Genomic DNA, 230686 nt, shown 5'->3' on the forward strand with positions numbered 1-230686 from the left:
CACCAGCGCCACCCACACGCGTTGCCGCTGGCCGCCGGACAGCTCCCGCACCAGCCGGTCGGCCAGGTCCGCGACGCCCGCGACGCGCATCGCGCCGGTCACCGCGTCCTCGTCGGCCGCCGACCAGGTGGACAGCAGCGACTGGTGCGGGAACCGGCCGCGCGCCACGAGCTGCCGGACGCGGATGTCCTCCGGCGCGACGGGTTCCTGCGGCAGGAACCCGAGCCGGCGGGCCAGCGCCTTGCTCTGGTAGGAGCCGATCTCGCGGTCGTCGAAGACCACCTGCCCCTCGGCCGGGCGCAGCAGCCGGACGAACGTCCGCAACAGCGTCGACTTGCCGCACGCGTTGGGGCCGACGATGGCGGTGAACGCGCCGTCCGGGACGTCGACGCTCAACCGCGTCGACACGACGCGTTCGCCATAGCGCAGGGTGACGTCCTGCGCGGACAACAACGCGGTCACGAGCGCCGCACCTCCTTTGCGAGCAACCACATCAGGTAGCAGCCGCCGATGGCGGTGCTCACCACGCCGACCGGCAGGGCGACGGGCGCGAGCAGCAGCTGCGCCACGAGGTCCGCGCCGAGCAGCAGGACGGCGCCGGTCAGCGCGGCGGGCAGCAGCGGGATGCCGGGCGCGCCGGCCAGCCGCCTGCCGATCTGCGGTGCCGCCAGCGCGATGAACGCGATGGGCCCGGCGACGGCGGTCACGGTGGCCGTGCAGCCGACGCCGATGAGCACGAGCTGCACGCGCAGCGGTTCCAGGCGGACGCCGGTGGTGACCGCGAGGGCCGGGTCCAGCGCCGCCTGCCGCGCGTCGAGCGACCGCACGGACAACAGCACCAGCAGGACGGCGATGATCGCGAACGGGATGGCCAGGTCGTCCCAGTCGACGCCGTTGAGGGAACCCGCGTTCCACCCGACGGCCGCCATCGCGACCTCCAGCTCGGCCCGCAGCACGATCCACGAGTTGAGGGCGGTGAGCGTCGCGTTGACGGCGATGCCGATCACCACCAGCCGCAGCCCGGACACGCCGCCGCCCAGCGACAGCACGTACACGACGGCCGCCGTGAGCACACCGCCCAGCACGGAGCTGAACGCCAGTTGCGCGGACGTCCCGGACAGCACGGTGATGGCGATGAGCGCACCGGTGTACGCGCCCGCGTCCAGGCCGATCACGTCGGGGCTGCCCATCGGGTTGCGGGTGGTGCCCTGGAAGATCGCACCCGCCACGCCCAGCGCCACGCCGAACACGACCGCCGCCAGCACGCGTGGCAGCCGCCAGTCGCGGATCACCACGTTCGAACCGCCCCGCGCGCCGGTCAGCGCGTCGAACACCTTCGCCGGGCTCGCCCACGTCGGCCCGTAGCAGAGCCCGAGCAGCGCCAGCACCGCGATCGCCAGCACCAGGGCGGCGACCACCACCAGGGGCCGCCGTTCGAGGCGGGCCGAGAACGGGCCCTTGCGCACCACGAGAGCGTTCACAGCGGCGCCGCCCCGTACCGCCGGACGGCCCAGATCAGCACCGGACCGCCGAGGAACGCGGTCACCACCGCCACCGGCACCTCGCCGGTGGGCAGCAGGACGCGCGCGCCGATGTCGGACACCAGCAGCAGCACCGGACCGAGCACGGCGGCGAACGCCACCATCCACGGCACCGACGCGCCCGCCAGCCGCCGCGCCAGGTGCGGCACCATCAGGCCGACGAACAGGATCGGCCCGGCGATCGCGGTCGCCGCGCCGGCCAGCACGGTGATCAGCGCCAGCGCCGCCAACCGCACGCGGGCCACGTTGGCGCCCAGGCCGTGCGCGGTGCTCTCGCCCAGCGCGACCACGTCGAGGTGCCTGCTCAGCAGCAGCGCGCACACCACGGCGACGGCGATCACCGCCAGCGGCAGCCCGTTCGGCGACTGCTCCCGGCCGGCCAGCGAGCCGACCGCCCAGAACCGGTACACGTCGAACACGTTCGGCATCAGCAGGCGCATCCCGAGGGACACGCCCGCCAGCACCGAGCTGAGCGCCACGCCGGTCAGCACCAGGCGCAGCGGCGAACCCCGGCCGACCGAGTAGACCAGCAGGGTCGCCGCGACCGCGCCGAGCACGGCCACCAGCAGCTCGCCCAACGAGGACGAGGCCAGCCCGACGGCCGAGCCGACCGTGATCGCGAAACCCGCGCCCGCCGTCACGCCGAGCACACCCGGCTCGGCGAGCGGGTTGCGCGACAACACCTGCACGAGCACGCCCGCCACGGCGAGCGCGGCGCCCGCGCCGAGGGCCAGGACGGCACGCGGCACCCGGATGTCGCGGACCACCAGGTGGTCGCTCGACCCGTCGAAGTCCAGCAGTGCCCGGACGACGTCGGCGGGTGCGACGGCGTGCGCGCCGACGCCGATGCTCAGCACCGCCACCCCGGCCAGGACGGCCAGGGCGACGAGCAGCCCGACGACGAGCGCGCCCGGCCCGCGGCGCGGACGCGTCACCGGTTCAGCAGCGGCGTGAGCGCCTCGTCCGCCGCGTCCAGGGTCCTCATCGCCGACCGGTAGGTGGCCGCCTCGGTGTAGCGCAGCGGGAACACCTTCCCCGCCTTGACCGCGGGCAGCTCCTTCCACAGCGGCGAGTCGAGCGCGTACTGGACCGGCGGCGGCACCGAGCCGTCGGGCTTGACCGAGTAGGTGATGACCTCGGCGTCGGCGAACGCGGCGGGCAGCTCCTCGATCGACGGGTACTCGCTGACGTCCTTCGAGCCGCCGCCCTTGACCTTGACCTCGCCGTAGTAGGTCGCGCCCATGTCCTGCACCACGTTCGTGCCCCAGGAACCGTTGAACTCGCGCTGGAAGTTGCCCTTGGCGACCTCGCCGTACGCGCCGACGTGACCCAGCTTCAGGCCGGGCAGCACCGCGGCGTACTTCTCCGCGAGCTTCTTGGCCTTGGCCTGGTACTCGTCGCGGACGGCGTCGAACGCCGCGAGCGAGCCCGCCGCGTCGGCCTGCTTGCGGGACAGCTCACGCCACATCGACGGCACCGACGGGCCGATGGCGACGACGGGCGCGATCTGCTCCAGCCGCTTGAGGTCGATGTCGGCCAGCACGGGCTTGGGCACGCCGATCACGATCAGGTCGGGGTCGGCCTGCGCGACCGCCTCGTAGTTGGTCTCGGCGGCCGTCTCGCCCGCGATCTTCGGCAGCTCCTCGTACCGCTTGCGGTCCTCGTCGCTCATCAGCGGGATGCCGCGCTGCCACGTCGAGATCCCGACCAGCGGCGCGTCGGCCTCCAGCATGGCGGGCACGGCGTACCCGGTGGCGACGACGCGCTTCGGCGCGACCGGGATCGTGATGTCGCCGTTGTCGGCGGTGAACACCCGGGTCTGCGCTTCGGCCGCCGGTGCCTGCTCGGCATCACCGGAGCCGCAGCCGGCGACCACGGCGAGGGCGAGCGCGAGCGCGCCGGCGATTTTGGGGGATCTGGCGATGGGCATGGCTTTTCCTTGCTGTTGTTGCCGTTGGAGGTCTAGTGGTCGTGGTGCTCGTGGTCGTCGTCGTCGAAGTCGGCGACCCCGCGCTTCCAGTAGCCGGTGATGTCGTGGTCGGCCTTGGCGAGGCCGAGTTCGTCGCGCACCCACCGGCGCAGCGGTTTGATCGAGCCCGCTTCGCCCGCGACCCACGCGTACACCCGTTCCCCGTCCGGGACGCGGACCGCGCGCACCGCGTCGGCCAGGAGGCCGCTCGCACCGGCCGGCACGTCGCCGCGGTGCAGCCAGCGCACCTCGAACCCGGTGGGCGCGGCCAGCTCGATCTCCTCGTCGGGACCGGCGACCTCGATGAACGCCCAGCCGGCCGCGTCGCGCGGCAGCTCCTCCAGCCACCGGGCGATGGCGGGCAGCGCGGTGATGTCGCCCGCGAGCAGGTAGCGGTCGTAGTTGTGCGGCACGATCAGGCCACCGGGCGGCCCGGCGACGTGCACGGTGTCGCCCGGCCGGGCGGCGAGCGCCCAGTCCGAGCCGAGCCCGCCCTCGTGCAGGGCGACGTCGACGTCCAGCTCACCGGTCTCCGGGTCGTAGCGGCGCACCGTGTACTCGCGGGAGGTGGGCGACGGCTTGGGCCAGCGCAGCATGTGGCCGTCCGGCACGGGCAGGCGCAGCGTGCCGTCCGGTTCCGGGAACAGGAACTTCACGTGCTCGTCGGGCGAGTGGGCCTCGAACCCCGCCGTCCCGGGCCCGCCGAGGGTGACGCGCAGCAGCCCCGAGCCGACCATCGCGGTGCGGACCACGGCCGCCTCCCGGACGTGGATCGGGTAGCCGACCTTCTCCGCACCCCGGCCCGCGCGCACCTCGGCGATGCGCTCCAGGTGCCGGTGGCGGTGGTCGGTCCGCCCCCGGCGCGCGGTGTCGGCGGGCGGCGAGGACTCCGGTGGCATCCCCTGGGTGGTGCTCAACGTGGTGCTCCCGCGTGGTTTCGGGGCCGGCGCGCGCCGGCGGGTGGTGTCGCCGCGGTGGTGCGGTCGACCGGGTGCCGCCCGGGTCGCGGCCTCGCACGGGCCGGCGACCCGCGTCCGGGCGGTCACGGCAATCCCTTCCAGCCAAGCGAAAGCGTTGCCGCGGTGCCGCACCCGGACGCACGCGGTGCCACCGTTCGGCGGTACCCGCGGCGGTGCTCGGTTTAGGGGAACCTAACCTAAGGAAGCGGTCTGGTCCAGCCTCCGCGATCTCTCCCACACCGATCACCGGCAGGCTCAGTACCCTCCGGACATGTCCGATGACGGTCTGGTCGAACTGCGCCCCGTGGGCCGCGGCCCGAACCTGCTGTGGCGGCTGCTCAGCGTGGCGGCGGCGGCGACCGGTCCGGTCATCGCGTGGTTCGGCCACCGCGAGGCGGGCACCGACTCGGCGCAGTTCTACGTGGGCGGTGTGCTGGCGTTGTTCCTCGTGCCGACGGGGATCGGCATGTGGCGCGCCACCAGCCGCGCCCGGCGGCGGCTGCTGCGGCTCGACGCCGTCGGGTTACCCGCCGTCGGCGAGGTGCTGACGGCGGAGAGCGACGGCGGAGAGATGCCGGACGTGGTCATGGCGGTGCGGATCAGCGGCCCGGACGTGCCGCCGTTCGAGGTCACCGTCACCGCCCGACCCGGGCCCACCACCACACCGGGCTCCCGGCTCACCGTCCTGGTCGACCCGGCCGACGGCTCGTACCTGATCCGCGACTTCGACGACGCGGACTTCTTCCCCGGCGACTGAGCCGGGCTCAGAGCGCCGGGGTCGGGCTGAGCACCCAGCGGCCGTCGTGCTCGACGACGTTGCAGGCGAAGGCGAAGACCCGATCGGCGTCCGACACCACGACCTGCTGACGCCCCGTGGCACCCGTGCGCAGCGACACGGAGACATCGTGCAACCCGACGGCGTCCAACTCCGCGAGGTACGCGGCGGTGAACCGGTCCAGGTCCGCGGGCGCGTGGTCGAACAGGCCGCCCAGGGCGTCCGCGTCCCGGGAGTCGAGCGCGGCCTCCAACGCGGACGCCAGCGCCTCCGGCGACGCGGCGCCGGGCTCCGGCGCACCGGAGATCATCACCGCGAGGGCCAGGACCCAGCCCGCGATCACGGTGATCGAGACCAGCAGCACCACCTTCCGGCGCACGGGCTTCACCTCCTGCCGTGATCGGGTCGTCCGCGGTGCTCAGTCGCCGGGGGCCGACCTCCGGGCGAGTTCGGCCTCCAGGCGGCCGATGCGCTCCTCGTAGGCGGCGAGCGCGCCGAACCGGGCCCGGATGCGCGCGTGCTCGGCCATGACCTCGCGCACGAGGGACCGCGCGGCGGCGTCCTCCACCGGCGGCGGCACGTGGTGCTCGGCCGGCGGCTCGTCGGCGTGCGACCGCGCGCGGTCTCCCGCCGGCGACCCGTCCCCGGCCGGCGCACCCTCGACAGGCGGCTGCGGGCGACGGGCGACGGGCACCTCCTCCGCGGACGGTTGTTCGCGATCCCCTGCCGGCGACCCGCCTGCCGGGGATCGCCGGCGGTGGTCGGCCTCCAGGCCCGCCAGTCGCACCTCCACCGCAGCCACCTGCTCCGGCACCAGCCGGGTGTGGTGCTCCAGGTTCTCCACCCGCACGCGCGTCTCCGCCAGCGCCGCCCGCAGCTCCGCGATCTCGTCGCGCAGTTCGGCGACGTCCGCGCGCAGCGGGTCCGCCAGGCGCTCGGCGTGCTCGACCGCCCGCGCCGCGGCGTGGTCGGCCGCTCGCGCGGCGATGACCTCCACGCGCGGGCGGAGCCGCCGCCAGACCGGTGCGCCCGCGCGGGCGGCGGCGTGGCGCAGCGCGTCCTTGACCTTGTCCGGGTTGGTCATGGCAGCAGTTCGATCCTTCCCTCGGCGTGCCAGCGCCGGAGCAGCTCCGCCTCGCGTTCCAGGCGGTGTTCGGGGGTGACGTGCACCGCCGCGCCCCACGCGTGCTCGAACGTCGTCTGCACCGGGTTGTCTACAAGGGACATACCGGTCAACCGCGTTGTGGCGTGCGGGAAGAGTTCGGTCAGCACGTACGTGGCGAGCGTGCCGGTGGTCGACCACAGGGGTTCCCGGCGGTCCAGACCCAGCAGGTCGAGCAGCGGCAGCGTGAACTCGTAGTTCGACACCGGCGTGAAACCCAGGTCGGCGGGCCAGTGGCGCGGGATGTCCGCGCGTTCCCAGTGCAGCCGGCCGGGTTCGACCAGGAGGTAGAGGCGGTTGGTGTAGTCCGCGAACGTGTACGGGCTGGCGATCACGCCCCGGTGCAGCACCACCACGTCGCACCGCGTGCCCAGCGCGGCGCCGTCCAGCGCGAACGTGGTCATCCGCACCACGAGGTCGCTGCCGTCGATCAACCGGGCGCGGTCCGGGTCGCGCGGCATCGGCGCGTTGCCGACGATCGCGATCGTCCCCGGCGGGTCCACGCGCGCGTAGGAAGCGACCAGGTCGCGCAGCGCGGCCCTGCGGTCCACAGAGGACTCCGCCGGCGGCGCCGCGGCGGGCTCCCCGTACAGTCGTGTCATGAGACGGCGCCAGAGGACCGCACCGTGACGGCACGCGAAGTGGTCGCGGTCGTCACGGCTCGCGGCGGCTCGGTCGGCTTCCCGCGCAAGAACGTCGCCCCGTTCCTGGGACGCCCCCTCGTCGCGCACGCGGTGTGGACGGCACGCCAAGCGGTGAGCGTGGACCGGGTGGTGGTCTCCACCGACGACGACGTGATCGCCGAGGCCGCGGTGGGCGAGGGGGCGCGGCTCGTGCGCCGGCCGCCGGAGCTGGCGACGGCGGACAGCCGGTCCGTGGACGCGGTGCTGCACGTCGCCGACGAACTCGCGCTGCGTGACGACACGCTGCTGCTCCTGGTGCAGCCCACGTCGCCGCTGCGGACCGCCGAGGACATCGACGCCTGCGTCCGCCTCCACGGCGACCGCGAGACCGGTTCCGTGGTGCAGATGACGGTCGTCGCGGACCACCACCCCTGGAAGGCGTGCGTGCTCGTCGACGGCGAGGTGCGGCCCACGCGCGACTGGTCCGACCTCGAAGCACCGCGCCAGGGGCTGCCCGAGGTGTTGCGGCCGACCGGCGGCGCGTACCTGGTCGGCGCGGGCGACCTCCGGACCTGGCGGCGGTTCTTCGTGCCCGACGTGGTGGCGCAGGTCGTGCCCGCCGAACGCGCGGTCGACGTCGACACGCGCGAAGACCTCGCGGTGGCGGCGGAACTGGCGCGGTCGCTGGGTTTCGGCTCAGGCGACACTCGGCTCACCCACCCACCGGTCCACGAAGCGCTTGTAGAGCGGCGGACGCCATAGCTCCTCCCCCTCGAACAGGGCGATGATCCGCTCGCACGCGCCGGGCACGCCGAACTCGTGCACACCCGGGTGGCGGGGCAGCGCGGCGGCCCGGCGGATGCCGTCCAGGACGGCGGTGCGCACGGCGGGCACCGTCACCACGCCCACCGCGTCGGAGCGGTCGCGCTGGCGGGTGCCGACGTTCACGCTCGGCGTGCCCAGCACCGGCGCCTCGCGCACGCCGGCGGAGGAGTTGCCGACCATGACGTCCGCGTTGCGCATGAGGGTCACGAAGTGCTCGAACCGCATCGACGGGATGCGGATGCAGCGATCACCGGTCAGCCGGTCCAACTGGTGGCGGACCTGGACGCAGCCCTCGTCGTTGTTGGGCTCGATCACCACCCAGGGGCGGTCGTCGGCCAGGACGGCGTCCACCACGGCCGCGGCCTGCTCGGAGATGGAGTCGACCTCCGTGGTGACCGGGTGCATGATGAGCACGCCGTAGCGCTCGAACGGGATGGCGTACCGGGCGCGGACCTGGTCCAGCGGCGGCAGGCGGTGCGACGTCAGCACGTCGATCTCCGGGCTGCCGACCACGAACACCCGCTCGGTCTCCTCGCCCAGTTGCAGCAGCCGGGCGCGGGCGCTCTCGTTCGCGACGAGGTGGACGTGCGCCTGCTTGGAGATGGAGTGGCGCAGGCTGTCGTCGATGGTGCCCGACACCTCGCCCCCTTCGATGTGCACGACCCGGATGTTGGCCAACGCGCCCACGAGCGCACCCGCCAGCGCCTCGACGCGGTCGCCGTGGACGACGATCGCGTCCGGCCGCTCCTCGTGCACCAGGCGCGTGAGCGCCTGGACGGTGTTGGCCAGCACGAGGGCCATCGGCTCGCCCTCGACCTGGTTGTGGATCAGGTGGAGCCGTTGCAGGCCGGCGCGCTCCACCTCGTGCACGGTGTACCCGTAGCGGCGCAACAAATGCATCCCGGTCACGACGATCCGGGCGGTGAGGTGCGCGCTGTCCTGGACGGCGAGCATGACCTCGCGCAGCTTGCTGAAATCGGCACGCGTGCCCGTCACGAACAGCACCTCGCGCCGGTGGCGCTCAGCCATCCGTCAGGTCACTCCAGTCGACCTGCCGGTCGGCTGCCAGGTCGCGGGTGGCGCGCCTGCCCAGCACCCGCTCGTAGTCCACGGCCTTGATCGGGCCGGTGCCGGGCCGCTTGACCCACGTGTTGTCCTTCGTCAGCTCCGCGCCCGCGGCCACCGGGGCGGTGGTCACCACGCACGCGTAGGCGAAGTCGATCGTCGGCTGCTCGACGGGGAGGATTTCCTTCGTGCCGCCCAGGGCGGCGTGGATCAGCCGCGACCCGCGCACGAGTTCGGCGAACTCCGCGGGCGTGGAGGACACCGCGATGTCCGGCCCCGGCCACGACATGTCGGACGTGAAGTGGCGCTCCAGCACGCTCGCGCCGAGGGGTACCGCGCCCAGGCACGGGTAGATCGAGGTGGTGTGGTCCGACAGGCCGAGCACCGCGTCCGGGAACGCACCGGCGAGTTGCCCCATCGCGCCCAGGCGCACCAGCTCCGGTGGCGTCGGGTAGACCGACGTGCAGTGCAGCAGCGCGAACCCCACCCCGGCCGCGCGCAGGATCTCGACGGCGGGCTCCACCGACGCCACGTCGTTCATGCCCGTGGAGAGGATGACCGGCTTGCCGAGCCCGGCGATGTGCCGGACCAGGGGGTAGTTGTTGCACTCCCCGGAGCCGATCTTGTAGGCGGCGACGTCGAGCGCCGCCAACCGGTCCGCCGCGGCGCGCGAGAACGGCGTGGACAGGAAGATCATGCCGCGTTCCTCGGCGTGCGCCTTCAGCTCCCGCTCGGCCTCCGCCGAGAGCGCGCAGCGCCGCATCATCGCGTAGATCGGCTCGTCGGCGTTGCCGGGCACCACGTCGTTCGGGATCATCTCGTCCTCGACCACGTGGGTCTGGAACTTCACGCACTCCACGCCGGCGTCGGCCGCGTCGTCGACCATCCGGTGCGCCTTGTCCGGGTCGCCCTCGTGGTTGATGCCGATCTCGGCGATGACCAGCGGCGGGTGCGCCGGCCCCACCGGGCGACCGCCGATGTGGAACTCGGGCAGGGTTTCGGACGCGGTTGCAGCGGTCATGTTCCACTCCGGTCGACGAAATGCGGGATCGGGGACGCCGACCAGACTTCCCGGCACACCATGACCAGCTCGCTGCCGAGCGGATCAGCGGGCAGACCGTACCCGGCGGGCCCGCATCCCTGTCAAGCCGCGCGCCGGCCGGCCGAGCCGGTGTTTCGTCACGACCACCCCGACCCGTTCCCGCTCCCCACCGGGGCCGTGCGACTACCGAGCGTCAGTCAGCGTCCGTCAGCGTCCGTCCACGGGGGTGGTGACCAGCGATGACCGCCCCGCTACCCCGGGTGTGCGCGGTGGTGCCGCGGCGGGTGGTCCGACCACCACGCGATCGCACCGCGCGGCGATCGCAAGGTGATCGCAAGGTCCCGGGGGCGCGGTGGCGGTCGGCAGAACACCCGCGGCACTGCCAGGATGCCGGGCGCACCCTGCCCACAACGAAAGTCGGACCACCGCGCCGTGACCGCGATCCCAGGCGACCAAGACCCCTCCACGCTCCAGTTGATCTGCGACAACTGCGGGCGGACCATGCTGCTCGACCCGCCATCGGCCCACTGGTGGTCGTTGTGGGAACAGGCGCTCATCGCGGGTTGGCAGGGCTTCAACAGACGCGTCGGCCCGCACACGTGCGCCCACTGCGTGGACGGCGGCTGAGCCCGGTCGGAGGTGCGACCCGCTCCACAGCCCCGCGTCACGGGCCGCACCACCACCATCATCACTCGACGCGACCGGGCCGGCCCTGACGATCACCTGACGATCGCCGCCCGCCGCGGACCGGGTGTGGCGGAGGTGCGGAACGGGCACTCCCGCGCGGTACCCATTGCCGATGGGAGGTCCCGTGTCACCAAGTCGATTAGCCCGGACCCTGACGGCGTTGGCCGTCCTGCTGGTCACCCCGCTGACCGCCCCGCTGCCGGCGACGGCCGGCCCGACGTCGATCACGTCGATCCAGGTCCGCTACAACCCCGGCGACGCCGATCCCGAACACGGCCCCAACTCGTTCGTCATCACGGCCAGTGACTGCCCGCGCCAGTGGTACCTCCAGTACCAGTGGGGCGAGAACGCGGGCCGCATCCAGCCGAAGTGCCAGGGTGAGACGACGGTGGTCTCACTCGCCCCGCTGGGTTCCGCCGAGTACCCGCTCAAGTGGCGGAGCTGTTACATCGCCATCTGGCGCTACCCTCCGTTGATCACGCCCATCTGCGGCAGCTACCGCGAGGACGTCGTGCTCACCAGCTGATCCCCCGACCGTCCACCCGGCCACCGGTCGGGTGGACGGCCACGCCGCGCGGTGCCCCGCCCGCGCCTCCCCCTGCCGCCGCCCGTTCCTCCCCGGCTCGCGCCGACCGGACATGCGCCGCCACCGGCTCCATCCCGCCCCGGTCCCGTCCACCGCACCCGCCTGGCCTCCCGCGCCCACCCGGCCTGCCGCCCCGGTCCCGTCCGCCACACCACCCGGCCTGCCGCACCCACCCGGCCAGCCGCACCCGCTCGGCCTGCCGCCCCGGCCCCGTCCACCGCACCACCCGGCCAGCCGCACCCACCCGGCCTGCCGCCCCGGTCCGGCCCGTACCGACAAGGCGTGCCCCCGCGCCCTTCTCCGCCCCGCTCGACCCGGTCGAGTGCGGTGGGGCTCAGCGGCGACGTGGTGGCGGCGAGGCGGCGTCGGCGGCGGACTCCGGTCGGGCCGAGCGGGTGCGGTGGCGGGGTTCGGAGTGGTGGTCGACACTGCGCGCGGGGGCGGGTCCGGAGTTGCGGGAGCGCTAAACTGTGCGCACGGCTGTGCCGTGCGGCACGGCGAGAACGGGGAAACAATGAGCGAGTTCGAAACCGTTCTGCACGACCAGGTCTCCGTCCGGCTGACGGCGCTGGACGAAGCCCGGCGCGCCGGGCTGGAGCACGAAATCCACCTGCACTCCGCACGGATCAAAGACCTGCTCGACGTGGCCGCCCGGCACGACATCGACGTGACCGGCTGGGTCGCCGCCGACGCGCTCCAGGACGACTGAAACCCCACCGACTCGGCATTCGGCGTGCCACCCGCCGGGTGAAATGCCGGTTGCCCATTCGGCGCACCGCGTTCGACCGATTCGTCCGGTACCCGTGAACACCACCCGGGAATGGCCCCGGAAATCCAGCCGCGACACCCGCGGAATTCCGCGCGCGGTGCCCCGGGATCGAGCGCCCGCCGAGCCGTGAACGCGCGCCGTCCGATGAGGACGGACCGCCGGTGGTTCCGGTGCGGTGCCGTCATGTTCACGACGACACCGCACCGCGGGCCACCGGGCTCGGCGGCAGCGGTAACCCCCCGCCTCACCCGGTCCGGACGCGTGGCCGGACGTCGAGTCCGGCGAGCCTGGAACAGCACGGGTGGCGCACGCCGGGACCGGTGCGCCGCCGGTCGCCGAGGAGCGCCCCCCTCGCGGGCCGGATGCCCGCTCGGTTGGCCAGAGTGGTCCGGTTCGCCGCGAATGGCCAGGCTTCCGGCGCGTGGTCAGGCTTTCAGGTCGCACGGTCACCGGGTCCAGCGAGCCGGTTGTCGCGATAGGTGACCGGGATGCGTTGCGGCACTGGGCGATTCGGGTGATCGGCACGGCACCCGCGCTCAGTCCGACCCGGGATTCCCTTGTTGCCGGGCGGTTTCCGGCGGCAGCACCGCGACCGGGCAGGTGGCGTGGCCGACCACCTCGTGGCTGACCGAGCGCGTCAGCACGCGCCGGAGCACGCCCAGGCCGCGACTGCCCACGACCAGCAGGCGGGCGCCCGCGGCGGCGTGCAGCAGGGCGTCGGCGGGCGACTCGCGCACGGACCGGGCACGCAGCGGCACGTCCGGGAACTCGGCCACGAGTTCCGCCGGCGGCACGGGCTCGGCCGCCGGCTCCTCCGAGGCGTGCACGACGTCCACCTCCGCACCGTGGGCGTGCGCGTAGGACAGGGCGAAGCGCAGGGCCTCGTGGCTCTCGGCGGTGTCGTCCAGGCCGACCACCACGGGGCCGCTCAGGTGGTGGCCGCCGGTCCGCTCGCCGACCACGACCACCGGCCACGGGCAGGACCGCGTGAGGCGGTTGGCGGTGGAGCCGAACAGGAAACGCGCCAGGCCGCCGTTCTCGGCGTGCCCGACGACCACGCACGAGGGGTGGTCCACGGCGTGCGTCACGGCGTCCGCCGGGTCGCCCGGCGTGATGTGGGCACGCACGTCCGCCACACCCGCGGCGCGGCACCGCTCGGCCACACCCGCCAGCATCTCCTCCGCCCACCGCCGGATGGAGTCGGTGCTCTCCACGTCCACCGGCATGGGCATGTACGTGTCGACGTGCACCGGCACGTTCAAGCCGTACACCAGCACGACCGACCGGCCGGCGGCCGACGCCTCACGTGCCGCCCACTCGGCCGCGCGCCCCGACACCTCGGTGCCGTCGACACCGACCACCAGCGCACCCTCGCTTGTCCAGGTCACCCCTACCTCCTTCGCGAACGCGCCGGGGGTAGCCCGTTCACGCCTCCCGGACACCTCCGGGCGAAGGCCAGTTGCGCAGGGCCGCGTCCAACGCGTCCAGCACGCCGGACCACGACTCCTCCGCCGTGCGCGGCTGGTGGCCGAACCCGCCGGACGCCTCCAGGCTCACGTAGCCGTGGAAAGCGCTGTGCAGCAGCCGAACTGCGTCGGTCTGCGCGTCACCGGTGAGCCGGTAGCCACGCAGGACGGCGCGGGTCATCTCGGAGTGCCGCGCACTGGCGCTCGCCGCCAGGTCGGCCGGGTCCAGTGGCAGGCGGGCCGCGGCGTACCGGCCCGGGTGGGCGCGGGCGTAGTCGCGGTAGGCGTCGGCGAACGCGACCAGGGCGTCCCGACCGGCCCGACCGGCCAGGGCGGCGGCCACCTCGTCGGCGAGTTCGGCCAGCGCCAGCAGCGCGACCCTGGTGCGCAGCTCGCGGGCGCTGCTCACGTGCGAGTAGAGGCTCGCGTCCTTGACGCCGAACCGGCGGGCGAGGGCCGAGACCGTCACGTTCTCGAACCCCACCTCGTCGGCCAGCTCCGCCGCCGCCCTGGTCAGGCGGTCGGCGGTCAGCCCGGCACGCGCCACGCGCACCCCTTTCCTAGAGGAGTTAACCAGTTGCCTAGGAGGTCTAGGCAAGGTTAGCGTCCCCGACGTGGAACCGGTAGCCGAGCGCGAGATCCGCGCGTCGTTCGTCAATTGCAGCAAGGGCGAGGCCAAGCGCCTGACCCTCCCCCGCGACCTGGCCACCCGGCCGTGGGCGGACCTGGACTTCCTCGGGTGGCGGGACCCCGCCGCGCCGGAACGCGCGTACCTGGTCGCCGAGTACGGCGACCGCCTGGTGGGCGTCGCCCTGCGCCGGGCCGCGCCGCAGGCCGCGCACGTGCGGCGCGGCATGTGCGCGTTGTGCCTCACCTCGCACGTCGGGGACGGCGTGCGCCTGATGACCGCCCGCATGGCGGGCAAGCCGGGCCAGCTCGGCAATTCCGTGGGCACCTACGTGTGCGCCGACCTCGCGTGCTCGCTGTACCTGCGTGGCCGCAAGGACGCCGGACCGGGTGCGCGCGCGCACGAATCACTCACCCTGGAGGAAAAGATCGCGCGCACCGCGGAGCACGTCATCCGATTTATCGGGAAAGTGCTCGGCGAATAGGAGCGTTCATCACGAAAATGCCTGCTCAGTAGAGGTTCGCGTGGAATTCGGCAGGTCGCGGCGAAAGGCCCGGTGCCGAACGAGTGAACTGCGCCCGTTCCGGTCGGGACGCCCGGTCGAGCCGATATCGTCCGGCCCGACGACGCAATCACCGGAAAGGACCGGGGCGTGTTCGTGGGGCGGACCGAGCTGCTGGGCCTGATCGACCGGACGATCCGGGTGCCCGCGACCGGCCCCCTCCCGGGCGGCGGACCCGTGCTGGTGGTCGAGGGCGTCGGCGGCAGCGGGCGGACCGCGTTGCTGGAGCAGGTGGCGCGGGAGTGGCACGAGGACGCGCCGACCGTGCTGGTCCGGCCGCGCCTGCGGGAGCACCTCCAGCCGCGCGAGCGCGCGATCCGGCCGGTGCTCGCGGCGGTCGTGCTGGGGCTCAGCCGGGTGGTGCGGTACTACGACCTGTCGTTCGAGCGGGTGCTGCTCGCGCAGATCGCGATCGAGACCGACACCACCGGCCTCGACCCGGTGGCCGCGCGTGCCGAGCTGCGCCGCCAGGACAACACCTACCAGCAGCGCGGCGCGTTGCTCGGCCTGGTCAAGCGGCTGACCGAGGTCGCGGGCGACCTGGTGCCCAACCTCGGCGCGCCGGGCGCGGACGTCGCGCCGCCGATCATCAAGGAGATCTCCGACCGCATCTTCAGCCGCCTCCAGCGGTCGCGCTGGCTGTCGCGGCGGGTGTGGAGCGCGGCGGCCCTGGACTGGTTCGGCCACCAGGGGCAGGGCTTCACGCACGACGCGGAACTGGTCCGGCTGGAGCTGAGCGCCCACGCCGCCAGCGAGGAACTCGTGGTCCGGCGCGGCCTGGACGACCTGCTGGTGGCCGCGCTGCTCGCGGACATCCGGCACAGCCTGGCCGGTGTCGCCAACCGCCGCGCCGACGTCGTGGTGCTGGTGGACGACGGCGACACCCCGTCCGCACGCGCGTTCATCGCGTCCGTGCTGCGGGTGCGGCGCGCGCTGGCCGCCACCCGGGACAGCCCCGACCACCGGTTGCCCGACCCGGTCGCGCTGGTCGTGACCAGCGGTGGCGAACTGGTGCGCGAGCTGACCGGGCAGCTCCCGCCGCCCGTGCCGCGGGTCGAACCGGACCTGGCCGACGTGCCGGCGGACGCGTGGTGGGTGCGCGTCACGTCGGCGGACCTGTCGGTGGAGAACGTCATCCAGCTCGCCAGGGACCAGGTGTGGGCGGCCGGGCCGGTCGCGGAGCGGATCGGGTCGGCCGTGCACGAGCTGACCGGCGGGCACCCCGGCGCGACCCGGCTGCTGCTGGACGAGCTGCGTGAGACGGGCGGCCGGACGGACGACCTGGCCGGGTTGCTGCGCGCGCCCGGTCCCGAACCCGGTCACTCGCTCGAACACCACCTGCTCGGGTTGTTCGTGCGTGGTTTCACCGCCGCCAAGGCCGACGACACCGAGGCGCGGGACGCGTTGGTCACCGTCTCGGCGGCACGCCACCTGGCCGAGGCGAACACCCTCGTGGCGCTGCTGCCCGAGGTGTCGCGGCTGGGTTCGCCGCTGCTCACCTCGCCGACGCTGTGGACGCCGCCGGACGTCGACCCCGCGCACCGCCGCCTGCACCCGCTCGCCCGGTACCTGGGCCTGCGGGCGCTGGCCGCGCGGTCGGCCGACCACCCCGCGTCGTGGCGCGCGGTGTTCGAGCGGCTGCCCGCCGCCGACCCGGCCGCGCGGCTGCACCACCGCCGGCTGCTCGGCGGGCACGCCGAGGTCGCGGCCGAGCTGCTGGACCGGCTGCCCACCACGCCGACCGCCGAGTGGCTGCGGCTGCTGGACGCCGTAGCGGCCACGCCCGACCTGTCGCCGTCGCCGTCGCCGGAGCGGGCGGGGTCGGCGCGGGCCGAGGCGCTCGGGCACGTGCTGAACCTGGTCGAGGTGGCCTCGGTGCTGGACAGCGACCCGTGCGTGGCCGACCCGGACGTGCTGGCGAAGCTCAAGCACCGCGAGGACGTGTACTACCGGGCGCTCGCGCCGCTGGCGCGGGACCCGGCGCTGATGGTCCAGCGGGCCGTGCGACGTGGCGGGAGGCGAGGGTGAGGCAGGTCAGGTACCGGTACGGCGTGCTGCCCCGGCGCGACCGGCAGGCGCCGCGCCCGCTGGACTGGTGGCGGGCCGCGGGTGTGGTCGCGGCCGTCGCGCTGGTGGTGGCGGTGGCGATCGGGTGGGCGCCGTTGAGCAGGCGGCTGGCGTGCGCCGACGGGCCGTTCCCCGACTGGGACCGGTGGCGCGCGGGCGATGTGTGCGTCGGGCTCAGCGAAGGGCCGTACGCGTTCGGGTTGACGCGGTTCGAGGGCGTGCTGCGGGTGATCGAGCGGCAGAACCGGTCCGCCGACAAGTGCGACCCGTCCGGCACTCCGGTCACCGTGGGCGTGCTGCTGACCATGACCGACCAGTTCGCGGGTTCGCGGGCGCTGCACGAGCTGGAGGGCATGGCGGCCGGGCAGTCGCGCGCGAACGGCACCGGCTGCCTGCACCCGGTGCGGCTGCTGGTCGGGCACCTCGGGCAGTACGACGACGCGACCGCGGCCGTGGACGTGGCGCGGCGGCTGGCCGACCGGCCCGAGGTGGTGGCCGTCGCCGGGATCGGGTTGAGCCACCAGCACACCGCGGAGGTCGCGGACACCCTGGCGCAGGCGCGCATCCCGATGGTCGCGGACCTGATCACGGCGGAGGGCTTCGACCAGACGGGGTCCGCCGCCGACGAGCCCGGTTTCGACAACTGCGACCGGGACATCACCTACCAGCGCGGCATCGGCCGTGACTTCTACTACCGGGTGGCGTTCCGGGCGGCGGCGCAGATCGCCGAGCTGGGCCGCGTCGCGACCGCCCGACCGGATTTCCTGATGGTGCCGACGGGTGGGTCGGACCCGTACACGTGCACGGCGCTTCCGTTGATGCAGCGGCAGTTCGGTGGTGATCTCGCGCAGGTGAAGTTCGACTCCGACGAGCCGAGCACGGTGGCGCAGACCGCGCGGCGGTTGTGCGGCGTGCCCGGTGACGTCACGGTCGCGTACATCGCGCGCGGGCGGGACATGGCGCGGTTCCTGCACAGCTTGGACGGCGCGTTCGGGGACGGGCAGTGCGCCGCGACTTCGGTGACCGTGCTGAGCACTTCGGACAGCAACCGCGTGCGCACCGCCGAGGACGACCCGGTGCTGGAGGACCTGCGCGTCCGGGGTCTGACGTCGCCGACGTTCGCGGGTGGCCGCGTGCGGCTGCTGGCGACGCTGGTGTCCGGTGCGGACGGGTCGGGCGTGGACCCGCCGGAGTTCGCCGAGTTCGAACGGGTCTTCGCGGAGGCGGGGTTCGACGTCGCGCACATCGACGACGGCTGGGCCGTCAACGCCTACGACGCGATGGCCACCATCGCGACCGCGCTGGGCCGCCTGCCGGCCGCGAAGCCCGTGCCGCGCGGACAGGTGAACACGGTGATCAGCGGCTTCTCCTCGGCCCGCGAGTCGGTACCCGCGTCGGGCGGCCCGATCACCTTCGACAACAGCGGCAACCGCACCGGCCCCCCGCCGCCGGTGGTGCGGATCTGCCCGCCGACCGGCACGCCGCCTCGCGTGCCGAGCGCCCTGGTTCGCCCGAACGAGCCCTTACCGGACTGCCCGCGCTGACAACGGCGCCACAGACCTGCCCCGCCGCCAACCCGCGCGGCCCCGAGCCGCGGCCGACCGCGATCCGCCGCGAGCACCGACCGCGCACCTCGCCCACCGCATCCGCCGCGACCGGCTTGTACCGTGGCAGCCGATCCGGATAGAGGTGCTCATGGTCAGGCTGGACCGGCTGGTGAACGTGCTCGGCGGCTACGGGGCGCGGCTGTGCTGCTGCCCCGTTTCGCGGGACGCCGAGCTGCGTGGTGTCGTCGTCCGCGACGCCGCCGACACCCGGCCGGTGACCGGTGACGTCTACCTGGCCGTCGGCGCGGTGTCGGCGGCCGAGGCGGTGGAGTGGGCGGTGGCCGCGCGGGCGTCCGTGGTGCTGCTGCGTGGCGGCGGCTCGGTGGAGCGGGAGGCCGCCGAGGCGGGCACGGCACGTGGTGTCGCGGTGATGGTGGTCGACCCGGCCGTGTCGTGGAGCGAACTGGCGGCGGTCGTGTTCGGACTGGTGCTGGAGGGCCGGGAGACCGAGTCGGGGCGCGGGCCGACGGACCTGTTCGCGTTGGCGGACAGCCTGGCCGCGGCGGTCGGCGGCGCGGTGACCATCGAGGACCGGCTGTCCCGCGTGCTGGCCTACTCCAGCTCGCAGGAGCACGCGGACCCGGCGCGCTCGGAGACGATCCTCGGGCGGCGCACGCCGGAGCGGCTGCGTGCGGTGTTCGCGGACCGCGGCGTGTTCGCCCATCTGTCCACTTCGGACGAACCGGTGTTCGTGCCGCCGGACGACGAGCACGGCCTCACCGGGCGGATGGTGGTGGCGGTGCGTGCCGGGCGCGAGGTGCTCGGCTCGGTGTGGGCGACGTGCGGCGGCGCGCTGACGGGTGCGCGGCGCACCGCGCTGGCCGACGGCGCGCGGACCGTCGCGCTGCACCTGCTCCGGTCGCGGGCGAGCGCGGACCTGGAGCGGCAGGTGGAGTCGGACCTCGTCATCCAGCTGCTGGAGGGCACGGCGGACGCGGCGACGGTGGTCAGCAGGCTGGGCCTGCCACCGGGGCCGCTGCGGGTGATCGCGGTGCGCGCGCGGGTCGAGGACGAGCGGCACGCGCCGCTGCTGCTCGCGTTCGAGCGGGCCACCACGGGCTTCGGCTGGTCGCGGCCGGGCCGCAGCGCGCTGTCCGGCAACACCCTCTACACCGTGCTGCCGGGCGAGGACGCCACGCCCGCGCGGGCGTGGGTGGAGGACCTGCGTGCGGCGCTGCCCCGGCAGGTGGCGGTGTGGGCGGGCGTCGGCGGCACGGCACGCGCGCCCGACCTGCCCGCCGCGCGGCAGGAGGCGGACGAGTGCCTGGCGCTGCACGAGGCACGCACGCCCGAGGACCGCGTGCCCGCGTACGACGAGGCGTGGGACGACATCCTGCTCCAACGGCTGCGGGCGGCGGCGAAGGTGGGCCGCACCCCGGCCCGCGGCCCGGTGGCCGAGCTGCGGCGGCACGACCGCGAGCACGGCACCGAGTACACGGCGACGCTGCGCGCGTGGCTGGAGGCGCTGGGTGACCCGGCGGAGGCGGCCGAGCTGCTCGGCGTGCACCAGAACACCGTGCGCAACCGCCTGCGGCGGATGGCGGGCGTGGCGGGCCTGGTCCTCGGCGATCCGCGCAAGCGGCTGGCGCTGGTCATCGACCTGGCCGCCACCGAGGAGACCCCTGTCGAGATCGGACAGCCGGAGGATCCCGAAGTGTCGTGATCCGACAACATCCCGACGCCGCGGCCGATCCATCCTGAACCCGTCAGCAGGTTCTCGGGTGTGGAGGTGGTCATGGCCGGCGTCGATCGCGTCGACGGCGGACCGCGTACGGCGGTCGTGGTCGGTGCGGGGATCGTGGGGCTGTCCACCGCGTGGTTCCTCCAGGAACGCGGCGTCGAGGTGACGGTGGTCGACCGGACCGGCGTCGCGGCGGGCGCGTCGTGGGGCAACGCCGGGTGGATCGCACCCGGTCTCGCCATCCCGCTCAACGAGCCGTCCGTGCTGCGCTACGGCCTGCGCTCGCTGGTGAACCCGGCCGCGCCGCTGCACGTGCCGCTGACCTTCGACCCCGGTCTCTGGGGCTTCCTGACCAGGTTCGCCGCGAACTGCCGGTGGCCCGCGTGGAACCGGGCGGTGCGCGCGAACCTGTCGTTCAACGAGGAGTGCATCGAGGCGTTCGACGTCCTCACCTCGAACGGCGTGGAGGCGGTGACCGTCGACGCCCCGATCACCGCCGGTTTCGAGACGGCCGCGCAGGCGGGCGGGCTGCTGCGGGAGCTGCGGCGGATGGCCGACCAGGGCCAGCCGGTGCCGCACGCCGAGCTGTCCGCCGAGGAGCTGCGCGAGCACGTGCCGCTCGCGTCGGACGCGCTGCGCGCCGGTGTCCGGGTGGACGAGCAGCGCTACATCGACCCGGGTGCGTTCGTGCAGGCGCTGGCCCGCGCGGTGGTGGCGCGTGGTGCGACGATCCGGCTGTTCGAGGTCGGCAGCGTGCGCCCGTACAGCAAGGGCGTGACCGTCCACCCGCGTTCCGGCGCCGCCGACCCGGTGGTCGCGGACGTGGCGGTGGTGGCCACCGGCGCGTGGCTGTCCCGGCTCGCCCGGAGCTGGGGCGTGCGGACGCCGGTGCGGGCCGGGCGCGGGTACTCGTTCACGGTGCCGGTCGAGCACCCCGTGCCCGGCCCGGTGTACCTGCCGGACGTGCGGGTCGCGTGCACGCCGTACCGCGACGGCCTGCGCGTGGCGGGCACGATGGAGTTCCGCGACCCGGACGCGCCTGGTGTCACGGCGCGACTGGACGCGATCATCGCGTCCGCCCGGCCGCTGCTGCGTGGCGTGCGCTGGGGCGAGCGGTCCGACGTGTGGGTCGGTCCGCGACCCGTGACGCCCGACGGGCGGCCCGTGATCGGCGCCGTCCGGGCGCCCAACGTGTACGTCGCCGGCGGCCACGGCATGTGGGGCCTGGCGCACGGCCCGATCACCGGGCGGATGCTCGCCGAGCAGGTCACCACCGGCAAGCAGCCCACCGCGCTGCGCGAGTTCGACCCGTTGCGCTGACCCACGCACCACCGGAGACACCGCGATGAACCACCAGGACACGCCGCTGACCGAGGGTGAACGCGCCGAGCTGGCGTGGCTGCGCTCGGAGAACACGTTCCTGCGCGTGCAGCGGGACATCCTCATGCGCATCGCGACCGATTACGCCCACGACATGGACGCCATGCTCCGCCGGCGCGACCACTGAACCACCCCCCGTCCGCGGGGGCCGGAGACGTTGAACCACCCGGCCACCGCGGACCTGTCGCCGTCAGGGCGGCCCCGCCCCGCGGGTCGCCCTGGCGGCTCACGGCATTCGGAGAAAAAATGACCAAGCACATCTGGCTGACCCCGCAGGCCCACGACCGGCTCCAGGCCGAACTCGCGGAACTGCTCGCACTGCCCGCGCCGCGCGAGGACGAAGCCGAGCCCGCCGTGCTCACCCGGCGGCAGCGCGACCTGCGCATCCGGGAGGTGCGGGAGCTGCTGGCCAAGGCGATCGTCGGCGAGGACCCGCCGGACGACGGCGTCGCCGAGCCCGGCATGGTGCTGACCGTCCGCTTCGACGACACGGACGAGACGGAGACGTTCCTGCTCGGCGTGCGCGACGTGGAGCACGGCGACCTGGAGGTCTACTCCCCCGGCTCGCCGCTGGGCACGGCGTTGAGCGGGGCGCGGCCGGGTGACCAGCGCTCCTACCCGCTGCCCAACGGCAACACCATGCGGGTCACCCTGCTCAAGGCCGTGCCCTACGGGCACCACAGCAAGGCGTCCTGACGATCAGGCCCGCCGCCAGCGCCACGCGAACTCGCCGGGCGCGGGCGGCGGGCCCGGCAGGTCCGACCCGCCGGTGCGGGCGAGGCTGTCCACCAGCATCGCCAGCACGCGGCGGCGCAGTTCGGCGGTGCGTGCCCGGTCCGGCACCCGCACCGCCGCGCAGCTCTCCAGCACCAGGCCGATGTCCTGGGTGACGACGTCCGCGCGCAGCCGTCCCGTGGCGTGCGCGCGGGCCACCAGCGCGTCGGCGAGTTCGCCGGAGCGCGCCGCGTCCGCGCCCATCTCCGGCGTGGGCGTGAAAGTGCCGGCCAGGTGCACCGTCAGCGAGTGCACGTCGGCGTCCACGACGCGGCCGAGGAAACCGGTGAACGCGGTCCAGCCGTCCGGTTCGGCGAGGGCCGCCTCCGCTTCGGCGTTGTAGCGGCGCAGCCCGTCGTGGCACAGCTTCCGCAGCAGGTCCTCCTTGCCGGGGTAACGCCGGTAGAGGGCGCTGATGCCCACCCCCGCGTGCTTCGCGACGTCGGAGATCGGTGAGCGCGGGTCGTTCAGGAACACCTCGCGCGCGGCTTCGAGGATCGCCTCGTCGTTGAGGGCCGCCTGCTTGCGGCGCCCGCTGGTGTCGTTCGGTGACGGCATGGTCACCAGATTAGCACTGGAACGGATCGTTCCGCTCCGCTACCGTAGCAACGGAACAAACCATTCCGTTCCGCTTCCGAGGAGAGACCATGGCCGAGATCCGCCCGTTCCGCGTCGACGTGCCGCAGGAGCGCTTGGACGACCTCCACCGCCGCCTGCGGACCGCCCTGTGGCCCGACGAGCTGCCCGGTGTCGCCGACGCGTACGGCGTGCCGAACGAGCGCGTGCGCCGCCTCGCCCGGCACTGGCTGGAGTTCGACTGGCGCGCCTTCGAAGCACGGCTCAACGCCCACCCGCAGTTCGTCACCACCATCGACGGCGAGGACATCCACTTCCTGCACGTGCGGTCGTCCCGCCCGGACGCCACGCCGCTGGTCCTCACCCACGGCTGGCCCGGCTCCGTGGTGGAGTACCTGGACGTCATCGCGCCGCTGACCGAGCCCGACGACGACCAGCCCGCGTTCCACGTGGTGATCCCGTCGCTGCCGGGCTTCGGCTTCTCCGGCCCGACCCGCACCCCGGGCTGGGGCCGCCACCGCACCGCCCGCGCGTGGGTCGAGCTGATGCGCCGCCTCGGGTACCGGCGGTACGGCGCGGTCGGCAACGACGGCGGTTCGATGATCTCACCCGAGATCGGCCGCCTCGACGACGGCGTGATCGGCGTCCACGTCACCCAGGTGTTCTCGTTCCCGTCCGGCGACCCGGCCGAGTTCGTCGGCCTGAGCGAGGCCGACCAGGCGGCCCTCGAGCACCTGGAGTGGTTCTACGCCAACAAGTTCGCGTTCAACCAACTGCACAGCCAGCAGCCGCAGACGCTCGCCTTCGCGCTCGCCGACTCGCCGGTCGGCCTGCTCGGCTGGAACGCCCAGCTGTTCGGCGAGTCGCTGGACGACGACTTCGTCGTGGCGAACGTCGCGCTCTACTGGCTGACCGGCACCGGCGGCTCCTCGATCCGGTTCTACTACGAGGACGCGCACCACGCCGAGCCGTCCGCCGGCCCGACCACCAAACCGCTGGGCCTGGCCATGTTCGCGGGCGACTTCCAGTCCATCCGGCGCTTCGCCGAACGCGACCACGCGAACATCGTCAGCTGGAACTCCTACGGGCACGAGGCGAACGGCAGCGCCAACGACGCCGCCGGGCACTACGCCGCGCACGAGGCGCCCGAGGTCGTCGTGGCCGACATCCGGCGGTTCTACGCGGCGTTGGCCTGACCCCGTGCCGTTCGCCCGTTCCGGGCACGGCGGAACGGGCGCGGTGGCACACTGGCCGCCATGATCGAGACCGCGCAGCTGGCCGGGTTCTTCGCCGCGCACGCCGTTTGGAGCGTTTCGGACGGCGAGGCGTTGATCCCGCTGATCGGTTACGAGCACCCGGACGGCTCCCGGGGCATGGACCGCTTCCTGCACGAGGACATCGCCGACGGTGCGCACGCGGCGCTGGAGTCGTTGCAGGACAACTCGAACGGCTACGCGCGGGCGGCCGTCGCGATCGACGCCTTCCTCCACGTCGCCGGCGGCAAGGTGGACGCGTTGATCGTGGAGGCCCACCAGTACGGCCTCACCCCGGGCCGGTTGAAGGTGGCCGTGCCCTACCGTCCGCGGACCGAGACGTCCACGTTCGCCGTGTACCGCGCGAAGGTCCTGGAGAGCATGGATGACCAGGACACGCTGATGAACGCGTTCTTCGACGGCGTGGACGCGCACGAGGACGCGGCTCCCGTGTGGCACAACGCGTACGAAGACGTGTCGGTGTGATCCCGTCCGAAGTGGCGCAACCGGACAACGGCCGGCCCGCGCTGGTGTGGCGGTTCCCGCCCGGTGTGCGATCGGTGTCCACCGCGGTCGTTGGCGGTGGTATCGGGCCGTGCCGATGGGTGGTCAACGTCGAGGTGGACGACGAGTACCACCGGGACCCGGTCGAGCACGTCCGGGCGTTGGCCGCCGAGTGGGGCCTCGCGGGCCGGGGCTCCGGGCTGCTGACGGCGGCGGCGGTGCGCGAGCACGTGACGGCGACCGCGGGCGGGGTCGAGTGCGTGGTCACGGTGGGCCTGAGCCACCCGACGCTCGCCGCCGCGCCCGACACCGACTCGCCGCGGGGTCCGGGCACGATCAACACCGTGTGCTGGGTGCCGGTGGCGTTGGCGGACGGTGCTTTGGTCAACGTCGTGGTGACCGCGACGGAGGCCAAGGCGCAGGCGCTCGTCGACGCGGGTGTGGCCGGCACCGGTACGCCCAGCGACGCGATCGTGGTGTGCTGCCCGGAGGGTGGCGGGGAGCCTTACGGCGGGCCGAGGTCGACTTGGGGGCGGCACGTCGCGGACGCCGTGCACCACGCCACCCTGGACGGCGCGCGACGCTGGCTAGCGAGGGTGTGACTCCCAGGCGAGAAGGTCCCCACGCCGGCGGGGATGGCCCTGGAGGCGGTCGCCGCCCCGCGAAACTTTCAGGGAGCCTGCCTGATAGTTAACGCCCCACCTGACCGCCCTGCGCCAGCGGAGGCGGTCCAGGAAGCCGCCGCCCCGCGAAACTTTCAGGAAGCCTGCCTGATAGTTAGCGCCCACCTGACCACCGTCTCCCCCACGCGAACAGGGGCGGTCCGGGGCGCGCTCCGGCGACAGGCCCTAAGGCGTGAACGAACCGTCGATCGCAGCCGCGAGCATGGGCGACATGGAGCGCATGTAGGTGGCGCTCACGTGGTTGTCGTCCAGGTACACGTGGACGTTGCCGATGATCGGCGGACACACCTCGTCGTTGCAGTAGTAGTCGCTGAAGTCCAGGAACGACACGTTCGTCGGCAAACCCTCGATCCGCGTGTACGGCGCCTCCGGCGCGAGCAGGTCGGCACGCGGCGTGTTGCACTCCGGCGCATCGGCACCGTGGTCGGCCGCACACGCCGCCGGCGCGAACGTGTACCGGGGGTTGTCCCGGGTAGCCAGAACCGGGATGCCCTCCTGCTCCAGGATGCGCCACGCCGCCACGAACCCCGGCGGGGTGCTCTCGGTCAACCCGACGCGCACGTTGCGACTGCCGTTGGCGAACACCAGGTCCGGTCGCATGGAGACGATCTCACCGATGGCGTCGGCGTTCCAGCGGGTGCACGGCTTGTCGTTCGGAACGGTCTCCGAGTCGGTGGAGAACGGGCACGCCCCGCGCAGCATCGACACGACCTGCCAATTCCGCTCACGCGCGATCGGCTCCAACGCGGCGAGGTACTGCTGCATGTGCGAGTCACCCACGACGACCACCCGCTTCTCCGGGTCGGCCACGGGCGTCGTGCAGATCTCCAGCTCCTTGTTGCGCGGCGAGACACGGCACCGACTGCCCTCGATCGCCGCGAAATCGTCGTAGAGCGAGATCATCGGCGGAACGACGGGCGCGTTCGGCACGCCCCAATACTCGAAGTCCGGGGTGTGGGCCAACGCGCCGGGGTGGTCGGGGTCGTCCACGAGGGCGTCGTAGGACGCCGCCTTGTGCTCGCTGATCACCTGCCACCCACCCGCGACGAGCAGCACGGGAATCGTGCTCGCCACCGCGAACCGGTACGCGCCCCACCGCGTGCGGACCCCGATCGCGGAGGACCGCACGGGCTCCTCCACCAGGTGGTGCGTCGCCACGGCGAGGGCGGCGGACAACGCGATCACGCCCAGCCCGCCGACCAGCCCCACCTCCTCGCGACCGCGGGCGACCAGGTAGAACACCAGCACCGGCCAGTGCCAGAGGTACAACGCGTAGCTGAGGTCACCCACGTACCGCAACGGCCGCGTGGTCAGCACACGGGTCGCGTCCCCCGCCACCACGACCGCCGCCGCGCACAACGTCGGCCACAACGCCGCGTACCCCGGGAACACGGTGCCGACTTGGAGCACCAGACCACACGCGACCAGACCCAGCACACCCGCCCAGCCGAGGACGACCCGCGCCACGCGCGGCAGCACGATCGCGTCCGCCACGAGGGCCAGCAGGCCGCCGAGCGCGAACTCCCAGACCCGCGCGAACGAGTCGAAGTACGCCCACCGCTGGTCGGTCGCCGTCAGCACCACGGAGTACGCCAGCGAACCGGCGAACACCAGCGCCAGCACGACGCCGAGCACGCGTCGCAGGTCGCGGGCGGCACGGCGGGCGACCAACGCCACCCCCGCCACCAGCAGCGGCCACACCAGGTAGAACTGGCCCTGGATGGACAGCGACCAGAAGTGCTGCACCACGCCGGCCTGGTCGTGCTGGGCGAAGTAGTCGGCGGAGTCCAGCGCGAGCCGCCAGTTCTCCGCGTAGAGCGCCGCCGCCACCACCTCGCGGATGGTCTGGAACCAGCGGTTCTCCGGCAGCACGACCACCGCCGCGACCGTCGTCACCAGCAGCACGACCAGCGCGGCCGGGAACAGGCGCTTGACCATCCGGCCCCACAGGGGGCGCAGCGCGATGCCGTCGCGGGACGCCGCGCGCACCAGCTGCCCGGTCACCAGGAAGCCGGAGAGCAGGAAGAACACGTCCACGCCGCCGGACACCCGGCCCAGCCACACGTGGTAGACGACGACCAGCACGACGGCGAGGGCACGCAGGCCCTGCAACTCGGGCCGGAACCGGTGGCCGCGCGGGGCACCGTCGCGACCGGGCGTGGGCACCGCGGCGCGCGTCGTCACGAACGGCAAGATCAACTCCGGGGGACGGCACGGGCAGGACGCCGACCAGGCTTCCCGGCACACCATGCCGCGACCCCGAACGCGGCAACGCCCGGAACGGTACCCGGCGAAGTGGTGGAACCGTCAACCACCTCGTGAAACCTTCAGCCCGCCCTCAGCCGGCAGGATGATCGGTCCGACGACCTGGGGAGCCGATGACCGGGTTCGACCTGCACCACGTCCAGCTCGCCATCCCACGCGACGGCGAGGACCGCGCCCGCGCGTTCTACGTGGCGGCGCTCGGCCTGACCGAGGTGCCGAAGCCACCGGTCCTCGCGGCGCGCGGCGGGCTCTGGGTGCGTGGCGGCCGGCTGGAGGTCCACCTCGGCGTCGAGGACGACTTCCGCCCCGCCCGCAAGGCCCACCCCGGCATCCTGGTGGCCGACCTGGACGCCCTGGTCGCCCGGCTGGCCGAGCACGGCGTCGAGGTGACGTGGGACGGCGACTTCCCGGGTTACCGCCGCTGCTACGCCGCCGACCCGTTCGGCAACCGCCTGGAGTTCCTGACCCCGCTCGCGTGACGCCGGGTCACGCGGCGCGCACGGCGTCGTGCGCGAGCAGGCTCTCCGCGCAGTCCACGACCGTCGTGCCGGCGGGACGGGGCTGCCAGCCGAGCAGGCGGCGCGCCTTGAGCGACGTGTGCGCGTGCGCGCGGCCGAGCAGGGGCAGGTGCCTGCGCAGCACGGGGTCGAACGCGGCGGCGGCGCGGACCAGCAGGTCGGGCAGGCCGCGGGTGGGCACGCGCTCCGCCGCCGGGCCCAGCTTCTCGCGCAGCTCGCGGGCGATGTCGGCCAGCCACAGGAAACCGCTGACCGCGATGAACCGCTCACCCGCCGCCCGCTCGTCGGTCATCGCGCGGATGTGCAGGTCCACGACGTCGCGGACGTCCACCACGTTCAGGCCGAACCTCGGCACGCCCGGCATACCCCGCAGCAGGCGGCCGACCAGCGCCACGGCCCCGGCGTCGGACACGTCGGTCACCGGCCCGAACACGGTGCCGGGCAGCACGGTGGTGAGCGTCGTCCCGTCCAGGCCGGCCGCGAACTTCCACGCCGAGTGCTCCGCCACCACCTTGGACGCCCGGTAGGGGTCGGGCAGGCGGTGCTCCAGGTCCGTCCACACCTCCTCGCCCCAGCCGTCGCCACCGCTGCCGAGCGGCGGTGTCGCGGCGGCGCACGAGGAGGTCATCACCACCCGCCGCACACCGGCCCGCGCGGCGGCGGCCAGCACGCGCAACGCGCCGTCGCGGGCGGGGACGATCAACGCGGCCGGGTCCGCCATGCCCTCCCGGCCGAGCGGCGACGCCACGTGCAGCACGTGCTCGCAACCCTCGACGGCGGCGTCCCAGCCGTCGTCGGAGGCCAGGTCGGCCACGACCACCGAGAGGCGTCCGCCGGCCACGGCGACCGGCGCCACCGCACGCAGCTCGGCCGCTCGGGACGGGTTCCGGACGGTCGCCCGCACGGTGTGCCCGCGGCGCAGCAGCTCGGTGACGCACCAGCCGCCGATGTACCCGGTACCGCCTGTGACCAGCACCGCTCCGGCCATCGTCATCCCCTCGGCAGTCCCTGCACTGGACGGTAAACCGGGGCTGCCGGTGTCGCACGTCAGCGACCGGCGCGCGGCTCACCCGACCCGGCGGCGGGTCGCGATCACCAGCACGGCGCCCAGCCCGAGCAGCATCGGCGCGAGCGGCAGCAGACCCGTGGTGACCGGGCCGGTGGCCGCCAGCTCCGACCGCACGGCCGTCGTCGTGCGGCAGGGATCGCACGTCGCACCCGGGTTCGGCGACACCACCACGTTGCGCAGCGTCCCGGTCGCGTCGTCGTGCACCCTCACCGAGTACGTCACCGCCACCGACTCGCCCGGGGCGAGCCGACCCCGCCAGCGCAACGTCGTGCCGCTCAACGCCAACAACCCGCTGTCCGCCGCCGCGTCGCCGTTGTAACGCGCGTCGTCACCGACGTCCGACAGGTCGTCGGTCACCACGGCCTCGTCGTACGGGACCGCACCGGTGTTGTGGACGGTGAACTCGTACTGGACGACGTCGCCGGGCGCGACGGCCGGGCCGGGCGACGCCGACTTGCCGATCGTGAGCGACCGGATCGGGGTCTCCGCGCCGCACGCCGCGTCCGCGCCGACCCGCGTGAACAACGCCGGCGTCCGGCAGCCCGCGCCCTCCACGGCGTTGCGCAGCACCTTGTCGCCGGCGGGCGGGCTGCCGACGGTCACCGAGTACGTGACCAGCACCGCCGCACCGGCGGCCACGTCACCGGTCCACGTCAACCGCCGCGTGCCCGCGTCGAACGCCGCGACGCCCCGCTCGGCGGTGACCCGGTCGTCCCACGAGGCGTCGTCCAGCACGCCCGTCAGGTCGTCGGTGAACGACGCGCCCGGGTAGTCCGACCCGCCGGTGTTCGTGACGGTCACGGTGTAGGTGACGCGATCGCCCGCCACCGCCTCCGCCTTGTCCGCGACCTTCCGCACGGTGATCGCGCCCACGGGCGTCTCGGTCCCGCAGGGCGAGGCCGCCGGGCAGGTGGAGTCGTCCGGACCGGTGACGACGTTCTTCAACGAGGAGTCGCCCGCGGGCGGTGACTTCACCTTCACGGTGAAGTTGATGGTCACGGTCTGGTCGACGCCCACGTCACCGGTCCACGTGAGCTTCTTCGCCCCGGCCTCGAAGGAGACGCGACCGGCGGTCGCCGAGGCGTCGTCCCCGTAGTCCGCGTCGTCCAGGACACCGGTCAGGTCGTCGGTGACGGCCGCGCCCGAGTACGCGACCCCGCCGACGTTGCGCACGGTGATCGCGTAGCCGACGGTGTCACCGGGACGCGCGGTGGCCGGCTCGGCGGCCTTGTGGATCACCAGGCCCTTGATCGGCTGGTCGGTGCGGCAGTCGGCGGCGGTCGACCCCTCCGGGCAGTTCGAGCCGTTCGGCCCGACGACCACGTTCACCAGGCGCTTGTCCCCTGCCGGCGGTGAGCCGGCGGTCGCGGAGAAGGTGATCGTGACCGACGCGCCGGCGGCCACGTCCCCGGTCCAGGTGATCTTCCGGGTGGCCGGGTCGTAGGCGGCGGTTCCGGTGGACGCGGCGACGTCGCCGCCGTACGCGGCGTCGTCCACGACACCGGTCAGGTCGTCGGTGATCGTCGCACCACGCCACGCGGCCTTGCCGTCGTTGGTGGCGGTGATCGTGTAGGTGGTCTTCCCGCCCGGTTTGGGTTCGGCCGGGTCGGCGACCTTCTTCAGGCGCAGCACGGCCACCGGCACGTCCGTGACGCACCCGCCGGCGCAGCCGCTGTCGGGGACGGTGACCGAGTTGCGCAGGTTCTTGTCGCCGGCGGGCGGGGTGCCGACCGTGACGGAGTAGGTGATCGTGACGATCGCACCCGCGGCCACGTCCCCGGTCCAGGTGAGCCGCCGCCCGTCGAACGCGGGCCGCGCGTCGGAGCCGGTCACCGCGGCGTCGTCGTTGTAGGCGGCGTCGTCCAGCACGCCCGAGAGGTCGTCGGTCAGCGGCACGCCGGTCGCGGGTCCGGTGCCGGTGTTCCGCACGGTGACGGTGTAGGTGACCTTGTCGCCCGGACGCGCGTCCTGCCGGTCGGCGGTCTTGGCGACCTCCACCTTCCTGGTCAGGTCGGGCGCCACCCAGCACGCCGCGAGGTCGGTGATCGGCCACGACCCGCCCGGCTCGGGCTGGACGCGGCCGACCTGGTTGTCCTGCACGTTGCCGCCCGCGACCTGCACCGACTCGCCGGTCGCCGGGTCGACGCGGTACAACGCGCCCCAGTACGCGCCCAGGTAGATCGCGTTGTGCGCGTACGCCATGCCGTAGTTGTTGAACCCGTTGCCCGACGCCGGTCCGGTGACCCGGACGGCCTGCCTGGTGGTGCCGGTCGCCGGGTCCAGGCGGTAGATGTAGGAGGCGCCGCCGTGGGCGATGCCGTAGTACGCGCCACCGGATTCGTCCACGAACATGTCGGGCACGATCGAGCCGCCCGTGAACACCGGGTCGTCCGGCGGCACGGAGGTCAGGTTGTCGCCGCGCGTCCAGACGTCCGTCGTGCCGGTGGCGAGGTCCATCCGGAACAGCTTGGGCGCGCCGCCGTTCTGCGCGCCGTAGAGCGCGCCCCGGTCCGGGTCGGCGGCCAGGCCACCCCAGTCGGCGCCCGCGGGCAGCAGCCGCTGCCGCCCGCCCGCGATCTCGTCGGTGACCGAGTTCGTGCCGGACACGTGCTTGTAGAGCCTGCGGTCGGAGCCGGTGTAGTTCGCGTAGAACGCCGTCACGTCCCCGGAGTCCGGGTCGCGGCCGAGCGCCATGCTCGCGGACCAGTAGTCGGGCAGGCCGGACCCGACCCGCTTGGTGATCACCGTGTTGGCGATCGTCGGCGTGCCGTCGGGTCCGTTGACGAACTCCATGCCGGACCGGAAGTTGCTGTAGTACAGGTGGTCGCAGTCGAAAGCGGACGGGTCCCGCTCCCCCTCGACGGCCCACGCCTGGGCGACTGCCTCCGGTGTGACCACCAGCGTCACCACCAGGGCGGCGACCAGCGCCAACCCCCGCCGCCCGCGCGCGAACAACGCCATCCTGCCTCCCCGCGCCCGGCCTCCCGCGACGACGAGGGGGATCTTGGCACGCCCCCGCCCCCGCCGCCCGCCGAGCACGACCCCGTCCTCCAGCCCGATCGGGTGATCCACCAGCGGTTAGCCAAGTCCACACAGGACGATCATCTTCGCAACGCCGGCGCTGCCACCTGGGCCGGTTTCCCCGCCGCCGGCCGGACTCCCGTGGATCGGCGCGGCGTTCGCGGTTCACCGGTCCGGGCGAGGGGGTCATCGGCGTGCCGCGTTGGGCCGACCCGGTGACGCGGTCGGGCACGCGGCCCACTCCGGGCGGCTGATCGGGTGCGAACTGCCAACTGTTGAAGGATCACCACTATGGTCCGGACCACTCCCCGAGACGACCATGATCCTCGAACCGTGCCCGCATCCCTGCCGGCGCACGGGCGAGGAGGAACCACATGCGGAAACCACTCGCGGGGGCGGCGGTGCTCGCCGCCGTCGCCGCCGTGCTGTTACCGGGCAGCGCGTCGGCGGCCACCGACGACCTGACCCTGGCCCGCGCCGCCGCGGCGGGCGACCTGACACCGCTGTCCGCCACGGACTCCGGCGACCGGTCCACCGTCCGGTTCGGGCAGCTGCACCGGGGCGTGCCGGTGTTCGGCGCGCAGACCCTCGTCCACCTCGACGGCCCGGCGGCGAAGCGGACCGTCGCGGCCACCACCGACCGGACCGCGCGTGGCCTCACCGTCGACACCACGCCCACCGTCACCGAGGACCGGGCCGTGCTCGGCGCGCTCGCCGCGCTCGACCCCCAGAGCCGGTCGCGGGCGAAGACCGACCGGCACGGCCTGGTCGTGCTGCCGTCCGGCACGGGCGTGCTGGCCTGGCACGTCACCTTGCGCGGCGAGCACGTGCCCGCGGGCGAGCCGCTGCGGCGCGAGGTGTACGTCAACGCGCACACCGGCGCCGTCGCGCTCGAGTACGACAACATCCAGCACGCCGAGGGCGGCCCGGTGACCGCCGAGGGCGTCACGGCCGCGGGCAAGACCCGCGAGCTGGCCGCCTACCAGCGGGCGGACGGGAAGTTCGAGCTGCGCGACCGCAGCCGGGCCATGTTCCCGGTCACCGGCGGCGAGATCGTCACCTACGACGCGGAGAAGCGCGACTACTACGACTTCCTGGGCGAGCTGCCGTCCGACGCGAAGCTGTTCACCTCGGACGGCACCCGGTTCGACGGGCCCGTCGCCGAGGCGGGCGGCGTGGACGCCCACTGGGCCGCGGGCCAGGTGTACGAGTTCTACCGGCAGCGCCTCGGCCGCGACGGGATCGACGGCGCGGGTGGGCACAGCGTGTCCGTCGCGGGCGTCACCAACCGCGGCCGGCCGTTCCTGAACGCGTTCTGGGACGGCACGAAGATGGTCTACGGCTGGGCCACCGGCGAGCAGCTCCCGCTGTCGGCCGACCTCGACGTGGTCGGGCACGAGATGACCCACGGCATCACCGAGCACACCGCGGGCCTGGTGTACCTGGGCCAGTCCGGCGCGCTCAACGAGGCCGTCTCCGACTACCTCGGCAACGCCATCGACGTGACCGTGTCCGGCACGCCGATGACCGACCCGGCCGCGGGCCTGCTCGGCGAGGACCTGTGCCGCACCAAGCCGGGCGCGGAGTGCGCGATCCGCGACCTCAACGACGGCCGCACCACCGTCCGCGACTACCTGGGCGTCACGAACCGCACCGACAACGGCGGCGTGCACCTGAACAGCACCATCTTCGGCGGCGCGCTGTGGGACATCCGCGAGCGGATCGACCCGGCGTTGGCGGACAAGGTGGTCTACACGGCGCTCACCGAGTTCATGACGCCGCTCGACACGTTCGTCGACGGGCGCACGGCCGTGCTCGGCGCGGCGGCGGCGTTGAAGCTCACCGCCACGCAGCAGCGGGCGATCGCGAAGGCGTTCGACGACCACGGGATCGTGCCCGGCTGGGAGCGGAAGCTCGGCGTGGACAGCACCACGCTGGTCGAGCGCGTCGCGAACACGGCGGCGATGCCGTCCGCCGCGGGCGGCCGTTGGGTGGCGACCCTGTCCGACGAGACCGGGCAGCAGCTCCCCGAGGTGTACACCGGTCGCACGGACCGCGCGGGCACCCCGATCCGCGTGTCCACAAAGGATGGCAGCGGCAACGCCCAGCCGAACACCGACGGCGTGTCCGCCGTGTGGGCCAACCGGTCCAGCGCCGGCAGCCGCGTCCTGGCGCGCACGCTCGACGGCGGCCCGGTGCGCGTGGTCGCCGACGGCGGCACGACCGCCGACCTGTCCGTGCCCGTGGTGTCCGGCAACACCGTGGCGTGGCAGAACTTCGACTTCAAGGGCGCGTTGGAGACCGACGTGTGGGTGCGCGTCGGTGACGCACCGGCCCGGAACCTGACGCCGGAGGTCGGCGTGCAGGGCAACCGGCCGTTCCTGCGCGGGCACCTGCTGTCGTACACGCAGATCCGGCGTGACGAGACGGGTTGGTACTACAACGCCGTCGTCGAGAACCTGAGGACCGGCGCGAAGACGGTGCTGCCCGCGCCGACCGGTTCGGTGTTCGTCAAGGACGTGGTGTTGTCGGCGGGCGCCGTGGCGTGGATCCAGGACACCGGGATCGACGGCCGTTCAGCGGTCATGGCCGCCGGGCACGACGGGCGCGACGTGCGTGCCGTCGTCGCCGAGGACAGCCCGGACGCGCCGATGTTCCCCGCGCTCGACGCCAGTGAGTCCTGGCTGACGTTCAGCTCGCGCGTCGGGCAGTCCGGCACGAACGCGGGTCTGCCGAAGCTGCACCAGGTCCCGCTGTGGGGCGGCACGCCGCAGCGCGTGTCGTGCAACCGGGGCGACCAGGACGCGTTCGCGGCCGACCGCGGCAGGCGCGTGGTGTGGTTGGACGGCACCGCGGGCGGCACGAGCCTCGTCACGCGCGAGGGCCCGGCCCGCCACTGCCGTTAGTGCGCGGACCTAGTCGTCCACGCCCGGCGGGGGCGCGAGCAGGATCGGCCAGTGCTCGCCCCCGTCGGGCCGCTCGCCCGGTTCGAGCGCGTACAGGACGGTGCCGGCGATTTGCGCGTGGCGCTCCGGGTCCACGACACCTTCGACCCGCACCACCAGCGCCACCTCGGGATCGACCGCCGACCGCCCGGTGAAGGGCGTCGGGTCGACGCCCACCTGCTTGAGGGCCGAGGGGTGCACGGCGATGTCGACCGCGAGCCGGTCGCCGTCGAGGTGGTGCTCGACCCAGCCGTCCGTGCGCGACAGGTACAGCACCTCGTCGCCCTCGTAGCAGTAGTCGCCGAGCTTGGCGACGGCCCGCTCACCGGGTGTGCCGGCCGGGTCGACCACGAGGACGAGCACGGGCGCGTCCGGCTCGTCGGGGTTGACGCCGGTGCGGATTTCGAGGTGGGGCACGGAGAACCTCCGGTCTTGGTCGCTCACCCGGAGTAGATCACGCCACTCCGCGCAGCCGACCGGCCGCGCCGCGTTCCGACCTGTTCCCACCAGGTGGACCGGCTGCCGCGTCGTCGCCGCCGGACCACCGTGACGCGAGAATTGCCTGCCCGGCCCGAACATCACCCGCAAAGGTGATGTCCGCGGCCAACAACGCTTCCCGATCTCGCCGGCCGTCAGGCCCTGGTCGCGCACCGCAACCGCCAGGTCGTCGCCGTCAACTGCGGCTCGCAGAGTAACCAAATCACAACCCGGACGGAGTAGAGATTTCACTCGTTCGGACGGTATATGTGCCTCGTGCAGAATTTGTCTAGACCAAAGATCAGCTCTGCGGCGGGCACGACCCTGCTCGCCGCCGTCGCGGCGGCCCTCGTCGTCCCGGCCGTCGTCACGCCGGGCATCGCCGCGGCCGAAGGCGGGGAGACCCGGGCGACGCTCGTCCGGCTCACCGTCGACAACGTGCCCGCGCTCGGGCTCACCGCCTACCACGGCGTCTACGGCGGGGCGTCCAGCCCCGGGTTCGGCTTGGACGGTGGCGACTTCAGCGACCCGGACGGCGTCCTGGACCGCATCACCATCGCCACCAAGACCACCCGCACGGAATCGTCCGCGGCCAGGGATTGGGCGCAGGCGCAGGTGACCGACCTGGACATCCCGTACAACGGCCGGTCGCTGCTCAACGTCGCGTCGTTCGACTCGCACGCCGAGTGCGTGCGGCCGCCCGGCTCCCCGAGCGCGTTCGCCTACAACCGTTCCGACAGCGACGCGATCACCGTCGCCGGCAAGCGGGTCGGGCTCGGCGAGACCGTCGTGCCGGTGCACGGCGCGGACTACGACATGTCCGAGCTTGGCGAGGGCAAGCTGACCGTCACGGTGGAGCGGCACGAGGACCCGGCGGAGCGGGGCCCCAGCGGTGCCGCGAGCGCGTGGCTGAACATCGCCATCTCCGCCGAGTTCGGCGCCTACACCGGCCGCGTGCTGGACGTGCGGCTCGGCGAGGTCCACGCGAACTGCGGCGGCGAGACCACGCCGACCACGTCCACCAGTCCGTCCACAACGGACAGCCCGGTGACCACCACGACCGACTCCGTCCCGACGACGGGTCCGGAGTCGAGCACGGTCGTCCCGTCGCCCGGTGCGACCACCACGACCACGTCCGGCGCGCTGCCCGTCGGCGGCTCGGCCGGTTCGTCGTCCGGTGAGGACGGTTCCCTCGCGCAGACCGGTGTGAGCAACGTGCTGTGGATGTCGATCGGCGCCCTGGTGCTGCTGGCGGCCGGCGCGGCGGCGGTCGTGTTCGCCCGACGCAGGCGAAGCGCGTGACGGCGGCGCCGGCGGGTCACCCACCCGACCCGCCGGCGCTCGACTGTCCGGTGTGGACTCAACCTTCCGGGTAGAAGAGGAAGAGCGTGCAACCCGTTGTCGACTGCGGGACGTGGGTCGTGCCCGCGGCGGCGTGGATGAAGGAACCGGCCGGGTAGTCCCGTTCGCCGTCGTTGAAGGTGCCCGAGACCACGAACACCTCCTCGGGGCCCGGTTCGTGGACGTCGACCCCCTCCCAGCGGGTGTTCGCGTCCATCTCCAGGAAGCAGGCTTTGGCACCGTTGTCGCCGTGCCAGAGCGTGCGCAGGCGGATGCCCGGGAAGAGTTCGCGCACCGGGGTTTCCCGGACGGTGGTCCACGTGTAGGCAAGCTCGTGCTGTTCTGACGCCATGGTGATCAGCCTGGCACCCCGCCGTCGCCGACCCGAGTGTCAGAAAAGACACCCTGCGGTACTTTCCGGCCATGCACCGAGTAGCGGCACTCATCCGCCCGCCGCAGTCCACGTTCGAACTCGCCTCCGCCGCCCAGGTCTTCGGCATCGAGCGGCCGGGGCTGCCGACGCGGTACTCGTTCGGCGTGTGCACCGAGCACCCCGGGCCGGTCGCCACGCACGCCGGTTACGACATGCTCGTCACGGAAGGGTTGGCGGCGCTGGACCGGGCGGACACCGTTCTGGTTCCCGGCTGGTTACCCCACGCGGAACCGCCTTCGCCCGCCGTCGTCCGAGCCCTGCGGCGCGCGCACGCGCGGGGAGCGCGGGTGGTGAGCATCTGCTCCGGTGCGTTCGCGTTGGCGCACGCGGGTCTGTTGAACGGACGGCGTGCGACGACCCACTGGGCGATGGCCGACGAACTGGCCGCGCGCTTCCCCGAAGTCCAGGTCGATCCGAACGTGCTGTACGTGGACCACGGTGACGTCGCCACCAGTGCCGGGGCGGGGACGGGGATCGACCTGTGCATCCACCTCGTGCGGCGGGATCAGGGTGCTCAGTACGCCGCGCACATCGCACGGACCATGGTGATGCCACCACACCGCGAGGGCGGGCAGTTGCAGTACGCCGCCCCGCCGCACGCCACGCAGATAGACGGCACGCTGGCCCCGTTGCTGGAGTGGGTGGCGGAACGCCTGGGCGACCGGATAACCCTGCACACCATGGCTTCGCGTGAAGGCGTGTCGCCCCGGACGCTGACCCGGCGGTTCACCGAGCAGTTGGGCACAAGCCCCGGGCAGTGGCTGTTGACCCGGCGCATCACCACCGCGCAGGAGCTGTTGGAGACGACGGACCTCCCGTTGGACGCGATCGCCCGCCGCGTCGGCCTGTCGTCGGCCACCAACCTCCGCCGACGCTTCCTCAACGCGTTGGGCACCACGCCCGGCGCCTACCGCCGAACCTTCCGGTCCTCGGCGCGTTGACGTGGTCAACGGAGGCGGTAGACCATCCGCGGCAACACCCGGCCGGGGATCGAGCCCGAGGGTTCGAAGCCGATCCGAACCGCCCCCATCTTCCGGTAGAAGTCCTCGGCGAAGGGGTCGGCGTCGAGGGTGAAGCGCTGGAAGTTCAGAGCACGGGCGGTGTCCACGGCGTGCTGCCACAACCGACGCCCCACGCCGGTGCCGATGTGGTCGGGTTCGACGAAGAGGCAGGTGAGTTCACCTCCAGGCGCTTGGCCCGCGAGGGTGTAGAACCCGACCACGCGGTCCCCGACCTGCGCCGCGGTCGCTCGCTGCGCGGTGAGGTCGTCGGGCCGAAGCGTCAACTCCGCTCGGCACGCTTCCAGGAAGGCCGCGTCGTAGCCCCAGTGGGCTTTCGAGCGCAACGCGAGCGCGCTGAGGGCGGCAGCTTCACCAGGCCGAGCGGCACGGAGCAACATGCACCCACTGTGCCGCTCCCGCCACCACCGACCAACCTGATTCCGGTCGGGCAGAGGTGGCCGGGTGGCTCGGAAGTCAGTTCACCCTCGCTTCCGCCCAGGCGCGGTCCAGGAGTTCGGTGACGGTTTCTTCCGGGGTCTGGTCGCTGGTGTCCAGCCACAGGCCCAGGCGGGGAGTCTCGTCGCGCAGCACGCGGTCCAGCGTGGTCACCGTCCACTCGTCGTAGGCGTGCTTCGCGCGTTCCGCCTCGCGCTCCGCGATCGCCTCCGGGCGCGGCGCGAGGACCACCACCAGCAGTGGCCGGCTCTGGATGCGCCGCACGGTCTCCGGCAGGTGCTCACCGAGGATCACGTCCTGGAGCACGGCCGTGAACCCAGCCGCGAAGTAAGCGTCCGCGGTGGCCGCCGCGAGGTCGTGTCGCAGGCGCAGCTGCCGCACCGCCTCCGGTGTCGGCTCCGGCCCCATCTCCTCGCGCCCGTCGACCACCATCCGCCGGAACACGTCGCCCCGCACGTGTGCCGAGCGCGGCAGGCGTTCGGCCAGCAACTGCGCGATCGTCGACTTCCCCGCCGCCTGGATGCCGGTGATCACCACGACGGCCTGTTCCCGCTCCACCAGCCGATGATGGATCACGAGCGGGGCCGGGGGGAACTCATTTGTGCCCGGCCCCGCTCGTGATCACTCCTCGAACGCGAAGTCGCCGCCGTCGTCCTCAAAGACCTCTTCCACGACCTCGCCCAGGATCATGCCGCCGACCACACCGGCCGCCGCACCCGCGACCACGCCGCCGATGCCGGGACCCCGGCGGTGGCCGTGCTGGTCGTAGCCGTGGTGGCCGTGCTGGTCGTAACCGTGCTGGGGCTGACCGAAAGCGGGATTGCCGAACGCCGGGTTGCCGAACGCCTGGCCGCCCCGTTGCGCGACCTGGTCCAGCCACTGGCCGATCGCACTCGCCCAGTCGGTGTGCAGCGCGTCCTGCTGCGACACGTGGAACCGGCCGAACGAGTCACCGCCCGACCGGAACAGGCCGCCGCGCTTGTCGGCCTCCAGGACCACCACCAGCTCGTGCGGGTTGGTCACGAAGGTCAGCTCGACCTGGTTCAGCGCACCGGCGTAGGCGGGCGGCGGGAAGAACTCGATCTCCTGGTAGAAACCCAGTTCCTGCGCGACGCCCTGGATGCGGCCCGCCTCCACGTCGGCGCTGCGGAACTGGAAGCCCAGCTGCCCGAACGCCTCCAGCACGCGGTCCTGCGCGGGCAGCGGCGACACGACCAGCGGGTCCAGGTCGCCCTTGTCCGGCGCGCCCGCGATCACCAGCTCCGTGCGCACGCCCACGGTCATGCCGGGCAGCTGGTGCCCGCCGACCGCGGTGATCGGGGTCTCCCACGGCACCGGGAGCTGGAACGGCACCGCCACCGGCTGGTTGGGCGCGACCCGCACGCCCTGCGCGACCTCGAAGCGCAGGAACTCGGCCGTGCCGTTGAACTCGTGGTCGCCGCGCTCGACCTCGACGCGGGTCACCAGCGACAGCACGATCCGGTCGATGTGCGCCTCGGCGCTGCCGCCCTGGATGCGGACCTGGCCGGTGACCACCTGGCCGGGCACGGCGTGGGGCGAGTCGAGCACGGTGTCGACGGACGGGCCGCCGACGCCGAAGGCGCTGAGCATCCGTTTGAACATGGGCGGACTTCCTCCAAGGGGCCGGTGCGATCGACGCGCCCGCGGGACGGCTCCACCCGGCGCGGGGCGGTACACGTCACACTAGCACGTGACGCTGTACGGTTTACCGGTCGCACCCGATCGGGCGCAGCCCGTGAACGGCGCTATCTATCAGGGAACCTGCCTGATAGATCCACCCGCAGCTAACTTTCAGGGAGCCTGCCTGAAAGATCCCCCGCCGCTAACTTTCAGGGAGCCTTCCTGAAAGTTTCGGCGCACCGCGTGCTCCACGCGTTCCGCACATCCGGCTGTCCACACCGGACCTGGGCATAGTGTGGTGCGGTGACCAGCATCCAGGAACGCCTCTACCCGGACCTCCCGTGCTTCGGCTGCGGCCACGGCAACCCCGATGGGCTGAAGCTGCGCAGCTACCCCGCCGAGGACGGCACGGTGACGGCCACGTTCACCCCGTGGCCCGCGCACAACAACGGCCTCGGCTACCTCAACGGCGGCATCATCTGCACCGTGCTCGACTGCCACAGCGCCGCCGCCGTGATGCTGGAGGCCGACCGCCGCGGCTGGGAACCCCTCGGCGACGCGGCGCTGTCCCACGTCACCGCCGGCCTCGACGTCCGCTACCTGCGCCCGTCGCCGCTGCACGAGCCGGTGGAGCTGCTGGCCTCGGTCAAGGAGGCCACCGAGGCGCAGCTGACGATCGACGTGTCGCTGATCTGGGACGGCAAGACCCGCGCCGAGGCGATCGCCGTGTGGAAGCGCTGGCGCCCACGCGCCTGACCCCCGAGGATGAGCCCGCGTCATCCCGACGACCGACGACCGCGCACGCGGCGTCACCCCATGATCACCCCACGACGAGAGGGGACGACATGAGGAGAGCACTGGCCGTGGCCGTGGTCGCCGCGCTGGCGGCACCCGCCACGGCGTGGGCGACCACCGCGGTCGACTGGACCCCGTGCGGCGAGTTGGGCGCGGAGTGCGCCACCGTCAGCGCGCCGCTGGACTGGGCACGGCCCGGCGGTGACCGGATCACGCTGGCCGTGTCGCGGTTGCGGGCCGCCGACCCGGCACGGCGGATCGGCGTGCTGTTCGTCAACCCGGGCGGGCCCGGTGGCGAGGGCGTGCCGCTGGTCCGGGACTACGCCGTGCAAGCGTTCGCACCGGAGTTGCGGGACCGGTTCGACATCGTGGGCGTCGACCCCCGCGGCGTCGGCGCGAGCAGGCCCGCGATCACGTGCCCCGTGCCCACGTTCGACCCGGCGGTCACGCAGCGCCCCGACCACCCGCTGGAGTTCCAGCGGCTGGTCGACCACAACCGGCGGGTGGCGGACGCGTGCCGCCGGGCGACCGGACCGCTGGTCGACCACGTGGACACCATCAGCGCCGCCAAGGACTTCGACGCCGTGCGGGCGGCGCTCGGCGAGAGCCGGATCAGCTGGCTCGGCCTGTCGTACGGCACGCTGCTCGGCGGCACGTACGCGCAGTTGTTCCCGCACCGCGTGCGCGCGGCGGTGCTGGACGGCGCGGTGGACCACACCGTCGGCTCCCGCCGGATGGCGACCGACGAGGCCGTCACCACCGAGCAGGTGTTCCGGCAGTTCGCGCGGTGGTGCGGCGAAACGGCGTCGTGCGCCCTGCACGGCCGCGACGTCGAGGCCGGGTACCGGGACCTGCTGGCCCGCGCCGACCGGGGCAACATCCCGGCCCGCGACCACCCGGAGGGCGTGACCACCGAGCAGATCGGCTACGGCGTCTACTCCATGCTCTACCTGACGCGCATGTGGCCGCGGCTCGCCGAGGCGCTGCGGGACGCCACGGCGGAGCAGCCGGACGCGGCCGTGTTCGCCGCACCGGCCGAAGCCCAGGCCGCCTACCGGGTGATCGGCTGCCACGACTTCCCCAGCGACGTGCGCGGGTTCGGCGACCTGGCCGCGCGGGAGCGTGAAGCCCGGCGGCTCGCGCCGACGACGCGGGGCATGGTCGAGGCGTGGGACATCCAGGCCGGGTGCGCCGGGTGGCCCATCCGCGCGGCGAACCCGTGGGGTCCGTTGCGCGTGCACGGCGCGCGGAACGTCCTCGTGGTGAGCGGTGAGCACGACCCGTCCACACCCCGCGTGTGGGGTGACGGCCTGGTCCGCCAGATCCGGGGCGCACAACACCTCGTGTGGCCCGGTTACGGGCACACGGCGTTCTTCAACGACCCCACCACGGTGCGCCGCATGGTCGAGCACCTGGTGAACGCGGCCTGACCGCCACGCGGCTCACCCCGCCGGCCGCCAGCCGAGCGCCGGGCCGAGCCGCGTGGCGATGTCGGTCAGGATCTGCACGTAGTCGGCGTGGTCGAAGGTGAACGGCAGCGCGAACACCACCTCGCCCACCTCGTGGAAACCGGGGTGGGCGTGGAGGAGTTCGGCGATCTCCGCGGACGTGCCGACCAGGTCCGGCGCGTACATCAGCCGCGCCGGGCCGTGCGGCACGGCCGTGCGCGGGGTCCGGCGCGCGGCGTACTCGACGTACTTCGCGCGCTGCCCGGCGGTCGCGGAGTCGGTCGGGATCACCACCAGCCCCTGCGAGGCGCGGCCCGCCGGGTGGTGTGCCCGGAACGCGCGGACCAGGGACGACTGGATCTCCGCGAAGTCCTCCGACTCCTCGGCCTTCACCACGTTGCTGGTGAGGAGGTTCATGCCGTGCGCACCCGCCCACGAGGCGGACTTCAGGCTGCCCGCGCCGTACCACACGCGATCGGCCAGCCCCTTCGCGTGCGGCTGGACCCGGTCGGAGTACACCTCGATGCCCTCGGTGCCGCTGAAGGCGGACGCGGGCTCGCCACGCAGGAACCCGAGCAGGCGTGCCACGCGGTCGTGGCCGAGGTTCTCCACGTCGGCGGTGTCCGGGTACAGCGCGTCCTTGACCCGGTCGAAGTGCAGGGGCGGGCCGGCGCTGACCCCGGGGTTGAGCCTGCCGCCCGCCAGCACGTCCACCGTGGCCAGGTCCTCCGCGAGCCGCAGCGGGTTCTCCCAGCCCAGCGGTATCACGGCGGTGCCGAGTTCGATCCGGTTGGTGCGCTGGGTGGCGGCGGCCAGCACGGCGACCGGCGACGAGATGCCGTACTGGAGGTGGCGGTGGCGGACCCACGCGCTGTCGAAGCCCAGGTCCTCGCCGAGCCGGATGATGTCCAACGTGGACTCGTGGCCACGCCGCGGCTCGTCGCCGTCGAACAGGCCGATGGTGAGAAAGCCCAACTTCCGCAGTGGTTCCCCGGGCAGCGGCACGACAGCCTCCAGCGTCCGACGGCACGCACCGGTCCGCGCGCCGACCCCTGCCGGATTCTTCCAGCGACCCGGCGGTCGACGCGCCCGTTCCACCAGGTGGACGACCGGCGTACGACCGTCCACTGTGGACGAGCAAGACGAGCAAGCCGCGTGGTACGCCCCGAATGTCCGTTACTCCCGATCATCGGACCCCGTTGTCCGCACTGATCGTTTGTCCGCAGTTCTTCGGGGGTTCACGATGGAGGGCAATCCGCTGGATGTCGTTCACCGCTCTGGAGGCGCACCGATGACCACCACCGACGACTTAGCCGCTGACGGGATGGACGGCCACCTGGCCGTGGTCGACGCCCGCCTGATCGACCGCTACCCGACCGTGCCCGCCGACGTGGTGCGCCGCCTGCGCCGCGAGGAGTCCGACCGCCTCGCGGACGCGCGCATCGCCGCCTTCGCCCCGATCCTGGTGGAACGGGCCGCCGACCGGCGGCTCACCGCGCTGGTGGCGGGCGAGGCCGGCTGACCGCGCACGGGCGCCCCGCCACCGGGGCGCCCGCGTCAGTCGACGTCGTACGCCAGGTTCGGCCGCAGCCAGCGCTCCACCTGCTCGACCGGGATGCCACGCCGCCGCGCGTAGTCCTCCACCTGGTCCCGCCCGATGCGGCCCACGGTGAAGTACCGCGACGCCGGGTTGGCGAAGATCAGGCCGCTGACCGCCGCGGCCGGGGTCATCGCGAACGACTCGGTCAGGTCCAGACCCGCTTCCTTCGCCCCGAGCAGGTCGAACAGCTCCCGCTTCAGGCTGTGGTCGGGGCTGGCCGGGTAACCCATCGCGGGGCGGATGCCGCGGAAGCGCTCGGCGTGCAGGTCCTCCAGCACCGGCTCCACGTCCGGCTCGAACCAGGCCCGCCGCGCTTCGAGGTGGATGTGCTCGGCGAACGCCTCGGCCAGCCGGTCCGCCAGCGCCTTGGTCATGATGGCCCGGTAGTCGTCGTGCTCCGCCTCGTACTTGGCGGCCACCTCGTCCGCGCCGTGCACGGCCACCGCGAAACCGCCCAGGTGGTCGCCCTCCGGCGCCACGTAGTCGGCCAGGCTCCGGTTCTGCCTGCTGTCCGGCTTGGCGGTCTGCTGGCGCAGCATCGGGAACCGCACCTCGCCGTCGGCCGACAGCACGATGTCGTCGCCCTCGGACCGGGCCGGCCAGAAGCCGAGCACGCCACGCGCCCGGAACGCGCCGGTCGCGATGATCTCGTCCAGCAACGCGTTGCCGTCGTCGAACAGCTCGCGCGCCACCGGCTCGTCCAGGATCGCCGGGTACTTCCCCTTGACCTCCCAGGCCAGGAAGAAGAACTGCCAGTCGATCATCTCGCGCAACGTGGCCAGGTCCGGCTCGATCACCCGGACACCGGTGAAGTCGGGCGTCGGCAGGTCGCCGAAGTCGACCTCCTCCCGGTTGGCCCGCGCCTGCTCCAGGGTCAGCAGGGCCACCCGGCGGCGGTCCTCGTGCTGCTGCCGCAGGCGCTCCTGCTCGGCGCGGTTGCGCTCGGCCAGCGCGCCGACGCGGTCCTTGTCCAGCAGCTCGGACACCACGCCGACCACCCGGGACGCGTCCGCCACGTGCACCGTGGTGCCTTCGTAGGCGGGCGCGACGCGGACGGCGGTGTGCTGGCGGGACGTGGTCGCGCCGCCGATCAGCAGCGGCAGCTTCACGCCGCGGCGCTGCATGTCGGAGGCGACCGTGACCATCTCGTCCAGCGACGGCGTGATCAGGCCGGACAGCCCGATGGCGTCCGCGCCCTCGTTCACGGCCGTGTCGATGATGACCGACGACGGCACCATCACGCCGAGGTCGATCACCTCGTAGTTGTTGCAGCCCAGCACCACGCCGACGATGTTCTTGCCGATGTCGTGGACGTCGCCCTTCACCGTGGCCATGACGATCTTGCCGGGACCGCGCGATGTGTCGAGCCTGCCCTCCTTGCGGGCCTGCTCCTTCTCCGCCTCCATGAACGGCTCCAGGTAGGCCACCGAGCGCTTCATCACGCGTGCGCTCTTGACCACCTGCGGCAGGAACATCTTGCCCGCGCCGAACAGGTCGCCGACCACCTTCATGCCGTCCATCAGCGGTCCCTCGATGACCTCCAGCGGACGGGTGGCGCGCTGCCGCGCCTCCTCGGTGTCCTCCTCGATGAAGTCCACGATGCCGTGCACCAGCGCGTGCGACAGCCGCTGCTCCACCGGGGCCTCGCGCCACGACAGGTCCGCGACCCGCTTGGTGGTGGAGCCCTTCACCGTCTCGGCGTGCGCGACGAGGCGGTCCGTCGCGTCGGGTCGCCGGTTGAACAGCACGTCCTCGACCAGTTCCAGCAGGTCGGCCGGGATGTCCTCGTACACCGCGAGCTGGCCCGCGTTCACGATGCCCATGTCCAGGCCGGCGCGCACCGCGTGCAGCAGGAACGCCGAGTGCATGGCCTCGCGGATGACGTCGTTGCCGCGGAAGGAGAACGACAGGTTGGAGATGCCGCCGCTGGTGCGCGCGCCCGGACAGCGCTGCTTGATCAGCGGCAGGGCGTCGATGAACGCCTTGGCGTAGCCGTCGTGCTCGGCGATGCCGGTGGCGACGGCCAGCACGTTTGGGTCGAAGATGATGTCCTCGGGCGGGAAGCCGACCTCGTTCACCAGCAGGTCGTAGGCGCGCCCGCAGATCTCGACCTTGCGCTCGGTGGTGTCGGCCTGGCCCTGCTCGTCGAACGCCATGACGACCACGCCCGCGCCGTAGTCGCGGATCGCGCGTGCCTGCGCCAGGAACGGCTCCTCGCCCTCCTTGAGGCTGATGGAGTTGACGACGCCCTTGCCCTGCACGCACTTCAGGCCGGCTTCGAGCACGCTCCACCGGGAGCTGTCGATCATGATCGGGATGCGGGCGATCTCCGGCTCGGTGGCGATGAGGTTGAGGAAGGTCGTCATCGCCTCCTCGCTGTCGAGCAGGTCGGCGTCCATGTTGACGTCCAGCAGGTTCGCGCCGCCGCGCACCTGGTCCAGCGCCACGTCCACCGCGCCCTGGTGGTCGTCCGCCTCGATCAGCCGGCGGAACTTCTTGGAGCCGGTCACGTTGGTGCGCTCGCCGATCATCACGAACCCGGTGTCCGCGCCGATGGAGAACGGCTCCAGGCCGCTGAACGACGTGGTGCGGGCGAGACCCGCGGGCTCCCGGCCGGGTCGCAGGTCCTTGACCGCCTCGGCGATCCGGGCGATGTGCGCGGGCGTCGTGCCGCAGCACCCGCCGACGATGTTCACCAGGCCGGCCGTGGCGAACTCGGTGAGCAGCCCGGCCGTCTGGTCCGGGGTCTCGTCGTAGCCGCCGAACGCGTTGGGCAGGCCCGCGTTGGGGTGGGCGGCGGTGTACGCGCCCGCGATCCGCGCCAGCTCCGCGACGTGCGGGCGCGCCTCGGCCGCGCCCAGCGCGCAGTTGACGCCGACCACCAGCGGCTCGGCGTGCTCGATGGAGCGCCAGAACGCCTCGACGGTCTGCCCGGACAGGGTCCGGCCGCTCAGGTCCACGATGGTGACCGAGATCCACAGCGGCAGGTGCGGCGCGACCTCGCGGGCGGCGGCGACGGCGGCCTTCGCGTTGAGCGTGTCGAAGACGGTCTCGATCAGCAGCAGGTCGACGCCGCCCTCGGCGAGCGCCGCGATCTGCTCCGCGTAGGTCGCCTTGACCTGGTCGAAGGTGACCGCGCGGTACGCCGGCTCGTCGACGCGGGGCGACAGCGACAGGGTCACGTTCAGCGGGCCGACCGAGCCCGCGACGAACCGGCCGCCGAACTCGTCGGCCGCCTCCCGGGCGAGCCGCGCGGCACGCACGTTCATGTCGCGGACGAGGTGCTCCAGCCCGTAGTCGGCCTGGCCGATGGAGGTGGCGGTGAAGGTGTTGGTGGTGGTGATGTCCGCGCCCGCCGCCAGGTACTGCCGGTGGACGTCCAGGATGACGTCCGGGCGGGTGAGGTTGAGCAGGTCCGGGTCACCGGTCACGTCCCGCTCGTGACCCGCCAGGAAGTCGGCCCGGTAGTCGGCGGGGGTGAGGCCGGCGGTCTGGAGCATCGTGCCCCACGCGCCGTCCAGCACGGCGACCCGCTGGTCCATGAGCGCGCGCAGCTCCGCGGTCCTGGTGGGAGAAGACATCCGGACACCTCCACTCGTCGAATGGAAGGCGCCCTTGTGTCCGGAGAGTCCCGGGGCGAGCGTGGCGGATCGGGGATCCGTCGCAGCGCCTCTCGCCCTAGGCCCCCAGCATAGCGAAAGATCAACTTCTACCGGCTCCGGCACGGGTCCGGTTCCCACCATGCGGGAGGATGCGACCGAGGGGCAGGTCAGCCGACGGCGTCCTGCCGGTCGATCATCCACCCGTCGCCCGCCCGGACCATCCGGTACCGGTGCCGTTCGGTGATCGGCGAACCGTTGCGCTCGATGGAGGTGATGGTCGCCGTGACCACCTCCCCGTCCGCGCTGACCTCGCTCACCCGCACGCCCTGCTTCGCGCCCCAATACCGCTGGAAGTCGGCGAAGGTGGGCGCGCGGACGGCCTTGAAGCCGTCGGTCAGCCGGGCGTAGGCGGCCTGCGTGTCGCCCGGCAGCAGGGCGTAGTAGTCGACCAGCGCGCGATCCGGGCCGACCGGTTCCGGGACCGGTGTGGTGGTCGTGGTGGTGGTCGTGGTGCCGGTGGTGCTGGTGGGCTCCTGCGGCGGTGTGGCGGGCGGCTCGGCGGGTGGGCTCTGCTCGGACGTCGTCTCGGCGGTGGTGGTGGCGCTGCCGGTGTTCTGCCCGGCCGTGTCCTCCGTGCGCCGGTTGACCAGCACGGCGACCACGACCGCCACCACGGCCACCAGCGCGACCGCGGCTAACGCCAGTCTCCGGCGCTTGAACGCCTCCTCGTCACCGCCCGGCACGACGGGTTGCGCGACCGGCGGGACCTCGACGGCCCGGACCGGCGGTTCCGGCGCGACGGGTTCGACCACCGGTACGGGCTCCGCGGCGGCCGGCGGCTCGGACTCGGTGGCCTCGGGCTCGGTGGCCTCGGGCTCGGTGACCTCGGGCTCGGTGACCTCGGGTTCGCCGGTCTCCGGCTCGGCGACCTCGGGCTCGGCGACCGGCGCCGGTCGGACGACGCGGGTCGCGGCGACGGCGGGCAGGGCTTCCGCCAGGACCGTGGCCGGGTCGGCGGAGCCCTCCGCGAGCATCCGCGCGGCCTCGTCCATCGTCGGTCGGGCGGCCGGGTCCGGGTCGAGCAGGCGTGCCAGCACGGGCGTCAGCGGGCCCGCGTTGGCCGGTTCCGGGTACTCGCCGCCGGCGGCGCGGTGCAGCAGCACGATGGGGTTGCTGTCCAGGCCGAACGGCGGTGCTCCCTCCAGGGCCGCGTAGAGGGTCGCGCCGACGCCGAAGACGTCCGCCGGGAAGCCGATCTCACCACCACGCGCGACTTCCGGCGCGAGGTACGCGGGCGTCCCGACGAGCAGCCCGGAGCCGGTGAGCGTGCCCTCCCCCGCGACCCGCGAGGTGCCGAAGTCGGTGACCTTCACCGTGCCGAACTCGGTCACCAGGACGTTGCCGGGTTTCACGTCGCGGTGCACGACGCCCGCGGCGTGGGCGGACGCGAGGCCCGCCGCGAGCTGCCGCCCGATGCGCCGCACCTCCTCGTGCTCCAGCGCGCCGCGCTCGTCGAGGATGCTCGCGAGGCTGCGGGACGGCAGGTACTCCATGACCAGCCACGGTCGGTCGTGGTCCTCGACCACGTCGTACAACGCGATCACGTTCGGGTGCTGGAGCCGGGCCGCGATGCGACCCTCGCGCACCGCCCGCTTGGCCACGTCGGCGTCGAAACCGTTCCGGGTCAACAGTTCCTTGAGGGCGACGACCCGGCGCAGCCGGGTGTCCTCGGCCCGCCACACGACACCCATGCCACCCGCGCCGATCCGGTCCGTGAGGCGGTACCGGCCCGCGACGGTGCGCTCCTCCACCACTGCTCCCATCCCGACAGTGCCCCGATCGAGCGACCTTCGAACGTGTGTACCCGGACACGATGCCGGCCAACCGCCACGTGATCGACCAGCGCGTGGTGGCGTGTCGCGCCGCGCCCGCCCGCGCCGGGCACGCGGAAATCACCGGTAAATGCCGAATGCGATATCGAAGAATGACCGTGGTTAGGCTTACCTAATGTTTTCCGCTGTTGCGACCATGGAATACCAGTGGCACGTTCGACACACCAAACCGGCAGACACACCGAACCGGCATGAGGAGCGATGATGACCACCACCGAAATGCCCGCGGTCAGCGAGTGCACGGTCACGGGCTGTTCGTACAACCACGACGGCTGCCACGCGTTCGCCATCACGGTGAGCGGCGTGGACGGGACGGCGGATTGCGGCACGTTCATCCCGCTGTCCCGCAAGGGCGGGTTGTCCAAGGTCGTGGCCCAGGTGGGCGCGTGTTCGCGCACCGACTGCGTGCACAACGCGGAACTGGAGTGCACGGCTTCCGACGTGCGGGTCGGCCCCGGTGCGGGCGATCACGCCGCGAACTGCCTGACCTACACACCCAGGTGACGCGCCGCGACCGGGTCGCGGGGGCGAACCGCCTCCGCGATTCCCGCGCGCGTGTTCCGGCTCAGTTCTCCCAGTGCGGCGCACCCGCTTTGCGCGCCACCTCCCGCGCCCGGCGGAAATGCGCCTCGGCGGCGTCCGGCAGGTCCAGCGCGACCGCCAGCCGGCCGAGGTAACCGGCCACCGGTCCGAGCGTGAGCAACCCGCTCCCGGCACCGGCGAGTTCACCGGCGGCGGGCAGCAGCCCGGCGTAGACGTGCCGCATCAGGTCCCGGTCGCCCGCCGCCAGCGCGACGGTCGCCGTCAGGCACGTCCGCGCCTCGTACAGCAGGTCGCGTGGCGACTCGCGCACCGCCGCGCGCGCCTCGTCCGGCCGCCCGGCGGCGAGCAGCTCCACCGCGCGTGCCCACGGCAGGTACGGTCCCCAGTCACCGGCGGGTTCCACCGGTCGACCGGACTGGACCCGTTGGCACAGCAGGGCGAACGGCAGGATGCCCGCCTCCAGCCCGGCCATGCCGGCACCGCCCAGCCGGGCCGCGGCGGCGCGGTAGGCGGGTTCGGCGTCCTCGCCCGCCACCGCCAGCCGGAGCGCGGCGTACCACTCGGTGAACACGCCGACCAGCGGCAGTTCGTGGTGGGCGGCGAGCCGGTCCACGGCCTCGGCGTGGCGGTCGGCCGCGCCCAGCTCCGCGAGCGCCGAGTGGGCCTGGAGCAGCACGAGCCTGCCCAGCACCTCGAACGCCACCAGGCCGTGCTCCTGCGCCACGGCGAGCAGTTCGTGCCCGATGCGCACGCGGTCCGGCGCGCGCCCGGCCCGGTCGAACGACTGCATGAACCGGCCGTTGAGGGCGAACGCGAGCAGCGCCGGGTCGTCCAGCTCACGCGCGATCGCCTCCGCCTCCCGCGCCGCCTCGGCGGCCCGGGGTGACACCGCGCCCCGGGTCTCCAGCGCGATCACGCCGAGCAGCCGGGCCCGCGTGGCGCGCTGATCGGGTTCCAGCGCGCCGAGGGTGCGCTCGGCGACCGCGACCACGTGGTCCGCCAGCTCCTGGTCGTCGTTGCCGGGCCAGTTGGCGGGCACGTCGAACGCACCCACGACGGCGGCGGTCAGCGCCGGGTCGCCCAGCCGCTCGGCGGCGCGCAGCGCCTCGGCGCGGTACCGACGCGCGCCCGCCAGGTCGCCGGTCACGGCGAGCGCCCGCACCAGACCCGTCACCGCCGCGAGCCGCGCCCGCACGTCGCCGCCGGACGAGCCCGGCCCCGACACCGACTCAGGCCCCGCGAGCCCCGCCCGCGCATCACCACCGGGCGAGCCCCGCACCCCCGCCCGCGCATCACCACCGGGCGAGTCCTGCGCCGTTTCCAGTTCCGCTCGCGCCTCACCGCCGGCGCGGTCGTGGGCGGCGACGGCGGCTCGCCACCAGCGCAACGCCTCGTGCGGTGCGAACCGCCGTTCGGCCCGTTCCGCCGCCATGCGCGCGTAGTACGCCGCTTTCCCCGCCGTGGCACGGCTTTCCGCCCGCACGTGGTGGTGCGCGATCACCTCCACCTCCGTGGGCCGCGTGCGCTCGACCTCCTCGGCCGCGGCGGTGTGCCAGCGGGCCCGCCGGGCCGCCGGGGTGTCCGCGTACAGGGTGTCCCGGACCAGGTCGTGGGCGAACCGCACCTCGTCCGGCCCGCGCTCGGTCACGAAACCCAGCAGCTGCGCCGACTCCACGGCGTCCAGCACGGCCGCCTCGTCACCCGCGACCGCCACCAGCAGGTCCAGGTCGACGTCCCGCCCGAGCACCGCCGCCTGCCGCAGCACCCGCCGGTGCTCCGGGGACAACGCCGCCTCGCGCCGCCGGATCACGTCCCGCACGTTCTCCGGCACGGCCGTCAGCGCGGCGACGCCCTCGGTGTCCAGCAGGCGGGCCAGTTCCCGGGCGAAGAACGGGTTGCCGCCGCTGCGGCGGTGCACGGCGCGGGCGGTGGCGTCGTCCACGGCGCGGTCCGCGGTCACCCGGACCAGGCGCACCACGTCGGCTTCCGGCAGCCCGCCCAGGTACACCCGGACGGGCTCGGCGCGGGCGAACCGGCCCAGTGCCTCGCGCAGCGCGGCGGACACCTCCGCGGTCCGGTACGTGCCGACCACCAGCACCGGCGTGCCCGGCGGCGTGGCGAGCAGGGACGTCAACCACGTCAACACGTCCTCGCCCGCCCAGTGCAGGTCGTCCACGACCAGCAGCACCGGACCCGGCCCGACGACCGGCGGCGGTTCGGCGGGACCGCCGTGCTCCTGGTTGCGCCGCCACGCGGTGGTCCAGCGCAGCCGCGCCGCGACCTCCTCGGCCAACGCCGTCTTGCCCGCGCCCGCGTCACCGGACACCAGGGCGAGCCCGACCCGCCGCCGCGCCGCGACGTCCGCCGCCGCGCCCAGCAGCCGGTCGACCTCGGCGGCCCGCCCGAAGAAGGGCCGGGTCGCGGTCGGCGCGGGCAGCAGGTGCGGCGCGTGGTCGAGGATGTCGGCCTCCAGCCTGCGTAGCTCGGGACCCGGGTCGACGCCCAGCTCCTCGGCCAGCGACCGCCGGGCCCGCCGCAACGCGGCCAGCGCGTCCGCCTGCCGACCCGACCGGTAGAGCGCGAGCGCCAGCAGCCGCCACGCGCCCTCCCGCCACGGCGATCCCGCCAGGTGGGCCTCCAGGTCGGCGACCGCCTCCGCCGGGCGGCCCAGCGCCAGCACCGCCGCCACCCGCCGCTCCACCGCCAGCAGGCGCAGCTCGTCCAGCCGCGCCGCCTCGCCCCGCGCCCACGGCTGGTCGGCGAACTCCGCGTACGCCGGACCGCGCCACAACGCCAGCGCCGCGTCCGCCGCGGCCAGCGCCACCGCCGGGTCGGGGTCGTCCGCCGCGCGCAGGGCCGCCTCGAACCGCACCGCGTCCACGTCGTCGGTCCGCAGCGCGTAGCCGGGCGCGGCGGTCACCAGCAGCCGCGGTGGCGTGCGGGCGGGCCGGTCCGGTTCCAGCGCGCGGCGCAGGGTGAACACGAAGCTCTGGATCGCGCCGACCGCGCCCTCCGGCGGGTCTGTCCACAGGTCGTCCACCAGGCGGGTGACCGGCACGACGCGGCCACCGGCCACCAGCAGGCGCGCCAGCACCGCCCGGTGCCGCGGCCCCCTGAGGTCGACCGGGCCGTCCGGGCGGTCGGCCGAAAGCGGGCCGAGCACGCCGAACTCCACCGCCACGTCACCAGCCTAACCCCGGGAAAAGACCTGCTCAGCGGACGCTGACCGGTTGCTGACCGGCGGCGGCCACGCTCGGGGAGCACTCGACGAAAGGTGTCAGGACATGATCACGGGATTCGACCGGCAGCGCGTCACCGTCGCCGACGGCGTCGCGCTGAACGTGGCGGTGGGCGGCTCGGGCAGCCCGGTCGTGCTGCTGCACGGCTTCCCCCAGACCCACCTGATGTGGCGGCACGTGGCCGCCGACCTGGCCGCCGACCACACGGTCATCTGCCCCGACCTGCGTGGCTACGGCGACAGCGACAAGCCGGCCGACGGCTACGCGAAGCGCGTGATGGCGGCCGACGTGGTGGCGTTGGCACGGGCGTTCGGCTTCGAGCGGTTCGCGCTCGCCGGGCACGACCGGGGCGCGCTGGTCGCGATCCGCGCGGGCCTGGACCACCCGGAGGCGATCACCCACCTGGCGGCGCTGGACGTGCTGCCCACGCTCGACTCGTGGGAGGTGATGAGCGGGCTCTCCGCCGCTGTCGGCTACCACCTGTACCTGATGGCGCAGGAGGCGGACCTGCCGGAACAGCTCATCGCGGGCGCGCCGGACGCGTTCTTCGGGCACTTCCTGGACGTGTGGACGCGTGACCCGGCGGCGCTGGCGGACGTGCGGGACGCCTACCTGGCGGCGTCGCGGGCGGCGATCCCGTCGATCGTCGCGGACTACCGCGCGTCGGCGACGGTGGACGTGGCGCACGACGAGGCGGACCGTGCGGCGGGCCGGAAGCTGACCATGCCGGTGACCGTGCTGCAACAGGACTGGGGCACGGCGCTGGGCTTCGACGCGGCGGGCCGCTGGCGGGCGTGGGCCGACGACCTGGTGCACGAGACGGTGTCGGTCGGGCACTTCATGGCCGAGGAGTCACCGGCCGAGGTGGTGCGGGCGCTGCGCGCGCTGCTGACGCGGTGAGCCGACCCGGTCGGCGGGCCCGCGGGTCCGCCGACCGGGACCGGGTCAGGACCGGGTGGTGGCGTAGCCCGCGCCGGACACGGCGGCGGTGACGTCGGCGTCCCGGACGTCGCCCGCGACGGTGAGCCGACCGGTGGCCACGTCCACCTCGACGTCGGTGACGCCGGGCACGCCGCGCACCGCTTCGGTCACCTTGGTCGCGCACGAGCCGCAGCTCATCCCGGTGACGACGAAGTCGAGCCCGGTCACCGACCGCTCGACGGGACCGGCGTCCGAGTGGCAGCCGCACATGGTGGAACCTCCCACGTCACAGATACCCCCTATGGGTATTGGGTACACCATACCCCCCACCGGTGTTCAGCCCGCGAGCACCCGGTCGAGCTGGTGGTCCAGCACCACCCGCGCCGCCTCCGGCGTGCGGTGCCCGATCGCGATGTCGACGCCCAGGCTGACGGCGAGCGCCCACAGGACGTCGGCGTCCACCCGGTCGTCACGCCCCGGACCACGCCGGGCCGCCGCGATCAGGTCGGCGGTGAACGTGATCAACCCGTCGTCACCCGGCGCCAGCACGCGGGCCATGGACGGGTCGGCGACGGCACGTCCCAGCACGGCCACCGAGAACCGCAGCAGGCGGGTGCTCTCCTCGTCGCCCCGGAGCAGGGCGTGCAGGCACTCGCGCAGCACCCGCTCCGGCCCGACGCCGTCGATCTCCGCGATGGTCCGCTCGATGCGGGCGTTCATCGCGCGCACGCACCGGTCCAGCGCGTCCCGCAGCAACGCCTCCATGGTCGGGAAGTAGTGCTGCACCTGCCCCATCGACACGCCGGCCTCCGCCGCGACCCCGCGCAGCGTCACCCCTTCCAGGCCACCGCGGACGGCGAGCGACCACACCGCCTCGGCCAACCGCCCGCGCCGCTCCTCGTGGTCCACGACCTTCGGCATAGCCACCCTCTTTTTCCATGCGCCCGCATTGCCAACCGCCCGCCCATCCTATTACAGTGCAAGTGCATTGGAACGCGGCTCAGGGGGAGTGCGATGAGGTTCGACGTGGCGCAGGTGCTCGCGATGGTGGTGCTGGCCCTGTCGGTGCAGGGCGCGATCCGGATCCTGCTCGACCACGCCCACGGTGGCCTGCTCGACTGGCTGCCCGGCGGGTTCCCGGCCCGGCTCGCCACCTACGCGACGGCCGCGGTGATCGGCGCGGTGGTCGCGGGCTGGGCGCACCGCCGGGCGAAGAAGCTCGGCAGGCGGTGACGGCGACGGCCCGGAGTCCCGAGTGGGATTCCGGGCCACCGCCGTGCTTCCCGCTCAGCCGACCCGAGCGGGCTCGGGACGGGCGGCCGGGGTCGGCGTGCCGCGGTCGGTCGGCGTGGTGCCGCGGAAACCACGCAGCCGCAGGCTGTTCGTCACCACGAACACCGACGAGAACGCCATCGCCGCACCCGCGATCATCGGGTTCAGCAAGCCCGCGGCGGCCAGCGGGAGGGCGGCCACGTTGTAGGCGAACGCCCAGAACAGGTTGCCCTTGATGGTGGCCAGCGTCCGACGCGCCAGCCGGATCGCGTCCACCGCCGCCAGCAGGTCGCCCCGCACCAGCGTGAGGTCGCTCGCCTCGATCGCGGCGTCGGTGCCGGTGCCCATGGCCAGGCCCAGGTCGGCCTTGGCCAGCGCCGCCGCGTCGTTCACGCCGTCGCCGACCATCGCGACCACCCGGCCCTCGGCCTGCAACCGCGCCACGACGTCGACCTTCTCCTCCGGCAGCACCTCGGCGATCACCTCGGCGATGCCGACCTCGGCGGCCACCGCCCGCGCGGCGGCCTCATTGTCGCCGGTCAGCAGCACCGGCGTGAGGCCGAGCCCGCGCAACCGCCGCACCGCCTCCGCCGACGTCGGCTTCACGGCGTCCGCGACCACCAGCACGGCCCGCGCCCGCCCGTCCCACGCGACGAGCACCGCCGTGCGGCCCCGCGCCTCGGCGGCGCGCTTGGCCTCCGCCAGCTCACCGTCCAGGTGCACGCCCCACTCGGCGAGCAGGCGTTCCCGGCCGACCACCACCGCGTGCCCGTCGACCACGCCCTGCACGCCCAGGCCCTCGGTGTTCCGGAAGTCCTCCACGGCGGGCAGCTCGCCGACCCGCGCCACCGCGCCGGCCGCGACCGCCTTCGCGATCGGGTGCTCCGAGGCGTGCTCCAACGCGCCCGCGAGCCGCAGCACCTCGTCCTCGTCGGCGTCCACCGCGTGCACGCCCACCAGGCTCATCCGGCCGGTGGTGACGGTGCCGGTCTTGTCCAGCACCACGGTGTCCACCCGGCGGGTCGACTCCAGCACCTCCGGCCCCTTGATCAGGATGCCGAGCTGCGCGCCGCGCCCGGTGCCGACCAGCAACGCGGTCGGCGTGGCCAGGCCCAGGGCGCACGGGCAGGCGATGATCAGCACCGCGACGGCCGCGGTGAACGCCGCCGCCACGCCCTCACCCGTGCCCAGCCAGAACGCCAGCGTGCCCGCGGCCAGCGCGATCACGATCGGCACGAACACCGCCGACACCCGGTCGGCCAACCGCTGGACCCGGGCCTTGCCGTTCTGCGCGTCCTCCACCAGCTTCGCCATCCGGGCGAGCTGGGTGTCCGCGCCCACCCGGACCGCGCGCACGACCAGCCGACCGCCCGCGTTCACGGTCGCGCCGACCACGCCGTCACCCGGCCCGACCTCGACCGGCACGGATTCCCCGGTCACCGTGCTCGCGTCGACCGCCGAGCTGCCCTCCTCGACCACGCCGTCGGTGGCGATCTTCTCGCCCGGCCGCACCACGAACCGGTCGCCGACCACCAGCTCCGCCACGGGCACCCGCTGCTCGCGGCCGTCCCGCAGCACCGCGACGTCCTTCGCGCCCAGCTCCAGCAGCGCCGTCAGCGCCGCGCCCGCCCGGCGCTTGGACCGCGCCTCGAAGTACCGGCCCGCCAGGATGAACGTCGTCACCCCGGCCGCGACCTCCAGGTAGATCGAGCCCGCGCCGTCCGTGCGGGCGATGGTCAGCTCGAACGGGTGGGTCATGCCGGGCTCGCCCGCCGTGCCGAACAGCAGCGCGTACAGCGACCAGGCGAACGCGGCCAGCGTGCCCATCGAGATCAGCGTGTCCATGGTGGCCGCGCCGTGCCGCAGGTTGGTCCACGCGGCGCGGTGGAACGGCAGCGCGCCCCACACCAGCACCGGCCCGGCGAGCGCCAGCGAGATCCACTGCCAGTGGGTGAACTGGAGCGCGGGGACCATCGCCAGGGCGATCACCGGCAGCGACAGCACCGCCGACACCACCAGCCGCTGCCGCAGCGCGGCGGTCGGGTCGTCCGACCGCTCCGCCGCGACGGGCTCGGCCGCCGGGAGGGTCGCGCCGTAGCCGGCGGCCTCCACCTCCGCGACCAGTTCCGCCGGGTCGAGCCCCGCCGGGAAGGAGACCTTGGCCTTCTCGGTGGCGTAGTTGACGGTCGCGGTGACGCCGTCCAGCCTGTTGAGCTTGCGCTCGATCCGGGCGGCGCACGAGGCGCACGTCATGCCCGTGATCGACAGTTCCAGGTCAGTGGCCACGACCCGCCTCCACGGTGAACTCGGCGGTGCGCACGACGCCGTCGTGCTGGAAGTCCAGGAAAAGCCGGTACGTGCCGGCGGTGGGCGTCTCGGCGGTGAACGACACCTCCGGCCCCGGCGCGGTCCTGCCGTCACCGCCCTCGGGGTGGACGTGCAGGTACGCGAGGTCGCCCTGGCGCAACGCTACGAGGTGCCCGTACGCGCCCAGGTAGGGCTGGAGGTCGGTGACCGGGCGCCCGTCCCGCGTGACGGTCAGCCGGATCGGCGACGCCTCGCCCGCGACCAGGTCGCCGGCCAGGCGGACCCGGTAGCCGTCGACCTCGGCGACCCGCGACGGCGCGTGGGCACGCGGCTCGTACCCACCGGCGACCGAGACGTCCGCGCCCAGCGTGACGGCCTCGCCGCCGGTCGGCTTGAAGTCGGCGAACACCCGGTAGACGCCCCCTTCGGGGAAGTCCAGGGCGGTCGACCACGTGCCGTCCGGCGCCATCTCCGGGTGGACGTGGCGGAAGTGCGCGGTGTCCCGGCGCACGACGATCAGGTGCAGTCGCTTCTCGTGCTCGACGTCGAACGCCGTGACGGCGTTGCCGGCGTGGTCCAGGACGCGGAAGGTGAAGGGCGTGCCCGGGGTCTGCGTCGAGTCGGTGGGCGTGAGGGTGTAGCCGCCCCTGGACGACGCGAGCCCGGCGGGCTGGTCCCGCTCGGCCCCCGCGACGGTGGCGCCGTGTGCGTCCCCGTGCCCGGCTTCCTCGCCGCCGTGCGTGCCGCCGTGACCGCGTGGCGCGGACTCGGCGGTCAGGGGACCGACAGCGCTCCCGGCCGCCCAGGCCGCTCCCGCGACCAGGACGAGCACCGCACCGTAGGCGGAGAGCTTCGCTGCTGTGTTCATGGTGGTGTTCCTCGGAACTTGTGGCGTCCGCCCGCGCGGGCGGACGCCGATGGGTGGTGCTCAGCTCACGAGCGCGTAGCCCGCTTCCTCGACCGCCGCGCGCACGTCCGCCTCGGCGACCGGCACGGCGCTGGTGACCTTGACCTCGCCCGTGGGCAGGTCCACGGCCACATCGGTCACACCGTCGATCCTGGTGACCTCCTCGGTCACCGACGCCACGCAGTGGCCGCAGGTCATGCCGGTGACGGTGAACACGGACTGTGCCATGGGAATCTCTCCTCGTGTCATGACTTGACCAGGCGCGCGATGGCCTCGCTCGCCTCGCGCACCTTCTCGTCGGCGCTCTCGCCGCCCTGCGCCAGCGCGTCGGCGACGCAGTGCTTGAGGTGCGCGTCGAGCAGACCGAGCGAAACCGCCTGGAGCGCCTTGGTGGCCGCCGCGATCTGGGTGAGGACGTCGATGCAGTATTCGTCGGCCTCCACCATCCGCTGCAAACCGCGGACCTGGCCCTCGACGCGGCGCAGCCGCGCCAGGTAGTCGTCCTTCCCGGTGCCGTACCCACGCATGTCCCGCTCCTCTCGACACCTGGATTTATACCCCCAGGGGGTACCCGTCGCAACGCGGGGAGATGCGGAACACACCCCCAGGGGGTATGCGGTAAGCACACCACGCCGGTCTCGGGTGGACCGACGCGGGGGTGGGTGGATCAGAAGAAGTGCTCGTGGCACAGCTCGCCGGCGAACCGGTGCCGCGCGTGCTCCCACATCCGCGGCCCGTACACCGGGTCGTCCGCGAGGTCGGTGTAGCTCTCGAACTCGTGCCGGACGAGGCCGACCGCCTCCGCCGCGTACACGTCGAAACCCGGGTACATCAGGCCCGCGAACGGCATGTCGTCCACGTCGAGCGCGAGCACCGGGTACTCGCCCGCCGAATCCGGCTCGCCCACCGCCAGCACCCGGCGCGAGTCCGACCCGCCGGGCAGCAGGAAGCACTCGGGGAACCCGTCCGCCACCGACCGGTAGCACTCGCCCCAGAACTCGCCCAGCTCGTCGCCCGCGAGCCGGTCCAGCGGCCGGGGCGCGAAGCCGCCGTCCGGCGCGAACCAGCCGAAGCGCTCGAACAGACCGGTGTCGAAGGCCAACCACGCCCGGAGGCTCGGCGACAGCGGCCGGCCGGACGGGAACACCGCCGCCGCCAACGCGTCATCCGGCATCGGCTTCGCCGGACCGTCCACCCACGGCACGCGGACGTGGTCGAACATCGACCGCTCCGGGTCGCGCCGCACCGATTCGATCACGAGTTCCGCCAGCGCCGCGCCGTGCGCGACGCCTTGTGCTTCCACCATGGCGCGCAAGCTAACAGCGGGCACCGACAGTCCACGGTGGTCGGCGCGCCCGATGGTCCCGACGGGTTCGGGACCTCCGACTCTGCGCGCACCCCGTTCGCGGACGGCACAGTTGTCGGTGGAGAAGGGAGGTGGACGTGGGACGACCCGATTGAGCGGGGCGCACATCGCGCGTATCGGCGGCAACGCGTCGCCACCGCTGCCCACGACACCACGCCGACCGCTCCGCACCGCGTCGAGCCTGATGACCTGAGGCGGTATTCGGGAACCGCCTCCGCCCGGCGGCCAGGGGATGGCACACCCCCAAGCCTCTCCTCGGTCGCCCCGGCCTGGACGTGCCACCCGGCGTGTGCCGGGTGGCACGTCCTCGCCAAGCACCTTCGGGATTCCGGCCGTGCCGGACCCCGCGCCACCGCTAGGGTTGCGCGTTCGCTCGCCACGACCAGGTAGGTGCGACCTGTCCCCCGCCTTACGCGTGCTCACCCGTCTCGTGACGGCCATCGCGTTCGCCACGACGTACACCGCCCTGCACTTCGCGATCACCGCAGCCGAGGACTTCCAAGCCCACCAACGCTTCCGCGAGGCGCCGGCGCGGGCGACGGCGTTGCTCGACGCGCTTCCCAACGACGCGGAAGCGCACGCCGACTTCCTGTACGAGAACGCGCCGTTCCTCGGCGAAACCCGAGACCTCCTCGGTCCCCCTCTGACGACCGTGCCGCCGGGTTTCGCCGACTCGCTCATCACGGCCGTCCACGCCGACCAAGCGGCGTTGCGACGCGAGTTGGACGAGTCCACCGCCCCACTGCCCGGCTGGTCGCTCGCCGCGGCGATGACGATCGCGGCGGCCGTGGCGCTGCGGCGGCGGCGACACCGCGCGGCGGACGGCCTGGCCGCGTTCGTCGGCACGCACGCCCGCCGCCGGCCGTGGTGGTGGCGACCGGTCTTCCTGACCACGAGCGGTCTCGGGCTGGCACTGGTGGTGGCGGGTTTCCTCACGGGCCAGTTGGCGCTGCGCTCGAACTCCTTCCCGTTCGGCGCCCGGATCGCCACCGTCGTCGGTGGTGTCGCCGCCCTGCTCGGCGGGCTGCTGGTGCTCCGGTACTCCCGGCCACGCTCGGCACGGGACGCCGTGCGCGCGCTGCGTGCCGACGGACGCCGACCCGTGCTGTACCTGCGTGCGTTCGACGACGACCACACGGCCGCGAAGGTCGACAACGCGCCGTCGGTCGGGACGACCGGCCTGATGCTGCACACCCGCGAGGAGCAGTTGGCGGACGCGTTGCACGCGTTCGGACCGGTGATCGCCGTGGGCCGACCTGGCGAACCGCTGCCGCTGCTCGGCGCGGCCCGGTTCTACCTGCCCGACGCCGAGTGGCAGGACGGCGTCGCCCGGCTGATGGACGAGGCGCGGCTGGTGGTGCTGCGCCTCGGGTCCGGCGAGGGGCTGTGGTGGGAGGTGGAACGCGCGCACGCCACCCAGCCACCACGCAAGCTCCTGCTCCTGCTCACCGACGACCCCGGCCCGGCCGCCCGGCTCGCCGACCTGGTCGGCAGTGGTCCCCTGCTGGCGGGCGTCGTCCCGGGCAACGCCCTCGCGTCGGCGGCCGTCGCGTTCGACGACGACTGGACACCACACGTCCACCAGGTGTCGCCGAACCGGCACGGCGTGCCCGCCTACCACGTGGCGAAGGCGATGCAGGAGGCGTTGGCGTCGGTCGGCACCCGGAAGCCGACCATGGCGGTGCGCGTCAACCTCGGGCTGCTGGTGACGTTGGGCAAGGGTCTGCTCATCGTGCCCGTGGGCGTGCTCGGCCTGCGCTTGGCGCGACTGCTCGATCTCCTCTGAACCCGCCCGGCCTGCCAGAGTGACGACATGACCTACGACGTCGCGGCCGTCCGCGCCCGCTTCCCCTCCCTGTCCTCCGGTGTCGCGCACTTCGACGGCCCCGGCGGGTCGCAGGTGCCCGCGGAGGTCGCGGACGCCGTGCGGGCCGTGCTGGTGGGGTCAATCGCCAACCGGGGCCGGGTGACGGCGGCCGAGCGCGCCGCCGACGACGTCGTGGTCGCCGCCCGCGTGGCGCTGGCCGACCTGCTGGCGGCGGAGCCGGCGGGGATCGTGTTCGGGCGCAGCATGACGCAGCTGACCTACGACTTCGCGCGGACGCTGGCCAAGACGTGGCGGCCGGGCGACGAAGTGGTGGTGACGCGGTTGGACCACGACGCCAACGTGCGACCGTGGGTGCACGCCGCCGAAGCGGTCGGCGCGGAGGTGCGGTGGGCGGCGTTCGACCCGGAGACCGGTGAGCTGACCGCGGCCGACGTCGCGCGCGTGTTGTCGGACCGGACGCGGCTGGTGGCGGTGACGGGTGCGTCCAACCTCATCGGCACCCGACCGCCGGTGGCGGAGATCGCCCGGGTCGTGCACGAGCAGGGGGCTCTGCTCTGGGTCGACGGCGTGCACCTCACGGCGCACCACGCGGTCGACGTGACGGCGCTCGGCGCGGACTTCTTCGTGTGCTCGCCGTACAAGTTCTTCGGGCCGCACTGCGGTGTGCTGGCGGCGGACCCCCGGCTGCTGGAGACCCTGGAACCGGACAAGCTGCTGCCGTCCGCGGACGCCGTCCCGGAGCGCTTCGAACTGGGCACGCTGCCGTACGAGCTGCTGGCCGGCTGCACCGCGGCCGTCGACTTCATCGCGGGCCTCGTCCCCGGCTCCGGGGCGCGGCGCACGCGGATCACCGCCTCGCTGGCCGCGGTCGCGGAGCACGAGGACCGCCTGCGCGCGGTGGTGGAGGCCGGTCTGCTGGACCTGCCGGGCGTCGAGGTCCGGTCCCGGGCGGGGCTGCGCACCCCGACGTTGTTGGCCACCTTCGCCCACCACACCGCGGCGGACGCGTACCGGTTCCTGGCGGAGGTGGGCGTCAACGCGCCGGCGGGTTCCTTCTACGCCGTGGAAACGTCCCGTTGGCTCGGCCTCGGCGACACCGGTGGCCTGCGGGTGGGTCTCGCCCCGTACTCGACGGAGGAGGACGTCTCCCGCCTGCTGACCGCCCTCCACCGCTTCCTGACCTGAGCGGTGCCGCCGGTCAGCGGCGACCGCGGAAGGTGCGGCGCAGGTCGTCCACCCAGCGGTCGGGGATCTCCCAGGGGATGAAGTGGCCGCCGGTGTCGTGGGCGGTGAGGTTGACGTGGTTGTACCAGGCGGCGCGGTCGCCGGCGAGGAAGTCCGCGACCCGCTCCGCCGTGGTGACGCCGGGCGGGTTCTCGTGGGCGACGAACGTGATGCCGGTCGGCGCTTCCACCACCGGCCAACGGTCGTGCGACGGGGTCCACGGGTAGCGGTTGTTGTTCGCGTAGGTGCGGATCGAGGTGCCGATCGCGTTGTTCACCCAGTAGATCATGGCGTGCGTCAGCAGCTCGTCCTTGGTGAACACGCGCTCGATGTCACCGCCGTTGTCGCTCCACGACCTCCACCGCTGGAGGATCCAGGCCAGCATCCCGACCGGCGAGTCCGTCAGGCCGTAGGACAGCGTGGCCGAGTCGAGGACGTGCGCGGCGAGGTGCACCGCGAACCGCTTCTCCCACGCCACCAACCGCGCCCGCACGTCATCGGGCAGCCCCTCGGGGATCGGCCGCCCGCCGCTGAGGTCCCACGCGCGGTCGCCGTTGAACAGGCTCAGCTTGAGGCCGGAGCCGATGTGGATGCCGTGCAGCTCGGCGGCGTACTTGTGCCCGAGCTGGCCGGTGACCAGCGCGCCCACGTCACAGCCCGCCGCGGCGTAGCGGTCGTGGCCGAGGACGTCGGTCATCAGGGTGTGCCAGAGGTCGGCCACCTTCCAGAAGTTCATGTCCGGGCGGTCGGGCAGCGGGGTGGAGAAGCCGAAACCGGGGAACGACGGCACGATCACGTCGAACGCCTCCGCCGGGTCGCCGCCGTGCGCGCCCGGGTCGGCCAGCGGGTCCACCACCCTGGCCCAGTGCCAGAACGTCCACGGCCACCCGTGCGTGAGGATCAGCGGCGTCGGGTTCGGGCCGACGCCGGGTTTGCGCATGAAATGGACCGGCACGCCGTCGATGGTCACCCGGAAGTGCTCGTACCGGTTGAGGTCGGCTTCGGCGGCACGCCAGTCGTAGGCGGTGCGCCAGTGCTCGACCAGTGCTCGCAGGTAGTCCTGGTTGACCCCGTAGTACCAGTCGTCGTTGCCGGTCTGGTCGGGCCAACGCGTCAGCTCCAGCCGTCGGCGCAGGTCGTCCAACACCTCGTCCGGCACGTGGATGGGCTCGGGCTTCAACGCGGCGGTGCGCTCCGTGTCGATCACGTCTGGAGTCTGCTATACCGGACGACATGTTTCCCGCCGTGCGCACACAACGTGTGGACGTTGCGTACGCGCAACTAGTATGGCGACGTGAGCGCTGAGCAGAACACCCCGTCGCGACTGTGGGCCTACATCGAGACCAACCTGGACAACCGGGGGCTCAACACGGGTCACCTGGCCCGAGCCACCGGCGTGCACCGCAGCCGGTTCACCGACTGGCGGCGCGGCAAGTCGATCAGCATCGAGACGTCCCGGGCCATCGCCAAGCTCTTCGAGGTGAGCCCGCTGGAGGTCCTGGTCGCCGCGGAACTGATCACGGAGGAGGAAGCCCAGCTCCGCCACACCCGCCCCAACCCGGCCGAGCTGAGCGACGAGGAACTGGTGGCCGAACTCAAGCGACGCCTCAAGCGCTGACCCCCGCCACCGCGGCCCGGCGCCTCCCCACCAGCTCCGGGCCGCACTCGCGCCTGTCCTCGAGGGTGAGGGCGGTTGATCCGCTGTGACCTCGGGTTCGTGGTGCGCATCCCCAGGCCGCGGAGGTAGTCCTTGACGGCTGCCTCCTCCCGAAACTTTCAGGGAGCCTGCCTGATAATTAGGGTCCCGCCGACCACCATCTGCCCCACGTCGGCAAGGCGGTCCGCGTCGGCAAGCGGGCCTGGGCCTTCGAGCGCGTCCGGGCCGAGGTCCGGCTTGAGGGCGGCTCCTAGTCGCGTTCCGCGACCTGCTTCAGCTTGGCCAACGTCGCCTCGATATTGTGCCGGTTCTGCGTCGCCCGATCGCGGACGCCGGTCGCCAGCGCGCTCAGCGGGCGGAACCAGGCGGGGCGCCGGTCCCACGTGCTCTCCGTGACGCGACAGCCCGTGCCGCTCGGCTCGACGTCGTACTGCCAGCGCGACACCGGCAGCCCCATCGAGTGGACCTCGAACGCGAACCGCCGCCCCGGCTCGGCATCGGTCACCGTGGCGACCGTCGACCACGACCGGCCCCCGCGGCGGTTGGCGCCCCGGAAGCGCGCGCCGACCCGCAGCCCCGGCGCGTCCAGCCACTGACCGCCGGAGAACTCCTCGGCCACGTCCGCCAACCCGGCCAGATCACTGATCAGCTCGTACACCCGCCCCGGCGGCGCGGCGACGTCGATCGCCCCGGTCGCGTCGGGAGCACGTCGGACCTCTGGTTCACGCGCAATCTCGTCCACAACCGCAATCTACTGACGGGTAAGAACCACGGGCCTCGTTCCGGCCCGACTTGACCGGTGCTACGTCACCTCGTATGTTCGTATGTAGAACTTCTGTTCGGCATACGAACACGTGAGGTTGCCCGTGGCGGAAATCGGAACGTTGGCGGACGCGGTCGGCGAACTCGTCGGCGACGGAGACGTGGTCGCGCTCGAAGGCTTCACCCACCTGATCCCGACGGCGGCCGGTCAGGAGATCATCCGGCAGGGCCGCCGTGACCTGACCCTGGTCCGGATGACGCCGGACATCGTGTACGACCAGCTCATCGGCGCGGGCTGCGCGCGCAAACTGGTGTTCTCGTGGGGCGGCAACCCCGGTGTCGGCTCCCTGCACCGGTTCCGCGACGCGGTGCAGAACTCCTGGCCGGTGCCCCTGGAGATCGAGGAGCACAGCCACGCCGGCATGGCCAACCGGTACGTCGCCGGCGCGTCCGGCCTGCCGTTCGCGGTGCTGCGCGGGTACGTGGGCACCGACCTGCCGTCCGTGACGGCCACCATCAAGCCCATCACGTGCCCGTTCACCGGCGAGCAGCTGACCGCGGTGCCCGCGCTCAACCCCGACGTGGCGATCATCCACGCGCAGCGCGCCGACCGGCAGGGCAACGTCCAGCTGTGGGGCCTGCTCGGCGTGCAGAAGGAAGCGGTGCTGGCGGCGCGGCGCAGCCTCGTGACGGTCGAAGAGGTCGTCGACGAGCTGACGCCGGTGCCGGGCGCGATCGTGCTGCCGTCGTGGGCGGTCACGAAGGTCGCCGAGGTGCCCGGTGGCGCGCACCCCTCCTACGCGCAGGGGTATTCGGAGCGGGACAACGCGTACTACGCCGAGTGGGACCCGATCAGCCGGGACCGCGAGGCGTTCGCCCAGTGGCTGGCCGGGATCAAGGAGGCGGCATGACCGACTGGACCTCCGACGAGATGATGGCGATCGCCGCCGCGCGCGCCCTGTCCGGGCGGCAACGCGTGTTCGTCGGCATCGGCCTGCCGTCCACGGCCGCCAACCTGGCCCGCCGCACCCACGCGCCGGACCTGGTGCTGGTCTACGAGTCGGGCACGCTCGGGTCCAAGCCGGACCGCCTGCCCGCCTCCATCGGTGACGGCGTGCTCGCCGAGACGGCGGACGCCGTGATCAGCGTGCCCGAGGTGTTCAACTACTGGTTGCAGCCCGGCCGGATCGACGTCGGGTTCCTCGGCGCGGCGCAGCTCGACCGGTTCGGCAACATCAACACCACCACCATCGGCGACGACTACCACCACCCGAAGGTGCGGCTGCCCGGCGCGGGCGGCGCGCCCGAGATCGCCGCGTCCTGCCGGGAGGTCTACGTCGTGGTGCGGCAGAGCAGCCGCTCCTTCGTGGAGAAGGTCGACTTCATCACCTCCTTCGGCCACGGCACGGGTCGGGGCGACCGCGAACGGCTCGGCCTGCGTGGCGCGGGACCCACCCTCGTGATCACCGACCTGGGTGTTTTCCGGCCCGACCCCGAGACCGCCGAACTGGTGCTGACCGACGTCCACGAGGGCGTCGAGCTGGACGCCGTCCGCGCCGCCACCGGGTGGGACCTCAAGGTCGTCGCCACGCTCGGCCGCACTCCCCCGCCCACCGCCGAGGAGCTGACCGCGTTGCGGGCGCTCAAGGAGGCATCGAAGTGACCGACGTGTTCGTGCTCGACGGCGTGCGCACGCCGTTCGGCCGCTACGGCGGCGCGTTGTCCGGCGTGCGGCCCGACGACCTGGCGGCGCACGTCGTGCGCACCGTGGTGGAGCGGGCCGGTGTCGAGCCGGCGGACGTGGACGAGGTCGTGCTCGGCGACGCCAACCAGGCGGGCGAGGACAACCGCAACGTGGCGCGCATGGCGGCGTTGCTCGCCGGTTTCCCCACGTCCGTGCCCGGCACCACGGTGAACCGGTTGTGTGGCTCAGGCATGGACGCCGTCATGCAGGCGTCCCGGACCGTCGCGGTCGACGACGCGTCGCTGGTCGTCGCGGGCGGTGTCGAGTCCATGAGCCGTGCGCCGTGGGTGTTGCTCAAGCCGGGCAAGGGCTTTCCCGCCGGCCACGAGAAGCTGCACTCCACCACCCTCGGCTGGCGGATGACGAACCCCGGGATGCCGGCGGAGTGGACGGTGTCGCTGGGCGAGGCGACCGAGGTCCTGGCCGAGAGGTACGGCGTGTCCCGCGAGCGGCAGGACGAGTTCGCGCTGCGCAGCCACCAGCTCGCCGCGAAGGCGTGGGACGAGGGGTTCTACGACAGCCACGTCGTCCCCGTGCCGGGTGCCGACCTGACCCGTGACGAGGCCGTCCGCCCCGACACCAGCCCGGAGAAGCTGGCACGCCTCAAGCCCGCGTTCCGCCCGGAGGGGACGGTCACCGCGGGCAACGCCTCGCCGCTCAACGACGGCGCGTCGGCCCTCCTGGTCGGCTCCGCGTCGGCCGCGGCACGGCACGGGATCACGCCGCTGGCGCGGATCGCCGGTCGCGGCGCGGCGGGCGTCGACCCGCAGGTGTTCGGGATCGGGCCCGTGCGGGCCGCCGAGATCGCGCTCCGGCGGGCCGGCATCGGGTGGGGCGACCTGGCCGCCGTCGAGCTGAACGAGGCGTTCGCCGCCCAGTCGCTGGCGTGCCTGGCGGACTGGCCGGACCTGGACCCGGCGATCGTCAACGTCAACGGGGGTGCCATCGCGCTCGGGCACCCGCTCGGCGCGTCCGGCGGCCGGGTGATCCTCCAGCTGGCGCACGAGCTGCGCCGCCGCGGTGGCGGCTGGGGCCTGGCCGCGTTGTGCATCGGGGTCGGGCAGGGCCTGGCCGTCGTGCTGGAGGCGTAGCGGGCGCCGGATAGGCTGATCGCCACCATGGAGGAGCAGTCGTCGCCCGAGCGCGGGGCGCACTACGTGCAGTCGCTGGAACGCGGGCTCGCCGTGATCCGCGCGTTCGGGGCCGACAGTCCGGCCCTGACGTTGACCGACGTCGCCAAGCGCACCGGCCTCACCCGGGCCGGTGCCCGGCGGTTCCTGCTCACGCTCGCCGACCTGGGGTACGTGCGGACCGACGGCAAGCGCTTCTCGCTCACCGCGCGGGTGCTGGAGCTGGGGTACGCGTACCTGTCCGGCATCCCGCTCGCGGACGTCGCCCAGCCGCACCTGGAGCGGTTGTCGGGCCGGGTGCACGAGTCCACGTCGGTGTCCGTGTTGGACGGTGGCGACGTGGTGTACGTGGCGCGGTTCGCCGTATCGCGGATCATGGCGGTGTCGATCACCGTGGGCACCCGGTTCCCGGCCTACGCCACGTCGATGGGGCACGTGTTGTTGGCCGGGTTGGCGGAGGGTGAGCTGACGGCCTATCTCGAACGTGTGAGGTTGGAGCCGTTGACCTCGCACACCATCACGTCCCCGGACGCGTTGCGGGCCGAGTTGGCCGAGGTGCGTGCCCGGGGGTGGGCGTTGGTCGACCAGGAACTGGAGGAGGGCCTCCGCTCCGTTGCCGCGCCGGTGCACGACCGGGCGGGGCGGGTGATCGCGGCGGTGAACGTGTCCACGCACGCCAGCCGGACCAGCGTCGAGCGGATCCGGCAGGAGACCGTGCCCCTGCTGCTGGACGCGTGCCGGGGGATCGAGCAGGACCTGGCTTGAGCTTCAGCCGGTGATGCGCATCAGTGTGATCCGGTCGTCGGCCGTGGTGAACTCGAAGTCCGAGACCCCGTTGAACCCGTCACCGCCGACGACGGAACTCACGGTGGTCGTGTCCCCGGCCGACTTGATACCGCTGACCTCGATCGTCACCCGCTTGCCGATGAACTCCGCGTCGCTCCACCGGCGGATGGCTTCGTGTCCCCGGAACTCACGCCCCCAGTCGTCCACCGCGCCGGTTTCGGTGAAGGCGTTGAGGAAGGCGTCGGTGTCGCCCTGGTTGGCGGCGTTGAGGGCTTGCCGGATGGGTGCGGGCAGGTTGTCCAGCAGGTTGCTCGGCATCGGGGGCTCCAATCGTTCGCCGGGTGGTTGGTTCGATGGTGGTGGGCCGGGGCGGATCGCGCAGCGCGTGCTGTCCGTGCGGTCGCTGCGTCATCCGGCGGGCCGTCGCGGTTTCATCGCTGTGGTAGCCGTTGCGGAGGACCTGCTGTGGCTGCGGTCGTTGATGTTGCCGCCAGTCGGGACGACCGGCAGGGGCCGGTCGTCGCCGTCACGGGATGAGACGGGTCGTCGGCGACGCGCCCTTGGTGCCGGGAACGGCGACGGTCCGCTTGACGACGCGGTCGAGGATGCACCGCCGGCATCGAAGCCCTCGCCGGCGACGGGGGAAGGGCTCGGACAGTCCGGGGGCTGAGCGCCAAGGTCCACGTCGTGGTCGACGGGCGGGGCGGCCTGCCGGGGCGGAACCTGCACCCGGCCAGGTCGGGGACGCCCCGCGGCTGCTGCCACTGCTGGACGGCATCCGTGTCGCCCGACCAGGACCGGGGCGCCCCCGCGTCCGGCTCGATGATGCCGTCACCGACAAGGCCGGCTCTCACAAGTCGACCCGCAGGACCACCAGCGCGGCCACGGCTCACACAGCTCCGCGGCCTGGCCACCCGATGCCCCACACGAGCCGCCTACTAACAGGCCGAACTCACCGATCGCGGCCGTCGTGCTCTGGCTGCGATGACGAATTCCCGGGCATCGCCTGATCGGCGGGCGCAAGATCGCATCTGCTGTCGTCACGACCGTATGACACCGCCCGGCCCGACAGACGGGTGGAAGGTCGCCCAGCTGGGCCGGTTGCGGGCGAAGCTGGGGCTCGCACGTCGCGACCCGGATAGGCCGAGCCGGCGAAGGGTACGCGGGACGGCGACGCGGATGCCGTCCGGCAGCGGAATCAGTTGCGGGTTGTCCCCGGCCCGGCCGGGTGTGTTCAGGATGCGCATCGGCAAGCGTGTCCGTCGACCGACGTGGATCTTGGTGCTTAGTCCGCCCCGGGACCGTCCGAACGCCTCGCCCGTGACCGCGAGGGCCTGGATGGCGGGCCGGCATCCCCTTTCTCGGGCCGCGGCGGCGTGCTGATGGGCCCGTACGACGCTGGAATCGACACTGATGATCCACTTCAGTTCGCCGACCGAGTCGCCCTTGACGATCACCGGGTCGAGGATGCGCTGCCAGGTGCCGTCCGCGGCCCACAGGCGTAGCCGTTCGTGCGCGGTCTTTCACGGCCCGTACCGGTCGGGCAGGTCCCGCCACGGGGAGCCGGTGCGCAGCTTCCACAGGATCGCGTTGATCACCTGCCGGTGATCCCGCCACCGGCGCCCACACCCCGACACCGGTAACGACGGCTCGATCACAGCCCACGCACGATCAACCAGCTCACCACGCCCCACCACACACCAGAACTACCAGACGCCCTGATCAAGGACCTACAGGACACTGCCTGGTCTTCGCTGTCCAGGGTGGCCCAGGAGGAGGCGTCGTAGCGGGCACCAGCGGCTGCGCTGTGGGGAATCGCCTGTTCGATCGCGGCCTTGTCCTCCAAGGTCGGGGTTACCGTGGTGGCGGCGAGGGCTTTCATCAGACGGGCGCGGGTTCGGGCTCCGATTAACGGAAGTGGAAGGGTGGGCTCGCCCAACTGAGGCGGCCACGGGGGAAGGTGCGGCTCGCAAGCCACGACCTGGATAGGTCGAGCTGGCGAAGGACGCGCAGGGCGGCGACGCGAGGGGCGGCTCAGTGCTCGCTGCCAGGGTGGCCCAGGAGGAGGCGTCGTAGCGGGCGCCAGTGGCTGCGCTGTAGGGATGGCCTGTTCGATCGCGGCTTTGTCCTCCGAGGTCAGGGTTACCGTGGTGGCAGCCAGGGCTTCTGCCAGACGGGCACGGGTTCGGGCTCCGATCACCGGGATGCGGGAGGGTGGGCTCGCCCCACCGGGCCGGTCGCGGGCGGAGCAGGGGCTCGCACGTCGCGACCCGGGTAGGCCGAGCCGGGGAAGGGCGCGCAGGGCGGCGACGTGAAGGGCGGCTCAGTGCTCGCTGTCCAGCGAGGACCACGAGGAGGCGTCGTAGCGGGCGCCAGTGGCTGCGCTGTAGGGATGGCCTGTTCGATCGCGGCTTTGTCCTCCAAGGTCGGGGTTGCCGTGGTGGTGGCGAGGGCTTTCATCAGACGGGCGCGGGTTCGGGCTCCGATTACCGGGAGTGGAAGGGTGGGCTTGCCCAACCGGGCCGGTCGCGGGCGGAGCAGGGGTTCGCACGTCGCGACCCGGGTAGGCCGGGCCGGCGAAGGCGCGCAGCGGCGCATGAGGGGCGGGTGAGGGGCGGGTTAGTGCTCGCTGTCCAGCGAGGACCACGAGGAGGCGTCGTAGCGGGCGCCAGCGGCTGCGTTGTGGGGGACGGCCTGTTCGATCTCAGCCTTGTCCTCCGGGGTCAGGGTTACTGTGGTGGCAGCCAGGGCTTCTGTCAGGCGAGCACGGGTTCGGGCTCCGATTACCGGGATGATGTCCTCGCCTTGCGATGCCGCCCAGGCGATGGCCAGCTGGGCCACGGTCGCGTTCTTCTTGTCCGCGATGGCTCGCAGGGCTTCCACCAGCTTCAGGTTGTGGGCGAGGTTGTCGCCCTGGAACCTCGGGTTGTGGGCTCGGAAGTCCTTTCCGGACAGTTCCCGGGTCGGCTGCCAGTGGCCGGACAGCAAGCCTCGGGAGAGGACGCCGTAGGCGGTGATGCCGATGCCCAGCTCCCTCGCGGTGGGCAGGATCTCCTGCTCGATCCCCCTGGACAGCAGGCTGTACTCGATCTGGAGGTCCACGACGGGGTGCACGGCGTGAGCCCGGCGCAAGGTCTCGGCACCGACCTCCGACAGTCCGATGTGGCGGATGTGGCCCGCGGCCACCAACTCGGCCAGGGCGCCCACCGTCTCCTCGATCGGCACCTGCGGGTCCAGGCGGGCCGGGCGGTAGACGTCGATGTGCTCCACGCCGAGCCTGCGCAGGCTGTAGGCGACCGAGGTCTTGACCGCGCGTGGCCGGTTGTCCTGCCCCAGCCACTCCCCGTCGGGACCGCGCTGGGCGCCGAACTTCACGCTGATCACCACGTTGTCGCGGGCACGCGATCGCAGCGCCTCCCGGAGCAGCAGCTCGTTGTGGCCCATGCCGTAGAAGTCGCCGGTGTCGAGCAGAGTGACGCCGCGGTCCAGGGCGGCGTGGATGGTGGCCAGGCTCTCCGCCTCGTCGGCCGGGCCGTACAGGTCGGACATGCCCATGAGGCCCAGGCCCAGTGGTGAGACCGGCGGGCCCGTGCGGCCCAGGCGGCGGCTGGCGGAGTTCGAGGTCGAGTTGGTCATCTGGAGGCTCCCGGGTAGCGGTGGTAACGGGATCAAGGTATCAGTGTTCTGTTATCGGCGCTACCCACTATCGTGTTAACGTTGATCCATGAGCGGCGACAAGGGGTCCGGCACCCGGGAGCGGATCATCGCGGCGGCGGCCGGGTTGTTGACCTCGGGCGGGATCGACGCGGTCTCCACCAGGGCGGTCGCGGCGGCGGCCGGGGTGCAGGCGCCCGCCCTCTACCGGCTGTTCGGCGACAAGCAGGGGCTGTTGGAGGCGGTGGCCGCGTACGGCTTCGAGCGGTACCTGGAGACCAAGCGGGCCTCGCCGCCGTGCGACGACCCGGTGGAGGAACTGCGGCGCGGCTGGGACAGGCACGTCGAGTACGGCCTCACGCACCCCGCGTTCTACGTGCTCATGTACGGCCTGCCGCAGCCGGGCCGACGACCGGCCGCCGCCCTGGACGCCCGCCGGATGCTCCGGTCGATCCTGGACCGGGTGGCCGAGGCCGGTCGGCTGCGCGTGCCGCCGGAGACCGCCGCGGACGTCATCGGCGCGGCCGGCACCGGCGTCACGCTCGCGCTGATCGGCTCCGCGCCCGAGACCGCCGACCACGACCTGTCGGCACGCACGCGGGAGATGGTGATCGCCGCGACGACCACCGACGAGGCACCGGCCGAGGACAACTCGCTGCCCGCCCACGCGCTCGCCCTCGACATGGCGCTCAACCGCCGGGAGCACCCCCTCTCCCCCGCCGAGACGGCGCTGCTCAGGGACTGGCTGCACCGCCTCGCCGCGAACTGAGCACGCGCCGCACGGCCAGCATCCGGGCCAGCCGCACGCCCTGCCGGATGTTCATGCCCGGCAGGTAGGCGCGGCCCACCGCGTTGGCGATGCGGGGCAGCGCCGCCGGGTCCGGGTAGGCCATGAACATCGGCCGGTACACCGGCTGGAACTTGGCCTTGAACGCGAACAGCGAGCGGAAGCCGTAGACGGGTTCCAGCACGCGCCCCGCGAAATCCAGCACGCGCTGAACCCCGCACGGCCGCACGCCCCGGTCGAGCCGGGCCAGCGGCGCGCCGGACAGGCTGAGGAACCCCGCGCCCTCCTCCTTCAGCAGCAACGCGGCCGACGCGATCAGGAACTCCATCGAACCGGGGAACGCGCCCGCACGCCGCCGCATGAAGTCCAACGTCCAGCCGACGACCTCACCGTCCACGTACACCGGCAGCCAACTGGTGACGCCGTGCACCGTCCGGTCGGCGTCCACGGCGATCAGGCACCGCACGCCCTCGCCGGACAGCTCTTCCAGGCCACCGAGGGTGAAGCCCATCTCGGGCAGCCCCTTGTCGGCGACCCACTCGGCGGAGATCGAGCGGATCTGGTCGGTGAGCGCGGGTGGCGCGTCGGCGTACCGCACCCACTCCGCCGTCACGCCCTGCTTGCCGGCCTTGTTGAGGGCCGTGCGCACGTCCTGCCACTTCTTGCCCGTGAACTGAAGCTCCGCCAACGGGATCACGGTGTCCTCGGCGACCTGCACCGCGTGCCAGCCCAACGGGGCCACCTCGTCACGCAGTTCCTCGCTGATGCTGTAGAGGCACGGCGTCCAGCCCTCGTGCGCGCAGAACGACGCGAACCCGCGCACGGCTTCCCGACACGCCTCCGGCGGTCCGATGGGGTCGCCCACGGTGAGGGCGATCGTGGCGACCACGCGGTACGCGACGACGGCCTGCCCGTCGGGCGTGAACCAGTACCTGTTGCCACGCCACGTGGTCATGTAGGACAACGACGTCCCGCCATGGCGCACCATGAGTTCACGGGCCCGTGCGGCGGCGTCCTGGTCCTCCACGCGACGCGCGCTCCACGTGGCCTGGAGCAGTGCTCCCAGGACCACCAGCCAGAACACCACGCCGATGTACTCGAACAACACGGCGGCGACCAGGTCGTCCGGCCGGAACGGCGTGGACACCAGGCCGAGGTAGCCGGGTGGCAGGAAGCGGGCGGGCAGGTCGACCAGCAGGTCGGTCAGGGTCGGTCGCGGCACGAACTGGTCACGCGCCAACCACCCGCCGACGACGTACACCAGGCTCAACCCGACCAGGCCGCCCGCGGTGACCTTCCAGAACCGCCGCACGGGCGCGTGCAGCGGGAAGTGCCGCCGGGACACCAGCAGCACGACCACGATCCCGAGGGGCAGCAGGAACGGGATGCAATACTCCACCAGCACGCCGGGCGTCACGGAGGTGCCCGCGAGCAGCACCGCCTCCCACAGGTACCAGCCGATCAGCCCGGTCATCGCGAGGTTGAGGACCAGTGCCGCCCACCACGCGAACCTCCGGCCGCGACGCAGCCCTTCGGCGAGCACCAACAACAACAGCGCCGGCATGACGGACATGAGCAACGCGGGCAGCCGGTCGTACACGGCTTGCGCTTCCAGCGTGCGGCACAGGTCCGAGAGTTCGGGGTCGGCGCAGTAGGACGCCAGCATGTCCGCGGTCGGCTGCGGCACGGCGAGCACGTCCGCGAACCACGACAACGGGCCGTTGGCGTAAGGCGACAGCAGGACGACCACGGGACCCAACGCGGACGCGGCGAGCAGCAACGCGACCAGAACCCGTGTCTCATCACGGGAAGGAGGGACGGGCACGGGGCGTTGACGTACGATCAGCGCGCCGAACGCGAGCCCGACCAGGCCGCCGAACAGCCGCAGCACGTCCTCCAGGTACCCCGAGTACAACGCCAGCACGAGCAGGCCCAGCACGACCAGCAGCCGCACCCGCCGACGCCACAGCGGGGACAGCCGAAAGCTCAACGCCAGCGCCAACCCCACCACGCCGGGCGACACGCCGACCGAGAGGTCGTAGCCGAGGTGGTCGAGCCAGGTCCACCCGGCGGCCGCACCGAACTGCACGACACCGGAACCGGCGAACACGCCCGCCACGTGCGTCACGACGACGACAGCGGCCGTGCGCAGCGAACCGAACTCACGCTCGGCGGCCGGTCCGAACAACAGCAGCAGCAACGTCGTCGCGACGTACCCGCCGAGGTTCGAGCACCACATGGCGGAGGTGAGGGCCGTCCACAGTGGCGCGGTGACGCCGAACCCGACGTGTTCCAGCAGTTGTTCCGACGGACCGCTCCACAGGCTGCCGCTCGCCGCACCGAGGGTCCACAGGAACAACACGGCCGCGGTGGTGGCCGGTGCGCGCCGGATCACCGGGCGGAGCCGGTCCACTCGGCGGGCGAGGGCGACGAGTCGGTCGAGGCGGACCGTTCTCCCCGGGGCACTTCCACCCAGCGCACGTCCGTAGCCGCCCGTTGACACGCCGTGTACACCTTTCTGGCTTCTTCACTGGAGATAACCGCACTGGGCGGTTCGGCCGCGGCCACCAACGCGCTCACGGCCGGTATGGCCACTTCGACGGGCGCGGGACCGGCGGGGGGCATCGTCGTGCGGAACCTGCATGGCGGACGAACCGCCCACTAACACCATGAAGACGGCCAACACCCCGATGCACCGGCCGACACCGCCCGGCGACACCGGGAACGGACCGCTGTTCGGCGGGAGGTCGTGCGGGCTGGTCATGGCGGCGTCCTGTCACATCGGTGGATGGCACCCAGTTCACCGCCGACCGCCCGTCCACCACATCGGCCCAAGGGCTTCGCGTCGTCCATCGGACGGGTGAACGCGGATCAGACCGAGGTCGTACGACCCGACGACGTCCGCAGGTCGGCACGGGTGACGGAGGTCGATCAGGCCCAGTCCCAGCCGATGCCGAGCACACCCGGCCGCACGTCCGCGGCGGTCAGGTGCAGCGTCCGGCCGGGGGTGAGCGGCAGGTCGTCGCCGTGCACGAGAGCCGCGTCCACGCCGGGTTGCGCGAGCGCGTAGCAACGCACCGGCAGGCGTGGTGCGGTAAAGCCGACGCTGAGCACGTAGGTGCCCACGGGGTAGCGGAACGCACGTCGGTAGTCACGGGACTGCGCACCGTCGGCAACGGTGAAGCGGTACTCCAGGAGATGCGTCTGACCGGTGCGCAACGTGTAGTCGAACAACAACTCAGCGGCGATCACGGGCGCGCCGGGGTGGCGGCGCACCCGACCGAGCCGGCAGTTGGCCACGGCTTCCGCGCCCAACGCCTCCGACGGGGTGCCCGCGTCCGCGCAGTACACCGCCAGGTACCGGTCGGGGTGGCCGGTCACGGCACGCAGCACCTGTCTGGTGTGGACGACGCGGATCGCGCCGGTCGCGTCCACCGTCGCCGCGTCGTCCTGCGACCACAGGCGCAGGGCGCCGTCCGACGGCCCGACCAGCGCCTCCACCGTCTCCGCCAGCGACTGCGCGGGCTCCAGCATCCGGCCGTACCGCGCGCTCGACCGCGTGCGGGACACCCACCGGCCACGCGGGCGGGGCGGGCCGAGCAACGCCTCCAGCGAGTGCCGGGGCAGGCCGAGGATGGTCTCGATGGCCTGGACGGCACGCAGCGAGTCGGCGCGTTCGGGGCGGCTGCGGCCGAGCCGCCAGTAGCTGAGCGTGGAGACGCTGACGTGGATGCCGCGACGCGCGAGCCGGTCGCGCAGCCGCTCCAGGGTGAGGCCGCTGCGCTGGACGGCGGCACGCAGGGCGGCGTGGAACGGGCCCGTGCGCAGCAGCACCTCGACCTCGTGGCCGGGGTCGATCGGTCGAACGGACACCGCACACCCCTTCCACTGTGGAAGAAAACAGTTTAGAAGGCCGGTCTTGCCCGATATGCCCGACGATCGTGGGTAGCCCTCCACAGTTTTGCGGCCGGTTCCACAGTTGTGGCTCGTCGGTCGCGGCCGGTCTTGACCACTCGCGGAGCCGGCGGTGTCATCTCGCCCGGCGGCTCCCCGCACAGGCCGCCGGAACCCCTGCCTTGTGCCGACAACTGGAGGGCACATGTCCGCATCGCAGTACCCGCGGCGCTTCGCCGCGTTGTTCTCCGCACTCGCCGCCGGCGTGGCGGTGCTCGTCACGCCGTCGACCGCCGTCGCCGGCCCGGATAACGACCTGGCCGCCGAGGTCCGCGCCACGATGATCGAGCAGCACGGCACGGCCTTGCGCGAGCGGTGGGGCACGCGGTCGCTCCGCGAGCCGTTGTTCGAGCCGACTCGCGCGTCCGGTTCGTGGGTGTTCGGCAGCACCACCGTGCCGATGGCCGTAGGCCAGGGACACGGCGCACCGCACATGGCGTTGTTCCTCGCCCACCGCGACCGACAGGGCTGGCGGGTGGAACTCGACGGCACCGACGGGTTCGCCGAACTCGCCGCGCGAGCGCCGTCCGCCGTGCTGAGCGACGGCGAGAAGCAGACCTTCGCCGGGCACAACGCCAACCGGGCGCGGGTGCTCGCCGACACCGGCCTGGGGTTGCCGTGGCCGCAGGGCGTCGCCTGGTGGATGGGTGGCGGACCGCACGGCGACAGCGGCGAAGGCCGTCCGTTCAGCTCCATCGACTTCAACGGCGGCGACGGGCGCGTGCTGGCCGCCGGGCCCGGACGCGTGTACAAGAGCTGCATCCGGGGCCGAAGCGCGCTGGTGAAGGTGGTGCACGACAACGGGTACAGCACCACGTACTACCACATGTACAACCTGACGACCCTCGCCGACGGCAGTGCCGTGCGCACCGGCACGTACCTCGGGAACATCGGCAACGAGCTTCCGTGCGGCGGGTCCAGCACGGGGGCGCACGTGCACTTCTCCCTGCTCCGCGGCAACAACCACATCAGCGTCAACGGGATGACCGTGGGCGGTTGGACGTTCTACGAGGGTGGGCAGGCGTACGGCGGCTACGCGCAGCGCGGTAGCACCCGGGTGTCGGTCGGCGGGCGCATCACCAACTACGGCGGTGGCGGCACGACGCAACCCACCGGCACCGTGAACAGCGGTTCCAACAACTCGGTGAACCTCCGTTCCGGCCCCGGTCTCGCGTACGACGTGGTGGGCACGGTGGCGAACGGGACGACCGTGACCATCGCGTGCACGACGCGGGGAGAGGCCGTGGACGGGGTGTGGGGCCGCACGGACCTGTGGAACCGGCTGGACAGCGGCAACTGGATCAGCGACGGGTTCCTCGACACCGGCTCGAACGGACCGGTGGCCCCGGCCTGCTGACCCGGACGGACCCATCGACGCCGATCCCGCCCGCGTCCCGGGCGGGATCGGTACCGTCCGTGCGATGACGTTCTGGAAGTCGCGCCGCGATCCGGAGCCGTTCCTCGACCGCGGTCAGGCCCGCCTCGCGTTCCTGCTCCACGAGTACAACGCCATCCGCGCCGAACTCGTCGCCGCGGTCGGCACCCAGCAGACCGTGATGAACTACGGCCTGGCCGCGATCGCCGTGGTGTTCACGGGGGTGTTGGCCTCGTGGTCGAACGTTCCGGTGCGCACGGGCATCCTGAGCCTCACGCCCGTGCTGTTGATGTCCGTGTGGTTCGTCTGGTACGGCGAGGTGAAACGCCTCCTGCGCACCCGGTGGTTCCTGTGGGAGCTGGAGAAGAAGGTCAACGGCCTGGTCGGCGCGGCGGACGTGCCGACCGGCGGTTCCGACCTGCCGACCGGGGACGTGCTGCACTGGGAGAGCTGGGTGCGCGGGCGCAACCGGTGGCGGGTGAACCTGCACAGCAGGCCCGCCTACCACCTGGCGACGGTGCTGTTGTGCGGCACGGGACTGGGTGGTACCGCGTTGTCGGTCGGGCTCGCGTTCGCGGGCGACCTGGCCACGCCGCTGCGGGTGCTGGTGGTCGGCGGCGCGGTGGGGTTCCTGGCGTTGTTCACCTACGCGGTGCGGGTGGTGCGCGCCAACCCGATGCTCGCGGACGCGGGCAGGACGGTCAACTGAGTCACCGCACGGGGCGCAGCTCGCGGCCCGACGCCGCGAGGTGCTCCCACGTCCGGCCGCGCTGGCTCGGCGGCTCCGCGCCGTCCGCCGTGCGCAGCGGGTACACCAGGCCGAACGGGACCGGCTGGTGGAACTCGTCGCCGCTGCGGATGTCGACCAGGTCCGACACGTGCGCCATCACGACCTCCCCACGGGATCATGGCGGACGACCCCGCGTCCGACGGGGCCGTCCCGGAATGTGCGGCCTGGATACCCGTGTCGCCGCAACGGCATACCACGAACCGGCTGCGACATCAGGGTGAACTCACCACCGGTCCACAGTGGACGGTTCAGGCGCCCAGCGCCCGGCGCACGTCGGTGAGCGCCCGCCCCAGCGGCAGGTCCACCCGCGTGGTCGCGTGCTCGTCGCCCCGGGTCGCGCCCTGGTTGACGATCACCACCGGCTTGCCCGCCGTCGCCGCGCGCCGCACGAACCGCAGCCCCGACATGACCGTCAACGACGAACCGAGCACCAACACCGACCGTGCCGCGTCCACCAGCGCGTAGCACTCCTCCACGCGCACACGGGGCACGTTCTCGCCGAAGAACACCACGTCCGGCTTCAGCACCCCACCGCAGTCCACGCACGCCACCACCCGGAAACCCCGCACGTCCTCCTCCGCGAGGTCCGCGTCGCCGTCCGGGTTGAACCGCGTCACGGCGGCCGTGAAGCCCTCGTTCGCCGCGCGCAGCCTCCGGTCCAGGTCCTCGCGGGCGGACACGGCCCGGCAGGACAAGCACACCACCCGGTCCAGGTTGCCGTGCAGCTCCACGGCGTCCGTGCCCGCCGCGTGGTGCAGCCCGTCCACGTTCTGCGTGATCACGCCGGACAGGAACCCGGCCGCGCCCAGGGCCGCCACCGCCCGGTGACCGGCGTTCGGGTCGGCTCGGGCGATGGTGCGCCACCCCAGGTGGCTGCGCGCCCAGTACCGCCGGCGTGCCGCCGGGCTGCCGGTGAACTCGTCGTAGGTCATCGGCGTGTGCCGCCGCAGGCTGCCCGACACACCGCGGTAGTCCGGGATGCCCGACTCGGTGGACAGGCCGGCGCCGCTGAGCACCAGCACGTCCCGCTCGGCCACGGCCCGCACGACGTCGTCCACACTTCTCGTGCGCGGCAGCGGCGCACCCGTCGCGGTCCAGCTCAACGTCGGCCGTGTGCGCATGACGCCAGCCTACGTGCGGTTCACGCCCGACCCGTTGCACAGGTGAGCGGGCGGGGTCGAGGGCTCCCGCCCGCTCAGCCGGATCAGAACTTCACGGTCGCGCAGCCGAGCCGCGCGCCGGCGGTGCCGGCCTTGCCGGGCTCGGTGGCGGTCTTCTCCGCGTGGATCACGACCGAACCCGCGCGGCGGTCGGCGAACTGCCACGGCACGACGGTCTCCACGACGGCCCGGCCGCGGGCGTCGGTGGTGAAGTCGAGCCAGATCTCGTTCTTCGGGTTGGCGTACGCCGGGTCGACCGAGGGCTGGTTGGGGTCCACCACGTGCTGGTGGTGCGCGCCCGCGTCGGCCGGCAGCTGACCGCACGGCTTCTGGTGGGCGTGCGAGCCGTAGGTGCGGTTGGGCACCAGGCCCCACACGCTGAGCTGGACCTTGGTGGAGGCGTGGCGCTTCTTCGGCGCTGCCACCACGAGCACCTTCGAGCCCGGCTCGATGAGCTTGCTGTCGTAGGTGAAGGCGTTGGTGGCCTGGTCGGGCGGGGCGAACCGCCCGGCCGTCACCACCACACCGCCGTGCCCGTGACCGGTGGCCTCAACCTGACCTTGTGCGGAAGCGACTCCGGCGGTCGCCACGAGGGCCGTGGCAACGCCGAGCAGGGGAAGGAGACGTTTCACACCCTATGCCTTTCCGAATCATCGGCGGCCGTTTTGTCCGTACTCGTCCCGACGCTAGCACAATGATCATGAACCGATTTCCCGCGCGCCGCTCCCCGAACCCCCGCAGAACACCACGCACCTGCGAATTCACCATGTTCAGGCATGTTGATACCACCATCGGGTGGTTTCCGGCGTGTCCTCGATCAGGATGCCGCGATCCCGCAGCTCGTCCCGGATCCGGTCGGCCTCCGCGAACCGCCGCGCGGCACGCAACGCACGCCGCCGGGCCAGCTCCGCCTCCACGTCGCCGGTGCTGTCGGCACCGCCCGGCCGCGTCAGGTCGAACGCGTCGAACAACGCGTCCACCTCGCGCAACAGGGCCAGCGCCGCCGCCCCCGGCCGCTCGCCGCCGCGGTTGTGCTCGCGGATGAAGTCGAACAACGCGGCCAGCGCGCCCGGCGTGTCCAGGTCGTCGTCCAGGCGCTCGTGGAACCGCTCGCGCGCCCGGTCGACGAGCCGTCGGGCGGATGCCGACCCGTGGTCGGCATCCGCCAACCGGGCGAAGTTCTCCACCCGCCGCCGCGCCGCGCGTGCGTTGGCCAGCGTGACGTCGTTCAACTCCATCGCGGACCGGTAGTGCTGGCTCAGGAACGCGTAGCGGAGGGTGCGGAAGTCCGCCAGCTCCAGCGCCTGCCGGACGGTGCGGAAGTTGCCCGCGCTCTTCGCCATCTTCGCGCCGTCCACCCGCAGCAGACCGGTGTGCAGCCAGAACCGCGCCAGCGGCGCCTTGCCCGACGCCGCCTCCTGCTGCGCGATCTCCGCCTCGTGGTGCGGGAAGATCAGGTCCTGCGCGCCGCCGTGCAGGTCGTACTGGGGCCCGAAGACGGCCTCGGTGATGGCGGTGTCCTCGATGTGCCAACCCGGTCGGCCCGGACCGAGCGGCGTCTCCCAGTGCGGTTCGCCCGGCTTGCGCGCCTTCCACAACGCGAAGTCGCCGGGGTTGCGCTTGCCCTCGTTCTCGTCGATGCGGGCGACCGAGTCCTCCGCCTCCACGTGCGTGCGGCCGGACAACCGCCCGTACCCGGGGAACGTGGACAGGTCGAAGTACCAGCCGTCGTCCAACCGGTACGCGTGGCCGCGGTCCACCAGTGCGCGGACCTGGGCCACGATGTGCTCGATGTGGTCGTGGGCGCGCTCGTAGGTGTCCACGGAGTTGTTCCGCAGCGCGGCCATGTCCTCCCGGTAAAACGCCTCGAACCGGGCGGCCAGCTCGCGTGGCGGCACCCCGGCCTCGGCCGCGCGGGCGATGATCTTGTCGTCCACGTCGGTGATGTTCTGCGCGTACCGCACGCGATAACCGCGAGCGCGGAGGAAACGCGCCACGAAGTCGAACTGGGTGTAGGTCTTCGCGTGACCGACGTGGCTCAGGTCGTAGACGGTCGGGCCGCAGACGAACATCCGGACTTCGCCGGGCGTGATCGGCTCGAACGGTTCTTTGCGCTTGGTGAGGGTGTTGTGGAAATGAATGGGCACCGCGAATTCCTTCTCGGCGGGGTAACGGGATCGGTCAATTCACCGATGCCCGACACTCCGCCACGACGCGGTGCACCACGTCGTCCGAGAAATCGTGGAGGAACCACACGGCGCGGAGTCTAGCAGTCCGCACCACGCACGTTCGCCGCAAACGTCGGGGTCAGGCCGGGTACGTGTGGATCTCCGTGGCCTTCAACGCGACCCAAAGCGCGTCGCCGGGCCGCACGCGCAGATCGGCCAACGTCGCCGTCGTGATGTCCGCCAACACCGGCGGTGTGCCGTCCAAACGCACACGGGTCGTGTGCGCGTGCTGCTCGACGTCCGCGACGACCACCGGCCACGCGTTGCGCGGGCTGCCGGACGGCGGCTCCGGGTGCAGGCTGACCGCGCTCGGCGGGAACGCCACGTGCACCGCGCCGGACGCGGGTTCGGCGACGGTGAGCGAGCCGCCGTCCGCCAGCGCCACGGTCGTGCCGCGCGCGACGCCCCGGTACAGGTTGAGGCCGACCAGGTCGGCCACGTAGTCGGTGCGGGGTCGGCGGGCCACCTCGGCGGGCGCGCCCTCCTGCACGGCGCGCCCGTCCTCCACGATCACCAGCCGGTCGGCGAGCACCATGGCGTCCAGCGGGTCGTGCGTCACCAGGAGCGTGCGACCGGGGAACTCCGCGAGGTGGCGGCCGAGCCCGGCGCGCACGGCCAGCCGCGTGCTCGCGTCCAGCGCGGCCAGCGGTTCGTCCAGCAGCAGCAGCTCGGGACCGGTGGCGAGCGCGCGGGCCAGCGCGACCCGCTGCGCCTGCCCGCCGGACAACGCGCGGGGCCTGGTGTGCGCGTGGTCGGCGAGGCCGACCCGGTCCAGCCACTCCCGCGCCACGTCACGCGCGCGTGCCTTGCGCACACCGCGGGCGCGCAGCCCGAACGCGACGTTCTCCAGCGCGGACATGTGCCCGAACAGCAGGTAGTCCTGGAACACCACGCCGATCGGACGGCGCTCGGCGGGCACGAACACGCCCGGCGGCTCGTCCCACAGCTCGTCGTCCAGCCGGATGCCGCCCGCGGTGAGCGGCAGCAGCCCGGCCAGCGCGCGCAGCGCCGTGGTCTTGCCCGCGCCGTTCGGGCCGAGCAGCGCCACCACCTCGCCGGGCGCGACGGCGAGGTCCAGCTCCAGCCGGAACCCGCCGCGGGTCACCCGGAGTTCGGCGCGCACGGTCACCGCACACCACCGACCCAGCGCTCCCGCAGCCCCGCCAGCACGCCCACCGACACCAGCAGCAGCACCACGCTGAGCACGACCGCCGCGTCCGGGTCGCCCTCCAGCGCCAGGTACACGGCCAGCGGCATGGTGGTGGTCTCGCCGGGGAAGTTGCCCGCGAACGTGATGGTGGCGCCGAACTCGCCCAGCGCCCGCGCCCAGCACAGCACGGCGCCCGCCACCACCCCGGGCAGCACGGAGGGCAGCGTGACGCGGCGGAACGCCAGCCACCGCGACGCGCCGAGCGTGGCCGCCGCCTCCTCGTACCGCGGGTCGGCGGCACGCAGCGCGCCCTCCACCGCGATCACCAGGAACGGCATGGCCACGAACGCCTCCGCCACCACCACACCCGCCGTGGTGAACGGCAGGGACACGCCGAACCACGCGTCCAGGTACTGCCCGACCAGGCCACGCCTGCCCAGCACGAGCAGCAGCGCGACACCGCCCACCACCGGCGGCAGCACCAGCGGCACGGTCACCAGCGCACGCAGGAGGCCGCGGCCCGGCACGTCGGAGCGCGCGAGCAGCCACGCCAGCGGGATGCCGAGCACCAGGCACAACGCGGTCGCGAGCGTCGCGCACACCAGCGACAGCCGCAGCGCCTCGCCGACCTCGGCGCCGACCAGCCGACCGGGCAACGCCGACCACGGCGTGCGCACCAGCAACCCGACCAGCGGCACCAGCAGGAACGCCAGCCCCAGCACGGCGGGCAGCACCAGGACGACCGGTGACCGGCCGCGGCCGCGGGTGGTCACGGCACGTCGAAGCCGGCTCCGGCGAGCGCGGCCCGGCCACGGTCGGACCGCACGTGCGCCACGAACGCCGCCGCACCCGCGGCGTTCGGCGCGTTCGCGAGCACGGCGATCGGGTAGTCGTTGGCGGCGCCGGCCGCCTCGGGGAACTCGATGCCCTCGACGGCGGCACCGGCGGCCCGCACGTCGGTCGTGTACACCAGCGCGGCGTCCACCTCACCGAGCCGGACCTTGGTCAACGCGGCCTTCACGTCCTGCTCCAGGGTGTCCGGCCGGGGCGTGACCCCGGCCGCCCGGAACACCTCCGCCGCCGCGGCGCCGCACGGCACCTGTTCGGCGCACAACGCGATCCGGGCCTCCTCGCGGGCGAAGTCGGCGAGCCCGGCGACCCGGCCGGGGTTGCCCGCGGGCACCGCGATGCGCAGCGTGTTGCGGGCGAACACGGCGGGTTCGCCGGCGGTCGACACCCGCGCCATGTTGGCGGGCGCGGCGGAGGCGAACACGTCGGCGGGCGCGCCCTGGTCGATCTGCCGCGCCAACGCCGAGCTGCCGGCGAAGTTGAACCTCACCCGCGTGCCGGGGTGGTCGGCCTCGTACTGCCGCCCCAGCTCGGTGAACACCTCGGTGAGGGACGCGGCGGCGAACACCGCGACGTCACCGCCGCCGGTGGGCTCGGCCGCGCCGCAGGCGGTGAGGGAGGCGGCCAGCACGACGGCCGCCGCGGTGCGGAACACGGTCACCCCTCCGGGATCTCGACGACGACGTGCGTGGACTTGATGGACGCGACGGCGACGCTGCCGACCTCCAGGCCCAGGTCCTCGGCGGCCTCGCGGCTCATCAGGGACACCACCCGGAACGGCCCGGCCTGCAACTCGACCTGCGCCATCACGCCGTCCTTCACGACCCGCGTGACGATGCCGCGCATCCGGTTGCGCGCGGAGGCGGCGACCGTGACGCCCGGTTCGGGCGTTTCGGCGAGCCGTTGGGCGAACTCGGCCAGTTCGCGCCCTTCGACGCCCTTGCGCCCGCTGTCCAGCCGCACGGACGGCAGCCGCCCCTGGTCGACCCACCGCCGGACGGTGTCGTCGCTGACGCCCAACAGCGAGGCGGCTTCACTGATCCGCAGATTCGGCACGAAGGCATCCTATCCGCCGCAAATGCGGAACGGCACGGGGCCGGTGCCGGTGGATGCCGCACGACGTGCCCGCCACCTGCCGCACCGCCCTGGGCCATTCCGCCCGCGACTTCCGGCTGTGCCGCGCGGACCGCCCCGGCACATACCGTCCCGAAGGTCATTCACCAATCAAGTGAGGGGGACATGTGCGAAGACTCCTAGCCGGGGCAGCCGTGTTCGCACTGGCGACCACGGGCATCACCACGATGTCCACGACCGCCACCGCGGCACCCGACACCACCGCCGAGTCCGTGCGGGCCCAGACCGACGAACTGCCGCACCCGCTGGAGGACAAGCGCCGGGCGTTGCGGCAGGAAGCGCTCTCGAAGGTCCTCACCGGCGAGGCCACCAAGGAGAAGCGCGGCTCCAGCACGGTCGTCAAGCTCGGCCGCAAGGAGAAGGCCGGGCAGAAGGCCAAGGTGGACCAGTACGTCGAGCTGGAGCGCGAGAAGGTCGACAAGATCTTCGTCGTGCTCGCCGAGTTCGGCGACGAGCGCCACCCGCAGTACCCCGACCAGGACACCGCGCCCGGCACCGCCGGACCGGTGCGGTTCGACGGCCCGCTGCACAACCAGATCCCGCAGCCCAACCGCGCGATCGACAACGGCACCATCTGGCAGCCCGACTTCAGCCGCCAATACTTCCGGGACCTCTACTTCTCGACCGCGCCCGGCGCGAACTCGGTGGCGAACTACTACGACAAGCAGTCCTCCGGCCGGTACACCGTCGACGGCACGGTGACCGACTGGGTCAAGGTCCGCTACAACGAGGCGCGTTACGGCCGGTCCAACGGCTACCCGTGTGCTTCGAACGTCTGCAACAACAGCTACGACCTGGTGCGTGACGCGCTCACCCAGTGGTTCGCGGACCAGCGGGCCGCGGGCCGCACCACCGAGCAGATCCGGACCGAACTCGCCGAGTTCGACCAGTGGGACCGGTACGACTTCGACGGCGACGGCGACTTCAACGAGCCGGACGGGTATCTCGACCACTTCCAGATCGTGCACGCGGGCGGCGACCAGGCCGACCGCGACCCGTGGCAGGGCGAGGACGCCATCTGGAGCCACCGGGGCTACGCGTTCAAGAACTACAACACCGGTCCGGGCACCAACAAGCTCGGCGGTGCGCAGATCGGTGACACGGGCCTGTGGGTCGGCGACTACACGATGCAGCCGGAGAACGGCGGCGTCAGCGTGTTCGCCCACGAGTACGGCCACGACCTCGGCCTGCCCGACCACTACGACGTCAGCGGCGGCGGCACGAACGGCGTCAACTGGTGGTCGATCATGGGCCAGAACCGGGTGGGCGACGTCGGCGAGGCGCCGGGCGTGCGTGCCAACGAGCTGTCCGCGTGGGACAAGCTCCAGCTCGGCTGGCTGGACTACGAGGTGGCAGTCGCGGGCCAGGAGCGGACGTTCGAGCTGGGACCGCACGAGTACAACACCGCGAAGGCCCAGGGCCTCGTGGTCGTGCTGCCCGACGTGTCCAAGACGTTCAACTACGGCGCGCCGTACGCGGGCAGCAAGATGTGGTGGAGCGACAAGGGCAACGACCTCGACAACACCATGACCCGCGTGGTCGACCTGACCGGCAAGTCGAGCGCCGAGCTGTCGCTCAAGGCCAGGTTCGACATCGAGGAGGACTTCGACTACCTCTACGTCGAGGCGCAGAGCCCGGACGGGAGTTGGGCGCAGCTCGACGGCACCGCGGACGGCAAGCCGTTCGTGCGCGACTCCGGTGACGCGCCCGCGATCAGCGGCTCGACCGGTGGTCGCTGGGTGGACGTCAAGGTCCCGCTGAACGCCTACGCGGGCCAGACGCCAAAGATCCGGTTCGCCTACCGCACGGACGGCGGCCTCGCGCTCCAGGGCTTCTTCGCGGACGCCGTCACGGTGACCGCGGACGGCGCGCCGGTGCTGGAGGACGGTGCGGAGACCGGCACGGGCTGGGCGCTCAAGGGCTTCCGCAGCACCGCCGGCACCGAGACCAAGTCGTTCGACCAGTTCTACATCGCGTCGAACCGCACCTACGAGTCCTACGGCAAGTACAACCGCACCGGTCCCTACCGGTACGGCTTCGCCGACAAGCCGAGGTGGGCGGAGCACTTCCCGTACCAGGACGGCCTGCTCATCTCGCTGTGGGACACCGCCTACCTGGACAACAACACCAGTGAACACCCCGGTGAGGGCCTGATCCTGCCGATCGACGCGAACCCCGCGCCGATCTACAACCTCCAGGGCCAGGCGTGGGCGCCGACCATCGCGGGTTACGACGCGCCGTTCGGCCTCCAGAAGTCGGACTCGTTCACCCTGACCGTCAACGGCCGGGCGTCGTACGTGCGCGGGCAGGCGGCGCAGCCGGTGTTCGACGACACGAAGAAGTTCTGGTACCCGGAAACGCCCACCACGGGTGTCAAGCTGCCCGCCGCCGGCGTCGGCCTGCGCGTGCTGTCGCAGTCCGGGACGTCGATGAAGGTCAAGCTCTACCGCACCAGGTGAGCCGGGCGTCCGGAGTCGGTTGGTTCGGGACCGATTGAGACGCCAGTAGCCCGTTCGGCGCCGGACGTGATCCATTCAGTGTCACGTCCGGCGTCCGTCCGGCGATGTAGACGGACATGGTGAGATCACGTGGCGCGGTGGCCGCGGTCGTCCTGGCCGCCGGTGTGTCCCTGGTGGGTTGCGCGCAGCAGGCGTCCCCGGCGACCACCCCCGACTCGGCCGCGCGGGCGACCGAGCCCCTGCGCATCAGCCTCTGCGACAACCCCGGCGAGCTGACGGCGTGGATGCGCGCCGACGGCCTGCCGGTGGACCAGGCGCGTTGCGCCGCCGAGCCCGGCGAGGGCCGGGCGCTGCGGGCGTTCGGCAAGTGGGCGTTCCCGGCGTCGCGCGTCGAGTCGATCGAGATCGCGGTGTTCCCGGACCGGGGCCCGGACGGCGGCAGCGCGTTCGACTCCCTGCGCGGCGCGTACCCGCCCCACGAGCAGGTGACCGTCGCGGGCTTCTACTCGAAGGTGGCCAACACGCGCGGCAGGACGCTGGTGCACCTGCCGGAGCTGGCCGAACCGCTGGACATCACCATCACCACGGTGCTGACCGGCGCGTCGGAGGCCGACTACGCGGCCGTCCGCGCCGGGCACCTGCGCGCGCTGGAACAACTCGTGCCGACCCTGGCCCGCCCCTGAGGCCGATAAACGATTTTCCGCCACCCGATCGGTGATTAGCACACCCTATACCACGTCCATTCCGCGGACCGCCGGTCGGGTGGGTGTGCGGCCCGTTCGGGCATTTTGCCTGCCCGAACGGGAATCGCCGCCCACGGGACCGGCGGCCTGGAATATCCGATCGCAGGTGGATTTTTGTTCTCGACCGGGTGAACTTGCTGACAGGCACGCCCCGAATCCGGTATAGGACCGCACCAAGTCCACACGAGTTGCGCAATATCACCCGTTCAGCCTCTTCCGGCCGCCGAGCGCCGACCAATACCGTCCTCTCCGGACCGTGGTCTTGGGGAAGCGCACGGGATGGGGGCGAGATATTCCCGTGGAGTCGCACGAAGGTCATCCACCCGCCATTCCGGTGCTCACCGGACCGCGTTACCGCGCCGTCGGCGGCGCGGCCGAAGCCACGTGTCAGGCGAGGTCCCCCAGTCCCGCCTGACGCGCACCAGGGGCCGGGGAGTCCGTCCACGGGACTCCCCGGTCCTGCCTTTCCGGCCGGTTCCCACGTGGCCGCCCGAGCGGTCCGCGGACCTGTCGGACGGTCCACGCGGGACTCGTTCGACTTCGCCGGCGACCACGACGTGCGTCACCACCGGCGGCACCGGGGAGCCGACCCTCCCGCGTGGACGGCACCGGGAGCGGAGCGATTTCGGCGCGGCGCCGTCCACGACCGCGTGGCGAACTCCCCGCAATCAACATCATTGAGCAGTGGTCCCCACTGCCGCGGCCATGGGGCTAGACGAGCGGCCGGGATTCCGCGCGCCCTCTCCGCCGGCGCGTGAACGAGTAGTCGGCGGCGCACCCGGCCAACAGGACGCCCGACATCAACACCAGTGCTTCTCCCCCGTGGACCGCGCACGCGCAGACCAGGATGGTCCAGAGCAGCAGCCTCATGACGCAAGGCTAGGGACGCTCGTCACACCCGTCTAAGGGATTTGACTATTGCTTAGGGTAGTTGCGGTCGACCACTTGTCCGGATAACTTGTCCGAACAAGGGGGTCGCCATGACCAAGGCGAGCGAGGTGGCCGAGGCGCTGAGGGCGCGCATCGCGAGCGGTGAACTCCGCCCGGCCGCGCCGCTGCCCAGCGAGGCTCGGATCGGCGCGGAGTACGCGGTGTCCCGCGGCACCGTGCGGGACGCGATCGCCCGGCTGCGGCAGGACGGGCTGGTCGCCTCGCACCGGGGCCGGGGCACGTTCGTGCGGCACGCGGGCGCCCGGCCGCGCCACACCCACGCCCGGCTCCTCGCCACCGACGACGACGGCGACTGGGTCGACGTCGCGACCCGCGGTTGGCACGCCGCGGAGACCGCCACCCGCGTCGGCGCGGCGGACGCGGAACTCGCCCTGGACCTGGGCGTCGAGGAGCACTCACCGGTCCACGTGCACGAACGGCTGCTGGTGGCGCCGGACGGCCGCCGCCAGGCGCGGCGCCTGCACCTGCCGGCGGCCACCGCGCTCGCCCACCCCGCGTTGACGCGGGAGCCGTTCGTGACGCCCGAGCGGCTCTACCGGGTGTTGCGCGCCGACGGGCAGGAGGTGCGGTGCACGGACCTCGTCCGGGTCCGCGTCCCGTCACCCGCCGACGCCGCCCTCGCGGTGCCGGACGGAGGTCTGGTGTTCGTCGTCCGCCGCGTGGTGCGCGGCGGCGACGGCCGCGCGCTGGCGCTGGAGGAGACCCGGCTGTCCGCCGAGGACACCCAGCTGCGGGTGGAGGTGGGGCGCGCCCGGTGACGCCTCAGGCGACGGCGTGCAGTTCGCCGTCCGGGCCCGCCAGGCACCGCGCGGTGTCCGCGCCGCCGCGCACGAACTCGGTCACGCACCGGCCGAGCTGCGCGTGCGCCTCCGCGTTGGGGTGGAACGACTGCTGTGCCAGGTGGATGCCGATCGCGTCGAGCCCGCCGTGCACCAGCGCGTACGGGTCGACGGTGAGCCGGCGCTGCCACTCGCCGGCGGGATTCCCGCCCTTGGCGCACGCCTCCCGGCCTTCGGTGGCGCGGGAGAAGTCGAGGAACTTCACGCCGGTGCGGGCCGCCACGCCGCGCAACGCCTCGGAGAGCTGCGGCACGGCGACCGTCCGCCCGTACTCGGCGTCGGGCAGCCGTACCGGGCACCCCTGCGGGCCGTGCAGCAGCTTGTCCATCTTCTCCGTCACCGGGGACGCGTAGGAGGTGAGGACGAGCGAGTACGAGGCGGGCGCGTAACCGGCCTGGCCCATCGCCGAGCGCACGTCCCGCAACGCCGTCTCGACCTTGGGCGCCATGGCGGCGAGCCGCGCGGGCCACTCGGTGGCGAGCTTCGACCGGCAGGCCGGGCCGAACGGGTTCACCCACGCCGCCACGCAGTCCACCACGGTGTCGGCGAAGCGCGGGTCGTCGTTCGCGCCGACCTGCACGAGCACCGTCGTCACCCGGTACCGCCGCGCCACGTCGACGAGCCGTTTCGCCTGCGATCCCTCGGTGTAGTGCGTGGTGTCGGCCAACGACACGTTCGCCGAGTCCGCACCGGAGCAGGCGAGGTTCACGGTGTGCTCGGCGAGCCGCGTCTGGTGGATCATCGACCGCGTGGACCGGTGGCACCAGTTGCCGTTCTCGCCCTCGGTGCCCGGTTCGTAGGACCCGGCGCCCTCACCGGACATGGCGCTGTCACCGAGCGACACGACCGCCGTCGGTCGCGTGTCCACCGCACCGGCCGACACCGGCAACGCCACCAGGGACGCGCCCACCAACGCCACCGCGCCCAGAACCCGGCTCCACGCCACCGCGAACCCCCAGCCGTCCGTGGCGCCCGGAGTTGGACGCGAACTCACCGTAAGGGCGGCGTCACACAGCGACAATGCGCCGTTCCGGCTATCCGCGGGTCCTCACGGGAGCGTGATCGGCATCGGCGGGTACGGGGCGGGCCGCCAGCGACCACAGGTAGCTCAACGCCTCGCCGTCCGGGTCCTCGCGTGCCCGGAACTCGTTGACCAGCTCCGCGAGCCGCGCCTTCAGCTCGGCCTGCGCCGCGGGGCCCAGCCGCAACACGCCGCGTGACGCGTCACGCCCGGCGTCCGGACCGGCCTCCAGGATCTCGGCGCGGTGCGCGGCGAGCATGGCCAGGTCCACCTGCCGCACCAGGCCCGCGCCCTCGACGTCGACCAGCCCGAGCCGCCACGTGCGGCCGGTCGCGCGGTACGGGCGTTCCAGCGCGCCCTTCGGACCCGTGCGAACCGGTTCGGCGGCCAGGAAGTCCGTCTTCACCAACGCGCGCACGTGCCGGAGCATGGTCGCGGGTGCCACGCCGAGCCGTTCGGCGAGTTCCTGGTTGGTCCACGCGCGGTCGAAGCACAACCGCAGGACGCGCCAGCGCAGCGGGTGCGCGAGCGCCTTCAGCTCGTCCACCGTGGCGGTGCGTTCCTCGGACACGGGCATGAGGTTAACCGACGTGGCGCTTGCCGAGCAGCCGCGTGATTTGGTTCACTGAAATTGATTGCATGAAGTGAAATCACCACTGGGGAGCGGCGATGGACTTGGCGGTGCGGGTCGGCGACTGGGTGCGGGACCGGGAGCCGGAACTGCTGGCGGAACTCGCGGCGTGGATCGCTCAGCCGAGCGTGAGCCGCACCGGGGAGGGCATGGCCGAAGCCGCGGCACACGGCCTGGAGCTGCTGCGCCGCAGCGGGTTGACGGCGCGGGCCGTGGAGACGGGCGGCTGGCCGGCGTTGGTCGGCACCGCGCCCGGCCCGGAGGGCGCGCCGCACGTGCTGATCTACGGGCACTACGACGTGCAACCGGCCGGACCGCTGCACGAGTGGGAGACGCCGCCGTTCGAGGCCCACTTCCGCGACGGCCGCGTCTACGGCCGCGGCACCGGCGACAACAAGGGGCAGCACCTCGCCCAACTGCTCGGCCTGCGCGCGGTGCGCGAGCTGACCGGCGGCCTGCCGTGCCGCGTCACCGTGCTGCTCGACGGCGAGGAGGAGATCGGCAGCCCCAACCTGGCGAAGGCGCTGCGGCAGCTCGACAAGCCGGACCTGGTGGTGTGGAGCGACGGGCCCGTGCACGAGTCCGGCCGGGCGTCGGTCGTGCTCGGCGTGCGTGGCATCGCGACGTTCGAGCTGCGCGTCAACGGCGCGTCCGGCGTGCTGCACTCCGGCAACTGGGGCGGTGTCGCGCCCAACCCCGCGTGGCGGCTGGTGCAGGTGCTGGCCGGGATGCGGGACGCGCGGGGCAACGTGCTGGTGGAGGGTTTCGCCGACGACGTCGTGCCGCTCAGCCCCGGCGAGCGGGCGGCGCTGGCCGACCTGCCGGTCGACGTGCCGCAGGTGCTCGCGGGCATCGGCGTGGCCGGGATGGAGCCACCCAACGGGCTCGGGTTCTACGAGCGGCTCACCGGGCCCACGTTCACGATCAACTCGTTGACCTGCGAGGACGGCGGCGAGCACCGCACGGTCATCCCGAACGTCGCGGTCGCCAAGTGCGACATGCGGCTGGTCGGCGGGCAACGCGCGGACCGGGTCTTCGCGGCGCTGCGCGCGCACCTGGACCGGCACGCGCCGGACGTCGAGCTGGTGCCCGGCGGCGCCATGGACCCGTCGCGCACGCTGCCCGAGAGCCCGTGGACGCAGGCCGTGCTGCGTGGTGCGGAGGCCGGGCTGGGCGAGCCGCCGCTGCTGCTGCCCGCGCTCGGCGGCAGCCTGCCCATCGCGCCGTTCACCGATGAGCTGGGCGTGCCGTGCTACGGCGTACCGTTCGCGAACGTCGACGAGCGCAACCACGCGCCCAACGAGAACCTCGTGCTGGACTGGTTCCGGCGGGGCATCGTGGCGTCGGCGACCGTGCAGCGGGAGATCGCGGCGGCCAGCCGGTGAGCCTGACCGATTTCGCCTGGTTGACCGGCGCGGACCCCGGTCCGGACGGTCGGGTCGTGTGGCTCGCCGACGAGACCGGCCGACCGCAGCCCCACGTCGACGGCAGGCTCGTGCCGGTGCCCGGCTCGGTGCGGCGTTGCGTGTGGCGGCCGGACGGCGCGCGGTTGCTCGCGCTGGTCGACCCGGACGGCGCCGAGAACCACCGGCTGGCCGAGGTGGACCCGGAGACCGGCGTGGTGGAGTGGGTGGTCGCCGAGGACGGCGTGCGTTGCGAGATCGGCGTGCCGTACAGCAGCTCGCCCAACCCGTACAGCGCGGACAGCAGGTTGCTGGCGTACGCGTCCAACGCACGCGACCCCGAGGTGTTCGACGTCCTGGTGCGGGAGAAGGGCGCGTCCCGGATCGTGCTGCGTGGCGACGACCGGTACCTGCCGATGGGCTTCTCCCCCGACTCCCGCCTGCTGCTGGTGCTCAAGCTGCACCAGAACAGCGACCACGAGCTGTACCTGGTGGACGTCACGACGGGCGCGGTGCGGCAGTGGACCGACCACGCCGGTCCGGCGAAGTACGAGCCGGTGGCGTGGCTGCCCGACTCGTCCGGCGTCTACCTGTGCACCACGCGGGGCCGCGACCACGTCGGGCTGGCCGTGCTGACCCTGGACGGCGCCCTGACGTGGCTGGACACCCCGGACACCGACGTCGAGGGCGGCGCGTTGTCCGCCGACGGCACGCGGATCGCGTGGAGCCGCAACGAGCACGGCTGGAGCCGGTTGTTCTGGTCCGATGTGGACGACTTCGCACCGCGCCCGGTGACCGGCCTGCCCGAGGGGCACTCGGTCAGCGAGTACGGCCTCGACGGGCACGCGCCGCGCTTCACCGCCGACGGGCGGCTGCTGCTCCTGCTCGCGCGGGCCGACGCGGCGACCGAGCTGTACCTCGCGGACCTGCCCGCCAGCACGGCCGAGCGCCGCACGGACTTCGGCGCGGACCTGCCCGCCGGTCTCGTCGCGCCCACCGTGGTGCACGCGACCAGCGCCGACGGCACACGCGTCCCGTGCCTGCTGTACCGGCCGCCGGGTGCGAGCGCCGACGCGCCCGTGCCCGTGGTGATGACCGTCCACGGCGGACCGGAGACCTACGCGGTGCCGGAGTACGACCCGGTGGTGCAGTCGTTGCTGGCCGCCGGTATCGGCGTGATCGCGCCCAACTTCCGCGGTTCCTCCGGGTACGGCCTGCGTTACCAGCGGATCCTGTACCGCGACTGGGGCGGTGTGGATCTGGCCGACTACGCGGCCACCGCCGAGCTGCTGGCGGAGGTCGAGTGGGCCGACGAGGCGCGGCTCGGCGTGCACGGTGCGTCGTACGGCGGGTTCGCGGCGTTGTCCTGCGTGTCCCGCCTGCCCCACCTGTGGCGGGCGGCGGTCAGCGAGTGCGGCACGTCGGACCTGGTCAGCGACATCGAGAACGCGCCGCCGACGTGGCGGAAGCGGACCTCGGAGTGGATCGGCGACCCCGACGACCCGGTCGACCGCGCCCGGCTGGACGAGCGCAGCCCGCTGCTCAACGCACACCGCGTGCAAGCGCCCGTGTTGTTCCTGCACGGCGAGAACGACACCCGCGTGAACCCGGAGGAGTCCGAGCGGATGTACCGCGCGCTGCGCGACCTGGGCAAGCCGGCACGGCTGGAGCTGCACCCCGGCGTCGGGCACGAGGTGAACCGCGTGGGGCTCGCGGAGACCGTCGCGCTGATCACCGCGTGGTTCGTCGACAACCTGTGACGCGGGGCGGTTTCCGCTTGGCGCGGAATGGTGTGATGTGCGCCCGTTCCCCGTATCCACCCATCGGCGGGCCTCCCCCTGTGAGGTGACGGCGGACGCGCAGGGGGCGCGCCCGCCGGTCCGGCTCGACCGGACGAAACGGGGGAAAACGCATGAAGCACCACGGGAGTGAAACCTTTTTCGTAGTGGGCGAGGGGGTGCTGGAGTTCGACGGGAACGGGGATCCCGCGGCGCGGCAGCCCCTCGCGGTGGAGGAGCTTCGCCGGTTCCGGTTCTCGCGACTCGGCCCGGAGGGGCCGCGGGTGCCCGAGGACACCCGGATCGCGCTCGCGACGGCGATGTCGGCCGACGTGCCGCAGCCGGACTCGGCGGAGCCCGCCGTGCCGGCCGGGTACACCTACCTCGGCCAGTTCGTTGACCACGACCTGACCATGGACCGCACGGAGACCCAGCTCGGCGGTGACGTCAACCTGGACGACCTGGTGCAGGGCCGGTCGCCGGCGCTGGACCTGGACTCGGTGTACGGCCGCGGTCCGCTCGACCCGGTGGACCGCGCCTGCTACGCCGAGGACGGCGTGAAGCTGAAGGTGGGCAAGACGTCGGCCACGCGGTTCCCCGACGAGCGCGTCAACGTCGAACTGGAGGGGTTCGACCTGCCGCGCGCGGGTTCCGGCGCCACCGGCGCGGACCGCCGCCGACCGCTGATCCCGGACGCCCGCAACGACGAGAACCTGGTGGTCGCGCAGACCCACCTGGCGTTCATCCGGTTCCACAACCGAGTGGTGGAGGAGCTGGCGCTGACCGGGCTCACCGGGCAGCGGCTGTTCCGCGCGGCGCGGGCGCAGGTCGTGCGCCACTACCAGTGGATGCTGCGTCACGACCACCTGCCGCGCATCGTCGACCCGGCGGTCGTGGACGACGTGTTCACCAACGGCAGGCGCTTCTTCGAGGCGCCGGGGCGCGGCTACGCGGGCGCGTCCCAGCCCGCCACCATGCCGCTGGAGTTCTCGGTGGCGGCGTACCGGCTCGGCCACAGCATGATCCGCGACGCCTACGAGTGGAACCGCGTGTTCCGCGCGGCCGGGCCGGGTGGCGCCGCCACCCTGCTGCTGCTGTTCACGTTCAGCGGCACCAGCGGCAACTTCCAGCCCGGCACCGACCTGGACGACCCGAACGTGCGGGGCGTGGACACGCTGCCCACCAACTGGATCGCGGACTTCCGCCGGCTGTACGACTTCACCGAGGCCGGGCGGCCCGACCTCGCGCCCGGCGCGGGCGGCGGCAACGTCACCAAGCTGATCGACACGCTGCTGGTGAACCCGCTGACGAACCTGCCGGCGGGCACGTTCGACGGGCGCGGCAAGGTCGTCACGCCGATCCAGCGCAACCTGGCGTTCCGCAACCTCACCCGGGCCGACATGGTGAAGCTGGCCAGCGGTCAGCAGATGGCGGCCCTGTTCGGCGTCGAGCCGCTGACCGCGGACCAGGTCCTCCGCGGCAACGGCGGCGTCGTGCTGGACGCGTTGACGGAGGAGCAGCGGAGGACGGTCGTGGAGACCACCCCGCTGTGGTTCTACATCCTCCGGGAGGCGGAGTTCGCCAAGGGCCTCCTGGGTCCGGTGGGTGGCCGGATCGTGGCCGAGGTGTTCCACCGGTCGATGGAGGTGTCGCGGCACTCGATCGTGCGGGAACCGTCGTGGCGGCCGGTGTTCGGGCCGGACGCGCAAACGTTCCGGATGACCGACCTGCTGCTGTTCGCGTTCGAGGGCAAGGCCGACCTGCTCAACCCGCTGGGCGACTGACCGCCCCCGGCCGCGCACCGGGGCCCGGTGCGCGGCCGGCGGTCACACCGGGGTCGGCCTGCGCTCGGCCAGGGCGCGGCCGGTCGTGGCCAGCTCCGCCGCCACCCGGTCCACCGACTCGAGGAACTCCGGCGAGTCGCACCGCCAGTCGACCAGCCGTGAGCGCAGCCAGTCCCGCCACGCCCCCACCAGGCGCGTGAACACCTCGCCGCCCTGCTCGGTGAACCGGTAGCGGTCGGCGTGCGCGGTCACCAGGCCCTTCACCATGAGCTGACGTGCCACGGGCTCGAACACGCCCGCGGGCACACGGGTCTCCTCCGCGAGGCGTTCCAGGTCGGCGTCGCCGTGTTGAGCGCTCTGCCGGAACACCTTCACCAGCAGCCACGCCTGGGCGTGCGAGAGGGGCAGGCCGGAGGCGGCGAGCACTTCCGGCGTGGGGTCGCGCCGTTCCCGGGAGACGATCAACGCGAGCAGCTTCTCCAGCTCTTCGCTGGACGTCGCGGACGGTGGCGCGGCGAAGCTCTCCCCCACGCCGTGGTTGCCGCCGGCGGCCGTGCGCGCCGTGTCCCGCAACGGCACCTCACGCAGGAACAAGGCGACGATGAACGCCACGGCCGCGACGGGCGCCGCCGACAGGAACACGGTCTGGAGGGTTTCGGCGTACGCGGCGAGGATCGGGGCCTTCAGCTGATCCGGCAACGCGTGCAACGCCTGCACGTTCGACGCCGCCCGCGGGTCGACACCGGGTGGGATGGCGGCGGCCAGCTTCTCCGGCAGGTTGCCCGAGTAGATGGTGCCGAAGATCGCCACGCCGAACGAGCTGCCCAGGGTGCGCACGAAGCTCACGCCGGACGTTGCCACCCCGAGGTCTTCGTAGCTGCTCGTGCTCTGCACGACGACGATGGGCACGGGCATGCACATGCCCACACCGAGCCCCAACACCAGCATGTACATCGACGCCTGCCAGAACACCGTGTCCACGTCCAGCAGGGACAACAGCAGCAGACCGCCCACCATCAGGAGGCTGCCCACGATCGGGAACACCCGGTAGCGGCCCGTTTTGCTGATCACGTTGCCGGTCACGACGGACGCCACCAGCAGACCGATCACCAGGGGCAGCATCTCCAGCCCGGATTGGGTGGCGGACGCGCCGTGCACGTACTGGAGGTAGGTGGGCAGGAACGTGACACCGCCCAGCATGGCGAAGCCGACCACGAAGCTGAGCACGCTGCACACCGTGAACACGGGGCTGCGGAACAGGCGCATCGGCAGCATCGGCTCGGCGGCGCGCAACTCGACGCGCACGAACAACGCCAACGCCACCAACGACCCGGCCGCCATCCACAGGATGGTCGGCGAGGTCCACCCGTACTCCACGCCGCCCCAGCTCGTGACCAGCGTCAGGCCCGTCGCCGCGAGCCCGATCAGCAGGATGCCGAGGTAGTCGATCTTCGGTTTGCGGTCCGTGCGCACGCCGGGCAGCGTCAGCGCGCCCACCACCAGCACCAGCACGCCGAGCGGGAGGTTCACGTAGAACGCCCACCGCCAGCTGAGGTGATCCACGAACAGGCCGCCGAGCAGCGGCCCGACCACCGTGGAGACGCCGAACAACGCTCCGATCAGCCCCTGGTAGCGGCCTCGTTCGGAGAGCGGCACGACGTCCGCGATGACCGCGCTGGACGTCACCATCAACCCGCCCGCGCCCAGGCCCTGGATCGCGCGGGCCACGATCAGCCAGCTCATCGAGTCGGCCCAACCGCACAGGAACGAGCCGACCATGAACAGGGCGACGCTGGCGAGGAACGCGGGCTTGCGCCCGTACAGGTCGCCGAACTTGCCGATCAGGGCGGTCATGATCGTCTCGGCCAACAGGTAAGCCGTGACCACCCAGGAGAGATGCCCCGCGCCGCCGAGGTCGCTCACGATGGTCGGCAGGGCGGTGGCCACGATCGTCTGATCCAGCGCCGCCAGCAACATCCCGAGCATGATCACGGCGACAACGGCGTTGCGCGCCCCCCGCCCCACTTCCACCCGCTCCACGGCGAACCTCCCGTGTGGACCACGTGGACCATAGGTCGCCCGCCGACGATCCGCCCGCCCAGCAGCCGGCACTCGCCCCCGGTCCTGCTCCGCTGCCGGCCCTCCGCACCCCCTCATCCTCACCCGCGCCCCCTCACCCGCATCCCCTCACCGCACCCTTCACCGCGCCCCCTCACCGCGCCCTTCACCGCACTCCCTTGCCGCGGCCCCGCGCCTCCGGCACGCCGCCCGGACCTCGCCGAGCGCCAACCCGATTCCCTCCCTCCCCCACGAACTCCACCCAGCGCTCACTCACGTTCCCGGCTACCCTGTCGAGCGGTTTCAGCGGACCTCCCCGCGGGAAGGGGTGGGCGGCGCATGTCGAGCGGCGGAAGTGCGGTCGTCGGCGCGTTCACCCCTTCCGGTGGAGCCGCGGCACACACCCCCTCTTGAGCCCGCGCACTCCCCCGGCTCCGTCCGCCACCCGGCGACGGCGCCGGTCGCGCTGAACAATCCGGTTCGGACGCACCGGGAGGTGAACGCGGGTGACCACCGTGGACATGCTGCTGCGGATCGGCTCGGGACTCGGGTTGGGCGCGCTGATCGGGTTCGAGCGGCAGTACCGGGCGCGGATGGCCGGGCTGCGGACGAACGCGTTGGTCGCCGTCGGCGCGACGTTGTTCGTGCTGTTGTCGGCACACGGCTTCGGCGACGCCCCCGGCACCGCCGACCCGACCCGGGTGGCGGCGCAGGTCGTGTCGGGGATCGGGTTCCTGGGCGCGGGCGTGATCCTGCGGGACGGCTTGAACGTGCGCGGCCTCAACACCGCGGCCACGCTGTGGTGCTCGGCGGCGGTCGGTTCGTTGGCGGGGGCGGGGTTGCACCTGGTGGCTGCGGTCGGCACGGTCGCCGTGGTCGCGGTGAACGTGGCACTGCGCTCGTTGGGACGCGCGGTCGACCGCCGGCCGGACAGCGGTGACGAGGCGCCGACGAACTACACGTTCCTCGCCACCACCAGGGACGACGCGGAGGCGCACGTACGCGCGTTGCTGGTGCAGTCGCTGACACGAACGGATTTCCGGTTGCTGTCGATCTCTTCCAGCAACAGCGACGGCGGCTTCGTGGAGGTACGGGCCGAACTGGTCGGCGACCAGCGCGACGACCGCCAGATGGAGTCCGCGGTCTCCCGCCTGAGCCTGGAACCAGCCGTGACCAGCGTCCGCTGGCAGGCCGACCCACCACCCGCGGAAGAGAAAGAGGAGTAGCCTTCACAATAGCCGCGGCCCTAAATTTCGCTTAGGCCGCCACTAAGTCCCGGACAACCGGCGATCCAGCACCCAACGCCTGCCTTACGGTGTGGTCAGGGGTGTTCGCGATGACCGCAACGTTGCGGAACCGTCCCACTGCAGCACCACAACCACCGGGGCTGTTGGCGATGTGCGACCCCAACCCCATCGCCACCCACACCCACTGACCCCTCCCACCACCCCACCAACAGCCCCGCTCCAGTTCCTCCCACCGAGCCCCACCAACCAACCCGGTATCTTTCAGGAAGCCTGCCTGATAGTTCCCGCGACCCGAAACTATCAGGGAGCCTCCCTGATAGTTTCCAGCGCCCGAAACTTTCAGGGAGCCTGCCTGAAAGCTCCCCGGGGCCGTATCTTTCAGGGAGCCTGCCTGAAAGTTCTGCGGCCCGAAACTATCAGGCAGGCTCCCTGAAAGTTTCCGCGTCGACCGAGCAGCGAGGTCACCCCTCGGCGTAGCCGAGCCGGAGGCAGGCGCGGGAGGCACCTGGCCGGTCAGGAACGAGCCGCCCGACGAGAGTCGGACAGGGTGCCGGACCAGGCGGGGCGGATGGCTTGGTCGAGCGGAACCGGGCGATCGCCTGGTGGAACTGTGCCGGTGGAGTGTGCGCCGGTGGAGTTGCGCCGGTGGAGCTGTGCCGGCGGATTGGCGGCTGGGGTGCCGATGGGTCGCGGAATCCGACTGTAGGCGAGTCGAGGTGGGCGACGGGCGAGCGGGGAGCCGGGTGAAGGAGGGCGCGCGTGAGGGTGACGGCGGGATGGGGAGGGCAGGGCGGGAGTTAGGAGTGGCCTTGCCATAGGCGCCAGGCGCGGGGGCTTGTGGGTTCGTGCGGGGTGTTGGCTTCGCCCAGGCGTAGTCTGATCCGCGCTCCGCCCAACCGGCCGCGTTCCAGGTGGATCGTGCCGTTCGTGGCTTCTGCCGCGGCTCTTGCTATGTCCAGGCCCAGGCCCGTGGAGCCGCCGGTGGAGGCGCCTCTGTGCAGGGCCCGTTCCGGGTTCGCTATGCCCGGCCCGCCGTCTTCCACCACCAGCGTTATCCAGCCTGCGTGTTTCACCACCGCCACGCTCAACGGCGTCCGCGCGGGTGTGTGGTGGAAAACGTTTTCCAGCAACGCGTCCACCACCGCGCCCAAGGCGTCCGCCGTCAGGCTCACGCAGGTCGACTCGTACGGCACGTCCACCTCACAGGCCCGCCCCTGGTCCGCCGCGTGCGCCGCCCAGAAGGCCATCCGCCCCGTCACCACTTCGGCCACGTCGCAACCGCCCTCCGCGACCACCGCGGGCACCGGGCGCAGTGACTCGATGATCCGGTCGACGTCCCGCCCCATGACGCTGACCGCCCGCCGGATGCGCTCCGCCACCGGGCCGCCGCCGATGGCGTCCGCGTCGAGCCTCAGCGCTGTCAACGGCGTGCGCAAGCGGTGGGACACGTCCGCGATCATCTCCCTTTCCTTGGCCAGCAACCGTTCCGTCCGGTCGGCCGCGGCGTTGATGGCGGTTGCCAGGGCTACCAGTTCGGGTGGCCCGGTGGCGTGTATCCGCTTGTCCAAACCCTGGTGGGCGACGTCGGAGGCCGTTGTCGCCAGCACGCGCAGTGCCTGGAGCATCGGGGACGTCAGGCGTCGGCCCAGGGCGATCGACGCCCACGTCGCCGTGGCGACGGCCAGGAGCAGCAGGCACAGGCTCAGCCACAAGCCGGGGGTTGCTCGCGGGGCCGGCGTCAGGGTGATCAGCGCCGAAGACGAGTCCACTGTGGACACGGCGAAACCATCCGCGGCATTGCTCATGCCGATCTTCTCGCCGGACGGCAGGCGCACGGCCAGCCTGCCCTCCGCACCGGCGCGGGTTCGGGCCACCGCGCCGCGCACCGCGTCCGGGTCGGTGGTCACCGCGAGCACCGCCGCCACGGTGATCGCGTCGTGCCGGTCCGCCGCCTCGGCGTGCTCCGCCGCCATCGCGACCAGCAGGCATCCCGCGACACCCGCGACCAGCACGCCCACCAACACCGACGACCACGCCAACGCCCGCGTGAGCAACCCTCTCATTACGGCGACACCAGCTTGAACCCGACGCCGCGCACGGTGTGCAGGTAACGGGGTTTCGCCGCGGTCTCGCCCAGCTTGCTGCGCAGCCACGACACGTGGACGTCTATGGTCTTGTCGTCGCCCAGATACGGCTGACCCCACACGGCTTGGAAAAGCTCCCGCCGCGGGATCACCCGGTTCGGCCGCCGCGCCAGGTAGGCCAGCAGGTCGAACTCCCGCCTGCTCAACGCCACCATCCTCCCCGCGCGCAACACCTGCCGCTGCGCCAGGTCGACCCGCAGGTCGCCGACCACCAGCAGGTCCCGGTCCAGGCGCGGCACGCCCGCGGTCCGCCGCAGCAACGCGTTGATCCGCGCGGCCAGGTGTTCGGCGGAGAAGGGCTTGACTATGTAGTCGTCGGCACCCGCGTTCAGCGACCGCACCACGGAACTCTCCCCGTCGCGGGCGGTCGCGATGATGACCGGCACGTCGCTCACGCCACGCAGCATCCGCAGCGCCGCCACGCCGTCCAGGTCGGGCAGGCCCAGGTCCAGGATGACCAGGTCGGGTTCCCGCGTGCCCGCCTCCCGCAGCGCGGCGACCGCCGTGCCGACCGCGCGCACCTCGTGCCCGAGGTCGGTCAGCGCGTGCACCAGCGCCGCCTGGACCACCGGGTCGTCCTCGACCAGCAGCACCTTGGACATGCCAGGAGGGTATGCCTTCGGCGGCCCGCACCGGGGGATGGTCGCCGAGCCGGCCCACCTTAGCGAAACCGTGCCTGGCTCTTAACGGTGCCTTAGGGAACCGCCCACTACTGTCTGCTCCACCGTAATCCCGGGTGTCGCGGCTCGCACCCGCGACGTGGCCGACCGGGTCGGAGCCGGCCCGGACGCGACGAGGAGCAGGCGTGGCGGAAGTCGTTCTGAGCGGTCTCGGCAAGGTCTACGTCGACGGCACCCGCGCGGTCGACGACCTCAACCTGGAGATCCGGGACGGGGAGTTCCTGGTGCTGGTGGGACCTTCCGGGTGCGGCAAGACCACCGCCCTGCGGATGATCGCGGGACTGGAGAGCGTGAGCGAGGGGTCGATCCGGATCGGCGAGCGGACCGTCAACGACGTGCCGTCGCGGGACCGGGACGTGGCCATGGTGTTCCAGTCCTACGCGCTCTACCCGCACCTGGACGTCTACGACAACATCGCGTTCGGGCTGACCCTGCGCAAGCTGCCCAAGGACGAGATCGACCGGCGGGTGCGCGAGGTCGCCGAGGTGCTGGAGCTGCACGAGCACCTGGACCGCAAGCCCCGCAACCTGTCCGGCGGCCAGCGGCAGCGGGTCGCGATGGGGCGGGCGATCGTCCGCGCTCCCCGCGCCTTCCTGATGGACGAGCCGCTGTCCAATTTGGACGCCAAGCTGCGCGTGCAGATGCGTGCGCAGATCGCCCGCATACAACGAGACCTCGGCGTCACCACTGTCTACGTCACGCACGACCAGACCGAGGCGATGACGCTCGGCGACCGCGTGGCCGTGATGAAACGCGGTGTGCTGCAACAGGTCGGGCCACCGCAGGAGCTGTACGACCGCCCGGTGAACCTGTTCGTCGCCGGGTTCATCGGCTCGCCCGGCATGAACCTCGTGACGGCCCGGCTCGACCGCGACGACGACGGGCGCCACTGGCTCACGGTCGGCACGGACGCCTTGCTGCTGCCCGATTCCGTGCTGCTGTCGCGGCCCGCGCTGGCCGGGTACGCGGGCCGCGACGTGGTGCTCGGCATCCGCCCCGAGGACATGGAGGACGCCGCGCTCGCCGACGCGGGCGAGGGTTCGATCCTGCACTCGGTGGCCGACCTGGTGGAGGCGATGGGATCGGACGTGCTGGTGCACTTCCCGGTCGACGCCGCGCCGGTGGTCACCGAGGACACCAGGGCGCTGGCCGAGGACGACGGCACCGCGACGCTGCCCAAGGGCGGCGGTGTGGTGCTGGTCGGCCGGTTCTCGCCCCGGACGCACACCTACGAGGGTCAGCCGGTGGCGGTGTGGGTGGACACGTCCCGGCTGCACTTCTTCGACCCGGCCACCGGGTTGTCCGTGTGGACCGACAAGTCAGGAGGGCAGCGATGAACCGCTTGAAGGTGACCGCCGCGCTGGCGGCGGTGATCGCGATGCTGACCGCGTGCTCCGGCGGCACCACCGCCGGCGCGGGTGACGGGCCGCTGGCCGGGCAGACGGTGGAGGTGGTCGGCACGTGGTCGGGCGACGAGCAGCAGCGGTTCGAGCAGGTGTTGCGCGTCTTCGAGGACAAGACCGGCGCCGACGTCCGCTACACGCCCGCGGGTGACGAGTTACCCACCGTCCTCCAGACCCGCGTGCAGGGCGGCACACCGCCGAACGTCGCCCTCGTCGCCCAACCCGGCCTGGTGCGACAACTCGCGCGGGCCGGTGCGCTCAAGGCCGTGTCGGGTGACGTCGAAAAGGCCGTCACCGAGCACAACGCCGGGGTGTGGAAGAAGCACGGCACGGTCGACGGCAAGCTGTACGGCGTCTACTTCAAGGCCGCCAACAAGTCCGCCATCTGGTACCGCGGCGATGCTCTCGACGAGATCGGCGCGCAGCCGCCGCGGACGTGGGAGGACTTCCTCGCGGTGGGCCGCGCGGTGGCCGACACCGGGCAGGCCGCGGTGTCCGTCGGCGGTGCGGACGGTTGGACGCTGACCGACTGGTTCGAGAACGTCTACCTGCGCACGGCCGGACCCGCCGACTACGACAAGCTCGCCACGCACGAGATTCCGTGGACCGACCCGTCCGTGCGCACGGCGCTGAGCAGGCTGGGCGAGTTGTTCGGCGACCCCCGGCTGGTCGAGGGCGGTGGCTCGGGCGCGCTCCAGACCGAGTTCCCCAAGTCGGTGATCAACGTGTTCGGCGAGTCGCCGAAGGCCGCGATGGTGTTCGAGGCCGACTTCGTGGCATCGGTGATCACCACCAACACCAAGGCGAAGGTCGGCGAGGACGCCAAGTTCTTCCGGTTCCCCAGCATCGGCGGCAGCCCGGACTCGGTCGTGGCGGGCGGTGACGTGGCCGTGCAGCTCAAGGACGACCCCGCCACCAACGAGCTGATGGCGTTCCTGGCGTCACCGGCCGCGGGCGAGGTGTGGGCGCGGCTCGGTGGTTTCCTGTCGCCCAACAAGGGCATCCCGGCCGACAGCTACCCCGACGAGGTGACCCGCGAGCTGGCCGGGCAGCTCGTCGACGCGGGCGACAACGTGCGGTTCGACATGTCGGACCTCGCGCCCGCCGCTTTCGGCGGCACGAAGGGCGCGGGCGAGTGGAAGGCGCTCCAGGACTTCCTCGCCGACCCGAAGGACGTCGAAGCCGCCGTGCAGCGACTGGAGTCCGAGGCGGCCAAGGCGTACCAGCGGTGACGGTGGCGAAGGCAGGCCGCTTCGCCGTGGACCCGACACCCGGCCGCTCGCCGCGCCAGGCGGTGCCGTTCCTGTTGCCCGCCCTCGTGCTCCTGGCCGCGCTGGTGCTGTACCCGCTGGTGTACTCGCTGGTGCGCAGCTTCTTCGACCGGTCCGGCTCGGCGTTCGTCGGGTTCGGCAACTACGTCGACCTGTTCACCGACGCCCGCACGCTGACCGCGTTCAAGAACAACGTGATCTGGGTGGTCGTCGCACCCGCCGTGGTGACCGGTCTCGGGCTGGTGCTGGCGGTGCTGACCGAGCGCATCCGGTGGGCGACGGCGTTCCGGCTGGTGTTGTTCATGCCGATGGCCATCTCGCTGTTCGCGTCCGGGATCATCTTCCGCCTGGTGTACGAGGAGGACCCGAACCAGGGCGTGGTCAACGCGGTGGCGGTCGGCGTCCACGACCTGTTCTCCGCGCCGTCGCCCTACGCCGGCGCGCGACCTCGCGACGCCGTGGCGTTCGCACCCGCGGAGGGCGGCTTCACGAGCACGTCGACCTACGAGCCGGGGAGCGCGGTTCCCGTACCGCTGGTGGGTTTTCCTCCCGGGCAGGTGGCGAGCGAGGCGTCCGCCGCGACGCAACCCCGTGCGGGCGCTCGGGAACTGCGTGGTGTCGTCTGGCTCGACGTGTCCGTGGGCGGCCGGGCGGGTGCGTTGGACGCCGGTGAGCGCGGGTTGCCCGGCCTCGCCGTGGAAGCACTGCGGGAGGGGCGGGTCGTGGGCCGGGCGACGACCGGCGACGACGGCCGGTTCACCTTCCCCGACCTCGGGGACGGCCGGTACGCGCTGCGGCTGGCGGCGACCAACTTCGCCCTGCCGTTCCGGGGTCTGACGTGGCTCGGCCCGTCGCTGATCACCCCGGTGATCATCTCGTCCTGGATCTGGATCATGACGGGGTTCGCCATCACGTTCATCGCCGCCGGGCTGTCGGCGATCCCCCGGGACGCCCTGGAGGCCGCGCGCGTCGACGGCGCGACGGAGTGGCAGGTGTTCCGCCGCGTCACGGTGCCGTTGCTGTCGCCCGTGCTGCTGGTGGTGTTCGTGACGCTGGTCATCAACGTGTTGAAGGTGTTCGAGCTGGTGTTCGTGATCGCGCCCGGATCGGTGCAGGAGGAGGCGAACGTGCTGGCCCTCCAGATGTGGCAGGTGTCGTTCAACACCGGCGGCGACCAGGGGGTGGGCAGCGCGCTCGCGGTGGTGCTGTTCCTGCTCGTGGCACCGGCGATGTTGTTCAACGTCAGGCGGTTCCGGCGGGAGCGGTCGTGACCGTGGTCGAGGTTTCCGTGGCCGGCTCGCCCCGGCGCGGCGTGCTGTCCCGCCTGGTGTCCCGGCTCGGCGGTGGCGCCGTCCAGGTCGGGTTGGCCCTGGTGGCGTTGTTCTGGCTGGTGCCGGTGCTCGGGCTGCTGGTCGCGTCGCTGCGGGAGGAGTCGGCGAACACCGCTTCCGGGTGGTGGACCGTGCTCACCGCGCCGGCCGAGCTGACCCTGACCAACTACGCCGACCTGGTGCACAACTCGACCGTGCTGCGGTCGTTCCTCAACACGGTCTACATCGCCGTCCCCGCAACGGTTCTGGTGGTGGTCATCGCGGCGCTCGCCGCGTACGGGTTGGCCTGGATCGAGTTCCCGGGCAGGCTGTGGTTGACCACGCTGGTGGTGGGCCTGCTGGTGCTGCCGGTCCAGGTGGCGTTGATCCCGGGGGCCAAGCTGTTCGGCGCGCTGGGGTTGTTCGGGACGATCACCGGGGTAGTGCTGTTCCACGTCGCGTTCGGGCTGCCGTTCGCGATCTTCCTGCTGCGCAACTTCTTCGCCGGCATCCCGCGCGACCTGGTGGAGGCGGCGCGGATGGACGGCGCGCGGGAGTGGGTGGTCCTCCGGCGGGTGGTGCTGCCGATCGCCAAGCCCGCCATCGCGTCGCTGACGATCTTCCAGTTCCTGTGGGTGTGGAACGACCTCCTGGTGGCGTTGGTGTTCGCGGACCAGGACTCGGCGCCGATCACGGTGGCGCTGCGGGCGCAGTTGCGGCAGTTCGGGACGAACATCGACCTGCTGTCGACCGGCGCGTTCCTGTCCATGGTCGTGCCGCTCGCGGTTTTCCTGCTGTTCCAGCGGTACTTCGTGCAGGGTGTGCTGGCCGGGTCCACGAAGTAGCCGGGGGCGGGTGGGCTCGATCCCGTGAGCCCACCCGACTTCCCGGGGGCCAGTCCTCAGCAGGTGGCGTGGTTGGCGGAGGCGGTCCGGGCCGTGCTCCGTCTCGAGGGCGCCCCTAGCGGGACAGGAGGTCTGCCCACGCCGCCACGGTCGGGGTCTCCGCGAGGTCCACGAACGCGATCGACGCGCCGTTCGCGCGCCACGACTCGACCAGCGACATCACCCGCACCGAGTCCAGCCCGTGGTCCAGGAGGTTGTCGTCGTCGGCGATCTCCGCGGGCGCGATGTCGAGCACCGCGGCGATCTGGTTGCGCACGTCGTCCTTGGTCATGCCGCTCCGTTCAGTTCGGTGATCAACCGCGTCGTCGTGGTGGTGACGGCGCAGCGGCCGGCGGCGTAGCGCACCGCCATGTGGTGGTCGTCGGCGGAGAAGTCGGCCACCGCGTCCGCCACGAAGAACGCCTGGATGTCCTGCATGAACGCGTCGGCCGCCGTCATCAGGCAGCCGATGTGGGCGTAGATGCCGGTCACCACGAGCTGGTCGCGGCCGGACGAGTCGAGCAGCGAGCGCAGGTCCGTGCGGTGGAACGCGTTGTAACGCCACTTGGTCATCCGCACGTCACCCGCACCGGGCGCGAGCGCGTCGACGATCTCGGCGTCGTGCGGGTCCGTGCCGATGCCCGTGCCCCACATGTCCAGTTGCAGGCCCCGCTGCTCGGTGCTCTGCCCGCCGGGCTGCGCCGAGTACACGACGGGGATGCCGAGCGCGTGGCAAGTCTGCCGCAGGGCGCGGATGTTCTCGACCAGCTCGACCACCGGCGAGGCGTCCGGGTCGAACGCGCGCAGGAAGTGGTTCTGCATGTCGTGGATCAGCAGCACCGCGCGGGACGGCGCGCAGACCCACTTCACCCGGTTCACGGGCAGGTCCGCGGCAGTGGGCATCGGGTACGGCTCGATGGTCGGCAGCCCCATCTCAACGCGCCTTTCTGAACGTGTCGGCGAGCGCCCGCCGCAGGTCGCGGCGGCTGGTCTTGCCGACCCCGGTGTGCGGAAAGGCGTCCACGACCTCGATGCGGTCGGGGATCTTGTAGGCCGCCAGGCCGCGTTCGCGCAGGAAGGCGCGCAACGCGGGTCCGGTCGGCGGCTGACCGGTGGCGATGACGAACGCGCAGGTCCGCTCACCCAGGTAGTCGTCCGGGATCGCGACCACGGCCGCGTCGTGCACGGCGGGGTGGGCCAGCAGGTGGTTCTCGATCTCCTCGGCGGCCACCTTCTCGCCACCGCGGTTGATCTGGTCCTTGGCGCGGCCCTCCACCACCAGGTGCCCGGACGGCAGGCGGCGCACCAGGTCCCCGGTGCGGTAGAAGCCGTCGGGTGTGAAGGCGACCCGGTTGTGCTCGTCGGCGCGGTAGTAGCCGCGGATCGTGTACGGGCCTCGGGTCAGCAGCTCGCCGACCTCGCCGGGCGCGACCTCCGCGCCGTCCTCGGCCACGACCCGCAGCTCGTCGTCCGGCGAGATGGGCCGGCCCTGGCTGGTGACGACGACCTCCTCCGGGTCGTCGAACCGCGTGTAGTTCACCAGTCCCTCGGCCATGCCGAACACCTGCTGCAACGCGCAGCCCAGTTCGGCGCGGACGCGCCGCGCCGCCTCGGGCACGAACTTCGCACCGCCCACCTGGAGCACCCGCAGGCTGGACAGGTCGTGCTCGTGCCGGGCCGGCGACGCCATCCACTGCAACGCGATCGGCGGCACGACACCCGTGATGTCCACGCGTTCCTTCGCGATCAGCGGGAAAACCACGTCGGGGCTCGGCGCGGGCGCCATGACGATCCGGCCGCCCGCGTGCAGCACCCCCAGGATGCCGGGCGAGGACATGGGGAAGTTGTGCGCGACGGGCAGGGCCACCAGGTACGCGGTGTCCTGGTCCAGCCCGCAGATGTCGGCGCTCTCCCGGACGCTGTAGAGGTAGTCGTCGTGGGTGCGCGGGATCAGCTTGGGTATGCCCGTGCTGCCACCGGAGAGCTGGAGGAACGCCACGTCGCCCGCCCGCACCTCCGGCAGCTCGCCCTCGGCCACCGGCACGTCCGCGAGCGCCGTGTGCTCGCCCGGGTCGCCGTGCACGAAGACGTGCCGCAGCCCCGTTTCCGCACGCACCCGGGTGGCGAGCGCCCGGAAGTCGAAGCCGCCGACCGAGTCCGCCACCACGTACCCGACCGCGTCGGTGATGCCGCAGAACGCGGAGATCTCCGCGAACCGGTGCGACGGCAACGCGAACACCGGCAGCGCGCCCGCGCGGAACAACCCGAACACGACGGCCGCGTACTCCGCCACGTTGGGCAGCTGCACGACCACCCGGTCGCCCGGTCGGATGCCACGCGCCAGGAAGCCCCGCGCGGTGCGGGAAGCACGCTCGTCCAGCTCCCGGTACGTCCAGCGGCGCTCGCCGTCGACCACGGCGACCCGGTCGCCGTACCGCGCGGCCCGCGCGGCGAGGAAGTCGCCGAGCGTTTCACCGACCCAGTACCCGGCTTCCCGGTACCGGCGGGCGAACTCGGCCGGCCACGGCGTCCAGTCGTTCACGCCGACTCCTTCAGTCCCAGCGCACCCAGGAAGGTGCGGAACTTGGCGCTGGTCTCCGCCAGCTCGTCCTCCGGCGTGGAACCGGGCACCACGCCCGCGCCCGCGTACAGCCGCAACGTGCGGTCGGCGACCTCGCCGCACCGGATGGCCACGATCCACTCGCCGTCGCCCCGGTCGTCGGTCCACCCGACCAGACCCGTGTAGAAGCCCCGGTCGAACGGCTCCAGCTCGCCGATCAGGTTCCGCGCGGCGTCCGCGGGCACCCCGCACACGGCGGGCGTCGGGTGCAGCGCGGTCGCCAGGTCCAGCGCCGACGCGTTCTCGTCCCGCAGCACGCCGGTCACCTTGGTCGACAGGTGCCACATGGTCCGGGTGGGCAGGAGTTCCGGCTGGGCGGGCACGTTCAGCTCGCGGCAGAACGGGGCCAGCCCGTCCGCCACCGCGCCGACCACCAGCGCGTGCTCACGCAGGTCCTTGCGGGAGGACAGCAGTTCGGTGGCGTTGCGGCCGTCCTGCTCGGGTTCGGTGCTGCGCGGGCGGGAACCCGCCAGCGGGTTGGACACGACGGCGCGGCCGGTGCGGCGGAGCAGCAGCTCCGGGCTGGTGCCGATGAGCGTGCTGCCGCCGAGGTCGGCGGCGAAGGTGTAGCCGCGCGGGTCGCGGGCGGCGAGCGCGGCGAGCACCTGGCACACGTCGATCGGCTCGGCGGCGGTCAGGTCGAGCGCACGCGCCAGCACGACCTTGCTCAGCCCGCCACCCGCCATCAGCTCCAGCGCCCGCCGCACGCCCGAGGTGTAGGACTCGGTGTCGGTGCGCTGGTCCAGCCACCGCCCGCCGGGTGTCGGCCGGGCGGGCAGCGACACCGTGTGCAGGGGCGCGCCGCGGTGGACCACGCGCGGCACCGTGAGCCGGGAGGGCACGTCCGGCCGGAACGGCAGCGCGCCCACCACGACCTCGCCGTGCTCCAGGGGTGCGGCGAGCGCCGCGCCGGCCTCCGCGGCGGCGAGGACGCCGGTGGGCGAGGCGAAGAAGAACCCGCCCTCCCGGTAGGTGTCCAGACTCGGCGGGGCGCTGGGTGTTTCGGCGGCTAGCACCGGGTTGCTCCGTTCGCTGTTCATGGCTCAGGCGCGCAGTGTCGCGCCGCCGTCCACGTAGAGGTTCTGCATGGTGATGTGCCGCGCCCGGTCGGACACCAGGAACAGCACGGCGTCGGCGATGTCCGCCGGGTCGGCGATGCGGCCCAGCGGGATGCCGACGCGGAAGCCGGCCGGGTCGCCCGCGATCACGCGGGCGGGCCCCTCGTCGTCGGTCCACAGCGCCCGCTGCATCTCGGTGTCGGTCGAGCCGGGCGAGACGACGTTGCACCGGATGCCGTGCTCGGCCAGCTCCAGCCCGAGGCAGCGGGTGAACATGGTGGTCGCGGCTTTCGAGGCGGCGTACGCGCCCATGTCGGCACGCGGCACGCCGGACGCGTTGGACCCGACCGTCACGATGACGCCCGCGCGTCGCGGCGCCATCCGCCGCGCGACGGCCCGGGACACGTGGAACACGCCGTCGGTGTTGACGGCGAACGTCCGCCGCCAGTCCTCGTCGGTGGTGTCCAGGATGCGGCCCATGCGCAGCACACCCGCGACGTTCACCAGGATCGAGATGGGTCCGAGCACGCGCTCCACGTGGTCCACGACTTCTTCCACGCTGTCCACATCGGACACATCGGCCTCGTGGGCGGCGCCCTTGAGGTCCACGCCGGCGACGATCGCGCCCGCCTCGGTGAGCGCCGCGGCGACGGCCGCGCCGATGCCCCGACCGGCGCCGGTCACGAGCGCGACACGACCCCCGATCCCCTGGTCGACCATGGTGTTGACTCCCCGGTGCGGTGTCGAGGTGGACATCACTCTAGCGTGCGTTTAGGTAAGGCTAACCTACAAGTGTTGTAGCGGACAGTGCTCCTCACGGCGCAGTCGGCCACCGCGCGGTCACCCACGGCCGGACCGCCATTCCCGGTACAGCAGCCACGCGAGGTAGACGCCGCCGACCGCGCCCGTGACGACACCGACCGGCAGTTCGCCCGGCGACGTCAGCCGCTGCGCCACGAGATCGCTGATCAGCAGCAGCGCGCCGCCCAGCAGCCCGGCGGGCACCAGTCCTGGTCCGGGCGAGCCGGTGAGCCGACGCGCCACCTGCGGCGCGACCAGCGCCACGAACGCCACCGGACCGGCGCACGCCGTCGCCACCGCGGTCAACCCGACCGCCGCGACGATCAACACCAGCCGCGTCGGCTCCACCCGCACGCCCAGCGCCGTCGCGCCCTCGTCCCCGATGTCCAGCACCGACAACGCCCGGCTCAGCGCCAGCACCACCGGCACGAGCACCAGCAGCGCCACCGCCATCAGCACGGCCTCCGGCCACCGCCGCTCGTACAGGCTGCCGACGATCCACACCGTCGCCGCCCGCGCGTCGGTCAGCTCCGCCCGCGTCACCAGGTAGTTGTTGAACGCGATGAGCATCGCGCTCACCCCGATGCCGACCAGCACCAGCCGGTACCCGTGCGCGCCTCCCTTGAGCGCCAACAGGTACACCGCCGCCGCCGAGACCAGGCCACCGGCGAACGCGCCGAGCGCGGTCTGCGTCGCGCCGCCGCCGAACAACAGCAGCACCACCACCGCGCCGGTCGACGCGCCCTGCCCGAAACCGACGATGTCGGGGCTGCCCAACGGGTTCCGGGTCAGGCTCTGGAACACCGCGCCCGCCACGCCGAGCGCGATGCCGACCAGCACGGCGGTCAGGGCACGCGGCAACCGGCGGCGCGCCACGAAAAGCTCGGCCATGCGCGTGCTCTCCCCGAACACCGCGCGCACGGCGTCGCCCAGCGGGACGTGGTAGTCGCCGACCACCAGGGCGGTCACCAGCGCGCCCAGCGTGACCACGAGGATCGCGCCGCACACCCACACCGAACGCGCGTGCAGCCGGAACGAGACCCGCCCGTCCAGCAGCCGCACGGAACCGAGTGCCGTCACAGTTGGGCGACCTTCCTCCCGCGCACCAGGGCGATGAACACCGGTGCGCCCAGGAAAGCCGTCACCAGCCCGGCTTCCAGTTCGCTCGGCGGCAGCACGACCCGGCCCACCACGTCCGCGCCCAGCAGCAGGCACGGCGCGAGCAGCGCCGAGTACGGCAGGACCCACCGCTGGTCGGCCCCGACCAGCGACCGCGCGATGTGCGGCACGGTCAGGCCGATGAACGAGAACGGCCCCGCGGCGGCCGTCGCGGCGCCGCACAGCAGCGTGATCGCGGCGGCGGCGGTGAGCCGCACCCGGCCCAGGTTCGCGCCGAGCGCGCGCCCGGTCTCGTCGCCGAGCGCGATCACGTTCAGCGGCCGGGCCAGGAACAGCGCCACCAGGATGCCGACGACCAGGAACGGCGCGACGCGCACCAGCACGTCCATGTCCCGCCCGGCGAGACCGCCGACGATCCAGAACCGGAACTGGTCCAGCGCCTTGTCGTCGGCCAGCTGCACGGCGTAGGTGTAGGCCACCAGCACGGCGCTGATCGCGGTGCCCGCGAGCGCCAGCCGCACCGGCCCGGCCGCCCGCCCGGAACTGCCCAGCCCGTAGACGACCAGCGCCGCGACCGCCGCGCCGCCGAACGCGAACCAGACGTACTCCAGCGGCCCGGTCAGCCCCAGGAACGCGATCGCGGACACCACCGCCGCCGCCGCGCCGCTGTTGACGCCCAGCAACCCGGGGTCCGCCAACGGGTTGCGGGTCAGCGACTGCATCAGCGCGCCGGCCAGGCCGAGCGCCGCGCCGACCAGGACGCCCAGGACGGTGCGCGGCACGCGTTGCTGCGCGACGACCAGCGCGTCGTAGGAGCCGTCCGACGACCACAACGCCTCCAGCACGGTGGACAGCGGCACGGACCGCGCGCCCACCGCGACGCTGAGCAGCGCGCAGCCGACCAGGGCCGCCAGGCACAGCACCAGCCCGGTGGACCGGCTCAGCACGGGTCACCGTCGAGCATGTCGGCGAAGGCCGTGAACAGGTCGGCGTACACCGCGTGGTCGAACGCGTGCCACCGATCGGTCCACAGCTGCGCCCCCGGCACGTCGACCCCCTCGTCGAACACGTACAGCAATTCCACCCCGGGTGGCTTACCGGCCAACGGCCACCGGCCCGGCGGCGCGAGCCGCACGCCCAGTTCCCGGAGCGTCACCAGCCACGGGTACCGGTCCGGGTCCACCACGGTCAACGCGCCGTGCCGGGCGAACGCGAAACCGACCGATCGGGTGGGCCGCCACAACGCGGCCTCCCGCACCCGCCACTTCGCCGCCCGGTACCGGGCGCGTGCCGCTTCCGGCACGGGCGGGCAGCCCAGCGCCGCGGCCAGCGCGCCCGCCTCCGCGAGCAACGCGTCCAGCGACTGGCCGGGCGCCTTGAGGGTCAGGCCGACCGCCGGCGTCGGGCAGTCCGCCAGGCGCTGCAAACCGGCGCCGTGCGTGCGGTCCACCACGAGGTCGGCGTCCAGCAGGAGCGCCGGGTCCGGCTCCGGGTCGTCCACTGTGTCCAGTCGCGTCACGCCACGCGGGTCGAAACCCACGGCCGACAGGCAGTCGTCGGCCGGGTCCTCACCCATCGCGGCGGACACCGGCCGAACACCGGCCGCCCAGAGGGTGGACGTCGCCAGCAGGTCCACCACCGCCACCCGGTCGGGTCGGCGGGGCAGGGTCACGGTGACCCCGCGCCCGTCCGTGTACCGCCACACTCGCCCTCCCCGGGCTTACGCGCCGAGCGCCTTGCGGATGTCGTCCAGCACGATGCCCGCGGCGACCGGGCCGCCGCGCGAGGTCCACGGCACGCCGTCCACGGTCACCACGTGCTTGGCCCGCACGGCCTTGAGCTGAGTCCAGGTCGGGTTGGCCTCGGCCTGCTCGAGCGCCGACGCGCCGTCGGCGTTGAGGGTGCCCAGGAACAGCCAGTCGGCGTCGAGCACGTCGAGCTTCTCCAGGCTCACCGGGTCGGACGGGCCGGTGCCCTCGGTCTGCTGCGCCCGCGGGCGCTTCAACCCGAGGTCGGCGACGATGGTGCTGGCGAAGTGCTGCTGCTGGAGGTAGGTCGGCCCCTGCGGGTTCCACCGGACGAGGCTGACCTCGGCGTTGGCGTTCGCGCCGAGGGAGTCCTTGGTGTCCTTGACCTTCCGGTCGTAGTCCCGGATGACCTCGTCGGCCTTCGCGGACAGGTTCAGCGCGTTCGCGACGCCCTTGAGGCTGGCCTTCCAGTCGTCCTTCACCAGGCTGGTGACCACGGTCGGCGCGATGGCGTTGAGGTCGGCGATCTGCGCCGGGTCCGGCTCGATGAAGTGGCCGTAGAGGATGACGTCCGGCTTCGGGTCGAGCGCGGCGATGGCCTCCAGGTTGGGTTCCACGATCTCGCCGACCAGCTTGACGCCCGGCACCTCGGCCGCCAGGTAGCCCGCGACGCTGTCGCCCTGCCGGGACTTGCTCGCGCCGATCGGCGTGACGCCGAGGGCGATCGCGGCGTCGAGGTCGGTTTCGGCCAGCGCCACCACGTTCTTGGGTTGCGCGGGCAGGGTGACCTGCGCGCCGGTCGCGTCGGTGATGGTGCGCGGGCCTTCCGCGGCCGACGAGGTGGTCCCGGTGTCCGTGCCGCCCCCGCCGCACGCGGTGAGGGTCAGCGTGGCCAACGCCACTGCGGCGAACAGCTTTCTGGTGCGGAACATCGTTCTCCCAATGGGAAGCTGGGCGGGGAAGCAACGGCACCTTACCCAAGATTAGGGCAGGCTAACCTAAACGGGGGCATAACGGTTCGGCATCACGGAGAAAGATCACTCGCCGTGGCCACCACCGTCGCCTCCGTCGGGCCGTACGTGTTGATCAGCCGCACGCCGGTCTCCCGCCACTCCGCCACCCGCGTCGCCAACGCCGCCTCACCGCCGATCACCACCACGCGCACCGAGCCCGGCAGCTCCGCCCCGTTGGCCACCGCGTGCGCGACCTCGTGCCAGAACGCCGTGGGCAGGTCCAGGAACGTGATGCCCGCTTCCCCGCACTCCCGCAGGAAACCCGGGATCGAGGCGGTCATCTCGTCGGTGCGCAGCACCAGGGTCGCGCCCGCGCACAACGCCACGAACACCTCCTCCACGCTCGCGTCGAAGTGCAGCGCGGCGAACTGGAGCACCCGGTCGTCCGCCGTGACGCCGTACCGCGTGGTCGCCGCACGCACGAAGCCCGCGAGCGCGTCCCGGGTGACCAGCACCCCGTTGGGCCGCCCGGTGGAACCCGAGGTGTGGATGACGTAGGCCAGGTGGCCGGGTTCGACTCCTCCCGGCACGGGTGCCACCCGGCCCCGGACGTCGTCCGCGATCCGGATCGGCGGGTTCGCGGCCGACAACACCGCACGCGTCCGCTCCGCCGGCGCGTCCGGGTCCAGCGGCACGTACGCCGCGCCCGCGAACAACACGCCGAGCAGGGCGGCGATGGTCTCCGGACGCCGCCGCAGTTCCAGCGACACCAGCACGTCCGGTCCCGCGCCGCGGTCGCGGAGGTCGGCGGCGACCCGGTCCGCCGCGGCGACCAGCTCCGCGTAGGTGAGCCGGGTCGGGCCCTGCTCCACCGCGACGGCGCCCGGGCGCTCGGCGGCCCGGCGGCGCACCAGGTCCACCACGTCGGGCGCGGGTGGCGCCAGCGCCCGCACCGGCACGACCCGGTCGGCGAGCGGGATGCGGCCGATCGGCCGCTCCGGCACGCGCACCGCCTCGGTGAGCAGCCGCAGCAACCGGTCCCGGTGCCGCGCCAGGTCGGCCACGTCGTACAGCGCGGGGTTGCCGTCGAGTTCCACGCTCAGCCCGGAACCGTCGGAGAAGTCGCGCACGCCGACCGCCAGGTCCTCGACCGGACCGGCGGCCAGGTTGCGCATCCGGCCCCGGTGCGGCCCGAACCGCAGGTCGTTGTCGAACGGCATCACGTTCACCACCGGGCCGAACAGCTTCCGGTTGCCGCCGACCAGCGACAGGTCGCGCCGGATCTGCTCGTGCCGGTACCGCTGGTGCGGCCGGGTCCGCTTGACCTGCGCCGCCACCTCCCGCGCCAGCGCGGGCAACGAGTCGCCCGACCCGACCGGCACGCGCAGCGGGACGATGTTCATCACGATCGCGGGCACGCGCACCAGCGGCGTGCCGAGGCGGCCCATCACCGGCAGGCCGAGCACGACCTCGTCCGCGCCGGTCGCGCGGTGCAGGTAGGCGGCGACCGCGGCGGTGACCAGGTCCGGCCAGCCCACGCCCTCCGCCGCCGCCAGCGCGCGCAACCCCTCCGCCGGCACCCGCGCCTCGGCCCGCACCGTGTGGTCGCCGATGGCCGCCAGGCGGTCCACCAGCCCCGGCGGCTCCGGCAGGTCGGCCAGGTAGTCGCGCCAGAACCCGGCGTCGGCCGACCGCCGTGCCGAGTCCACATAGGACTCCTCGACCTCCAGCACCTTGGCGAACGGCCCGAGCGCCGTGCCGCCGCCGTCCGAGTACAGGTCCGCGACGCGCCGCGCGATCAACGAGAACGCGTACCCGTCCACGGCGATGTGGTGCACCCGCTGGTGCCACACCCAGCGGTCGTCGGCGAGCTTGAGCAGCGCCGCCGCGAACAGCGGGCCCTCGGCCAGGTCCACCGGCGTCCGGACGTCCTCCCGCATCCACGCCTCCGCCGCCGCGAGCGGGTCGGCGCGGTCGGTGAGGTCCAGCACCGGGAGCGGCCAGTCCCGCGGCTCGTGCCACTGGCGGGGTTCCTCCCCCGCCAACGCGAACCGCGCGTGCAGCGACTCCGCCTCCGCGATCGCCGACCGGACCGCCCGCTCGAATCGCGCGGGTTCGACCGGGCCTTCCACCAGCACGTAGTCGGCCGTGTTGTACACCGGGTTGGCCGGGTCCAACTGCTGGCCGAACCAGATCGACGTCTGCGCCGCGGACAGCGGCAGGGTGGCGGTCATGACTGGCACTCCTGGTCCAGGACGGGCCCGATCACCGCGAGGGCGTCGGGGTCGGTCATCTCGTCGTGCCGGGCGTCCACCTCGACGACCCGCACCCGCCCGGTCACGTGCGGGTGCCAGCGCTCGGGGGTGAACGCGTCCTCCGGCTCCTCGCGGGCGGCGGTGAACAGCAGCAGGTCGCCGTCGAACACGTCCGGCTTCGCACCCGCCACCTGGTCCGCCGACGCCAGCAGGTTGTCCACCACGGCGTGCAGTGCGGCGCGGTCGAGCCCGAGCGACCCGCGCTCCAGCACCGCGTCCACCACCTCTTCGCGGTCGGCGTCGAACGGCTCCAGCCCGGCCATGCGCAGCAGGAACCGGTGCGCGTCGGCCACCTCCGTCCGCTCCGGCCCACCCGGCGGGTAGGCGTCGAGCACCGCCAGCAACGCGACCCGCTCGCCCCGGTCGTGCAGGAGACCGGCGACCCGGTGCGCCACCAGGCCGCCCAGCGAGAAGCCGAGCAGGTGGTACGGACCGCGCGGCTGGACCTCGCGGATCAACGCGAGGTAGTCCTCCGCCATCTCCTCCGCGGTCGGCGGGCGCAGACCCGGTGTGGACAACGTCCGCGCCTGCAACGCGTACAGCGGGCGGTCGGCCACGTAGCGGGCCAGGCCCGCGAACGACCAGCCCAGCCCGGCCGCCGGCGGCAGGCAGAACAACGGCGCGCCACCGCCGGTGGTCCGCAGCGGCAGCAGGGGCGCGGTGGCGGCGTCGTCGCCGAGCCCCGCCACCAGCGCCGCCGGCGTCGGATTGGCGATCAGGTCGGGCAGCGCGACGGTGCGGCCCAGCGCGGTGCCGAGCACCGCCTGCAACCGGACCACGAGCAGCGAATGCCCGCCCAGGGCGAAGAAGTCGTCGTGCAGACCGACCTCCGGCAGGCCCAGCACCTCGGCGTACGCACCGCACACCAGGCGTTCCGCCGGTGTGCGTGGCCGGCCGCCGCGGTGCTCGAACTCCGGCGCGGGCAGCGCCGCGCGGTCGAGCTTCGCGTTGGGCGTCAACGGGAAGCGCTCCAGCACCACGACCGCCGCCGGCACCAGGTGCTCCGGCAGCACCGCCGCGAGTTCCGCCCGCAGGTCGGCCGGCTCGCGCTCGGTCACGGCGTACCCGACGAGCTGCTTGAGGCCGGGTCGGTCCTCACGCAGCACGACCGCCGCCTGCCGCACGCCGGGCAACGCCGCCAGCACGTTCTCCACCTCGCCCGGCTCCACCCGGAACCCGCGCAGCTGCACCTGGTCGTCGGTGCGGCCGTGGAAGTCCAGGTCGCCGCTGTCCCGCCAGCTCACCAGGTCGCCCGTGCGGTACAGCCGGGAGCCGGGCGGGCCGAACGGGTCGGCCACGAACCGCGACGCGGTCAACGCCGGTTTGCCGTGGTAGCCACGCGCCAGGCCGGGACCGCCGAGGTACAGCTCGCCCGGCACGCCGACCGGCACCGGGCGCAGCGCCGCGTCCAGGACGTACGCGCGGGTGCCCGGGTCGGGCACGCCGATCGGCACCTTCCGCGCGTCCCAACCCTCGTGGTGGGCCCAGAGGGTGGAGTTCACCGTCGCCTCGGTCGGGCCGTACGCGTCGTGGAACCGCACCACGCCGCCCCAGCGGTGCACGAGGTCCGGGGTGACGGCTTCCGTGCCGCACAACAGGGTCGCGCCCGCCGGCAGCGTGCAGCCCTCCGGCAACGCGCCCAGCACCGCCGGTGGCAACGCCATGTGCGTGACGCCGTGCTCCGCGATGTACTCGGTCAGCTCGTGCGACGCGACGCGGCGGTGCGTCGGCACCACGACCGCCGTGCCGCCGGTCAGGACCGCCATGGCGAGTTCGAAGAACGCCAGGTCGAAGCTGATCGACGCGAACAGCAGGACTTTCGACGCCGCCGTGACGCCCAGGGACCGCGTGGCCGTGGCGACCAGCGCGGGCACGCCCTCGTGCGTGACGACGACGCCCTTGGGCAGACCGGTGGAGCCGGAGGTGTAGATGACGTACGCCGGGTTCTCCGGGCGCAAGCCGTGCTCCGGCTCGACGGCGGGCGCCGCGTCCCACCGCGCGCGGAACGCCGGGTCGTCCAGCAGGAGCGCGTCACCGGTCGGGTCGGCGTCCGAAGTGGACAGCACCGCGATCGGCGCGGAGTCCGCCAGGAGGTGCTTGATCCGGGCCGGCGGGTACGTCGGGTCGACCGGCACGTAGGCCGCGCCCGACCGCAGCACGGCCAGCACCGCCACCACCATCTCGGCGGTGCGCGGCAGCGCCAGCGCCACCGTGGTCTCCGGTCGCGCGCCCAGCCCGGCCAGCACGTGCGCCAGCCGCGCGGACCGCTCGTCCAGCTCCCGGTAGGTCAGCCGCACGTCCTCGCACACCACGGCCACCGCGTCCGGGTCGCGCCGCACCTGCTCGGCGAACATCTCCGGGACGGTGCGGACCGGGTCGTCGATCGCGGTGTCGTTGAACGACTCCACGACCAGCGCCCGCTCGGCGGGTGTGATCAGGTCGAGCGCGCCGACCAGCGCGGCGGGCCGCGACACGACCTGCTCGACCACCGCGCGCAACCGCTCGGCGATGGCCGTCGCTCGGGCCGCCGTGCACACGTCCGGCCGGTAACCCAGTTGCAGCACCAGGTTCTCGCCCGGCAGCACGGACAGGCTCAGCGGGTAGTGCGTGGCGTCCTGGTCGACCGCACCGGTCACCCGCACCCCGTCGAACGACTCCGCCGCCGCGTCCGGGTCGTACGGGTAGTTCTCGTACACCGCGAGCGTGTCGAACAGCTCGCCGATCTCGGCGAGGCCGACGTGCTGGTGCTCCAGCAACGCGGCCTGCTCGGCCTGCACGCGGGTGGCGAGTCCGGTCACCGTCTCGTCGGGGCGCAACCGCACCCGCACCGGGACGGTGTTGATGAACAGGCCCACCATGTCCTCCACGCCGGGCAGCTGCGGCGGGCGGCCCGACACGGTGGTGCCGAACACGACGTCCGTGCGGCCGGTCAACCCGCCCAGCACCAACGCCCACACCACCTGCACGACCGTGTTGGGCGTGACGCCGGCGGTGCGCGCCCACGCGTCCAGCCGACCGGTCAGCTCGGCGGACAGCTCCACCTGCGCCTGGTCCGGCCGCACCGGCGGGCGGTCGCCGGGCGGCGCGACCAGCGTCGGTCCGTCCACCCCGGACAACGCGGACCGCCACGCGGCGAGCGCGGCCTCGTGGTCCTGGTCGGCGAGCCACCTGAGGTAGTCGCGGTACGGGGTCCGGCGCACCGGCGGCCCACCCGCGTACCGGCGGAACAGCTCGCGCACCAGCAGCGGTGTCGACCACCCGTCCAGCAGCAGGTGGTGGTTGGTCACCAGCAGGCGGTGCCCGTCGCCGGTGCGCTGCAACGTGATCCGCAGCAGCGGCGGCGCGGCGAGGTCGAACCGGGCCTTGTCCTCCTCGGCGGCGTCCGGCGAGTCCGTGACCCGCCACCAGCCCGCCACGTGCTCCGGCACGACGGACACCACCCGGCCGTCCGGCGTCGTGCGGAACGCCGCCCGCAGGTTCGGGTTGTCCCGCAGCAGCCCGGCGGCGGCGGCGCGCAGGCGTTCCGCGTCGACCGGGCCGGCCAGGTCGAGCGCGAGCTGCACGGTGTAGACGTCCGGGCCGTCGCCGTCCAGCAGGGCGTGGAAGTACAGCCCCTCCTGCAACGGCGTCGCGGGCCAGATGTCCGCCACCCCGTCGTCGGCCAACGCGTCCACGTCCCGCTGGGTCAGCCGGACCAGCGGGAAGTCCGCCGGCGTGTGGCCGCGTTCGCCGCCACGCGCCAGGTCCGCCAGGTGACGCGCCCAGCGCTCGGCGATCGACCGGACCTCGTCCGCGGTGAGCACGCCGGTCGGCCACGACCAGGTGGCCACCAGCTCGCCCGCCACGTCCTCGACGTTGACCTCCAAGGCGTGCGTGGCGGGCATGTCCGCGTCCGCGCCGCCGGTGAGCCCGGCGTTCTCCGGTGCGGCCGTCCACGGCTCGCCCGGTGACGCCGTGGCGCGGCCCAGGTAGTTGAACGCGATCTGCGGACCGCGGGCGCGGGGCAGCCGGTCGCGCAGCAGCCCGAAGCCGATCGTGGACGGCGTGGCGCGCACCTGCTCCTTGACCGCCTTCAACGGCGAGCGCGTGCCCGGCTCCAGCCGGACCGGGTGCACCGAGGTGAACCAGCCGACCGTGCGGGAGGTGTCGACGTCCGGCGCGATGTCCGCCCGGCCGTGGCCCTCCAGGTCGACCAGCACCGGGCCGCCGTCCTCCCGCACGGCCAGTGCCAGCGCCGTGAGCAGGACGTCGTCCACCCGCGCGTAGCACGCCCGCGCGGCTTCGACCGGCGGCGCGCCCGCCGTGATCCGCAGGTGCGCCATGGTTTCCGTGGTGTCCAGCGCCGGGTCGAGCGGCCGAGTGCCGATCAGCGGCTCGTCGGCGGCCAGGACCCGCCGCCAGTGCGGCTCCTCGGCCGTCACGTCGAGCGCCGCGAGGGTCTTCGCCCAGCGGCGGAACGACGTGCCGGTGGGTGGGATCACCTCACCGCGGCACGCGGCGGCCAGGTCCGGGACCAGGATGCGCCACGACACCTCGTCCACCACCAGGTGGTGGATCACCAGCAGCAGCCGGCCGGGCGTGGCGACGGCCCGGACCAGCGGACCGGCCAGGTCGAGGTCCCGCTGCTCCCGCCGTGCCTCGGCGGGCCAGTCGACCACGCCGGTCAGCCACCGCAGGTGTGCCTCGCCGGTCGGCGCGACGGTCACCGCGCGGCCGTCCGACCTGGCCCGCAGCATCGGGTGCGCGTGGACCAGCGCGGCCAGGCCCGCCCGCAGCGCCGACTCGGTCAGGTCGTCCGGCGTGCGCAGCAGGACGGCCTGGCTGAAGCCCTTCGCGCCCGCCGGGAGGTCGAGCAGCCACCGCATGATCGGGGTCGGCGGCACGTCGCCGTCGGCGTCCTCCGGCCGTTCCGCCGGCGCCGTCGCCGCGGTGGCGACGGCCGCGAGCGCGGCGGGCGTGCGCAGGTCGAAGACCTGTCGCGGGGTGACCACCACACCGGCCGCGCGGGCGCGGCTGACGAGCTGGATGGAGACGATGCTGTCGCCGCCCAGGTCGAAGAACCCGTCGTCGACACCGACCCCCGGCACGCCGAGCAGGTCGGCGAACAAGCCGCACAACACCTCTTCGGCGGGTGTGGTGGGCGCGCGGTACGCCCCGGCGCGGATCTCCGGCGTGGGCAGCGCGGCCCGGTCCACCTTCCCGTTGGGCAGCAACGGCAACGCGTCGAGCACGACCACCAGCGGCACCATGTGCTCGGGCAGCAGGCGGGCGGCGTGGGCGCGGAGGTCGTCGGGGTCCGCCCCGCCCTCGGCGTAGCCGACGAGCCGGTTCTCCCGCACCACGACCACCGCGTTGCGGACACCGGGGTGCGTGGTCAGCACGGCCGCGACCTCACCGGGCTCGATCCGGTAGCCGCGCACCTTGACCTGGTCGTCGGCCCGGCCGAGCAGCTCGACCCCGCGGTCGGTCCACCGCGCGAGGTCGCCCGTGCGGTAGGCACGCGCACCCGGTTCGCCCAGCGGGTCGGCGACGAACCGCTGCGCGGTCAGGCCCGGCTGCCCGAGGTACCCGCGGGCGAGGCCGGGTCCGGCGAGGTACAGCTCGCCCACCACACCCGGCGGCACCGGCCGCAACGCACCGTCCAGCACGTAGAGCGACGTGCCCGCCACCGGGGTGACGGTCCGGTCGGTGTGCCGCACGTAGGCGTCGACGGTGTACTCCGTCGGACCGTAGCAGTCGAACACCTCGGCGTCGGACTCGACCAGCTTGTGCCACAACGACTCCGGCACGGCCTCGCCACCGACGCAGAGCACGGCGGGCGGGTTGTCCAGCAGGCCGCGCTCCACGAGCTGCGCGAGGTAGGACGGCGTGAAGTCGAGGTGGTCCAGGCCCCGTTCGGCGACCAGGCGCAGCACCTCGTCGGGATCGCGGTAGGTGTCGGCGTCGAGCACGTGCAGCTCGTTGCCCGCCAGCATCCACAGGATCGGGTCCCACGAGGCGTCGAACGAGAACGACGCGGTGTGCGTGACCTTGCGGCGGCGGTCGCCGAACAGCGTGGCGCGGTGGGACGCGTACAGGTTGGCCAACGCCGCGTGCGACACCACGACGCCCTTGGGCGTTCCGGTGGAGCCGGACGTGTAGATGGCGTAGGCCGCGCTGTCACGCCGGATGTCCACCGTCGTGGAGATGTCCGGGAGTTCGGGCATCTCGTCCAGCACCAGCACGGGTTTCGCGTCGGCGAGCACCCGCGTGATCCGCTCGGCCGGGTAGTCCGGGTCGATCGGCAGCACCGCCGCGCCGGACTTGAGGACGCCGAACACCGCCACGACCGCGTCGGCGGACCGCGGCAGCGCCACCGCCACGAACCGCTCGGGCCCGGCCCGGTGGGCGACCAACCACGCCGCGAGCCGGTCGGACTCGGCGTCCAGCTCGGCGAACGTCAGGGTTCGATCGGCCACCACGGCCGTGAGGTCCGCCGAATCCACCGCCCGCGCCCGCAACACGTCCACGACGAGCGGGGACACGAGGGCACCCGAACCCGGCGCATCCGGCGAGGCCGCGGTGACGGCACCCGAACCCCACGCACCCGCCGACGCCGCGGCACCCGAACCCGACCGCGGCACATCCGGCGAGGCCACCGCGGCGGCCGGGACCGCGGCAGGTGGCGCGGACAGGCGGTCCGCCTCGTCGGGCAGCAACACGCCCGTGCGGGCGGGCCGCAGGGTCGGATCGGTGACGGCCGCCGTCAGCAGCGCCGCGAGCCGGTCGCCCACCCGCGCCACCTCCGCCGCGTCCCGCAGGTCCGGCCGGTACTCCAGCAGCAGCCGCAGTCGCGCACCCGGCAGCACGGACAACGCCAGCGGGTAATGCGTGGTGTCGCGACCGCCCACACCGGCGATCGTCACACCGCCCACCCGGTGCGCCGCGGTCTCCGGGCCGAACGGGTAGTTCTCGAACACCACCAGCGTGTCGAACAACGGCCCCGTGCCGCGCTGGAGGTCGGCCAGCGCGACGTGGTGGTGGTCCGCCAACGCGGCCTGCTCGCGCTGCACGCGCACCACCAGCTCGGCGAACGTCTCCGCGCGGTCCGGGCGCACCCGCACCGGGACCGTGTTGATGAACAGGCCGATCATCGCGTCCACGTCGGGGATCTCCGCCGGGCGGCCGGACACCGTCGCGCCGAACACCACGTCGTCCCGCCCCGTGAGGTGGCCGAGCAACAACGCCCACGCCACCTGCACGACCGTGTTGACGGTGACGCCGAGGTCCTGCGCGAGCCGGGTCAGCGCACGCGTGCGCTCCTCGTCCAGCTCGACCGCGACCTCCTCCGGGTCGACCGCGTCCCGCGACGCACCCGGGCTGACCAGCGTGGGCTCCACGCCCGCCAGCGCGGTCCGCCACGCGTCGAGCGCGTCACCCGACCGGCCGCCCAACCACTCCAGGTACCGGCGGAACGGCGGCACGACCGGCGGTCGCCCGCCCGCGTAGTGCGTGAACAGCTCCTGGATGAGCAGCGGTGTCGACCAGCCGTCCAGCAGGAGGTGGTGACTGGTCAGCACGAACCGGAACCGGTCGTCCGCCAGGTGCAGCAACGCGCACCGCAGCAGCGGTGGCGCGTCGAGGTCGAAGCGCCGCCGCTGGTCCGCCGCCAGGAACTCGTCCGGGTCGACGTCGTGCAGCTCCACCCACGGCACGGCGACGTCGCCCGGCACGTAGGCGTGCGCGCCGCGCACCCCGACCCGGAGGTTGTCGTGCCGCTCGACCAACGCGGTCACCGCCGCGCGCAACGCGGGCACGTCCAGGTCGCCCGTCAGGTCCAGGGTGAGCTGCGTGAGGTAGAGGTCCGGTCCCTCGTCGTCGATCAACGCGTGGAACACCATGCCCTGCTGCAACGGCGTCAGCGGCCACACGTCGACCACGTCCGGCGGCAGGTCGTCCACTTCGGACTGGGTGAGCGCGGCCAGCGGGAAGTCGGACGGGGTCCGCCCGCCGACGCGGACCCCGGCGAGGTCGGCCAGCGCCGCCACCCACCGGTCGGCGAGGTCGGCCACCTCGGCCTCGGTGAGCACGCCGTCCTGCCACGACCACACCGCGGCCAGCTCGTCGCCGACCGCGTCCACGTTGACCTCCAACGGGTACGCGGCGGGCAGCCGGTCCGCGCCACCACGCAGGCGGTCCGGTTCCGGCGTCCACGGCGCACCGGTCGACGCCGCGGCACGACCGAGGTAGTTGAAGCAGATCTGCCCACCACGCACGTCGCCGAGCAGGCCGAAACCGATCCCGTGGTCGGGTGCGGCACGCACCCCCTCCTTGACCCGCTTCAACGCCGACACCACGTCGCCGCGCCCGTCCAGCAGCACCGGGTGCAGGCAGGTGAACCAGCCGACCGCGCGGGACAGGTCGAGGTCGCCGTCCCGGCCGTGGCCCTCGACGTCCACCAGCACCTCGTCCGCGTCGCCGTAGCCGTGGTCGCGTCGCCACCCGGGCACGACCCGCGCCAACGCGGTCAGCAGCACGTCCTGCGCGTTGCCCCGGACCGCCGCCGGGACGGTGGTCAGCAACGCCTCGGCGGGCGCGGTGACCACCAGGCGGCGGGTCGTGGCGGCGGTGTCCTCGCGGGTCAGCGGTCGCGCACCGAGCACGGGTTCGTTGCGCGCCAGGGACCGCCAGTGCTCGGCGGACGGGTCGCGGTCGGCCAGCGATCGCGCCCACGTCCGGTACGAGACGGAAACCGGCTCCAACTCACGGCCTGCGCACGCGGCTTCCAGGTCGCCGAGGATGATCCGCCACGACACGGCGTCCACCACCAGGTGGTGCGCGACGAGCAGCAGCCGCTCACCCAACCGCACGGCGCGGAACACCACGCCGCGCTCCGGGTCGAGTTCGTCCTGCGCCACACGCAGTTCCGCCGCCACGTCGTCGGTGCCGACGCGCAGCTCGACGCCCGGCGCGGCCGGGACCTCCAGCCGCCACGGGTCGTCCGGCACCAGCCGCGCGGCCAGCACCGGGTGGCGGTCGACCAGCGCGCGCAGGCCGGCGGACAGCTCGTCGTCGGTGAGCGCGGCGGGCAGCCGGACCAGGACCTCCTGGCTGTAGGCGGACATCAGCCCCGGTTCGTCGCCGACCAGCCGGGCCAGCCAGCGCGTCATCGGCGGCGCGGGCACCTCGCCGCGCGCGGCCTCGGCGGGTTCCGCGGTGTCCGCCGCCACCGGTGCGGCGACGGCCGCGATGCGGGCCGGGGTGCGCTCGGTGAACACCTGCCGCGCGGTGATCGCGTAGCCCGCCGCGCGGACCCGGCTGACGAGCTGGATGGACACGATGCTGTCGCCGCCGAGTTCGAAGAAGCCCTCGTCCACCCCGACCCGGCCGAGGCCGAGCAGGTCGGCGAACGCCTGGCACACCACGCGTTCCGCCTCGGTGCGCGGTCCCACGACGGTCCGCTCCACCGCGGTGGGCGCGGGCAGCGCCGCGCGGTCCAGCTTGCCGTTCGCGGTGGTGGGCAGTTCGTCCAGCGCCACGACCGCCGACGGCACCAGGTGGGCGGGCACGGTGGCGGCCAGCGCGTCACGCACGCCGTCGGCCGGGACGCCGACCACGTAGCCGACCAGCCGCCGGTCGCGCACGGCGGCCGCGGCGGCGGTGACGCCGCGCAGCGCGGCCAGCGCCGCCTCCACCTCGCCGAGTTCGACCCGGTAGCCGCGCACCTTCACCTGGTCGTCGGCCCGGCCGAGGAAGCGCAGCTCGCCCTTGGCGGACAACGTCGCCAGGTCGCCCGTGCGGTACATCAGGGCGCCGGGCTCGCCGTGCGGGTCGGCCACGAACCGCTGCGCGGTGAGGCCGGGCCGACCCAGGTAGCCCCGCGCCAGCCCCGGACCGGCCAGGTACAGCTCGCCCACGACACCCGGCGCGACCGGTCGCAACGCGGCGTCCAGCACGCGGGTCGTCGTGCCCGCCACCGGGTGTTCACCCGAGCGGTGCCGCACGTAGGCGTCGACGGTGTACTCCGTCGGACCGTACAGGTCAACCGCACGCACGTCGGACAGCTTGTCCCACAACGCTTCCGGCACGGCCTCACCGCCGACGCATACAACGCTCGGCCGGTGCGCGCCGGTCAGCAGACCGCGTTCCACTAGCTGCGCCAGGAACGTCGGCGTGAAGTCCACGACGTCGATCTCCTCGCGCCGCACGAGATCCACGAACGCGTCCGGGTCCCGGTACACGTCCTCGTCGACCACGTGCAGCTCGTGTCCCGCGACCAGCCACAGGATCGGGTCCCACGCCGCGTCGAACGAGAGGGACGCGGTGTGCGCGACCCGCAGCCGCTGAGTGCCGAACAGGTCACGCCGGTGCCCGGCGAGCAGGTTCGCCGGCGCGCGGTGCGGCACGACGACGCCCTTGGGCCGTCCCGTCGAACCCGACGTGTAGATCACGTAGGCGGCGTCGTCCGGCGCGGGCCACGGCAGGTCGCGCGTCCCGATCGCGGCCGGGAGTTCGGTCAGCACCAGGGCGGGCCGCGCGTCGTCGGTCATCAGCGCGAGGCGTTCCGCCGGGTAGGCCGGGTCGAGCGGCAACGCGACCGCGCCGGCCCGCAACACCGCCAGCAACGCGACGACGGCGTCCGCGCCACGCGGCAACGCCAGGCCGACCACCTGTTCCCGCCCGATGCCCTGGTCCGCCAGCCACGTCGCGACGCGGTCCACGTCCCGCGCCAGCTCGGCGAAGGTGCGCGTGCCGCGCTCGTCCACCAGCGCCACGGCGTCGGGCGTGCGGACCACCTGCCACGCCAGCGCTTCCGGCACCGAAGGCCCGTCGACCGGCGCACCGCGCGGCACGGGCGCGGCCGACGCCAACCGCAGCCGCCCCACGGGCAGCGCGGGTTGCTCGGCCAGTGCGCGCAGGACGTCCAGCAGCGACGTCAGCACGGCGTCGGCGTCGACCACGTCCGGCCGGTGCTCGACGTCCACGCGCAGCGTCTCGGCCGGTGTCACGGTCAGCCCCAGCGGGAACGGCGTGGCGTCCCGCCCGGTCACCGCCCGCACGCGCAGGCCCGGCACGGGTTCCGCCGCGCGTTCCGGGTCGAACGGGTAGTTCTCGAACACCGCCAGCGTGTCGAACAGCTCGCCGTGCTCGCGCTGGAGGTCGGCCAACCGCACGTGCTGGTGGTCCAGCAGCGCGGTCTGCTCGGCCTGCACGCGCGTCAGCAGGTCACCGAGGGTTTCCGCCGGGTCCAGCGCCACCCGCACCGGGACGGTGTTGATGAACAGGCCGACCACGTGCTCGATGCCCGGCACCTGCGGCGGGCGTCCGGACACGGTCGTGCCGAACACCACGTCGGGAGCACCGGTCAACCCGCTGAGCACCAGCGCCCACGCCGTCTGCACCAGCGTGTTGAGGGTGACGCCCGCGGCCTTGGCGCGTGCGGTGAGCGCGTCGCTCAGCCCGGCGTCGAGCCGCGTGCCGAGCGTCGCGGGCAACGCGGGCTCACGCCGCGCCGCCGGTCCGCCGACCAGGGTCGGCCGCGCGCCGGCCAGCGCCGCGCGCCACACCGCGGCGGTCTCGTCGGCGTCCTGCTCCGCGAGCCACCGCAGGTACTCGTGCGGCGTGGTCACCGGGCGCGGCTCCACGCCCCGGTAGCGGGTGAACAGGTCGTCCAGCAGGAGCGGTGTCGACCAGCCGTCCAGCAGGACGTGGTGGTTGGCCACCAGCAGCCGGTGGCGGTCCGGGCCGGTGCGGACGAGGGTGAACCGGATCAGCGGCGGCGTCGCCAGGTCGAACCGGAGCGCCGCGTCGTCCTCGGTGACGCGCCGCAGCCCCGCTTCGACGTCCTGACCGCGCAGGTCGACGTCGCGCCAGGGCACCTCGACGTGCCGGTGCACCAGCGCGTGCCGGGTGTCCGGGAACGAGGTGCGCAGGGTCGGGTGGTGGTCGAGCAGTTCCTGCGCCGCGCGGCGCAGCGCCGCACCGTCCAGCGGCCCGGTCAGGTCCAGGGCGAGCTGGGTGAGGTAGACGTCCGGGCCGCCCCGGTCGAACGCGGCCTGGAACACCATGCCCTGCTGCAACGCCGTCTGCGGCCAGACCTCCACCACGTCGGCGGGCAGGGCGTCCACCTCGGACTGGTCGAGCCGGGCCAGCGGGAAGTCCGACGGCGTGCGCACCTCGGCCGGGATCTCCGCCAGGGCACGCACCCACTCGTCGGCCAACGCGCGCACCTCGGCCTCGGTCAGCACACCGGCGGGCCACGCCCAGGTCGCCGACACCTCGCCGTCGTGCGCGGCGGCGTCGATCTCGATGGCGTGCACGGCGGGCATCCGCGGGTCGATCCCGTTGACCAGCAGCGAGTTCTCCTCCGCCACCGCGAAGTCCGCGTCCTGCGGCGCGGGCAGCCGGCCCAGGTAGTTGAACCCGACGGCGGCCCGCGGGAAGTCGACACCCGCCAGGTGGCGCAGCACGCCGAAGCCGGTGACCGGCGGCAGCGAGCGGACCTGCTCGCGCACCGCCTTCACCGCGTCCGCGGCCGTGCCGCGGCCGGGGGTCAGCCGCACCGGGTGCACGGCGGTGAACCAGCCGACCGTGCGGGACACGTCCAGGTCGCCGTCCCGGCCGTGCGCCTCGCGGTCCACGACCAGGCTGTCCACGCCCCGCACCCGCTGGAACGCGAGCGCCAGCGCGGTGAGCAGGGCGTCGTCGGCGTTCTTCGGCTCGGGCGCGGTCACGGTCAACCGCCGCACGGTGGCCTCGGTGTCCACGGCGGGGTCGAGCGGGCGGCCCAGCGGCGGCCCGGCGTCGGCCAGGACCTCCCGCCACGCGGGCAGGTCCGCCTCGTGGTTGACGGCGCGCGAGGCCCAGGTGCGGAACGCGACGCCGGTGCGCGGCAGGTCCACGCCGCGGTAGGCGTCGGCGAGGTCGGACAGCAGGATGCGCCACGACACCGCGTCCACGACGAGGTGGTGCACGGCGAGCAGCAGCCGCCCGGCGCCCGGGAACCACACCGCCTGCGTCATCACGCCCGCGTCCGGGTCGAGCCGGTCACGCGCGGCGGCGGACTCGGTCGGGACGTCGCCGGTCGCGACGCGGAACACGTCCGGCGCCTCGGCCGGGACGTGCAGCGACCAGCGCTCGCCACGCACCAGGCGGGCCCGCAGCAGGTCGTGGCGCTCGAGCAGCGCCCGGACCGCCTCGCGCAGCCGGGTCTCGTCGTCCGGCACGCGGATCAGCAACGCCTGGTGGTACCCGGAGACGGGTGCGTCGAGTTCGCCGAGCCACGCGGTCATCGGCGTGGCCGGGACGTCGCCCAACGCGTCGGCGGCGGTGTCGTGCCCGTCCGGCTCGGTCAGCGGGGTGGCGACGGCGGCCAGCGCGCGCACCGTCTTGTGCGTGAACACGTCCCGCGCGGTGAGCCCGAACCCGGCCGCCCGCGCCCGGCTCACCAGTTGGATGGAGACGATGCTGTCACCGCCCAGGTCGAAGAACCCGTCGGTGGGTGCGACCGCGTCCAGCCGCAACACCTCCGCGACCAGCGCGCACAGCACGCGCTCGGTCTCGGTGGCGGGCTCGGCCGACCCGCGGCGGAACACGGGCGCGGGCAGCGCCGCCACGTCCAGCTTGTCGTTCGCGGTGCGCGGGAACGACTCCAGCGCCACCACCGCGGCGGGCACCAGGTAATCCGGCAGCAACGCGCCGACGTGCGCCCGCAGCGCCTCACCGTCCACTTCGGACGGCGTGACGTACCCGACCAGCCTGCCGTCGCGCAACACCACGGCGGCGCGGTCGACGGCGGGGTGCGTGGTCAGCGCGGCCTCCACCTCGCCGGGCTCGACGCGGAACCCGCGCACCTTCACCTGGTCGTCGGCACGACCCAGGACGGCCAGCCCGCGCGGTGTCCGGCGGGCCAGGTCGCCGGTCCGGTAGAGCCGGGAACCGGGCGGCCCGAACGGGTTCGCGACGAACCGCTCCGCCGTCGCACCGGGCCTGCCCAGGTAGCCGCGCGCGGGTGACGCGCCCGCGAGGTACAGCTCACCCACCACGCCGTCGGGTACCGGGCGCAGCCGCTCGTCCAGCACCAGCGCCGCGGTGCCCGCGACCGGGCGACCGCCGTCCGCGTCCCACCAGTAGCTGTCGACGGTCGCTTCGGTGGGGCCGTACATGTTCAGCGCCCGCACGCCGGACCGCACGAGTTCGGCCCACAGGTCGTCCGGCACGGCTTCGCCGCCCACCGCGACGACCTTCGGCACGCGGGTGTTCGCGAACAGGCCCTCGTTGACCAGCTCCCGCAGGTAGGACGGCGTGAAGTCGATGTAGTCCAGGCCGCGTTCCGCGATCCGCGCGAGCATCGCCGCCGGGTCGCGGTAGACCTCGGTGGGCACCACGTCCAGGAAGTGCCCGGCGAGCAGCCACAGCACCGGGTCCCAGGAGGCGTCGAAGGAGAACGACGCCGTGTGGGCCACGGTGAGCCGCGTGTCGGTCGGGATCACGTCGCGGCGGTGTGCGGCGAGCAGGGCCGCGATGTTCGCGTGGGTGACCACGACGCCCTTGGGCCGCCCCGTCGAGCCCGAGGTGTAGAGCAGGTAGGCCGCCGAGTCCGGCGCGATCCCCCAGTCCGGCGCGGCGCCGGTCACGTCCGGCAGCTCGTCCAGCACCAGCACGGGTTCGGCGTCGGCGAGCATCGCGTCCAGCCGGGCCCGCGGGTAGTCGAGGTCCAGGTGCAGCGCGACGGCGCCCGCCGCGAGCACGCCGAGCAGGGCGACGACCGAGTCCACGCCACGCGGCACGCCGATCGCCACGACCCGCTCCGGGCCCGCGCCGCGGTCGCGCAGCCAGCGCGCGAGGCCGTGGACTCGGTCACGCAGTTCCCCGTACGTCAACGTGGTGCGGTCGTCGCCCACCGCGGGCAGGTCACCGGGCAGCTCGGCCAGCACGTGCGGCAGCAGCGGCGCGGGCAGCGGTTCGGGCGCCGTGACGCGTTCGGCGGGCAGCAGCACGTCCAGGTCGCCGACAGCGCGGTCCGGGTCGGCACACGCCTGGCGCAGCAGCGAAACCAGCCGGCGCGCCATCGCGTCCACAGTGGACTTCTCGAACAGGTCCGTGCGGTACTCCACGAAACCCGCCATGCCGGACGTGCCGGGCACCTCGTGCACGCTGAACGTCAGGTCGAACTTCGCGGTGTCCTGGGGCGCCTGCGCGATCGCCACGTCCAGGCCCGCCAACGCCGGCGGGCGGCGCTCGCCGACCTGGTGGCTCACCATCACCTGGAACAGCGGGTGGTGCGCGGCCGAGCGCTCCGGGTTCACCGCCTCCACCACCCGGTCGAACGGCAGGTCGGCGTGGTCGAACGCGGCGAGGTCCACCTGCCGCACGCGGGCCAGCAGCTCCCGGAACGACGGCTCGCCCGTGAGCGGGACGCGCAGCACCAGGGTGTTCACGAAGAAGCCGACCAGCCGGTCCAGCGCCGGGTCCGGGCGGCCCTCGACCGGCGCGCCGAGCGGGATGTCCTCGCCCGCGCCCAGTCGGGACAGCAACGCGGCGACGGCGGCCTGCACGACCATGAACACGCTGGTCCCGGTTTCCCGCGCCAGGTCGCGCACGGCGTCGTGCAGCACGCCGTCCACCTCGAACCCGTGCAGCGCGCCGGCCACGCCCGCGACCGCCGGGCGCGGGTGGTCGGTGGGCAGGGCGATGCGGGTCGGCAGCCCGGCCAGCGCGGACGTCCAGTGCGCGAGCTGCGCCTCCTCCACCTGCGCCAGCAGGTCGCCGTGCCACAGCGTGTAATCCGCGTACTGCACGGGCAGCGGGTCCCAGCCCGGTTCCTCGCCACGCAGCCGGGCGGCGTAGGCGGTGGCCAGGTCGGCGGCGAGCGGTTCGAGCGACGCCTCGTCACCCGCCACGTGGTGCAGCAGGAGCAGCAGGCGGTGCTCCCGCGGTCCGTCGGCGGTCAGCGACGCCCGTAGCGGCGGTTCCGCGCCGAGGTCGAACACGTAGGACGGGTCGGGCTCGGCGACCCGGTGCAGCACGGGGCGCTCGTCCCGCACGACCTGGCGCGGGCGGCCGTCCACCTCGGGGAAGACCGTGCGCAACGCCTCGTGCCGGGCCACCACGTCGGCCAGCGCGTCCTCCAGCGCGGCCACGTCCAGCGGTCCGGTGAGGCGCAGCAGCAGCGGCAGGTTGTAACCGGCGTTGGGTCCGTCCACGCGGCCGAGGAACCACAGCCTGCGCTGCGGTGCGGCGAGCGGGAGTTCCGCGGGCCGCTCCCGGGCCACCAGCGGCGGGCGGGTCGGGCCGTCCTCGGCGAGCACGTGCGCCAGCGCCGCCGGCGTCGGCGCGGCGAACAGCGAGCGCAGCGGCAGGTCCACGCCGAGTTCGGCACGCACCCGGCCGACCAGGCGGGTGGCCAGCAGCGAGTGCCCGCCGAGCGCGAAGAAGTCGTCGTCCGCGCCGACCGGCACGCCGAGCACGTCCTCGAACGCCTGGCACAGCGCGAGTTCGCGTGCCGTCGCGGGCGCGCGGGTGGCGGTCGCGTCGGCGACCGGCGCGGGCAGCGCCTTGCGGTCCAGCTTCCCGTTGGCGGACAACGGCAGCTCGTCCAGCACCACGAACGCGGACGGCAGCATGTACTCCGGCAGCGCGGAAAGCGCGGACCGCCGCACCGCCGCGAGGTCGGGCGTGCCGACCAGGTAGCCGACGAGCGCGGGTTCGCCGCCGACGCCCTCACGCAGCACCACGGCGGCGGCACGCACACCCGGCGCGGCGGTCAACGCCGCCTCCACCTCGCCCAGCTCGATGCGGAAGCCACGCAGCTTCACCTGGTGGTCGACGCGGCCGAGGAATTCCACCACCCCGTCCGCCGTCCACCGGGCCAGGTCGCCGGTGCGGTACATGCGGGACCCCGCCGGGCCGTGCGGGTCGGCGACGAAGCGCTCCGCGGTGAGCCCGGGTCGGCCGAGGTAGCCACGCGCGAGCTGCACGCCGGTGAGGTACAGCTCCCCCGGCACGTTCGGCGGCACGGGGCGCAGGTTCGCGTCCAGCACCCGCAGCCCGGTGTTCCAGACCGGGCGGCCGATCGGCACGGACACCCGGTCGGCGTTCGACACCTGCCACGACGTGACGTCGACCGCGGCTTCGGTGGGCCCGTAGAGGTTGTGCAGCTCGGCGTGCAGCACCTCGCGGCACCGCCGGGCCAGGTCGCCGGGCAGCGCCTCGCCGCTACAGATCACCCGGAACAGGCTGGTGCACGCGGCGGCGGTCGGTTCGTCCAGGAACGCGCGCAGCATGGAGGGCACGAAGTGCACGGTGGTCACGCGGTGCGCGCGGATCACCTCCGCCAGGTAGGCGGGGTCGCGGTGCCCGTCCGGGCGCGCCACGACCAGCGTCGCGCCGACCACGAGCGGCCAGAAGAACTCCCACACCGACACGTCGAACGTCGCCGGCGTCTTCTGGAGCACCCGCTCACCGGGCGCGAGGCGGTACCGGTCCTGCATCCACAGCAGGCGGTTCACGATGGCGCGGTGCGGCACCACGACACCCTTGGGCCGACCCGTCGAGCCGGAGGTGAAGATCACGTACGCGGCGTCGTCCGGACCGGCGGCGGGCAGCGGTCCCGGGGTGACGGCGGGCAGCGGGCGGTCGGCGCGCACCACCGGGTACCCGGCGAAGTCCCGGTCGGCGACCACGACCGCGGGCCGCGCGTCGGCGAGCACACCGGCGATCCGCTCGGCCGGGTGCGTCACGTCGATCGGCAGGTACGCCGCGCCCGCCCGCTGCACCGCGTGCAACGCCACGACCAGGTCCACCGAGCGGGGCAGCGCGACCGCGACCACCCGGTCCGGTCCCGCGCCGGCGTGGGCCAGCACCTGCGCCAGCGCTTCCACGCGGGCGTCGAACTCCGCGTAGGTGACTTCCTCGTCGCCGATCAGCGCGACCGCGTCCGGCGTCCGGGAGACCTGGTGGCGCAGCAACCGGGGCAGCGTGGTCGTCGGCACCTCCCGCGTGGTGGCGTTCCACCGGCGCAGGACGTCCTCGCGTTCCCGCGCGGACAGCAGGTCCACGTCCTCGACCGGCGTGGTCGGCTCGGCGGTCACGGCGTCGAGCAGCCGCGCGAACCGCTCGCCGAGTGCGCGGGCCGTGGTCGAGTCGAACAGGTCGGCGCGGTACTCGACGCTGCCGGTCATCGCGGAACCGGTGTCCACGACGCCGAACGTGAGGTCGAACTTGGCCGTGCCCACGCCGGTGACGTCCACCGCGGACTTCAGACCGGGCAGGTCGAGCCGTTCGGCCAGGCCCGCGCGGTGCACCAGCAGCACCTGGAACAACGGCGAGTGCGCGAGGGAGCGTGGCGGGTTGAGGTCTTCGACCACCTGCTCGAACGGCACGTCCGCGTGGTCGAACGCGGCGAGGTCCACCTGCCGCACGGCTTCCAGCAGCTCTTCGAACGTGGTCACGCCGGACGTGTCCACCCGCAGCGCCAACGTGTTCACGAAGAAGCCGACGAGCTGGTCCAACGCGCGGTCGCCGCGACCGGCGACGGGTGTGCCGACGGTGATGTCGTGGCCCGCGCCCATCCGGCGCAGCAGTGCGGTGAGCGCGGCGTGGAGCACCATGAAGACGCTGGTGCCGGTGCGCGCGGCGAGCGTGCGGACGGCGTGCGCGGTGCGTGGCGGGATGGTGAACGGGACGGTGTCGCCCGCCGTGCCCGCGACGGCCGGGCGCGGCCGGTCGGTGGGCAGGTCCAGCACGTCCGGCGCGCCCGCGAGGGCTGTGCGCCAGTGCTCCAGCTGCGTGCCGGTGGCGAGCAGGTCCCGTTGCCACAACGCGTAGTCCGCGTACCGCACGGGCAGCTCGGGCCACTCGGGCGCGGTGCCCGCGCGACGCGCGCGGTAGGCCGCGGCCAGGTCGCCGACCAGCGGGCCCATGGACCACTCGTCGGCCGCGATGTGGTGCAGCAGCAGGACCAGCACGTGCCGGTCGGCCGTGCCGCGCACCAGGGTGGCCCGCAGCGGCGGCTCGGCGGTCAGGTCGAACGCGCGGCGGATCTCCTGCCGGGCCACCGGTTCCGGGTCGGACGCGGACACGACGGCGAGTTCCGGCCCGGCGGGCAGCACCCTCGCGTGCGGCGCGCCGTCCGCGCCGGCGGGGAACGTGGTGCGCAGCGACTCGTGGCGGGCGCACACGTCGGCCAGCGCGGCACGCAGCGCGGCCACGTCCGGGTCGCCGGTCAGCCGCACCACCAGCGGCAGGTTGTAGGTGATGTCGTCGGGGTCGAGCCGGTGCAGGAACCACAGGCGCTGCTGGGCGAACGACAGCGGCAGCGGCTCGGGCAGGTCGCGGCGGGTCAGCGCGGGGCGGCCGAGTTCGGTCAGCGCGGCGGCCACCCCGGCGGGCGTCGGCCGGGCGAACAGGGCGCGCAGCGTGAGGTCGCGGCCGAGTTCCGCGCGGATCGCGCCGATGAGCCGGGTGGCGAGCAACGAGTGCCCGCCGAGGGCGAAGAAGTCGTCGTCCGCGCCGACCGCGGGGATGCCGAGCACGCCCTCGAACAACGCGCACAGCCGGGCTTCCAGCGGGGTCGCGGGTGCGCGGCCGGAGGTCTCGGCGGTCGGCGCGGGCAGCGCGCGGCGGTCCACCTTCCCGTTGGACGTCAACGGGATGCGGTCCACCGGCACGACCGCCGACGGCACCAGGTACTCGGGCAGCACGCCGGCCAGGGCGGTGCGCACCCCGGCCGGGTCGAGCGAGCCCGGCGCGACGTAGGCGACCAGGCGCAGCGTGCCCGCCGCGTCCGGCAGCGGCAGCACGGCCGCGCCCGCCACACCGGGCAGCGCGGTGAGCGCGGCGGTGACCTCGCGCGGCTCCACCCGGAAGCCGCGGATCTTGACCTGCTCGTCGGCGCGGCCCACGTACTCGAACTCGCCGTCCGGCCGCTGCCGCACCAGGTCGCCGGTGCGGTACATGCGGGTGCCCGCAGGTCCGTGCGGGTCGGCGACGAACCGCGCGGCGGTCAGGCCGGGGTTGCCCAGGTACCCGCGCGCCAGCCCTTCCCCGGTCAGGTACAACTCACCGACCAGGCCGTCCGCGACGGGTTGCAGCCCGCCGTCGAGGACGTACGCCCCGGTGTTGGGCAGCGGTCGTCCGATCGAGACGGAGGAGGGGGGCGGTGCGGTATCCGGCATGGCGAGATGCTCCAGGGAGGTCCACACGAACGAGTGACACGTTAAGGTGAGGCTAACCTAACGCACGGGTGTAACGACGCTCCCCGATCAGCTCTGTGACATTGCTCCGAGGAGACCTCATGCGGCTCGGCGATCTGGTCGTGGACACCACGCCCCTGCGCCACAGCAAGGAGTTCCGCTACCTGTTCATCGCCCGCATGGTGTCGTTGTTCGGGTTCGGCCTGACCACCGTCGCCATCCCGGTGCAGATCTACGACCTCACCGGCTCGTCCCTCCACGTGTCCCTGGTCAGCGTGGTCATCATGGTGCCGATGCTGGTCGGCACGCTGGCCGGCGGGGTGCTCGCGGACCGGGTGGACCGCCGCCGGCTGATCGTGCTGGCGCGGGCCGGTGTCGTGCCGGTGTTCGCGCTGCTCGCGTTGAACGCGTTGCTCGACCCCGCGCAGCTCTGGGTGATCTACCTGTGCGCGGCGCTCAACAGCGTGCTCAACGGCCTGAGCGCGACCGCCCTGATGGCCGCCACGCCCGCGATCGTCGGCCGCGACCAGCTCGCGTCGGCGGGCGCGCTGATGGCGATCACCGCGGAGCTGGGCGCGATCGTCGGGCCGTCCCTGGGCGGCGCGCTCACCGCCGCGTTCGGCCTGTCGGCGAACTACGCGCTGACCGGGGTCGCCACGCTGGTGACCACGTCGCTGGTCGCGTTGATCCGGCCGCTGCCGCCCACCGGCCCGGTCGACGAGAGCCCGCTGCGGTCCATCGCGGAGGGGCTGCGGTTCGTGGCGCGCAGCCGCGTCGTCGCGGGCCTGCTGCTGATCGACATGTGCGTCGCCCTGTTCACCATGCCGTTCGCGTTGTTCCCGGAGATCGCCGAACGGGTCTTCGCGGGCGGCGCGGGCGTGGTCGGCCTCCTGTACGCCGCGCCCGCCGCGGGCGCGATGATCGCCGCGTCGGCGAGCGGCTGGACCGGCCGCGTCCGGCACACCGGCCGCTACCTGGTGGCCGCGACCGTCGCGTGCGGCGCGGCGGTGGCGTTGTTCGGGCTCAGCGGCGGCGCGCTGTGGCTCGCGCTGACCGCGCTGGCGCTGCTCGGCGCGGCCGACACGGTCTCGGAAATCCTCCGCCGGTCCCTGTTGCAGCACAACACCCCCGACCACCTCCAGGGCCGGGTGAGCAGCCTGTGGCTGGCGCAGACGAACGTCGGGCCCGCGCTGGGCAACTTCGAGGCGGGCCTGCTGGCCCGGCTGGTCGGGCCGCTGACGGCGGTGGTCGCGGGCGGCGCGCTGTGCGTGGCGACCTCCGCCGCCGTCGGCGCGGCGATGCCCGCGCTGCGCCGGGCGAGCCTGCTCGACCCGTCCGCCGACGAACTGGCCGGGGACGCCGCGTAGGGCCGGGGACGCCGCGCGGCGTCCCCGGCCCTACGGGTCAGTGCGGGAGCGGACCGGCAAGCCACGCAGCGCCCGGCCCGCCGGATCTCAGTCCTCGTCCTGCTGGTGGTGGTCGAAGTTCTCCTCGCCCCGCTTCCAGTACCCGTCCACGTCGTAGGCGTCGCGGTGCAGGCCGCGCTCGTCCCGCAGGTGGCGGCGGATCGGTTTGAGCGCGCCCGCTTCGCCCGCCACCCAGGCGAAGCCGTCGCCCTCGGGCAGCACCAGCGCCGCGATCGCGTCGTGCAGCAGCGCGCCGCCCGCGGGCGCGCCCGCGCGGTGCAGCCACGTCAACCGCACGTCGGCCTTCGACACCAGGGGCAGTTGCTCGTTCTCGTCGGCGACCTCGACGAACGCGTAGATCCGCTCGCCCTCCTCCGCCTGCTCCAGCCACCGCGCGATGGCGGGCAGCGCGGTCTCGTCGCCCGCGACCACGTACCAGTCGAGCCCCTTGGGCACCAGCACCGAGCCGCGCGGCCCGAGCACGCCCACCGCGTTGCCCTCGACCGCGCCCGCCGCCCAGGACGAGCCGGGACCGTCGCCGTGCAGCACGAAGTCGATGTCGAGTTCGCCCGCGCCGGCGCGGTACTCCCGCACGGTGTAGTCCCGGAACGTGGGACGTGGCGCGTTCGGGTCGCGCTCCAGACCTTCGGGACCGAGCTTCGGCATGTTCGGCACACCGTCGCGGTCGTCGGGGAAGAACAGCTTGACGTGGTCGGCGGGCGCGGCCTCCCGGAAGCCCGCGAGGTCCGGGCCGGCCAGCGTCACGCGGACCATGCGCGGCGTCAGCCGGCGGACCGCCTTCACCCGCAGCACGCGGGGCACGAGGTCGTACTGCACGACCTCCGGCGCGGCGGCGGTCACGGCGACTCCACCAGGCTCCGGGGGCGCAGGTCCGTCCACTCGCGCTCCACGTACTCGACGCACGCCTGCCGGGTGTCCGGGCCGTGCGCGACCGCCCAGCCCGCGGGCACCTCGGCGAACTCCGGCCAGAGCGAGTGCTGGCCCTCGTCGTTGACCAGGACCAGGAAGGTGCCTGCCTCGTCGTCGAACGGATTGGTCACGACCAACTCCCCAATCTATTTGGTTAGGCTCACCTTACCCAGGAGCGCGGGCTTCCACCACGGGCAGATCGGGCATCCATCCACTGTGGACCGGTTCAGCGCGTGCCGTCCGGCCCGTTCCGCAGCGACGGGCCGAGCGCGGCGAGCGCCGCCTCCACCCCGGCCGCGCACACCTCGTCGTAGGGCGCGTCCGGGTAGACCATCACGCAGTCGGCGAGCCCGCCCAGCGCCACCGTCGCCCGCACCTCGTCCACCAGGCTCGGCTCCGGGCCGACCAGCAGCAGGCCGAGCCGCTGCCGCCACTCCCAGATCAGCTCGACCAGGCCCACGTCCTGCAACGACGACAGCTCCTGCACGACCAGCGTCACCACCTCGCGGTGGCGGTGGTGGAGCGCGAAGAAACCCTCCAGCAGGGCGCGTGGCGTCGGCCGGGCGCGTTCCGCGTCCGCCACGAACGCGCCGCCGTCGTCCACCAGCGGCTGCACGATGCTGCGCACCAGGTCCTCGCGTGACGCGAAGTGGTAGTACAGCGCGGGTTTGGTGATGCCCAGCCGGTCGGCGATGTCCTGGAGGCTGGTGCGCCCGAGCCCCTGCTTGAGGAACAGCTCGCGCGCCACCGCCTGCGCCCGAGCCCTCGTGTCGGACCTGCTCCTGGACATTCCCGCAGCATAACGACCTAACGGTAGGTAAGCCCTTGCGGCACGCCGCCACCCTCCTTACCATCCGTTAAGTAAGTAGAGGGGAGAAGGACGTGCGGGTGTTGATATCGGGGGCGAGCATCGCGGGCCCCGTCCTGGCTTACTGGCTGAGCCGCCACGGCTTCGCCGTGACCGTGGTCGAGCGCGCGCCCGCGTTGCGCAAGACCGGCGGCCACTCGATCGACCTGTTCCGACCCGCGATGGACATCGCCGAGTGGATGGGCGTGCTGCCCGCCGTGCGGGAGCTGAAGACCGGCACCGACTGGATGACCGTGCACAGCCCGGGGAAGCGCCCGGTGGAGGTCGACCTGCGCCGGGTGTTCGGCGCGGTGTCGGACCGGCACGTCGAGATCATGCGCGACGACCTGAGCGAGGTGTTCCACGACGCCGGCCGCGACGACGTGGAGTACGTCTTCGGCGACTCGATCACGTCCATCTCGCCGGACGGCGAGGTGACGTTCGAACACGGCGCGCCACGCCGGTTCGACGTCGTGGTGGGCGCGGACGGGCTGCACTCCAACGTGCGGCGGCTGGCGTTCGGCGACGTGCGCGAGGAGTTCATCGGCGCGTACCTGGCGGTCCAGTCGCTGCCCGCCGAGTTCGGCGCGGAGGGCCGCACCACCGCCCACGTCCGACCCGGCCGGCTCGCCGCCGTGTACACCGCGCGGCACCTGCCGGACGCGCGGGCGGTGTTCCTGTTCCACGGCGAGCGGGTGGACTACCACCACCGGGACGTGGCCCGGCAGCGGGAAATGCTGCGGGCGGCGTTCGCCGACGTGGACGGCGTGGCGGACTGGCTGGGCGGTGACGGCGCGTTCTACTTCGACTCGGTGACCCAGCTCCGCATGGACACGTGGTCACGCGGCCGGGTCACGCTGGTCGGCGACGCGGGTTACTGCCCGGGGCCGGCGGTGGGCGGTAGCACCAGCCTGGCCGTGGTCGGCGCGTACGTGCTGGCGGGCGAACTGGCCGCGGCGAACGGCGACCACGTGCGCGCGTTCGCCGCGTACGAGCGGGAGATGGGCGACTACGTCCGGCGCAGCCGGGAGTTCGCGGTCCGGTCGGCGCAGCGGATCGTGCCGCGCACCGAGCGGGACGTGTGGCTGCTGCGCAACGGGTTCCGGGCCGTCACGCACCTGCCCGCGCCGATCGGGCGGGCACTGGCCAAGCTCAACTCCAACGGCTTGCGGCTGCACGACACCGTGCGGCTCAAGGACTACGGCGGGCGGCGGGCCGTTCAACCGAGGTGAGCGCGGGCCGCGCCCCGGCGCGGCCCGTCACCAGACGATGGACTCCAACGAGTCCAGCGGCCGGCGTTCCTCCACCGCCTCGGGCACGACGAACGCGTCCGCGGCCCGCAGCGACTCCGGGAAGCTGAAGCCGCACCGCGCCTCCACCTCCGCCAGCCGCACCTGGTACACCCGGAACTCGTCCAGCTCCAGCGACTCCAGCTGGTTCAGGTTCTGGGTCAGCACGAACGCCCGCGCCTTCAGCGCGCCCTTCTCCACGAACGCGATGACCTTCCAGAACTCGCGCGGCAGCCGCACGCCGCGGAACACCCGGTCGTCCGCCTGGAACACCGGGCCGCCGTAGACGCTGACCCTCAGGTCGTCCACCTCGACGTCGGCCAGCACGGCCTCCTCCAGCAGGCCCCACAGCCCGCGCCGCGCGCTCTGGTTGAAATCGTCCATCTGGGGCGTGATGTTGGTGAAGTAGAACGAGTCGGTGTTGGCGCGCGCCGCCTCGGACTTGGTGCCCCACAACAGGTCCGCACGCCGCGCGAGGTGGCCGCGGTCGAGGCGGTTGTCCCGGTACAGCTCGTCGCCGACCTGGTACTCCGCCGGGATGCGCGGGTCGAGCACGAACGGGATGCCGCTGCGGTTCAACGTCTTCAGCGTCCGGCCGTCGATGTTCCACGCCACCCAGAACGCGAACCGCCGCGACTTGCTCATCGCCAGCGAGAAGTGCGTGTAGTCCAGGACTTCGCTGCCGTCCAGGGTCACCGCGTCCGCCCGCGCCTCGGCGCCGAGCACCGGCAGGCCCGCGTCGACGCCGAGGAACCCGGGCGCGAACCCGGTCCGCTCGGCCGCGGCCACCGCCTCCGGCTTCGGCGGGTGCAGGGTGATGTCGAGCTTCTCGAACACCGACTGCGGCAGGCACGCCAACGCGTGCTCCTCGCCGCCGCCCGCCGCCTCGCCGCCGAAGTGCAGCCCCGCCATGGTCCGGGTGGTCTTGCCGTTGCCCGCCTTGAAGACCCACACCGCGCCGGAGTCGCCGCCGGTGCTGATCTCGCCGCCGGGACCCGGTCGCGCCGGGTCCGGACCGATCTCGAAGCAGCCGATCTCCTTGACCCCGGCCGCACCGCCGTAGTCGAGCTTCACGATGGCGTCCACGCGCCGCACGACGCCGTGCGTGACACCCGTCGTGCGACCGCTCTTGACGACCTTGTCGCCGAGTTCCGGCTCGCCGATCCGGTCGAGGGCGACGCCGAGATCGAGGATCTCGGACACGAACGCGCGGTTCTCGACGGTGGCGATCGCGCAGTCGCCCGCGGCGCCGAGGTGCGACCGGACCAGCCGCCCGAGCCGGTTCCGGTCCGCGCGGTTGTCGTCGTGGGGGCCCGGTTGGACGACGGTGTCGCCGATCTCGCCGTGCGGTCCGTGCAGGACGTGCCAGTTGGACAGCACGTAAGGCGTGCCGTCGGCGCGGTCGTAGACGATGCAGCCGATGGTGCCCGCCGCGACCTTCACGTTGCCGACGCTCGCGCCGGGCGCGACGGGGTCGAGACGGACCTTCCGGTCGCCCGACGCGCGCTCCGGGACCACCTGGAAGTTCACCTTGTAGTCGCGTTGCAGCACATCGGTCGGCACGGTCACGCCGTCCACGGCGACCGACTCGGGCAGCAGCCGGGTGCCCAGGGACTCCAACTGCTCCGGCGCGGCCTTCTCCTTGACCGTGAACTGGACGGCGACCTCGTCCGTGGGCTTGCCGTCCACCACCTTGTAGCCGATGCCGATGGACGACACGTTGTCGTCACGCAGGTAATCCGAGCCCTTGGTGCGCACGAACTGCCTGAGCGCGGCCAGCAGCTTCTCGTTCTTCTTCTTGACCATGAGCGCAAACCCCCTGTGTGCGCACGTCGGTGCCTTGCTGTCGACGCCCCCCAGAGCGCTGTTAGCCACCGGTGAGCCGGTTCACCCGTTCAACGCAACCCGCACGGCCAAACGCCGTGATCAAGTGTGGCCGAGCGCGAAGACGCTAACACCAACGGGTGACAGCCCGCCGGTGAACGCCGGGTGTCGACCCGGGGCTTCGGGAAACCCACCACCGCCAGGATGCCGCCCGGAACGCGGTCCGACCACCCGGTGTTGACACCGGGGACCCGGCAATTGATCATCGCGAGGTGGCGGAATCAACCGGGGAACGCCTGGTCGGCGGCAACAGCACGGCCGAGGTGGTGCGCATCGGCGACGCCGTGCACCGCACGCGTGGCGCGCGGTCGGACTTCACCGCCGACGTGCTGCGGCACCTGGAAGCCGTCGGCTACCCGCACGCGCCCCGGTACCTCGGCGTGGACGACCTCGGCCGGGACGTCTTCAGCTACCTCCCCGGCAACACCACCGACCACCCCTCGCAGCGGGCGGAGGGCGCGTACGCGCTCGCCGGGACGATGCTCCGGCGGCTCCACGAGGCGACCGCCGGGCACCCCCTCGCCGGTGACCGGGAGTGCGTCGTCCACGGCGACGCGGGCCCGTTCAACACCATCTGCCGGGACGGCCTCCCGGTCGCCTTCATCGACTGGACGGGGTGCGCACCCGGCTCGGCCCTGGACGACCTGGGCTACCTGGCGTGGACGTGGTGCGTCCAGTCGGTCGGGCACGTGCCGATCGAGGACCAGGCCGCGCACCTGCGTGAACTGCGTGACGGGTACGGCGATGTGGACGCGGGTGCGCTCATCGGCGCGATGGTCGAGCAGCAGACGCGCATCGCGGTGGCGGAAACCGCGAACCTCCACGATCCCCGGCTCGACCCGGTCCGGCGCGCCCACGCCCGGCGGGCCGTCGACTGGGCCGAAGCCGACCGCGCGCTGGTCCAGCAGCACCACGAGTTGCTGCTGTCGGCGCTGCGGGACGGGTGACCGCCGCTCAGCCCTGCCCGGGCAGGGGCGTCCTGGCCGAGCGGTAGGAGCCGCCACGCGTGGGGCTCCACAGCCGCCAGTGCTTCGCCGACAGCCGGAACGGGAGGTTGTCCGCCAGGTGGCGGACGCCGGCCGGCAGCCGTTCGTCGGCGGGCAGGTTGAGCCACAGGGAGAGCGACGACCCGGCGGTGCCGAACGTCGCGCGCACGCCCGACTCGCCCAGCAGCCGGCCGTAACCGTCCACCGCGAAGCCACCGAACGCGTCGGGGGTGATGTCGGGGTACGGGACGCCGGTCGCCGGGTCGACCAGGCGCACCGGCGTGCGGTAGGTCAGGGCGGCCAGGGAGTGGCCGTAGGAGGTGACGGCGTCGGTGCCCGCTTCGGCGAGGACGTCGAGCGCGCCGGGCGCGGAATCCGGTCGGACGTGCCACTCGGTGTGGGTTCGCGCGCGGTGCCGGGGACCGCCGAAGCGCTCGGTCGCGAGCGCCACCAGCCGCGCCGTCGCCTCCTCCGGTCCACCCGCGGCGACCTGGAACGCCCACGCCGGCGACGACGGCGGTTCGGCGCAGGCCGCGACGAAGTCCCGCACGCGCCGGAACGCCTCGTGCGGGCGCTTCACGCGCAGCGAGTGCGCGCCACCCGCGGTCGCGGGCAGCCCGTCGTAGGTCACCACCCGCGTCCGCGCCATGCGGTGATCATAGGTTCGCCCGCGGCTCGTGGCCGGTGCCCGGCCGGGCGTCGAGCGCGTCGAGCTGCCGCTGGATCCGCTCGGCGTCGGCATCACGCCCCTGCTCCCGGCACGACTCCAACGCCTGCTGCCACGTCGCACGCGCGAGGTCGGGCCGGTCGAGGGCGACGTGGGTGTGGCCGAGGTGGTCGAGGGTGTCGGCGCAGTAGTAGGTGTCGCCGATGGCTCGGTACAGCGCGAGCGCCTGGTGGTAGTGGTGGACGGCCCGGTCGTGGTGGCCGTCGTGGTGCTCGATGTAGCCGAGGCTGTCCAGCGTGGCGGCCTCGCCGTCGGGGTTGTGGTGCAGCCGGTGGAGGGCCAACGCGGCTTCGCAGTGCTCACGTGCCGCGTCGTAGCTGCCCGCGCGGGCCGAGTACCAGCCCACCAGGTTGAGCGCGTCGGCTTCCCACGCGGGGTCGTCCCGGGCGCGGTAGAGGTCCAGGGACCGCCGCGCGTGGTCGAGCGCCCGGTGGTCGTCGCCCCGCACCTCCCACGCGGCCGCGAGGTCGAGGTGCGCGTGTGCCTGCTGCTCGGTGTCGTCGTGGTGCTCGGCCAGGACGAGGGCCCGGTGCAGGTGCTCGGTCGCCTCCTCGTGCCTGCCCAGGCGGTTGTGCGCGCCGCCGAGGAAGCGCAGGGTGCGGACGCGGGTCGTGGGGTCGGGCAGGTGCTCGGCGGCGTCCAGCGCCACCCGCCACACGGCCAGGTCGTCGTGGAGGTGCCCGCACCGCTGGTGGAAGACGGTCAGCGCCCAGGCCAGGTGCCACGCCCCGGCGTGCCGGTGCTCGGCGGCGGCGGTGCGCTGGGCGGCGAGCAGGTGGGCGTGCTCGCCGCCCAGCCAGGCCAGCGCCGCCGGTTGGTCGGGCAGCGGGTGCGGTCGCACGCCGGGCGCGGGCGGATCCGCCGCGAGCACCGCGGCGTGCGGCGCCAGCAGGCCCTGCGCGCCGCGGGCGGTGTGCAGGTAGAAGTCGACCACCCGCGCCAGCGCCGCCGACCGCGTCGCCGGGGGCAGGTCGTCGGCGAGCGTGGTGGCGTAGGCGCGGACCAGGTCGTGCATGGCGTAACGCCCGCCGGGGCGGCGCTCGACCAGCGAGGCGTCCGCCAGCACGCGCAGCACCCGGTGTGCTTCCGCCACCGGCCGCCCGAGGAGGCACACCGCCGCGGGGAAGCCCGTGTCCGGGCCGGGCGCGATGGCGAGCAACGTGAACGCGGCGCGCTGCGCCGGCGTCAGGCCGCGCAGCGACCAGGACAGCACGGCCCGGAGGCTCGCGGCGGGGTCCTCGTCGTCCAGCACGTCGAGGCCGAGGTCGCGCAGTTCGGCGGCGACCTCGGCCAGCGGGAGGTGCGGGCGGGTCGCGGCGTGGCGGGCGGTGATCGCGAGCGCGAGGGGGTGCCGCCCGCACAGCTCGACCAGTTCCCGGACGGCGTCGGATTCGGTGGCCACCCGCCCGCCGCCGAGGCGCTCGACCAGCAGGGCGCGTGCCTCGGCGTGGGAGAGCACGTCCAGGTGGAGGTGGCGTGCGCCGTACCGGTCGATCAGCGCGGCGAGCGTGCGGCGGCCCGTGGTCAGGACCGCGCAGGTCGGGGTGCCGGGCAGCAGCGGGGCGACCTGGTCGACGCCGGCGGCGTTGTCCAGCACGACCAGCACCCGCCTGCCCGCGAGCAGGCTGCGGTACAGCGCCGTCCGGGCGGCCAGGTCGGTGGGCACGCGGCCGGGGTCGACGCCGAGCGCGTCGAGGAAGCCGCGCACGGCGGTCGCGGGGTGCAGGGGCTCGCTGTCCGGGCTGAACCCGCGCAGGTCGACGAACAGCTGCCCGTCGGGGAACCGGTCGACGTGCCGGTGCGCCCAGTGCAGCGCCAGCCACGTCTTGCCGATCCCGCCCACCCCGGACAACGCCGAGATCACCACCGCGCCGCCCGAGGCCCGGTCCACGGCGGTGGTGAGGGCACCCAGTTCGTTCGCGCGGCCCACGAAGCCGGCCGGGGCCGGTGGGAGCTGCCGCGGCACCGGCCGGGGCTGCGCCGCGACGTGGAGGTGCACGCCGCCGGTCACCACGCCCGCCTGCACCACCACGCCCGGCACCTGGTCGGCGACCACCTCGTTGCGCGCGTCGGCGGCAGGTGGCCGGTCGTGGCCCGTCATCGGCGCCTCCCGACCTCGTCCCGGACGGCTCCGAGGCTACGAGACCCGCCGCCGTCCCGACCCGAACCGGGCCGGCAACCACCCGCACGAGGCAACCGGGCTACTCGAAGGCCGCCACGTCCGCCAGGTCCACCGCCGCCGCGAACGCCTCCTCCGTCGCACCGTCGTCGCTGTCGTAGTCCACGGCGATCCGCCACCGGCCGGCGGACCGGCGGCTGAACACGTGGAACCGGCCGTGGAACACCTTGGGCTCGCCCGAGCGGACGGCGTCGATGCGGAAGAGGCCGCGCTCAGCGGCCACATCCGCGCCGACGAGCCGTTCGACGAAGCGGAACCGGATGTCGAGCGCTCCCCCGTCCGCCGCCACGCGGGCGAACCACTCGGTGGTCTGCCGGGCGTAGTCGGCGTGGCCCAGCACCTGGCCGATCACCCCGCCGGCGCGGATGAGGCCGGGTTCGTGCAGGTCGAGGAAGGCCGCGGCGTCCAGGTTCCGGTAGTGCCCGCGGAACGGTTCCCACACGTCGCGGTTGAGTTCCCGGAGCGCTCCGCTCACGGACATGGTCGAGTCGTCTCCATCTCGCGGAGCGTACTCGCGCGCACCCCACCGGGTAACCGGTTTACCGGGCTACCGTCCACAAAGGACTTCACGCGCTCCGCCAACGAGGTTGCCGCTTCCGCCGGCGCCCCCGCCCAACGCGGCTGCCGCACCCCGCCCCCGCATGACCGCGGACTCCACCGGTGCGGCTCCCGCCTCGCCCACGCGACCGCCGCACCACCGCCGCCCCTACCCAACGCGGCTGCCACACCCCCCCGCATGACCGCATGACCGCGGACTCCACCGGCGCGGCTCCCGCGGTCCGGCCCTCAGTCGGCTGCTACCACCAGGGCCTGCGGCGCGGCCTGCTTGATCCTGGTGCGCAACCACTTCACCTGGATCGCGGTCTCCCCCTCCCACCGGCGCACCACGGCGAAAAGCCCGGCATCCCGCAGCCCCTGCGCGGCCTGGCCCACGACGGTCCAGCACAGCTCGCACTCGGTCGCCATCAGGTACAGGTCGTGCAGGTCGCGCACCAGGCCCAGCCCACCGGTGCGGGTGCCGCGGAACAGCTCGGAGTGCAGCCGCTCCGGCTCGTCGGGCGCGTCCTCGGCGTAACGGCGCGCGAACGGTTCCAGGTCGCGGGCGTGCCGGTCGCACCGCCGCGCCTGCCGGGCGCACTGCTCGGCCACGTCCGGCTCGTCGCCGTGGGCCGCGCCGACCTCGCGGAACGCGTCGCCGAGGGTGAGCTGCGCGCGGTGCAGCAGCCCGAGGTAGTGGGCGAGGTGCACGCCTCAGCCCTCCTTCACCACGGCGACCGCGGTCGCCTTGTACAGCGGTTGCTTGGACACCGGGTCCCACCTGGTGGCGACCAGCTCGTTGGCCGCCCGGCCGGCGTCGGCCACCGGCCCGGCCGCGTCGAGGTCCCAGTACCCGTAGTGGAACGGCACGAACACCACGCCACGCCGCGTGCCGCCGACGCGGGCCGGCAGGCGCAGCTCGCCCCGCGCGGAGCGCACCAGCACGGGGTCGCCGTCCGCGATGCCCAGTTCCCGCGCGTCGTCGGGGTGCAGCTGCACCCACGGCTCCGGCGCGGCGGCCTGGAGTTCCGGCGCACGCGCGGTCTTCGTCCTGGTGTGGAACTGGTAGAGGGTGCGGCCGGTGGTCAGCACCAGCGGGTACTCGTCGGTGGGCGTCTCGGCGCCCGGTTCGTACGCCACCGCGTGCAGGAACGCCCGCCCCGCCGGGTTCTTCGCCCGGTACTCCTCCGCGCCGAACTCCGCTCCGGTGGCGAGGTCGTGGCCGTACGACTCGCAGTAGTCCGGGTCGGTGTTGAACCGCTCGGCGTACAGCCGCTCGCCACCCCACTGCACGCCGCTGCCGCTGCGCAGGTCCGCGTACCCGATGCCGGTGTAGTCGCACGGCCGCCCGCGTGAGCACTCCTGCCACGCCGCGTAGGCGGATTCGGCGTCGTGCCAGCGGATCAACGGGTCGCCGTGGCGGTCGCGGAAGTCCATGCGGCGGGCGTAGTCCAGGAAGATGTCCAGGTCCGGGCGCGCCTCGCCGGGTGGTTCCACGGCCTTGTCGGACAGGTGGACGGTGCGGTCGGCGTTGGTGAACGTGCCGGTCTTCTCGCCCCACGCGGCGGCGGGCAGCACCACGTCGGCCAGCCGGGCGGTCTCGGTGAGGAAGATGTCCTGCACCACCACGAACAGCTCCTCGCGGCTGAGGACGCGGCGGATCCGCGCCAGCTCCGGCAACGACACGGCCGGGTTCGTCGCGGAGATCCACAGCAGTTCGACGGACCCCTGCTCGGCGTACCGGAAGACCTGCATGGCGTGCGTGGGCGGCGACCAGTGCGGGATGACGGCCTCGTCCACCCGCCACAGCTCGGCCAGTTCCCGGATGTGCTCGGGGTTGTCCCAGTTGCGCATACCGGGCAGGTCGCCGTCCGCGCCCGTCTCGCGGGTGTTCTGCGCGGTCGGCTGGCCGTTCATCTGGCACAGCCCCGCACCCGGCCGCCCGATCATGCCGCGCAGCAGGTGCAGGTTGTTCACCTGGCACGCCGCCGCCGTGGCCTGGTTCGACTGGTAGAAGCCCTGGAGGACGGTGGAGAACAGCCGGTCGGCCGTGCCGACGAGTTCCGCCGCCTCCTCGACCCGGGCGGCGGGCACGCCGCACACGTCCGCCACGTGCGCGCTGGTGTACGGCTCGACGGTCGCCCGCAACGCCTCGAACCCCAGGGTCCGCCGCCGCACGAAGTCCTCGTCCACCCGACCCCGCGCGATCACCTCCCGCAGCAACCCGTTGAGCAGCGCCACGTTCGTGCCCGGCCGCACCGCCAGGTGCACGTCGGCCTCCGCCGTCACGGGGGTGTCGCGCGGGTCCACCGCGAGCATCGCCGGCGCGTCGTGACCACGTCGGCGGTCCAGCACGCGGCTCCACAGCACGGCCTGCGTCTCGGCGGCGTTGTGGCCCCACAGGGCGATCGCGTCGCAGTGGTCGACGTCGGTGTACGAGCCGGGCTGCCCGTCGGTGCCGAAGCTCGCCTTCAGCGCCGCGGCGGCCGTGGCCGTGCACAGCCTGGTGTTGCCGTCCATGTGCGGTGTGCCGATCCCGGCCTTCCCGATCACGGACAGGGTGTAATACTCCTCCAGGAACAGCTGCCCGCTGGTGTGAAACCCGAACCGGCCCCAGCCGCCGGGTTTCGCCAGCAGCTCGCGCGAGCGGGCCGTGATCCGGTCCATGGCCTCGTCCCACGTGGCTTCGACGAGCCGCGAACCCTCGCGCACCAGTGGCCGGGTGAGCCGATCGGGACTCGCGTTCGCCTGCCAGCCGTACACGTCCTTGGGGTCGAGCCGGCCCCGGTTGACCCGGTCCTCCGCCCGTCCGCGCACGCCCACCAGGCGACCGTCCCGCACGCCGAGGTCCAGCGCGTCGCCGTCGGAGTGCAGCACCGACGCCGTCCGCACCCATTTGTCCGGGATGTCCACCAAGTGCTGATCGACGCGCACCGGCCACTCCTCACCGGGCCCGTACGGCGCGCGCTCGCCCCACGGGTCGGTCACCGCATCGCGTTCGGCCATACGGGGTGGGTTTCCCCGTCACCGCGAGTTGACACCCGCCTGTACACGGAAACGACCACCCACGATCACCTTGGGCGTGTACGCATCCAAAGATGCGCGCGCCCCGTCACGCATTTGTGCCGGCGGGCGCATGTCACCGCGAAGGGCGGCGGTCGTCCGCCGCCCCGGAAGGAGGCACACCGCACATGTCCCCCTTGACCCGGCGAACCCTGATCGCCGGTGGCATCGCGAGCGCGGGCGTCACCGCGCTCTCGTCCGGCACGGCGACCGCCGCCGCCTACCCGTTCACGCTCGGCGTCGCCTCCGGCGAACCCGCGCCGGACGGCTTCGTGCTCTGGACGCGCCTCGCGCCCAGCCCGCTCAACGCCGACGGCCTGGGCGGCATGTCCGCCGCGGACGTCCCGGTCGAGTGGCAGGTCGCCGACGACGAGCGGTTCGCACGGGTGGTGCGGTCCGGCTCGGTCACCACCACCCGCGCGTGGGCGCACAGCGCGCACGTCGAGGTGACCGGCCTCCAGCCGGGCCGCGACTACTTCTACCGGTTCCGCGCACAGGGCTTCATCTCACCCACCGGCCGCGCGGTCACCGCGCCCGCGCCCGGCACGTCGCCCGCGTTGACGATGCTGTTCACCTCGTGCTCGCACTACGAGGCGGGCTACTTCACCGCGTACCGCCGGATGGCGGAGGAGCACCCGCACCTGGTGCTGCACCTCGGCGACTACATCTACGAGGGCGCGGCGTCCACCACCAACGTCCGCAAGCACGCCCCGGCGGTCGAGATCTCCGGCCTGGCCGACTACCGCGTCCGGCACGCGCAGTACAAGACGGACCCGGATCTCCAGGCGGCACATGCCATCGCGCCGTGGCTACCAGTATGGGACGATCATGAAGTAGAGAACAACTACGCCAACCTGGTGCGCAACGACGGATCGCCCGCGGGCGACTTCCGCGCCCGTCGCGCCGCGGCCTACAAGGCGTACTACGAGCACATGCCGCTGCGGTCCGCGCAAATCCCGGTGGCGGAGAACATGCGGTTGTACCGGCGCGTCCGGTGGGGCGGCTTGGCCACGTTCCACATGCTCGACACCCGGCAGTACCGCGACGACCAGGCGTGCGGCGACGGCACCAAGGTCTGCCCGGAAGCCGACGACCCGAGTCGCACCCTCACCGGCGCCGCGCAGGAGGCGTGGTTGCTGGACGGGATGCGGCAGCGGCTCGGCACCTGGGACTTCCTCGGCCAGCAGGTGTTCTTCGCGCAACGGCTGGCGTCGGCGGACGGCGCGAAGTCCATGGACTCGTGGGACGGCTACAGCGCCAACCGCGACCGCCTCCAGCGCGGCTGGGACGCCGCCGGGTTGAGGAACACCGTCGTGCTGACCGGCGACGTCCACCGGTCGTGGGCGAGCAACCTGATGAACAACTACAAGACCCAGGACCGGATCGTCGGCACCGAACTGGTGACCACGTCGGTCACCTCGGGCGGGGACGGCAACGCGACCGAGAACGGCCTGTCCGACCTCAACCCGCACGTGAAGTTCTACAAGAACCTGCGCGGCTACGTCCGCACCGTCACCACACCGACGCAGGTCGCCGTCGACTTCCGCTTCGTGGACCGGGTGACCACGCGTGACTACCCGGTGAAGACCTTGCAGAGCTACGTCATCGAGGCGGGCAACCCCGGATTGCAGGCGCCGTGAAAAAGGTCATCGCCACAACCGCGATCCTCGTGCTCCTGAGCGCCACACCCGCGGGCGCCGCACCGACATGGACAACGGTGAACTCCACCTCCACCGGCGACCAGGACAACGCGGCCGTATCCGCCGTCCGCTCCGGTTACACGGCAGTGGTCTGGGAGGACGACCGGGACAACGCCGCTCCCGAAGACCCCCTGCACAGCGACATCTGGCTCCGCCTGTACCGCAACGGGGTCTCCCAGTACGAGAAGAAGTTGTCGGCGGGCGGCACCGGGAACTGGACGCACGTGCAGCCGGACGTGTCGCTCCACGACGACGGCAGCGCGGTCGTCGCGTGGTCGGAAGACCCGGACGGCAACGGCTACTACAACATCGCGGTCCGCGTGGTGCGCACCGACGGCACAGTGGCGGGCTCCGCGAGGGCGAACGCCGAGACGGGCGGACAGCAGAGCCGACCCGCGGTCGCGGCAGACCCGGATTCCGCGGGCTTCGCGGTGGCCTGGGAGGACAAGCAGTCCACCACCAACCCGACCGTGCGAGTAGCGGGATTCGCGTCCGTGACGTCGAAGACGTACGAAGTACAGGCGCACGCGAACGGCGGCACGCACCAACGACCGGACGTGGCCATGGGCGCGGCGGGCAACGCGATCGTCGTCTGGGACGAGGACGCCGACGCCAACGGCGCGTTCAACATCAGCCGCAAGGTACTCACCCCCACGGGCAGCGTGAAGGTGGCACAGGACGTGGCGAACGCGGCGACCGACGGACAGCAACGCAACGCGTCGGTGGCAGCGAACTTCAACGGCGACTTCGCCATAGCCTGGGAAACCAACCACACCGGCACACCGCAAACAGCAACCCGCTCGTTCAACGCCACCGCCACACCACAATCCGCAGTGGACACGACAACCCCCGGCACAGACCCGCAGATCGGCATCGACGACCAGCGATCGTCAGCAGTAGCAACCACAACCAACGCCGACATCCACGTGCAGGGCTTCAACCCGGACGGCACGACAACCGGCAGACTGGCCCGACAACCCACGGTCCAGACCGCGATCGGCAAGCAGGACGAGCCCGCACTAGGCGTAGACGCGTGGGGCTTGATCACCGTCGTGTACACCGACGACAACGACGGCAACAATTTCGACCAGATCTACCTGGGCACCGGCTGGCAGAACACTTCCTGGTAAACCTGGTTGCCCCACCACAGTGCACCCCCGTCGTGTTCTCCCCGTATGGCCTGCGCGCCAGCGAACCGCGCTCGTTCCCTGGGCGCAAACACGCTTTTCGTTTGCGCCCAGGGAACGAGTGTGGTTGTCTTGACCAGGTCATGCGGGGAGAGCACGACGGCGCTTTGACAGTTCTCCTTGGCGGTCTGCCAAGCGGCGAGCGTCGCTTTTAAAACCCCCGGACTCAGCCGAACCGCCCATGCACGTAGTCCGAAGTACGCGAGTCCACCGGCGAGTTGAACACCCCGTCCGTGTCCCCTTGTTCCACGATGTGCCCCGGCTCCCCGTTCTCCGCGAGGAAGAACGCGCACCTCTGCGACACACGGGCCGCCTGCTGCATGTTGTGCGTGACGATCACGATCGTCACCTGCGTCCGCAGCTCCGCGATGGTCTCCTCGATGCGGCGCGTGGACGTCGGGTCCAGTGCCGAACACGGCTCGTCCATCAGAAGCACGTCGGGCCGCACCGCCAACGACCGCGCGATGCACAGCCGCTGCTGCTGACCCCCGGACAACGCCCCACCCGGCTGACGGAGCCGGTCACGAACCTCGTTCCACAGCCCGGCCCGCGTCAGGCACTCCTCCACCAACTCCTCGCGCTCGCCGCGCGACACGGACTTCCCGGTCAACTTCAACCCGGCCGTCACGTTGTCGGCGATCGACATCGCCGGGAACGGGTTGGGCTTCTGGAACACCATGCCGATGCGGCGGCGGGTCTCGGTGATGGGTCGGCCCGCCTGGTAGATGTCCGCGCCGTCCAACCGGACCTCACCCGCCAGCGCCGCCGACGGCACCAGCTCGTGCATCCGGTTCAGGATCCGCAGGAAGGTCGACTTGCCACAGCCGGAGGGTCCGATCAGGGCGGTCACCGTTCCCGCGTCCATGGTCAGCGAGACCCGGTCCAGCACCTTGCGCGCGCCGAACCACGCCGTCACGTCCACCGCGTCCAGGGTCGCTCCGGTGATGCGCTCCGGCAACAGGGCAGTCCCTGTTGCCACCTCGCCAGCCTCCCCACCGACCCCCGTGCCGACCTTCCCACCGACCCCCGCCCCGACCTCCACGCGGCCCCCCTCAGTCTGCTGCACGTGCGCGACCGTAGGCCCCACGCCGAAATCCGAGGTGAACCACGCGTGCACCCGACATGGCCGTCGACCACGTTGGCTGTGCGTTCACCCACCGGGTGAGGCGCGAGAGCGCAACCTTCCCCGGCGGGTGGTGGTTCCAGCGCGGTGACGTGCGGCAACGTTCTCCACGCCCCCACCGGGGGCCAGGAAATCGTTGAGGGACAAGGAGATTCCCGATGCGCTCCACGTTGAAGTCGGCGGCCGTGCTGGTCGCGGGTGCCGCGGCGGTCGCCGTGCTCGCGGGCACCGCCCAGGCGGACCCGTCCGTCACCCCGGCCGCCGGCGACCTCGTCGGCGTCGGCTCGGACACCACGCAGGACGTGGCCCAGAAGCTGGGCGACCTGTACAACGCCAAGACCCCGACCCCGGCCGCCAAGGTCTACTCGTGGCACGCCACCGGTGGCGGCACGATCACGCCGAAGGCGGGTGCGCCCACCATCACCCGCCCGAACGGCTCTTCGGCCGGCATTTCCGCGCTGATCGCCGACGGCACCGCGCACAACATCGACTACGCCCGCTCCTCGCGGACGCCGAAGGCGGACGGCTCCGAGGCCAACTACGCCTTCATCGAGTTCGGGCGGGACACCGTCACCTTCGCGACGGCCGCCACCTCCAACGTCCCCACCACTTTGACCACCCTCGCACTGAACAAGCTCTACTCGTCGGCCGCCGGCAGCCCGGACTGCGCCTACACCGCCTACCTCCCGCAGGCGGGGTCGGGCACCCGTTCGTTCTTCCTCGCCAGCATCGGCGTGACCACGCCGGGCACGTGCGCGAAGGACACGTTCGGCGGCAACCCCGTGCAGGAGCACAGCGCCGCCCCGCTGGTCGGTGACCCGAACGCGATCGCGCCGTTCTCGGTCGGCCGCGCCGTGGGCGTCACCACCATCAAGGTCGGTTCGGTGGACGACTCGGTCCGCCCGGTCGGCCTGCCCGCCAACGTCACCGCCCGCGTGAGCCCGATCGACGGCCAGGCCGTCACCACCGGTGGTGTCGTGGCGTACGACCGGCCGCTGTTCAACGTGATCCGCAAGGCCGACAAGACCGTGGCCAAGTTCTCGTCGTTCTTCGGGAGCCTCGGCTACATCTGCACCAACGCCGCCGCCAAGAACGCCGTGAAGACGGCGGGCTTCCGCTTGTCCAGCAACTGCGGGGTCGACCGCAACTGACCTTCTCTTCTCGAGCCCGGCGGCCATAGGGCCGCCGGGTTCTCCCTTCCACCAGAAAGCGCCGGGCTCTCCCTTCCACCAGAAAGCAGAGATATGCGCACCATCGCAGCTATCAGCGTCGCAACGGCTATCGCCATCACCCTCCCCACGTCCGCCCACGCCGATGCCACCCAGACCGGCTCCACCCCGATCACCACTCCCGGCTATGAATTCAGCCTGATCGGCGAGCACAACCTCCCCGGCACCACGAGATACGCGGGCACCACCGTCGGCGGCATCACCGGCGTCGACTACGACCAGGCGAGCGGCGGCTTCCGGCTGCTCTCCGACGACCGCGGCGACACCCGCTTCTACACCGGCCGGTTCACGCTGCACGGCAACTGCCCCAAGCCCGTGCTGACCGGTGTGAGCCGGCTGCGCGAGGCCGACGGCGGCCGGATCGCCGGTGCCGACCCGCAGGCGCTGCGTTACGACGCCGCGACCCGGCGGGTGCTGTGGGCCGACGCGGGCGAGCGCACCACCCGGCTGAAGACCGACCCGGCGGTGCGCGAGGCGACGGCCAAGGGCACGCACGTGGGCCGGTTCGCCACGCCGGACGTGCAGAAGGTCGCGGTCGACGGGCAGGGCGCGCAACGCGGCCTCTCGCTGTCCGGCCTGGCTCTCACCCCGGACGGCGGGCAGGTCCTGACCGCCTTGCGCGGGCCTCTCGCGCAGGACGGCGACGCCATCCGACTCACCTTGCACGACCGCGCGTCGGGCGACCCCCTCGTGCAGTTCGCGTACCGCGCGGAGAACGGCATCAGCGAGATCCTGAGCCTCGACGAGAGCCGCTTCCTGGTGCTGGAGCAGGCGGGCGCGAACTCCGCCAAGCTGTACGAGATCGACTTCGCGCTCGGCGCGACGAACGTGGCCGACCTGCCCGCGCTGGCCGGGCAGAGCTTCCTCCCGGTCACCAAGCGCCTGGTGCTCGACCTGACCCGGCTGGGCCTCAAGCGGGTGGACGACCTGGAGGCCGCGACGTGGGGCCCGACGCTCGCGGACGGCACCCGCACGCTGGTCTTCGTGTCGGACAACGGCCTCGACCGCCGTCAGCACACGCAGTTGATCGCGGTGAAGGTCCGGCTGCTCTGACGCAACGGGGCCTTCCCCGCTTCACAAAGGGGGGAAGGCCCCGCAACCACCGGCAAGCTCAAGCTGCTTTAAGTCCACACTGAAATCACTAATGGAATAAACTAACCGCAAGCTCGACAACCCGACAGCAAGCCCGACAACCCGCTCACCGCAGCTCGCACCACCCACTCACCGCGGCTCCCACCACCCGCTCACAGCAGATTCGGCACCAGCACCACCGAAGCGTGCTCGAACACCTGCCACGACGCCGCCAACAACACCGGGACACCCACCATCCAGGTCTCCCACCGCCCCCACCGCAGAACCGCCCACACCGCCGCCGCCACCGCCGCCAGCAACACCTGCAACCACAACACCAGCGGCACGAGGCCGCCGGGGTCGTGGCTCATCGGCTTCTCCTCCGGCAGCAGCACGGCGGGCCGCGCGCCGGCCGGCGCGGCCTGGTCGAGCAGGGTGGCGTCCAGGTACACCGCCCGATCGGCGCGCAGCGGCAGGCCCAGGAAGTCCTCCCCCTCCGCGGTCACCAGCACCAGCCTGCCCTTGCCGCGCGCCACCGGCGGCGGGGTGGGGTCGCCGTCGCGGCGCACTCGGTCGACGCGGTAGGTGAACCGGCCCTGGCCGGTGGTCGCGTTGATCTCGTCACCCTCGCGCAACGCCGTGATGTGCTTGAACGGCCCGCCCGACGTCACCGCTCGGCCCATCACCACCGCCACCCCGGCCTGGCCGGGCAGCGGCGACGTCCGCAGGTGCCCGGGTCCTTCGGCGAGCTGCGCGCCCGCCGTGCCCTCCACCACGACCTGCGTCAGGCCCAGGCCCGGCACCTCCAGCACGGCCACCGGGTGACCCGGCTCGATCGCGCCGCTGGTCGGCATCTCGATGGCGGCCAGCTCCTCGCGTGCCTGCGCGTACCTCAGGTCCTGCCCCCGCTCGTACCGGATGGGACCGATCAGCAGCAGGTAGGCCGCGAAGTCCAGCAGCAGCACGGAGAGCACCAGCAGGACGCGCCGCAGCAGCACGACCTCCAGCGGCGACCTCACGCGCCACCCCGGCGGAACAGCCGGGCGGCCCACCGCCGCACCGGGTGGCCGGGCGTGCCCGCCGCCGACACCACCGGCGCGAGCACCCCGGCGAGCAACCCGATGCCGAGCAGGGAGGGCAGCAGCCACCGCCCGAACGAGGACGTGTCCGCACGCGTCGCCACGCTCGTCACCGGCCGCGTCGCGCTCGACGGCGGCGGCGCGGTGGTGGTGACCACCGGCGACGCGGCGGCCGGCGGCGTGCCCGCCTCGTCGAGCACCGGGTTCGCCGGCGGCGGGAGCAGGCCGCCCGCCGGGTCCTGGGCCAGCTCCGGCGGTGGCGGTGGCACCTCGCCCTGCTGCCGCCGCACCGCCGCCGCGGCCTCGCGGGTCTGCTTGCGCAGCGGTTCGCTCAACGCCAGGTACCCCACCGGCAGGTTGCCGACGGCGGTGCCGTACTCCTGGCCCGGTCCGGCCGCGTACTCCAGGAACGTGGCGTAGTTGTCGGCTTCCGACCGGGGCAGCCCGCTGGTCGGCACGCCCGCGTAGACCACTGTCGTGCCGGGGTACGCCCGGCCGTCCAGCTTGGCCTGGTCGACGGTGAGGATGCCGGTCTTCGGGTCGAGCGCGGTGGCGCGCAACCCGAACGCCATCGAGTCCTGGTCGGGCTGGACGAAGTTGCCCGCCGGCGTCCGCAGCGCCGCCGAGCGCAGGCCGAACACCGACGTGTCCGCCAGGTCGGTGATGGCGAGCAACGCGCGGCTGCCGGTCTGCTGCCGCTCCGGCCGCTTGTACACCGTCTGGCCGTTGTCGATGGTCTCGTTGGTGGTGGCGGTCGGGCGGGCCTGCACCAACGCCACCGCCGCGCTCACCACGGACGACACCTGGTTGGCCACCAGGTTGAACCACAACTGGTCCTTGTACGCGGGCGCGCTCCCGGGCACCCGCCAGTCGTCCCGCAGCTCGAACTGCGCGTACGGCAGGGTTTGCGCGCGGTACTTCGGGTTGACGACCATGCCGTCCTCGTCGGGTGCGCCGGCCAGCCACGCCGTCGCCGCCTGGTCCGCCGCGATGTACGCGGTGAGCGCCCACGTCAGGTCCAGGTCGCCCTGGACGAACAACGGGTAGGCCGACGGCGCGACGCCGACCGCGCGCAGCTCCAGGCCCGGGTTGGCGCGCAACAGCTCCGGGTCGCTGCCCCACCACGTCGGGTTGCCCGCGATCGCCGGGTGCGTCTCGATGCCCGGCGCGGCGGCGGTGTAGGACTGGGTGAGCATCTTCAGCAGCAGCCGCGGGGTGAGGTTCAACCGGGTGACCTCGCCGCCGGACGCGTGGTCGAGCAGGAAGCCCACCGTGAAACCGGTCGTGGCGACCGGTGCGTAGACCACGGGCGCCGGTGGGTCGGTCTCCGGCGACCGCGCGGTCAGCACGGCGTTCACGCCGTCGGACCGCCGTTCTTCGAGGTTGGTGTGGAACTGGCGGCGTGCCTCGCCCTCGCCGAGGCTGGTGTAGCCGAGCTTGAACAGGCCGCGGTCGAGGCAGAACCGGGGCCGCCAGCTCGCCATCAGCTGCGCCAGGTAGGGCGAGCCGGTGACGCTGGTCTCGGGGCGGCTGTCCGAACCGCACACCTGCTGCGTCTTCCGGAACGACAGCGGGAACGCGAACCGCCGCTCCCAGTTGGTCGGTGTCTTCCAGGTGGACGCGTCGCGGAACGACGAGGACTCCGCGCCCGGCTTGCACGACTCCACCCACTCCTCCAGCAGGAGCTGGTCGTCGGGCAGGCAGTGCGGGTCGCCGATCGGCACCAGGACCAGCGAGCACTCCGCCGCGTCGGTGCAGCCGAGGCTGGGCAGCTGGTCGCCGGGCAGCAGCTCGATGTCCACCGCGCCCCTGCCGTCCGGCCCGGTCTCGGCCAGCAGGGTGGGCGGCAGCACGAAGTTGTAGGTGTCGGGCGACAGGTCCGGCGGCGCTCCGGCGCGGACCGAGCCGTCCGGCCACGCGGCGGGCTTCCCGGCTTCGTCGACGGCCACCGGGTCCCACGAGTAGCGCTGGCCGTCGCGCGCGGTGAAGGACATGACGGTGGACAGGTTCGCGCTGTCGTCGCCGAAATCGCCGAACAGACCCCGGTCCCACGCGGTGGCGTCGTTGAACGTGCCGAACTCCATACCGCGCCCGGCCGCCCAGCACCGCTCGCGGGTCACCTGCGCCGCGGGGCCCCAGCACTGCATGATGACGACCGGGTAGCTCGCGCCTACGCCGGAGCCGCGGGTCGGCCGCAACCCCTCCCACGACACCTTCACCCGCTGCCGCACCAGGTCCGCGGTCTGCGAGACGGTCACCGAGCCGCGGGTCGCGCCGCCGGGGTGGTACCACTGGTCGAAGTCCTGGGTGGCGGTCACCGGCCGCGCGCCGGGCGCGGGCGCCACCACGGCCGCCGTGCTCATCGGTGCGGTCAAGTAGACGAGCACCACCACAAGTCCCGCCACAAGGGCCCTACGCATCAGAACTCCCGCTCACCCACCACGCCCGAACAGCTCCACCCATCGCAGCCCCGCTCATCGCCGCCCCCTGACCACGCCCCACAACCGCCAGCGCCAGCACCACGTCCACACCATCACGGCCCTACCCATCGGAACCCCTCGCCCTCCGACGCCGCACCGCACGCGCCACGAACGTCGGCACCAGCAGCACCAGCACCAGTTCCACCGCCGCCAACACGGCCAGCGCGGTGCTCGTCGCCCCGGACCGGGCCGCCGCCAGCTCCGTGGCGCTGCCCGTGGTCTCACCGGTCCCGACGCGGTTCGCGCCCACCTGCTCACCGGTGACCGGGTCGACGCCCGCCACCGGGTCCGGCACGCCGTCGCCGTCGTTGTCGACCGCGCCGGGCTGCTGCCCGGTCTGCCCGTCCGGCGTCCGCCCTTCCTCGCCCTCCCGACCGCTCTGCGCGGGACCGCCCGCGCTGCCGCACGGCCCCTGGCCGACCTTGTCGCAGTCCTTGGGCATCGGCGCGATCTTGGCCAGCCGGTTGCTGTCCGGGTCGTTGGGGTCGAACGTCGGGTTGTTGCAGTCCTTGGGCGTGAGCGTCGCCTGCTCCGCGCCGGGCACCTTGGTCACCTGCTCGAAACCCGCGCGGACCAGGTTCAGCGGCAGCGGGGAGTAGCCGAGCTTGCCCATGTGCTGCTGGCCCTGGCACAGGAAGTCGCGGGCGAACTTCGCCAGCGACCGGCCGGACTGCGTGGTGAGCTTGCCGTCCTCCGACGTCGGGACGATCATGTAGGAGTACGACGACAGCGGGTAGGTGCGCGGGTCCGCGCTGGTGTAGACGTCGTCCAGGATCTGCGTCAGGTACGTCTCCTTCGCCGCGTCCCGCTCGATGCGCGCGAACTGGAGCGCCACCGCCACGTTGGTGTCGGTCGGCTCGGTGAAGTAGTCGGCCGCGTTCTTCACCTTCGCCACCGGGTAGTTCAGCGCCCGCGCGTACGAGTATTCGACGTACCCGATCGCGCCTTCGCCGTACTCGGCGGAGATGTAGCCCGCCATCTGCGAGGAGCCCACCTGCCCGACCGCGTTGCCGAACGTCGGGTAGTACGACGTGAGACCGCACTGCCGTGCCGGGTCGACGTGCTGCGCGAAGAACGGGCAATACTGGTCCGGGTGCTGCTTGGCCATCCACAGCGTGAACTGGGCGCTGGTGCCGGAACCGTCCGACCGCACCACCGGCACGATCCGCTTGGCGGGCAGGCGGCGGCCGTTGTTGTCGGCCGTGATGCGGTCGTCGGACCAGTCGGTGATGCCGCCGGTGAAGATCTGCGTCACGGTCTCGCCACGCAGCCGCAGGTCGCGCACGAGCTTGCCGTTGACGGTGATCTTGTACATGAACGCCGTGCCGCCCGCGACGATCGGCATGTACGCGAAGGGCCTGCCGTTGGCGTTGTCCGCGTTGCCGGTCTTCGGGTCGACGCCCTGGAACGGGATCTCGGACACCGCGAAGTCGTTCTTCTTCTGCGCGAAGTCGAGCCGTCCCGCGCTGGAGCCGGAACCGGAGTAGCTGACCGGCAGGCCGATCGTGCTCGCGTCGGCGATCCACTGCTTGATGGCGTTCTCGCTCCACGACGAGCCGGAGCCGGTGATCGGGTAGTAGGACTGCGCGGCCTGCGCCGGCGCGGCCGACACCGCCAGCAGCAGGAGCACCAGGACCAGTCGTCTCACCGACGTCCCCCCTTGGTCGAGCGCTGCGCGACGACGCGCGCGATCACGAACAGCAGCAGCACGAACGCCAGCAGGATGGAGGCCGCGCCGAACGCGCGGACCTGGTCGACCCGCTCCGACGACTTGGCGAGCGTGTAGGTCACCAGCGGCAGCGAGACCATCGGTCCCGAGGTGGGGTCGGCGTTCAGGTAGGTGGTGTAGCCGGCGGTGAGCAGCACCGGCGAGGTCTCCCCCACGCCCCGCGCGATGCCCAGGATCAACGCCGTGGCCAGGGAAGGCCGCGCGGTGGGCAGGACCACCCGCCAGACCGTGCGCCACTGCGACGCGCCCAGCGCCAGGCCGGCCTCGCGCAGGCCGTTCGGCACGACCCGGAGCACCACCTCCGCGGCGCGGGCGATGATCGGCAGCATCATCACGCTGATCGCGAGCGCGGCGGCGAGCCCGCTGCGCTGGAACCCCGCGAACACCAGCACGGTCACGTAGATGAACAGGCCCGCCACGATGGACGGCAGCGCGGTCATCGCCTCGACCACCGTGCGGACCGGCCGGGCGAGCCTGCCGCCCACCTCGTTGAGGAACACCGCGCAGGCGACGCCCAGCGGGAGCGTGATGGCGGTGGCGATGGTGATCTGCACCAGCGAGCCGAGCAGGGCGTGCAGGACGCCGCCCTGCTCCAACGGGTCCAGCGGACCGGCGCCGCTCAGGTCGGACACCCAGAAGTTGGCGTGCCCCAGTGCTTCCGCGCCACGCGCGAAGGTGAAGCCGACCACCAGCACCAGGCCGAGGCCGAGCAACGCGGCCAGCGCGTGCACGACGGCCGCGCCGAGCCGGTCGGCGATCACCGCGCGCGGGTGGCGCAACGCGGTCACCCCGGCGTAGAGCAGCAGGAACGCCAGGTACCAGCACACGACGAAACCGAGCTTCCCCGACGTGGGCAGCAGGTTCCCGTACACCACCCAGACCAGGGCGAAACCGCCGAGCGCGGCGCCGGTGGCGGCCAGCACGTCGTCCAGCGTCCGGCCGCCGACGCGGCGCGGCGACTGCTCCGGCGGTTCGCCCGTGTTCGGGGTGGTGCCCGTATCGGTCCCGGTGTCGGGCTCGGCGAGCGTTGTCATCGGCGGTTCCTCAGATCTCCGTCGCGGCGCCGCTGCGGCTGCGGGCCACGACCATCGAAGCGAGCACGTTGATCAGCAGCGTGAACAGGAACAGCACCAGGCCCGCGGCGAGCAGCGCGGAGAGCTGGAACGGGCTGGACTCCCCGAACCGCAGGGCGATCAGCTCGGAGATGGTGTTGCCGCCCTTCTCCAGGACGCGGAACTTGACGTCGAAGGCGGGCGAGATGATCAATGCGACGGCGATGGTCTCGCCCAGCGCGCGGCCGAGGCCGAGCATGGTCCCGCCGATGACGCCGCCACGCCCGAACGGCAGCACGACCGCGCGAATCACGCCCCAGCGCGTGGATCCCAGCGCCAGCGCGGCTTCCCGCTCGCCGGGCGGCGCGGAGGCGAACACCTCGCGCATCACCGACGCGGTGATCGGGATGACCATCAACGACACGACCACGCCGCAGATGAACACCGACGAGGTGTACGCGGACTTCTCCCACACCGCGGCCGTCACGTCGGTGCGCACCTCGAAGAACGGCAGCCACCCGAGGTAGGTCGACAGCCACCGCGACAGGTAGATGATCTCCTCTTGCAGGAAGAAGAAACCCCAGAGCCCGTACACGACGCTGGGCACCGCGGCCATCAGGTCGAGCAGCGCGACGAGCGTGCGCTTGGCCTTCAGGGGCGCGTACTCGGAGATGTAGAGCGCGGTCCCGGTGGCGACCGGCACCGCGATCACGATGGCCACCACGGCCACCTGAAGCGTGCCGAGCGCGATGGACAGGATGCCCAGCCGGTTGGACTCGGGCCGCCACAGGTGCTCGGTGAAGAAGCTCCAGCCGAGCACGCGCAGCGTCGGCACGGCCTGGAAGGCGAGGAACAACCCGATGCCGCCCATGACGAGCAGCACCAGTACCCCGCTGAACCGCACCGCGCCGCGGAACACCCGGTCGCCGACCGGCGTCGCGGGCGTGATGGCGCGAGGCCGGTCGGGTGCGGCCGTCATGGGTGGCGACTCCTTCTTCCGATCGCGGCGGGGGATCGTGTTCACCAAGCACGGCAAGGGAAAACCCGCGCGATGACAGCGGCCCGCCGGGTAGGTGAACGCTCAACCAACAGGGCGCTGCGGCCACACGTCCGCGCGTCCCCGGCTCGACCGGCCGCGCTTGCCCGGCTGGAAGACGGCCAGCACCGGGTCGAGTTCGGCCGGCGCCACCCGGTCCCGGAACCGGCCGGCGGCCAGTTCCGCGTCCACCCGGCGCGCGAAACCCTGCGCCGAGCGGGCGAGGTCCGCGAGCCGCCACCACCACGACCCGTTGTCCGCGTGCTCGATGACGAACGCGGCCGTGATCGCGCCCGCCCGCACCAGTTCGATCTCGGCCAGGGCGTCGAGGTGGGCCGCGTGCACCCGGACCCCGACACCCAGCACTCTGTTGTTGCCACCCAGCAACCGCCACCGGACACCGCTTTCCGCGGTGCGGTAGCACTGAAATCGCGCCACGAACGCCCTCCCAGTCGGACCCGGTCACGATGAGTGGACCGGTCCCGAACGCGTCGCCCCCTCAAGCGAGCGTTCCTTGCCCGGGGACCCTCATCCCGCCAGAGCACGGCACGAGGTCCGGGAGGTGAGCGCCACATGGTCGGTTGGTTAACGCACGGCGCATGGGGAATCCCTATCGGCCAGTGCTCCACCAACCGGCGCAACAACCGGTGATTCGGGTGCCGACGCGTTCGCCCGAGCGGCCGGCAGACCGCAAAACGCGTGTGGTGCTCGAAAACCCGCTCAGGAACCGAGCGCGAGCGACACCCCGGTCGCCGTCACCACGACCGCCACCCCGCCGTCGAGCACGCGCCACGCGGCCGGTCGGGCGAACACGCCCGACAACCACCGCGCGCCGAACCCGAGCGAGGTGAACCACACGACGCTGCCGGTCATCGCGCCGACGCCGAACCACCACCGGTCGTCGCCGAAGGACGTGGCCGCGGTGCCCAGCAGCAGCACGGTGTCCAGGTACACGTGCGGGTTGAGCCAGGTGAGCGCGAGGCACGTGGCGATCGCCGCCGACGCCGCGCCGCCGACGCGCAACGCGGACGGCCGCAGTGCCCGCCGCACCGCCAGCACGCCGTACGCCAGCAGGAACGCCGCGCCCACCCAGCGCACGGCGGTGAGCGCGGTCGGCCACGCGGTGAGCACCGCACCGACGCCACCCACGCCGAGCGCGATGAGCACGGCGTCCGAGGCCGCGCAGATCGCCACGATCGCCGGGACCTGTTGACGCAGCAGGCCCTGCCTCAGCACGAGCGCGTTCTGCGCCCCGATGACGACGATGAGGGAGAGACCGGCGCCGAGACCGGCGAGCAGGGCGTGCATCACGGCCTCGACGCTAGGGAGCGGTCGGTGATAAGGCCAGCTACAGTTCCTTAAGTATCATTAGCGGACGTGATGCTCGATCCGGAGGCCGTCCGCACGCTGCTCGCCGTGGTGGACGAGGGGACGTTCGACGCGGCGGCCCAGGCGCTGCACGTGACGCCGTCCGCGGTGAGCCAGCGGATCAAGGCGCTGGAGCAGCGGACCGGCCGGGTGCTCCTGGTGCGGGCGAAACCCGCGCGGCTCACCGCGTCCGGCGTCGTGGTCGCCCGCTACGGCCGCCAGCTCGCGCTGCTGGAGCAGGACGCGATCGCCGGGCTCGGGGTGGCCGGGCGGCCGACGCCGGTCCAGGTCGCGGTGAACGCCGACTCGCTGTCCACGTGGTTCCGCGCCGTGGTGCGGGAACTCGCGCGTGACGACGGGATCGTGCTCGGGCTGCTCCGCGACGACCAGGACCACACGGCCGAGGCGTTGCGGCTTGGTCTGGTGGTCGCCGCCGTCACGTCGTCGCCGCGGCCGGTGCAGGGCTGCCGGGTCCACCCGCTCGGCGGCATGAGGTACCACGCGGTAGCGGCCAGGTCGTTCGCGAAGCGGTGGGGCGACCGGCCGCTGTCGGAGCTGCCGGTGGTGGTGTTCGACGAGAAGGACGACCTCCAGGACGCATTCTGCCGCGCGATGACCGGCCACCCCGCCGCCCCGCACCGCCACCACCTCCCGGACGGCCCGGTGTTCGAGGACGCCGTGGTGGCGGGCGCGGGGTGGGCGCTGCTCAGCGAGCACCAGATCGCCCGCCACCGCGGGCTGGTGCGCTTGTTCCCGGACCGCCCGGTGGACGTGCCGCTGCACTGGCAGCAGTGGAAGCTCGACTCGCCCGCGCTCCAGCGGGTCGCGGACGCCGTCTTCCGCGCCGCGCGGGCCGAGCTGCACCAGGGGTGACGCCCGCGCCGGCGGGCGATAGGGTGGGTATTCGCACCGACCTGGGGGGGTTCGCGGATGCGGTCGCTGGTCGCGGCGCTCGACGAGGGCTTGTTCGGACCGGTTTTCGAGCCGGTGGTCCACGCGGTGGACCGGCTCCTGTCCCGCGCGGACGTGTTCGACCCGGCGGAGGACCCGCCCGGCATCCGCGTGTTGTTCGACGAGGTGGTCGACCGGCACCCCGCCGTGCGGCTGGTCCACGTGGCGCTGCTGGCCGCGTTGCGCCCCCGTGGCTCCCAACTGGAACTCTGCGCGCTGGGTGACCACGACAACCAATGGCGTCCCCCGGGGCTCTGGCTGCCCATGGGCAAGCGGAAGCCGGGAGTGCCCCTCGCTGATCAGATCGACGAGCGGACCGAGGAGTGGTTCGGCCAGGAGACCTGGTTCGTCACCGACACCGCGCTGCCCCGCAGGCGCGTGGTGGTGGTCGAGCGGGGCGATCGGGACGGTGTCGTGCGCGTCGCGGTGAACGGCGTGGCGGCGGAGGTGCCGACACCGCCGGCGGAGGTGTGCGAGCGGTTGCTGAGCGGCGGCGACATGCCGACGCGACTGCGCTTCCCGATGTTCCCCGGCGTCAGCGGCACGTTGATCGCGCGTGGTGACGAGCCGGACGAACTGGTGCTGCTGCACGTCGGGGACCGAGCGGTGCGACACGTGCTGCCGGGGCCCGTGCTGGCCGCGCTCCACGTCCGCGTGCCCTGGGCCGAGTCGCTGATCGCGGTGATCCAGGACGGTGACCGGTTGCGGGTGCACGTCGAGGGGACCCCGTACTACGACCTGCACGAGGCGGTGGTGCCCGCGGACTTCGACGTCGCCCGGTTCTCGACCACCGACCTGTCACCCGCACGGCTCCACCACCCGTCCCCGGAGCACGAGGTGAACTTCCGGGGGCCGGGCGGGTGGTGGAAGATGACCTACCTCGCCGAACTCAAGGGGAAGGACTTCGACCTCCCCGCGATCAACACGCTGAAACGGATCGAGGTCGTCACCGACGCGCCCGGTCTCCGCGACGTCGACAGCCGCTACGGCGCGAAGCGCGTCGCCCTTGGTCCCGATCTGTCGTCCGCGGGCGCGCCGGACGGGCTCACCTGGAACATCCACGACCACGCGTGCGACGAGGAGATCACGATCACCACGCGACCGCACGAGGAAGTCCTGGGTCTCATGAAGCCCGACGAGATCCACACCCTCGTCCTGCGTGACGGCGACCGCGTGATCGCGCGCACCCGTGACACGTCCCGCACGGTGGTCGAGACCGACCGTCCCGTGGCGTTGCACCTCGCGCGGTCATGGCTCGCGGTCCAACGCTCACCGCAGCTGATCGAGGTGGTCGAGGTCCCGTCCGGCCGGGTGGTCGACCAACTGCGCGCGCGGTCCTAGCCACGCACGTCGAACCGGATTCCCGCCCGCACCAACCTCGACGTGAGGGCGTCGCCCATCGCCACCGCCGGCGTCACCTGCCCGGCGGTCTCCGGCAGGTGGTCGAACGCCAGGCACAGCGCCGACTCGCCGAGCATCTTCGCCGTCTCGCCGTAACCGGGGTCGCCGCCGGACACCTCGGTCACCACCCGTCGCCCACCGCCCGTGCCGAAGAAGACCACCTCGAACCACGACCGCGCCCGCTGCTCGGCCGACGGACCCGCGCCGGGTGGGCGCAACGCCGACAAGCGCTCGCGCACCGGGGGAACCCGGGCGGCGGCGAACAACGCGCCCACACCGCCGGCGATGCCGAGCGCCGTCGGGAGCCGCCGCACGGCGATGTGGTGCGCGTAGGTGAACTCGGGGCCGTACCGGTCCAGCGCCGCCGCCGAGCGCGACACCACCCGCGGGTCGATGGTCGGCGCGGGCAGCGCCCACGCGCCGATCCGCCGGTCGTAACCGGGCCTGCCCGCACCGGCACGCACGACCCGCCCGGCCGGGGAACCCTCCACGCGCCGCCGCTGCCGCGCCACCCGCGTCGCCGCCGGCCACCGCGCGAACGCCGTCACCGCCGACTGGAACGTGCCGCCGGAAAGCGCGCCCGCCGCACGCACGTACCCGTCCACCGCGATCGGCACGCCCTCCGGCAGCCGCCGCACGGTGAGCAGCACGCCCAGGTCGTGCGGTACCGACTCGAAGCCGCACGAGTGCACCAGCCGCGCGCCGGTCGCCTGCGCCGCGGCGTGGTGCCGCAGGTACGCGCGGTCGACGAACTCCGGTTCGCCCGCCAGGTCCACGTAGTCCGCGCCCGCCCGCGCGCACGCCCCGACCAGGCCGTCACCGTGCTCGACGTACGGCCCGGCGGTGGTCGCGACCACCCGCGCCGATTCGGCCAGCGCCATCAGCGAACGCCCATCGGTCACGTCGGCGGTGAGCAGGTCGACGTCGACCCCCAGCCGTTCCCGCAGGGCCTCCAGCTTGGCGCGGTTCCGCCCCGCCACCGCCCACCGGGTGCCCGCCGGCGCGTGCTCCGCCAGGTACGCGGCGGTCAGCTCGCCGGTGAAACCGGTCGCGCCGAACAGCACGACGTCGTACATCCGCCCCTCCCGAGGTTCCGTCACATCGCCCAACGACCGCGGGTATGCGGAGTAACGCACCGGGTCGTGGCGTTAGTCCTCCGTTCATCGGTCCGCCGCCGTGCGCTCACGCCGACTTGCCCATGCATCCCTAGCGTCTCCCAAGCCCTTGTCCCGTGCATCATGGAGCGAAGGATTTCGCATGTCAGGTCGTAGGGCTTCATTAGCGGTGGTCGCCGTGGGCGTGCTCACCGCGACCGCTCTCAGCATCGTCGTCACCTCCGACGGCCTCCCCGCCGCGGCGGCGGCCACCACCACGTTCACCCCCTCCGCCGACACCTACGTCGACAACTCCGCGACCGGCACCAACTACGGCGCCTCCGGTCAGCTCGGCGTGGACGACTCCCCGGTGAAGCGGTTGTTCCTCAGGTTCACCGTCTCCGGTGTGCCCGGCTCCGTCACCGCCGCCAAGCTGCGCCTGCACACCGACGACGTCTCGGGCGCGCAGAGCCCGAGCGGCGGCACGTTCAAAGCGGTCTCCGACACCACGTGGTCGGAAACCGGTGTCACCTGGAACAACCAGCCCGCCATCGACGGCCCGACCCTCGGCTCGCTCGGCGCCGTGTCCCGCAACGCCTGGTACGAGGTCGATGTGACCTCCTACGTCACGGGCAACGGCACGTTCGGCTTCGGGGTCACCTCGTCCAGCACGGACGGCGCGGACTTCGACTCGCGGGAAACCGGTTCCGCCACCGCTCCGCAACTCGTGCTCACCACCGGCGCCACGACCACCACCAGCGCCCCGGCGGGTGACCCGGTGCTCGTCGGCGCGGGCGACATCTCGAACTCGGGTTCCGGCGACAGCGCGACCGCCGCGTTGCTCGACAACATCCCCGGCACGGTGTTCACCACGGGCGACAACGTCTACGACAGCGGCACCACCACGGAGTTCAACAACTACTACAACCCGACCTGGGGCAGGCACAAGGCACGCACGCGGCCGTCGCCGGGCAACCACGACTACAACACCAGCGGCGCGACCGGTTACTACGGCTACTTCGGCACGCAGGCCGGCCCGTCCGGTCAGGGCTACTACTCGTACGACCTCGGCAACTGGCACATCGTGTCGTTGAACTCGAACATCAGCACGGCGGCGGGCTCGGCGCAGGAAACGTGGCTGCGCAACGACTTGGCGGCCAATACCAAGCCGTGCACGGCGGCGTACTGGCACCACCCGCTGTTCACGTCCGGCGCGAACCACGCACCCTCCACGTCGACGCGCCCGCTGTTCCAGGCGCTGTACGACCACAACGCGGACGTCGTGCTGTGGGGCCACAACCACCAGTACGAGCGCTTCGCGCCGCAGAACCCGAGCGGCGCCCTCGACACCACGCGCGGCATCCGCACGTTCGTCGCGGGCATGGGCGGTGCGAGCCACTACAGCTTCGGCACCATCAGGCCGAACAGCGAGGTGCGCAACAGCGACACCTACGGCGTCCTGAAGCTCACCTTGCACGCCAACAGCTTCGACTGGCAGTTCGTGCCCGAAGCGGGCAAGTCCTTCACCGACAGCGGCACCACCGCCTGTCACTGATCCCGGCCGCCGCACCCGGTCCCCGCGCGGGCCGGGTGCGGTTCACCCGCGCGACCGGAAGGAAGTCCCGCCGTGTACCTGTCCACCATCGACCGCCCCAAGTCCGGCGGCTGGAAGGGCGTCAGCGCCAACGTCCTCGCGCTCGGCGCGGTCAGCCTGATCACCGACGTCTCCTCCGAGATGGTCACCGCCGTCCTGCCGCTGTACCTGGTCGTGGGCCTCCAGCTCAGCCCCGCCGCGTACGGCGTGCTCGACGGCGCCTACACCGGCGCGACCACGCTGCTGCGCCTGGTCGGCGGCTACCTGGCCGACCGCACCACGAAGCGGAAAGCCGTGGCGTGCTTCGGGTACGGGTTGTCGGCGGTGGCGAAGCTCGCGCTGCCGGTCGCCGGCCCGTCCACCGCCCTGCTCGGCGCGGTGATCACCGCCGACCGCGCGGGCAAGGGCCTGCGCACCGCGCCCCGCGACGCGTTGATCACGCTGTCCGCGCCGGCGGGCGACCTGGGCCGGGCGTTCGGCGTGCACCGCGCGATGGACGGCATCGGCGCGTTCACCGGTCCGCTGGTGACGCTCGCCGTGCTCGCCGCGGCGGCCGGGTCGTTCGACGCGGTGTTCGTCACCAGCTTCTGCGTCGCCACGCTCGGCGTGGTCGTGCTGCTGGTGTTCGTGCGCGACCACCGCGCTACGACGCCGACCACTCCCGTGCGCCCGGCGGCGGTGGTGGGTTTGCTGCGGGACAAGGGTGTCCGTCGCCTTGTGCTGGCGGCGGCCGTGCTCGGCCTGGCGACCGTCGGCGACGGTTTCGTGTACCTGCTGATCCAGCGGCGCGAGGGACTGGCGATCGGCTGGTTCCCGTTGCTGGCGGTGGGCACCAGCCTGGTGTACCTGCTGCTGGCCGCACCGCTGGGCGCGTTGGCCGACCGGGTCGGGCAGCTGCCGGTGGTGCTCGGCGGCTACGGCGCGCTGGCCGCCGCGTACCTGCTGATCCACGGCCCGCTCGGCGGGTGGCCGTTGATCGTCGCCGTCCTGGTGCTGTACGGCGTGTTCTACGCGGCGACGGACGGCGTGCTGATGGCGTTGGCCGGTCCGCTGCTGCCGGAACGCCTGCGCACCACGGGGATCGCGTTGATCCAGAGCGGGCAGGCGCTGGCGTACCTGGGGTCGTCGGTGTTGTTCGGCCTCGCCTGGCAGTTCTGGGGTCCGGAGACCGCGACCCGCCTGGCCGCCCTCGGGGTGGCCGCCGCCCTCGCCACCACCGCCGCACTGTTGGGACGACGCCGATGAACACACGTGCCCGCGTACTGGTGACCGTTGCCGCCGCCCTGCTGCTGGGCGGTGTCGCGGTCGGCTACACCACCCTGTCCGCCGCGCCCGAACCGGACGTCGTGTCCGGTGTGGTCCGCGGTTCCCGCTTGCAGGTGCTCGGCAACGGCCGCCTGTCGGTCGTGTCGCGCACCGACCCGTCCGGGCCGCGCGAGGTGACCGAGGAGCGCTGCGACCGCGCGTACGCCGCGGGCGGCACGATCGCGTGCCTGCGCCCGGTCGGCGCGTTGAAGGCGGGTGGCCTCTCCGTGCTGGACTCGTCCCGGCGCGAGCTGACGACCCTGCCGCTGACCGGTTTCCCGAACCGCGCGCGGGTGTCCGCCAGCGGCCGGATGGTGGCGTGGACGGTGTTCGTGGACGGCCACTCGTACGCCGCCAACGGTTTCTCGACCAGCACCGGGATCCTGGACGTGCGAACCGGTGACCTGGTCCGGTCGCTGGAGGAGTTCTCCGTGGGTGGTGCCGCGGCGCAGGCGGCCGACCGGAACTTCTGGGGCGTCACGTTCACCGCCGACGACAACCGGTTCTACGCCACCATGTCCACCGGTGGGCACCGGTACCTCGTGGAGGGCGACTTCGCCGCGCGCACGGTGAAGGCGTTGGTGGACAACGTCGAATGCCCCTCGCTGTCGCCGGACGGGAAGCGCATCGCCTACAAGGCGGCGGTCAACGGCGACCCGCGGCAGGGGTGGCGGCTGTCCACGATGGACCTGGGGACGGGGACCGTCACGCCCCTGGCCGAGACGCGCAGCGTCGATGATCAACCCGCTTGGCTGGACGACCACACCGTCGCGTACGGGATGCAGCGCAGTGACGGCGTCAACGACGTGTGGGCCGTGCCCGCCGACGCCACCGGCTCGCCGACCCTGCTGGTGCCCGAGGCGAACTCACCCGCCCCGCTGTGACGCCTCGGTCAGCGGAGGGGTCGGCGGGCGTCGCGGTAGGCGTGCTCGATCAGCCGGAGCTGGCGTTCGCCGAGCGGGCCGGTGAGGCCGTCGTCGTCCTCGTCGGCGGTGATCGCCACCGTGCCGTGCCAGCGGTCGGCGGGCGCGCCCAGCGTGGTGAGCATCGCCCAGGAGACCGGGTTCGGCGGGTACAGGTCCGGCACCGAGGCCGCCGCGGCGGGCGAGACGTCCGCGACCTTCGCCCGCAGCCCGTGCCCGAGGCCCACGCCGTTGACCAGACCCCGGTACGGGTCCACGGCGGCGGCGACCGCGGCCCACAGCGCCTCCTGGTAGAGGCCGCCCCAGTCGTCGGGTACCGCCCGCCCCTCGGCCACGCGCACCAGCAGCCCGCCGGCGGGGGTGATCAACGCGTAGGAGACCTGCTCGGGGCCGACGGCGTGCGGGGGGCGGTGCGCGGGTGGCGCGCCGCAGTCGTGGGAGGCGTGCACATCGCGTCACGGTAGCGACCACGGCGACGATCAGCGGGTGCCGACGCCGAAGGTAGGGCGGATCTGTGACAACCGGCCCCGATCAGGCTAAAGCGCCGACACCCGTGGTCAGAATCGCCGCCCGGATCGGACGACACCACCGCCGATCGGACGTGCCCCGTCCGCGAACAGCGGTCTCGTTGCCGGGGGTGGTAAAAATGTCCGGACAGGCAGGCCGCCGGCGGGGTGATCGGCGAGTGCGAAACTGCCGGGGTGACATCCCGAGCACTGGACCGGTCCGGGGCACGACCGCTGTGGCGGCAGCTCCAGGACGACCTCATCCACCGGCTGCGGGCGGGCGAGTTCGACGCGGGGTTCCCCGGTGAGCTGACCCTCGTGGAGGACTACCGGGTCAGCCGCCACACGGTCCGCCAAGCACTGCAACGACTGCGTGCCGACGGCCTCGTGGTCGCCGAGCGGGGTCGTCAGCCGCGGGTCAGCCCGGCCGCCGACGTCGAGCAGCCGCTGGACACCCTGTACAGCCTGTTCGCCTCGGTGGAGGCGGCCGGGTTGGCGCAGCGCAGCGTGGTGCGGGTGTTGGACGTGCGGGCGGACGGAGTGGTCGCGGACCGCCTGGACCTGGAGGGATCGACCCCGCTGGTGCACCTGGAACGCCTGCGGCTGGCGGCCGGGCGGCCGTTCGCGATCGACCGCGTGTGGCTGCCCGCCGAGCTGGCGACACCCATCGTGACCGCCGACTTCACGCGCACCAGCCTGTACGCGGTCCTGGCCGAGCGGACCGGCGTGCGGCTGGACGCGAGCCGGGAGAGCATCCGCGCCGTCGTGCCGACACCGGCCGAGCGGGCGTTGCTGGAGTGCGGGCCGGACGTCGCCTGCCTGTCGGTGCACCGGCAGGGGCGGGCGGGCGGCAGACCGGTCGAGTGGCGTCACACGATGGTGCGAGGTGACCGGTTCGCGGTGACCGCCGAGTTCCCGGCCGACACCCGCCGCCTGCGGCGAGGCGCGACAACCCGCTGAACACGCCGCCCTCCGTCCGACGTAATGTACGGACATATGGAGGTGCGGGGATGAGCATCGGTGCGGCACGTCGTGGGGCGGCGCTCGGGACGGGTCGCGGGCCGGCCCGGGCGAACGGGGTCCGCGTCGCCGCGCCTCGGAATGCCAGGGGGCCGCGCGTGGTTCGCGCCGGGAGCCCGGCGGCGTGCGCCGATGCCCCGCCGGCGCTCGCGGGTGCCCCGGCGGCGGAGGCGGTTGGTCCGGCGGGAGCGAGCGGCCCAGGGGCGCAGGCGGGTGCCCCGGCGGAGCGGGCAGGTGCCTCAGCGGCGGAGACGGGCGGTCCGGCGGAGCGGGCGGGTGCCCCAGCGGCGGAGGCGGGAGGTCCGGCGGCGGAGGCGGGCGCACTGGCGACGCTCGCGGGCGACCCGGCGGCGCTGGCGAGCGGCCCGGTAGCGCGAGCGGGCACCCCGGCCGCGCAGGCGAGCGCAACGGCGGCGCAGGCGAGCGCAACGGCGGCGCAGGCGGGTGCCCCGGCGACGCGGGCTGGTGACTCGGCGGCGCGGGCTGGCAACCCGGTAGCGCGGGCCAGCGGCGCGGCGGCGTCGGTCGGCGGCGCGGCGGCGTCGGTCGGCAGCTCAGCGGCGTGGGTCGGCAGTTCAGCGGTGGGGCGGTCATGACCTCCGTCGTCCTCGCCCTGATCGCCGGCGCGGTGGTCGGGCTCTCCCTCGGCGGGCTGGGCGGGGGTGGCACCGTCCTCACCGCGCCCGCGTTGATCTACCTGCTCGGCTTCAGCCCGCAGCAGGCCACCACCGCCGCCCTCGTCGTGGTCGCCGCCACCTCCGCCACCGCCCTCTTCGCCCACGCCCGCGCCGGCGCGGTGCGCTGGCGGCTGGGCGCGGTGTTCGCGGCGGCGGGGGTGGTGCCCGCCGTGGTGGTCGGCCGGTTCACCGAGCACGTGCCGGCCGCGGTGACGACCGGGGCGTTCGCGGTGGTCGCCGCGCTCGCCGGCGTACTCCTCCTCCGCCGGAGCCGGAGCCGGGACCGGAGCCGAGCCGGCGACGCGGTGCGGCCGGGGCGCGCGGCGGGCGTCGGCGCGGGACTCGGCGCGTTGACCGGTTTCCTCGGCGTGGGCGGCGGTTTCCTCGCCGTGCCCGCGCTCGTCGGCGTCCTGGCGGTGCCGATGTCCGCCGCGGTCGGCACCAGCCTGCTGGTGATCACGGTGAACGCCGTGGCCGCTTTCGGCGCACGACTGGGCGCCATCACCGCCGTGGACTGGGCGTTGGTCGGCCCGTTCGCCGCGGCGGCACTGCTGGGCGCCTGGGACGGCCGCCGCCTGGCCGCGAAGGTGGACGCCACCGCGCTCCGCCGGGTGTTCGCGGCAGCACTGGTCGTCGTGTCGGTCGCCATGGCCGCCGACACCGTCCTCAATGGACGCTAGAGGCTCGGCGTGAACGCGGCGATGCGCGCCGCCAGCCGGCGGGCGTGCGGGTCGCCCCGGTGGCGGTCCGCGAGGTGGCGCAGCGGTTGCAGCCGGTCCGCCACGCGGATCGAGCTGACGTCCGCCGCCGCCGCGATGGCCCGACCGCCGACCGCCGCCGCGTGCGCGAAATCCCGGTCCACCAGGTGGTTCGCGGCCAGCGCGACGAGGCTCAACGCGCGGCTGCGCACCATGTCGTCCGGGTAACCGAGGATCGCGGCGGTCAACGCCGGGATCGCGATCGCCGTGTGGCCGGGGTCCGCGGTGCGCGCCAGCTCGGTGTGCACGAGACCGGTCAACGCCGACAAATCGGTCGCGTCGAAGAACCGCGCCCAGCCCGGCACCGGCGTGCCCGCGGACCGCGCGAAGTCCTCGTGCGCCTGGCGCAACCGGATCACCGCCATGCCCCGGTCCCCCATGCCCGCGTGCGCCCACGCCTCGTTGGCGCGCAGCACGGCGATCGCGTGGTAGGACCCCGCGCGCCTGGCCGCGACCAGCCCGCGGCGGAAGTCCTCCAGGGCCTCGCGCCGCCGCCCGCCGTGCAGCCGCAGCCGTCCCGAGCGGTAGTGGATGTTCGCCACCAGGTCCTGGTGACCCGCGTCGACGGCCAGCGCCAGCGCGCGTTCCCAGTGCCGGGCCGCGTCCTGCTCCCGGCCGGTGTCGAAGCACGTCCAGCCGGCCAGGTTGTGGACGTCCGCCAACGCCACCCGCAACCGCAACCGCACCCGCGCACCGGCCGCGGACCGCAGCCACCGGTCGTGCCACGCCGCGGTGACGATCACCTGGTCCCGGCACGACCCGCCGCCCAACCGGTAGTCCAGACCCCGCAGTCGCTCGGTCTCGGCCTCCAGCCGCGCGACGTCACCGGCGCCGATCCGGGCGGGGACGCGTCCTCGGTCCGCCATCGCCGCACCTCACAGTCGTGTCGGAGGGGTGCCTGCGATCAAACTCGCGGCGCGGGGCGCGAGCAGGTGCTGCACCGGCGGTACCACGCGCGCGGATTACCCCGTTGGAGAACGGGTTCCGCCGACACCACGGCGGCACGCGGGCACGCGAGGGGCGGCGACGCGCGCTCGACCGGCGGAGTAGAACTCATGTACCGGCGGCGGTCGCCGCCACTGCTGTCCAGGAGGTGTGGATGACCCCGCGCTGCCAACGCGATCCGGGCGATCCGGGCGCGGTGCCCGCCGGGCGGCCCAGCGCCGCGGGGGCGCCCGGCCGTGCGCGGAACCGCGGATGACGCACCGCCGGGGCGATGTCACGATGGCGGTGGAGAAACTGGTCGCCCGGTGGGCGGCGAAGGACACCGCGGGGTTGAGCAGGTTGTTCGCCGACGGCGTCCGGTGGTGGACGGCGCCGGTGCCGGGCGCGCCGTGGCCCGCCGAAGCCCGCAACCCGCGTGAGGTGGAGTCGTTCTTCCTGGCGTTCCGCGCGGTGCTGGAGCTGACCGCGATCACCACGCGCGGGCTCGTCGTGGACGGCCCGGACGCGGTGCTCACCGGCCGGCTGCACGCACGGGTCCAGACCACCGGACTGACCCTCGCGTACGACTTCGCGATCGCGGTGAGCGTGCACGGCGGACTCGTCACCGAGTTCCGCATGTACGCGGACACACTCGCGATCGCGCGGGCGCTCGCACCGGATGTTCCCCCGGTATCACCGTGATGCTTTACCGTTGGGCGGCCGGCACTGGAAGAATGGCGGCATCCACGTCGAAGAGAGCAGAAAGGTCACCGCCGTGCCGCAGTCGGGACCGATCAGCGAAATCCTCGCCGAGTTGAGACGCGGGCGCGGGCTGACCCAGGACGACCTGGCCGAGCGGCTGCACGCCGTTTCCGGCAACACCAGCGTGACCAGGGAGGAGGTCTCCCGGTGGGAGCGCGGCAAGCGCATCCCCGGCCCGTACTGGCGGGGCTGGCTCGGGCAGGTCCTGGACACCCCGCAGCACGAATTGGAACGCGCGGCGGCAATCCAGCGCGCCGCCCGCCGCCATTGACGCGGTCGCCGGTATTGCCGACGCGGGCACCTTTCGGCGCATATTCACCCTTTCCTCGGGCGGACCGCCGGAAAACAGCCGCTCGCGTTGGCGCACAAGGCGGTTGTGGCGTGCCGCCGGGGCCGAGGACAATCCCTCGCGTGTCCACCACGAGGGACGGTTTGCTGACCGCCGCGGCGGCGGCGTTCGACCGCGACGGGTACGTGCGGGCGACGATCGACGACGTCTGCGACCGCGCCGGCGTCACGAAAGGCGCGCTGTACGGCCACTTCAGCTCCAAGAAGGCGCTCGCCGTCGCGGTGCTCGACCGCCAGGCGCGGGAGTGGGCGGAGACCCGGGACCGGCTCCAGCGCGCCAACCGCGGCCCGCTCCAGGTGCTGGTGGACCTCGGCTACGCGGTGAACCAGGACCGCGCGGTCGTGCAGCGCCTGCTGTTCCAGGCCCCGATCTCCGACGACGTGGCCGAGCGCCAGGTCGGCCAGTGGACCGCGACAGTGCGGGACCTGTTGCGCTCGGCGGCTTTCCAGGGCGAGCTGCGGCCCGGCGTGGACGTCGACGCGTGCGCGGACGCGGTGGTCGCCGCGCTGGTGGGCGTGCACCTGATGTCCCTGGCGGTCGAGGACCCGGCCGGGGTGGCGCGGCAGCTCTCCGGCGTGTGGCGGACCTGGCTGCCGACCATCGCGCGACCCGAGGTGTACGCGGCGCTGCGCGTGACACCGCCACGCCGCCGGGTGTGAGGCGTCAGCCGCCGAGCACCGCCCACACCAGCGTGCCGTCCGACCACGTGGTGGACCAGCCGGAGCGGACCGCGCCGGTCGCCGCGCCACGCAGCCCGGCCGGGTCGCGCGGCACCACCGCGTCCTCGCTCGCGCCGACCACCAGCATCCCGTGCCACCGCTCGAAGACCACCACCGGGCGGATGCCCCGCGCGGCGAGGGCGACCAGCGCGTCCGCCACGTCCGCCGCCTCGGCGGCCAACCTCGGCAGGCCCCAGACCCGGCACGTCTCCTCGGCGGCCAGCCGCGCGTACTCCGCGCTGCCCCGCAACGGCAGCGGTATCCGGGCCACCCAGCGCGGCGGCGGCGTGCCGACGGAGGCCACGGCGTCGGCCACGGACGCGAAGGTCGGCAGCGGCCAGTCCGCGCGACCGCCGGCGGCCAGCAGGATCGGCACCCCCGGCCAGTCCGCGACCTGCGCCCACACCGACCGGAACACCACGCCCGCGCCGGGTTCCACGTCCACCGCGCTCATGTCCACCACGACGGCCGCGGGCTGCGCCAGGACGGTGCGCAGCAGCACGTCCCGCATCCGCGGGTAGGTGGCCCGGCCGAGCAGGCCGTGCGGCGACAGCACCGCGATGCCGTCCGCGCCGGACAGCTCCACTCGGAGCAGTTCGTCACGCACGACGCGTCCCACCGGCCCGCGCTTGTTGACCGGGTCGTACCGGAATACCTACCCTAAGTGATCGCAATGGCGCTGTCCGTCGAGATGAGGACTCCTTGAACGACCCGGCACAAGGCGCGCGCACCAGGGCCGGTCTCGTCGCCGCGAGCATCGAGCTGTTCGACCGACACGGGTACGAGGGCACGTCGCTGGACGCCGTCTGCCGCAGCATCTCGGTCACCAAAGGCGCGCTGTACCGGCACTTCCCGTCCAAGCAGGCACTCGCCGTCGCGGTCGTGGAGGAGCACTTCCGGCGCTGGCACGAGGTGCGGGCGGAGTTCGAGGGCACCGGCACGGGACCGCTCCAGACGCTGATCGACCTCACCCACCGGATGGGCGCCCTCACCCGCACCGACCGGACGGTGCGGGTGGGCGTGCGGCTGCTGTTCACCAGCGAGCTGTTCGAGCTGCTGGCGGGCGTGCACTTCGTCAGCCTGGTGGTGATGGTGCGCGACCTGCTCGGGCAGGCCGTGGCGGCGGGCGAGGTGCGGCCGGGCCTGGACACCCGCGAGGAGGCGGACGGCATCGCCGCCGCCGTCATCGGTTCGCAGGCGCTGGCCGTGATCGCGGGCGGCGACCCGGTGGACCGCCTGGCCACGATGTGGCGGCACCGCCTGGAACACCTGGCGGTGCCGGCCCACCGCCCGCACCTGCGGGCGACCGCCCTGGTCGGCTGACCACGACCGGCGGCAGCACGGCACGCACCGCACCACCGCACACCGACCGACCGCACCCACCGAACTTGCCCGCCGAGCCCGCCGCGACGCAAGCGGCCGGCAGCGCGAGGCACGGCCCCGGTGCGCCGAACGGACCAGCCCCCTCCTACCCCAGCCGCTCGTACTCGGCGCGGACCTGGGTGATCAGGTCGCGGACGGCCTGCCCGCGAACGGCCGCCTCGTGCAGGTGCTCGAAGGTCGCGAGGTGGCCCCGCACGTCGTCCCGGTCGGTGATCACCACGTTGCCGGACAGGAGGTCGAACACCACCATCGTCTCGTCCAGCACCACGAAACCGGCGTCCGGCAGGTCCACGCGGGTGAACCACCGGATGACGCCGAGTTCCACGTCCGGCGCGAGGCTCAACGCCCACAACAGGTCCCAGTGCTGCGGCGCGGCGCGCAGCGCGCCCTCCGACAGGACCACCACCGTGCGCCGGCCCGGTTCGACCCAGCGCAGCAACTGCGGTGGCACGCCGCAGATCCCGAACGCGCGCACGGTGCGTGCCGCGGCCTCCGTGCGCGCCACCACGACCTGGCGGCGGGCGACACCGCGGTGCAGCACCGCGCGGCGGTGCTCGGCGTCGCGCGTCACCTGGTCGGCCAACGCCAGCAGCCGACGCCGCACGCTCGGCGGCACCTCGTACACCTCGGCCAGCCGCGCCACGTCGGCGACCTTCGGCAGCAGCCGCCCGGTCTCCACCTTCGAGACCTTGGACTGGCTCATCCCGGCCCGCTTACCCGCCACCGCGCCCGTCAGGCCCGAGTTCAGGCGGGCGCGCAGCAGTTCGACGGACAGTTCCTCGCGCCGGGCGCGGGCGTCGGCGACCACCATCATCTGCGTCACGGGGCGGTGCCCCCGCCGGCGCAGCCGCACGCCTTCCGCCACGAGGGTGCTGCGCACCGTCCCGTAAGAGCGACCGGTCGCGGCGGCGAGTGCGCGGATCGTCTGGCCGTCCGCGTAACCTTTCACCACGAAGGCGCGGAAGTTCCCGGTCACTGCGCGCACGCCGCGGTCTCGCCGGGGCGCCGGGCGGGTCGTCGCGGTGGTCCGATTCCCTCGTGCGCCCGCCAGGCCGAGTCGCACGCCGGGCAGGTCGGCCAGCACCAGTGCGCGTACGGCTGGTCCGCCGGGATGATCAGCGGGACGCCGCACAGCGTCTCGCCCGCGTCACGCGGTGTCAGTTGGCGGCGGATCGCGTGGCGGCGGCCGGCGTGCGGCATCCAGCGGAAGTCGCGGGTCATCGGTGTTTCCCTCCCCTGGCCCGGAATTGGCAGGGTCAACGTAAAGCCTGCACGTGCAGGTTGGGGAGTACACCATCGAGTGAAGGACGATTCCACCGACGTGCGGCAGACTGATCGGTGTCGGGGACACGGTGCAGTCGAGGAAAGCAGGTGGACATGGCCGGCAGCGGCGCGAGCCCGACGGTCTACAAGCGACAGTTGGGCATGGCGCTCACGACACTGCGCGAGAGCGTCGGCAAGACGCAGGACCACGCGGCCGAGGTGCTGGAGTGCTCCCCCGCGAAGATCCGCCGCATCGAGGTCGGTGACGTGGCCATCCGCGCGGCGGAGCTGCGGGTGCTGCTGGAGTTCTACGGCGCGACCAGGCAGGCGCGCAAGCCGATCGAGGAACTGGCGCGGGAAGCACGCAAACGCCGTCCCCGCACCCCGTACGGCACCGTGCTGCCGGACTTCTTCCGGCGGTACTTCAACCTGGAGCAGATCGCCACCGAGGTGCTGCTCTACCACCCGGAGCTGGTACCGGGCCAGTTCCAGACCGACGAGTACGCACGGGCCTTGATCGAGGCGAACCCGCTGCACAACCCGAACGAGGTCGACCGGCTGGTCGAGGCGCGCAAGGCACGGCAGGCGCGGCTCGTCGAGGGTTCGACCCCGCAGATGCAACACGTGGTGCTGCACGAGGCGGCGATCCGGACCGTGGTCGGCGGTCCGGAGGTGATGAGGGCGCAGTTGCACCACCTCAAGAAGCTCTCCCACCTGACCAACGTGACGATCCAGGTCATCCCGTTCACCGCGGGAGCACACGCGGCGTCCAACTTCCCGTTCATCCTGCTGAGGTTCGCCGACAACCAGCGGAACATCGTCTACCTGGAGGACCTGACAACCGCGAACTCGGTGGACGAGCCGGGACACGTCGCGCAGTACGAGACGATCTTCCGCCACATCGTCGGCACCGCTCTGTCGCCGGCGAAGAGCATGGCCCTCGTGACTACAGTGGCGGGCGAGTTGTAATCCCGACAAGGAGGGCGAACGCCATGAACCCGATCCCCACCGCGTGGCGGAAGTCCAGTTACAGCGGCGGCAACGGCGGTGCGTGCGTCGAACTCGCGCACGCCGGTAGTCGCTTGCTCGTGCGTGACTCGAAGAACCCCGAGGGTCCGACGCTCACCTTCCCCACCGCGGGCTTCCTACGCGCCGTCAAGAACGCCTGACCCCGAGCCCCCGACATCCGGTCGGGGGCCTACCGACCCTTCCGCCTGAGCGGGTGCGGCCGGACGGAGAAGCTCGCAGACACCACTTGGCGGGCGAGTTGCAACCCGACAAGGAGGGCGAACGCCATGAACCCGATCCCGTGGCGGAAGTCCAGTTACAGCGGCGGCAACGGCGGCGACTGCGTCGAACTCGCGCACGTCGGTGGCCGCTTGCTCGTGCGTGACTCGAAGAACCCCGAGGGTCCGACGCTCACCTTCCCCACCGCGCACTTCCTGCGCGCCGTCAAGAACGCCTGACCCCGAGCCCCCGGCATCCGGTCGGGGGCTTCGCCCCCTCCGCCCGGTCGAGGAGCGCGCGGTACGGCTGACCCCCAGCCCCCGGGGTCCGGTCGGCGGCTTCGCCGCCCCCTCCGCCTGGTTGCAGGTGTCCAGCGCGGCTGCCCCCAGGTCGACGTCCGGTCGGGGGTCTCACCCCCTCCGCCCGGTCGAGGAGCACACGGGATGCCCCAGCCCCGACGTCAGGTCAGGGTTTCACCGCCCCTTGCGCCACTCGCGCACCACGTGCTCGACGTCGAAGGGCATCAGGTTGAGCGGCGGGCCGGAGAGCGGTTTGCGGATGGCGTCCGTGATCCGCTCGTTGATCTCGCCCAGGATGCGCCGCACCTCGGCCTCCGAACCCGCGCGCCCGGCGGCCTCCCGCGCCGCCGCGGCCTCGCGGCGGAGTTGGAGGGACGCGGGCAGTGCCGTGCCCTCCTCGCGCCGCACCTTCTCCTTGAGCCACCACAGCTCGTCGTGCGCCCCGGACAGGCCCGGCAGCGGTTTCCCCGCGCCGGGCAGGTTGTCGAACTCGCCCCGGTCCTGCGCCTCGCGGATCTGCCGGTCCACCCACGTCTCGAACCCGACACCAGCGGGTTTGCGCTCCGTCACGACCACCACCCCCACCCCAGGCTACCGAACGGACACCCCTTCCGGCGGGCTCGGAACCGGCATCGCAGCCCTGGTGATGGACGAACCCGACGCCCTTCCGTAACCTGTCCGAGACCCGGCGGGACGGTAACTCGTCCGGGCTAACCGGGTTCGAGGGAGGACCGCGCAGCCGTGGCGTCGCACCCCGTTCAGCGCACCGTCCGCGCGGCTGTGGCCGCGGTCGCCGTGCTCGCCCTGGCGGGCGGCGTGCTCGCACCGGCGGCGGCCGACCCGTTGCCGCCCAACGCCTCCGACACGTTGAAGCGGTACAACGAACTCACCACCCAGGCCGAGAAGCTGAACGAGGAGCACCTGCGCGCGCAGGACGATCTCGCGAAGGCGCAGACCGACCTCGACCAGGCCAACCGCGACCTCACCGCCGCGCAGCAGGCGCAGGAGGAGCTGCGCGGGCAGGTCGACCTGCTGACCGAGGCGTCGTTCGAGGGCGCGCGGTTCAACCAGCTCTCCGCGATCCTGGTCAGCGAGTCGCAGCAGGACTTCCTGAACCGGATGTCCGCGCTCGGCGTGCTGGCCGACGAGAACGCCGAGTCGATGGCGAGCCTCCAAGCCGCCGTGGACCAGGCGAACGACGCGTCGCGCCGCGCCACCGACGCCGCCGCCAGCGCCGACCGGGCGATCAGCGACATCGACCAGCGCAAGGCCGCGTTGGACGCGCAGATCACCGAGGCGCGTGACGCGTACCGGGCGTTGCCGAAGTCGGAGCGCGACGCGTTGGCCGACGAGGGCTTCACCGGCGAGGTGCCGGTGCCGCCGGGTCAGGCCGGGCAGGCGCTGGCGTTCGCGCTGGGCGAGCGCGGCAAGCCCTACGTGTTCGGCTCCAACGGCCCCGACTCGTGGGACTGCTCCAGCCTCATGCAGGCCGCGTACCGGTCGGTCGGGATCAGCATCCCGCGCACCACGTACGGGCAGGCCGTCATCGGGCGCGAGGTGTCGTTGAACGAGGTCAAGGCCGGCGACCTGGTCATCTACTACGCCGACCGGCACCACGTGTCGATGGCGATCGACGGCATCCGCGCCGTGCACGCGTCGACCGAGGGCGTCCCGGTGAAGATCCAGGACATCGAGTCCATCGGGCCCATCAACACCATCCGGCGCGTCGTCGGCTGACCGGCCCGCGGGGGCGGACCCCGTTACGATTCCCGCCGGCGGGTACCTGAGGACGGCGGTGGGACGTTGCGCTGGAGTGCCGGTGCGGTCGCGCGGATGCTGGGCGTGTCGCCGGTGACCCTGCGCACCTGGGACCGGCGGTACGGGCTCGGCCCGAGCACCCGGGAAGAGGGCAGGCACCGCCGGTACAGCGAGGAGGACGTGGCCCGGCTGCGCCGGATGCTGGTCCTGACCGGGCGGGGCGTGTCGCCCGCGTCGGCCGCGGCGGCGGTGCTGGCGGCGCCCGGCGGGGAGGTCGGGCCGCGTGCCGTCGAGGAGGCGGCGGAGCTGCTGGACGTGCCGCTGCTGGGGACGCTTTCCTCATCGTTGATCGCGCGGGACGGCGTGGTGCGTGCCTGGGAGGACGTGCTCGTGCCGTTCCTGGTGGCGCTGGGCGAGCGGGTCGCCGCCACCGGCTCGGGCGTGGAGGTCGAGCACCTGGCGTCGGCGGCGATCTCGCGGGCGTTGCGCGCCGCCGCCCCGGTCGCCGGGAGCGCGTCGGTGCTGCTGGCGTGCGCGCCGGAGGAGCAGCACAGCCTCCCCCTGGACGCGTTGGCCGCCGCGCTCACTGAACGTGACTGCGGTTCATGGCACCTGGGTGCTCGCGTGCCGGCTCGGGCGTTACTCGATGCGGTGAATTCTCTCGCCCCGCGGGTGGTGTTCGTGTGGGCGCACGCGCCGGCCTGCGCTGTGCTGGCACCCGTCTCCGAGCTGCTGGAACGTGGCCTGCCGGTCCTGCTCGGCGGGCCGGGTTGGGTGCCCGTGCCGCCGGGTGCCCGGTGGTTCGGCTCGCTCGGCGCGGCCGTGACGGGTGTGCTGGAGTTGAACCGGTTCTGAATCGAATTTAGGCTGTGCGGGGTCCGTTCCCGAGCACAGGACGTGATCACATGCCGGAACTGTCCCGCCTGCCCCGCCCGGTCGCCGAGTCCTGGGACTGGCAGCTGAGAGGTCTGTGCCGCGGCATGGACAGCGCCCTGTTCTTCCACACGCCCAACGAGCGCGGTGCGGCGCGGGAGGACCGGGAGGCCAGGGCGAAGGCCGTGTGCGCGCGGTGCCCGGTGCTGGCGGAGTGCCGCACGCACGCGCTGACCGTGGAGGAGACGTACGGGGTCTGGGGTGGGCTCGGGGAGAGCGAGCTGCGCCGGTTGATCTCCCGCAACCACCGGCGCGGCTGATCAACGCGCGGAGGCCGCGCTCTTGGGCCGCCAGCGCGTGTACCCGGCGCGCTCGGCCTCGGCGATGGACCGGAAGGTGACGTCACCCTTCATCCGCTTGAAGTAGGGCGAGTCCGGGGTGTGGAAGATCATCGACTTGGAGCTGCCCTTCACCGCGCACTCCGGGGCGGGCACGGTGTCGACGTGGTGCACGACCTTGCGTTCCACTTCGGACGGTTCCCGGCGCGGCACCGCGGTCAGGGCGAGGCGGACCGGCGGGTCGAGCCGGGCGCGCAGGGCGCGGATCGTGGACCGCAACGCCAACCAGGTGATCAGGGCGCCCGCGAGGAAGGCGAGCGCGCACAGGACGAACAGCTGGGCGAACAACCAGATCACTGCCACTCCTAGCCGATGAGGACGTCTACCTGGCGCGCGGTCGGGCTGGTGCGCTCGGGGCCCGGGTCGACGGTGACGGCCGTCCGGAGGCGGTCGGGGCGCACGCCCTGTGCCACGAAGAGGTCGCGCACCACCTCGGCCCGCTGCTGCGCCAGTCCGCGCGGGTCGGGGTGTTCGGTGCCGGCGTGGCCGTTGAGCGAGACGACCGCCCGCGGTGCGACCAGCAGCAGGCGGGCGACCCGTTCCACCAGGACCGACCCGTGGCCCTGCCAGTCCGCCGTGCCGGGCTCGAACCGGAAGCCGCCGTTGCTCCGGACCAGGGCGGCGACCGAGCGCTGGAGCGCGCCCAGGTCGAGGTCACCGGGGACCACCGTGACCCGTTGGTCGGAGATCCCGTTGCGTGCCAAGGCTTCCCGCAACGTGGCCGCGCGACCTTCGTCGGCGACCGTCGCGCGTGCCGCACGCGACCCCTCGGCGAACACGGCCGTGAAGTCGGCCGCACCCACCCCGACCGCCGCGGCGACCACGTCGACCGCCACCGCGGCCCCCACCGGCAGCCGCTCGTGGCCGGCCGTGAGCAGGTCGGTGACCCGGAGGTCGACGGCCCTGGCGCGCACACCGTCCATAAGGGACCGCCGCTCCGCTTCGTCCGCGACGTCGCCGAGCAACACGACCTCGTCACCGCGCACGGACAACACCAACCGCCCCACCGGGGCCGGCGACACACCCGCCGCTTCCGCGGCCAACTGCGCGCGGGCGAAGACCCCGGTGGCCGCGAGGAGTGCGGGCACGAGGACGGCGCCGACGAGCCACACTCGCCACGTTCGGGAGGTCAGCACCGGGCGTTAGTACCGGAATTGACGGGCGGATCGCCACCAGCCACAGCCGTACACGCAGGACTCCGGGTGGCATTTCACCTGTCCAGGTGACCTGGAAAGGAGCCGATGGGCGCGAGGCGAGGGAGGGGCCTGGTGGGTCGGGATGCGGGCGCGGCCGGGGGCGGGCGAGGGAGGCGGGCGAGGCGCTGGTCCCGGCGGGTCGGGCGGGATGGAGGTTGGGGCGCGCGGGAGCGGGAGGGCAGGGGCAGGAGGGCAGGAGCGGGAGGGCGGGCCTCAGGCGGCGAGGTGCGAGCGGGAGGAGCGGGTGCGGGCGGACGGGGTGCGGGCGGACGGGTGTGAGCAGCGCGCAGGCGAGTCGGGCGTGCGCGCGGAGCGAGCCGAGGGCCGTACGGCGGGTGGGTGCCGGGAGGAGCACGGCGGCCGGACCGGAGGCCGGGTTCCGAAGCCGGCGGGGAGTCGGAGGACGGCCAGCTTTCAGGGCCGGCGGGTTGCGGGATGGCCGGGTTGGCGGCCGGGCGGGTTGGCGGCCGGGCGGGAGCCGGGACGGTGGGGTGGGTGCCCCGGCGTACGGGGATCTGGCGGGCGGGGTAGGGTTTGGGATCTTGCCGGGGGGCGGGGGTGTGGGGATGGGCAGGCTCCTAGCGGAGGCGTCTGGGAGTGGTGGGGGCTGGTCGGTTTTTGGGCAGCGTGGATCGCGCCATCGCGACCGTGTGGTCGGATCGCGTGTTCGCCCGTCGACTCGGCTTCGACTCGGCTCCGGCTGCCGTGACTTGGCTACCGCGACTCGGCTCCGGCTAGCGGAGGTCAGCTAGCGGGGGCTGTCCGGCGACGGGGTATCGCCCCGGGCGAGGGCGTCGGTCGGGTTCGCGACTGGGGGCTCCCTTCAGGCGGCTCGGGGTAGGGCTGTTGTTCGGCAGCCGCAGCGGCTGCATACCGGGTGGCGCGGGGGTTGCACCACCTCGGCCAGGAGGCGGCGGGAGTCGTCGAAGGTCGGGGCTCGCCGGCCCGGCACCAGGAGGCTGTCCAAAACCTCCTGCCAACGCCTCGCCCGCGCCCGCGAGCGCTCCACCGGGTCACCCAGCCTGGCCCGCACCCGCTCCCGCGACTCCTCCCGCGCCAGCCGCCCGGCCTCGCCCGGCTGCCTGCGCGGCCTGGGCTGGGTCAGCCGGGCGTTGCGCCGGTTGACCCGCCACCACTGCCCCAGCGTCATCCCGGGCACCGGGGGGCGCGCCCTCCGCGCGCCCCCCACCCACCACGACCTGAGCCGCGCGCGGAGGAAGTCGTGCGCAACCTGGTCGCGGTTCCTGGGGCTGCCCTGCCTGCTGCCGTCCGGCCTGCTGTCCACGGCTACGAGCAGGGCGTCGACGCTCCACCCCTCGGCGAACCAGGGCGCCATGACCACGCGCACACCCGCGCGGTCCGCGTCGGCCCAGTTCGCCCGCAGGCAGAACGCCTCCACAGCCGTGTCGATCTCGTCGTCGGTCTCGGGGATGACACGGCCCGGCCACTGCCGTGGATCAAGCTGTACGCGCATCCCAAGCTCCTTTCCGAAACGCGCACCGAACACCTGTTCGACATAGTGCCAGGGGGGTCCGACAATTCCGGAAGACCAGTCTTGACTTATCTAAGTCCAGGCTTAAAGGTGCTGGTCGTGCACGCGTTCGACGTTCTCGGGGATCCGGTGCGCCGCCGCCTGTTGGAGCTGCTGGCCGACGGCGAGCAGTCGTCCGGCGCGCTGACGGCGGTGGTCCGCGACGAGTTCGGGATCTCGCAGCCCGCCGTCTCGCAGCACCTGCGCGTGCTCCGCGAGCACGGCTTCGCGCGCGTCCGCCCCGACGGCACGCGCCGCCTGTACGCGGTGGACCCGCGGGGCATCCGGGAGGCCGCCGAGTGGCTGCGGCGGTTCGCCTGAACCCGCCGGACGCGGTTTCACCCACCCCCGGAACGGCAACCCTTCCCCCCATGACGGACACCCTGTGGGACGAGTTCCACCACGTAGTGAACATGACCTCGCACGAACTGGAGGACTGGCTGCGCACCCGCTCGGCGGACGAGGAGACCGAGGAGGTGCCCGACCAGGCGGGCACGCCGACCGGTCAGGAAGTGCTGCGGGTGCTGCGCAAGCGGCGCACCGACCTGACCACCGAGGACGTCCGGGTGATGCGGAAGGTGGTCGACCGGGTGCACGCCCAGCGCCGGGACGACCTGGAGCCCACCGCGGGCGAGGCGCACTGGCGGCACCGGCTGATGTCGATCGGCCACGACCCGCTGAAGCCGGCCTAGCGGCGCACGGCGGGTCCGGCGTCCACCCGGTCCGCGTCGCCCAACCGGACGCCGGCCGCCGGGACCAGCCCGAACTGCACGACCTGCCGCCGGGTGAGCAGGCCGGTCAGCCAGTCCGCCGCCACGCGCACGCGGTTGCCCGGCATCGCCAGCAGGTGGTAGCCGCGCGCCACGGCCTTCGCCGCCACCCCGGTCAACGGCACGTGCAGCGGATCGGCCACGGCGTCCGCGCCCGCGAGGTCGACCACGAAGCCGAGGTCGCGGTGCCGGTACGGCCGCGGCGAGCCGAAACCCAGCGACGCCGCCACGTTGCGCCCGGCGAGCTTGCCCTGCCGCTGCGCGTGCTGCGCGGTCATGGGGGTCGGCTGCCCTCCGTTGAACACGTCCGGCACGGACGCCATGTCGCCCGCGGCGAACACGTCCCGCCGACCGGGCACGGCCAGGTCCTCCCCCACCACCAAGCGGCCCTTCTCGGTCGGCAGCTCCACCGACTCCACCAACGGGTCGGGTCGCACGCCGACGCACCACACCACGGTCCGCGTGGGTATCTCCGTGCCGTCGGTCAGCTTGGCGCACGTCTCGGTGACCTCGGCCACGCTGGTCTCCAGCCGCACGTCCACGCCGCGCTTGCGCAACACCTCCAGCGCCGGCCGGGACAGGCGCTCGCTCAACCCCGGCAGCACGCGCTTGGCCATGTCGACCAGGACCCACCGCACCGGCCTGCCCCGGGCGGCGGCCTCGGTGAGGCGCTGGCCCTGCGCCACGAGTTCGGTGCCCGTGTACCCCGCGCCGACCACCACGAACGTGGCCCGGTCGTCGTCGCCGGTCTGCTCGGCCAGTTCGACCTGCCGCAGCACGTGATCGCGCAGGTACACCGCCTCGGCCACCGACTTGAAGCCGAACGCGTGCTCCGCCACGCCGGGCACGGACAGCAGGCGCGTCACGCTGCCCGCGGTCAGCACGATGCGGTCCCACCCCAGCACCTGTGACCGACCTTCCACGTCGATCACCGTGCACGTGCGCGCCGTGAGGTCCACGCTGGTGGCATGTGCCTGCACCAGCCGGGTCCGCGGCAACGCGGTCCGCAGCGGCACCGCGACCCGGCGCGGGTCGAGGGTGCCGCCCGCGACCTCCGGCAGCAGCGGCACGTAGAGCATGTAGTCGGTCGGGTTCACGGCCACCAGGTCCGCCGCGTGCGCGGGCAACGCGCGCTCCAGCGCCCGCAAGCAGTGGTACCCCGCGAACCCCGTGCCGACGACCAGCACCCTCGGTTTGGCCATGGTGCGACCACCTCCCGGATCTCCGGGTACCCCACGACGCGAACGGGTAGACACCGACCATGAAACTCGGGCTGCCGGACGGCATCACCGCCTGCCTATTCGACCTCGACGGGGTGCTGACCAGCACCGCCGTCCTGCACCGCCGCGCCTGGCGGCGCACCTTCGACGACTACCTGCTGCCCCGCGGCCTGCCGCCCTTCGCCGAATCGGACTACACGCGGTACGTGGACGGCCGGCCGCGCTACGACGGCGTGCGGGCGTTCCTGGCGTCACGGGGCATCACGTTGCCGGAAGGCACGCCGGACGACCCGCCGGACGTGGACACCGTGCACGGCATCGGCAACCGCAAGAACGAGCTGATCGACGCGATCATCCGCCAGGAGGGCGTCACGCCCTACCCCGGCTCGGTGCGTTACCTGGAGGCCGCGGCCGGTGACTTCGCGATCGGCGTGGTCACGTCGTCGGCGAACGCGACCCGCGTGCTGGCCGCCGCCGGCCTGGACAAGTACGTGCGGGCGCTGGTGGACGGCGTGGTGATCAGCCGCGACGGTTTGAAGGGCAAGCCCGCGCCGGACTCGTTCCTGGCGGGCGCGCGGATGCTGGGCGTGCCGCCCGCGCGGGCGGCCGTGTTCGAGGACGCGCTGGCCGGTGTGCGGGCGGGTCGCTCGGGCGAGTTCGGGCACGTGGTCGGCGTGAACCGCGCCGACCAGGCGGAGGCGTTGCGGGCGAACGGGGCGGACGTGGTGGTCGACGACTTGGCGGAGCTGCTGTGACGGGGTACGACATCCGACCGTGGTCGCTGCTGTGGCGCGGCTTGTCGGTCGCCGACCTGCGGCGGACGGAATCGACGTTCGCGCTGGCCAACGGGCACATCGGGATGCGTGGTTCGCTGGACGAGGGCGAGCCGCGCGGTCTGCCCGGCACCTACCTGAACGGGTTCTACGAGGAACACGCGCTGCCGTACGGGGAAGCCGGCTACGGCTACCCCGAGGCGGGGCAGACGGTCGTGAACGTGACCGACGGCAAGGTGATCCGGCTGCTGGTGGAGGACGAACCGCTGGACATGCGGTACGGCCGGGCGCTGGAGCACGAGCGGGAGCTGGACTTCCGGTCCGGCACGCTGCGCAGGCGCACGCTGTGGGAGTCGCCGACCGGCCGCCGCGTCGAGGTCCGCTCGGAGCGGCTGGTGTCGTTCTCGCAGCGGGCGGTGGCGGCGATCGACTACGTGGTGGTGCCGGAGGACGACCTGCAACTGGTGGTGCAGTCCGACCTGCTGGCCAACGAGCCGATCGAGCACCGGTCGGGCGACCCGCGGGTGGCGGCGGCCCTGGACGCGCCGCTGGTCGCGGACTTCGCGCACGCCGAGGGCGCGCGTGCCGTGCTGGCGCACCACACCCGGCACTCGGGCCTGCGGATGGCCGCCGCGATGGACCACGAGATCGCGGTGAACGACGGGCTGCGCACCGACATCCACGCGGAGGGCGACCTGGCGCGGTTCACCGCCGCCGCGGACGTGCCCGCGGGCGGTTCGCTGCGGCTCACCAAGTACCTGGGCTACGGCTGGTCGGCACAGCGGTCGGTGCCCGCGTTGCGCGCGCAGGTGGACGCGGCGCTGGCGGGCGCGCGGCAGACGGGCTGGGACGGCCTGCTGGCCGAGCAGCGGGCGTACCTGGACGACTTCTGGGAGGCCGCGGACATCGAGGTGGACGGCGACGACGAACTCCAGCAGGCGGTGCGGTTCGCGTTGTTCCACATCCTCCAGGCCGGTGCGCGTGGCGAGACGAGGGCGATCCCCGGCAAGGGGCTGACCGGTCCCGGTTACGACGGGCACGCGTTCTGGGACAGCGAGATGTTCGTGCTGCCGGTGCTCACCTACACCGTGCCGGACGCGGCGCGCGACGCGCTGCGCTGGCGGCACTCCACGGTGGACAAGGCGCGGGAGCGGGCGCGGGTGCTGGGCCAGCGCGGGGCGGCGTTCCCGTGGCGGTCCATCAACGGCGCGGAGTGCTCGGCGTACTGGCCCGCGAGCACGGCCGCGTTCCACGTGTCCGGCGGCATCGCGCACGCCGTGGCCCAATACACGGCGGCGACCGGCGACGCGGACTTCGACCGGGACTGCGGCACCGAGCTGCTGGTGGAGACCGCGCGGCTGTGGATGTCGTTGGGGCACCACGACAAGCACGGCGGGTTCCGCATCGACGGCGTCACCGGACCCGACGAATACTCGGCGATCGTGGACAACAACGCCTACACGAACCTGCTGGCGCAGAAGAACCTCCGCGCGGCGGCGGACGCGTGCGAGCGCAACCCGGGTTCCGCGGCGGCGCTCGGCGTCCACCCCGACGAGCGCACCGCGTGGTTGGAGGCGGCGATGCGGATGCGCATCCCGTTCGACGCGCTGATCGGCGTGCACCAGCAGGACGAGGCGTTCACCGCGCACGCCGAGTGGGACTTCGACGGCACGAAGCCGGAGGACTACCCGCTGTTGCTGAGCAAGCCGTACTTCGACCTGTACCGCAAGCAGGTGATCAAGCAGGCGGACCTCGTGCTCGCCATGCACGTGCGGGGCGACGCGTTCACCGCGGCGGAGAAGGCCGCGAACTTCGCGTACTACGAGGCGCGCACGGTGCGCGACTCCTCGCTGTCGGCGGGCACGCAATCCGTGCTGGCGGCCGAGGTGGGCGCGCTGGACCTGGCCTACGACTACCTGGCGGAGGCCGCGTTCACCGACCTGCACGACCTGCACGACAACGTCCACAACGGACTGCACATGGCGTCGCTGGCGGGTTCCTGGATCGCGCTGGTGGCCGGTTTCGGCGGGATGCGGGACCACTCCGGGCTCACGTTCGCGCCACGCCTGCCACCGGGCCTGACCCGGTTGTCGTTCCGGATGTTCTTCCAGGGCACCAAGTTGTGCATCGACGTGACCGAGGGCGAGGCCACGTACCGGATCGTCGCCGGCGGCCCGCTGCACACCTCGCACCACGGCGAGCCGCTGACGGTCCAGCCCGGCGCGCCGGTGACGATGCCCGTGCCGGAACCGCCCCGGCCGCCCGACATCCGGCAGCCCGCGAACCGGGCGCCACGCCGCCGGGTGGTCGGCTGACGCTGTCGCCCGTGATCTCTCTCCGCCGGAGTTTTCCCGGTGCCGTACGTGTTTCCGCCCGTGCGCGGTCCACAACGGCCGGACGGCGAGGGGGTGCCCGGCCGGGTCTCCTGGGGGGATCGGAGTCCCGGCCGGGACTTGCAGGCGGCCTTGGGGGGCGGTGGCCGCCTACGGCATCATCGCGCGCACGGGTGAGCCCGTTACGCCCGGCGGCCCGCGGCGGGTTCCGCGCGTCGCCACGCGGAATCCCGTGTTCCGGGTCCGCTGCCCACTGTGCCCGAGGATCGCGCGGCGGAACAGGCGAACGGACCGATTTCGCGGAACCATTCGGAATCGCGATGAGGACGCGTGGTTCCCGTATCGCACCGGCATCCTCCACTGTGGCCGGGGACGTGCTCGGGCACGCATCCCGCACAGCGGGGAGGGATTGCCGCACATCTGCGGCTTCCCGTACACGACGGGTAACCCACAAAGGTGAGCCGGGCAGCGGCCGAACGCCACGCCGGTCAGTATCCGGGACGTGAGTTCAACACCGATCTACGACGAGTTGGCGGCCACCTACCTGGTCGACGCCGAGCAGACCGGTCGCGCGCGCCCCGAGGCCGCCGCGCCGCGGCAGGACCCCGCGCCCGCACCCGCCGACACCCGCACCGACGACCGGGCGAACGCCTGATCTTGACACCCCGTCCCGCGGCGGGGTAGGACGGCTTGACGTCCGTTTGACGAGGCCGCCGCCTGTGTCGAAAGGGTGCGAGCGGTATATGAGCGTGCGGGCAGTGCTCACGGCGGCCGTCCTGCTCGTCGTCGCGGCGTGCGGCGGCGAGGCCCCTCAACCCGTCGAGAAGGTGACCCTCACCTGGTGGGACCACCTCAACCACACGCCCATGGCCGACCAGGGGGCCGACGCGCTGATCAAGCGGTACCAGGACGCGCACCCCGGGGTGGAGATCCGGCGGACCTCGATCCCGCCCGCCGAGTTCGACGCCCGGCTCGCGGAGGCCGTCGCCGCGGGTGCGTTCCCGGACATCGCGGCGGTCGACGTGACGGCCCTGCCCCGGCTGGCCGAGCAGGAGGTGCTGGCCGACCTCACGCCCCGGTTCGAGGGGTGGGCGCCCGCCGACCGGTACCCCGGACCGGTGCGTGACGGCGTCCGGCACCGCGACCGGTTCTGGGGCGTGCCGCTGCGCACCACGACGACCGCCCTGCTCTACAACCGGGACCTGTTCACCGCCGCCGGCGTCGCCCGGCCGCCGGACACCTGGGAGGAGCTGCGCGCCACCGCGCGGTCGCTCACCACGCCGGAGCACGCGGGGCTGTGCTTCGCGGCGGCGGCGGGCGACGACCTCACCGTCGACTTCCTGCCGTTCCTCTGGCAGGCGGGCGGCGACCTGACCGGCGTCGGCGACGACGCCTCGCTCCGGGCGCTGTCCTTCGTGGACGAACTCGTGAACGTGGACCGGGTCGCGCCGGCGGCCGTGCTGGGGTGGACCGCCGCGGACGCCGAGCGGGAGTTCGCGGCCGGCCGGTGCGGCATGGTGCTCGCCGGGCCGCGGGCCGTGCCCGCGGCGAACACCGCCGGCCTCGACTGGGGCGCCGCGCCGCTGCCCGCGGGCCGGGCGGGTCGGGTCGCCGCGGTGGGCGGCGACGCGTGGGTGCTCGGCCGCGCCGGGCAGCACGTCGACCGGGCGTGGGACGTGCTGCGGTGGCTCGCCGAGGAGCGCGGCACCGCGACCGAGTTCGGCGCGGCGATGAACGCCGTGCCCAACCGCTCGGACACCGTCGACGACCCCGGCTGGCGGTGGGACGCCAACGTGCCCGCGTTCAGCTCCCAGCTGGCGGGTGCGCGCGCCGTCCGGGACCCGGACTACGCGCAGGTGTCCGAAGCGGTGTGGACCATGGTCCGCCAGGTCCTCGGCCGGGAGCGCACGCCCGGGGAGGCGGCGGCCGACGCACGTGCCCGGCTGGAACCCCTGCTGCGCTGAGTCACCACGTCCCACCCGGTCGGGTGTCCGGCCGGGTGGAACGTGTTCCGGTGGGGTCGAGGGGTATCCGCCGACCATGCGAGAGAAGACGACAACGAGGGGAGCGGAGGGTGAGCGACGGAAGGTGAGTCGCGCCCAGGTGCTCGCGTTCGTGGTCGGCTCGTTGCAGTTCGTGTTCGCGTTGCTGCCCGTGCTGCCCGGACCCCCCGACCGCACACTCCAGGTGTGCACCGGACTGGTGGGCGTGCTGCTGGCCCACAAGCACCAGTACGCCCGCCTCTACGGGGTGGCGCTGCTGCTGGTCTACGGCAAGCTCCTCATCGCCGATGTGGACGCCTCCACCGCGTGGCTTCAGCTGCCCACCGTCGAGACCGTCGCGTACGGACGCGCCGCGCTGGCCGGCCTGGTGATCGCGGTCGTGCCCGCGTTCGGCCGCCGGTAGTCGCCCGCCGTCATCGTCCCGTCCGGGTGGAAGCGCAGCTTGGGCCCGGTGCTGCGGGCGATGGACTCGAACATGGAGCGGTCGGCCGGCGTCGTCGGCCGCCAGTACATGTGAGCGCCGTGCGTGACACCCATCTCCATGCCGATCATGGTCGTCACCGCCCGGTCGTACCGGCGTTCGGTGAGCGGACGCCCGCCGGAGGCGTGGATGTCGAACACGTCGTGGTCGCCGGTCAACGGGCACAGCCGACCCTTGCGGTCGAAGCCGTGCACGACGCCGTCCCGCACCAGGTACTCGCCGCGCCGCTCCAGCAGGGCCATCTTGGGGCCGAGCGAGTCGAACTCGTCACGCCGCTGGGTGAACCGCTGCCACAGCCGCTCCGTCATGCCGTGTCGTGGTAACCGCGGCCGGAAGTAGCCGACCAGGCCGCGGTGACCGGACCGCGCCCCCAGCCGCACGTCGAGGTCGTCGATGGTCTTGGCCTTCACCGGCTCGGGTTTGGGCAACGCGCCGTCGCGCAGCCACGCCACCGCGTGCGGGTTGGTGGCCCGCACGTCGATGACGAGGTCCTGCTCCGCGGCCACCTGCTGGAACTTGCGGGCGTGCTCGGTGGGCATCCCGAAAACGGACTCCACCGACGCCAGGGGGAAGAGGTGATCAGTGCGCACGGGTATTAAGGTCCGCCCCAAATGCGCGTGCACCAGAGCACCGGGTTGGGTTAGCTCTTGACGTGACCCCTGAGACACTGATCGGACTGCTCGCCGACCCCCTGCGCCTGCGCGTCGTGGCCGCCCTGGTGCTCGGGGCGCGCAGTCCGGACGAGATCGCGGAGAAGACCGGTTTGGACGCCCGGCGGCTGGAGGCGCCGCTGCGCAAGCTGCGCACCGCCGGCCTGGTGGCAGGGCGGCCCGGCGAGATGCTGGTGCGGCAGGACCTGTTCGAGCAGGCGGGTCGCGTGGAGCGCCCGCCGGCCGATCCGTTCCTGCGGGACGGTCGCCTGCTGCGGCTGCCCGTGCAGCGCTCCCGCCGCCGAGCCGTGCTCGAACAGGTCTGCACGTCCTTCGAACCCGGCAGGCACTACCCGGAGCGCGCCGTGGTGGAGGTGCTGCGGGGCTGGTGCGACGGCGGGGAGGTGGACCACGCGACCCTGCGCCGGTACCTCGTGGACGAAGGGCTGCTGGACCGGGCCGACGGGGTGTACTGGCGGTCCGGCGGCCCGGTCGACGGGTGAACCCCGGGTTGGCCCGGAATGGATTCTTCCCGGGTGTTAGTTGAACTCGTCCGGGTTCGGGCCCACCCGCTCCCCGGTCTCCAGTCCGGCGATCCGGGACAGGTCGTCCTGGCCCAGCTCGAAGTCGAACACGGCGAAGTTCTCGGCGATCCGGCTCGGCGTGACCGACTTGGGGATCACCACGTTGCCCAGCTGGAGGTGCCAGCGCAGCACCACCTGGGCGGGCGTGCGGCCGTGCTTGGCGGCGATGTCCCGGATGACCTCGTCGCCGAGCAGCTCGCCGCCCTGGGCGAGGGGGCTCCACGCCTCGGTGGCGATGCCGTGCTCCGCGTGGACGCGGCGCAGCTCCGCCTGCTGGAGCCGGGGGTGCAGCTCGACCTGGTTGACGGCGGGCGTGACCCCGGTCGCCTCGATCACGCGTTCGAGGTGGGGAACCTGGAAGTTGGACACGCCGATCGCCCGCACGCGGCCGTCCTCGTACAGCCTGCCGAGCGCGCGCCAGGTGTCCACGTACTGGTCGCGGGCGGGTGCGGGCCAGTGGATGAGGTACAGGTCGAGCTGCTCCAGGCCGAGCTTGCGCAGGCTGGTGTCGAACGCGCGCAGCGCCTCGTCGTAGCCCTGGTCGGTGTTCCACAGCTTGGTCGTGATGAACAGCTCGTCACGCGGGACGCCGGAGTCGGCCACGGCCCGACCCACCGACTCCTCGTTGCCGTACGCGGCGGCGGTGTCGACGCTGCGGTAGCCGACCCGCAGCGCCTCGCCGACCGCGTTCACCGTGTCCTCAGTGGACACCTGGAACACTCCGAAACCGAGTTGCGGCATGGTGACGCCGTTGTTGAGCTTTATGGTCGTCATGGCCCCATCATGCCCCCTGTCAACGCCTCCCACGTCTTGGACGGCGTTGACGGGGTTCCCGCGCGGCTGATCCGATCTCACCGTGGCTGTCGTGAAGGCAATCCCCGAAGTGACGAGCGTGGACGTGACGGTCGTCATCCGCCTCAGCGCGCCGACGGGACAGGTCGTGGACACGGCCGCACAACTGGCCGAGGCGCTGCGCGCCGCGCTCGACCTGTCCGCCGCCGACGTCGTGGTGGACCTGCCCGTCCCGCGCGCGGAACCCGAGCTGCGCATCCTCGTGGACTCGCGCCGCGTGCTGCACCGGGGGGTGACCGTGGAGCTGACCCGCTTGGAATTCGACCTCCTGCACCACCTGTGCACGCACCCCCGCCAAGTGCACCGGCGCACCTCGCTGATGAACAGCGTGTGGGGCACCACCACTTTCGTCGACACCCGGACGGTCGACGTGCACGTGCGCCGCATCCGCCGCAAGCTCGGTGACGCGGCCTCGATCATCACCACGGTGCGCGGCGTCGGCTACCGCGTGGACAACCCGATGGCGGTGTCGGTGGAGCACGACGCGCTGGCGAGCTGACACCCGCTCAGCTCCGCGCGTCCCACCGGAACAGCCGGACCGACAGCGCGGCGCCCGCCACCGCCCACCCGAGCAGGGACAGCCCGGCGAGCGCCAACCGGCCGCCACCGCCGCCCCACGCCGCGGCCACCAGTTCCGCCACCGCGCCGCCGGGCAGGGCGAGCGCACGCGCGTCGGTCGAGTTGACCACCCACAGGCCGCCGCCGAGCAGCGCCGCGAAGAACGGCGTGGTGGTGATCTGGGCGAGTTCGGCGGTGGCGGTGAGACCGCTGGTCGCGATGCCCGCGAGCACGCTCGCCAGCACACCGCCCGCGATGGCCGCCAGCAGCAGGTCCGGCCGACCGGGCAGCGGCGCGCCCGCCACCACGCTCACCCCGACCAGCAGCACCGCCTGCGCCAACGACAGCAGCGCGGCGGGCAGCACCACGCCGGTCAACACGACCGCGTCGGACGCGAGTCCCGTTCGCAGCCGCTTCAGGTAGTGGTCCTGACGGCGTGCCGTGAGGGACGTCGTGGTCGTCATGTGCGCGGTGAAACCCATGGTGCACAGCAGTTGCAGCGCGACGATGAACGTCCACGCGTCCGCGTCACCCGCCACCGCCGCGAAGTACACCCCCATGGCGAGCGGCATGGCGAACGCCAGCACCGCGGCCGTCCGGTTGCGCACCAGCGCCTTGAACTCGGCCATGCCCAATGCGGTGATCATGCGACCCTCACCTGCCTCGTCGCGTGGAACACGTCCTCCAGTGACGCGTGGTGCGCACGCAGCCGCGCCAGCGCCAACCCCTCCCGCCGCGCCCACCCGAGCAGCACGTCCAGGTCGTCCTGGAGCTGCCGGGTGCGCACCTCCACCCGCCCGGACGGCTCGTGCACGACGTCGCCGGCCAGCATCGGCAGCGCCAGGACGTCCAGCCCGGCGGGCAGGTCGAACGAGATCCGCGCGGGCTGGGCGGCCAGCACGTCCACCACCGCGCCGGACACGGCCACCTCGCCCTCGTGCAGGATCGCCAGCCGGTGGGCCAGCGATTCCGCCTCCTCCAGGTAGTGCGTGGTCAGGACGATCGTGGTGCCCTCGGCGAGCAGCCCGCGCACCACGTCCCAGGTGCGTTGCCGCGACTCCGGGTCCAGGCCCGTGGTCGGCTCGTCCAGGAACAGCAGCTCCGGTCGGCCGAGCACGGCCAGCAGCAGGTCCAACCGCCGCCGCTCGCCGCCGGAGAGCTGCTTGACCCGCACGTCCCGGCGGTGCGCGAGGTCCAGCCGCGCCAGTTCCGCCCGGTGGTCGCCGCGCCGCCACAGCCGCACCACCTCGGCCACCGTCAGGTCCGGCGGGAACCCGCTCTCCTGGAGCACCACGCCGGTGCGCGCGCGGATCGCGGCGCGGTCCCGGAACGGGTCGACGCCCAGCACCCGCACCCGGCCGGCGCTCGGCGCGCGCAGCCCCTCCAACGTCTCCACCAGCGTCGTCTTGCCCGCGCCGTTCGTGCCCAGCAGGGCGAACAGCTCCCCCTGGTGCACCTGGAGGTCGACGCCGCGCACCGCCTCGAAGTCCCCGTACCGGCAGCGCAGCGCCGCCACGTCGATCACCGGATTCCGCATGGCGACGATGCTCGCGCGGCACGCGACGCGCGGGCAGTGCCGGCGCGCATCGGTTCGTGTGACAGATGTCAGCAGACACCGGGGCGATCCGGTACGTAGATTCCGGGCGTGACGACGATGGGTTCGCTCCGCCGGTGGACGTGGTGGTCCGTGGTCGCCGCGGGCGTGATGGTGGCCGCGTTGACCACGCTCGACCTGGTCGACGGCAAGCACGGACCGGTCGGCACGCCGCTGCTCGCGCTCGCGGTGGTCGTGGTGAGCGTGCAGCACGCCCGCTACCTGCGGCAGGCCATGGGCGGCCTGGGCCGCGGCCGGGGCCGCGCGCTGGAGCACCTGGCGACGTTCGCGGTGGCCATCGGCGCGATCGCGTACGTCGCGTGGTCCGGCGTGGTGCCGCTGGTGTGGTACCTGCTGCCCGCCGCCGTGATCGCGCACGTGGTCGCGAACCGGCCGCCCGGATCGCGGTGGCTGGTCGTGCTGCTGGGCGCGAGCGCCGCGGTGCTCGCGGGCCGCGCGCTCCAGGCACCGAACCCGGTCGGGTCGGTGATCGCGCCGATCGTGGTGGTGTGCTTGTTCGCACTGACCGACCTGGCTCAGCTGTGGTTCTGGGACGCGGTGCTCAAGCTCGACCGCGCGCGCCGGACGTCCGAGGCGCTCGCCGTGGCCGAGGAGCGGCTGCGCTTCGCGGCCGACCTGCACGACATCCAGGGCCACCACCTCCAGGCCATCGCGCTCAAGGGCGAGCTGACCGCGCGCCTGATCGGCCGGGACGACGAGGCGGCCCGCAAGCACGCCGAGGAGGTGGCGGAGCTGGCCCGCACGGCGCTGCGCGAGACGCGCGACGTGGTGCAGGGCTACCGGCGGGCGAGCCTGGGCACGGAGATCACGAACGCGGTGGGCGTGCTGCGTGCCGCCGGCATCGAGACCGCGGTGAGCGGCGACGCGGCCGAGGTGCCGCCACCGCTCCAGCCGTTGTTCGGCGCGCTGGTCCGCGAGGGCACCACGAACGTGCTGCGCCACAGCCGGGCGCGGCGGTGCGACGTGGTGATCGCGATCGACGGCGATCGCGTGTCCGTGCGGCTGCGCAACGACGGCGCGCGGCCGGACGTCGGCGAGCCCGGCGCGGGCCTCGCGGGGCTGCGTGAGCGGTTCGCCACCGTCGGCGGCCGGGTCGAGGCGGTGGCCCGGGGCGAGGCGTTCGAACTCGTGGGGCTGGTGCGATCGTGATCAGGGTGGTGCTGGCCGACGACGAGGACCTGATCCGGGGCGCGCTGGCCGCGTTGCTGGAGCTGGAGGACGACCTGTCGGTGGTGGCGCAGGCCAGTGACGGCGACGCCGCCGTGGCGGCGGTGCGGGCGCACCGGCCGGACATCGCCGTGTTCGACCTGGAGATGCCCCAACGCGACGGCGTGCTGGCGGCGGAAGCGGTGCGTGGGTTGGACGGCGTGTCCGTGGTGATCGTGACCCGCCACGCGCGGCCCGGGGTGTTGCGCCGTGCGTTGAGCGCCGGTGTGCGTGGGTTCGTGCCCAAGACGACACCGGCGGCGAAACTGGCTTCGATCCTGCGGGACGTGCACGCGGGCCACCGCTACGTGGACTCCGAGATCGCCGCCGCCGCGCTCACCGAGGACGCGTGCCCGCTCACGGCACGCGAACTGGACGTGCTGCGGCACGCGCTGCACGGTGGAACGGTGACCGCCATCGCGCGGGAAACCCACCTCGCGGCGGGCACCGTGCGCAACTACCTGTCGTCGGCGATGACGAAGCTGGGCGTCAGCACCCGCTACGAGGCGGCGCGGCGGGCGTGGGACGAGGGCTGGATCTAGCTCTGACCGCTTGAGTCGATCGTGTCGCGGTGACGTTCCCGCCACGGCAGCAAGAACCAGAGCGTGCCGAAGAACAACGCCGCCAGCACGCCCAGCGCGACCGCCACCCAGCCGCCCACGACGATCTCGCCCAGCAGCAGTATGGTCCCGGCCATCGCGATCGCCAGCAGGCCCAGCCCGGCCAGCGCGAACCGGTTGGCGACCTCGATGACGTCCTCGCGCCTGCCCCGGCGGAACAGGACGCGGTGCCACGCGGCGGGGGCGGTCAGCAACGCCACCGCGCCCGCCGCGAACAGGACCGTGACCATGTGGGTGACGCGGACGTACCCGTCCGCCTCGGCGTAACGCTCGGTGAACGCGATCGAGAGCAGGAACCCGAACAGGATCTGCACCCCGCCCTGCGCGACCCGCAGTTCCTGGAGCAGTTCGCTGAGGTTGCGCGCCAACCGACGCTGCTCGGAGGACTCCGCTTCGCTCACCGGAACGGTGTACCCGTTGTGCCACTGCGTGAACCGGACGTGTGGGATCCGGCCGCACGGGTACTCCAGTACCGCACCCAACACGAGGAAGAGGTTGTTTCAGTGACGACGATCGAGAAGTCCGTTGACGTCGCCGTGCCGGTCACGACCGCGTACAACCAGTGGACGCAGTTCGAGTCCTTCCCGCACTTCATGGAGGGTGTCGAGAGCATTCAGCAGCTCACGCCCACGCGCACGCACTGGGTCACCAAGATCGGTGGCGTGCAGCGGGAGTTCGACGCGGAGATCACCGAGCAGCACCCGGACGAGCGGGTCGCGTGGCACACCGTGGAGGGTCCGCCGCAGGGCGGCGTGGTGACGTTCCACCGGCTCGACGACCGCACCACCCGGGTCCACTTGCAGATGGAGTACGACCCGCAGACGCTGACCGAGAAGGCGGGCGCGGCGCTGGGCGTCGTGGAGCACCGCGTCTCCGGCGACCTGGACCGCTTCAAGGAGTTCATCGAGCACCGGGGCACGGAGACCGGCGGCTGGCGCGGTGACGTCGGCCGCGCGCCGCAGGCGGCCGAGACCCGGCACGACCTGCCGGACGGCGGCGTTCCGGGCGACCCCATCCGTTGACCGGTCCACAGTGGACGAAGGCCCCGGGCGACGTGCCCGGGGCCTTTCCCTTGTCTCAGACCACGATGAGGCGGAAGCCGGCGTCCCAGTGGTCCAGGGCGAGCAGCTCCCGGTGCCGCTCGTGCCAGCGCCCGGTGGCGAGGTCTTCCCGCAGCCGGCGCACGCCCCGCTCGACGGCGGCGGGGTCGGTCTGCGCGAGTGCGGAGCAGGCACGCCGGACGCGCGGGTCGAGGTAGGCGGTCGGGCGTCGCCAGTAGGCGGGGAAGACCCCGTCCGTGAAGTCCCAGGGGAGCGGGAGGGGCGTGACGCTCTCTGCGCCCAGTTCGTGCGCGATGTCGGGTGCCGAGGGTCGGCCGAGTTCCAGCTCCGCGATCTCCGGCACGTACTCGCGGACGAACCAGAAGTCGACGTGCAGCCGGGTGTCGTAGGCGAGGACGACCCGGCGCGGTGCCACCCGGCGCAACTCGGCGAGGCCCCGTCGCCAGTCGGTCCAGTGGTGGACGGTGAGCACCGCCAGCGCGGCGTCGGCCGCGTTGTCCCGGACGGGTAACGCCTCGGCGACCGCGCGCACGGCCGGGCCGGCGGTCGGTGGGCGTTGCCGGATCATCCCGGTGGAGGGCTCGACGGCGAGCACCACTCGGCCGTCGGGTTCGTAGGAACCCGTGCCCGCGCCCACGTCGATGATCGTCCTCGCGTCACCCAGGGCGGCCACGACGGCAGCCATCCACCGCGGATCCGTGCGCCGTCCCAGCGAGTAGCCCGTGCCGATGTCGTCGTAAAGCTCGGTCCCGGCCACGCCTGTCTCCCTCTCGGTCGGTTGACCGGAGGTTATCCATCAACCGCGGAGGGCGGATCCTCGAAGCCGCGCGAGCGGGGGTGGTCCGCGCCTCGCCGGGATGGAAGCGGCGGCCGTCGGCGTCTTCCCCGCGCGAGCGGGGGTGCTCCGCGGCGCAGCAGCGCACCCTCCAGGTCGTCCTCGCCGTCCCCGCGCCAGCGGGGTGGTCCGGACGTAACGCGCTACGCCGGGGGGATCGGGTTCTTCGCCAGGGCGGACGCGACGGCGTACAGGTTGGCGGCCATCGTGCGGCCGGTCGAGACGGACCACTCGTGGCCGTGGTCGGTGTCGGTGAAGCTCGGCCCCGGTCCGGGACCCATGTTCCAGTACGTCCACGCCTGGCCGGGAACGGTGTAGCCGATGTCGCCCAGCGCGCCCGACACCTCGCTGATCACGTGGTGCGCGCCGTCCTCGTTGCCGGTCACGACGACGCCCGCGACCCGGTTGTACGCCACCGGCCGACCCTCGTCGTCCTGCTCGGACAGCATCGCGTCCATCCGCTCGATCACCCGCTGCGCGACGGACGACGGCCGGCCGACCCACGTGGGCGTCGCGATGACCAGGATCTCGGAGTTCACCAGCTCCTCGTGGATGCCGGGCCAGTCGTCGCCCTCCCCGAGGTCCGTCTCCACGCCCGGCAGCACCGAGTGGTCGACCACCCGGATGGTGTGCGTGTCGACGTTGCGCTCACGCAACGCCTTCACCACCTCGTCCGCCAGCAACTGGGTGTTGGACTTCTCCGGCGAGCCCTTCAACGTGCAGTTCAGCACCACCGCGCGCATCGCGGTCACCTCCCTCTCTCGCGCGCTGGTTACCCGACCCGCCCCGGCCGAACCACCTGATCCACAGCCCTCAGTCGCCCACCACCGCCAGCACCGCCGCGAACGTGCCGTCCGGGTCACCGTCGACACTGGGCACCACCGCCGGCCGCCGTTCCGCGATCAGCCCGGTCAGCAGGTCGTGCATGGCGGCCAGCTCCCACTCCGGCGCGACCACGGTCCCCCGCGCCGCGAACCGCCGCAGGGCGCTCTCCTTGTCGTCGTGCAGGACGATCTCGACGAACCGGGCGCCGACCTCCTCGGCCAGCCGCTCCAACCGCAGGATGAACTCCACCCGCCCCAGGAACTGGGGCACCACCACGTCGTACCCGGCACGCAGGTGCGTGCGGGCCGCGGCGATCGCGATGTCCCTGGCCAGCACGCCGGCCTGCCGCACGTCACCGCCGATCAGGTCGCGGACCCGGTCCACGTCCAGGTTCAGCGACGGCGGGCGCTCCCGCGCGTAGCGGGCGGCCAGGGTGGACTTGCCGCACCCGGGCGGCCCGTTGAGGAGGATCAGACGAGGCACCGCGGCAACGTACCGGAGCGGCGCGCCGGTGATCGGCCCTCGTCATTCACCCGTCCGGGCGTAGCCGAACACGACACGTAGCGGGAAAGCCTGGACGTCACCCCGGGCGCTGCGGAGAATCGGGGAACCTGGTCAGGGGGTGAACCGGTGCCGCGTGGAGAGCGCCCGTTGGACGTCGGAGACAGTCCGCTGCTGAAGTTCGCGGCCGACCTCAGGTCGCTGCGCGACAAGGCGGGCGGGAGCAGCTACCGGCAGCTCGGCGCCCGCGCGCACTACTCGGCCACGACGCTGTCCGACGCGGCGGGCGGGCGGAAGCTGCCCACCCTGGCCGTCACGCTCGCCTACGTGCGGGCGTGCGAGGGCGACGAGGCCGAGTGGGAGAACCGCTGGCACGAGGTCGCGGCGGAGGTCCTGCCGCAGCCGCCGGCGAACGAGGGCCACCCGCCGTACGCCGGTCTCGCCGCCTACGGCACGGAGGACGCCGAGTGGTTCTTCGGCCGGGACCGCACCCTGGACGACCTGGAGGCCCGCATCCGGGACCGCCGCTTCGCGGCCGTCTTCGGCGCGTCGGGCGCGGGCAAGTCGTCCCTGCTCCGGGCGGGCCTGGTGCCGCGCCTGCCCGGTTCGACGGCGGTCACCACGCCGGGCGAGGTGGAGGTGCGGCCGGAGAAGCTGGACCTCGGCCGGGACCTGATCATCGTCGACCAGTTCGAGGAGGTCTTCACCCTCTGCCAGGACGCGGACCAGCGGGCCGCGTTCATCGACGCGTTGCTCGACGCGGAGTGCCGCGTGGTGCTCGGCGTCCGGGCCGACTTCTACGGCCACTGCGCCCAGCACCCGCGGCTGGTGGAAGCGCTCACCGACGGGCAGCTCCTGCTCGGTCCGATGGGGCCGGAGGAACTGCGCCAGGTGATCATGCAGCCCGCCGTGAAGGCGTCCTGCACGGTGGAGACGGCCCTGGTCAGCCGGTTGATCGCGGAGACGACCGGCCAGGCGGGCGTGCTGCCGCTGATGTCGCACGCCCTGCTGGAGACCTGGCGGCGCAGGCGCGGCACCACGCTCACCGTGGCGGGCTACGAGGCCGCGGGCGGCATCCAGCACGCCATCGCCCAGACCGCGGAGCGGACGTTCACCTCGCTGGAGAAGCACCAGCGCGCCCTGGCCCGCGAGGTCTTCCTCCGCCTCACCGCCCTGGGCGACGGCACGGAGGACACCAAGCGCCGCCTGCCGCGAGCCGAGCTGGACGCGAACGTGGACGTGGACGTCGTCCTGGACCGCTTGGCACACGCCCGTCTGCTGACTCTTGACCGCGACACGGTGGAGATCGCCCACGAAGCCCTGATCCGCTCGTGGCCGCGGCTGCGCAACTGGCTGGCCGCCGACCGCGACGGCCTGCGCACCATGCGGCAGCTCACCGACGCGGCCACGACCTGGCACTCCCTGGGCCGCGACCCGGACGCCCTGTACCGGGGCAGCCGGCTGGACACCGCGGTCGAGTGGACGCAGCGCGAGAACGTCCGGACCAGCGCCCTGGAACGTGATTTCCTCACCGAGAGCCTCGCCGCCCGCGACCGGGAACGCCACCTCGCCCACCGCAACAACCGCAGGCTCCGGCAACTGGTGGCGCTCCTGCTGGTGCTGCTCGTCCTGGCGTCCGGCGCGGTGGTGCTGGCCATCCGCGCCCAGCAGCAGGCGGCCACCGAGCGCAACCTGTCGGTGGCCCGGTACGCGGCCAACGAGGCGCAGAACCGGCGCGCGGCGGGTGACGGCGGGCTGGCCAACCAGCTGATCATCGCCGCCTACCGGCTGAGCGGCACGGGCGACCTGCGTGACCTGGTGCTGAGCGCCCACGCCTCGGCAGGCGCCGACATGATCAGCCGCTCGGTCCTGCCCACCGGTCCGGCGTTGAGCCCGGACGGCACCCAGATCCCCACGGCCCGCGTGCCGGACATCGCCGACGGTCGCGTGTACAAGCGCGTCGGTGGCTTGCTGACCCCGAAGAACACCGTGACGTCCTTCACGGTGACGTCGTCGGAACGCGCTTACGCCACGACCACGGAGACCCCGGACGCGCGGATCTGGGACGTGACGGACGCCCGTGAGCCGGTCGTGGCCCACACGTTCACCGGTCCGGTGACACGGGTCGCGTTCGCCCCGGCCGGCGGTCGGTTCCTGGTCACCGTGGAAGGCGCCTCGGAAGCGAAGATCTGGGACGCCACGAACCCCCGCGAACCGAAGGTGCTGGGCGTCCTGACCGGCCACCCGAGGTGGATAACCGACATCGCCTTCAGCCCGGACGGCCGAACCCTGATCACCATCGACAACCAGAGCACGGTCCGCTTCTGGAGCCTGGCGAACCCCGCCGAGCCCAAGCAGGTCGGCGAGCTGGACGACGGTGAGGACGTGTCGACCGTCGCCCTGTCCCCCGACCGGCGCACCGCGGCCGTGGCGGGCGCGAACGGCACGATCCGCCTCTGGGACCTGGCCAACCCCTGGCAACCGACCCGGCTGGCCAGGATGACCGGCCACTCGGACAAGGTCCTGTCCCTCGGCTTCCGCCGCGACGGGCAGGCCCTGGCCAGCGTGAGCAAGGACGACACGGTCCGCATGTGGAACCTGGCCGACCAGCGCCACCCGACCCAGCAGGCCAGGATCAGCGGCCCGACGGACGGCGTCTACGGCGTGAACTTCGGCGACACCCCGGACTGGGTGATCACGTCGAACGCGGACGGCACCACGCGCAGCTGGGAGTTCGACGTGAACGAAGCCATCGCCCGCATGTGTGAAACCGTCGACCAGCCCATCACAGAAGAAGAATGGCGCCGCAACTTCGAGGGCATCCCCTACGACTCACCCTGCTCTTAGCGCGCAGCCGCACACACCACCCACCCCGTCGTGTTCTCCCCGTATGGCCTGCGCGCCAGCGAACCGCGCTCGTTCCCAGGACGCAAACACGCTTTTCGTTTGCGTCCTGGGAACGAGGGTGGTTGTCTTGACCAGGCCATACGGGGAGAACACGACGGCGCTCTTCAACCTCCTTGGCGGCCTGCCAAGCGGCGAGCGTCGTTTTTCAGCCCCCCGACGCGACTCTCCGACGGCCCTCTACCCGAGTGGCGACCGTCACCACCCGGTCCGATAATCACCAGGTGACCACTCCGCGTGACGACCGGACGTCATCGACGCCAGGCCCCCCACCTCAGACCACCCCGCCCCCGCGCCCACCACCGGACGGCGCAAGCGAGCACGCCCCACGAGGATCAGCGGCACCTGGGTGGCGGTCGTCGCGTCGATCGTGGTCATGGCCCTGCTGCTGATCTTCATCCTCCAGAACCTCACCGACGCCACCGTGCACTTCCTCGGCATGGCCAGCACCCTCCCCCTGGGCGTGGCGATGCTGTTCGCCGCCATCGGCGGCGCCGTGGTCGTCGCCCTCGTGGGCGCGGCACGCATCCTGCAACTCCGCCGCGAGGCGAAGCGCTCCCACCGCTGACCGCGGCATCAGGCGCTCCGCCGCACCACCAACGACGTGGGCAGCGCCAGGAACGGCGGCAGGCGCTCCTCCCCCGCGACCTCCGCCATCAACCGCCAAGCGGCGGTCCGACCCAACAACTCCACGTCCCGCCGAACCGTCGTCAACGGCGGCGATGCGCCGGCGGCGAACGGCGCATCACCGAAACCCACCACGGCGACGTCCTCGGGCACCCGCCGCCCCCGCGCGTGCAGCACCTGCAACGCACCCAACGCCATGGCGTCACCGGCGGCGAACACCGCGTCCAACGCGGGCTCGCGCAACAGCAACTCCTCCATCGCCGCCGCACCGCTCTCCGGGCTCAGGTCGCCGTACGCCACCAGGTCGTCCGGCAGGTGCCCCACCCCACGCCGCCACCCGGCCACTCGATCCACCCCGACCGCTCGGGGCGCGGCGATGGTGGCGATCCTGGTCCGCCCGGCCGCCACGAGGTGACGTGCCGCCACCAGGGCCCCGTCGACGTTGTCGAAATCGACATAGGGCACGCCGCCATCCAGCGGCCGGCCCACGACAACCACCGGCAGCCCGGTCCCGGCGAGCAACCGCGGCTCCGCCCCGATCAGCAGCACCCCGTCGACGTGACCGCCACGCAGCTCGTTGACGAGGTCCTCGCCCAACACCGTCAACAGCACCTGCACCCGCCGCCCCGCCAACTCGGCGTGGACGCCGCGCACCAGGTCCGCGACGTCCACGTCGGGCTCACCCAGCACCAGGGCGATCGAGTTCGCCTGACTACCGGCGAGGGCGCGGGCGGCCTGGTTGGGGCTGTACCCGAGGCGCGCGATGGCCTCCCGGACCGCTTCGCGCGCCTTCGAGCTGACGTACGGCTCGCCGTTGACCACCCGGGAGACCGTGGACTTGGACACCCCGGCCGCGCGGGCGACCTCCTCCAGCCGCGCGGACCTGCGTGGTTCGGCCGCGCTCACGGCCGGCTCACCACGGGAACCACCACCGGCTCACCACGGGAACCGCCACCAGCTCACCACGGGAACCACCACCAGCTCACCACGGGAACCGCCACCAGCTCACCACGGGAACCACCACCGGCCACCACCGGATGTCACCGCCCGTCTTCCAGGTCCCCTTCCGTCTCCAGGTACACCGCGCGCAACGCGTCCAGCGTCTCCGATTCCGGGTGCTCCCACAGCCCGCGATCCGCGGCTTCCAACAACCGCTCCGCGATCCCGTGCAACGCCCAGGGGTTCGACTGGGACAGGAACTTCCGGTTCTCCTCGTCCAACACGTAGCTCGCCGTCAGCTGCTCGTACATCCAGTCCGCGACCACACCCGTGGTGGCGTCGTAGCCGAACAGGTAGTCCACCGTCGCGGCAAGCTCGAAAGCGCCCTTGTACCCGTGCCGCCGCATCGCGGCGAGCCAGCGCGGGTTGACCACGCGCGCCCGGAAGATCCGGTTTGTCTCCTCGTGCAACGTCCGGGTGCGCACGGCGTCGGGCCGCGTGCTGTCCCCCACGTACGCCGCCGGCGCTTTGCCGGTCAACGCGCGCACGGTGGCCACCATGCCGCCGTGGTACTGGAAGTAGTCGTCGGAGTCGGCGATGTCGTGCTCGCGCGTGTCGATGTTCTTCGCGGCCACGGCGATCCGCTTGTAAGCGCTTTCCATGTCCGGCCGCGCTTCGACGCCGTCCAGCTCGCGCCCGTACGCGTACCCGCCCCACACGGCGTACACCTCGGCCAGATCGGCGTCGTCACGCCAGTTCCGGCTGTCGATCAGCGGCAGCAGGCCCGCGCCGTACGCGCCCGGCTTGGAGCCGAAGATCCGCATGGTCGCGCGCCGCTGGTCGCCGTGCTCGACCAACGCCGCTTCGGCGTGCGCACGCACGTAGTTCTCCGACGCGGGCTCGTCCAGGGCGGCCACCAGGCGCACCGCGTCGTCCAGCAACGCCACCACGTGCGGGAAGGCGTCGCGGAAGAAGCCGGAGATCCGCACCGTCACGTCGATGCGCGGGCGGCCCAGTTCGGGCAGCGGCACGACCTCCAGGCCGGTCACGCGGCGCGACTGGTCGTCCCACACCGGCCGGACGCCCAGCAGCGCCAGCACTTCCGCGATGTCGTCGCCCGCGGTGCGCATGGCGGAGGTGCCCCACACCGACAGGCCGACCGAGGGCGGCCACTCACCGGTGTCGGCGCGGTACCGCTCCAGCAGCGAGTCCGCCATCGCCTGACCGGTCTCCCACGCCAGCTTGGACGGCACCGCCTTCGGGTCGACGGAGTAGAAGTTCCGCCCGGTGGGCAGCACGTTCACCAGACCACGCAGCGGCGAACCGCTCGGCCCGGCGGGGACGTAACCGCCGTCCAGCGCGTGCAGCACGTTCGTCAGCTCGTCGGTGGTGCGCGCGAGCCGCGGCACGACCTCCCGCGCGCCGAACTCCAGCACCCGCGCCACGTCCTCGGAGGTGGTCAGCGTCCGCGCGACCGCCGGGTCCCAGTCCGCGGCCTCCATCGCCTCGACCAGCGCCCGCGCCTCGGCCTCTGCGGCGTCCGTGGCCTCAAGGGTGGTTTCCTTGAGCCCCAACGCCTCCCGCAGGCCCGGCAACGCGGCCACCTGACCCGCCCAGACCTGCTTGGCCTGGAGGATCGCGAGCACCAGGTCCACCCGAGCGGCACCGGTCGGCGCCTGGCCGAGCACGTGCAGGCCGTCCCGGATCTGGACGTCCTTGATCTCGCACAGCCAGCCGTCGACGTGCAGGATCAGCTCGTCGAACTCGGCGTCGTGCGGCCGGTCCTCGATGCCCAGGTCGTGGTCGAGCTTCGCGGCCTGGATGAGGGTCCAGATCTGGGCGCGGATCGCGGGCAGCTTCGCCGGGTCCATCGCGGCGATGTTGCCGTGCTCGTCCAGCAGCTGCTCCAGGCGGGCGATGTCGCCGTAGCTGTCGGCACGCGCCATCGGCGGCACCAGGTGGTCGACCAGGGTGGCGTGGGCGCGGCGCTTGGCCTGCGTGCCCTCGCCGGGGTCGTTCACCAGGAACGGGTACACCAGCGGCAGGTCGCCCAGCGCCGCGTCCGGGCCGCAGCCCGCCGACATGCCGACGGTCTTGCCGGGCAGCCACTCCAGGTTGCCGTGCTTGCCGACGTGCACCACGGCGTCCGCGCCGAACTCGGCTTCCAGCCAGCGGTAGGCGGCCAGGTAGTGGTGGCTCGGCGGCAGGTCGGGGTCGTGGTAGATGGCGATCGGGTTCTCGCCGAAGCCGCGTGGCGGCTGCACCATCACCACCACGTTGCCGGACCGCAGCGCGGCCAGCACGATCTCACCGTCGGGGTCCGTCGCGCGGTCCACGAACAGCGAACCCGGCGCTTCGCCCCAGTGCCGCTCCATCTCCGCCCGCGCGTCCTCGGGCAGCGTCGCGTACCACTCGCGGTAGCGGGCGGCGGGCAGGCGGACCGGGTTGCCGCGCAACTGGTCCTCGGTGAGCCAGTCGGCGTCCTGGCCGCCCGCCGCGATCAACGCGTGGATCAACGCGTCGCCGTCGAGTTCGGCGACGCCCGGCAGCTCGTCGCCGATGTCGTAGCCGTGGTCGCGCATGGCGTTCAGCAGCCGCACGACGCTCGCGGGCGTGTCCAGGCCGACCGCGTTGCCGATCCGGGAGTGCTTGGTCGGGTACGCCGAGAGCATCACGGCGATCTTCCGCTCGGCGGGCGGGATGTGCCGCAACCGGCCGTGCCGCACCGCGATCCCGGCCACGCGCGACGCGCGCTCGGGGTCGGCCACGTACACGGTCAGGCCGTCCTCGTCGACCTCCTTGAAGGAGAACGGGACGGTGATGATCCGGCCGTCGAACTCGGGGATCGCGACCTGCGTCGCGGTGTCCAGCGGGGACAGGCCGTCGTCGTTCTCGTCCCACGCCGCGCGGCTGCTGGTGAGGCACAGGCCCTGGAGCACGGGGATGTCCAGCGCGGCCAGCGCGCCGACGTCCCACGCGTCGTCGTCACCGCCCGCCGACGCGTTCGCGGGCGTCGTGCCACCCGCCGCGAGCACCGTCACGACCAGCGCGTCCGCCTTGCCCAGCTCCGCCAGCAACTCCGGTTCGGCGGTCCGCAGCGACGCGCAGAACACCGGCAGCGGCCGGCCGCCCTTGGCCTCGATCGCGTCGCACAGGGCGTGCACGAACGCGGTGTTCCCGGCGACGTGGTGCGCCCGGTAGTACAGGACGGCGACGGTGGGGCCGTCGTGCGCGGGCGCGGGCCGCTCCAGCACCCCCCAGGTCGGGGCCGGCGCCGGCGGGTCGAAGCCGAAACCGGTCAGCAGGACCGTGTCGGACAGGAAGGCGTGCAGCTGGGCCAGGTTCGCGGGACCGCCGTGGGCCAGGTAGGCGTGGGCTTCCGCGCACACGCCGCCGGGCACCGTGGACAGCTCCATCAGCTGGGCGTCGGGGTTCTGCTCACCACCGAGCACCACCACCGGGCGCGGTCCGGCGAGCAGGGCGTCCAGGCCCTCCTCCCACATCCGCCGCCCGCCCAGGATGCGCACCACGACCAGGTCCACGCCCTCCAGCAGGGCGGGCAGGTCGTCCACGCCGAGCCGGGCGGGGTTGCCCAGGCGGTAGCCGGCGCCGCAGGCGCGGGCGGACAGCAGGTCCGTGTCGGAGGTCGACAGCAGCAGGATCACGTGCGGGCTCCATCCCTCGGGGGTCCTCGCCCCAGGTCGTAGGGGACGGCGGGCGGAGTTCCTGACTCCCGGGCTCGCACCCGGTCACAGTGGCGGGACCGCGCCGGACTCGCACCGGCTTCCTCCTGTTGCTTCGCCGTTCGGATCTCACCCTAACCGCCACGTAGCATCCAGCCCATGCCCCTGGACCGTGAGCGCCCCGACGCCTGCCCCGGCGCGGTCGACGTGCACCACGCCGCGGACGGCGGGCTGGCCCGCGTCCGGGTGCCCGGCGGGACCCTGTCCGCGGACCGGTTCGACGTCGTCCGCCGGGCCGCGCTGGACCTCGGCGACGGCTGGATCGAGCTGACCTCCCGGGCGAACCTCCAGATCAGGGGCCTCGCACCGGGTGCGGAGCACGAGCTGGGCGCACGCCTGCGGGAAGCCGGCCTGCTGCCGTCGCGGACGCACGAGCGGATGCGCAACATCATCGCCGCTCCGCTGGACGACAACCAGGACCTGGTGGACCGGGTGGACCGCGCGTTGCGCGACGTGCCGGAGCTGGCCGGGCTGCCCGGCCGGTTCCTGGTCACGGTCGGCGCGGCGGTGAGCGGGCTGGGCGGTGACATCGGCCTGGTGGACGACGCGTTGTTCCTGGCGGGCCGGGATTCCGGGCTGCGGGTGGACGACCCGGTCGCCGCCGTGGTGTCCGCGGCGCGCCTGTTCCAGGAGCTGCGCGGCACGGCGTGGCGGCTGTCCGAAGTGGACTCCGGTGTGCGGAGGATCACGGCCGCGCTGGGCGTGCCGGTGGCCGGGCGGCGGGAGCCCGCTGTGACGCCGGTCGCACCGGGACCGGTGGGCGACCGCGTGGTGGCGGGTGTGCCGCTGGGCCGGTTGGACGCCCGGCTGCTGGCCGGCACGCCGGTCCGGGTCACGCCCTGGCGCAGCCTCGTGCTGCCCGCGGGCGCGGACACGACCGGCCTGTTCACCGACCCGGATTCGCCGTGGCACGGGGTGAGCGCGTGCACCGGGCGGCCGGGGTGCGCGAAATCGCTGACCGACGTCCGTGCCGACGCGGCCCGCTGGATCGGGACGCCGCACACCGGCCGGGTGCACTGGTCGGGCTGCGCGCGGCGGTGCGGGCGGCCGGCGGGTGACGTGGTGGAGTTCGTCGCGACCGGCGACGGGTACGAGGAGATCAGGTGACCAGCTACATCAGGGACGGCGCGGAGATCTACCGCCGGTCGTTCGCCACCATCCGCGCCGAGGCCGACCTGTCGGGCCTGCCCGCCGACGTCGCGCGGGTCGCGGTCCGGATGATCCACGCGTGCGGCATGGTCGACCTGGTCGACGACCTCGCGTACTCGCCGGGCGTGGTGCGCGCGGCGCGGGAGGCGCTGCTCGCCGGCGCGCCCGTGTTGTGCGACGCGCAGATGGTGGCCTCGGGCGTGACCCGGCGCAGGCTGCCCGCGGACAACGAGGTGCTGTGCCTGCTCGGCGACCCGCGCGTGCCGGACGTCGCCGAGCGGATCGGCAACACCCGCAGCGCCGCCGCGCTGGAGCTGTGGGGTGACCGGCTGGGTGGCGCGGTGGTCGCCATCGGCAACGCGCCGACCGCGTTGTTCCACCTGCTCGACCTGGTGGCGGCGGGCGCGCCGCGCCCGGCGGCCGTGCTGGGCGTGCCGGTCGGGTTCATCGGCGCGGCGGAGTCCAAGCAGGCGCTCGCGGAGAGCGACCTGGAGTTCCTGGTGGTGCGCGGTCGGCGGGGTGGCAGCGCCATGACCGCGGCGGCCGTCAACGCGATCGCGAGCGAGGAAGAATGACCGGCAGGCTGTACGGCGTCGGCGTCGGTCCGGGCGACCCGGAGCTGGTGACCGTCAAGGCGGCGCGGCTGATCGGCGAGGCCGACGTGGTGGTGTTCCACAGCGCGCGGCACGGCCGCAGCGTGGCCCGGCGGATCGCCGAGCCGTACCTGCGCGGCGACCAGGTCGAGGAGCAGCTGGTCTACCCGGTCACCACCGAGGACTCGGCCGACTACCAGGGCGAGATCGACGCGTTCTACGCGGAGTGCGCCGCGCGGCTGGCCGCGCACCTGGACGCCGGGCGCACCGTCGTGGTGCTCGCCGCGGGCGACCCGTTCTTCTACGGCTCGTACATGCACCTGCACAAGCGGTTGGCGGACCGGTACCCGGCGGAGGTGGTGCCGGGCGTGACGTCGGTCAGCGCGGGCGCGGCCGTCCTCGGCACGCCGCTGGTGGAGCGGGACGAGGTGCTGACCGTGCTGCCGGGCACGCTGCCCGCCGCGACGCTCGCCGACCACCTGGCGGCCGGCGACCCGGTGGCGGTGATGAAGCTGGGGCGCACGTTCCCGGAGGTGCGCGCGGCGTTGGAGCGCGCGGGCAGGCTGGACGAGGCGTGGTACGTGGAGCGGGCCACGACCGGCAAGCAGCGCACCGCGCCGCTGGCCGAGGTGGACGCCGCCGAGGTGCCGTACTTCTCGCTCGCCCTGCTGCCGAGCAAGGCGGGTGTGCGGCCCGCGCGCGCGGGGGGTGGTGAGGTCGTCGTGGTCGGGCTCGGCCCGGCCGGGCCGGAGTGGCTCACGCCGGAGGCGCGGCAGGCGCTGGCGGAGGCGGAGGACCTGGTCGGCTACGTCACCTACCTGGACCGGGTGGCCGTGAACCCGCGGCAGCGCAAGCACGCCTCGGACAACAAGGTCGAGTCCGAGCGGGCGGCGTTCGCGCTGGACCTCGCCAAGCGCGGCCGGAAGGTCGCCGTGGTGTCCTCCGGCGACCCGGGTGTGTTCGCGATGGCCAGCGCCGTGCTGGAGGTCGCGGCCGAGGAGCAGTTCCGGGACGTCCCGGTGCGCGTGCTACCCGGCCTGACCGCCGCGCACGCCGTGGCGAGCCGGGTCGGCGCGCCGCTGGGTCACGACTACTGCGTGGTGTCGTTGTCGGACCGGCTCAAGCCGTGGGACGTCATCGCCGAGCGGCTGGAGGCGGCGGCGCGGGCGGACCTCGTGCTGGCGCTCTACAACCCCGCCTCGCGCAGCCGCACGTGGCAGGTGGAGGCGGCACGCGACCTGCTGCTGCGCCACCGCTCGCCGGACACGCCGGTGGTGGTCGGTCGCGACGTCGGCGGTCCGGCGGAGGACGTGCGCGTGGTGCGGCTGGCCGACCTCGACCCGGCCACCGTGGACATGCGGTGCCTGCTGCTGATCGGGTCGTCGCAGACCCGGCGCACCGACCGGGGCGTCGTGTTCACCCCGCGCCGGTACCCCTCCTGATCCCGGGGTGAGCGGTTCGGCGCCGGGCCGCACCCGGCGCTGAACCGGCTGCCCGCACCGCGAGAGCCGGAGTCACGCCGACGCCGCGACTCCGGGTCGCCCGCGCGTCAACACCGGCTCCCCAGCCACGCCAACGCCTCCTCCACCGTCGCGACGGTCGGGGCGTCCGGCGCGGGTGGGCGGCGGACCAGCACCACGGGCAGCCCGAGCAGCCGGGCGGCGGTGAGCTTCGCCGCCGTCATGTCACCACCGCTGTCCTTGGTCACCAGCACCTCCACCCGGTGCTCGCGCAGCAACGCCAACTCGCCCGCCACCGTGTACGGGCCGCGGTCCAGCACGACGGTCAGCGGGGTCGGGCCGGGCGGGTCGACGGTCCGGGCCACGCCCGCGGCGAACGCGGCCAGGCCCTGCCGCCCGGTCGTCACGAACGCGCGGCGCGTGCCGACGTGGGCGGCGGCTTCCGCGATCGAGCCGACCCACGTCCACCGGTCGCCGGGGCGCTCGACCCAGCCGGGGCGGCGCAGCACCAGCAGCGGCACGCCGACCTCGGCGGTCGCGGCCACCGCGTTGGCCGTGATGCGGTCCGCGAACGGGTGCGTGGCGTCGACGACCGCGGCCACCCGCTCGGCACGCAGCCAGGCCGCCAGCCCCGCCGCACCGCCGAAACCACCCACCCGCACCTCGCCCTCGGGCAGGCGTGGCGCGCTGACGCGACCGGCCAGCGACGACACCACCCGGTACCGCTCCACCGCCCGGCGGGCCAGCTCGCGCGCCTCGCCCGTGCCACCCAGCACCAACACCGTTTTCACCGTTGTTGCATCCTGACGTCGTGAACCTGCGCTACGGGTGGACTACCGGTGCGTGCGCGACCGCCGCGACCACTGCGGCTTACACCGCACTGCTCACCGGCGAGTTCCCGGACCCGGTGGAGATACTGCTGCCCAAGGGCCAGACGCCGAGCTTCGCGTTGGCCGCCGAGGAGGTCGCCGCCGACCACGCGAGCGCGGCCGTGGTGAAGGACGCGGGCGACGACCCGGACGTCACGCACGGCGCGCTGGTCCGCGCCACCGTCCGGTTCGGCGCACCCGGCACGGGCGTGGTGTTCCGCGCCGGTCCCGGCGTCGGCACCGTCACCAAGCCCGGCCTGCCGCTGCCGGTCGGCGAACCCGCCATCAACCCCGTGCCGCGTCAGCTGATCCGCGACCACGTGGCGCGGGTCGCCCGCGAGCACGGCGGCACGGGTGACGTGGTCGTGGAGGTCTCCGTCGACCACGGCGAGGAGCTGGCCCGCCGGACGTGGAACCCTCGCCTGGGCATCCTGGGCGGGCTGTCCATCCTCGGCACGACAGGCGTCGTCGTGCCGTACTCGTGCTCGGCGTGGATCGACAGCATCCGGCGCGGTATCGACGTGGCACGCGCGGAGGGCCTGCGGCACGTCGCCGGGTGCACCGGCAGCACGTCCGAGAAGGTCGCCGCCACCCTGCACGGGCTGCCGGAGAGCGCGTTGCTGGACATGGGCGACTTCGCGGGCGCGGTGCTCAAGTACCTCAAGCGGCACCCGGTGGACCGGCTGACCATCGCGGGCGGCGTCGGCAAGCTGTCCAAGCTCGCGGACGGCCACCTCGACCTGCACTCGGGCCGGTCCCAGGTCAACCTCGGGTTCCTCGCGTCGCTGGTCGACGACCCGGAGCTGGCCGAGGCGATCCGGCACGCCAACACGGCGCTGGGCGCGTTGCAGTTGTCCCAGGCCGCGGGCGTGCCGCTCGGCGACCTGGTCGCGGCGGGTGCGAAGGCGACGGCCGACGACGTGCTGAAGGGCGCGCCGGTCGAGGTGGACGTGATCGTCATCGACCGGGCGGGCGTGGTCGTCGGCCGCGCCTGACGTCACGACCGCTGCCGGGTGGTCGAGTACAGGTGGCTGTCGAGGAAGCCCTCGGCGGCCAGCACGTCACCCACCACGACCACCGCGGTCCGCCGCACGCCCGCCGCCGCGACCTGGTCCGCGATGGTGGCCAGGGTGCCGCGCAACACCAGTTCGTCGGGACGGCTCGCGTACGCGACCACGGCCGCCGGGCACTCCGGGCCGTAGTTCGGCACCAGCTCGGCGACCACCTCGGCGATCCGCTGCACGGCCAGGTGCAGCACGACGGTGGCCCGCGACCGCCCCAGGGTCGCCAGGTCCTCGCCCGGCGGCATCGGGGTGGCGCGGGCGGACGTGCGGGTCAGGATCACGGTCTGGCCGACGCCGGGCACGGTCAGCTCGCGCCGCAACGTCGCCGCCGCGGCGGCGAACGCGGGCACGCCGGGTGTCACGTCGTACGGGATGCCCAGGGCGTCCAGGCGGCGCATCTGCTCGGCCATCGCGCTGTAGACGGACGGGTCGCCGGAGTGCAGCCGCGCCACGTCGTGCCCGGCCTCGTGCGCCGCCCGGTACTCGGCGGTGATCCGGTCCAGGTCGAGGTTGGCCGTGTCGACCAGCCGCGCGCCCGGCGGGCAGTGCGCCAGCACGGCGGTCGGCACCAGCGCGCCCGCGTACAGGCACACCGGTGACGACTCCAGCAGGCGGACGGCCCGCAGCGTCAGCAGGTCGGCCGCGCCGGGCCCGGCGCCGATGAAGTGGACGGTCACGACAGCTCCTTCGTCACGGACCACGTGGTCACCGGCATGTGCGGTCGCCAGCCGGTGAAACCCCCGATCTCGGTGTCCCGGTGCACCGACAGCCGGGTGAGCGCACCGCCCAGCTCGCCGCGCCACCGGGTCAGCACGGCCTCCGACTCCAACGTCACGGCGTTGGCCACCAGGCGCCCGCCGGGGCGCAACGCGTCCCAGCAGCGCTCCACCACACCGGGCGCGGTCAGCCCGCCGCCGATGAACACCGCGTCGGGCGGTTCCAGGTCCAGCGCCGCCGGGCTCTCCCCCACGACGACCCGCACGCCCGGCACGCCCAGCGCGACCGCGTTGCGGGTGATCCGCTCGGCACGCACCGGGTCCCGCTCCACGGCGACCGCCCGGCACGCCGGGTGCGCCCGCGACCACTCGACGGCGATGCTGCCGGAACCCGCGCCCACGTCCCACAGCAGCTCGCCCGGCCGGGGCGCGAGCAACGCCAGCGTCACCGCCCGCACCTCGCGCTTGGTGAGCTGCCCGTCGTGCTCGTAGGCGTCGTCGGGCAGGCCCGGCGTCGTCGCGTACCCGCCCGGCCCGCACTCGACGGCCAGCACGTTCAACGGGTCCGCGGCGTGCACGTCGTGGTGGACGCGCTCGTCCGGTCCGCCGAGCTGTTCCAGCACGATCACGCGGGCGTCCCCCGCCAGCGCGGCGACCTCGGGCGGCGAACCGCCGAGCACCAGCACCCGCCGACCGGGGTGCAGGTGCGGCGTCAGCAGCGCCGCGGGCCTGCCCACCAGGTTCACCACGGCCACGTCGTCCACGGCCCAGCCGAGCCGGGCGCAGGCCAGCGAGACCGACGACGGGTGCGGCAGGACGCGGAGGGCGTCCGCGCCGAGCAGCCGGACCAGGGTGCTCCCGATGCCGTGCCACATCGGGTCGCCGCTGGCCAGCACGCACCGCCGGCGGTCGGCGTGCTTTTCGAGCAGTCCGGCCAACGCGGGCACCAACGGCGTCGGCCACGGCACGCGCTCGAAGTCACCGGGCACCAGCGCGAGTTGCCGCGCGCTGCCGAACACGACCTCGGCGGCGGCGATCTCGGCACGTGCCGCGGGTGGCAGCCCGGCCCAGCCGTCCGCGCCGATGCCGACGACGGAGATCACACCGTCCCCAGCACGCGGCGCACCGCGATCTCCAGCACCACCCGCTGCGGGTTGGGCCGGGGTTGCCGGTAGCGCGCGGCGTACCGCCGCACGGCGTCAGCGACTTCTTCGGCCGAGTCGCGGACCACGGCCCGGCCTTCGAGCGTCGACCAGCGGGCCCCGTCCACCTGGCACACGGCCACCGGCGCGCCCTCCGGACCGGCGGCGAGCACGTTGCGCACCTTCTTCGAGCCGCGGGAGGCGATGATCCGCGCGGTCCCCGTGTCGACGTCCAGCGTGACGCCGACTGGGACGACGTGCGGCGTGCCGTCGGCGCGCGGGGTGGTCAGGGTGCACAGGTGGTACTCCGTCCAGAACGTCCGGAAGTCCTCGCCTCTGGTCGACAACATGGGTGCATCATGCGGCACGACCGCTCTGCGACGGAAAACGTGACGCGCCGGTCTCGCTGGTCAGGCCCCAGCCGCTCGGGGCGGGCGCTGACGGAGTCGCCGGTGGCAGGCCGGCTCGGGCCCCCGATCACAGGCCATCCACCTATCTATCAGGCAGGCTCCCTGAAAGTTAGCCAGCCACCGCTCCCCGGCCCCGGTGTCCCTCCACACGCGTCGGTGGCGGTGCGGCCGGAGCACGGGAGACCGTTGGCGGTGCCGAGCGGGATGTCGTGGGCGAGCTGGTAGAGGAGGTTGTCGAAGACGCCCGTGGCCGACCTGTCGCCCGTCGCCCGGCTTGGCGCGCACCCCGGGCAGAAGAACGCGTTGCCCCGCCTGGTGTGCGGCACCCGACCCGGACGCCCACGAGGAGGCCGACGCGGTCCGCGACGCCGTGCGCGCCGCGGTCCACGAAGGGACGGCTCAGTGACCGCGCAGGTGGTCCGGCCGGAACACCAGCGCCACGCTGTACAGCTCGGCGAACTTCTCGTTGGTGCCGAACGTCCGCGCAGCCAGTTCGCCGTACTTGGCGGTGAACGCCTCGTGCCGGTGGGCGGGCGGCGCGGACTCGTCCACGGCGAGGTCACCGGTCAGCACCAGCACCTCCTTGCCCAGGCCGTCGTCGTTGAGGTTGACCGACGTGCGCGGGTTGGCCTTCAGCCGTTCCAGGCGCTTCGCGGTGGGACGGCTGTAGAACAGCACGGTGTCGTCCTCCCAGAGGAACCACACCGGGGCCGGCTGCGGCGTGCCCGTCCGGTCGACCGACGTGACCCAGGCGATCATGTCCTCGCGCAGCTTGCGGGCCACCCGGGCGCCGAACTCGGTCGCGGGGTCGGGCAGAGCGAACGTCATGCTTTCTCCAGTGGTCGAGGGTGAACGGCTGCGCACAACGCCGTGGCGCACGCCACTATTCCGCACCCGCCCGACGCAGCGCCGCCGCCACCATGGCCACCGTCTCGGCGCTCGTGGAAGCGTGCGGCGACAGGCGGACGCGACCGGACCGCTCGGTCGCCGTGACACCCGCCGCCGCCAGCGCCGCGCCCACCGCCGACGCGGGCACGCCGGGCAGCTCGAACGCCAGGACGCCCGCGCTCCGGTCCCGCGCCGACACGACGACGCCACCCGCCGACCGGACCACGTCGGCCAGTTCGCCGACCACCTCGGCGATCCGGTCGCCGAGCACCCGCACGCCGACCGCCGCGACCAGCTCCAGCGCCACCGCCAGCGCACCCGCCGCCACCGGGCTCGGGTTGGTCAGCGACCAGGCCGCGGCGCTGTCCGCCGGCGGGTGCACCCGGTCGTCGAACGCCGTCGGGTCGGTCACGCCGGTCCACCCCGACAACACCGGCTCCAGGCGTTCCAGCGCGCGGTCGGACCACGCGGCGAAACCCGTCGACCACCCGGCGCGCAGCCACTTCTGCCCGCCCACCACCAGCACGTCCGCCACGTGCCACGGCTCGTCCACCACGCCGAACCCCTGGATGCCGTCCACCACCAGCAGCCGGTCGCCGACAACGGCACGCAACGCCGCCAGGTCCGCCCGGTACCCGGTGCGGAAGTCGACGGCGCTCACCGACACCGCCACCACGTCCGGCGTCAACGCGGCCCGCACCGCCTCCGGCGTCACCGGGCCCGGCTCCAACCAGCGCACCCGGGTGCCGGAGCGCACCCACGGGTACGTGTTCGACGGGAACTCGGCACGCGACACCAGCACCTCGCCGGCCACCCCGAACGCCGCCTGGAACAGGCCCGTGCTGGTGTTCGGCAGCAGGGTCACCCGGTCGGCCGCGACACCGCACAACCACGCCGCCGCGGCCCGTGCCCGGCCCTCCTCCGCCATCAGCTCGTCCACCGTGCCGGGCCCCGCCTGCGCCGACCGCTCCAGCAGCCGGGTGGTGGCGGCGACCGCCGCGTGCGTCGGTGGACCGTAGCGGGCGAAGTCCAGGTAACCGGCGGGCTCGACGCATTCGACCAGGTAAGACACCGGAACGCTCACGATCCGCAACCTAACAACCGACGGGGTGGGGAATTCCCGGGGTGTCCGGTTCGTTCGACTGGGTATCCAGGGGTGCGAACCCCCAGCAGAGGCGAGGAGATCCTATGGCCACGGTGGAGCTGACCGCGGAGAACTTCGACGACGTGGTCGGCGGCTCCGACATGGTCCTGGTGGACTTCTGGGCGGGCTGGTGCGGGCCGTGTCGCCAGTTCGCGCCGATCTACGAGAAGTCCGCCGAGAAGCACACGGACATCGTGTTCGGCAAGGTGGACACGGAGGACCAGCAGCAGCTGGCGGCGGCGTTCCAGATCCGGTCGATCCCGACCCTGATGATCGTGCGGGACGGCGTCGTGCTGTACGCCCAGCCGGGCGCGTTGCCGGAGTCGGCGCTGGAGGACCTGATCCAGCAGGCCCGCAACGTCGACATGGAGGAAGTGCGCAAGCAGGTCGCCGAGCAGAAGGCATGACGAGTTCGCGCTGAGGGGGTCGGGCGGCCGACCCCCTACAGCCGCGCCCACGGGTTCCGCCCCGACCGGCGGCAGGCCGACACGGCGGCCCCGCCACACCTCCCCGACGACGGCGGGCGGCACCAACGCCCGCCGCAGCCGGCACCGTCCCCCGGCGGGCCGGGCAGCCTCGCCCGCGCTCAGACGGTCAGCGGCAAGCCGAACAGCGGGAAGTGCGCTGCCTCCGCGAACGACGTGATCGACGCGATCAGCCCGTCGCGCAGCGTGAGGACGTTCACCGACCAAGCGGCGTGCGCGCCCGCCTCCTCGTCCCACAGGTAGCAGGCCACCGCGGGCTGCGCGTTGGCACTGGTCGGCAGGTGCCGCCACGAGCCGCAGGCCGTCAACGGCACGGTCACCGCGAAGTCCAGCACCGACTCCAGACCCGCGTACCAGTGCCGCATCGGCGGCATGGACCACGTCACGTCCTCGGTCAGCAGCGAGACCAGCAAATCCGCGTCCCCGCGTTCGAGAGCGGTGGCGAAATCGCTGACTACCGCACGCAACCGCGCGTCGCCCGCCATGCGCAACGCCCGCTGCTGCGACATCGACGGCGCCTTCTCGGCAACCACCCGACGCGCGCGGGCTAGGGCCGAGTTCACGGCCGCGGTGGACGCGCCGAGGGTGTCCGCGATCTCCGCGGCGCTGAAACCCAGCACCTCGAACAACAGCAACGCGGCCCGCTGGTTGGCGGGCAGGTGGTGCAGCGCCGCCACGAACGCCAGTTCCACCGCCTCCCGCTGCTCGTACCGCGCGCCCGGACCGGCGAGCCCGGCATCGGGGTACGGCCCGAGCCACGCGACGTCCGCGACCGCCGGGTTGTCCGGCACGGCCCGCTCGCTCGCCGGACCCAGGTCGACCGGCAGGGCGCGGCGCGCGCGGTGCTCCACGAGGTCCAGGCACGTGCGCGTGGCCACCGCGTACAGCCACGACCGCAGCGACCCGCGCCCCTCGAAGCGGGGCAACCCGCGCCACGCCCGCAGCAACGCGTCCTGGAGCGCGTCCTCGGCGTCGTGCGCCGAACCGAGCATCCGGTAGCAGTGCGCGTGCAACTCGCGACGCAACGGCTCCACCAGCCTGGTGAACGCGGCGTCGTCACCACCACGCGCACGGTCCAATTCGGTCGGTTCCGTGAGAACTTCCTCCACAAGCGACGATTCTGCACCGCGCCGGGAGTCATCACCTCCGAACGGTCCACAACCCACTGGAGGAAACCATGACCACCGCCGGCAGCCTGCGTGTGGCCGACGCCGACCTGTACTACGAGCTGCGCGGCAGCGGCCCGCTGGTCGTGCTGGTCGGCGCGCCGATGGACGCGCGGGCCTTCGAACCGCTGGCCGCACTGCTCTCCGCCGACCACACGGTGCTGACCACCGATCCACGCGGCATCAACCGCAGCACCGTCGACGACCGGGAACGCGATTCGACGCCGGAGCTGCGGGCGGGCGACCTGCGCGACCTGATCCGGCACGTCGACGCGGGCCCGGCGGCGGTGCTCGGCTCCAGCGGCGGCGCGGTGAGCGCGTTGGCGCTCGCGCAGGCGCACCCGGCGGTGGTGCACACCGTCATCGCGCACGAACCGCCGCTGCTGAACCTGTTGCCGGACCGGGCCGCGCAGTGGGCGATGACCGACGAGGTCATCGCCGTGCACGAGGCGGGCGACCACCTGGCCGCGTTCCGGAAGTTCCTGGAGGCGGCGAACATCGTCCTGCCGGAGGAGGTCGTGCTCGGGATGATGAGCCACCGGACGCCGCAGGACGTGGCCGACTCCGACTACCAGCACCACCGGATGCTGCGGCCCACCAGCCGGTGGGAACCGGACCTCGCGGTGCTGCGCGGCGGGACCACCCGCGTGGTGGTCGGCGTGGGCGAGGAGTCGGCCGGGCAGCTGTGCGACCGCACGTCCCGGGCCCTGACCGCGGAACTGGGCACCGAACCCGCGCTGTTCCCCGGCGGCCACGCCGGTTTCGCCGAAGTGCCGGAGGCGTTCGACGTCCGGCTGCGCGAAGTGCTCGCGGGCTGAGTCGATCAGGGGTCGCCGGCGGCAGGCGGGTCCACCCGTCCCTCTGCTTCCGGCGTCACGGCCCGTTGCCGTGCCGGTGAAACCCGGTGCGACCTGCTCTCACCTGACGGGTAGGCCGGCGACCCCTGTGCGGCAGGGGTTCCCCGCGCCGCCGGGCGTACACATCCCGGTCCGCGGGTAACCCCCGTCCGACGAGAGGAGGTCCGTCGTGGCCAGGTTGCTGTACCGCCCGCTGGGGATGCTGTTCAGCGTGCTCGGCGGTATCGCCGCGAGCCGGGTGTTCGCGCAGGTGTGGAAGCTGATCAGCGGTGACCGGGTCGCGCCCGCCGCGACGCAGCGGGACCGCGGCTGGGGCGAGGTGCTGCTCGCCGCGACCGTGCAGGGCGCGGTGTTCGGACTGGTGAAGGCCGCGATCGACCGGGGTGGCGCGGTCGGCTACGACAAGCTCACCGGCGAGTGGCCGGGCGACACGAAGGACGTCGACCGGTAGTCCGGGCGCGCCGGTGTCCCCCGACGCCGGCGCGTCCGTCCAAGCGGGTCAGAAGTTCGGCGACCGCTTCTCCAGGAACGCCGCGACGCCCTCCACGTACTCGTCGCTGTGCACCGCTTCGTCGTACAACGCCCGCACGGCATCGTCTTCCTCGTGGTGGCCGTCGGTGATGCGGTCGACGATGGTCTTCGCCCCGCGCACGCTGACCTGCGCCCGGGACGCGATCACGTCGGCCAGTTCCCGCACCCGTGCGCCCACATCGGCGTGCACCTCGTTCACCAGGCCGATCCGCAGCGCGGTGGCGGCGTCGATCAGCTCCGCCCCGAACAGGATCTGCTTCGCCCACGCCGGTCCCACGACGTCCACGAGCCGTTTGGTGGACGAGAAGTGGTAGACGATGCCCAGCTTCGCCGGTGTGATGCCGAACCGCGCGTCCTCGGCGGCGATCCGGATGTCGCACGCCAGCGCGATCTCACAGCCCCCGCCGACGCAGTAGCCGCTGACCGCGGCGATCGTGGGCTTGCCGAGCCCGGCGATGGCGCGTTCACCGCCGTGCACTGCTTCGCTGTAGCGGGCGGCGCCGTCCGCGCCCCTGCGCAACGTCGAGAACTCGCTGATGTCCGCACCCGCCGAGAAGTGCTCGCCGCCCCGGACCACCAGCACCCGCACCGCCGGGTCGTCCCGCACCCGCGCCAGCAGGCCCGGCAACGCCGACCACATGGCGTAGCTCATGGCGTTGCGCTTGGCCGGCCGGTCGATGGTCAGGGTGGCGACCGGGCCGGTCGTGTCCAGTCTCAACGTCATGGCTGGAGAGTAGGGCGGACCGCCGCGCCCGGCGTCGTGAGGGGCCTCACGACGCCGGGCGCGGCGGCACCACGGTCCTGGCCGGAGCGCGGGGCCGGTCCCGCCCGGACGGGCCGGCGGTGGCCGGCGGCCACCGGGTGGGGTGACGGCCCGGTGGATCACCGGAACGCGTTGCGGGTGTAGTCCAGGCTGAACGCGCCGCGGTTGCCGAAGTACACCGACACCAGGTACGCCGGGTCGGTGGCGGCCAACCCGCGTGGCAGGTCGTCGCCGTCGTCGGTGTCGTCCCAGCCCCAGGCGGTGTGCGCGGCGTTGTCCTTGCCGTTGTCACCGCGCAGCGTGCCCCGGCCCGCGAACGTCGCCGAGTCGTCGCGGCGCGCCCAGAGGCCGCCGGGTGCGAAGGTGTCCACCAGGCGGTAGCCCACGGACCGGTCGTTGCCGCTGGAGGGCGCCTCACCGGTCGTGCTCGGCACGTAGACCACGCCGTCGCCGCCGGGGAACTCCGCGCCGTTCCACGCGTACAGCCCGTGCCCCTTGGCCTCCTGGCGCGTGGTGGGCCGCTGGTCCCGGACGAGCAGCGTGCCGTCGACGTTCTCCCGGCCGCCGGTGAACGTGCCGCCCTCGGGCACGTAGGAGTAGAAGTGTTTGTGCGCCACCGTGATGACGGCTTCCAGCCGACCGAACGCCGTGCCGTCCTTGCGCACGGTCGCGAGCAGCCCTTCCATG

200 protein-coding genes, 3 pseudogenes and 1 riboswitch (2 of these 204 only partly in view) are annotated in these 230686 nt (G+C 73.1%); of the genes and pseudogenes, 91 read left to right on the plus strand and 112 right to left on the minus strand.

Annotated elements, in window-relative coordinates; genetic code table 11:
* The 5 genes in view from KZQ38_RS06325 to KZQ38_RS06345 are tightly spaced (at most 32 nt apart) and all read right to left on the minus strand, a layout consistent with a single transcriptional unit that may run on beyond the window.
* Nucleotides 1-462, minus strand: partial view of an ABC transporter ATP-binding protein gene (locus KZQ38_RS06325; protein WP_219439537.1) — the 5' portion only. Its footprint begins 315 nt before the window's first position; only the first 462 of its 777 coding nucleotides appear in the window; the start codon lies at nucleotides 460-462; its stop codon lies off the left edge, out of view.
* Nucleotides 459-1481 (minus strand): FecCD family ABC transporter permease, encoded by a 1023-nt coding sequence (locus KZQ38_RS06330; RefSeq protein WP_219439539.1) that lies wholly within the window; start codon nucleotides 1479-1481, stop codon nucleotides 459-461. Before KZQ38_RS06330 ends, KZQ38_RS06325 begins: the two co-directional genes overlap by 4 nt.
* Entirely contained in the window at nucleotides 1478-2476 is a 999-nt protein-coding gene (locus tag KZQ38_RS06335; RefSeq protein WP_219439541.1) for a FecCD family ABC transporter permease, read from the minus strand. Before KZQ38_RS06335 ends, KZQ38_RS06330 begins: the two co-directional genes overlap by 4 nt.
* Nucleotides 2473-3471 (minus strand): ABC transporter substrate-binding protein, encoded by a 999-nt coding sequence (locus KZQ38_RS06340; RefSeq protein WP_219439543.1) that lies wholly within the window; start codon nucleotides 3469-3471, stop codon nucleotides 2473-2475. The genes KZQ38_RS06335 and KZQ38_RS06340 overlap by 4 nt, the downstream gene beginning before the upstream one ends.
* A 32-nt stretch (nucleotides 3472-3503) precedes the next feature.
* Nucleotides 3504-4409 carry a siderophore-interacting protein gene (locus KZQ38_RS06345; protein ID WP_219440358.1) on the minus strand — a complete coding sequence of 302 codons (906 nt, stop codon included), beginning with the start codon at nucleotides 4407-4409 and terminating at the stop codon, nucleotides 3504-3506.
* Between the two features lie 331 nt (nucleotides 4410-4740).
* Here KZQ38_RS06345 and KZQ38_RS06350 point away from each other — a divergent pair, with 331 nt between their 5' ends.
* Nucleotides 4741-5226 carry a hypothetical protein gene (locus KZQ38_RS06350; RefSeq protein ID WP_219439545.1) on the plus strand — a complete coding sequence of 162 codons (486 nt, stop codon included), beginning with the start codon at nucleotides 4741-4743 and terminating at the stop codon, nucleotides 5224-5226.
* Nucleotides 5227-5233: 7 nt separating this feature from the next.
* Here the strand turns inward: KZQ38_RS06350 and KZQ38_RS06355 are convergent, their stop codons facing one another.
* The 3 genes from KZQ38_RS06355 to KZQ38_RS06365 are packed head-to-tail and all read right to left on the minus strand — an operon-like array spanning nucleotide 5234 to nucleotide 6957.
* Complete coding sequence (locus KZQ38_RS06355; protein ID WP_219439547.1) at nucleotides 5234-5623, minus strand: hypothetical protein; 390 nt, start codon at nucleotides 5621-5623, stop codon at nucleotides 5234-5236.
* A gap of 39 nt (nucleotides 5624-5662) precedes the next feature.
* Nucleotides 5663-6328 carry a hypothetical protein gene (locus tag KZQ38_RS06360; protein WP_219439549.1) on the minus strand — a complete coding sequence of 222 codons (666 nt, stop codon included), beginning with the start codon at nucleotides 6326-6328 and terminating at the stop codon, nucleotides 5663-5665.
* Nucleotides 6325-6957 carry a hypothetical protein gene (locus tag KZQ38_RS06365; protein WP_308258269.1) on the minus strand — a complete coding sequence of 211 codons (633 nt, stop codon included), beginning with the start codon at nucleotides 6955-6957 and terminating at the stop codon, nucleotides 6325-6327. Before KZQ38_RS06365 ends, KZQ38_RS06360 begins: the two co-directional genes overlap by 4 nt.
* 75 nt (nucleotides 6958-7032) lie before the next feature.
* On the opposite strand from KZQ38_RS06365, the gene KZQ38_RS06370 reads away from it, so the two are divergent.
* Complete coding sequence (locus KZQ38_RS06370) at nucleotides 7033-7791, plus strand: acylneuraminate cytidylyltransferase family protein (protein WP_219439551.1); 759 nt, start codon at nucleotides 7033-7035, stop codon at nucleotides 7789-7791.
* Here the strand turns inward: KZQ38_RS06370 and neuC are convergent.
* Nucleotides 7726-8883, minus strand: a complete 1158-nt coding sequence (neuC, locus tag KZQ38_RS06375; protein ID WP_219439552.1) for a UDP-N-acetylglucosamine 2-epimerase — start codon at nucleotides 8881-8883, stop codon at nucleotides 7726-7728. The genes KZQ38_RS06370 and neuC overlap by 66 nt on opposite strands.
* The gene (locus KZQ38_RS06380; protein WP_219439554.1) at nucleotides 8876-9940 is read right to left on the minus strand and encodes an N-acetylneuraminate synthase family protein; all 1065 of its coding nucleotides are present in this window, start codon (nucleotides 9938-9940) and stop codon (nucleotides 8876-8878) included. The genes neuC and KZQ38_RS06380 overlap by 8 nt, the downstream gene beginning before the upstream one ends.
* A gap of 453 nt (nucleotides 9941-10393) precedes the next feature.
* Here KZQ38_RS06380 and KZQ38_RS06385 point away from each other — a divergent pair, with 453 nt between their 5' ends.
* The 3 genes from KZQ38_RS06385 to KZQ38_RS06395 all read left to right on the plus strand — a co-directional run bounded on the left by KZQ38_RS06385 (nucleotide 10394) and on the right by KZQ38_RS06395 (nucleotide 11943).
* Nucleotides 10394-10588 (plus strand): hypothetical protein, encoded by a 195-nt coding sequence (locus KZQ38_RS06385; protein WP_219439556.1) that lies wholly within the window; start codon nucleotides 10394-10396, stop codon nucleotides 10586-10588.
* 220 nt (nucleotides 10589-10808) lie between these two features.
* Nucleotides 10809-11174, plus strand: coding sequence for a hypothetical protein (locus tag KZQ38_RS06390; RefSeq protein WP_219439558.1), 366 nt, complete (start codon nucleotides 10809-10811; stop codon nucleotides 11172-11174).
* A gap of 574 nt (nucleotides 11175-11748) precedes the next feature.
* Complete coding sequence (locus KZQ38_RS06395; protein ID WP_219439560.1) at nucleotides 11749-11943, plus strand: hypothetical protein; 195 nt, start codon at nucleotides 11749-11751, stop codon at nucleotides 11941-11943.
* 596 nt (nucleotides 11944-12539) lie between these two features.
* Here KZQ38_RS06395 and KZQ38_RS06400 read toward each other — a convergent pair.
* Both KZQ38_RS06400 and KZQ38_RS06405 read right to left on the minus strand, forming a co-directional pair.
* Nucleotides 12540-13391 carry a universal stress protein gene (locus KZQ38_RS06400; RefSeq protein WP_219439562.1) on the minus strand — a complete coding sequence of 284 codons (852 nt, stop codon included), beginning with the start codon at nucleotides 13389-13391 and terminating at the stop codon, nucleotides 12540-12542.
* A gap of 37 nt (nucleotides 13392-13428) precedes the next feature.
* Nucleotides 13429-14016 carry a TetR/AcrR family transcriptional regulator gene (locus KZQ38_RS06405; protein WP_219439564.1) on the minus strand — a complete coding sequence of 196 codons (588 nt, stop codon included), beginning with the start codon at nucleotides 14014-14016 and terminating at the stop codon, nucleotides 13429-13431.
* A gap of 67 nt (nucleotides 14017-14083) precedes the next feature.
* Here KZQ38_RS06405 and KZQ38_RS06410 point away from each other — a divergent pair, with 67 nt between their 5' ends.
* The 7 genes from KZQ38_RS06410 to KZQ38_RS06440 all read left to right on the plus strand — a co-directional run bounded on the left by KZQ38_RS06410 (nucleotide 14084) and on the right by KZQ38_RS06440 (nucleotide 22090).
* On the plus strand, nucleotides 14084-14581 hold the full coding sequence (locus KZQ38_RS06410) for an FBP domain-containing protein (RefSeq protein ID WP_219439566.1): 498 nt from the start codon (nucleotides 14084-14086) through the stop codon (nucleotides 14579-14581).
* A 168-nt stretch (nucleotides 14582-14749) separates the two neighbouring features.
* Nucleotides 14750-16687: a hypothetical protein gene (locus KZQ38_RS06415; RefSeq protein ID WP_219439568.1), complete on the plus strand. Its 1938-nt coding sequence runs from the start codon at nucleotides 14750-14752 to the stop codon at nucleotides 16685-16687.
* Nucleotides 16684-18270, plus strand: coding sequence for a type 1 periplasmic-binding domain-containing protein (locus tag KZQ38_RS06420; protein WP_219439570.1), 1587 nt, complete (start codon nucleotides 16684-16686; stop codon nucleotides 18268-18270). The genes KZQ38_RS06415 and KZQ38_RS06420 overlap by 4 nt, the downstream gene beginning before the upstream one ends.
* A 151-nt stretch (nucleotides 18271-18421) precedes the next feature.
* A complete protein-coding gene (locus KZQ38_RS06425; protein WP_219439572.1) occupies nucleotides 18422-19996 on the plus strand; it encodes a PucR family transcriptional regulator in 1575 nt (524 codons plus the stop codon).
* A gap of 72 nt (nucleotides 19997-20068) precedes the next feature.
* Nucleotides 20069-21334: an NAD(P)/FAD-dependent oxidoreductase gene (locus tag KZQ38_RS06430; RefSeq protein WP_219439574.1), complete on the plus strand. Its 1266-nt coding sequence runs from the start codon at nucleotides 20069-20071 to the stop codon at nucleotides 21332-21334.
* Nucleotides 21335-21359: 25 nt separating this feature from the next.
* Nucleotides 21360-21521, plus strand: a complete 162-nt coding sequence (locus KZQ38_RS06435) for a hypothetical protein (RefSeq protein ID WP_219439576.1) — start codon at nucleotides 21360-21362, stop codon at nucleotides 21519-21521.
* Nucleotides 21522-21640: 119 nt separating this feature from the next.
* Nucleotides 21641-22090 (plus strand): GreA/GreB family elongation factor, encoded by a 450-nt coding sequence (locus tag KZQ38_RS06440; RefSeq protein ID WP_219439578.1) that lies wholly within the window; start codon nucleotides 21641-21643, stop codon nucleotides 22088-22090.
* A 3-nt stretch (nucleotides 22091-22093) separates the two neighbouring features.
* Here KZQ38_RS06440 and KZQ38_RS06445 read toward each other — a convergent pair whose 3' ends face one another.
* Nucleotides 22094-22726, minus strand: a complete 633-nt coding sequence (locus tag KZQ38_RS06445; RefSeq protein ID WP_219439580.1) for a TetR/AcrR family transcriptional regulator — start codon at nucleotides 22724-22726, stop codon at nucleotides 22094-22096.
* 89 nt (nucleotides 22727-22815) lie between these two features.
* Here KZQ38_RS06445 and KZQ38_RS06450 point away from each other — a divergent pair, with 89 nt between their 5' ends.
* Genes KZQ38_RS06450 through KZQ38_RS06460 form a run of 3 tightly spaced genes read left to right on the plus strand, consistent with a single transcriptional unit; the run spans nucleotide 22816 to nucleotide 25103 of the window.
* On the plus strand, nucleotides 22816-23940 hold the full coding sequence (locus tag KZQ38_RS06450; protein WP_219439582.1) for an epoxide hydrolase family protein: 1125 nt from the start codon (nucleotides 22816-22818) through the stop codon (nucleotides 23938-23940).
* 60 nt (nucleotides 23941-24000) lie between these two features.
* Nucleotides 24001-24483, plus strand: a complete 483-nt coding sequence (locus KZQ38_RS06455; RefSeq protein ID WP_219439584.1) for a hypothetical protein — start codon at nucleotides 24001-24003, stop codon at nucleotides 24481-24483.
* A complete protein-coding gene (locus tag KZQ38_RS06460; RefSeq protein WP_219439586.1) occupies nucleotides 24480-25103 on the plus strand; it encodes an adenosylcobinamide amidohydrolase in 624 nt (207 codons plus the stop codon). Before KZQ38_RS06455 ends, KZQ38_RS06460 begins: the two co-directional genes overlap by 4 nt.
* 246 nt (nucleotides 25104-25349) lie before the next feature.
* Here the strand turns inward: KZQ38_RS06460 and KZQ38_RS06465 are convergent, their stop codons facing one another.
* Nucleotides 25350-27434 (minus strand): acyltransferase family protein, encoded by a 2085-nt coding sequence (locus KZQ38_RS06465; RefSeq protein ID WP_219439588.1) that lies wholly within the window; start codon nucleotides 27432-27434, stop codon nucleotides 25350-25352.
* Nucleotides 27435-27562: 128 nt separating this feature from the next.
* Between KZQ38_RS06465 and KZQ38_RS06470 the strand changes: the two genes are divergently transcribed.
* Nucleotides 27563-27928: a VOC family protein gene (locus KZQ38_RS06470; RefSeq protein ID WP_219439590.1), complete on the plus strand. Its 366-nt coding sequence runs from the start codon at nucleotides 27563-27565 to the stop codon at nucleotides 27926-27928.
* Nucleotides 27929-27935: 7 nt separating this feature from the next.
* Here KZQ38_RS06470 and KZQ38_RS06475 read toward each other — a convergent pair whose 3' ends face one another.
* Both KZQ38_RS06475 and KZQ38_RS06480 read right to left on the minus strand, forming a co-directional pair.
* Nucleotides 27936-28961 (minus strand): NAD-dependent epimerase/dehydratase family protein, encoded by a 1026-nt coding sequence (locus tag KZQ38_RS06475; RefSeq protein ID WP_219439592.1) that lies wholly within the window; start codon nucleotides 28959-28961, stop codon nucleotides 27936-27938.
* A gap of 72 nt (nucleotides 28962-29033) precedes the next feature.
* The gene (locus KZQ38_RS06480; RefSeq protein ID WP_308258271.1) at nucleotides 29034-32108 is read right to left on the minus strand and encodes a DUF7927 domain-containing protein; all 3075 of its coding nucleotides are present in this window, start codon (nucleotides 32106-32108) and stop codon (nucleotides 29034-29036) included.
* 323 nt (nucleotides 32109-32431) lie between these two features.
* On the opposite strand from KZQ38_RS06480, the gene KZQ38_RS06485 reads away from it, so the two are divergent.
* Nucleotides 32432-34963, plus strand: coding sequence for a M4 family metallopeptidase (locus KZQ38_RS06485; RefSeq protein ID WP_219439594.1), 2532 nt, complete (start codon nucleotides 32432-32434; stop codon nucleotides 34961-34963).
* Between the two features lie 9 nt (nucleotides 34964-34972).
* Here KZQ38_RS06485 and KZQ38_RS06490 read toward each other — a convergent pair whose 3' ends face one another.
* On the minus strand, nucleotides 34973-35446 hold the full coding sequence (locus tag KZQ38_RS06490; protein ID WP_257900947.1) for a hypothetical protein: 474 nt from the start codon (nucleotides 35444-35446) through the stop codon (nucleotides 34973-34975).
* A 318-nt stretch (nucleotides 35447-35764) separates the two neighbouring features.
* On the opposite strand from KZQ38_RS06490, the gene KZQ38_RS06495 reads away from it, so the two are divergent.
* Nucleotides 35765-36781, plus strand: a complete 1017-nt coding sequence (locus KZQ38_RS06495; protein WP_219439596.1) for an LPXTG cell wall anchor domain-containing protein — start codon at nucleotides 35765-35767, stop codon at nucleotides 36779-36781.
* 58 nt (nucleotides 36782-36839) lie between these two features.
* On the opposite strand, the gene KZQ38_RS06500 is transcribed toward KZQ38_RS06495, so the two are convergent.
* Complete coding sequence (locus tag KZQ38_RS06500) at nucleotides 36840-37172, minus strand: cupin domain-containing protein (protein ID WP_219439598.1); 333 nt, start codon at nucleotides 37170-37172, stop codon at nucleotides 36840-36842.
* A 71-nt stretch (nucleotides 37173-37243) separates the two neighbouring features.
* Between KZQ38_RS06500 and KZQ38_RS06505 the strand changes: the two genes are divergently transcribed.
* Nucleotides 37244-38194, plus strand: coding sequence for a GlxA family transcriptional regulator (locus KZQ38_RS06505; protein ID WP_219439600.1), 951 nt, complete (start codon nucleotides 37244-37246; stop codon nucleotides 38192-38194).
* 5 nt (nucleotides 38195-38199) lie between these two features.
* Here KZQ38_RS06505 and KZQ38_RS06510 read toward each other — a convergent pair whose 3' ends face one another.
* From KZQ38_RS06510 to KZQ38_RS06520, 3 genes are all read right to left on the minus strand, one after another.
* Nucleotides 38200-38652: a GNAT family N-acetyltransferase gene (locus tag KZQ38_RS06510; RefSeq protein WP_219439602.1), complete on the minus strand. Its 453-nt coding sequence runs from the start codon at nucleotides 38650-38652 to the stop codon at nucleotides 38200-38202.
* A 76-nt stretch (nucleotides 38653-38728) separates the two neighbouring features.
* On the minus strand, nucleotides 38729-39268 hold the full coding sequence (locus tag KZQ38_RS06515) for an AAA family ATPase (protein WP_308258272.1): 540 nt from the start codon (nucleotides 39266-39268) through the stop codon (nucleotides 38729-38731).
* A gap of 63 nt (nucleotides 39269-39331) precedes the next feature.
* Complete coding sequence (locus KZQ38_RS06520; protein WP_219439604.1) at nucleotides 39332-40333, minus strand: sporulation protein; 1002 nt, start codon at nucleotides 40331-40333, stop codon at nucleotides 39332-39334.
* Between the two features lie 321 nt (nucleotides 40334-40654).
* On the opposite strand from KZQ38_RS06520, the gene KZQ38_RS06525 reads away from it, so the two are divergent.
* On the plus strand, nucleotides 40655-41107 hold the full coding sequence (locus KZQ38_RS06525) for a PaaI family thioesterase (RefSeq protein ID WP_219439606.1): 453 nt from the start codon (nucleotides 40655-40657) through the stop codon (nucleotides 41105-41107).
* Nucleotides 41108-41196: 89 nt separating this feature from the next.
* Entirely contained in the window at nucleotides 41197-42576 is a 1380-nt protein-coding gene (locus KZQ38_RS06530) for an alpha/beta fold hydrolase (protein WP_219439608.1), read from the plus strand.
* A gap of 12 nt (nucleotides 42577-42588) precedes the next feature.
* Here KZQ38_RS06530 and KZQ38_RS06535 read toward each other — a convergent pair whose 3' ends face one another.
* Nucleotides 42589-43599, minus strand: coding sequence for an LLM class flavin-dependent oxidoreductase (locus tag KZQ38_RS06535; protein ID WP_219439609.1), 1011 nt, complete (start codon nucleotides 43597-43599; stop codon nucleotides 42589-42591).
* A gap of 286 nt (nucleotides 43600-43885) precedes the next feature.
* Between KZQ38_RS06535 and KZQ38_RS06540 the strand changes: the two genes are divergently transcribed.
* Complete coding sequence (locus KZQ38_RS06540) at nucleotides 43886-44116, plus strand: three-helix bundle dimerization domain-containing protein (protein ID WP_219439611.1); 231 nt, start codon at nucleotides 43886-43888, stop codon at nucleotides 44114-44116.
* Nucleotides 44117-44151: 35 nt separating this feature from the next.
* Here KZQ38_RS06540 and metH read toward each other — a convergent pair whose 3' ends face one another.
* Both metH and KZQ38_RS06550 read right to left on the minus strand, forming a co-directional pair.
* Nucleotides 44152-47775 (minus strand): methionine synthase, encoded by a 3624-nt coding sequence (gene metH, locus KZQ38_RS06545; RefSeq protein ID WP_219439613.1) that lies wholly within the window; start codon nucleotides 47773-47775, stop codon nucleotides 44152-44154.
* 188 nt (nucleotides 47776-47963) lie between these two features.
* Nucleotides 47964-49619, minus strand: coding sequence for a serine/threonine-protein kinase (locus KZQ38_RS06550; RefSeq protein ID WP_219439615.1), 1656 nt, complete (start codon nucleotides 49617-49619; stop codon nucleotides 47964-47966).
* 273 nt (nucleotides 49620-49892) lie between these two features.
* Here KZQ38_RS06550 and KZQ38_RS06555 point away from each other — a divergent pair, with 273 nt between their 5' ends.
* Complete coding sequence (locus KZQ38_RS06555; RefSeq protein ID WP_219439617.1) at nucleotides 49893-50192, plus strand: DUF1540 domain-containing protein; 300 nt, start codon at nucleotides 49893-49895, stop codon at nucleotides 50190-50192.
* Nucleotides 50193-50253: 61 nt separating this feature from the next.
* Here KZQ38_RS06555 and KZQ38_RS06560 read toward each other — a convergent pair whose 3' ends face one another.
* On the minus strand, nucleotides 50254-53406 hold the full coding sequence (locus KZQ38_RS06560; protein WP_219440363.1) for an ATP-binding protein: 3153 nt from the start codon (nucleotides 53404-53406) through the stop codon (nucleotides 50254-50256).
* A gap of 109 nt (nucleotides 53407-53515) precedes the next feature.
* Here KZQ38_RS06560 and KZQ38_RS06565 point away from each other — a divergent pair, with 109 nt between their 5' ends.
* Nucleotides 53516-54370 carry an alpha/beta fold hydrolase gene (locus tag KZQ38_RS06565; RefSeq protein ID WP_219439619.1) on the plus strand — a complete coding sequence of 285 codons (855 nt, stop codon included), beginning with the start codon at nucleotides 53516-53518 and terminating at the stop codon, nucleotides 54368-54370.
* 45 nt (nucleotides 54371-54415) lie between these two features.
* On the opposite strand, the gene KZQ38_RS06570 is transcribed toward KZQ38_RS06565, so the two are convergent.
* The gene (locus KZQ38_RS06570; protein WP_308258273.1) at nucleotides 54416-54676 is read right to left on the minus strand and encodes a heavy-metal-associated domain-containing protein; all 261 of its coding nucleotides are present in this window, start codon (nucleotides 54674-54676) and stop codon (nucleotides 54416-54418) included.
* 51 nt (nucleotides 54677-54727) lie between these two features.
* On the minus strand, nucleotides 54728-55312 hold the full coding sequence (locus tag KZQ38_RS06575) for a TetR/AcrR family transcriptional regulator (RefSeq protein ID WP_257900948.1): 585 nt from the start codon (nucleotides 55310-55312) through the stop codon (nucleotides 54728-54730).
* A 93-nt stretch (nucleotides 55313-55405) separates the two neighbouring features.
* On the opposite strand from KZQ38_RS06575, the gene KZQ38_RS06580 reads away from it, so the two are divergent.
* Nucleotides 55406-55624 carry a hypothetical protein gene (locus KZQ38_RS06580; RefSeq protein WP_219439623.1) on the plus strand — a complete coding sequence of 73 codons (219 nt, stop codon included), beginning with the start codon at nucleotides 55406-55408 and terminating at the stop codon, nucleotides 55622-55624.
* Between the two features lie 54 nt (nucleotides 55625-55678).
* On the opposite strand, the gene KZQ38_RS06585 is transcribed toward KZQ38_RS06580, so the two are convergent.
* From KZQ38_RS06585 to KZQ38_RS06605, 5 genes are all read right to left on the minus strand, one after another.
* A complete protein-coding gene (locus tag KZQ38_RS06585) occupies nucleotides 55679-57916 on the minus strand; it encodes a heavy metal translocating P-type ATPase (RefSeq protein WP_257901015.1) in 2238 nt (745 codons plus the stop codon).
* A 22-nt stretch (nucleotides 57917-57938) separates the two neighbouring features.
* On the minus strand, nucleotides 57939-58838 hold the full coding sequence (locus tag KZQ38_RS06590; RefSeq protein ID WP_219439627.1) for a DUF8832 domain-containing protein: 900 nt from the start codon (nucleotides 58836-58838) through the stop codon (nucleotides 57939-57941).
* A 60-nt stretch (nucleotides 58839-58898) separates the two neighbouring features.
* The gene (locus KZQ38_RS06595; RefSeq protein WP_219439629.1) at nucleotides 58899-59105 is read right to left on the minus strand and encodes a heavy-metal-associated domain-containing protein; all 207 of its coding nucleotides are present in this window, start codon (nucleotides 59103-59105) and stop codon (nucleotides 58899-58901) included.
* Nucleotides 59106-59122: 17 nt separating this feature from the next.
* Nucleotides 59123-59404, minus strand: coding sequence for a metal-sensitive transcriptional regulator (locus tag KZQ38_RS06600; protein ID WP_219439631.1), 282 nt, complete (start codon nucleotides 59402-59404; stop codon nucleotides 59123-59125).
* 140 nt (nucleotides 59405-59544) lie between these two features.
* Complete coding sequence (locus KZQ38_RS06605) at nucleotides 59545-60183, minus strand: hypothetical protein (RefSeq protein WP_219439633.1); 639 nt, start codon at nucleotides 60181-60183, stop codon at nucleotides 59545-59547.
* A gap of 475 nt (nucleotides 60184-60658) precedes the next feature.
* On the opposite strand from KZQ38_RS06605, the gene KZQ38_RS06610 reads away from it, so the two are divergent.
* Nucleotides 60659-62029, plus strand: a complete 1371-nt coding sequence (locus KZQ38_RS06610; protein ID WP_219439635.1) for a hypothetical protein — start codon at nucleotides 60659-60661, stop codon at nucleotides 62027-62029.
* Between the two features lie 27 nt (nucleotides 62030-62056).
* On the plus strand, nucleotides 62057-63256 hold the full coding sequence (locus tag KZQ38_RS06615; RefSeq protein ID WP_219439637.1) for a cysteine desulfurase-like protein: 1200 nt from the start codon (nucleotides 62057-62059) through the stop codon (nucleotides 63254-63256).
* A 13-nt stretch (nucleotides 63257-63269) separates the two neighbouring features.
* Here KZQ38_RS06615 and KZQ38_RS06620 read toward each other — a convergent pair whose 3' ends face one another.
* Nucleotides 63270-64502 carry an epoxide hydrolase family protein gene (locus KZQ38_RS06620; RefSeq protein WP_308258274.1) on the minus strand — a complete coding sequence of 411 codons (1233 nt, stop codon included), beginning with the start codon at nucleotides 64500-64502 and terminating at the stop codon, nucleotides 63270-63272.
* Nucleotides 64503-64589: 87 nt separating this feature from the next.
* Between KZQ38_RS06620 and KZQ38_RS06625 the strand changes: the two genes are divergently transcribed.
* On the plus strand, nucleotides 64590-64913 hold the full coding sequence (locus KZQ38_RS06625) for a helix-turn-helix domain-containing protein (RefSeq protein ID WP_219439639.1): 324 nt from the start codon (nucleotides 64590-64592) through the stop codon (nucleotides 64911-64913).
* A gap of 289 nt (nucleotides 64914-65202) precedes the next feature.
* Here KZQ38_RS06625 and KZQ38_RS06630 read toward each other — a convergent pair whose 3' ends face one another.
* Nucleotides 65203-65694: an SRPBCC family protein gene (locus KZQ38_RS06630; protein WP_308258275.1), complete on the minus strand. Its 492-nt coding sequence runs from the start codon at nucleotides 65692-65694 to the stop codon at nucleotides 65203-65205.
* Nucleotides 65695-65818: 124 nt separating this feature from the next.
* Here KZQ38_RS06630 and KZQ38_RS06635 point away from each other — a divergent pair, with 124 nt between their 5' ends.
* The 4 genes from KZQ38_RS06635 to KZQ38_RS06650 are packed head-to-tail and all read left to right on the plus strand — an operon-like array spanning nucleotide 65819 to nucleotide 69353.
* Complete coding sequence (locus KZQ38_RS06635; protein ID WP_219439640.1) at nucleotides 65819-66625, plus strand: CoA transferase subunit A; 807 nt, start codon at nucleotides 65819-65821, stop codon at nucleotides 66623-66625.
* Nucleotides 66622-67377, plus strand: a complete 756-nt coding sequence (locus KZQ38_RS06640; protein ID WP_219439642.1) for a CoA-transferase subunit beta — start codon at nucleotides 66622-66624, stop codon at nucleotides 67375-67377. The genes KZQ38_RS06635 and KZQ38_RS06640 overlap by 4 nt, the downstream gene beginning before the upstream one ends.
* Nucleotides 67374-68549, plus strand: a complete 1176-nt coding sequence (locus KZQ38_RS06645) for a thiolase family protein (RefSeq protein ID WP_219439644.1) — start codon at nucleotides 67374-67376, stop codon at nucleotides 68547-68549. Before KZQ38_RS06640 ends, KZQ38_RS06645 begins: the two co-directional genes overlap by 4 nt.
* Nucleotides 68550-68576: 27 nt before the next feature.
* Nucleotides 68577-69353 (plus strand): IclR family transcriptional regulator, encoded by a 777-nt coding sequence (locus tag KZQ38_RS06650; protein WP_219439646.1) that lies wholly within the window; start codon nucleotides 68577-68579, stop codon nucleotides 69351-69353.
* 3 nt (nucleotides 69354-69356) lie between these two features.
* Here KZQ38_RS06650 and KZQ38_RS06655 read toward each other — a convergent pair whose 3' ends face one another.
* The 4 genes from KZQ38_RS06655 to KZQ38_RS06670 all read right to left on the minus strand — a co-directional run bounded on the left by KZQ38_RS06655 (nucleotide 69357) and on the right by KZQ38_RS06670 (nucleotide 73010).
* Nucleotides 69357-69692 carry a nuclear transport factor 2 family protein gene (locus tag KZQ38_RS06655; protein ID WP_257900949.1) on the minus strand — a complete coding sequence of 112 codons (336 nt, stop codon included), beginning with the start codon at nucleotides 69690-69692 and terminating at the stop codon, nucleotides 69357-69359.
* A gap of 722 nt (nucleotides 69693-70414) precedes the next feature.
* Nucleotides 70415-70831: a hypothetical protein gene (locus KZQ38_RS06660; protein WP_219439648.1), complete on the minus strand. Its 417-nt coding sequence runs from the start codon at nucleotides 70829-70831 to the stop codon at nucleotides 70415-70417.
* Between the two features lie 66 nt (nucleotides 70832-70897).
* Nucleotides 70898-71071 carry a transposase gene (locus KZQ38_RS37460; protein WP_372452215.1) on the minus strand — a complete coding sequence of 58 codons (174 nt, stop codon included), beginning with the start codon at nucleotides 71069-71071 and terminating at the stop codon, nucleotides 70898-70900.
* Nucleotides 71072-71993: 922 nt separating this feature from the next.
* Nucleotides 71994-73010 (minus strand): aldo/keto reductase, encoded by a 1017-nt coding sequence (locus tag KZQ38_RS06670; protein ID WP_219439652.1) that lies wholly within the window; start codon nucleotides 73008-73010, stop codon nucleotides 71994-71996.
* Between the two features lie 88 nt (nucleotides 73011-73098).
* On the opposite strand from KZQ38_RS06670, the gene KZQ38_RS06675 reads away from it, so the two are divergent.
* Complete coding sequence (locus tag KZQ38_RS06675) at nucleotides 73099-73797, plus strand: TetR/AcrR family transcriptional regulator (protein WP_219439654.1); 699 nt, start codon at nucleotides 73099-73101, stop codon at nucleotides 73795-73797.
* On the opposite strand, the gene KZQ38_RS06680 is transcribed toward KZQ38_RS06675, so the two are convergent.
* Both KZQ38_RS06680 and KZQ38_RS06685 read right to left on the minus strand, forming a co-directional pair.
* Entirely contained in the window at nucleotides 73763-76210 is a 2448-nt protein-coding gene (locus tag KZQ38_RS06680; protein WP_219439656.1) for a bifunctional lysylphosphatidylglycerol flippase/synthetase MprF, read from the minus strand. The genes KZQ38_RS06675 and KZQ38_RS06680 overlap by 35 nt on opposite strands.
* 536 nt (nucleotides 76211-76746) lie before the next feature.
* Entirely contained in the window at nucleotides 76747-77688 is a 942-nt protein-coding gene (locus KZQ38_RS06685) for a helix-turn-helix transcriptional regulator (RefSeq protein WP_219439658.1), read from the minus strand.
* A 226-nt stretch (nucleotides 77689-77914) separates the two neighbouring features.
* Here KZQ38_RS06685 and KZQ38_RS06690 point away from each other — a divergent pair, with 226 nt between their 5' ends.
* Both KZQ38_RS06690 and KZQ38_RS06695 read left to right on the plus strand, forming a co-directional pair.
* Nucleotides 77915-79126 carry a M23 family metallopeptidase gene (locus tag KZQ38_RS06690; protein WP_219439661.1) on the plus strand — a complete coding sequence of 404 codons (1212 nt, stop codon included), beginning with the start codon at nucleotides 77915-77917 and terminating at the stop codon, nucleotides 79124-79126.
* A gap of 64 nt (nucleotides 79127-79190) precedes the next feature.
* Nucleotides 79191-79853, plus strand: coding sequence for a hypothetical protein (locus tag KZQ38_RS06695; protein ID WP_219439663.1), 663 nt, complete (start codon nucleotides 79191-79193; stop codon nucleotides 79851-79853).
* Nucleotide 79854: 1 nt separating this feature from the next.
* On the opposite strand, the gene KZQ38_RS06700 is transcribed toward KZQ38_RS06695, so the two are convergent.
* The 8 genes from KZQ38_RS06700 to KZQ38_RS06735 form a co-directional block, all read right to left on the minus strand.
* The gene (locus KZQ38_RS06700) at nucleotides 79855-80031 is read right to left on the minus strand and encodes a hypothetical protein (RefSeq protein WP_219439666.1); all 177 of its coding nucleotides are present in this window, start codon (nucleotides 80029-80031) and stop codon (nucleotides 79855-79857) included.
* A 151-nt stretch (nucleotides 80032-80182) separates the two neighbouring features.
* Nucleotides 80183-81055 (minus strand): NAD-dependent protein deacetylase, encoded by an 873-nt coding sequence (locus KZQ38_RS06705; RefSeq protein WP_219439668.1) that lies wholly within the window; start codon nucleotides 81053-81055, stop codon nucleotides 80183-80185.
* An 83-nt stretch (nucleotides 81056-81138) separates the two neighbouring features.
* Nucleotides 81139-81612: a superoxide dismutase gene (locus KZQ38_RS06710; RefSeq protein ID WP_308258276.1), complete on the minus strand. Its 474-nt coding sequence runs from the start codon at nucleotides 81610-81612 to the stop codon at nucleotides 81139-81141.
* A gap of 252 nt (nucleotides 81613-81864) precedes the next feature.
* Entirely contained in the window at nucleotides 81865-83241 is a 1377-nt protein-coding gene (gene cysS, locus KZQ38_RS06715; protein WP_219439672.1) for a cysteine--tRNA ligase, read from the minus strand.
* A 160-nt stretch (nucleotides 83242-83401) separates the two neighbouring features.
* Nucleotides 83402-84451, minus strand: a complete 1050-nt coding sequence (locus KZQ38_RS06720; RefSeq protein WP_219439674.1) for an ABC transporter ATP-binding protein — start codon at nucleotides 84449-84451, stop codon at nucleotides 83402-83404.
* Nucleotides 84448-85245 (minus strand): molybdate ABC transporter permease subunit, encoded by a 798-nt coding sequence (gene modB, locus KZQ38_RS06725; protein ID WP_219439676.1) that lies wholly within the window; start codon nucleotides 85243-85245, stop codon nucleotides 84448-84450. The genes KZQ38_RS06720 and modB overlap by 4 nt, the downstream gene beginning before the upstream one ends.
* On the minus strand, nucleotides 85242-85976 hold the full coding sequence (gene modA / locus KZQ38_RS06730; protein ID WP_219439678.1) for a molybdate ABC transporter substrate-binding protein: 735 nt from the start codon (nucleotides 85974-85976) through the stop codon (nucleotides 85242-85244). The genes modB and modA overlap by 4 nt, the downstream gene beginning before the upstream one ends.
* 2 nt (nucleotides 85977-85978) lie before the next feature.
* Nucleotides 85979-86377: a TOBE domain-containing protein gene (locus KZQ38_RS06735; RefSeq protein WP_219439680.1), complete on the minus strand. Its 399-nt coding sequence runs from the start codon at nucleotides 86375-86377 to the stop codon at nucleotides 85979-85981.
* 212 nt (nucleotides 86378-86589) lie between these two features.
* Here KZQ38_RS06735 and KZQ38_RS06740 point away from each other — a divergent pair, with 212 nt between their 5' ends.
* Both KZQ38_RS06740 and KZQ38_RS06745 read left to right on the plus strand, forming a co-directional pair.
* Nucleotides 86590-88914 carry an immune inhibitor A domain-containing protein gene (locus KZQ38_RS06740; RefSeq protein ID WP_308258277.1) on the plus strand — a complete coding sequence of 775 codons (2325 nt, stop codon included), beginning with the start codon at nucleotides 86590-86592 and terminating at the stop codon, nucleotides 88912-88914.
* A 116-nt stretch (nucleotides 88915-89030) separates the two neighbouring features.
* Nucleotides 89031-89597, plus strand: a complete 567-nt coding sequence (locus KZQ38_RS06745; RefSeq protein ID WP_219439685.1) for a hypothetical protein — start codon at nucleotides 89031-89033, stop codon at nucleotides 89595-89597.
* 771 nt (nucleotides 89598-90368) lie between these two features.
* Here KZQ38_RS06745 and KZQ38_RS06750 read toward each other — a convergent pair.
* Entirely contained in the window at nucleotides 90369-90527 is a 159-nt protein-coding gene (locus KZQ38_RS06750) for a hypothetical protein (RefSeq protein ID WP_219439687.1), read from the minus strand.
* Between the two features lie 110 nt (nucleotides 90528-90637).
* Here KZQ38_RS06750 and KZQ38_RS06755 point away from each other — a divergent pair, with 110 nt between their 5' ends.
* Complete coding sequence (locus tag KZQ38_RS06755) at nucleotides 90638-91366, plus strand: GntR family transcriptional regulator (RefSeq protein WP_219439689.1); 729 nt, start codon at nucleotides 90638-90640, stop codon at nucleotides 91364-91366.
* A gap of 4 nt (nucleotides 91367-91370) precedes the next feature.
* On the opposite strand, the gene KZQ38_RS06760 is transcribed toward KZQ38_RS06755, so the two are convergent.
* Entirely contained in the window at nucleotides 91371-92393 is a 1023-nt protein-coding gene (locus KZQ38_RS06760; protein WP_219439691.1) for a GDSL-type esterase/lipase family protein, read from the minus strand.
* An 88-nt stretch (nucleotides 92394-92481) separates the two neighbouring features.
* The gene (locus tag KZQ38_RS06765) at nucleotides 92482-93039 is read right to left on the minus strand and encodes an ArsR/SmtB family transcription factor (protein WP_308258278.1); all 558 of its coding nucleotides are present in this window, start codon (nucleotides 93037-93039) and stop codon (nucleotides 92482-92484) included.
* A gap of 98 nt (nucleotides 93040-93137) precedes the next feature.
* Between KZQ38_RS06765 and KZQ38_RS06770 the strand changes: the two genes are divergently transcribed.
* The 3 genes from KZQ38_RS06770 to KZQ38_RS06780 all read left to right on the plus strand — a co-directional run bounded on the left by KZQ38_RS06770 (nucleotide 93138) and on the right by KZQ38_RS06780 (nucleotide 98064).
* Nucleotides 93138-94484: a M20/M25/M40 family metallo-hydrolase gene (locus KZQ38_RS06770; protein WP_219439694.1), complete on the plus strand. Its 1347-nt coding sequence runs from the start codon at nucleotides 93138-93140 to the stop codon at nucleotides 94482-94484.
* Entirely contained in the window at nucleotides 94481-96262 is a 1782-nt protein-coding gene (locus KZQ38_RS06775; protein ID WP_219439696.1) for a S9 family peptidase, read from the plus strand. The genes KZQ38_RS06770 and KZQ38_RS06775 overlap by 4 nt, the downstream gene beginning before the upstream one ends.
* A gap of 185 nt (nucleotides 96263-96447) precedes the next feature.
* Entirely contained in the window at nucleotides 96448-98064 is a 1617-nt protein-coding gene (locus KZQ38_RS06780) for a peroxidase family protein (RefSeq protein WP_308258279.1), read from the plus strand.
* Nucleotides 98065-98106: 42 nt separating this feature from the next.
* On the opposite strand, the gene KZQ38_RS06785 is transcribed toward KZQ38_RS06780, so the two are convergent.
* Nucleotides 98107-100050 carry an MDR family MFS transporter gene (locus KZQ38_RS06785; protein WP_219440368.1) on the minus strand — a complete coding sequence of 648 codons (1944 nt, stop codon included), beginning with the start codon at nucleotides 100048-100050 and terminating at the stop codon, nucleotides 98107-98109.
* A gap of 578 nt (nucleotides 100051-100628) precedes the next feature.
* On the opposite strand from KZQ38_RS06785, the gene KZQ38_RS06790 reads away from it, so the two are divergent.
* Complete coding sequence (locus tag KZQ38_RS06790) at nucleotides 100629-101348, plus strand: MgtC/SapB family protein (protein ID WP_219439700.1); 720 nt, start codon at nucleotides 100629-100631, stop codon at nucleotides 101346-101348.
* An 818-nt stretch (nucleotides 101349-102166) separates the two neighbouring features.
* On the opposite strand, the gene KZQ38_RS06795 is transcribed toward KZQ38_RS06790, so the two are convergent.
* Nucleotides 102167-103432 (minus strand): sensor histidine kinase, encoded by a 1266-nt coding sequence (locus KZQ38_RS06795; protein WP_219439702.1) that lies wholly within the window; start codon nucleotides 103430-103432, stop codon nucleotides 102167-102169.
* Nucleotides 103432-104115 (minus strand): response regulator transcription factor, encoded by a 684-nt coding sequence (locus KZQ38_RS06800; RefSeq protein ID WP_219439704.1) that lies wholly within the window; start codon nucleotides 104113-104115, stop codon nucleotides 103432-103434. Before KZQ38_RS06800 ends, KZQ38_RS06795 begins: the two co-directional genes overlap by 1 nt.
* A gap of 203 nt (nucleotides 104116-104318) precedes the next feature.
* Here KZQ38_RS06800 and KZQ38_RS06805 point away from each other — a divergent pair, with 203 nt between their 5' ends.
* Genes KZQ38_RS06805 through KZQ38_RS06820 form a run of 4 tightly spaced genes read left to right on the plus strand, consistent with a single transcriptional unit; the run spans nucleotide 104319 to nucleotide 109022 of the window.
* The gene (locus tag KZQ38_RS06805; protein WP_219439706.1) at nucleotides 104319-105530 is read left to right on the plus strand and encodes an ABC transporter ATP-binding protein; all 1212 of its coding nucleotides are present in this window, start codon (nucleotides 104319-104321) and stop codon (nucleotides 105528-105530) included.
* The gene (locus KZQ38_RS06810) at nucleotides 105527-106828 is read left to right on the plus strand and encodes an ABC transporter substrate-binding protein (protein ID WP_219439708.1); all 1302 of its coding nucleotides are present in this window, start codon (nucleotides 105527-105529) and stop codon (nucleotides 106826-106828) included. Before KZQ38_RS06805 ends, KZQ38_RS06810 begins: the two co-directional genes overlap by 4 nt.
* Entirely contained in the window at nucleotides 106825-108138 is a 1314-nt protein-coding gene (locus tag KZQ38_RS06815) for a carbohydrate ABC transporter permease (RefSeq protein WP_219439710.1), read from the plus strand. The genes KZQ38_RS06810 and KZQ38_RS06815 overlap by 4 nt, the downstream gene beginning before the upstream one ends.
* Nucleotides 108135-109022, plus strand: a complete 888-nt coding sequence (locus KZQ38_RS06820; RefSeq protein ID WP_308258280.1) for a carbohydrate ABC transporter permease — start codon at nucleotides 108135-108137, stop codon at nucleotides 109020-109022. The genes KZQ38_RS06815 and KZQ38_RS06820 overlap by 4 nt, the downstream gene beginning before the upstream one ends.
* A 115-nt stretch (nucleotides 109023-109137) precedes the next feature.
* Here the strand turns inward: KZQ38_RS06820 and KZQ38_RS06825 are convergent, their stop codons facing one another.
* From KZQ38_RS06825 to KZQ38_RS06875, 11 genes and pseudogenes are all read right to left on the minus strand, one after another.
* The gene (locus tag KZQ38_RS06825; RefSeq protein ID WP_219439712.1) at nucleotides 109138-109353 is read right to left on the minus strand and encodes a phosphopantetheine-binding protein; all 216 of its coding nucleotides are present in this window, start codon (nucleotides 109351-109353) and stop codon (nucleotides 109138-109140) included.
* On the minus strand, nucleotides 109350-109994 hold the full coding sequence (locus KZQ38_RS06830; RefSeq protein ID WP_219439714.1) for an isochorismatase family protein: 645 nt from the start codon (nucleotides 109992-109994) through the stop codon (nucleotides 109350-109352). The genes KZQ38_RS06825 and KZQ38_RS06830 overlap by 4 nt, the downstream gene beginning before the upstream one ends.
* 1 nt (nucleotide 109995) lies before the next feature.
* Nucleotides 109996-111603: a (2,3-dihydroxybenzoyl)adenylate synthase gene (locus KZQ38_RS06835; protein WP_219439716.1), complete on the minus strand. Its 1608-nt coding sequence runs from the start codon at nucleotides 111601-111603 to the stop codon at nucleotides 109996-109998.
* Complete coding sequence (locus KZQ38_RS06840; protein WP_257900950.1) at nucleotides 111600-112721, minus strand: isochorismate synthase; 1122 nt, start codon at nucleotides 112719-112721, stop codon at nucleotides 111600-111602. Before KZQ38_RS06840 ends, KZQ38_RS06835 begins: the two co-directional genes overlap by 4 nt.
* Nucleotides 112722-112724: 3 nt before the next feature.
* A complete protein-coding gene (locus KZQ38_RS06845) occupies nucleotides 112725-113459 on the minus strand; it encodes a 2,3-dihydro-2,3-dihydroxybenzoate dehydrogenase (protein WP_219440371.1) in 735 nt (244 codons plus the stop codon).
* 120 nt (nucleotides 113460-113579) lie between these two features.
* Nucleotides 113580-114620 carry a FecCD family ABC transporter permease gene (locus tag KZQ38_RS06850; protein WP_219439718.1) on the minus strand — a complete coding sequence of 347 codons (1041 nt, stop codon included), beginning with the start codon at nucleotides 114618-114620 and terminating at the stop codon, nucleotides 113580-113582.
* Nucleotides 114617-115606, minus strand: a complete 990-nt coding sequence (locus tag KZQ38_RS06855) for a FecCD family ABC transporter permease (RefSeq protein ID WP_219439720.1) — start codon at nucleotides 115604-115606, stop codon at nucleotides 114617-114619. Before KZQ38_RS06855 ends, KZQ38_RS06850 begins: the two co-directional genes overlap by 4 nt.
* Complete coding sequence (locus KZQ38_RS06860; RefSeq protein ID WP_219439722.1) at nucleotides 115600-116364, minus strand: hypothetical protein; 765 nt, start codon at nucleotides 116362-116364, stop codon at nucleotides 115600-115602. The genes KZQ38_RS06855 and KZQ38_RS06860 overlap by 7 nt, the downstream gene beginning before the upstream one ends.
* 15 nt (nucleotides 116365-116379) lie before the next feature.
* A complete protein-coding gene (locus KZQ38_RS06865; protein ID WP_219439724.1) occupies nucleotides 116380-117339 on the minus strand; it encodes an ABC transporter substrate-binding protein in 960 nt (319 codons plus the stop codon).
* A 92-nt stretch (nucleotides 117340-117431) separates the two neighbouring features.
* Nucleotides 117432-119594, minus strand: coding sequence for a condensation domain-containing protein (locus tag KZQ38_RS06870; RefSeq protein WP_219439727.1), 2163 nt, complete (start codon nucleotides 119592-119594; stop codon nucleotides 117432-117434).
* Nucleotides 119591-139831: pseudogene (locus KZQ38_RS06875) on the minus strand (non-ribosomal peptide synthase/polyketide synthase); the annotation flags it as partial. The gene KZQ38_RS06870 and the pseudogene KZQ38_RS06875, both read right to left, overlap by 4 nt.
* Before the next feature lie 119 nt (nucleotides 139832-139950).
* Between KZQ38_RS06875 and entS the strand changes: the two are divergent.
* A complete protein-coding gene (gene entS, locus KZQ38_RS06880) occupies nucleotides 139951-141216 on the plus strand; it encodes an enterobactin transporter EntS (RefSeq protein ID WP_219439731.1) in 1266 nt (421 codons plus the stop codon).
* An 87-nt stretch (nucleotides 141217-141303) separates the two neighbouring features.
* Here entS and KZQ38_RS06885 read toward each other — a convergent pair whose 3' ends face one another.
* From KZQ38_RS06885 to KZQ38_RS06895, 3 genes are all read right to left on the minus strand, one after another.
* Nucleotides 141304-142116, minus strand: a complete 813-nt coding sequence (locus KZQ38_RS06885) for a siderophore-interacting protein (protein ID WP_219439733.1) — start codon at nucleotides 142114-142116, stop codon at nucleotides 141304-141306.
* On the minus strand, nucleotides 142113-142316 hold the full coding sequence (locus KZQ38_RS06890) for an MbtH family protein (protein WP_219439735.1): 204 nt from the start codon (nucleotides 142314-142316) through the stop codon (nucleotides 142113-142115). Before KZQ38_RS06890 ends, KZQ38_RS06885 begins: the two co-directional genes overlap by 4 nt.
* 95 nt (nucleotides 142317-142411) lie before the next feature.
* Nucleotides 142412-142975, minus strand: coding sequence for a TetR/AcrR family transcriptional regulator (locus KZQ38_RS06895; RefSeq protein WP_219439737.1), 564 nt, complete (start codon nucleotides 142973-142975; stop codon nucleotides 142412-142414).
* 92 nt (nucleotides 142976-143067) lie between these two features.
* Here KZQ38_RS06895 and KZQ38_RS06900 point away from each other — a divergent pair, with 92 nt between their 5' ends.
* Nucleotides 143068-144264 (plus strand): FAD-dependent monooxygenase, encoded by a 1197-nt coding sequence (locus KZQ38_RS06900; protein ID WP_219439739.1) that lies wholly within the window; start codon nucleotides 143068-143070, stop codon nucleotides 144262-144264.
* A gap of 27 nt (nucleotides 144265-144291) precedes the next feature.
* Here KZQ38_RS06900 and KZQ38_RS06905 read toward each other — a convergent pair whose 3' ends face one another.
* Nucleotides 144292-146127 carry a DNA/RNA non-specific endonuclease gene (locus tag KZQ38_RS06905; protein WP_219439741.1) on the minus strand — a complete coding sequence of 612 codons (1836 nt, stop codon included), beginning with the start codon at nucleotides 146125-146127 and terminating at the stop codon, nucleotides 144292-144294.
* Between the two features lie 290 nt (nucleotides 146128-146417).
* Here KZQ38_RS06905 and KZQ38_RS06910 point away from each other — a divergent pair, with 290 nt between their 5' ends.
* Complete coding sequence (locus KZQ38_RS06910) at nucleotides 146418-147152, plus strand: phosphotransferase (RefSeq protein WP_219439743.1); 735 nt, start codon at nucleotides 146418-146420, stop codon at nucleotides 147150-147152.
* Nucleotides 147153-147159: 7 nt separating this feature from the next.
* Here the strand turns inward: KZQ38_RS06910 and KZQ38_RS06915 are convergent, their stop codons facing one another.
* The 5 genes from KZQ38_RS06915 to KZQ38_RS06935 all read right to left on the minus strand — a co-directional run bounded on the left by KZQ38_RS06915 (nucleotide 147160) and on the right by KZQ38_RS06935 (nucleotide 153640).
* Entirely contained in the window at nucleotides 147160-147840 is a 681-nt protein-coding gene (locus KZQ38_RS06915) for a hypothetical protein (protein ID WP_219439745.1), read from the minus strand.
* Between the two features lie 7 nt (nucleotides 147841-147847).
* A complete protein-coding gene (locus KZQ38_RS06920) occupies nucleotides 147848-150019 on the minus strand; it encodes an ATP-binding protein (RefSeq protein WP_219439747.1) in 2172 nt (723 codons plus the stop codon).
* A 100-nt stretch (nucleotides 150020-150119) separates the two neighbouring features.
* Nucleotides 150120-150578: a YybH family protein gene (locus KZQ38_RS06925; RefSeq protein ID WP_219439749.1), complete on the minus strand. Its 459-nt coding sequence runs from the start codon at nucleotides 150576-150578 to the stop codon at nucleotides 150120-150122.
* A gap of 305 nt (nucleotides 150579-150883) precedes the next feature.
* On the minus strand, nucleotides 150884-151345 hold the full coding sequence (locus KZQ38_RS06930; RefSeq protein WP_219439751.1) for a hypothetical protein: 462 nt from the start codon (nucleotides 151343-151345) through the stop codon (nucleotides 150884-150886).
* A 3-nt stretch (nucleotides 151346-151348) separates the two neighbouring features.
* Complete coding sequence (locus tag KZQ38_RS06935; protein WP_219439753.1) at nucleotides 151349-153640, minus strand: molybdopterin oxidoreductase family protein; 2292 nt, start codon at nucleotides 153638-153640, stop codon at nucleotides 151349-151351.
* A gap of 185 nt (nucleotides 153641-153825) precedes the next feature.
* On the opposite strand from KZQ38_RS06935, the gene KZQ38_RS06940 reads away from it, so the two are divergent.
* Together KZQ38_RS06940 and KZQ38_RS06945 are read left to right on the plus strand one after the other, a co-directional pair.
* Nucleotides 153826-155337: an alkaline phosphatase D family protein gene (locus KZQ38_RS06940; protein WP_219439755.1), complete on the plus strand. Its 1512-nt coding sequence runs from the start codon at nucleotides 153826-153828 to the stop codon at nucleotides 155335-155337.
* Nucleotides 155338-155414: 77 nt separating this feature from the next.
* The gene (locus KZQ38_RS06945; protein ID WP_308258282.1) at nucleotides 155415-156527 is read left to right on the plus strand and encodes a hypothetical protein; all 1113 of its coding nucleotides are present in this window, start codon (nucleotides 155415-155417) and stop codon (nucleotides 156525-156527) included.
* 223 nt (nucleotides 156528-156750) lie between these two features.
* Here KZQ38_RS06945 and KZQ38_RS06950 read toward each other — a convergent pair whose 3' ends face one another.
* Nucleotides 156751-157530 (minus strand): phosphate ABC transporter ATP-binding protein, encoded by a 780-nt coding sequence (locus tag KZQ38_RS06950; protein ID WP_372452220.1) that lies wholly within the window; start codon nucleotides 157528-157530, stop codon nucleotides 156751-156753.
* A gap of 335 nt (nucleotides 157531-157865) precedes the next feature.
* On the opposite strand from KZQ38_RS06950, the gene KZQ38_RS06955 reads away from it, so the two are divergent.
* Entirely contained in the window at nucleotides 157866-158858 is a 993-nt protein-coding gene (locus tag KZQ38_RS06955) for a type 2 periplasmic-binding domain-containing protein (RefSeq protein WP_219439759.1), read from the plus strand.
* A gap of 93 nt (nucleotides 158859-158951) precedes the next feature.
* Nucleotides 158952-159989, plus strand: coding sequence for an esterase-like activity of phytase family protein (locus KZQ38_RS06960; protein ID WP_219439761.1), 1038 nt, complete (start codon nucleotides 158952-158954; stop codon nucleotides 159987-159989).
* Nucleotides 159990-160180: 191 nt separating this feature from the next.
* On the opposite strand, the gene KZQ38_RS06965 is transcribed toward KZQ38_RS06960, so the two are convergent.
* The 7 genes from KZQ38_RS06965 to KZQ38_RS06995 form a co-directional block, all read right to left on the minus strand.
* Nucleotides 160181-161026 carry a sortase domain-containing protein gene (locus tag KZQ38_RS06965; RefSeq protein ID WP_219439763.1) on the minus strand — a complete coding sequence of 282 codons (846 nt, stop codon included), beginning with the start codon at nucleotides 161024-161026 and terminating at the stop codon, nucleotides 160181-160183.
* Nucleotides 161023-163506, minus strand: a complete 2484-nt coding sequence (locus tag KZQ38_RS06970; RefSeq protein WP_219439765.1) for a hypothetical protein — start codon at nucleotides 163504-163506, stop codon at nucleotides 161023-161025. Before KZQ38_RS06970 ends, KZQ38_RS06965 begins: the two co-directional genes overlap by 4 nt.
* 121 nt (nucleotides 163507-163627) lie before the next feature.
* On the minus strand, nucleotides 163628-165214 hold the full coding sequence (locus KZQ38_RS06975; protein WP_219439767.1) for a substrate-binding domain-containing protein: 1587 nt from the start codon (nucleotides 165212-165214) through the stop codon (nucleotides 163628-163630).
* On the minus strand, nucleotides 165211-166329 hold the full coding sequence (gene pstA, locus KZQ38_RS06980) for a phosphate ABC transporter permease PstA (RefSeq protein WP_219439769.1): 1119 nt from the start codon (nucleotides 166327-166329) through the stop codon (nucleotides 165211-165213). Before pstA ends, KZQ38_RS06975 begins: the two co-directional genes overlap by 4 nt.
* A gap of 10 nt (nucleotides 166330-166339) precedes the next feature.
* The gene (pstC, locus tag KZQ38_RS06985; protein ID WP_219439771.1) at nucleotides 166340-167326 is read right to left on the minus strand and encodes a phosphate ABC transporter permease subunit PstC; all 987 of its coding nucleotides are present in this window, start codon (nucleotides 167324-167326) and stop codon (nucleotides 166340-166342) included.
* 102 nt (nucleotides 167327-167428) lie between these two features.
* Nucleotides 167429-167821 (minus strand): YegP family protein, encoded by a 393-nt coding sequence (locus KZQ38_RS06990; protein ID WP_219439773.1) that lies wholly within the window; start codon nucleotides 167819-167821, stop codon nucleotides 167429-167431.
* A 282-nt stretch (nucleotides 167822-168103) separates the two neighbouring features.
* On the minus strand, nucleotides 168104-168691 hold the full coding sequence (locus KZQ38_RS06995) for a LysE/ArgO family amino acid transporter (RefSeq protein WP_219440373.1): 588 nt from the start codon (nucleotides 168689-168691) through the stop codon (nucleotides 168104-168106).
* Between the two features lie 72 nt (nucleotides 168692-168763).
* On the opposite strand from KZQ38_RS06995, the gene KZQ38_RS07000 reads away from it, so the two are divergent.
* Nucleotides 168764-169624, plus strand: a complete 861-nt coding sequence (locus KZQ38_RS07000) for a LysR family transcriptional regulator ArgP (RefSeq protein WP_219440374.1) — start codon at nucleotides 168764-168766, stop codon at nucleotides 169622-169624.
* 57 nt (nucleotides 169625-169681) lie between these two features.
* Nucleotides 169682-171043, plus strand: a complete 1362-nt coding sequence (locus tag KZQ38_RS07005; RefSeq protein WP_219439775.1) for a hypothetical protein — start codon at nucleotides 169682-169684, stop codon at nucleotides 171041-171043.
* Here the strand turns inward: KZQ38_RS07005 and KZQ38_RS07010 are convergent.
* Nucleotides 171040-172179 carry a saccharopine dehydrogenase family protein gene (locus KZQ38_RS07010; protein WP_219439777.1) on the minus strand — a complete coding sequence of 380 codons (1140 nt, stop codon included), beginning with the start codon at nucleotides 172177-172179 and terminating at the stop codon, nucleotides 171040-171042. The two genes, KZQ38_RS07005 and KZQ38_RS07010, sit on opposite strands and share 4 nt — an antisense overlap.
* A gap of 217 nt (nucleotides 172180-172396) precedes the next feature.
* Here KZQ38_RS07010 and KZQ38_RS07015 point away from each other — a divergent pair, with 217 nt between their 5' ends.
* The 3 genes from KZQ38_RS07015 to KZQ38_RS07025 all read left to right on the plus strand — a co-directional run bounded on the left by KZQ38_RS07015 (nucleotide 172397) and on the right by KZQ38_RS07025 (nucleotide 175980).
* Nucleotides 172397-173752 (plus strand): CBM96 family carbohydrate-binding protein, encoded by a 1356-nt coding sequence (locus KZQ38_RS07015; RefSeq protein ID WP_308258283.1) that lies wholly within the window; start codon nucleotides 172397-172399, stop codon nucleotides 173750-173752.
* A gap of 72 nt (nucleotides 173753-173824) precedes the next feature.
* On the plus strand, nucleotides 173825-175036 hold the full coding sequence (locus KZQ38_RS07020) for an MFS transporter (protein ID WP_219439781.1): 1212 nt from the start codon (nucleotides 173825-173827) through the stop codon (nucleotides 175034-175036).
* On the plus strand, nucleotides 175033-175980 hold the full coding sequence (locus KZQ38_RS07025; protein ID WP_219439783.1) for a TolB-like translocation protein: 948 nt from the start codon (nucleotides 175033-175035) through the stop codon (nucleotides 175978-175980). Before KZQ38_RS07020 ends, KZQ38_RS07025 begins: the two co-directional genes overlap by 4 nt.
* A gap of 8 nt (nucleotides 175981-175988) precedes the next feature.
* On the opposite strand, the gene KZQ38_RS07030 is transcribed toward KZQ38_RS07025, so the two are convergent.
* Entirely contained in the window at nucleotides 175989-176468 is a 480-nt protein-coding gene (locus KZQ38_RS07030; protein ID WP_219439785.1) for a hypothetical protein, read from the minus strand.
* 252 nt (nucleotides 176469-176720) lie between these two features.
* Between KZQ38_RS07030 and KZQ38_RS07035 the strand changes: the two genes are divergently transcribed.
* Nucleotides 176721-177485, plus strand: a complete 765-nt coding sequence (locus KZQ38_RS07035; protein ID WP_219439787.1) for a GntR family transcriptional regulator — start codon at nucleotides 176721-176723, stop codon at nucleotides 177483-177485.
* 652 nt (nucleotides 177486-178137) lie between these two features.
* Nucleotides 178138-178902, plus strand: a complete 765-nt coding sequence (locus KZQ38_RS07040) for a sulfite exporter TauE/SafE family protein (RefSeq protein ID WP_219439790.1) — start codon at nucleotides 178138-178140, stop codon at nucleotides 178900-178902.
* Here KZQ38_RS07040 and KZQ38_RS07045 read toward each other — a convergent pair.
* Entirely contained in the window at nucleotides 178899-179846 is a 948-nt protein-coding gene (locus KZQ38_RS07045) for an NsdA family TPR-like regulatory protein (protein ID WP_219439792.1), read from the minus strand. The two genes, KZQ38_RS07040 and KZQ38_RS07045, sit on opposite strands and share 4 nt — an antisense overlap.
* 331 nt (nucleotides 179847-180177) lie before the next feature.
* Between KZQ38_RS07045 and KZQ38_RS07050 the strand changes: the two genes are divergently transcribed.
* From KZQ38_RS07050 to KZQ38_RS07060, 3 genes are all read left to right on the plus strand, one after another.
* Complete coding sequence (locus KZQ38_RS07050) at nucleotides 180178-180606, plus strand: nuclear transport factor 2 family protein (RefSeq protein ID WP_219439794.1); 429 nt, start codon at nucleotides 180178-180180, stop codon at nucleotides 180604-180606.
* 73 nt (nucleotides 180607-180679) lie between these two features.
* A complete protein-coding gene (locus KZQ38_RS35895) occupies nucleotides 180680-180937 on the plus strand; it encodes a helix-turn-helix transcriptional regulator (protein ID WP_308258284.1) in 258 nt (85 codons plus the stop codon).
* Nucleotides 180938-181077: 140 nt separating this feature from the next.
* Nucleotides 181078-181674 (plus strand): TetR family transcriptional regulator, encoded by a 597-nt coding sequence (locus KZQ38_RS07060; protein WP_219439798.1) that lies wholly within the window; start codon nucleotides 181078-181080, stop codon nucleotides 181672-181674.
* Nucleotides 181675-181678: 4 nt separating this feature from the next.
* On the opposite strand, the gene KZQ38_RS07065 is transcribed toward KZQ38_RS07060, so the two are convergent.
* Entirely contained in the window at nucleotides 181679-182341 is a 663-nt protein-coding gene (locus KZQ38_RS07065) for a hypothetical protein (protein WP_219439800.1), read from the minus strand.
* Between the two features lie 95 nt (nucleotides 182342-182436).
* Between KZQ38_RS07065 and KZQ38_RS07070 the strand changes: the two genes are divergently transcribed.
* Nucleotides 182437-183057 (plus strand): TetR family transcriptional regulator, encoded by a 621-nt coding sequence (locus KZQ38_RS07070; RefSeq protein WP_219439802.1) that lies wholly within the window; start codon nucleotides 182437-182439, stop codon nucleotides 183055-183057.
* Nucleotides 183058-183202: 145 nt separating this feature from the next.
* Here KZQ38_RS07070 and KZQ38_RS07075 read toward each other — a convergent pair whose 3' ends face one another.
* Both KZQ38_RS07075 and KZQ38_RS07080 read right to left on the minus strand, forming a co-directional pair.
* Nucleotides 183203-184093 (minus strand): helix-turn-helix domain-containing protein, encoded by an 891-nt coding sequence (locus KZQ38_RS07075; RefSeq protein WP_308258285.1) that lies wholly within the window; start codon nucleotides 184091-184093, stop codon nucleotides 183203-183205.
* Nucleotides 184090-184338 (minus strand): HC3 family zinc finger protein, encoded by a 249-nt coding sequence (locus KZQ38_RS07080; RefSeq protein WP_219439806.1) that lies wholly within the window; start codon nucleotides 184336-184338, stop codon nucleotides 184090-184092. Before KZQ38_RS07080 ends, KZQ38_RS07075 begins: the two co-directional genes overlap by 4 nt.
* A 156-nt stretch (nucleotides 184339-184494) precedes the next feature.
* On the opposite strand from KZQ38_RS07080, the gene KZQ38_RS07085 reads away from it, so the two are divergent.
* The 3 genes from KZQ38_RS07085 (at nucleotide 184495) to KZQ38_RS07095 (ending at nucleotide 185846) form a co-directional block, all read left to right on the plus strand.
* Nucleotides 184495-185349 (plus strand): helix-turn-helix domain-containing protein, encoded by an 855-nt coding sequence (locus KZQ38_RS07085; RefSeq protein WP_219439809.1) that lies wholly within the window; start codon nucleotides 184495-184497, stop codon nucleotides 185347-185349.
* A 23-nt stretch (nucleotides 185350-185372) separates the two neighbouring features.
* Nucleotides 185373-185549, plus strand: a complete 177-nt coding sequence (locus KZQ38_RS07090; protein WP_219439810.1) for a DUF397 domain-containing protein — start codon at nucleotides 185373-185375, stop codon at nucleotides 185547-185549.
* Between the two features lie 126 nt (nucleotides 185550-185675).
* A complete protein-coding gene (locus KZQ38_RS07095; protein WP_219439812.1) occupies nucleotides 185676-185846 on the plus strand; it encodes a DUF397 domain-containing protein in 171 nt (56 codons plus the stop codon).
* A gap of 234 nt (nucleotides 185847-186080) precedes the next feature.
* Here the strand turns inward: KZQ38_RS07095 and KZQ38_RS07100 are convergent, their stop codons facing one another.
* Nucleotides 186081-186476, minus strand: a complete 396-nt coding sequence (locus tag KZQ38_RS07100) for a DnaJ family domain-containing protein (RefSeq protein ID WP_219439814.1) — start codon at nucleotides 186474-186476, stop codon at nucleotides 186081-186083.
* A 171-nt stretch (nucleotides 186477-186647) separates the two neighbouring features.
* Here KZQ38_RS07100 and KZQ38_RS36920 point away from each other — a divergent pair, with 171 nt between their 5' ends.
* The 3 genes from KZQ38_RS36920 to KZQ38_RS07115 all read left to right on the plus strand — a co-directional run bounded on the left by KZQ38_RS36920 (nucleotide 186648) and on the right by KZQ38_RS07115 (nucleotide 188857).
* A complete protein-coding gene (locus KZQ38_RS36920) occupies nucleotides 186648-187643 on the plus strand; it encodes a C40 family peptidase (protein ID WP_219439816.1) in 996 nt (331 codons plus the stop codon).
* A gap of 66 nt (nucleotides 187644-187709) precedes the next feature.
* Complete coding sequence (locus KZQ38_RS07110; RefSeq protein WP_219439818.1) at nucleotides 187710-188519, plus strand: MerR family transcriptional regulator; 810 nt, start codon at nucleotides 187710-187712, stop codon at nucleotides 188517-188519.
* 50 nt (nucleotides 188520-188569) lie between these two features.
* Nucleotides 188570-188857, plus strand: coding sequence for a WhiB family transcriptional regulator (locus tag KZQ38_RS07115; RefSeq protein WP_219439820.1), 288 nt, complete (start codon nucleotides 188570-188572; stop codon nucleotides 188855-188857).
* Here KZQ38_RS07115 and KZQ38_RS07120 read toward each other — a convergent pair whose 3' ends face one another.
* The 3 genes from KZQ38_RS07120 to KZQ38_RS07130 form a co-directional block, all read right to left on the minus strand.
* Nucleotides 188858-189232 carry a LapA family protein gene (locus KZQ38_RS07120; RefSeq protein WP_219439822.1) on the minus strand — a complete coding sequence of 125 codons (375 nt, stop codon included), beginning with the start codon at nucleotides 189230-189232 and terminating at the stop codon, nucleotides 188858-188860.
* Between the two features lie 8 nt (nucleotides 189233-189240).
* Nucleotides 189241-190071, minus strand: coding sequence for an OmpA family protein (locus KZQ38_RS07125; protein WP_219439824.1), 831 nt, complete (start codon nucleotides 190069-190071; stop codon nucleotides 189241-189243).
* A gap of 883 nt (nucleotides 190072-190954) precedes the next feature.
* On the minus strand, nucleotides 190955-191605 hold the full coding sequence (locus KZQ38_RS07130) for a hypothetical protein (protein ID WP_219439826.1): 651 nt from the start codon (nucleotides 191603-191605) through the stop codon (nucleotides 190955-190957).
* A gap of 117 nt (nucleotides 191606-191722) precedes the next feature.
* On the opposite strand from KZQ38_RS07130, the pseudogene KZQ38_RS07135 reads away from it, so the two are divergent.
* Nucleotides 191723-191977, plus strand: a pseudogene (locus tag KZQ38_RS07135) (ArsR/SmtB family transcription factor); the annotation flags it as partial.
* A 56-nt stretch (nucleotides 191978-192033) separates the two neighbouring features.
* The gene (locus KZQ38_RS07140; RefSeq protein ID WP_219439829.1) at nucleotides 192034-192354 is read left to right on the plus strand and encodes a DUF3140 domain-containing protein; all 321 of its coding nucleotides are present in this window, start codon (nucleotides 192034-192036) and stop codon (nucleotides 192352-192354) included.
* Here KZQ38_RS07140 and KZQ38_RS07145 read toward each other — a convergent pair.
* Nucleotides 192351-193634, minus strand: coding sequence for an NAD(P)/FAD-dependent oxidoreductase (locus tag KZQ38_RS07145; RefSeq protein ID WP_219439831.1), 1284 nt, complete (start codon nucleotides 193632-193634; stop codon nucleotides 192351-192353). The genes KZQ38_RS07140 and KZQ38_RS07145 overlap by 4 nt on opposite strands.
* Nucleotides 193635-193693: 59 nt before the next feature.
* Here KZQ38_RS07145 and KZQ38_RS07150 point away from each other — a divergent pair, with 59 nt between their 5' ends.
* The 5 genes from KZQ38_RS07150 to KZQ38_RS07170 all read left to right on the plus strand — a co-directional run bounded on the left by KZQ38_RS07150 (nucleotide 193694) and on the right by KZQ38_RS07170 (nucleotide 199164).
* Nucleotides 193694-194407 (plus strand): HAD family hydrolase, encoded by a 714-nt coding sequence (locus tag KZQ38_RS07150; RefSeq protein ID WP_219439833.1) that lies wholly within the window; start codon nucleotides 193694-193696, stop codon nucleotides 194405-194407.
* Nucleotides 194404-196740, plus strand: a complete 2337-nt coding sequence (locus KZQ38_RS07155) for a glycoside hydrolase family 65 protein (protein ID WP_219439835.1) — start codon at nucleotides 194404-194406, stop codon at nucleotides 196738-196740. Before KZQ38_RS07150 ends, KZQ38_RS07155 begins: the two co-directional genes overlap by 4 nt.
* A 520-nt stretch (nucleotides 196741-197260) precedes the next feature.
* Nucleotides 197261-197413: a hypothetical protein gene (locus tag KZQ38_RS07160; protein WP_219439837.1), complete on the plus strand. Its 153-nt coding sequence runs from the start codon at nucleotides 197261-197263 to the stop codon at nucleotides 197411-197413.
* An 88-nt stretch (nucleotides 197414-197501) separates the two neighbouring features.
* Nucleotides 197502-198722 (plus strand): ABC transporter substrate-binding protein, encoded by a 1221-nt coding sequence (locus tag KZQ38_RS07165; RefSeq protein ID WP_219439839.1) that lies wholly within the window; start codon nucleotides 197502-197504, stop codon nucleotides 198720-198722.
* Between the two features lie 124 nt (nucleotides 198723-198846).
* Nucleotides 198847-199164 carry a hypothetical protein gene (locus tag KZQ38_RS07170; RefSeq protein ID WP_219439841.1) on the plus strand — a complete coding sequence of 106 codons (318 nt, stop codon included), beginning with the start codon at nucleotides 198847-198849 and terminating at the stop codon, nucleotides 199162-199164.
* On the opposite strand, the gene KZQ38_RS07175 is transcribed toward KZQ38_RS07170, so the two are convergent.
* A complete protein-coding gene (locus tag KZQ38_RS07175) occupies nucleotides 199074-199832 on the minus strand; it encodes an anthrax toxin-like adenylyl cyclase domain-containing protein (RefSeq protein ID WP_308258286.1) in 759 nt (252 codons plus the stop codon). The genes KZQ38_RS07170 and KZQ38_RS07175 overlap by 91 nt on opposite strands.
* Before the next feature lie 62 nt (nucleotides 199833-199894).
* On the opposite strand from KZQ38_RS07175, the gene KZQ38_RS07180 reads away from it, so the two are divergent.
* Nucleotides 199895-200395 carry a DUF2087 domain-containing protein gene (locus KZQ38_RS07180; RefSeq protein WP_219439843.1) on the plus strand — a complete coding sequence of 167 codons (501 nt, stop codon included), beginning with the start codon at nucleotides 199895-199897 and terminating at the stop codon, nucleotides 200393-200395.
* 36 nt (nucleotides 200396-200431) lie between these two features.
* Here KZQ38_RS07180 and KZQ38_RS07185 read toward each other — a convergent pair whose 3' ends face one another.
* Nucleotides 200432-201250, minus strand: coding sequence for an aldo/keto reductase (locus tag KZQ38_RS07185; RefSeq protein ID WP_219439846.1), 819 nt, complete (start codon nucleotides 201248-201250; stop codon nucleotides 200432-200434).
* Nucleotides 201251-201341: 91 nt separating this feature from the next.
* Here KZQ38_RS07185 and KZQ38_RS36925 point away from each other — a divergent pair, with 91 nt between their 5' ends.
* Nucleotides 201342-201827 carry a winged helix-turn-helix domain-containing protein gene (locus KZQ38_RS36925; protein ID WP_308258287.1) on the plus strand — a complete coding sequence of 162 codons (486 nt, stop codon included), beginning with the start codon at nucleotides 201342-201344 and terminating at the stop codon, nucleotides 201825-201827.
* A 7-nt stretch (nucleotides 201828-201834) separates the two neighbouring features.
* Here the strand turns inward: KZQ38_RS36925 and KZQ38_RS07195 are convergent, their stop codons facing one another.
* A complete protein-coding gene (locus KZQ38_RS07195) occupies nucleotides 201835-202533 on the minus strand; it encodes an ABC transporter permease (RefSeq protein ID WP_219439849.1) in 699 nt (232 codons plus the stop codon).
* Nucleotides 202530-203423, minus strand: a complete 894-nt coding sequence (locus KZQ38_RS07200) for an ABC transporter ATP-binding protein (RefSeq protein WP_219439851.1) — start codon at nucleotides 203421-203423, stop codon at nucleotides 202530-202532. Before KZQ38_RS07200 ends, KZQ38_RS07195 begins: the two co-directional genes overlap by 4 nt.
* 117 nt (nucleotides 203424-203540) lie before the next feature.
* On the opposite strand from KZQ38_RS07200, the gene KZQ38_RS07205 reads away from it, so the two are divergent.
* Both KZQ38_RS07205 and KZQ38_RS07210 read left to right on the plus strand, forming a co-directional pair.
* Nucleotides 203541-204650 (plus strand): sensor histidine kinase, encoded by a 1110-nt coding sequence (locus tag KZQ38_RS07205; RefSeq protein ID WP_257901052.1) that lies wholly within the window; start codon nucleotides 203541-203543, stop codon nucleotides 204648-204650.
* On the plus strand, nucleotides 204647-205249 hold the full coding sequence (locus KZQ38_RS07210) for a response regulator transcription factor (protein WP_219439855.1): 603 nt from the start codon (nucleotides 204647-204649) through the stop codon (nucleotides 205247-205249). Before KZQ38_RS07205 ends, KZQ38_RS07210 begins: the two co-directional genes overlap by 4 nt.
* On the opposite strand, the gene KZQ38_RS07215 is transcribed toward KZQ38_RS07210, so the two are convergent.
* Nucleotides 205246-205728 (minus strand): DUF6328 family protein, encoded by a 483-nt coding sequence (locus KZQ38_RS07215; RefSeq protein WP_219439856.1) that lies wholly within the window; start codon nucleotides 205726-205728, stop codon nucleotides 205246-205248. The two genes, KZQ38_RS07210 and KZQ38_RS07215, sit on opposite strands and share 4 nt — an antisense overlap.
* Before the next feature lie 102 nt (nucleotides 205729-205830).
* Between KZQ38_RS07215 and KZQ38_RS07220 the strand changes: the two genes are divergently transcribed.
* Nucleotides 205831-206349, plus strand: coding sequence for an SRPBCC family protein (locus tag KZQ38_RS07220; protein WP_219439857.1), 519 nt, complete (start codon nucleotides 205831-205833; stop codon nucleotides 206347-206349).
* Between the two features lie 55 nt (nucleotides 206350-206404).
* Here KZQ38_RS07220 and KZQ38_RS07225 read toward each other — a convergent pair whose 3' ends face one another.
* The 3 genes from KZQ38_RS07225 to KZQ38_RS07235 all read right to left on the minus strand — a co-directional run bounded on the left by KZQ38_RS07225 (nucleotide 206405) and on the right by KZQ38_RS07235 (nucleotide 208531).
* Nucleotides 206405-207073: a class I SAM-dependent methyltransferase gene (locus KZQ38_RS07225; protein ID WP_257901056.1), complete on the minus strand. Its 669-nt coding sequence runs from the start codon at nucleotides 207071-207073 to the stop codon at nucleotides 206405-206407.
* A 293-nt stretch (nucleotides 207074-207366) separates the two neighbouring features.
* On the minus strand, nucleotides 207367-207966 hold the full coding sequence (locus KZQ38_RS07230; protein ID WP_219439859.1) for a flavodoxin family protein: 600 nt from the start codon (nucleotides 207964-207966) through the stop codon (nucleotides 207367-207369).
* Between the two features lie 70 nt (nucleotides 207967-208036).
* Entirely contained in the window at nucleotides 208037-208531 is a 495-nt protein-coding gene (locus tag KZQ38_RS07235; protein WP_219439860.1) for an AAA family ATPase, read from the minus strand.
* A gap of 168 nt (nucleotides 208532-208699) precedes the next feature.
* On the opposite strand from KZQ38_RS07235, the gene KZQ38_RS07240 reads away from it, so the two are divergent.
* Nucleotides 208700-211396 carry an nSTAND1 domain-containing NTPase gene (locus KZQ38_RS07240; protein ID WP_257900953.1) on the plus strand — a complete coding sequence of 899 codons (2697 nt, stop codon included), beginning with the start codon at nucleotides 208700-208702 and terminating at the stop codon, nucleotides 211394-211396.
* 406 nt (nucleotides 211397-211802) lie between these two features.
* The gene (locus KZQ38_RS07245) at nucleotides 211803-212021 is read left to right on the plus strand and encodes a lipopolysaccharide assembly protein LapA domain-containing protein (RefSeq protein ID WP_308258288.1); all 219 of its coding nucleotides are present in this window, start codon (nucleotides 211803-211805) and stop codon (nucleotides 212019-212021) included.
* An 8-nt stretch (nucleotides 212022-212029) separates the two neighbouring features.
* Here the strand turns inward: KZQ38_RS07245 and KZQ38_RS07250 are convergent, their stop codons facing one another.
* Both KZQ38_RS07250 and cobN read right to left on the minus strand, forming a co-directional pair.
* Nucleotides 212030-212986, minus strand: coding sequence for a LacI family DNA-binding transcriptional regulator (locus tag KZQ38_RS07250; RefSeq protein ID WP_219439862.1), 957 nt, complete (start codon nucleotides 212984-212986; stop codon nucleotides 212030-212032).
* Nucleotides 212987-213120: 134 nt separating this feature from the next.
* Nucleotides 213121-216684 (minus strand): cobaltochelatase subunit CobN, encoded by a 3564-nt coding sequence (cobN, locus tag KZQ38_RS07255; RefSeq protein ID WP_219439863.1) that lies wholly within the window; start codon nucleotides 216682-216684, stop codon nucleotides 213121-213123.
* A gap of 34 nt (nucleotides 216685-216718) precedes the next feature.
* Nucleotides 216719-216854, minus strand: a riboswitch (cobalamin riboswitch).
* A 7-nt stretch (nucleotides 216855-216861) separates the two neighbouring features.
* Here cobN and KZQ38_RS07260 point away from each other — a divergent pair.
* Genes KZQ38_RS07260 through cobJ form a run of 3 tightly spaced genes read left to right on the plus strand, consistent with a single transcriptional unit; the run spans nucleotide 216862 to nucleotide 219946 of the window.
* Nucleotides 216862-217869 (plus strand): ferredoxin-like domain-containing protein, encoded by a 1008-nt coding sequence (locus tag KZQ38_RS07260; protein WP_219439864.1) that lies wholly within the window; start codon nucleotides 216862-216864, stop codon nucleotides 217867-217869.
* A complete protein-coding gene (locus KZQ38_RS07265) occupies nucleotides 217866-218486 on the plus strand; it encodes a precorrin-8X methylmutase (RefSeq protein ID WP_219439865.1) in 621 nt (206 codons plus the stop codon). Before KZQ38_RS07260 ends, KZQ38_RS07265 begins: the two co-directional genes overlap by 4 nt.
* Complete coding sequence (cobJ, locus tag KZQ38_RS07270; protein WP_219439866.1) at nucleotides 218483-219946, plus strand: precorrin-3B C(17)-methyltransferase; 1464 nt, start codon at nucleotides 218483-218485, stop codon at nucleotides 219944-219946. The genes KZQ38_RS07265 and cobJ overlap by 4 nt, the downstream gene beginning before the upstream one ends.
* A 107-nt stretch (nucleotides 219947-220053) precedes the next feature.
* Here cobJ and KZQ38_RS07275 read toward each other — a convergent pair whose 3' ends face one another.
* Entirely contained in the window at nucleotides 220054-220740 is a 687-nt protein-coding gene (locus KZQ38_RS07275) for a cobalt-precorrin-6A reductase (protein WP_219440377.1), read from the minus strand.
* A gap of 41 nt (nucleotides 220741-220781) precedes the next feature.
* On the opposite strand from KZQ38_RS07275, the gene KZQ38_RS07280 reads away from it, so the two are divergent.
* Nucleotides 220782-221828, plus strand: a complete 1047-nt coding sequence (locus tag KZQ38_RS07280; protein WP_219440378.1) for a cobalt-precorrin-5B (C(1))-methyltransferase — start codon at nucleotides 220782-220784, stop codon at nucleotides 221826-221828.
* A gap of 2 nt (nucleotides 221829-221830) precedes the next feature.
* Here KZQ38_RS07280 and cobM read toward each other — a convergent pair whose 3' ends face one another.
* The 5 genes and pseudogenes from cobM to KZQ38_RS07305 all read right to left on the minus strand — a co-directional run.
* Nucleotides 221831-222574, minus strand: a complete 744-nt coding sequence (gene cobM / locus KZQ38_RS07285; protein WP_219439867.1) for a precorrin-4 C(11)-methyltransferase — start codon at nucleotides 222572-222574, stop codon at nucleotides 221831-221833.
* On the minus strand, nucleotides 222571-223716 hold the full coding sequence (gene cbiE / locus KZQ38_RS07290) for a precorrin-6y C5,15-methyltransferase (decarboxylating) subunit CbiE (protein WP_219439868.1): 1146 nt from the start codon (nucleotides 223714-223716) through the stop codon (nucleotides 222571-222573). The genes cobM and cbiE overlap by 4 nt, the downstream gene beginning before the upstream one ends.
* A complete protein-coding gene (locus tag KZQ38_RS07295) occupies nucleotides 223713-224105 on the minus strand; it encodes a pyridoxamine 5'-phosphate oxidase family protein (protein WP_219439869.1) in 393 nt (130 codons plus the stop codon). The genes cbiE and KZQ38_RS07295 overlap by 4 nt, the downstream gene beginning before the upstream one ends.
* A 459-nt stretch (nucleotides 224106-224564) precedes the next feature.
* Nucleotides 224565-224993: a TIGR03667 family PPOX class F420-dependent oxidoreductase gene (locus KZQ38_RS07300; protein ID WP_219439870.1), complete on the minus strand. Its 429-nt coding sequence runs from the start codon at nucleotides 224991-224993 to the stop codon at nucleotides 224565-224567.
* A 76-nt stretch (nucleotides 224994-225069) separates the two neighbouring features.
* Nucleotides 225070-226140: pseudogene (locus KZQ38_RS07305) on the minus strand (aminotransferase class V-fold PLP-dependent enzyme); the annotation flags it as partial.
* Between the two features lie 101 nt (nucleotides 226141-226241).
* On the opposite strand from KZQ38_RS07305, the gene trxA reads away from it, so the two are divergent.
* Nucleotides 226242-226604 (plus strand): thioredoxin, encoded by a 363-nt coding sequence (gene trxA / locus KZQ38_RS07310; protein ID WP_219439871.1) that lies wholly within the window; start codon nucleotides 226242-226244, stop codon nucleotides 226602-226604.
* A gap of 179 nt (nucleotides 226605-226783) precedes the next feature.
* Here trxA and KZQ38_RS07315 read toward each other — a convergent pair whose 3' ends face one another.
* Entirely contained in the window at nucleotides 226784-227791 is a 1008-nt protein-coding gene (locus tag KZQ38_RS07315) for a sigma-70 family RNA polymerase sigma factor (RefSeq protein WP_219439872.1), read from the minus strand.
* A 68-nt stretch (nucleotides 227792-227859) separates the two neighbouring features.
* Here KZQ38_RS07315 and KZQ38_RS07320 point away from each other — a divergent pair, with 68 nt between their 5' ends.
* Nucleotides 227860-228666: an alpha/beta fold hydrolase gene (locus KZQ38_RS07320; protein ID WP_219439873.1), complete on the plus strand. Its 807-nt coding sequence runs from the start codon at nucleotides 227860-227862 to the stop codon at nucleotides 228664-228666.
* Nucleotides 228667-228874: 208 nt separating this feature from the next.
* On the plus strand, nucleotides 228875-229156 hold the full coding sequence (locus KZQ38_RS07325) for a DUF4235 domain-containing protein (RefSeq protein WP_308258289.1): 282 nt from the start codon (nucleotides 228875-228877) through the stop codon (nucleotides 229154-229156).
* A gap of 48 nt (nucleotides 229157-229204) precedes the next feature.
* Here KZQ38_RS07325 and KZQ38_RS07330 read toward each other — a convergent pair whose 3' ends face one another.
* Entirely contained in the window at nucleotides 229205-229960 is a 756-nt protein-coding gene (locus KZQ38_RS07330) for an enoyl-CoA hydratase/isomerase family protein (protein ID WP_219439874.1), read from the minus strand.
* 158 nt (nucleotides 229961-230118) lie between these two features.
* Nucleotides 230119-230686: the 3' portion of a hypothetical protein gene (locus KZQ38_RS07335; RefSeq protein WP_308258290.1), read on the minus strand. 323 nt of this gene lie beyond the right edge of the window; 568 of the gene's 891 nt are visible here — the last part of the coding sequence; its start codon lies beyond the right edge, outside the window; its stop codon occupies nucleotides 230119-230121.

Origin of the sequence: Saccharothrix obliqua (assembly GCF_019375475.1) — a bacterium.
GTDB classification, from domain to species: domain Bacteria; phylum Actinomycetota; class Actinomycetes; order Mycobacteriales; family Pseudonocardiaceae; genus Actinosynnema; species Actinosynnema obliqua.

Coding starts and splice junctions, on each gene's coding strand:
- KZQ38_RS06840 (WP_257900950.1), bottom strand. CDS start 112,721: ATGAACAGCGAACGGAGCAACCCGGTGCTAGCCGCCGAAACACCCAGC.
- KZQ38_RS06510 (WP_219439602.1), bottom strand. CDS start 38,652: ATGTTGCTCCGTGCCGCTCGGCCTGGTGAAGCTGCCGCCCTCAGCGCG.
- KZQ38_RS07025 (WP_219439783.1), top strand. CDS start 175,033: ATGAACACACGTGCCCGCGTACTGGTGACCGTTGCCGCCGCCCTGCTG.
- KZQ38_RS06895 (WP_219439737.1), bottom strand. CDS start 142,975: ATGTCCAGGAGCAGGTCCGACACGAGGGCTCGGGCGCAGGCGGTGGCG.
- KZQ38_RS06800 (WP_219439704.1), bottom strand. CDS start 104,115: ATGTCCAAGGTGCTGCTGGTCGAGGACGACCCGGTGGTCCAGGCGGCG.
- KZQ38_RS07050 (WP_219439794.1), top strand. CDS start 180,178: ATGACGCACCGCCGGGGCGATGTCACGATGGCGGTGGAGAAACTGGTC.
- KZQ38_RS06865 (WP_219439724.1), bottom strand. CDS start 117,339: ATGTTCCGCACCAGAAAGCTGTTCGCCGCAGTGGCGTTGGCCACGCTG.
- KZQ38_RS06795 (WP_219439702.1), bottom strand. CDS start 103,432: ATGAGAGGGTTGCTCACGCGGGCGTTGGCGTGGTCGTCGGTGTTGGTG.
- KZQ38_RS06960 (WP_219439761.1), top strand. CDS start 158,952: ATGCGCACCATCGCAGCTATCAGCGTCGCAACGGCTATCGCCATCACC.
- KZQ38_RS07260 (WP_219439864.1), top strand. CDS start 216,862: ATGCCCCTGGACCGTGAGCGCCCCGACGCCTGCCCCGGCGCGGTCGAC.
- KZQ38_RS06925 (WP_219439749.1), bottom strand. CDS start 150,578: ATGTCCGTGAGCGGAGCGCTCCGGGAACTCAACCGCGACGTGTGGGAA.
- neuC (WP_219439552.1), bottom strand. CDS start 8,883: ATGGCTGAGCGCCACCGGCGCGAGGTGCTGTTCGTGACGGGCACGCGT.
- trxA (WP_219439871.1), top strand. CDS start 226,242: ATGGCCACGGTGGAGCTGACCGCGGAGAACTTCGACGACGTGGTCGGC.
- KZQ38_RS06580 (WP_219439623.1), top strand. CDS start 55,406: ATGAGGTTCGACGTGGCGCAGGTGCTCGCGATGGTGGTGCTGGCCCTG.
- KZQ38_RS07095 (WP_219439812.1), top strand. CDS start 185,676: ATGAACCCGATCCCGTGGCGGAAGTCCAGTTACAGCGGCGGCAACGGC.
- KZQ38_RS06540 (WP_219439611.1), top strand. CDS start 43,886: ATGACCACCACCGACGACTTAGCCGCTGACGGGATGGACGGCCACCTG.
- KZQ38_RS07295 (WP_219439869.1), bottom strand. CDS start 224,105: ATGTTGTCGACCAGAGGCGAGGACTTCCGGACGTTCTGGACGGAGTAC.
- KZQ38_RS06505 (WP_219439600.1), top strand. CDS start 37,244: ATGCACCGAGTAGCGGCACTCATCCGCCCGCCGCAGTCCACGTTCGAA.
- KZQ38_RS06745 (WP_219439685.1), top strand. CDS start 89,031: ATGGTGAGATCACGTGGCGCGGTGGCCGCGGTCGTCCTGGCCGCCGGT.
- KZQ38_RS06550 (WP_219439615.1), bottom strand. CDS start 49,619: ATGGGAGCAGTGGTGGAGGAGCGCACCGTCGCGGGCCGGTACCGCCTC.
- KZQ38_RS07080 (WP_219439806.1), bottom strand. CDS start 184,338: ATGACCCGCGACTTCCGCTGGATGCCGCACGCCGGCCGCCGCCACGCG.
- KZQ38_RS06825 (WP_219439712.1), bottom strand. CDS start 109,353: ATGACCAAGGACGACGTGCGCAACCAGATCGCCGCGGTGCTCGACATC.
- KZQ38_RS06915 (WP_219439745.1), bottom strand. CDS start 147,840: ATGGCGCGGACGCGGGTGGTGACCTACGACGGGCTGCCCGCGACCGCG.
- metH (WP_219439613.1), bottom strand. CDS start 47,775: ATGTCTTCTCCCACCAGGACCGCGGAGCTGCGCGCGCTCATGGACCAG.
- KZQ38_RS06935 (WP_219439753.1), bottom strand. CDS start 153,640: ATGGCCGAACGCGATGCGGTGACCGACCCGTGGGGCGAGCGCGCGCCG.
- KZQ38_RS06590 (WP_219439627.1), bottom strand. CDS start 58,838: ATGAACACAGCAGCGAAGCTCTCCGCCTACGGTGCGGTGCTCGTCCTG.
- KZQ38_RS06555 (WP_219439617.1), top strand. CDS start 49,893: ATGACCACCACCGAAATGCCCGCGGTCAGCGAGTGCACGGTCACGGGC.
- cobJ (WP_219439866.1), top strand. CDS start 218,483: ATGACCGGCAGGCTGTACGGCGTCGGCGTCGGTCCGGGCGACCCGGAG.
- KZQ38_RS07230 (WP_219439859.1), bottom strand. CDS start 207,966: ATGCGCGCGGTGGTGCTGAACTGCACGTTGAAGGGCTCGCCGGAGAAG.
- KZQ38_RS07185 (WP_219439846.1), bottom strand. CDS start 201,250: ATGACGACCATAAAGCTCAACAACGGCGTCACCATGCCGCAACTCGGT.
- KZQ38_RS07145 (WP_219439831.1), bottom strand. CDS start 193,634: ATGGCCAAACCGAGGGTGCTGGTCGTCGGCACGGGGTTCGCGGGGTAC.
- KZQ38_RS06695 (WP_219439663.1), top strand. CDS start 79,191: ATGACGTTCTGGAAGTCGCGCCGCGATCCGGAGCCGTTCCTCGACCGC.
- KZQ38_RS07140 (WP_219439829.1), top strand. CDS start 192,034: ATGACGGACACCCTGTGGGACGAGTTCCACCACGTAGTGAACATGACC.
- KZQ38_RS06425 (WP_219439572.1), top strand. CDS start 18,422: ATGGTCAGGCTGGACCGGCTGGTGAACGTGCTCGGCGGCTACGGGGCG.
- KZQ38_RS06455 (WP_219439584.1), top strand. CDS start 24,001: ATGATCGAGACCGCGCAGCTGGCCGGGTTCTTCGCCGCGCACGCCGTT.
- KZQ38_RS06345 (WP_219440358.1), bottom strand. CDS start 4,409: ATGCCACCGGAGTCCTCGCCGCCCGCCGACACCGCGCGCCGGGGGCGG.
- KZQ38_RS06755 (WP_219439689.1), top strand. CDS start 90,638: ATGACCAAGGCGAGCGAGGTGGCCGAGGCGCTGAGGGCGCGCATCGCG.
- KZQ38_RS06600 (WP_219439631.1), bottom strand. CDS start 59,404: ATGCGTGGGTACGGCACCGGGAAGGACGACTACCTGGCGCGGCTGCGC.
- KZQ38_RS07090 (WP_219439810.1), top strand. CDS start 185,373: ATGAACCCGATCCCCACCGCGTGGCGGAAGTCCAGTTACAGCGGCGGC.
- KZQ38_RS06445 (WP_219439580.1), bottom strand. CDS start 22,726: ATGCCGTCACCGAACGACACCAGCGGGCGCCGCAAGCAGGCGGCCCTC.
- KZQ38_RS06470 (WP_219439590.1), top strand. CDS start 27,563: ATGACCGGGTTCGACCTGCACCACGTCCAGCTCGCCATCCCACGCGAC.
- KZQ38_RS06905 (WP_219439741.1), bottom strand. CDS start 146,127: ATGGTCAAGAAGAAGAACGAGAAGCTGCTGGCCGCGCTCAGGCAGTTC.
- KZQ38_RS06615 (WP_219439637.1), top strand. CDS start 62,057: ATGACCTACGACGTCGCGGCCGTCCGCGCCCGCTTCCCCTCCCTGTCC.
- KZQ38_RS06670 (WP_219439652.1), bottom strand. CDS start 73,010: ATGACCAACTCGACCTCGAACTCCGCCAGCCGCCGCCTGGGCCGCACG.
- KZQ38_RS06440 (WP_219439578.1), top strand. CDS start 21,641: ATGACCAAGCACATCTGGCTGACCCCGCAGGCCCACGACCGGCTCCAG.
- KZQ38_RS07040 (WP_219439790.1), top strand. CDS start 178,138: ATGACCTCCGTCGTCCTCGCCCTGATCGCCGGCGCGGTGGTCGGGCTC.
- KZQ38_RS07300 (WP_219439870.1), bottom strand. CDS start 224,993: ATGACGTTCGCTCTGCCCGACCCCGCGACCGAGTTCGGCGCCCGGGTG.
- KZQ38_RS06700 (WP_219439666.1), bottom strand. CDS start 80,031: ATGGCGCACGTGTCGGACCTGGTCGACATCCGCAGCGGCGACGAGTTC.
- KZQ38_RS06565 (WP_219439619.1), top strand. CDS start 53,516: ATGATCACGGGATTCGACCGGCAGCGCGTCACCGTCGCCGACGGCGTC.
- KZQ38_RS06465 (WP_219439588.1), bottom strand. CDS start 27,434: ATGGTGTGCCGGGAAGCCTGGTCGGCGTCCTGCCCGTGCCGTCCCCCG.
- KZQ38_RS06955 (WP_219439759.1), top strand. CDS start 157,866: ATGCGCTCCACGTTGAAGTCGGCGGCCGTGCTGGTCGCGGGTGCCGCG.
- KZQ38_RS07320 (WP_219439873.1), top strand. CDS start 227,860: ATGACCACCGCCGGCAGCCTGCGTGTGGCCGACGCCGACCTGTACTAC.
- KZQ38_RS06870 (WP_219439727.1), bottom strand. CDS start 119,594: ATGACCGCCACCCTGCCGCTGTCCGCGGCGCAGACGTCGATCTGGTTC.
- KZQ38_RS07005 (WP_219439775.1), top strand. CDS start 169,682: ATGCGGTCGCTGGTCGCGGCGCTCGACGAGGGCTTGTTCGGACCGGTT.
- KZQ38_RS06360 (WP_219439549.1), bottom strand. CDS start 6,328: ATGACCAACCCGGACAAGGTCAAGGACGCGCTGCGCCACGCCGCCGCC.
- KZQ38_RS07010 (WP_219439777.1), bottom strand. CDS start 172,179: ATGTACGACGTCGTGCTGTTCGGCGCGACCGGTTTCACCGGCGAGCTG.
- KZQ38_RS06380 (WP_219439554.1), bottom strand. CDS start 9,940: ATGACCGCTGCAACCGCGTCCGAAACCCTGCCCGAGTTCCACATCGGC.
- KZQ38_RS06830 (WP_219439714.1), bottom strand. CDS start 109,994: ATGGGGCTGCCGACCATCGAGCCGTACCCGATGCCCACTGCCGCGGAC.
- KZQ38_RS06485 (WP_219439594.1), top strand. CDS start 32,432: ATGCGGAAACCACTCGCGGGGGCGGCGGTGCTCGCCGCCGTCGCCGCC.
- KZQ38_RS06770 (WP_219439694.1), top strand. CDS start 93,138: ATGGACTTGGCGGTGCGGGTCGGCGACTGGGTGCGGGACCGGGAGCCG.
- KZQ38_RS06675 (WP_219439654.1), top strand. CDS start 73,099: ATGAGCGGCGACAAGGGGTCCGGCACCCGGGAGCGGATCATCGCGGCG.
- KZQ38_RS07150 (WP_219439833.1), top strand. CDS start 193,694: ATGAAACTCGGGCTGCCGGACGGCATCACCGCCTGCCTATTCGACCTC.
- KZQ38_RS06575 (WP_257900948.1), bottom strand. CDS start 55,312: ATGCCGAAGGTCGTGGACCACGAGGAGCGGCGCGGGCGGTTGGCCGAG.
- KZQ38_RS06690 (WP_219439661.1), top strand. CDS start 77,915: ATGTCCGCATCGCAGTACCCGCGGCGCTTCGCCGCGTTGTTCTCCGCA.
- KZQ38_RS06395 (WP_219439560.1), top strand. CDS start 11,749: ATGAGCGAGTTCGAAACCGTTCTGCACGACCAGGTCTCCGTCCGGCTG.
- KZQ38_RS06520 (WP_219439604.1), bottom strand. CDS start 40,333: ATGTTCAAACGGATGCTCAGCGCCTTCGGCGTCGGCGGCCCGTCCGTC.
- KZQ38_RS06705 (WP_219439668.1), bottom strand. CDS start 81,055: ATGCGCACACGGCCGACGTTGAGCTGGACCGCGACGGGTGCGCCGCTG.
- KZQ38_RS07200 (WP_219439851.1), bottom strand. CDS start 203,423: ATGCGGAATCCGGTGATCGACGTGGCGGCGCTGCGCTGCCGGTACGGG.
- entS (WP_219439731.1), top strand. CDS start 139,951: ATGCGGCTCGGCGATCTGGTCGTGGACACCACGCCCCTGCGCCACAGC.
- KZQ38_RS06605 (WP_219439633.1), bottom strand. CDS start 60,183: ATGGTGGAAGCACAAGGCGTCGCGCACGGCGCGGCGCTGGCGGAACTC.
- KZQ38_RS06530 (WP_219439608.1), top strand. CDS start 41,197: ATGAGGAGAGCACTGGCCGTGGCCGTGGTCGCCGCGCTGGCGGCACCC.
- KZQ38_RS07330 (WP_219439874.1), bottom strand. CDS start 229,960: ATGACGTTGAGACTGGACACGACCGGCCCGGTCGCCACCCTGACCATC.
- KZQ38_RS06640 (WP_219439642.1), top strand. CDS start 66,622: ATGACCGACTGGACCTCCGACGAGATGATGGCGATCGCCGCCGCGCGC.
- KZQ38_RS07195 (WP_219439849.1), bottom strand. CDS start 202,533: ATGATCACCGCATTGGGCATGGCCGAGTTCAAGGCGCTGGTGCGCAAC.
- KZQ38_RS06350 (WP_219439545.1), top strand. CDS start 4,741: ATGTCCGATGACGGTCTGGTCGAACTGCGCCCCGTGGGCCGCGGCCCG.
- KZQ38_RS06785 (WP_219440368.1), bottom strand. CDS start 100,050: ATGCTCGGGATGTTGCTGGCGGCGCTGGATCAGACGATCGTGGCCACC.
- KZQ38_RS07115 (WP_219439820.1), top strand. CDS start 188,570: ATGCCGGAACTGTCCCGCCTGCCCCGCCCGGTCGCCGAGTCCTGGGAC.
- KZQ38_RS06430 (WP_219439574.1), top strand. CDS start 20,069: ATGGCCGGCGTCGATCGCGTCGACGGCGGACCGCGTACGGCGGTCGTG.
- KZQ38_RS06500 (WP_219439598.1), bottom strand. CDS start 37,172: ATGGCGTCAGAACAGCACGAGCTTGCCTACACGTGGACCACCGTCCGG.
- KZQ38_RS06940 (WP_219439755.1), top strand. CDS start 153,826: ATGTCCCCCTTGACCCGGCGAACCCTGATCGCCGGTGGCATCGCGAGC.
- KZQ38_RS06970 (WP_219439765.1), bottom strand. CDS start 163,506: ATGCGTAGGGCCCTTGTGGCGGGACTTGTGGTGGTGCTCGTCTACTTG.
- KZQ38_RS07130 (WP_219439826.1), bottom strand. CDS start 191,605: ATGCGCGTACAGCTTGATCCACGGCAGTGGCCGGGCCGTGTCATCCCC.
- KZQ38_RS07085 (WP_219439809.1), top strand. CDS start 184,495: ATGGCCGGCAGCGGCGCGAGCCCGACGGTCTACAAGCGACAGTTGGGC.
- KZQ38_RS07165 (WP_219439839.1), top strand. CDS start 197,502: ATGAGCGTGCGGGCAGTGCTCACGGCGGCCGTCCTGCTCGTCGTCGCG.
- KZQ38_RS07045 (WP_219439792.1), bottom strand. CDS start 179,846: ATGGCGGACCGAGGACGCGTCCCCGCCCGGATCGGCGCCGGTGACGTC.
- KZQ38_RS06435 (WP_219439576.1), top strand. CDS start 21,360: ATGAACCACCAGGACACGCCGCTGACCGAGGGTGAACGCGCCGAGCTG.
- KZQ38_RS06340 (WP_219439543.1), bottom strand. CDS start 3,471: ATGCCCATCGCCAGATCCCCCAAAATCGCCGGCGCGCTCGCGCTCGCC.
- KZQ38_RS06920 (WP_219439747.1), bottom strand. CDS start 150,019: ATGACGGGCCACGACCGGCCACCTGCCGCCGACGCGCGCAACGAGGTG.
- KZQ38_RS06845 (WP_219440371.1), bottom strand. CDS start 113,459: ATGGTCGACCAGGGGATCGGGGGTCGTGTCGCGCTCGTGACCGGCGCC.
- pstA (WP_219439769.1), bottom strand. CDS start 166,329: ATGACAACGCTCGCCGAGCCCGACACCGGGACCGATACGGGCACCACC.
- KZQ38_RS07000 (WP_219440374.1), top strand. CDS start 168,764: ATGCTCGATCCGGAGGCCGTCCGCACGCTGCTCGCCGTGGTGGACGAG.
- KZQ38_RS06585 (WP_257901015.1), bottom strand. CDS start 57,916: ATGACGTGCGCCTCGTGCGCCGCCCGGATCGAGCGCAAGCTCAACAGG.
- KZQ38_RS06655 (WP_257900949.1), bottom strand. CDS start 69,692: ATGCCGAGCAACCTGCTGGACAACCTGCCCGCACCCATCCGGCAAGCC.
- pstC (WP_219439771.1), bottom strand. CDS start 167,326: ATGACGGCCGCACCCGACCGGCCTCGCGCCATCACGCCCGCGACGCCG.
- KZQ38_RS06995 (WP_219440373.1), bottom strand. CDS start 168,691: ATGCACGCCCTGCTCGCCGGTCTCGGCGCCGGTCTCTCCCTCATCGTC.
- KZQ38_RS06810 (WP_219439708.1), top strand. CDS start 105,527: ATGAACCGCTTGAAGGTGACCGCCGCGCTGGCGGCGGTGATCGCGATG.
- KZQ38_RS06650 (WP_219439646.1), top strand. CDS start 68,577: ATGGAGGAGCAGTCGTCGCCCGAGCGCGGGGCGCACTACGTGCAGTCG.
- KZQ38_RS06450 (WP_219439582.1), top strand. CDS start 22,816: ATGGCCGAGATCCGCCCGTTCCGCGTCGACGTGCCGCAGGAGCGCTTG.
- KZQ38_RS06475 (WP_219439592.1), bottom strand. CDS start 28,961: ATGACGATGGCCGGAGCGGTGCTGGTCACAGGCGGTACCGGGTACATC.
- KZQ38_RS07225 (WP_257901056.1), bottom strand. CDS start 207,073: ATGGCTGCCGTCGTGGCCGCCCTGGGTGACGCGAGGACGATCATCGAC.
- KZQ38_RS07205 (WP_257901052.1), top strand. CDS start 203,541: ATGGGTTCGCTCCGCCGGTGGACGTGGTGGTCCGTGGTCGCCGCGGGC.
- KZQ38_RS06595 (WP_219439629.1), bottom strand. CDS start 59,105: ATGGCACAGTCCGTGTTCACCGTCACCGGCATGACCTGCGGCCACTGC.
- KZQ38_RS06750 (WP_219439687.1), bottom strand. CDS start 90,527: ATGAGGCTGCTGCTCTGGACCATCCTGGTCTGCGCGTGCGCGGTCCAC.